183 protein-coding genes and 4 tRNA genes (2 of these 187 only partly in view) are annotated in these 230686 nt (G+C 64.8%); 117 read left to right on the plus strand and 70 right to left on the minus strand.

Going from position 1 to position 230686, the window contains the following annotated elements:
* Together EPB08_RS16975 and EPB08_RS16980 are read left to right on the plus strand one after the other, a co-directional pair.
* A protein-coding gene (locus EPB08_RS16975; RefSeq protein ID WP_130620299.1) for a BaiN/RdsA family NAD(P)/FAD-dependent oxidoreductase crosses the window boundary here: on the plus strand, positions 1-168 show its 3' end. 1011 nt of this gene lie to the left of the window's left edge; 168 of the gene's 1179 nt are visible here — the last part of the coding sequence; its start codon lies off the left edge, out of view; it ends in the stop codon at positions 166-168.
* A gap of 65 nt (positions 169-233) precedes the next feature.
* Positions 234-1121: an NAD(P)-dependent oxidoreductase gene (locus tag EPB08_RS16980; protein ID WP_130620300.1), complete on the plus strand. Its 888-nt coding sequence runs from the start codon at positions 234-236 to the stop codon at positions 1119-1121.
* Between the two features lie 100 nt (positions 1122-1221).
* Here the strand turns inward: EPB08_RS16980 and EPB08_RS16985 are convergent, their stop codons facing one another.
* Both EPB08_RS16985 and EPB08_RS16990 read right to left on the minus strand, forming a co-directional pair.
* Positions 1222-1695 (minus strand): YaiI/YqxD family protein, encoded by a 474-nt coding sequence (locus tag EPB08_RS16985; RefSeq protein WP_130620301.1) that lies wholly within the window; start codon positions 1693-1695, stop codon positions 1222-1224.
* Positions 1692-2573 (minus strand): PhzF family phenazine biosynthesis protein, encoded by an 882-nt coding sequence (locus tag EPB08_RS16990; RefSeq protein ID WP_130620302.1) that lies wholly within the window; start codon positions 2571-2573, stop codon positions 1692-1694. Before EPB08_RS16990 ends, EPB08_RS16985 begins: the two co-directional genes overlap by 4 nt.
* A gap of 162 nt (positions 2574-2735) precedes the next feature.
* Between EPB08_RS16990 and EPB08_RS16995 the strand changes: the two genes are divergently transcribed.
* The 4 genes from EPB08_RS16995 (at position 2736) to EPB08_RS17010 (ending at position 5760) form a co-directional block, all read left to right on the plus strand.
* On the plus strand, positions 2736-3338 hold the full coding sequence (locus EPB08_RS16995) for a rhomboid family intramembrane serine protease (RefSeq protein ID WP_130620303.1): 603 nt from the start codon (positions 2736-2738) through the stop codon (positions 3336-3338).
* A 113-nt stretch (positions 3339-3451) separates the two neighbouring features.
* Complete coding sequence (locus EPB08_RS17000) at positions 3452-4135, plus strand: histone H1-like repetitive region-containing protein (protein ID WP_130620304.1); 684 nt, start codon at positions 3452-3454, stop codon at positions 4133-4135.
* A 132-nt stretch (positions 4136-4267) separates the two neighbouring features.
* The gene (locus tag EPB08_RS17005) at positions 4268-4657 is read left to right on the plus strand and encodes a hypothetical protein (protein ID WP_130620305.1); all 390 of its coding nucleotides are present in this window, start codon (positions 4268-4270) and stop codon (positions 4655-4657) included.
* Positions 4658-4737: 80 nt separating this feature from the next.
* Complete coding sequence (locus EPB08_RS17010) at positions 4738-5760, plus strand: aminopeptidase (protein ID WP_130620617.1); 1023 nt, start codon at positions 4738-4740, stop codon at positions 5758-5760.
* Here the strand turns inward: EPB08_RS17010 and EPB08_RS17015 are convergent.
* Complete coding sequence (locus EPB08_RS17015) at positions 5757-6578, minus strand: cytochrome c (protein ID WP_130620306.1); 822 nt, start codon at positions 6576-6578, stop codon at positions 5757-5759. The genes EPB08_RS17010 and EPB08_RS17015 overlap by 4 nt on opposite strands.
* Before the next feature lie 333 nt (positions 6579-6911).
* Here EPB08_RS17015 and pncB point away from each other — a divergent pair, with 333 nt between their 5' ends.
* The gene (gene pncB / locus EPB08_RS17020) at positions 6912-8108 is read left to right on the plus strand and encodes a nicotinate phosphoribosyltransferase (protein ID WP_130620307.1); all 1197 of its coding nucleotides are present in this window, start codon (positions 6912-6914) and stop codon (positions 8106-8108) included.
* A 195-nt stretch (positions 8109-8303) separates the two neighbouring features.
* Here the strand turns inward: pncB and EPB08_RS17025 are convergent, their stop codons facing one another.
* The 3 genes from EPB08_RS17025 to EPB08_RS17035 all read right to left on the minus strand — a co-directional run bounded on the left by EPB08_RS17025 (position 8304) and on the right by EPB08_RS17035 (position 10889).
* Positions 8304-9113 (minus strand): MetQ/NlpA family ABC transporter substrate-binding protein, encoded by an 810-nt coding sequence (locus tag EPB08_RS17025; RefSeq protein WP_205746381.1) that lies wholly within the window; start codon positions 9111-9113, stop codon positions 8304-8306.
* 64 nt (positions 9114-9177) lie between these two features.
* The gene (locus EPB08_RS17030) at positions 9178-9861 is read right to left on the minus strand and encodes a methionine ABC transporter permease (protein ID WP_130620308.1); all 684 of its coding nucleotides are present in this window, start codon (positions 9859-9861) and stop codon (positions 9178-9180) included.
* Positions 9858-10889 carry a methionine ABC transporter ATP-binding protein gene (locus EPB08_RS17035; RefSeq protein ID WP_130620309.1) on the minus strand — a complete coding sequence of 344 codons (1032 nt, stop codon included), beginning with the start codon at positions 10887-10889 and terminating at the stop codon, positions 9858-9860. Before EPB08_RS17035 ends, EPB08_RS17030 begins: the two co-directional genes overlap by 4 nt.
* A 136-nt stretch (positions 10890-11025) precedes the next feature.
* Here EPB08_RS17035 and EPB08_RS17040 point away from each other — a divergent pair, with 136 nt between their 5' ends.
* The gene (locus EPB08_RS17040; protein ID WP_130620310.1) at positions 11026-11511 is read left to right on the plus strand and encodes a glutathione peroxidase; all 486 of its coding nucleotides are present in this window, start codon (positions 11026-11028) and stop codon (positions 11509-11511) included.
* Here EPB08_RS17040 and dacB read toward each other — a convergent pair.
* On the minus strand, positions 11496-13049 hold the full coding sequence (gene dacB / locus EPB08_RS17045) for a D-alanyl-D-alanine carboxypeptidase/D-alanyl-D-alanine endopeptidase (RefSeq protein ID WP_229238384.1): 1554 nt from the start codon (positions 13047-13049) through the stop codon (positions 11496-11498). The genes EPB08_RS17040 and dacB overlap by 16 nt on opposite strands.
* 148 nt (positions 13050-13197) lie before the next feature.
* Here dacB and EPB08_RS17050 point away from each other — a divergent pair, with 148 nt between their 5' ends.
* Entirely contained in the window at positions 13198-13680 is a 483-nt protein-coding gene (locus EPB08_RS17050) for an FKBP-type peptidyl-prolyl cis-trans isomerase (RefSeq protein WP_130620312.1), read from the plus strand.
* A gap of 103 nt (positions 13681-13783) precedes the next feature.
* On the opposite strand, the gene EPB08_RS17055 is transcribed toward EPB08_RS17050, so the two are convergent.
* Positions 13784-14260: a hypothetical protein gene (locus EPB08_RS17055; RefSeq protein WP_130620313.1), complete on the minus strand. Its 477-nt coding sequence runs from the start codon at positions 14258-14260 to the stop codon at positions 13784-13786.
* Positions 14261-14747: 487 nt separating this feature from the next.
* Here EPB08_RS17055 and EPB08_RS17060 point away from each other — a divergent pair, with 487 nt between their 5' ends.
* Positions 14748-15110 carry an RcnB family protein gene (locus EPB08_RS17060; protein ID WP_165418524.1) on the plus strand — a complete coding sequence of 121 codons (363 nt, stop codon included), beginning with the start codon at positions 14748-14750 and terminating at the stop codon, positions 15108-15110.
* Positions 15111-15165: 55 nt separating this feature from the next.
* Here EPB08_RS17060 and EPB08_RS17065 read toward each other — a convergent pair whose 3' ends face one another.
* Together EPB08_RS17065 and EPB08_RS17070 are read right to left on the minus strand one after the other, a co-directional pair.
* The gene (locus tag EPB08_RS17065; protein WP_130620315.1) at positions 15166-16263 is read right to left on the minus strand and encodes a phospholipase A; all 1098 of its coding nucleotides are present in this window, start codon (positions 16261-16263) and stop codon (positions 15166-15168) included.
* A 129-nt stretch (positions 16264-16392) separates the two neighbouring features.
* Entirely contained in the window at positions 16393-16878 is a 486-nt protein-coding gene (locus tag EPB08_RS17070) for a hypothetical protein (protein ID WP_130620316.1), read from the minus strand.
* A 150-nt stretch (positions 16879-17028) separates the two neighbouring features.
* Here EPB08_RS17070 and EPB08_RS17075 point away from each other — a divergent pair, with 150 nt between their 5' ends.
* Positions 17029-18309 carry a winged helix-turn-helix domain-containing protein gene (locus EPB08_RS17075; protein ID WP_229238385.1) on the plus strand — a complete coding sequence of 427 codons (1281 nt, stop codon included), beginning with the start codon at positions 17029-17031 and terminating at the stop codon, positions 18307-18309.
* Positions 18310-18312: 3 nt separating this feature from the next.
* Here the strand turns inward: EPB08_RS17075 and EPB08_RS17080 are convergent, their stop codons facing one another.
* Positions 18313-18825, minus strand: coding sequence for a hypothetical protein (locus EPB08_RS17080; protein WP_229238386.1), 513 nt, complete (start codon positions 18823-18825; stop codon positions 18313-18315).
* Positions 18826-19201: 376 nt separating this feature from the next.
* Between EPB08_RS17080 and EPB08_RS17085 the strand changes: the two genes are divergently transcribed.
* The 6 genes from EPB08_RS17085 to EPB08_RS17110 all read left to right on the plus strand — a co-directional run bounded on the left by EPB08_RS17085 (position 19202) and on the right by EPB08_RS17110 (position 23295).
* Positions 19202-19411, plus strand: a complete 210-nt coding sequence (locus EPB08_RS17085; protein ID WP_130620318.1) for a cold-shock protein — start codon at positions 19202-19204, stop codon at positions 19409-19411.
* Between the two features lie 277 nt (positions 19412-19688).
* Complete coding sequence (locus EPB08_RS17090; RefSeq protein WP_019465668.1) at positions 19689-19898, plus strand: cold-shock protein; 210 nt, start codon at positions 19689-19691, stop codon at positions 19896-19898.
* Between the two features lie 121 nt (positions 19899-20019).
* Positions 20020-20916 (plus strand): alpha/beta hydrolase family protein, encoded by an 897-nt coding sequence (locus EPB08_RS17095; protein ID WP_130620319.1) that lies wholly within the window; start codon positions 20020-20022, stop codon positions 20914-20916.
* Between the two features lie 54 nt (positions 20917-20970).
* Positions 20971-22029: an NADH:flavin oxidoreductase/NADH oxidase gene (locus tag EPB08_RS17100; protein ID WP_130620320.1), complete on the plus strand. Its 1059-nt coding sequence runs from the start codon at positions 20971-20973 to the stop codon at positions 22027-22029.
* Between the two features lie 14 nt (positions 22030-22043).
* Positions 22044-22916, plus strand: coding sequence for a pirin family protein (locus EPB08_RS17105; protein WP_130620321.1), 873 nt, complete (start codon positions 22044-22046; stop codon positions 22914-22916).
* A gap of 76 nt (positions 22917-22992) precedes the next feature.
* On the plus strand, positions 22993-23295 hold the full coding sequence (locus tag EPB08_RS17110; RefSeq protein WP_130620322.1) for an Mpo1-like protein: 303 nt from the start codon (positions 22993-22995) through the stop codon (positions 23293-23295).
* 119 nt (positions 23296-23414) lie between these two features.
* Here EPB08_RS17110 and EPB08_RS17115 read toward each other — a convergent pair whose 3' ends face one another.
* Positions 23415-23804, minus strand: coding sequence for a cytochrome c (locus EPB08_RS17115; RefSeq protein WP_130620323.1), 390 nt, complete (start codon positions 23802-23804; stop codon positions 23415-23417).
* 110 nt (positions 23805-23914) lie between these two features.
* Between EPB08_RS17115 and EPB08_RS17120 the strand changes: the two genes are divergently transcribed.
* The gene (locus EPB08_RS17120; protein WP_425598266.1) at positions 23915-24778 is read left to right on the plus strand and encodes a tRNA threonylcarbamoyladenosine dehydratase; all 864 of its coding nucleotides are present in this window, start codon (positions 23915-23917) and stop codon (positions 24776-24778) included.
* Positions 24779-24843: 65 nt separating this feature from the next.
* On the opposite strand, the gene phbB is transcribed toward EPB08_RS17120, so the two are convergent.
* Both phbB and gluQRS read right to left on the minus strand, forming a co-directional pair.
* Positions 24844-25584 (minus strand): acetoacetyl-CoA reductase, encoded by a 741-nt coding sequence (gene phbB / locus EPB08_RS17125; protein WP_130620324.1) that lies wholly within the window; start codon positions 25582-25584, stop codon positions 24844-24846.
* Between the two features lie 149 nt (positions 25585-25733).
* On the minus strand, positions 25734-26594 hold the full coding sequence (gene gluQRS, locus EPB08_RS17130; protein WP_130620325.1) for a tRNA glutamyl-Q(34) synthetase GluQRS: 861 nt from the start codon (positions 26592-26594) through the stop codon (positions 25734-25736).
* Positions 26595-26811: 217 nt separating this feature from the next.
* Here gluQRS and htpX point away from each other — a divergent pair, with 217 nt between their 5' ends.
* From htpX to EPB08_RS17160, 6 genes are all read left to right on the plus strand, one after another.
* The gene (gene htpX, locus EPB08_RS17135; RefSeq protein WP_130620326.1) at positions 26812-27708 is read left to right on the plus strand and encodes a protease HtpX; all 897 of its coding nucleotides are present in this window, start codon (positions 26812-26814) and stop codon (positions 27706-27708) included.
* 106 nt (positions 27709-27814) lie between these two features.
* Positions 27815-29686 carry a molecular chaperone HtpG gene (htpG, locus tag EPB08_RS17140; protein WP_130620327.1) on the plus strand — a complete coding sequence of 624 codons (1872 nt, stop codon included), beginning with the start codon at positions 27815-27817 and terminating at the stop codon, positions 29684-29686.
* Positions 29687-29830: 144 nt separating this feature from the next.
* Positions 29831-30733 (plus strand): AEC family transporter, encoded by a 903-nt coding sequence (locus EPB08_RS17145; protein WP_205746382.1) that lies wholly within the window; start codon positions 29831-29833, stop codon positions 30731-30733.
* A 7-nt stretch (positions 30734-30740) separates the two neighbouring features.
* Positions 30741-31097 (plus strand): nuclear transport factor 2 family protein, encoded by a 357-nt coding sequence (locus tag EPB08_RS17150; RefSeq protein WP_130620328.1) that lies wholly within the window; start codon positions 30741-30743, stop codon positions 31095-31097.
* A 672-nt stretch (positions 31098-31769) separates the two neighbouring features.
* The gene (locus EPB08_RS17155; protein WP_165418525.1) at positions 31770-32186 is read left to right on the plus strand and encodes an RNA-binding S4 domain-containing protein; all 417 of its coding nucleotides are present in this window, start codon (positions 31770-31772) and stop codon (positions 32184-32186) included.
* Positions 32187-32287: 101 nt separating this feature from the next.
* Positions 32288-32872, plus strand: a complete 585-nt coding sequence (locus tag EPB08_RS17160; RefSeq protein WP_130620329.1) for a response regulator — start codon at positions 32288-32290, stop codon at positions 32870-32872.
* Positions 32873-32959: 87 nt separating this feature from the next.
* On the opposite strand, the gene katG is transcribed toward EPB08_RS17160, so the two are convergent.
* Entirely contained in the window at positions 32960-35221 is a 2262-nt protein-coding gene (katG, locus tag EPB08_RS17165) for a catalase/peroxidase HPI (protein ID WP_130620330.1), read from the minus strand.
* Between the two features lie 454 nt (positions 35222-35675).
* Here katG and EPB08_RS17170 point away from each other — a divergent pair, with 454 nt between their 5' ends.
* Positions 35676-35927 (plus strand): hypothetical protein, encoded by a 252-nt coding sequence (locus EPB08_RS17170; protein ID WP_130620331.1) that lies wholly within the window; start codon positions 35676-35678, stop codon positions 35925-35927.
* A 43-nt stretch (positions 35928-35970) separates the two neighbouring features.
* Here EPB08_RS17170 and mutS read toward each other — a convergent pair whose 3' ends face one another.
* The gene (gene mutS, locus EPB08_RS17175; RefSeq protein ID WP_229238387.1) at positions 35971-38550 is read right to left on the minus strand and encodes a DNA mismatch repair protein MutS; all 2580 of its coding nucleotides are present in this window, start codon (positions 38548-38550) and stop codon (positions 35971-35973) included.
* Between the two features lie 150 nt (positions 38551-38700).
* Here mutS and EPB08_RS17180 point away from each other — a divergent pair, with 150 nt between their 5' ends.
* The 8 genes from EPB08_RS17180 to EPB08_RS17215 all read left to right on the plus strand — a co-directional run bounded on the left by EPB08_RS17180 (position 38701) and on the right by EPB08_RS17215 (position 47126).
* A complete protein-coding gene (locus tag EPB08_RS17180) occupies positions 38701-40101 on the plus strand; it encodes an amidohydrolase family protein (protein WP_229238388.1) in 1401 nt (466 codons plus the stop codon).
* Positions 40088-41227 (plus strand): dipeptidase, encoded by a 1140-nt coding sequence (locus tag EPB08_RS17185; RefSeq protein WP_229238389.1) that lies wholly within the window; start codon positions 40088-40090, stop codon positions 41225-41227. The genes EPB08_RS17180 and EPB08_RS17185 overlap by 14 nt, the downstream gene beginning before the upstream one ends.
* 110 nt (positions 41228-41337) lie before the next feature.
* On the plus strand, positions 41338-41844 hold the full coding sequence (locus tag EPB08_RS17190; protein ID WP_130620332.1) for a CinA family protein: 507 nt from the start codon (positions 41338-41340) through the stop codon (positions 41842-41844).
* Positions 41845-42232: 388 nt separating this feature from the next.
* Positions 42233-43264: a recombinase RecA gene (gene recA / locus EPB08_RS17195; RefSeq protein WP_130620333.1), complete on the plus strand. Its 1032-nt coding sequence runs from the start codon at positions 42233-42235 to the stop codon at positions 43262-43264.
* 22 nt (positions 43265-43286) lie between these two features.
* Entirely contained in the window at positions 43287-43778 is a 492-nt protein-coding gene (locus tag EPB08_RS17200; protein WP_130620334.1) for a regulatory protein RecX, read from the plus strand.
* Between the two features lie 83 nt (positions 43779-43861).
* Entirely contained in the window at positions 43862-46498 is a 2637-nt protein-coding gene (gene alaS / locus EPB08_RS17205) for an alanine--tRNA ligase (RefSeq protein WP_130620335.1), read from the plus strand.
* A 260-nt stretch (positions 46499-46758) separates the two neighbouring features.
* Positions 46759-46959, plus strand: a complete 201-nt coding sequence (csrA, locus tag EPB08_RS17210; RefSeq protein ID WP_130620336.1) for a carbon storage regulator CsrA — start codon at positions 46759-46761, stop codon at positions 46957-46959.
* A 74-nt stretch (positions 46960-47033) separates the two neighbouring features.
* A tRNA-Ser gene (locus tag EPB08_RS17215) sits at positions 47034-47126 on the plus strand.
* A 312-nt stretch (positions 47127-47438) separates the two neighbouring features.
* On the opposite strand, the gene lpxH is transcribed toward EPB08_RS17215, so the two are convergent.
* The 5 genes from lpxH to phoR form a co-directional block, all read right to left on the minus strand.
* Positions 47439-48167 carry a UDP-2,3-diacylglucosamine diphosphatase gene (lpxH, locus tag EPB08_RS17220; protein ID WP_130620337.1) on the minus strand — a complete coding sequence of 243 codons (729 nt, stop codon included), beginning with the start codon at positions 48165-48167 and terminating at the stop codon, positions 47439-47441.
* Between the two features lie 6 nt (positions 48168-48173).
* Entirely contained in the window at positions 48174-48884 is a 711-nt protein-coding gene (locus EPB08_RS17225) for a peptidylprolyl isomerase (RefSeq protein ID WP_130620338.1), read from the minus strand.
* An 84-nt stretch (positions 48885-48968) separates the two neighbouring features.
* Positions 48969-50486, minus strand: a complete 1518-nt coding sequence (locus tag EPB08_RS17230; RefSeq protein WP_130620339.1) for a Ppx/GppA phosphatase family protein — start codon at positions 50484-50486, stop codon at positions 48969-48971.
* A gap of 73 nt (positions 50487-50559) precedes the next feature.
* A complete protein-coding gene (gene ppk1, locus EPB08_RS17235) occupies positions 50560-52662 on the minus strand; it encodes a polyphosphate kinase 1 (protein ID WP_130620340.1) in 2103 nt (700 codons plus the stop codon).
* Positions 52663-52755: 93 nt separating this feature from the next.
* Positions 52756-53802 (minus strand): phosphate regulon sensor histidine kinase PhoR, encoded by a 1047-nt coding sequence (gene phoR / locus EPB08_RS17240; RefSeq protein WP_229238390.1) that lies wholly within the window; start codon positions 53800-53802, stop codon positions 52756-52758.
* A gap of 9 nt (positions 53803-53811) precedes the next feature.
* Here phoR and EPB08_RS21305 point away from each other — a divergent pair, with 9 nt between their 5' ends.
* The gene (locus EPB08_RS21305) at positions 53812-54003 is read left to right on the plus strand and encodes a hypothetical protein (protein ID WP_229238391.1); all 192 of its coding nucleotides are present in this window, start codon (positions 53812-53814) and stop codon (positions 54001-54003) included.
* Between the two features lie 104 nt (positions 54004-54107).
* Here EPB08_RS21305 and phoB read toward each other — a convergent pair whose 3' ends face one another.
* On the minus strand, positions 54108-54797 hold the full coding sequence (phoB, locus tag EPB08_RS17245; RefSeq protein ID WP_038616383.1) for a phosphate regulon transcriptional regulator PhoB: 690 nt from the start codon (positions 54795-54797) through the stop codon (positions 54108-54110).
* A 119-nt stretch (positions 54798-54916) separates the two neighbouring features.
* The gene (locus tag EPB08_RS17250; protein WP_130620342.1) at positions 54917-56602 is read right to left on the minus strand and encodes a M48 family metalloprotease; all 1686 of its coding nucleotides are present in this window, start codon (positions 56600-56602) and stop codon (positions 54917-54919) included.
* Between the two features lie 258 nt (positions 56603-56860).
* On the opposite strand from EPB08_RS17250, the gene grxC reads away from it, so the two are divergent.
* The 4 genes from grxC (at position 56861) to EPB08_RS17270 (ending at position 59998) form a co-directional block, all read left to right on the plus strand.
* Positions 56861-57124, plus strand: coding sequence for a glutaredoxin 3 (gene grxC / locus EPB08_RS17255; protein WP_130620343.1), 264 nt, complete (start codon positions 56861-56863; stop codon positions 57122-57124).
* Positions 57121-57528: a carboxymuconolactone decarboxylase family protein gene (locus EPB08_RS17260; protein ID WP_130620344.1), complete on the plus strand. Its 408-nt coding sequence runs from the start codon at positions 57121-57123 to the stop codon at positions 57526-57528. The genes grxC and EPB08_RS17260 overlap by 4 nt, the downstream gene beginning before the upstream one ends.
* A 204-nt stretch (positions 57529-57732) precedes the next feature.
* Complete coding sequence (locus tag EPB08_RS17265) at positions 57733-58749, plus strand: isocitrate dehydrogenase (protein ID WP_130620345.1); 1017 nt, start codon at positions 57733-57735, stop codon at positions 58747-58749.
* Positions 58750-58903: 154 nt separating this feature from the next.
* A complete protein-coding gene (locus tag EPB08_RS17270) occupies positions 58904-59998 on the plus strand; it encodes a sterol desaturase family protein (protein WP_130620346.1) in 1095 nt (364 codons plus the stop codon).
* A gap of 6 nt (positions 59999-60004) precedes the next feature.
* On the opposite strand, the gene EPB08_RS17275 is transcribed toward EPB08_RS17270, so the two are convergent.
* The 7 genes from EPB08_RS17275 to EPB08_RS17305 form a co-directional block, all read right to left on the minus strand.
* On the minus strand, positions 60005-60472 hold the full coding sequence (locus EPB08_RS17275; RefSeq protein ID WP_130620347.1) for a carboxymuconolactone decarboxylase family protein: 468 nt from the start codon (positions 60470-60472) through the stop codon (positions 60005-60007).
* Between the two features lie 34 nt (positions 60473-60506).
* Positions 60507-61406 carry an RNA polymerase sigma factor SigJ gene (sigJ, locus tag EPB08_RS17280; protein ID WP_130620348.1) on the minus strand — a complete coding sequence of 300 codons (900 nt, stop codon included), beginning with the start codon at positions 61404-61406 and terminating at the stop codon, positions 60507-60509.
* Positions 61407-61464: 58 nt separating this feature from the next.
* The gene (locus EPB08_RS17285; protein WP_130620349.1) at positions 61465-62409 is read right to left on the minus strand and encodes an aspartyl/asparaginyl beta-hydroxylase domain-containing protein; all 945 of its coding nucleotides are present in this window, start codon (positions 62407-62409) and stop codon (positions 61465-61467) included.
* 87 nt (positions 62410-62496) lie between these two features.
* Positions 62497-63282, minus strand: a complete 786-nt coding sequence (gene thiD, locus EPB08_RS17290) for a bifunctional hydroxymethylpyrimidine kinase/phosphomethylpyrimidine kinase (RefSeq protein WP_130620350.1) — start codon at positions 63280-63282, stop codon at positions 62497-62499.
* Positions 63283-63291: 9 nt separating this feature from the next.
* Complete coding sequence (locus tag EPB08_RS17295) at positions 63292-64671, minus strand: PhoH family protein (RefSeq protein ID WP_130620351.1); 1380 nt, start codon at positions 64669-64671, stop codon at positions 63292-63294.
* A gap of 151 nt (positions 64672-64822) precedes the next feature.
* A complete protein-coding gene (locus tag EPB08_RS17300) occupies positions 64823-65284 on the minus strand; it encodes a peroxiredoxin (RefSeq protein ID WP_130620352.1) in 462 nt (153 codons plus the stop codon).
* A gap of 285 nt (positions 65285-65569) precedes the next feature.
* Positions 65570-66133: a glycine cleavage system transcriptional repressor gene (locus EPB08_RS17305; protein WP_130620353.1), complete on the minus strand. Its 564-nt coding sequence runs from the start codon at positions 66131-66133 to the stop codon at positions 65570-65572.
* A 113-nt stretch (positions 66134-66246) separates the two neighbouring features.
* On the opposite strand from EPB08_RS17305, the gene dapA reads away from it, so the two are divergent.
* Both dapA and EPB08_RS17315 read left to right on the plus strand, forming a co-directional pair.
* Positions 66247-67140, plus strand: coding sequence for a 4-hydroxy-tetrahydrodipicolinate synthase (dapA, locus tag EPB08_RS17310; RefSeq protein ID WP_130620354.1), 894 nt, complete (start codon positions 66247-66249; stop codon positions 67138-67140).
* A 38-nt stretch (positions 67141-67178) separates the two neighbouring features.
* Positions 67179-67772 (plus strand): hypothetical protein, encoded by a 594-nt coding sequence (locus tag EPB08_RS17315; protein ID WP_130620355.1) that lies wholly within the window; start codon positions 67179-67181, stop codon positions 67770-67772.
* A 95-nt stretch (positions 67773-67867) separates the two neighbouring features.
* Here EPB08_RS17315 and fdxA read toward each other — a convergent pair whose 3' ends face one another.
* Positions 67868-68191 carry a ferredoxin FdxA gene (gene fdxA / locus EPB08_RS17320; RefSeq protein ID WP_130620356.1) on the minus strand — a complete coding sequence of 108 codons (324 nt, stop codon included), beginning with the start codon at positions 68189-68191 and terminating at the stop codon, positions 67868-67870.
* Positions 68192-68239: 48 nt separating this feature from the next.
* Positions 68240-68315, minus strand: a tRNA-Glu gene (locus tag EPB08_RS17325).
* A gap of 184 nt (positions 68316-68499) precedes the next feature.
* Between EPB08_RS17325 and pcnB the strand changes: the two genes are divergently transcribed.
* The 6 genes from pcnB (at position 68500) to pgi (ending at position 74343) form a co-directional block, all read left to right on the plus strand.
* Positions 68500-69855 (plus strand): polynucleotide adenylyltransferase PcnB, encoded by a 1356-nt coding sequence (gene pcnB / locus EPB08_RS17330; protein WP_130620357.1) that lies wholly within the window; start codon positions 68500-68502, stop codon positions 69853-69855.
* Positions 69852-70334 (plus strand): 2-amino-4-hydroxy-6-hydroxymethyldihydropteridine diphosphokinase, encoded by a 483-nt coding sequence (gene folK / locus EPB08_RS17335; RefSeq protein ID WP_130620358.1) that lies wholly within the window; start codon positions 69852-69854, stop codon positions 70332-70334. The genes pcnB and folK overlap by 4 nt, the downstream gene beginning before the upstream one ends.
* Before the next feature lie 56 nt (positions 70335-70390).
* Positions 70391-71221, plus strand: a complete 831-nt coding sequence (panB, locus tag EPB08_RS17340) for a 3-methyl-2-oxobutanoate hydroxymethyltransferase (RefSeq protein ID WP_130620359.1) — start codon at positions 70391-70393, stop codon at positions 71219-71221.
* A gap of 20 nt (positions 71222-71241) precedes the next feature.
* Positions 71242-72087, plus strand: coding sequence for a pantoate--beta-alanine ligase (panC, locus tag EPB08_RS17345; RefSeq protein ID WP_130620360.1), 846 nt, complete (start codon positions 71242-71244; stop codon positions 72085-72087).
* A 102-nt stretch (positions 72088-72189) separates the two neighbouring features.
* Positions 72190-72576 carry an aspartate 1-decarboxylase gene (gene panD, locus EPB08_RS17350; RefSeq protein ID WP_130620361.1) on the plus strand — a complete coding sequence of 129 codons (387 nt, stop codon included), beginning with the start codon at positions 72190-72192 and terminating at the stop codon, positions 72574-72576.
* 111 nt (positions 72577-72687) lie between these two features.
* On the plus strand, positions 72688-74343 hold the full coding sequence (gene pgi / locus EPB08_RS17355) for a glucose-6-phosphate isomerase (protein WP_130620362.1): 1656 nt from the start codon (positions 72688-72690) through the stop codon (positions 74341-74343).
* 19 nt (positions 74344-74362) lie between these two features.
* Here the strand turns inward: pgi and queG are convergent, their stop codons facing one another.
* Positions 74363-75433, minus strand: a complete 1071-nt coding sequence (gene queG, locus EPB08_RS17360; RefSeq protein ID WP_130620363.1) for a tRNA epoxyqueuosine(34) reductase QueG — start codon at positions 75431-75433, stop codon at positions 74363-74365.
* Between the two features lie 59 nt (positions 75434-75492).
* Between queG and EPB08_RS17365 the strand changes: the two genes are divergently transcribed.
* The 5 genes from EPB08_RS17365 to EPB08_RS17385 all read left to right on the plus strand — a co-directional run bounded on the left by EPB08_RS17365 (position 75493) and on the right by EPB08_RS17385 (position 82289).
* The gene (locus EPB08_RS17365) at positions 75493-76977 is read left to right on the plus strand and encodes an NAD(P)H-hydrate dehydratase (protein WP_130620364.1); all 1485 of its coding nucleotides are present in this window, start codon (positions 75493-75495) and stop codon (positions 76975-76977) included.
* Positions 76974-77432 (plus strand): tRNA (adenosine(37)-N6)-threonylcarbamoyltransferase complex ATPase subunit type 1 TsaE, encoded by a 459-nt coding sequence (tsaE, locus tag EPB08_RS17370; protein ID WP_130620365.1) that lies wholly within the window; start codon positions 76974-76976, stop codon positions 77430-77432. The genes EPB08_RS17365 and tsaE overlap by 4 nt, the downstream gene beginning before the upstream one ends.
* 263 nt (positions 77433-77695) lie before the next feature.
* Complete coding sequence (locus EPB08_RS17375) at positions 77696-79261, plus strand: N-acetylmuramoyl-L-alanine amidase (protein ID WP_229238413.1); 1566 nt, start codon at positions 77696-77698, stop codon at positions 79259-79261.
* Positions 79262-79349: 88 nt separating this feature from the next.
* Positions 79350-81185, plus strand: a complete 1836-nt coding sequence (gene mutL, locus EPB08_RS17380) for a DNA mismatch repair endonuclease MutL (protein WP_130620367.1) — start codon at positions 79350-79352, stop codon at positions 81183-81185.
* A gap of 192 nt (positions 81186-81377) precedes the next feature.
* The gene (locus EPB08_RS17385) at positions 81378-82289 is read left to right on the plus strand and encodes a DUF1684 domain-containing protein (protein ID WP_130620368.1); all 912 of its coding nucleotides are present in this window, start codon (positions 81378-81380) and stop codon (positions 82287-82289) included.
* A gap of 80 nt (positions 82290-82369) precedes the next feature.
* Here the strand turns inward: EPB08_RS17385 and EPB08_RS17390 are convergent, their stop codons facing one another.
* A complete protein-coding gene (locus tag EPB08_RS17390) occupies positions 82370-83152 on the minus strand; it encodes an enoyl-CoA hydratase/isomerase family protein (protein WP_130620369.1) in 783 nt (260 codons plus the stop codon).
* A 445-nt stretch (positions 83153-83597) separates the two neighbouring features.
* Between EPB08_RS17390 and bamJ the strand changes: the two genes are divergently transcribed.
* Genes bamJ through EPB08_RS17410 form a run of 4 tightly spaced genes read left to right on the plus strand, consistent with a single transcriptional unit; the run spans position 83598 to position 86031 of the window.
* Positions 83598-84311, plus strand: coding sequence for a BamJ family beta-barrel-assembly machinery protein (gene bamJ, locus EPB08_RS17395; RefSeq protein ID WP_165418526.1), 714 nt, complete (start codon positions 83598-83600; stop codon positions 84309-84311).
* 48 nt (positions 84312-84359) lie between these two features.
* Positions 84360-84554 (plus strand): DUF1289 domain-containing protein, encoded by a 195-nt coding sequence (locus EPB08_RS21175; protein ID WP_205746383.1) that lies wholly within the window; start codon positions 84360-84362, stop codon positions 84552-84554.
* Positions 84551-85153, plus strand: coding sequence for an NUDIX hydrolase (locus tag EPB08_RS17405; protein ID WP_229238392.1), 603 nt, complete (start codon positions 84551-84553; stop codon positions 85151-85153). The genes EPB08_RS21175 and EPB08_RS17405 overlap by 4 nt, the downstream gene beginning before the upstream one ends.
* Entirely contained in the window at positions 85150-86031 is an 882-nt protein-coding gene (locus tag EPB08_RS17410) for a sulfurtransferase (RefSeq protein WP_130620372.1), read from the plus strand. Before EPB08_RS17405 ends, EPB08_RS17410 begins: the two co-directional genes overlap by 4 nt.
* A 134-nt stretch (positions 86032-86165) precedes the next feature.
* Here the strand turns inward: EPB08_RS17410 and EPB08_RS17415 are convergent, their stop codons facing one another.
* The 4 genes from EPB08_RS17415 to uvrA form a co-directional block, all read right to left on the minus strand.
* Positions 86166-86921 carry an enoyl-CoA hydratase/isomerase family protein gene (locus EPB08_RS17415; protein WP_130620373.1) on the minus strand — a complete coding sequence of 252 codons (756 nt, stop codon included), beginning with the start codon at positions 86919-86921 and terminating at the stop codon, positions 86166-86168.
* Positions 86922-87012: 91 nt separating this feature from the next.
* A complete protein-coding gene (locus EPB08_RS17420; protein WP_130620374.1) occupies positions 87013-88479 on the minus strand; it encodes a DUF4139 domain-containing protein in 1467 nt (488 codons plus the stop codon).
* 105 nt (positions 88480-88584) lie between these two features.
* Positions 88585-89091 (minus strand): acyl-CoA thioesterase, encoded by a 507-nt coding sequence (locus EPB08_RS17425; RefSeq protein ID WP_130620375.1) that lies wholly within the window; start codon positions 89089-89091, stop codon positions 88585-88587.
* Entirely contained in the window at positions 89088-91985 is a 2898-nt protein-coding gene (gene uvrA, locus EPB08_RS17430) for an excinuclease ABC subunit UvrA (RefSeq protein WP_130620376.1), read from the minus strand. Before uvrA ends, EPB08_RS17425 begins: the two co-directional genes overlap by 4 nt.
* A gap of 182 nt (positions 91986-92167) precedes the next feature.
* Between uvrA and EPB08_RS17435 the strand changes: the two genes are divergently transcribed.
* The 4 genes from EPB08_RS17435 (at position 92168) to cgtA (ending at position 94873) form a co-directional block, all read left to right on the plus strand.
* Positions 92168-92899: a DUF2059 domain-containing protein gene (locus tag EPB08_RS17435; protein WP_229238393.1), complete on the plus strand. Its 732-nt coding sequence runs from the start codon at positions 92168-92170 to the stop codon at positions 92897-92899.
* A 137-nt stretch (positions 92900-93036) separates the two neighbouring features.
* Positions 93037-93351: a 50S ribosomal protein L21 gene (rplU, locus tag EPB08_RS17440; RefSeq protein ID WP_111983695.1), complete on the plus strand. Its 315-nt coding sequence runs from the start codon at positions 93037-93039 to the stop codon at positions 93349-93351.
* 19 nt (positions 93352-93370) lie between these two features.
* Positions 93371-93628, plus strand: coding sequence for a 50S ribosomal protein L27 (gene rpmA, locus EPB08_RS17445; RefSeq protein WP_038616501.1), 258 nt, complete (start codon positions 93371-93373; stop codon positions 93626-93628).
* A 165-nt stretch (positions 93629-93793) separates the two neighbouring features.
* Entirely contained in the window at positions 93794-94873 is a 1080-nt protein-coding gene (gene cgtA, locus EPB08_RS17450) for an Obg family GTPase CgtA (protein ID WP_130620378.1), read from the plus strand.
* A 332-nt stretch (positions 94874-95205) separates the two neighbouring features.
* Here the strand turns inward: cgtA and rpsT are convergent, their stop codons facing one another.
* Positions 95206-95469, minus strand: coding sequence for a 30S ribosomal protein S20 (gene rpsT / locus EPB08_RS17455; RefSeq protein WP_038616506.1), 264 nt, complete (start codon positions 95467-95469; stop codon positions 95206-95208).
* A gap of 269 nt (positions 95470-95738) precedes the next feature.
* Here rpsT and murJ point away from each other — a divergent pair, with 269 nt between their 5' ends.
* The 19 genes from murJ (at position 95739) to EPB08_RS17550 (ending at position 119301) form a co-directional block, all read left to right on the plus strand.
* Positions 95739-97346, plus strand: coding sequence for a murein biosynthesis integral membrane protein MurJ (gene murJ, locus EPB08_RS17460; protein WP_130620379.1), 1608 nt, complete (start codon positions 95739-95741; stop codon positions 97344-97346).
* Between the two features lie 172 nt (positions 97347-97518).
* Positions 97519-98472, plus strand: a complete 954-nt coding sequence (locus EPB08_RS17465) for a bifunctional riboflavin kinase/FAD synthetase (RefSeq protein ID WP_130620380.1) — start codon at positions 97519-97521, stop codon at positions 98470-98472.
* A gap of 108 nt (positions 98473-98580) precedes the next feature.
* Entirely contained in the window at positions 98581-101448 is a 2868-nt protein-coding gene (gene ileS, locus EPB08_RS17470; protein WP_130620381.1) for an isoleucine--tRNA ligase, read from the plus strand.
* 174 nt (positions 101449-101622) lie between these two features.
* A complete protein-coding gene (gene lspA / locus EPB08_RS17475; protein ID WP_130620627.1) occupies positions 101623-102114 on the plus strand; it encodes a signal peptidase II in 492 nt (163 codons plus the stop codon).
* Between the two features lie 78 nt (positions 102115-102192).
* On the plus strand, positions 102193-103152 hold the full coding sequence (gene ispH / locus EPB08_RS17480; RefSeq protein ID WP_130620382.1) for a 4-hydroxy-3-methylbut-2-enyl diphosphate reductase: 960 nt from the start codon (positions 102193-102195) through the stop codon (positions 103150-103152).
* A gap of 45 nt (positions 103153-103197) precedes the next feature.
* Positions 103198-103273 (plus strand) — tRNA-Thr (locus EPB08_RS17485).
* A gap of 324 nt (positions 103274-103597) precedes the next feature.
* Positions 103598-104173 (plus strand): GspH/FimT family pseudopilin, encoded by a 576-nt coding sequence (locus tag EPB08_RS17490; RefSeq protein WP_130620383.1) that lies wholly within the window; start codon positions 103598-103600, stop codon positions 104171-104173.
* Positions 104173-104736, plus strand: coding sequence for a type IV pilus modification protein PilV (gene pilV, locus EPB08_RS17495; RefSeq protein WP_229238395.1), 564 nt, complete (start codon positions 104173-104175; stop codon positions 104734-104736). The genes EPB08_RS17490 and pilV (EPB08_RS17495) overlap by 1 nt, the downstream gene beginning before the upstream one ends.
* Complete coding sequence (locus tag EPB08_RS17500; RefSeq protein WP_130620384.1) at positions 104733-105689, plus strand: prepilin-type N-terminal cleavage/methylation domain-containing protein; 957 nt, start codon at positions 104733-104735, stop codon at positions 105687-105689. Before pilV (EPB08_RS17495) ends, EPB08_RS17500 begins: the two co-directional genes overlap by 4 nt.
* Position 105690: 1 nt before the next feature.
* Complete coding sequence (locus tag EPB08_RS17505; protein ID WP_267873360.1) at positions 105691-106293, plus strand: pilus assembly PilX family protein; 603 nt, start codon at positions 105691-105693, stop codon at positions 106291-106293.
* Positions 106294-106360: 67 nt separating this feature from the next.
* Positions 106361-110170 carry a pilus assembly protein gene (locus tag EPB08_RS17510; RefSeq protein ID WP_130620385.1) on the plus strand — a complete coding sequence of 1270 codons (3810 nt, stop codon included), beginning with the start codon at positions 106361-106363 and terminating at the stop codon, positions 110168-110170.
* 11 nt (positions 110171-110181) lie between these two features.
* Positions 110182-110679: a type IV pilin protein gene (locus tag EPB08_RS17515; RefSeq protein WP_130620386.1), complete on the plus strand. Its 498-nt coding sequence runs from the start codon at positions 110182-110184 to the stop codon at positions 110677-110679.
* Positions 110680-110944: 265 nt separating this feature from the next.
* Positions 110945-111169 (plus strand): hypothetical protein, encoded by a 225-nt coding sequence (locus EPB08_RS17520; protein WP_130620387.1) that lies wholly within the window; start codon positions 110945-110947, stop codon positions 111167-111169.
* Between the two features lie 723 nt (positions 111170-111892).
* On the plus strand, positions 111893-112423 hold the full coding sequence (gene pilV, locus EPB08_RS17525; RefSeq protein ID WP_130620388.1) for a type IV pilus modification protein PilV: 531 nt from the start codon (positions 111893-111895) through the stop codon (positions 112421-112423).
* A complete protein-coding gene (locus EPB08_RS17530; protein WP_130620389.1) occupies positions 112420-113736 on the plus strand; it encodes a PilW family protein in 1317 nt (438 codons plus the stop codon). Before pilV (EPB08_RS17525) ends, EPB08_RS17530 begins: the two co-directional genes overlap by 4 nt.
* Before the next feature lie 99 nt (positions 113737-113835).
* Entirely contained in the window at positions 113836-114420 is a 585-nt protein-coding gene (locus EPB08_RS17535; RefSeq protein WP_205746384.1) for a pilus assembly PilX family protein, read from the plus strand.
* Positions 114421-114432: 12 nt separating this feature from the next.
* Entirely contained in the window at positions 114433-118245 is a 3813-nt protein-coding gene (locus EPB08_RS17540) for a pilus assembly protein (RefSeq protein ID WP_130620391.1), read from the plus strand.
* Positions 118246-118258: 13 nt separating this feature from the next.
* Positions 118259-118687 carry a type IV pilin protein gene (locus EPB08_RS17545; RefSeq protein ID WP_130620392.1) on the plus strand — a complete coding sequence of 143 codons (429 nt, stop codon included), beginning with the start codon at positions 118259-118261 and terminating at the stop codon, positions 118685-118687.
* Positions 118687-119301 (plus strand): GspH/FimT family pseudopilin, encoded by a 615-nt coding sequence (locus EPB08_RS17550; protein ID WP_267873361.1) that lies wholly within the window; start codon positions 118687-118689, stop codon positions 119299-119301. Before EPB08_RS17545 ends, EPB08_RS17550 begins: the two co-directional genes overlap by 1 nt.
* Before the next feature lie 9 nt (positions 119302-119310).
* On the opposite strand, the gene recD is transcribed toward EPB08_RS17550, so the two are convergent.
* The 4 genes from recD to EPB08_RS17570 form a co-directional block, all read right to left on the minus strand.
* A complete protein-coding gene (gene recD / locus EPB08_RS17555; RefSeq protein WP_165418528.1) occupies positions 119311-121293 on the minus strand; it encodes an exodeoxyribonuclease V subunit alpha in 1983 nt (660 codons plus the stop codon).
* A complete protein-coding gene (gene recB, locus EPB08_RS17560) occupies positions 121283-124948 on the minus strand; it encodes an exodeoxyribonuclease V subunit beta (protein WP_130620395.1) in 3666 nt (1221 codons plus the stop codon). The genes recD and recB overlap by 11 nt, the downstream gene beginning before the upstream one ends.
* A complete protein-coding gene (gene recC / locus EPB08_RS17565; RefSeq protein WP_130620396.1) occupies positions 124945-128421 on the minus strand; it encodes an exodeoxyribonuclease V subunit gamma in 3477 nt (1158 codons plus the stop codon). The genes recB and recC overlap by 4 nt, the downstream gene beginning before the upstream one ends.
* Positions 128422-128532: 111 nt before the next feature.
* Positions 128533-130965 carry a TonB-dependent receptor plug domain-containing protein gene (locus EPB08_RS17570; RefSeq protein WP_205746398.1) on the minus strand — a complete coding sequence of 811 codons (2433 nt, stop codon included), beginning with the start codon at positions 130963-130965 and terminating at the stop codon, positions 128533-128535.
* 354 nt (positions 130966-131319) lie between these two features.
* Between EPB08_RS17570 and EPB08_RS17575 the strand changes: the two genes are divergently transcribed.
* Both EPB08_RS17575 and EPB08_RS17580 read left to right on the plus strand, forming a co-directional pair.
* Positions 131320-131769, plus strand: coding sequence for a DUF3574 domain-containing protein (locus EPB08_RS17575; protein WP_130620398.1), 450 nt, complete (start codon positions 131320-131322; stop codon positions 131767-131769).
* Position 131770: 1 nt separating this feature from the next.
* Positions 131771-133363, plus strand: coding sequence for a hypothetical protein (locus tag EPB08_RS17580; RefSeq protein WP_130620399.1), 1593 nt, complete (start codon positions 131771-131773; stop codon positions 133361-133363).
* Between the two features lie 303 nt (positions 133364-133666).
* On the opposite strand, the gene EPB08_RS17585 is transcribed toward EPB08_RS17580, so the two are convergent.
* Positions 133667-134116 carry a hypothetical protein gene (locus tag EPB08_RS17585; protein WP_130620400.1) on the minus strand — a complete coding sequence of 150 codons (450 nt, stop codon included), beginning with the start codon at positions 134114-134116 and terminating at the stop codon, positions 133667-133669.
* A gap of 906 nt (positions 134117-135022) precedes the next feature.
* Between EPB08_RS17585 and EPB08_RS17590 the strand changes: the two genes are divergently transcribed.
* The 3 genes from EPB08_RS17590 to EPB08_RS17600 all read left to right on the plus strand — a co-directional run bounded on the left by EPB08_RS17590 (position 135023) and on the right by EPB08_RS17600 (position 138555).
* Positions 135023-135325, plus strand: a complete 303-nt coding sequence (locus EPB08_RS17590; protein ID WP_165418529.1) for a HigA family addiction module antitoxin — start codon at positions 135023-135025, stop codon at positions 135323-135325.
* 140 nt (positions 135326-135465) lie between these two features.
* Positions 135466-136341: a DUF4034 domain-containing protein gene (locus EPB08_RS17595; protein ID WP_130620402.1), complete on the plus strand. Its 876-nt coding sequence runs from the start codon at positions 135466-135468 to the stop codon at positions 136339-136341.
* 600 nt (positions 136342-136941) lie between these two features.
* Positions 136942-138555 (plus strand): beta propeller repeat protein, encoded by a 1614-nt coding sequence (locus EPB08_RS17600; RefSeq protein ID WP_130620403.1) that lies wholly within the window; start codon positions 136942-136944, stop codon positions 138553-138555.
* 477 nt (positions 138556-139032) lie between these two features.
* On the opposite strand, the gene EPB08_RS17605 is transcribed toward EPB08_RS17600, so the two are convergent.
* Genes EPB08_RS17605 through EPB08_RS17625 form a run of 5 tightly spaced genes read right to left on the minus strand, consistent with a single transcriptional unit; the run spans position 139033 to position 147875 of the window.
* On the minus strand, positions 139033-140292 hold the full coding sequence (locus tag EPB08_RS17605; RefSeq protein WP_130620404.1) for a cytochrome P450: 1260 nt from the start codon (positions 140290-140292) through the stop codon (positions 139033-139035).
* Positions 140292-140522, minus strand: a complete 231-nt coding sequence (locus EPB08_RS21095) for an acyl carrier protein (RefSeq protein ID WP_165418530.1) — start codon at positions 140520-140522, stop codon at positions 140292-140294. Before EPB08_RS21095 ends, EPB08_RS17605 begins: the two co-directional genes overlap by 1 nt.
* Positions 140519-142258, minus strand: coding sequence for an AMP-binding protein (locus tag EPB08_RS17615; protein ID WP_130620406.1), 1740 nt, complete (start codon positions 142256-142258; stop codon positions 140519-140521). The genes EPB08_RS21095 and EPB08_RS17615 overlap by 4 nt, the downstream gene beginning before the upstream one ends.
* On the minus strand, positions 142255-142887 hold the full coding sequence (locus EPB08_RS17620; RefSeq protein ID WP_205746385.1) for a GNAT family N-acetyltransferase: 633 nt from the start codon (positions 142885-142887) through the stop codon (positions 142255-142257). Before EPB08_RS17620 ends, EPB08_RS17615 begins: the two co-directional genes overlap by 4 nt.
* A gap of 17 nt (positions 142888-142904) precedes the next feature.
* Positions 142905-147875, minus strand: coding sequence for an autotransporter domain-containing protein (locus EPB08_RS17625; RefSeq protein WP_130620407.1), 4971 nt, complete (start codon positions 147873-147875; stop codon positions 142905-142907).
* Positions 147876-148111: 236 nt separating this feature from the next.
* Between EPB08_RS17625 and EPB08_RS17630 the strand changes: the two genes are divergently transcribed.
* From EPB08_RS17630 to EPB08_RS17695, 14 genes are all read left to right on the plus strand, one after another.
* Entirely contained in the window at positions 148112-148825 is a 714-nt protein-coding gene (locus EPB08_RS17630) for an SDR family oxidoreductase (protein ID WP_130620408.1), read from the plus strand.
* A gap of 321 nt (positions 148826-149146) precedes the next feature.
* A complete protein-coding gene (locus EPB08_RS17635) occupies positions 149147-149914 on the plus strand; it encodes an AAA family ATPase (protein ID WP_486598949.1) in 768 nt (255 codons plus the stop codon).
* A gap of 239 nt (positions 149915-150153) precedes the next feature.
* Complete coding sequence (locus tag EPB08_RS17640) at positions 150154-150705, plus strand: secretin and TonB N-terminal domain-containing protein (RefSeq protein WP_165418531.1); 552 nt, start codon at positions 150154-150156, stop codon at positions 150703-150705.
* Between the two features lie 22 nt (positions 150706-150727).
* Positions 150728-151258, plus strand: a complete 531-nt coding sequence (locus tag EPB08_RS17645; RefSeq protein WP_229238397.1) for an RNA polymerase sigma factor — start codon at positions 150728-150730, stop codon at positions 151256-151258.
* A gap of 4 nt (positions 151259-151262) precedes the next feature.
* Entirely contained in the window at positions 151263-152237 is a 975-nt protein-coding gene (locus EPB08_RS17650; protein WP_130620411.1) for a FecR family protein, read from the plus strand.
* Positions 152238-152785: 548 nt separating this feature from the next.
* Positions 152786-154378, plus strand: coding sequence for a ShlB/FhaC/HecB family hemolysin secretion/activation protein (locus EPB08_RS17655; RefSeq protein WP_130620412.1), 1593 nt, complete (start codon positions 152786-152788; stop codon positions 154376-154378).
* A 59-nt stretch (positions 154379-154437) separates the two neighbouring features.
* Complete coding sequence (locus EPB08_RS17660) at positions 154438-156234, plus strand: DUF2341 domain-containing protein (RefSeq protein WP_130620413.1); 1797 nt, start codon at positions 154438-154440, stop codon at positions 156232-156234.
* An 11-nt stretch (positions 156235-156245) separates the two neighbouring features.
* Positions 156246-156650, plus strand: coding sequence for an ExbD/TolR family protein (locus tag EPB08_RS17665; RefSeq protein ID WP_130620414.1), 405 nt, complete (start codon positions 156246-156248; stop codon positions 156648-156650).
* Positions 156651-156667: 17 nt separating this feature from the next.
* Positions 156668-157342 (plus strand): TonB C-terminal domain-containing protein, encoded by a 675-nt coding sequence (locus EPB08_RS17670; protein WP_130620415.1) that lies wholly within the window; start codon positions 156668-156670, stop codon positions 157340-157342.
* A gap of 61 nt (positions 157343-157403) precedes the next feature.
* Positions 157404-159167, plus strand: a complete 1764-nt coding sequence (locus EPB08_RS17675) for a putative porin (RefSeq protein WP_130620416.1) — start codon at positions 157404-157406, stop codon at positions 159165-159167.
* A gap of 11 nt (positions 159168-159178) precedes the next feature.
* Positions 159179-159802: a hypothetical protein gene (locus EPB08_RS17680; protein ID WP_130620417.1), complete on the plus strand. Its 624-nt coding sequence runs from the start codon at positions 159179-159181 to the stop codon at positions 159800-159802.
* Complete coding sequence (locus EPB08_RS17685; RefSeq protein WP_130620418.1) at positions 159799-160206, plus strand: hypothetical protein; 408 nt, start codon at positions 159799-159801, stop codon at positions 160204-160206. Before EPB08_RS17680 ends, EPB08_RS17685 begins: the two co-directional genes overlap by 4 nt.
* A gap of 233 nt (positions 160207-160439) precedes the next feature.
* Positions 160440-173639, plus strand: a complete 13200-nt coding sequence (locus EPB08_RS17690; RefSeq protein ID WP_165418532.1) for a filamentous haemagglutinin family protein — start codon at positions 160440-160442, stop codon at positions 173637-173639.
* A gap of 292 nt (positions 173640-173931) precedes the next feature.
* A complete protein-coding gene (locus tag EPB08_RS17695) occupies positions 173932-174252 on the plus strand; it encodes a hypothetical protein (protein WP_130620420.1) in 321 nt (106 codons plus the stop codon).
* A 479-nt stretch (positions 174253-174731) separates the two neighbouring features.
* On the opposite strand, the gene EPB08_RS17700 is transcribed toward EPB08_RS17695, so the two are convergent.
* A tRNA-Val gene (locus EPB08_RS17700) sits at positions 174732-174806 on the minus strand.
* A 133-nt stretch (positions 174807-174939) separates the two neighbouring features.
* Between EPB08_RS17700 and EPB08_RS17705 the strand changes: the two genes are divergently transcribed.
* Positions 174940-175281, plus strand: a complete 342-nt coding sequence (locus tag EPB08_RS17705; RefSeq protein WP_130620631.1) for a lipid-A-disaccharide synthase N-terminal domain-containing protein — start codon at positions 174940-174942, stop codon at positions 175279-175281.
* 177 nt (positions 175282-175458) lie between these two features.
* Here the strand turns inward: EPB08_RS17705 and metH are convergent, their stop codons facing one another.
* From metH to EPB08_RS17720, 3 genes are read right to left on the minus strand one after another with little or no spacing between them, the layout of a single operon-like run.
* On the minus strand, positions 175459-178143 hold the full coding sequence (gene metH / locus EPB08_RS17710; RefSeq protein ID WP_205746386.1) for a methionine synthase: 2685 nt from the start codon (positions 178141-178143) through the stop codon (positions 175459-175461).
* A gap of 6 nt (positions 178144-178149) precedes the next feature.
* Positions 178150-179229 (minus strand): homocysteine S-methyltransferase family protein, encoded by a 1080-nt coding sequence (locus EPB08_RS17715; protein WP_130620421.1) that lies wholly within the window; start codon positions 179227-179229, stop codon positions 178150-178152.
* Positions 179230-179236: 7 nt separating this feature from the next.
* Positions 179237-180166, minus strand: coding sequence for an ArsR/SmtB family transcription factor (locus EPB08_RS17720; protein WP_130620422.1), 930 nt, complete (start codon positions 180164-180166; stop codon positions 179237-179239).
* Positions 180167-180532: 366 nt separating this feature from the next.
* Here EPB08_RS17720 and EPB08_RS17725 point away from each other — a divergent pair, with 366 nt between their 5' ends.
* From EPB08_RS17725 to EPB08_RS17735, 3 genes are all read left to right on the plus strand, one after another.
* Entirely contained in the window at positions 180533-181693 is a 1161-nt protein-coding gene (locus EPB08_RS17725) for an acyl-CoA dehydrogenase family protein (RefSeq protein WP_130620423.1), read from the plus strand.
* Positions 181694-181875: 182 nt separating this feature from the next.
* Positions 181876-182259 carry a hypothetical protein gene (locus EPB08_RS17730; RefSeq protein WP_130620424.1) on the plus strand — a complete coding sequence of 128 codons (384 nt, stop codon included), beginning with the start codon at positions 181876-181878 and terminating at the stop codon, positions 182257-182259.
* 197 nt (positions 182260-182456) lie between these two features.
* Positions 182457-183398, plus strand: coding sequence for a GGDEF domain-containing protein (locus tag EPB08_RS17735; protein ID WP_130620425.1), 942 nt, complete (start codon positions 182457-182459; stop codon positions 183396-183398).
* Between the two features lie 71 nt (positions 183399-183469).
* On the opposite strand, the gene EPB08_RS17740 is transcribed toward EPB08_RS17735, so the two are convergent.
* Together EPB08_RS17740 and EPB08_RS17745 are read right to left on the minus strand one after the other, a co-directional pair.
* On the minus strand, positions 183470-186739 hold the full coding sequence (locus tag EPB08_RS17740; RefSeq protein WP_130620426.1) for an efflux RND transporter permease subunit: 3270 nt from the start codon (positions 186737-186739) through the stop codon (positions 183470-183472).
* A 14-nt stretch (positions 186740-186753) separates the two neighbouring features.
* The gene (locus tag EPB08_RS17745; protein ID WP_130620427.1) at positions 186754-187962 is read right to left on the minus strand and encodes an efflux RND transporter periplasmic adaptor subunit; all 1209 of its coding nucleotides are present in this window, start codon (positions 187960-187962) and stop codon (positions 186754-186756) included.
* Positions 187963-188846: 884 nt separating this feature from the next.
* On the opposite strand from EPB08_RS17745, the gene EPB08_RS17750 reads away from it, so the two are divergent.
* The 3 genes from EPB08_RS17750 (at position 188847) to EPB08_RS17760 (ending at position 195936) form a co-directional block, all read left to right on the plus strand.
* Positions 188847-193781: an NAD-glutamate dehydrogenase gene (locus tag EPB08_RS17750; protein ID WP_130620428.1), complete on the plus strand. Its 4935-nt coding sequence runs from the start codon at positions 188847-188849 to the stop codon at positions 193779-193781.
* 142 nt (positions 193782-193923) lie between these two features.
* The gene (locus tag EPB08_RS17755) at positions 193924-194685 is read left to right on the plus strand and encodes an NAD kinase (RefSeq protein ID WP_130620429.1); all 762 of its coding nucleotides are present in this window, start codon (positions 193924-193926) and stop codon (positions 194683-194685) included.
* 321 nt (positions 194686-195006) lie between these two features.
* On the plus strand, positions 195007-195936 hold the full coding sequence (locus tag EPB08_RS17760; RefSeq protein ID WP_130620430.1) for a 5'-nucleotidase: 930 nt from the start codon (positions 195007-195009) through the stop codon (positions 195934-195936).
* A gap of 219 nt (positions 195937-196155) precedes the next feature.
* Here the strand turns inward: EPB08_RS17760 and EPB08_RS17765 are convergent, their stop codons facing one another.
* The 6 genes from EPB08_RS17765 to EPB08_RS17790 all read right to left on the minus strand — a co-directional run bounded on the left by EPB08_RS17765 (position 196156) and on the right by EPB08_RS17790 (position 207379).
* Positions 196156-197034, minus strand: coding sequence for an aldo/keto reductase (locus EPB08_RS17765; RefSeq protein ID WP_130620431.1), 879 nt, complete (start codon positions 197032-197034; stop codon positions 196156-196158).
* Positions 197035-197099: 65 nt separating this feature from the next.
* Positions 197100-198566, minus strand: coding sequence for an efflux transporter outer membrane subunit (locus EPB08_RS17770; RefSeq protein WP_130620432.1), 1467 nt, complete (start codon positions 198564-198566; stop codon positions 197100-197102).
* Entirely contained in the window at positions 198563-201865 is a 3303-nt protein-coding gene (locus EPB08_RS17775; RefSeq protein ID WP_130620433.1) for an efflux RND transporter permease subunit, read from the minus strand. Before EPB08_RS17775 ends, EPB08_RS17770 begins: the two co-directional genes overlap by 4 nt.
* The gene (locus EPB08_RS17780; protein ID WP_130620434.1) at positions 201862-204969 is read right to left on the minus strand and encodes an efflux RND transporter permease subunit; all 3108 of its coding nucleotides are present in this window, start codon (positions 204967-204969) and stop codon (positions 201862-201864) included. Before EPB08_RS17780 ends, EPB08_RS17775 begins: the two co-directional genes overlap by 4 nt.
* Positions 204970-204987: 18 nt before the next feature.
* Complete coding sequence (locus EPB08_RS17785) at positions 204988-206223, minus strand: efflux RND transporter periplasmic adaptor subunit (RefSeq protein WP_130620435.1); 1236 nt, start codon at positions 206221-206223, stop codon at positions 204988-204990.
* A 280-nt stretch (positions 206224-206503) separates the two neighbouring features.
* Positions 206504-207379 carry a DMT family transporter gene (locus tag EPB08_RS17790; protein ID WP_130620436.1) on the minus strand — a complete coding sequence of 292 codons (876 nt, stop codon included), beginning with the start codon at positions 207377-207379 and terminating at the stop codon, positions 206504-206506.
* Between the two features lie 243 nt (positions 207380-207622).
* Here EPB08_RS17790 and EPB08_RS17795 point away from each other — a divergent pair, with 243 nt between their 5' ends.
* The 5 genes from EPB08_RS17795 (at position 207623) to EPB08_RS17815 (ending at position 212955) form a co-directional block, all read left to right on the plus strand.
* Entirely contained in the window at positions 207623-208792 is a 1170-nt protein-coding gene (locus EPB08_RS17795; RefSeq protein WP_130620437.1) for an acyl-CoA dehydrogenase family protein, read from the plus strand.
* Between the two features lie 71 nt (positions 208793-208863).
* The gene (locus EPB08_RS17800) at positions 208864-209406 is read left to right on the plus strand and encodes a GNAT family N-acetyltransferase (protein ID WP_130620438.1); all 543 of its coding nucleotides are present in this window, start codon (positions 208864-208866) and stop codon (positions 209404-209406) included.
* Positions 209403-209900: a nucleotidyltransferase family protein gene (locus EPB08_RS17805; RefSeq protein ID WP_130620439.1), complete on the plus strand. Its 498-nt coding sequence runs from the start codon at positions 209403-209405 to the stop codon at positions 209898-209900. Before EPB08_RS17800 ends, EPB08_RS17805 begins: the two co-directional genes overlap by 4 nt.
* A 210-nt stretch (positions 209901-210110) precedes the next feature.
* A complete protein-coding gene (locus tag EPB08_RS17810) occupies positions 210111-212378 on the plus strand; it encodes a thiamine pyrophosphate-dependent enzyme (protein WP_130620440.1) in 2268 nt (755 codons plus the stop codon).
* Between the two features lie 76 nt (positions 212379-212454).
* Complete coding sequence (locus EPB08_RS17815) at positions 212455-212955, plus strand: Ivy family c-type lysozyme inhibitor (RefSeq protein ID WP_130620441.1); 501 nt, start codon at positions 212455-212457, stop codon at positions 212953-212955.
* A 47-nt stretch (positions 212956-213002) separates the two neighbouring features.
* Here EPB08_RS17815 and EPB08_RS17820 read toward each other — a convergent pair whose 3' ends face one another.
* Positions 213003-213821: a phosphatase PAP2 family protein gene (locus tag EPB08_RS17820; RefSeq protein ID WP_229238398.1), complete on the minus strand. Its 819-nt coding sequence runs from the start codon at positions 213819-213821 to the stop codon at positions 213003-213005.
* 113 nt (positions 213822-213934) lie between these two features.
* Between EPB08_RS17820 and EPB08_RS17825 the strand changes: the two genes are divergently transcribed.
* The 7 genes from EPB08_RS17825 (at position 213935) to EPB08_RS17855 (ending at position 221924) form a co-directional block, all read left to right on the plus strand.
* The gene (locus EPB08_RS17825) at positions 213935-215590 is read left to right on the plus strand and encodes a serine hydrolase (protein WP_130620442.1); all 1656 of its coding nucleotides are present in this window, start codon (positions 213935-213937) and stop codon (positions 215588-215590) included.
* A gap of 409 nt (positions 215591-215999) precedes the next feature.
* Positions 216000-217697, plus strand: coding sequence for a methyl-accepting chemotaxis protein (locus tag EPB08_RS17830; RefSeq protein WP_165418533.1), 1698 nt, complete (start codon positions 216000-216002; stop codon positions 217695-217697).
* Positions 217698-217706: 9 nt separating this feature from the next.
* On the plus strand, positions 217707-218540 hold the full coding sequence (locus tag EPB08_RS17835; protein ID WP_130620443.1) for a CheR family methyltransferase: 834 nt from the start codon (positions 217707-217709) through the stop codon (positions 218538-218540).
* On the plus strand, positions 218533-219012 hold the full coding sequence (locus EPB08_RS17840) for a chemotaxis protein CheD (RefSeq protein ID WP_130620444.1): 480 nt from the start codon (positions 218533-218535) through the stop codon (positions 219010-219012). The genes EPB08_RS17835 and EPB08_RS17840 overlap by 8 nt, the downstream gene beginning before the upstream one ends.
* A gap of 10 nt (positions 219013-219022) precedes the next feature.
* Positions 219023-220528, plus strand: a complete 1506-nt coding sequence (locus EPB08_RS17845; RefSeq protein WP_130620445.1) for a chemotaxis protein CheW — start codon at positions 219023-219025, stop codon at positions 220526-220528.
* 188 nt (positions 220529-220716) lie between these two features.
* Positions 220717-221145, plus strand: a complete 429-nt coding sequence (locus EPB08_RS17850) for an RcnB family protein (protein ID WP_130620446.1) — start codon at positions 220717-220719, stop codon at positions 221143-221145.
* 302 nt (positions 221146-221447) lie between these two features.
* Positions 221448-221924 carry a DUF3761 domain-containing protein gene (locus EPB08_RS17855; RefSeq protein WP_130620447.1) on the plus strand — a complete coding sequence of 159 codons (477 nt, stop codon included), beginning with the start codon at positions 221448-221450 and terminating at the stop codon, positions 221922-221924.
* A gap of 76 nt (positions 221925-222000) precedes the next feature.
* Here the strand turns inward: EPB08_RS17855 and EPB08_RS17860 are convergent, their stop codons facing one another.
* The 6 genes from EPB08_RS17860 to EPB08_RS17885 all read right to left on the minus strand — a co-directional run bounded on the left by EPB08_RS17860 (position 222001) and on the right by EPB08_RS17885 (position 228868).
* Positions 222001-223092: an ABC transporter permease gene (locus EPB08_RS17860; RefSeq protein ID WP_130620448.1), complete on the minus strand. Its 1092-nt coding sequence runs from the start codon at positions 223090-223092 to the stop codon at positions 222001-222003.
* Positions 223089-224018: an ABC transporter ATP-binding protein gene (locus tag EPB08_RS17865; protein ID WP_130620635.1), complete on the minus strand. Its 930-nt coding sequence runs from the start codon at positions 224016-224018 to the stop codon at positions 223089-223091. The genes EPB08_RS17860 and EPB08_RS17865 overlap by 4 nt, the downstream gene beginning before the upstream one ends.
* A 7-nt stretch (positions 224019-224025) precedes the next feature.
* Entirely contained in the window at positions 224026-225000 is a 975-nt protein-coding gene (locus EPB08_RS17870) for an HlyD family secretion protein (protein WP_130620449.1), read from the minus strand.
* Positions 224990-225652, minus strand: coding sequence for a TetR/AcrR family transcriptional regulator (locus EPB08_RS17875; protein WP_130620450.1), 663 nt, complete (start codon positions 225650-225652; stop codon positions 224990-224992). The genes EPB08_RS17870 and EPB08_RS17875 overlap by 11 nt, the downstream gene beginning before the upstream one ends.
* 147 nt (positions 225653-225799) lie before the next feature.
* Positions 225800-226735 (minus strand): acyltransferase family protein, encoded by a 936-nt coding sequence (locus EPB08_RS17880; RefSeq protein WP_165418534.1) that lies wholly within the window; start codon positions 226733-226735, stop codon positions 225800-225802.
* 207 nt (positions 226736-226942) lie between these two features.
* Positions 226943-228868: a CocE/NonD family hydrolase gene (locus EPB08_RS17885; protein WP_130620452.1), complete on the minus strand. Its 1926-nt coding sequence runs from the start codon at positions 228866-228868 to the stop codon at positions 226943-226945.
* A gap of 230 nt (positions 228869-229098) precedes the next feature.
* On the opposite strand from EPB08_RS17885, the gene EPB08_RS17890 reads away from it, so the two are divergent.
* Complete coding sequence (locus EPB08_RS17890; protein WP_130620453.1) at positions 229099-229983, plus strand: AraC family transcriptional regulator; 885 nt, start codon at positions 229099-229101, stop codon at positions 229981-229983.
* Between the two features lie 9 nt (positions 229984-229992).
* Here EPB08_RS17890 and EPB08_RS17895 read toward each other — a convergent pair whose 3' ends face one another.
* Complete coding sequence (locus tag EPB08_RS17895) at positions 229993-230427, minus strand: VOC family protein (RefSeq protein WP_130620454.1); 435 nt, start codon at positions 230425-230427, stop codon at positions 229993-229995.
* An 86-nt stretch (positions 230428-230513) separates the two neighbouring features.
* Positions 230514-230686 carry the end of a GGDEF domain-containing protein gene (locus tag EPB08_RS17900; RefSeq protein ID WP_229238399.1) on the minus strand. Its footprint extends 1522 nt past the window's final position, so the window shows 173 of its 1695 coding nt (coding positions 1523-1695); its start codon lies beyond the right edge, outside the window — the gene reads right to left on this strand; it ends in the stop codon at positions 230514-230516.

Below are 230686 nucleotides of genomic sequence, written 5' to 3' on the forward strand. Positions count from 1 at the left end.
ACGCTAGGCGGCGTCGATACGGACGGCTTGTCGTCGTCCACCATGCAATCGAAGCTCGTGCCCGGCCTGTTCTTCATTGGCGAAGTGGTGGACGTCACCGGCTGGCTAGGCGGTTACAACTTCCAGTGGGCGTGGGCATCCGGGCAGGCGGCCGGCGAAGTGGTCTGATTTCGCACGAGCTGAACACGCTGCATGGTCCACTGGCTGGGCTGCAAGACGTGGAGGAAGTGCGCATGAAAGTCGGTTTCATCGGCCTGGGTGCCATGGGCAGTGCCATGGCCAGCAATCTGATCAAGGCAGGTCATGAGGTGACCGTGTGGAACCGTTCATCCGGTCCCACGGAACCCTTGGCTTCGCTGGGCGCGAAAGTGGTGAAGAGCCCCGATCGCGCGGCGCTGGGCGACGTGTTGTTCAGCATGCTGGCGAACGATCAGGCCGTGCGGGACATTTTCATCGCGGGTGGCCTGATCGATGCGATGGACAAGGGCATCGTGCACGTCAATCACGCCACGATCTCCGTGGCGCTCGCCACAGAGCTGGCGCAGGAGCACGCCAAGCGCGGCGTCGATTACGTCGCGGCTCCCGTGTTTGGCCGTCCCGACGTCGCAGCTGCGGGAAAACTCAACATCCTCGCCGCCGGCAAGGCTCATGTGATCGAGCGCGTGCGCCCCCTGCTGGAGGCGATGGGCAGTCGCATCTGGCCGCTGGGCGATGCGCCGGAGCGCGCCAACGTGGTGAAGATCGCGGGCAACTTCATGCTCGGCGCGGCCATCGAGAGCATGGCTGAAGCCTCGGCGCTCGCGCGTGCGCACGGTGTCAGCGCGGGGGACTTCCTCGAGGTGATGACCAACACGCTGTTCGCTTCGCCGGCCTACCAGGGCTATGCGAAGTTGATTGCCGAACAACGCTACACCCCGGCCGGGTTTGCCTTGCCCCTGGGTTACAAGGATATCGGCCTGGCCTTGTCGGCCGCCGATGCCACGCGGGTTCCGCTACCGCTGGCCGGTGTGCTGCGTGACAGCCTGCTCGAGGCGTTGTCGGCGGGCGAGGAGGATGTCGACTGGTCGATCATGGCGCAGGTGGCCGCGCGGCGCGCGCACCTGGACGAGCGCAAGCTGTAAGGCGGGAGCGCGCTTCTTTTACTGTAGGAGCGCACCCAGTGCGCGATAAGCCTACGTAGCGAATAGATCGAGGCGCCGCGGTCGCGCACAGGGTGCGCTCCTACAACGGCTTTGACTGCCTTCGCCGCGTCAGCCAGCGATCCAGCTGGTTTGCGAATGCCTGCTTGTCGCGCGCATGGAACGCCGCCGGTCCACCCGTATCGATACCGGCGCCGCGCAACTCATCCATGAAATTGCGCATGCCCAGGCGCTGCGCGATGGTGTCGGCGGTATACAGCTCGCCGCGCGGGTGCATGGCGAGCGCGCCTTTCGCGATCACGGCGGCGGCGAGGGGAATGTCCTGCGTCACCACCAGATCGTCGGCGGCCACGCGTTCCACGATCTCGTTGTCAGCGACATCGAAACCGCCGGGTACCTGGATGGCGCGGACGTAGCGCGATGGCGGCGTGCGCAGCCACTGGTTGGCCACCAGGGTCACCGGCACCTGCTCGCGCTCGGCGGCGCGGAACAGCACCTCCTTGATCGCCGCAGGGCAGGCGTCGGCATCCACCCAGATCTGCGCGGCAGGATTCACGCCGCGCCGTCCCAGTGCAGGGTGCCGTCGATGATGGTGTTGGTGCGCCCGCCGATCCACACCGTATCGCCCTCGATGCGCACCGCGAGGCTGGCGTCATGGCCGATCTCGCGCCCCTGGCTCACCGTGTAGCCGCGCGCGAGCGGGCCATGGGGCTCGGCATGCGCGATATAGGCCGCAATCAGGCCGTTGGCCGCGCCCGAGGCGGGGTCTTCGACGATGCCGACGCCGGCCGGGAAGGCGCGCACGACCAGCTGGAAGTCCGGATGGGAGCTGCGCGCGAATACGCACAGGCCGAGACTGTCGGTGTCGTGTGCGAGTGCGCCGATGGCCGAGTGGTCCGGCTGCCAGTGGCGCAGCGAAGCCTCGTCGGCGCATTCGGCCAGCCACCAATGACGTCCGCCGGCCACGTAGGCGGGCGGGAGCGTGCCCAGCCCGATGCCGGCCAGGGCTTCCTTCAACATCGGATGCGCGTCCAGGCCGGCTTTTTCCACGACGGCGTGGGGCGACTTCAACAGCAGCTGGCGTTGCTCACCGTCGCCTTCGATGCGGATGGGCAGTACGCCCGCACCGCATTCCTGCCACAGGACGCCGTCCTTCGGTGCCGCCAGGCCGCACAGCAGCACCGCGTGCGCGCTGCCGATGCTCGGGTGCCCGGCGAAGGGAATTTCCTTGTGCGGCGTGAAGATACGCACGCGATAACTCGCTTCGGGGCGGCTGGGCGGGAGCAGGAACGTGGTCTCGACCAGGTTGGTCCAGCGGGCGAAGGCTTGCATGCGGGCGTCGCTCCAGCCCGTAGCGTCGGTCACGACGCCCAGGTGGTTGCCGCCGCCAGGCGCGGCGGCAAAGACGTCCAGATGCAGGTAACGAATCGACATGGGGAAGTGCCTGCAGGCGTGGGGGAAACGCGCGAAGCGGCGAATGATAGTGCGGATCGGCGTGCCGTGCGCGGCAGCCCCGGCCCCCGGCGGTGTCGACAAGCAGGGCGCGCGACGCCAAGATGCGGATTCTTTGTCCCGGCGATACACACGGAAACCTGCATGATCACCCTGGCCATCATCGCCATCACCTGCATCGTGTCCTTCATGGCGTTCAACAACGTCCGCCTCATGAACGACCTGATCCTGTGGCCGCCTGCCATTACGCGGAACCGCGAATACCACCGCTTGGTGACCTACGGCGTGGTGCACGCGGACTTCAACCACCTGCTGTTCAACATGCTCACGCTGTTCTTCTTCGGCCGTTCAATGGAAGGGTTCTATACGGCACGACTGGGCATGCTGGGTTTTGCCCTGTTCTACATCGTGGCGCTGGTGGTCTCGATCCTGCCCACCTATCTGAAGAATCGTCGCAACCCCAACTATCGCAGCCTGGGCGCGTCGGGAGCGGTATCCGCCGTGCTGTTCGCCTACATCCTGCTGGCGCCGTGGTCGCGCATCATTGTGTTCGTGGTGCCGATGCCGGCCATCGTGTACGCGGTGCTGTACCTGGGATATTCGATCTACATGGATCGCCGTGCGCAGGACAACGTCAACCACAGCGCGCACCTGTGGGGCGCCGCATTCGGCGTGGCATTCACCCTGTTGCTGCGGCCGGAAGTGTTCTCGTATTTCCTCTCTCAGCTCGCGCAGCCGCGCTTCTAGTCGCGGGATACGAACCACGCGCTCACACCAGAGTCATCTTTGCGGTGTTAATCCTCGACCTGCCTGGCGAGCAGGGCGTCGGGCTTTCTCGACAACCGCAGGAGTGAAGACGCATGGCAACGACGCGCAAGCCGGCCGCGAAAAAATCCTCGGCCAGGAAAGCAGCCACCAGCAAAAGCACCCGCAAGACCGCTACCCGCAAGACCGCCGCGAAGAAGCCCTCCGCACGCAAGTCCACTGCCAAAAAGACCGCCACCCGAAAGGCACCGGCGCGCAAGACCGCTACCCGCAAGGTGGCGGCACGCAAGGGCGCCACCCGCAAGAGCACGGCCAAGAAGGCGGTACGCAAGACCGCCGCCAAGCGGCCGGTCGCGCGCAAGGTGACAGCCAGTAAAAAGGCCGCGAAAAAAACCGCGCGCAAGACGCCCGCGAAGAAAGCCGCACCGCGAAAGACGGCGGCAACCAAGACGGCACGCAAGGTCGTCACCCGCAAGACCGCGCCACGGCCGGTGCACAAACCGGCCGCCGCCAAGCGTGCGGTGAGCCGCCCAGCCGAGGCCACGCCGCGCAAACGGGCGAGGAAGCATCTGACGCCGCAGGAAGCGGCAGCCCATATCCAGGCCCTGCTGGAAGCCAAGCAGGAGCGCGTCAAACAGGGGCCGACCTGGCCGGGAGCCGGGCAGCCACCGTCCAGCGACATGGGCAGCCACGGCAATGGCAATCACGACACGAGCGTATCCAGCGAAGCCGTCTATGGCCATATCCGCCAGCCACCTGAACGCGGCGGCAGCGACTGAACGAGCGCAACGTCCGTTGCTGAATTCATGCGCATGGCTGGCCGAAAAAGTTTCCAGCCATGTGCACGACATTCACGTCGCACTTAGCGGCGCAGGTCCACAGTGGAGTCATCCTCCACTGAGGTCACGATCATGAAACGCGTGCTTGCCGGTGTTGCCCTGATGGTCGCCACCGCGGCGTTATCCGGTTGTTACTACGATCCGGGCTACAGCTACGTGCGACCGGTGGCCGCTTACGGCGGTGGCGACGCGTATTACGGCAGCGGTTACACGTACAGCTATGCGCCCGGGTATTACTACCCGAGCTATGGCTACTACGGTTATGGCTACGGCTGCTGCTACGGGCCGGCCGTGAGCATCGGCATCGGCGGTGTCTGGTACAGCGGGCACGGCGGCTATTACGGACACGGTGGGTACTACGGGCACGGCGGCTATTACGGTCATGGTGGCTACTCCGGGCGCGGGAGCTGGCACGGTAGTAGCGGTAGCCATGGCAGCTGGAGCGGCGGCCACGGCCACTGAAGTCAGGGCACAATCGCGGCATGAGGTTGTCGATCTTCATGCCGCCAAGCGGAAAGATCCTCGGGCCCATCGCGTTGGCGATGGGCCTCATGCTTTCTGCCTGCAGCACGGTGGGCTACTACGCGCATGTGGCCGAAGGGCAGGGCGAGCTGGTGCTGCATCGGCGCGACGTGGCCAAGGTGGTCGACGACCCGGCGACCGACCCTGCGGTAAAGCAGCGCCTGGCGCTGGCGCAGCAGGCGCGGCGGTTCGCCACCACGGACCTGAAACTGCCTGACAACCGCAGCTACACCAGCTATGTGCAATTGGACCGGCCCTACGTGGTGTGGAACGTGTTCGCCACGCCACGCTATTCGGTGGAGCCGGTGACGCACTGCTTTCTGTTTGCCGGTTGCGTGGCCTATCGCGGTTATTTCTCGCACGACAAGGCCTGGCGGGAGGCGGCGCGCCTGGAGGGGCAGGGCGACGATACCTATGTGGGTGGCGTGCCCGCGTATTCGACGCTGGGCTGGTTCGCCGATTCCATCCTGAGCAGCATGATGCACTGGGATGATGACGAGTTGGCCAGCACCATTTTTCACGAGCTGGCCCATCAGCTCATCTACGTGAAGGATGACAGCGCGTTCAACGAGTCCTTTGCCACCTTCGTGCAGGAGGAGGGGCTGCGCCAGTGGCGGCAGTCGCGCGGCATGCCGCCCCAGGACCAGCACGGCAAGGCGATGGACGATGCCTTTACCCAGCGCGTGCTGGATCTGCGCGAACGGCTGAAGGCCTTGTACGCCAGCGGCATCGATGACGCGGCCATGGAGGCGGGCAAGCAGCGCGAGATTGCCCAATTCCGCACGCAATACGCGCAATGGCGCGCGCAGGAGTGGCCGAACGACCATCGTTACGACGCATGGGTGGCAGCGCCCATCAACAATGCCCGGTTGTTGCCGTTCGGACTGTACGACCGCTGGACACCCGCGTTCGCGGCGCTGTTCAAGCAGGCCGAAGGGCAGTGGCCTGCGTTCTATGCCAGCGTGCGTGCGCTGGCACGGATGCCGCAGGCCCAGCGCGAACAGAACCTGCAGCAGTGGCTCGCCGCTGGCGGTCTGCCCTAGGGTTTCTCGAGGCCTGCCTTGCGCCCGCTCATGTGCCGAAGATAGGTGAGCAGCTCATCCAGCTCGGCGTCGGACAGTGCCTGGTGGTCGAAGCCCGGCATGCGCGCCTGCGGCCAGTACCGCAATGACTGCGGATCGCGGATGTAGGCGCGCAACAGGTCTTCGCGCAGGTACTCGGTGGGGTTGTGCGGGACATTGAGGTCGGGGCCCAGCCGCGCGTCACCCTGGCCGTTGAGCGTGTGGCAGGCGAAGCAGGTGCGCTGGAACACGGCGAAGCCCTTGCGGATCGCACTGTCCGGTTTCAGTGCCTTGTCAGGCGTGATGGCCGGAAAGCGTTCCGCCGCCGGCGCCAGGCGCCGGATGGTGGCCAGCTGGAACGGCCACTGCTCCGGACCGATGCGCATGGCTTGCGGGTCGGTCCACACCACGTAGAACGGGCCAGCGGCCTTGCCGTCGGCTATCGACGGCCAGGGATGCGCCGGATCTTCAATGGCCAGCCAGGCTTCGGAGCCATGCGCCTTCAGGATCTGGGTGGCGGGCATTTCCGCCGCGAAGCCGTCGGTGGCCACGAACAGCAGCGCGTCATCGGCATCCGCCCCCTGCAGCAGGGCCTTCAGCGGCACCGCGCGGTAGTGCATGGCGCGCTTGAACGACACGTCATCGGGGATGGTGATGGTGCGAACGTCGCTACGGGCCAGTAGCTGCTCGGTGCGGTAGATGCGCGCACCCTGGCCGAGGTCGACGGTCAGCTCGGCGGCCCGCAGGGGCAGGGCGAAGCAGAGGGCCAGCAGGCATAAGCGGCGCAGCAGGGCGGGCATCGGTCGTTCCCTTGGGGCAAGGGCGCCGATTGTAGGCGGGTCCGCCAGCTTGCCAAAAGCTGAACGGATCCGTCGGGGCGCTTGAACTAGGGCCGGGCGGCCCACACTAACCAACCGTATCGCCGTGACGGCGACAAGAAGTGGTGCAGCTTCATCGTGCCACTGGGGGGTCGGTCCCTTTTCCCCCTCTTTGTTAGGACCGGCCTGACAAAACCCCGCTAGCCCCTCCCCTGGCTACCGGGGTTTTTATTTGCCCGCGTTCCGGGCGCGCTCGCCTCCATGCCGTCCGGGGCGGGATAATCTCGCCACTCCCCCGTGCCGCGCGAGCGACCGATGATCGTTTCCTCCCTGCTCGACACCGACCTGTACAAGTTCTCCATGATGCAGGTGGTGCTGCACCACTATCCGGCCGCCCAGGTCGAATACAAGTTCAAGTGCCGCAACCCCGGCGTCGACCTGGTGCCGTACATCGACGAGATCAAAGCCGAACTGCGGCAGTTGTGCTCGCTGCGCTTCACGGTGGAAGAGCTGGACTACCTGCGTGGGTGGCGCTTCATCAAGAGCGACTTCGTCGACTTCCTCGGCCTGTTCCAGCTCAACGCGAAATACATCGACATCCATCCCGCGCAGGACGGGGCCGGCGAGATCGAGATACGCATCCGCGGCCCATGGCTGCACACCATCCTGTTCGAAGTGCCGCTGCTGGCCATCGTCAACGAGGTGTACTTCCGCAATACCCAGCCGGGACTCGACCTGGAGGAAGGGCGCCGGCGCCTGCGCGAGAAGATCGCGCTATTGCGCGACTCCGACGGTTTCGAGAACTGCAGGGTCGCCGATTACGGGACGCGCCGCCGCTTCTCACGTTCCTGGCATGAGGAGGTGGTGACCACCCTGCGTGACGGGCTGGGATCGCAGTTCGCCGGCACCAGCAACGTGTGGCTGGCGTGGAAGCTGGGCCTGACACCGCTGGGTACGCTGGCGCACGAATACCTGCAGGCGCACCAGGCGCTGGGTCCGCGCCTGCGCGACTCGCAGGTGGCGGCGCTGGAGACCTGGGCGCGCGAATACCGCGGCGACCTGGGCATCGCCCTCTCGGACGTCTATGGGCTAAGTGCGTTCCTGCGCGATTTCGACATGTACTTCTGCAAGCTGTTCGACGGCACGAGGCACGACTCGGGCGATCCGTTCGCCTGGGGCGAGCGCGTGCTGGCGCACTACCGCGCCAACCGCGTGGATCCGCGCACCAAGGTGCTGGTGTTCAGTGACGGCCTGGACATCCCCAAGGTGATGGCGCTGTACAAGCACTTCCACGGACGCTGCCAGCTCGCCTTTGGCGTGGGCACCAACCTCACCAACGATGTGGGGCCGGAACCGCTGCAGATCGTCATCAAGATGATCCGCTGCAACGGCCAGCCGGTGGCGAAGATCAGCGATTCGCCGGGCAAGAACATGTGCGAGGACAACGCCTACGTGACATACCTGCGGCAGGTGTTCGAGATCCCTGCGGAGCAGGATCCGGTGATGGCCTGATCGCCGTGGGAGACGCCGTGTGCTCCCTGGCCATCATGCTTCATCCCCACTCACCGTCATTCCGGCGAAAGCCGGAATCCAGTGACTTTTGCATGGTCACGTGGGGGGAACAAAGGCTCTGGATTCCGGCTTTCGCCGGAATGACGGTAAGGAATAATCGCAGGCGTCGCGAGACCAGGCGTCCCGCCCGCACGCTCAGAATGCCGGCAGCACCGCGCCCTGGTACTTCTGCTCGATGAACTGCTTCACTTCCGGGCTGGTCAATGCCTTGGCCAGCTTCTGGATGCGCGGGTCGTCCTTGTTGTCCGGGCGTGCCACCAGGTAGTTCACGTACGGCGAGTTCTTGTCTTCGATCAGCAGTGCGTCCTTGGTCGGGTTGAGGCCCGCCGCCAGCGCGTAGTTGGTGTTGATCAGGGCCAGGTCCACTTCATCCAGCGTGCGCGGCAGCATCGCCGCTTCCAGCTCGCGGAACTTCAGCTGCTTCGGGTTCGCCGTGATGTCCTTGAGCGTGGACAGCTCATTGCTCGGATCCTTCAGCGTGATGATGCCGTGCTTGGCCAGCAGGAGCAGGGCGCGGCTGTTGTTGCTGGGATCGTTGGGCAGGGTGACGGTGGCGCCGTCCGGCAGCTGGTCGATCGACTTGAGCTTGCGCGAGTAGGCGCCGAACGGCTCGATGTGCACGCCCGTCACAATGGTCAGGTTGGTGCCGCGCTCGCGGTTGAACGCATCGAGGTAAGGCTTGGTCTGGAAGTAGTTCGCGTCGATCGACTTCTCCAGCACCTGCGTATTGGGCTGGACATAGTCGGCGAACACCTTGATCTCCAGGTCCACGCCTTCCTTCGCCAGGATCGGCTTGACCTGCTTGAGGATTTCCGCGTGCGGCACGGCGGTGGCGGCGACCACCAGCTTCTGGCTACCGGCTTCCGCGCCGCCATGGGACGAAGAACAGCCCGCCAGCAGGAACAGGGCGGAAAAAATGGCAATGAGCTTATGCATCTTCGTCATGACGGCGCTTTCTGTGGTGCGGCGCAACAGAATAGCCGTCCATACCGCCGGATGCAAAAACGTGTCACTGGTGACGCGTGTAATGCGCCACGATGCGGTCGCCGAGCATCTGCAGCAGCTGGACCAGCACGATCAGCAGCACCACCGTGACCAGCATGTAATCGGACTTGTAGCTGAGGTAGCCGTAGCGGTAGGCGAGGTCGCCCAGGCCGCCTGCGCCGATGGCGCCGCCCATGGCGGTATAGCCCACCAGGGCGATCGCGGTGACCGTGGCGCCCGCGATCAGGCCGCCGCGGGCCTCCGGCAGCAGCACGTGGCGCACGATCTGCCAGGTGCTGGCACCCATCGCCTGGCTGGCTTCGATCACGCCACGTTGCACTTCGCGCAGCGCGGTCTCCACCAGGCGTGCGAAGAACGGTGCGGCGCCGATCACCAGCGGCGGGATGGCGCCGCGAATGCCCAGCTTGGTGCCGACCAGTACATAGGTGAGCGGCATCAGCACGATCATCAGGATGATGAAGGGAATCGAGCGCAGGATGTTCACCACCAGCGACAGGACCGCGTAGAGCTTGGGCATCGCGCGCAGCTGGCCCTTGCCGGTGAGGTACAGCAGCACGCCGATCGGCAGGCCGATCGCCACGGTGAGCAGCAGCGAGCCGCCGAGCATCAACAGGGTGTCGATGCAGGCATGGCCGATCTCGCTCCAGTCGTCGATGTTGGGAAACAGGCTTTCCAGCGGGGAGCTCATGCGTGGTTCTCCGGCGACGGCGGGGTGATCTCTTCGACTTCGATGCCCGCCTGGCGCAGGCTGGCCAGCGCGTCGTCGACGCGTGCGCCCTGCATGGCCAGGGTGAGCTGGCCGTAGGGCAGGTCCTTGATGCGGTCGATGCGGCCGGCCAGGATGTTGAAATCCACGTCGGTTTCGCGCGCCACGCGACCCAGCGCCGGCGTCCAGGTGGCATCGCCGCGGAACGACAGGCGCAGTATGCGCCCGGGTACATGCGCAAACGGCGCCTGTTCGCCGGCAGCCTCCTCGGGCAGCGCTTCGTTGACGAAGCGGCGCGTGGTCGGATGCTTCGGGTGCAGGAACACGTCGGCCACCGCGCCGCTCTCCACGATGGTGCCGGCGTCGAGCACAGCCACGCGGTCACACACGCGGCGCACCACGTCCATCTCATGCGTGATCAGCACGATGGTGAGCTTCAGCTCGCGATTGATCTCCAGCAGCAGGTCGAGCACTGCCGCGGTGGTCTGCGGATCGAGCGCGCTGGTGGCCTCGTCGCACAGCAGAATCGACGGCTGGTTGGCCAGTGCGCGCGCAATGCCTACGCGCTGCTTCTGGCCGCCGGACAACTGCGAGGGGTACTTGTCCGCATGCGCGCTCAGGCCCACGCGGGCGAGAAGCTCGTCAACGCGGCGGCGGATGGCCGTTGCGTCCCGCTCGCCGGCGAGGCGCAGCGGGAAAGCCACGTTCTGCGCCACCGTCTGCGAGGCCAGCAGGTTGAAGTGCTGGAAAATCATGCCGATCCGCTGCCGCTTTTCGCGCAGCTGCGCGTCGCTCAGCGACGTCATGTCGGTGTCGTCCACGAAGATGTGACCGCCGCTCGGGCGTTCGAGCAGGTTGATCAGACGTATAAGCGTCGATTTGCCCGCGCCCGAGTGGCCGATGATGCCAAACACCTCGCCACTGGCGATGTCGAGGTCGAACGTGTGCAGGGCGGGAACGTCCTTGCCGACGACGCGGTAGGACTTGTGCACGGCCTGGAATCTGATCACGGGATACCTTCTGGGGGAGCCTGCGGCATGGGCCTGGGGTCAGGCACCGGCGTGGCCGGTGGACGCAAAGCATAAGGCATGTGCCGGGCAGGGCGGGCGCGACTAAACTGTGCACCCCATCCTGAGGATCGCCGCCATGACGTCCGTCTATGACTTTTCCGCCCGCGACATCGATGGCCAGGAGCGCTCGCTCGCCGAGTTTCGCGGCAAGACCCTGCTGATCGTCAACGTGGCCTCCAAGTGCGGGTTCACGCCCCAATACACCGGGCTGGAGGCGCTGTGGCGCGGCGATCGCGACAAGGGGCTGGTGGTGCTGGGTTTCCCATGTGACCAGTTCGGCCACCAGGAGCCGGGTGACGAAGCCGAGATCCGCAATTTTTGCTCCACCAGCTACGACGTGAGTTTCCCGATGTTCGCCAAGGTCGAGGTGAACGGCGAGGGCGCGCACCCGCTCTACAAGTGGCTCAAGAGCGAGGGCAAGGGCATCCTGGGCAGCGAGGGGATCAAGTGGAACTTCACCAAGTTCCTGGTCGACCACAACGGGCAGGTGGTGAAGCGCTATGCGCCCACCGATACGCCCGAAAAGATCGGCAAGGACCTCAAGGCTCAGTTGGCCGGATGAGTCGCCACGCTCGGTGCCGATGGCGGCACCGTGATGCGGTTGCGCAAGCTGGCTAGCAACACCGCAATCGCATCGATGTCGCGCGTGGCGCTGGGCGCGCCCGGCGGCGGATCGTAATTGTTGAGCATGATGGCGAACGCCAGCCGTTCGCCATCGCCGGTAGTGACGTAGCCGGCCAGGCAGTGCACGTAGCTCATGCTGCCGGTCTTGGCGCGCAGGTTGTTCTGGGCAGGCGTGTTACGCATGCGCCACTGCAGGGTGCCATCCACGCCGGCAAGCGGCAGTGCTTCCTGCAGCGCGGCGGCATAGGGTTGGGTGGCGAGGAAGGCGAGCAACCGTGCCATGGCGTTCGGTGTGGCGAGATTGCGACGGGAGAGCCCGGTACCTTCCTCGATCACGCTGGCCGCGGGCGCAATGCCCATGTGCTCGAGCAGCTGCTGCATGGCGCGTATGCCCCAGCGTTCGCTGGTGATGAAACCGGTGTCGCCGTTCTGCTGCGCAGCGTCGGCCTGCGCCTTGACGCCGGAGAGCAGCAACAGGTTCTGCAGATAGAGGTTCTGCGAGCGCTTCAGGCCACGATCCAGGATTTCACTCACTGGAGGCGACAGCACCTCGGCCAGCGTGCGTGGCTGGGCATCCAGCACGGTATCGCGGCGCGGCCAATGTACCGAGACCACCTTGCCGTCGAGCTCGATGCCATGGCGCGCCAGCGCCTGTTGCAACAGGGTGCCGGCGAAACGGGCGGGGTCCGGCACCGCGAGCTTGTAGGTCTGCGCGGGCGATTTCGCCGCCATGTTGCCGAAGGCATACAGCACGCTGTCGCCCGGGGCCCGGTAGAGGTTGATGTCGCTGCGCGAATGCGCCGCGCTCGTTACGACCTCGCTCACCACGCTGGGCATCGCGTCACTCGGTTCGAGGCTGACCGAGGCCGCGGCGCCGGCGCTGGAGGCCGGCGTGAGGGTGACGTCCACCTGGTTCTCGCGAACGCTCAATGCCGTGGCGGGCACCGCGAACCAGCTCTGCAGGTCGATCGCTTCCCAGCCGGTGCCCATCATCGGGCTTGCGAAATACGTGGCATCCGCCACCAGGTCGCCGTGCACGCGGCGCAGACCCTGCGCTGCCAGTTGTCCAGCGAGCTGATCCGCCCACTGGGCGGTCGACGGATCGACACCCAGCGTCGGATCGCCCATGCCATACAGCACCAATGGCCCGTTCAGACGGCCGTTGCGGATCTCGCTGGCGGCGAGCACGCGGGTGGGAATGCGGTAATCGGGCCCCAGTTCGCTCAGCGTCACCGCCGCAGTAAAGAGCTTGGCGGTGGAGGCCGGCTGGAAAAGCTGGTCGGCGCGATGGCTGTAGACCGTGCGTCCGCTGTCCAGCGAGATCACCGATATGCCCCAGTCGGCCCCGGCAAAGCGCGGCTGGCTGATTACGCCATCGATCTGCTCGGTGAGCGTAGAGGGCGCCTGTGTGGCCCGTGGCGGCTCGTCCCTGGCACATGCCGCCGTCACGAGGCAACCCAGCACGGCACCGAGCATGACGGCGAAACAGCGGCGAAATAGGGGGTGTGACGTGCCCATGGGTGGAGTATCGCCAATCCGGCCCGTCGGTGCCTATGGGCGGGGTCTGTTACCCTTGTCGTTCGCGCCGCGACTCCTGGCGCTTCCTTCCCCATTCGAGATCATCATGCAGATCGCACAGAATTCCGTTGTGTCCTTCCATTACACGCTGACTGACGACCAGGGCCAGGTGCTCGACAGCTCGGAAGGTCGCGAGCCGTTGGTCTACCTGCAGGGCGTGGGCCAGATCGTGCCGGGCCTCGAGAAGGCGATGGAAGGCCGCAAGGTGGGCGACCAGTTCAAGGTCGACGTCGTGCCGGAAGAAGGCTACGGCGTGCACCACCCGGAACTGATGCAGGAAGTGCCGCGTGAAGCGTTCCAGGGCGTGGAAGACATCCAGCCGGGCATGCAGTTCCAGGGCCGCGGCCCGCAGGGCGTCATCAACGTCACCGTGACCAAGGTCGACGACGAGAAGGTGCACATCGACGGCAACCACCCGCTCGCCGGCCAGACCCTGCATTTCGATGTGGAAGTGACCGACGTGCGCCAGGCCAGCGAGGAAGAGCTCGCCCATGGCCATGTGCACGGCGAAGGTGGCCACCACCACTGAGTGGTCGATGGAGCGCTGGCATGACGGCCGGCGCCCCATGTCGCAAGCGGCGCATCGCAACGGTGCGCCGTCCGCAAATGGTCCGCGTGTTGCGTGTGGATCGTCAGGGGCTGGTCGCTGCGGCCACGCTGCCGTCAGCCGCGAGCTTGACGCCCAGTGCCTTGGAAATATTTCCCCACACCTGGCCTTGGCTGCGAAGGGCGAGCACGCCAGGCGTCTGCGCGGGACCATCAGGCGCCATGATCGCTCCGCCATTCAAGACTGCCTCGATCTGCCCCGCCGTCGGCTGCGTGATACCCACCTTGAGCAAGGCTGCCTGCGCGAGCGCCAGCGCCATCCTGATGTTGTCGTAGCCCAGTTTGCCGGTTCTCGGTGCGAAGGTGCTCTGTGCTGCTCGGGTCGTTGGCGACGTTGGCATGACCAGCGTGCCCCGGGTTCCGTTGAATAGCCCCTCGATGAGCGCCTGCGCATTGCTGCGAGAGCCCGCAAAGGTGGCATAAGTATCGGCCAGTCCGGTTTTCTCCTGCTCGCTGGAAGGCGCCGCGGGCGGCTCCGTTGCGAACGCAAGCGAACTGATCATGCAAAGAATCATGGCCATGCCCAACGATGAAAACAGCTGCAAATGCTTTTTCATGGTGTGCCTTTGGAGGATGGACGTGCGTACTCCCTGGTGATTCCAAGGGAGTTCCTGACGGACTGTGCAGTGGCGATGCGGTGCTGCAGCAAAAGGCGGGGCGTGCTATCGCCCGGGCGACGGATAGTCGCCTAACGGATCCCGCGTGAAAAGGGCCGCGGTTCGCAGCTTCGGCGTGCAGGGGCGAACGAAGTCATCGATTGCGGTCGGTTTGGCCATCCATTCTGTGCCGTGCATCGCATAACGAGGGAGGTCGAGGCTATGGCGGTGACGATGAACGAATCCCGCATGGCATGCCACCGTTTTGCCTGGATTCGGCCAAGGGCTGAAGGTTTGTGCCATGTTGACTATGCGCTGGATGGGTTTGATGCCGCGCACCCGGCACCTATTTCATGCGTGCCGAAATCCTTTTCACTGTCTGGATGGAGTTTCCATGAAACGTCTGCTGATTCTTGCCTTTACGACGGCTGTGTTGTTCGCCGGAAGTGGGATGGCCATCGCCGGTCCACAGGAAGGACACGGCGACGACAAGCATTGGGACGATCACGACCACGATCATGGCCACAACCCCAAGGACGAGGGGCGGCATGACAACGGGCAGCACAAGGGTTGGTACAAGAAGGGCGATCGCTTGCCGGATCGCTACTACTCGCGCGACTACTACGTCACCGATTACCAGCGGTATCACCTGCGTCGACCGGATCCCGGTTATCGCTGGGTGCGTGCCGACGGTGGCCAGTTCTACCTGACCCTGATCTCCAGCGGTGTCGTTATCGACGTATCCGGCGGTCTTTGATTCGCCAGCGTGCAAAAAGGAGCGCCGCCATCGCATCCGACGGCGGCGTTCTTCGTCAATACCAATCGAGCAACGAGAGGCCGATGCCCAGGTACGTGGCGTTGTGGTTGTAGTCGATCATGCTTTCACCATAACCCTTGAACAGCTCCATGTAGCCGCGCAGGTTGCCGGCGATGGGGAATGCCCAGGTGAATTGCGCGGCACCATGGCTTTCGCTGCCGCCCCGCAGCGAATGGCGCAGCATCAGCCCAAACTCCTGGCCCTTCCATTCGCGGATGATCTGCATGTCGGCCCGGCCCATGTAGTTGCTGATGTCGGGATTGTTGTCGTCCGTGCCGCCTTCGGGAACGCGCCACCAGGGCCTGAGCATCACCGTCCAGCCGTCGCGCTCGAAACCCGCATAACCCATCACGCGATTCCAGCTGCGTGACAAAGGGTCGGAGCGGCCGTTGGATTCGTGATTGACACCGATGCCGAGCAGCCGCCCGCTCCAGCCGGCCACGTCGTAGTTGGTGTTGAACACCAGCATGGCCTCGGGCTCGTAGTTGGTTTCGCGGAACGGTCGCGAGATGTCCTTGTTGTAGACCTGCCAGTGGGAGGTTTGCGTATAGGCGACCCACACATCGCCGGCATCACCGAACACGCCCTGCCACACCTTGGTCTTCAGGCTGAGCTGGAACTTGGCTTCGATGTTATCCAGGTCCTGCGGCGTGTTGACGGTGTTGATCGGGTTCGGGCTGTGTGGCTGCGTGTTCTGGTTGCTGGTGGCGAACACCGGCATGATCGTGATCGGCTTATAGCCACGCAGGTTGAACGTACCGAGCTTGCTCTCGGGTGTGAGCTCCCAGCGACTGTCGAGTAGCGAGAGAGACTTCACCTCGTTCTCCTCGGGCGATGTATCCGCCTGCGCTGGTGCCTCGTGCCCGAAAACCGCGGCGTTCGGCGACTTGGTTGTCTGCGTGGTCGGCTCGCTCTTCTTCTGAGCGGCAGGGAGACTGGCTCGACCAGTGGCGCGGTCATAACAGGCCAGGCGTTGCGAATCGGTTTCGATGGCCGTGCAGGCGCGAATGTCCATCGGATCCGGATTTTGCGCACGAACGGTCAGGGGCTGGCCAAGCACGAGCATCACGGCCACGCATGGAATCAATCGCATCGGTGGGCTCCGTCCACGTCTGGCGCGATACCGGCAATCTCCGGTTCGCAGCGCTCATGCCCGAACGCAGGCAGGTCGCGCAAAAAAGCGGGCCAGTCCGCAGGACTGGCCCGCTGGGGGAGCACTATCTTACTGGTTGTTCAACCAGCGATCGTACTGGGCCTTGGTGATGTGACCCGTATGACCCTTGTCGACGTAGAGGAAGTCATTGGCCAGCAGCGGATATGCAGTGGCCTGGTCCTCGGTGATGAAGCGGGTGCCGCCCGAGAGTTGTTCGAAGCTCGGTGCGGGGCCCGCAACCACAGGGGGCACGCTGGAGTTAATCGTCACTTGGCCCTGCGGGCTGTTGACGTTGGCCTGGGTGCCTCCCGGTGGTGCCGGCGTCGGCGTTGCGGCAGGCATGGTCGTTGTCGGTGCCGCTGGCGCAGCGGCGGTCGAGGGCAGGGTGGCGGACCTCGGGGCCGGCGGCGGAGGTGGCGTGGCAGGCATGGGCGCTGCGGGAGCCGGCGGCGGTGGCGGCGGAGTCTGCATGCTTTGGTCCTGGGCAAGCAGCGAGCCAGCGAACGTCATAGAACCGGCGATCAGAAGCGCGAGCAGTGATTTGCGTGATTTCATCGTCTTTACTCCATGCCAGAATGCGTGGCTAGTGGACGGATGTGCGCGGGGCGGTGAACGTGGCGATATCGCGCTGAGAGCACCTCCTCGCTGATCACCACGCTATCAAAGGCCCTATAAATGCCGCCTCAATACAGGCATCGAGAACGCGTGAAGTCATCGTTACCGTTGTCGGTTCCTTCATGTAGCGCGTCGCTGCATCTGTCGCTCGCACAGGCGCAGCGACTTCACCTCGCCGCGCAAGGCCTGCTGCGCAAACCCCGGGCAAAGGCAAGGGCTGCCGATGTCGTGGCGACGATCGCGCGCATGCGCTTGCTGCAGATCGACAGCATCCATGTGATTGCGCGCAGCCCGTACATGGTGCTGCACGCCCGCCTGGGTGATTACGATCCGCAATGGCTGGACGATGCGCTGGAGGCCGGTCGTGTAGCCGAGTGCTGGGCACACGAAGCGTGTTTCGTGCCTGCTGCAGACCTCCCGTTGCACCAGGCCTGGCGCATGCAGCGATCGATGCACTGGGCGTACAAGCACGCCTCGCGCATGCATCGCGAGCACCGCGATGGCATGGATGCCGTGCTTTCGCGCATCCGCGAAGCGGGCGCGGCCCGCGCCGCCGATTTCGAGAGCGAACAGCGTGGCGCTGGAGGATGGTGGTCGTGGAAGCCCGAGAAACGTTGGCTCGAGGCGTGGTTTGCGCTGGGGGAGCTGATGGTGACGCGGCGCGAGCGATTCCAGCGTGTCTACGATCTCGCCGAACGGGTACTGGCCAAGCTCGATCCGCCGCTCGACGGGACCTTGATGCAGATGGATCACGCCGCACTACGACAGCGTTTCATCCTCGACAGCGTGCGCGCACTGGGCGTGACGCAGGCACGCTGGATCGCCGATTACTATCGCTTGAAGCCCGCCGTCACCGATCGCGAACTCGCGCCGTTGGTCGAGTCCGGGCAGTTGGTGGCAGTGAATGTGGCGGACTGGGCCGTGCCCGCCTATGTACATCCCGATCACGCGGACCTGCTCTCGCAGGCCGCTGGCGGGAAACTACGCGGCACCTACACCGCGTTGCTGTCGCCGTTCGATCCGGTCGTGTGGGACCGCGCGCGGGCAGAGGCATTGTTCGGATTCGAATACACCATCGAGTGCTATGTGCCGGCACCCAAGCGGCGTTACGGCTATTACGTGTTGCCCATCCTGCATCGGGGACGACTGGTGGGGCGTGTCGATGCGAAGGCGCACCGGGCGGAGGGCGTGTTCGAAATCAAGGCGCTGTTTCTCGAGCCGGGTATCGACCCGACGCCAAGCTTGCTCCAGGACATCGCCGAGGCCGTGAGCACGACCGCGCACTGGCATGGCACGCCGAGGATTCGCCTGGGACGAACGCGCCCGGCCAATGTTGCGGGCGCGTTGCGTGCATGGTGGCGCGAACGCTGAGTCTCAGCGGGTCGTGCCCGATGCGGAAGAGGACGTAGCCGGGCTGGTCGGCCCGCAGGCCTTGCCATGCAGCGCCTGGCGCAGTGTCTGGGCCAGTGCCGTACACCGCCCGCTGAGCTGTGGCCGCGTGTTGGGATCCTGCGAGTCACGCATCAGGCTGTCGCGCATGGCTTCGTAATGCCCTTCGATCTGGTCGGGCGCATAGATCGCCGCCGTGCGATGACAGGCGACATAGCTGGCCAGATAGTCGTCGCAGGCCGGAATACCGGTGCTGCCGGCCTGGGGGGCGCTGGTCGTCGGTGAAGGCGATGAGCTGGCGGCGGCCCTGGAGCGGGTAGTCGCGTTGCCTCCGCTGCGGGGCGTGGCGGTGGTTGAGGCTGAGCCGGTCACCGTCTGCGATCTGGCGTGCGTCGACGTCGTCGTGGTGGTGGAGGAGGGGTTGCTGGCACAGCCGGCCAGCGCGACGCCGCCGGCGATCAGGGAGAACAGGGCCAGGCGGGAACGACGGGACATCATGAATCTTCTCCTTCAAATGGCCGGTCGGACGCCCCGGCGGTCTCATGGGCCGCTGCGAGGGGAAACAGAATCCACATACTCGTCCTTCACGGTAAAGAACGGATGAAATGAGAAGACGGCGTGAAAATCAAACGGTAACCCCGTTTTGTCGTGTGGGATTCATTCAGTTTGAGTAAGACCTGCGATTAGCTATGCGTCCAAGGACCGGTTATGATGTATAGACTGAGTTTGCCGGGGTCACCAAAGTTTTGTGACCCGATGCCGCCTGATCTCGATCTAGCCTCATCGCATCACCCCTAGGGTTTCCTTGCATACCAGTAAGTCGGCCTGCGCACGTTGCGCAGGTTGAGTCTTTTTATCCTACGGAGTGATTTACATGTCTGATCGTCAGATCGGTACCGTCAAGTGGTTCAACGATGCCAAGGGTTTCGGCTTCATCAGCCGTGACAACGGCCCGGACGTTTTCGTGCATTTCCGCGCGATCCAGGGCAATGGCTTCAAGAGCCTGCAGGAAGGCCAGAAGGTCAGCTTCAAGGTCGTGCAGGGCCAGAAGGGCCTGCAGGCTGACGAAGTGATGCCGCAGTAAAAAGCGTTATTCATAACGCAATTAAAAAGCCAGGCAGCAATGCCTGGCTTTTTTATTTTCTTCGCAAATGTCGTTGAAATGTGAAAATGATTAAAGTCATTCACTTCCATTAAAGAAATCCGTTATGCTGGATTCACTGTGGTTGCTCGGTCACGTGCGTGCCCGATGCGTGACCCACCCGGGTCCACATCGCTTCACCCGATCCCTGCATGCCCAGTAAGCCGTCGGCCAAAGGGGAGGCTGACTTGTCTCAGCGTCGAGCAGATCGGAGTGAGTCATGTCGGATCGTGAAGTTGGCACAGTCAAATGGTTCAACGACGCCAAAGGGTTTGGCTTTATAAGTCGTGAAAGCGGACCCGACGTCTTCGTGCATTTCAGGGCAATCAGCGGCTCGGGTTTCCGTAGCCTCAAGGAGGGACAGAAGGTGAGCTTCAAGGTGGTGCAGGGCCAGAAGGGCCTGCAAGCCGATGAAGTCGCACCTGCCTGATTTACGTCTCTCTCTCCAATAGAAAAGGCCGGCGCAAGCCGGCCTTTTTTATGCGCCGCTTTTTCCCATTGCGTGGATTCGTTAGCCTGCGTCGTTTCGTTTCATTCTCATGCGGATAATCATGTCCACGCTTTTGCCTCCAACATCATCACTGCCGGTCTGCGAAGTTTTGCCTGCACGCGCTGCCGATGGCGCATATGCCGAGGTGTTGTTGCAGTTGCCCGCGGGCTCGCCGCATCGAGTGCTTTACTGGTTGCCGGCGTTGGGCGTGTCGGCCAGGCAATACCTGCCGCTTGCGCAAGCACTGGCCCAATCGGGCGTTGCCGTGGCGATCCACGAGTGGCGCGGCATCGGCTCCAGCGATAGGCGCGCGAGTCGCCAAGCGAACTGGAGCTATCGCAATCTTCTCGAAGACGACCTGCCCGCGGGGCTTGCCGCTGTACGGCAACGTCTTCCGGTCGCGCGCTGCCTGTTCGGCGGGCATAGCCTGGGGGCTCAACTGGCCTCGCTCTACGCCGGCCTGCATCCGGAACGTGTCGCCGGCCTGGTGCTGGTGGCCAGCGGCTCGCCGTACTGGCGGCAATTTCCTCAGGATCGCCTGATCTGGCTGGCCTTGACCGCGGCACCGTGGCTGGCGCGGCTATGTGGCTACCTTCCCGGACGCAGGATGGGTTTCGGCGGCAATGAGGCGCGCGGGGTGATCGACGATTGGGCGCGTAGCGGGCGCACAGGGCGATATGCCGCCGTCGGTATGCCTGACGATTTCGAGGCGCGCCTGGGACGCCTGACGCAGCCCCTGCTGGCCCTGCGCCTCGCTGACGACTGGTTGGCGCCTGAAGCATCCCTGTCGTGGTTGCTCGGCAAGATGCCGCAGACACGTAGCGAGCAGCAGCTCATCACCTCACGCGACATGGATGGCAGGCCTGCGGATCACTTCGGCTGGATGAAGGCACCCCGGCCGGTGGCGGGGCGCATCGCGGCATGGTCGGCAGGGCTGTCGCCTGTTTCCGACCCTTGAAGCCGGCGCGCATCGCCGGCATGTCTGCCTGATCTTTTTCACGGACCCGGTTCGATGAATCTCTTTACGCCTCTCGCCCAACGCGGCCTTTCCCTGCGCAATCGCCTGGCGATCGCGCCCATGTGCCAGTACTCGGCCAACGAGGGCGTGCCCGATGACTGGCATCTGGTCCATCTCGGCAGCCGCGCCGTGGGCGGTGCAGGTGCGGTGATAGCGGAAGCGACTGCCGTATCGGCGGAGGGGCGCATCTCGGCCGGCGACGTCGGTTTGTGGAACGACGCGCAGCTCGCCGCGTGGCAGCCGATCACCCGGTTCCTGACCGCGCAAGGCGCTGTCGCGGGCGTGCAGTTGGCGCATGCCGGCCGCAAGGCCAGCGTGTTGCCGCCATGGGAGGGTGGTCATCCGCTGGCGGCGGACGCTGGCGCCTGGCAGACCGTGGCGCCGTCCGCCGTGCCGTTTGACGCGCACTGGCACGTGCCCCGGGCGCTCGATGCGGCCGGCATCGCCAAGGTCATCGCGGACTTCCGTGCGGCGGCGGTGCGGGCGCTCGAGGCTGGGTTCCAGCTCGTCGAAGTGCATGCGGCCCATGGCTACCTGCTGCACCAGTTCATGTCGCCGTTGAGCAACCATCGCACCGACGCCTACGGTGGCAGTTTCGAGAACCGCACACGCCTCGTGCGCGAAGTGGTCAGCGCCGTGCGCGAAGTGTGGTCGGAACATCTGCCACTGTGGCTGCGCGTCTCCGCCACGGACTGGACCGATGGCGGCTGGGACGTCGAGCAGAGCGTGCAGCTGGCGCGCGACGTCAAGCCGCTCGGCATCGATCTCATCGACGTCTCCAGCGGAGGATTGATCCCGCACGCCAAGATTCCGGTGTCGCCCGGTTACCAGGTGCCGTTCGCTTCGCGCATTCGGCACGATGCCGACATTGCGACGGGCGCGGTGGGGCTCATCACCGAATCCACACATGCCGCGCGCATCATCGACGAGGGCGCCGCCGACGTGGTGCTGATCGCGCGAGAGAGCCTGCGCGATCCTTATTTCCCGCGCCGTGCGGCGCAGGAACTGGGGGTGTCGATCACGGCACCGGTGCAATATCAGCGGGCGTGGTAACCAGAGGAGCCGACATGGAACAGCAGCCGATCCTGATCGACGGTCGTGTACACGACCTGGGCGATGGCTTCAATGTGCGACGCCTGTTGCCCGTACTGCAGGCACGGCATGTGGGGCCGTTCGTGTTCTTCGACTACATGGGCCCCGTGACTTTCCTCGAGGACAAGGGCATGGACGTACGCCCGCATCCGCATATCGGGCTGGCCACGGTGACGTGGTTGTTCGAAGGCGTGATCCGTCATCGCGACAGCCTCGGCAGCATCGCGGATATCCGCCCGGGCGAGGTGAACTGGATGACGGCCGGGCGCGGCATCGTGCATTCGGAGCGCACGCCGCCCGAAGCGCGCGGTGGCGGACAGCGTGCGCATGGCATCCAGGTGTGGGTGGCTTTGCCGCAGAAGGATGCGGAGGTGGAGCCGGAGTTCCATCACCACGACGCCGAGGAGCTGCCGCGCATCGCATTGCCGGGTGCGAAGCTGGTGCTGATCGCGGGCACGGGCTACGGGCAGCAATCGCCGGTGAAGGTATTCGCCCCGATGTTCTTCATCGAGGCCACGCTGGAGGCGGGCGCCGAGCTGTCCTGGCCCGAGGATCACGTGGAACGTGGCGTATGCGTGGTCGACGGCGAGGTGGAATGGGATGGTGTCTCGGTGAAGCCGATGCAGGCCGCCGTGCAGACTGGTCCGGATTCGCCACCGCTGCGCGCACGCACGGCCAGCCGGGTGATGTTGTTCGGCGGTGCGCCGCTGGATGGCGAGCGGCACCTGTGGTGGAACTTCGTCGCCAGCAGCCGCGAGCGCATCGAGCAGGCCAAGGCCGACTGGGCAGCGCAGCGCATGGGCACGGTGGTTGGCGACGAGGCGGAGTTCATCCCGCTGCCGCCCTGATCTCGATGCTGCAAGGGCGCATGCATGGTCGGGCGCGCCGGTTTACGCTGTCGCCGTCACGACAGGGGTGAACTGCATGTCCGGCTATGCCAGCTTCCGCGATTTCTATCCGTTCTATCTGAACGAGCACAGCGACCGTCAATGCCGCCGCATGCATTTCATCGGCAGCTCGCTGGTGCTGGGGGTGATCGTGGTCGCGCTGGTGACAGGCAACGCCTGGTGGCTGCTGGCGGCGCCGGTGGCGGGTTATGGCTTCGCCTGGATCGGCCATTTCGTGTTCGAGAAGAACCGGCCCGCCACCTTCACCCATCCGCTCTACAGCCTGATGGGTGATTGGGTGATGTACTGGGACATCCTGCGGGGCAGGATCAAGCTCTGAGAAATCGCCCAGCCGCTCTTTTGTAGGAGCGCACCCAGTGCGCGAAAAGCCGACGGAGCGGAGGTGCCGAAACTCCGCGGTCGCGCACTGGGTGCGCTCCTACAGGTTATTTGGGGCGCTCAGCGGTATTGCTGGTGGCAGGACTGGCAGGTCTCGCCGATCGGCTTGAGCACCGCGGCAAGCGCCTTGCAGTCAGCCGGTGCGGCGTCGATGGCGGCCTGGGTCTTGTCGTGCAGCTTCTTCGCTTCGTCCAGGAAGGGCTGGTCGACACCAGGGAAGGCATCGCCGATGTCGGCCTGGGTTTCCAGCAAGCGGGTGAGGTGCTGGCGCACGGGGGTGGCATCGCAGTGCTGGGCCTTGAGGGCGGCGCGAAGTTCGCCGGCGTGGTGGTCCATCAGCGACATCACCGAATGGGACAGCGGCTGGTGCTGGCGTAATGCGTTGAGGGCGAACACCGTGCCGACGATGCCGATGAAGAGGCCGAGCACGATCAGTAGAGCAGCGCGCATGCGATGGATTCCCGCGAAATGGCACAAAGAGGCCAAGCATAACCGGCGCCCTGCACGGCGGCGCGCCTCCCGCTAAAATGTACTGTCTTCAAGATGTTGGTAGGTTCCTTGTGAAGCACCCTGATGGCGCGGCCGGTGTGGCCATAGCGCGACATACCCCTGATGCCACGCCCGCGGGCGAGGTGGCGTTTCCGCGCGAGCGTTTTGCCGGCGTGGAGCGCCTGTACGGCACCGGCACGATCGATCGGCTGGCCCAGGCCCATGTGTGCGTGATCGGCATCGGTGGCGTGGGTTCGTGGGCGGCCGAGGCGCTGGCGCGCAGCGGGGTGGGGCATCTCACGCTGATCGATGCTGACGACATCTGCGTGTCCAACACCAATCGCCAGTTGCATGCGCTCAATGGCGAGTTCGGCAAGTCCAAGGTCGGCGTGATCGAAAAGCGCCTGCGCGCGATCAATCCGGCCATCAAGGTCGACGCGATCGAGCGCTTCCTCACCACGTCCACGCTGGACGAGCTGCTCGACCGTGGCTACGACGTGGTGCTGGATGCGTGCGATGCATTCCGCGTGAAGCTGGAGGCCATCGCCTGGTGCCGCCGTCGCAAGTTGCCGATGGTGACGGTGGGTTCGGCCGGTGGCCGCACCGATGCCACGCAGATCCGCGTGCGCGACCTGTCGCGCACCGAGCACGATGCAATGTTCAGCCTGATCCGCAAAAAGCTCCGCCAGGATTTCGGTTTCCCGCGCAACCCGGATCGCTATTTCGGCGTGTCGGCCGTGTACTCGCTGCAGAACGTCCAGTACCCGCAGCCGGACGGTACGGTGTGCGGCACGCGTCCGCCGGTGGCCAACGGTACCGAGGCGCTGAACCTCGCCTGCGGCGGCGGCCTGGGCGCCGCTACCCACGTCACCGGCGCATTCGCGTTCGCGGCAGTGGGCCGGGTGATGGAACGGCTGCTTCAGGACGGGAAATAGGAAACGAAAAAGCGCCGGTCATGCCGGCGCTTTTTCGTTGCTGCCCACGGTCTTTCGGGCCGGGCTTACCAGCCCATGTAGTGGCCGCCGTTGATCGACAGGTTGGCACCCGTGATCCAGGCCGCTTCTTCGCCGGTGAGGAAGGCCACGGCGTGGGCGATCTCCTCGGGCTTGCCGAGGCGCCCCACCGGGATCTGCGCAATGATCTTCTCGCGCACTTCCTCCGGCACGGCCATCACCATGTCGGTGCCCACGTAGCCGGGCGACACCGTGTTCACGGTGATGCCGAACTTGGCGTTCTCCTGTGCCAGCGAGATGGTGAAGCCGTGCATGCCGGCTTTCGCCGCGGCGTAGTTGGCCTGGCCGTATTGACCCTTTTGGCCGTTGATCGAGCTGATCTGCACGATGCGGCCCCACTTGTGCGTGCGCATGCCTTCGATCACGGGGCGCGTCACGTTGAAGCAGGCGTTGAGGTTGGTGTTCACCACTTCCATCCACTGCGGATAGGTCATCTTGTGGAAGGTGGTGTCGCGGGTGATGCCCGCGTTGTTGACCAGAATCCCGATCGGGCCCATGGCGGCCTCGATGATGCGCACCATGTCTTCGCAGGAGTCGGGATCCTTCACGTCGCCGGGCACCAGCATCACCTCGATGCCTTCCTTCGCCATCATTTCCTTCATCGCTTCCGCCTTGGCCTGGTCGCGATAGTTGGTGGCGACCCGATGCCCCTGGCGGGCCAGATACCGGATGATCGCGGTGCCGATTCCGCCCGTGCCGCCAGTGACCAATGCCGTGCGCTGCGTCATGCCTGTTCTCCGAATGATGACTGGTGCCTGTTCGCCCCGTTGCCGGGCGACGCCATGTGTAACCGTTCTACATGGCAAAACGTCTACGGAGCATACGCAAATTCGACGGCAACGTGAGGTGAGTTTGCCGACCGAAGGTTGGGCGTCGTTTAGGCGGCCATGCGTTCGCTGCAGTGCGGCAAGCGCGTGGGGTCGAATCGCTCGAGCGCATGGTCAAGCAGGTCGCCTGGCTCCCGGGCCGTGGACGACACCGGCAACTCGAGGAACGCCAGGGCCCGCCCCAGCGCGGGCAGGGGATCCGTAGGGTCGACCGGATGCGCCTGCTCGGACTTGGAGAGTTTGCGCCCGCTGCCGTCCAGCGCCAGTGGCAGGTGCAGGTAGCTGGGCGTGGGCAGATTCAGGCAACGCTGCAGGAAGATCTGACGCGGCGTGGAGTCGAGCAGGTCGTTGCCGCGCACGACTTCGGTGATGCCCTGGGAGGCATCGTCCACCACGCAGGCCAGTTGGTAGGCGTAATAGCCCTCGACCCGGCGAATCACGAAGTCGCCCGCCGTGCTGCGCAGGTTCTGGGCCTGGGGGCCTTGCAGGGCGTCGTCGAAGCTGACGTCGATGTCCGGGACGCGCAGCCGCCAGGCCGGTTCCCGCCCCGGGCTGGGAGCGGCCAGGCAGCGTCCGTCCAGATGCAGGCCACCGGCCAGGTCATTGCGGCTGCACCAGCACGGAAAGACCTGGTCGGTCGCCTTGAGTTGCTCGAATGCGGCGTCGTAGGCGGCCTGCCGGTTCGACTGGAACAGGGCGGGGCCGTCCGCCATCAGCCCGAAGGCGGGCAAGGCGGCCAGGATGCTTTCGGCGGACCCTGGCATCTCGCGGGGCGGGTCGATGTCTTCCACCCTCAGCAACCATTGCCCACCGGCATGACGGGCACACAGCCAGCTGCCCACCGCGGCGACGAGTGAACCGAAATGCAAATGGCCGGTCGGAGAAGGGGCGAAACGTCCGCGGTAGGTCATCCGGTCATTGTACGAAGGAAGCCCTTCTCTGTTGGCGCGTACCTCGTGCGTGGTTCGACACCCTGCTCGGGAACGACGGCACGAACCTGCATGAACGTCGACCGCGCATAATGGCGAGGTTCCAACTGGGTGGCCTTGAAACCGCAAGATTTCGCCACGATCCTTGGGTGACGGCGAGAGCCGTCTGTGTTCCTTCATGACTGCCAAAGAGACAGCCATGCGTCGCATCGCACTGTTCCTGCTTACCAATATCGCCGTCCTGTTCCTGCTGAGCATCGTCTGCCATCTGTTTGGCGTCGATCAGTGGGCCGCCGCCCGTGGTTACGGCGGCATGGGAGGCTTGCTGATCTATGCCGCCGTGTTCGGCATGGGCGGCGCCTTCATCTCGCTGGCCATGTCCAAGTGGATGGCCAAGATGTCCACCGGCGCCCGCGTGATCGAGCAGCCGCAGAACGAAGCCGAGCGCTGGCTGGTGGAGACCGTGCGTCGCCATGCACAGAACGCAGGCATCGGCATGCCCGAGGTGGCGATCTACGACGCGCCGGAAATGAACGCCTTCGCCACCGGCATGACCAAGAACAGCTCGCTGGTGGCGGTGAGCACGGGCCTGCTGCAGCAGATGGATCGCGAGCAGGTCGCGGCCGTGCTGGGTCACGAGATCGGCCACATCGCCAACGGCGACATGGTCACGCTGACGCTGATCCAGGGCGTGGTGAACACGCTGGTGATCGTGGCTGCCCGTGTGGTTGGGCGGCTGGTCGACAGCTGGCTGTCGGGCGGTCGTGACCGCGACGGCGGTGGCGGCATCGGCTACTTCATGTCGGTGATGGTGCTGCAGCTGGTGTTCGGCCTGTTCGCCTCGATGATCGTGATGGCCTTCTCGCGCTGGCGCGAATTCCGCGCCGATGCGGCGGGCGCCAAGCTGGCCGGCCGCGGTGCGATGATCTCCGCCCTGCAGCGCCTGCAGGTGCAGCACGGTGAAAGCACCTTGCCGCAGACCATCGCCGCGTTCGGTATCTCCGGCCATCTGGCCACGGGCTTCAAGCGCCTGTTCATGAGCCACCCGCCGCTGGAAGAGCGCATCGCCGCGCTGCAGAGCGCGACCAACGCCTGATCTTCACCCGCCTTCCCAGCGAAGGCGGTAGCCTGAGGGGCCGATTCGTCGGCCCCTTCGCTTGTATGTCCTTCCCCTTGCCCGATTTCCGCATGAGCCTTTCCGTATGACGAACGCCGCGCCCGAAACCCGCAAATTCGAAGCCGAAGTCGCCCAGGTCCTGCACCTGGTCACGCATTCGCTGTACTCGCACAAGGAGATTTTCCTGCGCGAGCTGATCTCCAACGCCTCCGACGCCTGCGACAAGCTTCGCTTCGAATCAATCGGCAACCCGGACCTGCTGTCCGGCGACGGTGACCTGCAGATCCACGTCAGCTGGGACCCGGAAGCACGTACCGTCACCGTGCGCGACAACGGCATCGGCATGACGCGCGACGAAGTGGTGGCGAACATCGGCACCATCGCGAGCTCGGGTACGCGCCGTTTCCTGGAGGCGATGAGTGCCGAGCAGAAGACCGACGCGCGCTTGATCGGCCAGTTCGGCGTGGGTTTCTATTCCGCCTTCGTGGTGGCCGACCGCGTTACCGTGCTGAGCCGCCGTGCTGACCAGCCGGTGGGCGAGGGCGTGAAGTGGGAAAGCGACGGCAAGGGCGAGTACAGCTTGACCCAGGTCGATCTGACGGAACGCGGTACGTCGGTGATCCTGCACCTGAAGGCCGACGAAGATGAATTCCTCAAGGGCTGGGAGCTGCGCTCGCTGATCCGCAAGTACTCCGATCACGTGGCCTTCCCGATCCGCATGCCGGAGGAAAAGGACGGCAAGCCTTCGGACGAGTGGGAAACCATCAACGACGCCTCGGCGCTGTGGGCGAAGTCGCGCAGCGAGATTTCCGACGAGGAATACCAGAGCTTCTACAAGTCGTTGGGCCACGACTTCAACGACGCGCTCGCGTGGACCCACAACCGTGTGGAAGGCAGCCAGAGCTTCACCACGCTGCTGTATCTTCCCGAGCAGCCGCCGTTCGACCTGATGATGGGCGGACGCGACGAGCGCAAGGGCCTCAAGCTCTACATCAAGCGCGTCTTCATCATGGACGCGGCCGAAGACCTGTTGCCGAACTACCTGCGCTTCGTGCGCGGCGTGGTGGACGCCGACGACCTGCCGCTCAACGTAAGCCGCGAGATCCTGCAGCACAATCGCCAGCTCGAGCGCATCCGTGCGGCCTGCGTGAAGCGCGTGCTCGATCTCATCGAGAAGCTTTCGCGCGACGAACCCGAGAAGTTCGCCACCTTCTACAAGTCCTTCGGCAATACGCTGAAGGAGGGCATCGTGGAAGACGCGGGCAATCGCGAGCGCATCGCCAAGCTGCTGCGTTTTGCTTCGACCAAGGGTGAGGGCGCGAAGCAGTCGGTGTCGCTGGACGACTACATCGGCCGCATGGAAGTGGGTCAGGACACCATCTGGTTCATTACGGCGGACAGCTACACCGCCGCCATGGGCAGCCCGCAGCTCGAAGCGTTCAAGGCCAAGGGCATCGAAGTGCTGCTGATGTCCGACCGCGTCGACGAATGGATGCTCGGCAGCCTCAACGAATATGCGGACAAGAAGCTCCGCAACGTGGCCAAGGGCGAGTTGCCGCTGGACGATGCCGGCAAGAAGCAGCAGGAGGAAGCCAACAAGGCGGCCGAGCCGGTGCTGAAGAAGCTCAAGGACCTGCTGGGCGATCGCGTGAACGAGGTGCGCGTGTCCGCACGCCTCACTGACTCGCCGTCGTGCCTGGCGCTGTCCGATTTCGAGATGGCGCCGCACCTGGCGCGGCTGTTGCGCGAGGCGGGTCACGAGATGCCGGAAAGCAAGCCGACGCTGGAGATCAATCCGCAGCATCCCTTGCTCAAGCGCGTGGAGAGCGAGGGTGACTCGGGCAAGGCCGCCGACCTTGCCAACCTGTTGCTCGACCAGGCCGAGATCGCGGCGGGCGCTCAGCTGCCCGATCCGGCGGCCTTCGTACAGCGCCTCAATCGCCTGATCGTGGGCTGAGGGCGTCCAGGCATGGCCTGGTCAGTCCTGCGTGAGCAGGATTGACCGGGAGTGCGGAGAGGAGCCTTTCCTCCCCGCCGTTTGAGCAAAGGGCTCCTGACCGACGGCCGCTATACTGCGGCCGTTTCTTTGCACGGAAGACCCATGGGCGCCTTGCTGCTGCTGTTCGCCTGCCTGTTGCTCGGTGCACTGGTCGCGCGCTTCGCCAAGCCGCCGGCGGGCACCGTGCACGGCATCAACTGGTGGTTGATCAACATCGCACTGCCGGCGCTGGTGCTGGAACTCGTGCCGCGGCTCAAGATCGGCACGCAGCTGTGGTTCCCGGCGGTCGCGATGTGGGTGGTGTTTTTCGGTGCGTGGCTGCTGGCGGCGTGCGTGGGTGCGTGGCTGGGTTGGTCGCGCGCGCGTATCGGTGCGGTGACGCTGGTGTGCGGCCTGGGCAATACCTCGTTCATGGGGTATCCCATGATGCAGGCGATGCACGGCAAGGAAGGTCTGGCGGTCGCTGTCGTGGCGGACCAGCTGGGCTGTTTTCCATTGCTGGCTTCGGCAGGCGTGGCGGTGGCGTCGATATACGCCGGCAAATCGCCGGAGGTGAAAGCCATCGCACGACGCATCCTCACTTTTCCCGCGTTTCTCTGCCTCGTGCTGGCCCTCGTGGTGGGGGCTTTGGGCGGCTGGCCGGAAGCGGCAGACAGTGTGCTCGCACCCATTGGCGCGACGTTGACCCCGTTGGCGCTGTTCTCGGTCGGCCTGCAGTTCAAGTTTCAGCTTGGCGAAAAGCAGCTCTCCGCGTTGGTGGTCGGCCTGGGGTGGAAGCTGCTGCTGGCGCCGCTGGCCGCATGGGGATTGGGCGTGGCTGCCGGCGTCGGCGGACTGCCCCTGACCGTGGGCGTGTTGCAGGCCGCGATGGCGCCGATGGTGTCGGCGACCATTCTCGCCGACGAGTACAGGCTGGAGCCGGCGCTGGCGAATACGATCCTGGGTGCGGGCATCGTGTTGTCGCTGATCACCGTTCCCCTGGGCAACCTGTGGCTGGGAGGGTAGGCATTCCATGGATCTCGAGGCGCATCTGATCGACCTTGAAACACAGCTGCACCGGCAGGACGTACGTGCCGATGCGGACGCCTTGCGGAGGCTGATCGCCGGGGATTTCTTCGAGTTCGGCGTGTCGGGCACGGTGTGGACGCGGGAGGCGGTGATCGACGCGCTGAAGGACGAGGCGTTCTCGCCGCGTGAGGCGAACGATTTTCGCCTGACCCTGCTCGCCGACGGTGCGGCGTTGCTGACGTATCGCGCGCACCGAGTCGCTACTGCCGCGCGCCCCGCCGCCGATTCGCTGCGCAGTTCGATCTGGCGGCTGCATGAGGGGCAGTGGCAGATGGTGTTTCATCAGGGAACGCCGCTTTGATAGGGGCGATTTTCGGGTGAAGGGAGATCTCGTCTTTTCCGCTCCGTAGGCCTTTCGCGCACTGGGTGCGCTCCTACAGGTGTGGCGTGGCGGTTCGGTCTTTTTTTGTAGGAGCCCACCCAGTGGGCGACCGCAGCGTTTCGTCGTTACCGCTTCGTAGGCTTATCGCGCACTGGGTGCGCTTCTACAGGTGTGGCGTGGCGGCTCGGTATATTTTTTTTTGTAGGAGCCCACCCAGTGGGCGACCGCAGCGTTTTGCCGTTATCGCTTCGTAGGCTTATCGCGCACTGGGTGCGCTCCTACAGGTGTGACGTGGCGGTTCGGTCTTTTTTTGTAGGAGCCCACCCAGTGGGCGACCGCAGCGTTTCGTCGTTACCGTTTCGCAGGCTTATCGCGCACTGGGTGCGCTCCTACAGGTGTGGCGTGGTGGTTCGGTCGTTTTTTGTAGGAGCCTACCCAGTGGGCGACCGCAGCGTTTTGCCGTTATCGCTTCGTAGGCTTATCGCGCACTGGGTGCGCTTCTACAGGTGTGGCGTGGCGGCTCGGTATATTTTTTTTTGTAGGAGCCCACCCAGTGGGCGACCGCAGCGTTTCGTCATTACCGCTTCGCAGGCTTTCGCGCACTGGGTGCGCTCCTACAAATAGAGGGCCCGGGGGCGCCAGGAAGCGCAGATGAGCGACAATGAGCTCATGTCATCTGCTCCATCTCCCCATGTTCTCCTGGTGCGCGCCGACGTCTGGCTCTGGGCCGCGCGATTCTTCAAGACACGCAGCCTGGCCAAGCAAGCCATCGACGGCGGCAAGATCGACCTCAATGACGCCAACTGCAAGCCGGCCAAAGCGGTGCAGGTGGGCGACGTATTTCGCATCAGTCGAGGAGAGGAGCGCCTTGAGGTCGAGGTGCTGGGCCTTTCCGAAAAAAGAGGCCCGGCCACCGTAGCCCAGGCGCTCTATCGCGAATCGGAAGCCAGTGCGGCGGCGCGCGAGGCGGCGAAGGCCCAGCGTAAGCTGGTCGGCGCCATGGCGCCTCCGAGGCGTCCGGACAAGCAGGCACGTCGAGAATTGCGACGCCTTAAGGATTCCATGTGAGTCACCCATCGCAGAATGCGGCCGCATTCTGCGGGAGCATCTCCACCGGAAGAGCCGCGAAAGAGACGGTTCCCCCTTGGACGTGATGTGGGAGGACGACAATGACGGGCTTGGCCTTTCTGAAGCGATTGCTGGGTGGTGCGGCGCAAGAGCCGGCACTGGACTCAATGCGCAAGACGACGCTGGGAGCGCGGGTGCTGGTCGTGGACGATTCGGCGACGATCCGGGCGGTGCTCGGACGGATGCTCGAGGTCGACGGTTACGAGGTGGCGCGGGCGGCGGATGGCGAGAGTGCGCTGGACATGGCCCGCGCGGAACCGCCGTCCATGATCTTCCTGGACATCGTCCTGCCCGGCATCAACGGTTTCTCCGTGTTGCGCTCGCTGCGCCATGACCCGGCGACCCAGCACATCCCCATCGTGATGATCAGCGGCAACCAGCAGGCGACCGAGCAGTTCTACGTGCAGCGCTTCGGCGCGGATGATTTCATCAGCAAGCCGTTCGGGCAGGCGGAGGTAGCGCGCAGTATTGGTCGCCTGGTACAGCTGGGGCGGTTGCCTGCACGCGAGATTGCCAACGTCGTCAGCCTGCCGGTGTCGGTACCGGTGGAGACCATTCCGGCGATGCTGGCCAATGCGACCATCGAGGCCACCGGAAACGGCAGCGTGCCGGAGCTCGCCGCCTGACATTTGCCGGCATCCCCTCGTGCCGGCATGAAAGAGGGCGGCCATCCCGTGGGATGACCGCCCTTTGCTTTGCGCCTTCCTGGCTGATCAGGGCAGGTCGAAGCGGTCGAGGTTCATCACCTTGGTCCAGGCCGCGACGAAGTCCTTCACGAACTTCTCCTTGGCGTCCGCGCTGCCGTAAACCTCGGCCACCGCACGCAACTGCGAGTTGGAACCGAAGATGAGGTCGATGCGCGTACCAGTCCAGCGTGCGGCGCCCGTCTTGCGGTCGCTGCCTTCGAATTGCTCGCCAGCCTCCGTGGTCGGCTTCCACGCCGTACCCATGTCGAGCAGGTTCACGAAGAAGTCGTTGGTCAGCGAACCCGGGTGCTTGGTGAAGACGCCGTGCTTGCTGTGGCCGATGTTGGTGTCCAGCACGCGCATGCCGCCGACCAGTACCGTCATTTCCGGTGCGGTAAGCGTGAGCAGCTGCGCCCTGTTCACCAGCAACTTCTCGGCAGGCACGCTGTAACGACCCTTGAGGAAGTTGCGGAAACCATCGGCCAGCGGCTCGAGCACCTCGAACGATTCCACGTCGGTCTGCTCCTGCGAGGCGTCCGTGCGGCCCGGCGAGAACGGAACGGTGACGTTGACGCCACCGCTCTTCGCAGCCTGCTCGATGGCGGCGTTGCCTCCGAGCACGATCAGGTCGGCGAGCGACACCTTCTTGCCGCCCGACGCGCTGCCGTTGAAGTCGCGCTGCACGCCTTCCAACGCCTTCAGCACCTTCGCCAGCTGCTGCGGTTCGTTGGCTGCCCAATCCTTCTGCGGCGCGAGGCGGATGCGCGCGCCATTGGCGCCGCCACGCTTGTCCGAACCGCGGAAGGTGGAAGCCGACGCCCATGCCGTGGAAACCAGCTCCGCAACCGACAGGCCCGAGGCGAGGATCTTGGCCTTGAGCGAGGCGACGTCCTTGTCATCGACCAGCGGGTGATCGACCGCCGGGACCGGGTCCTGCCAGATGAAGTCTTCCTTGGGGACTTCCGGGCCCAGATAGCGGGCACGCGGCCCCATGTCGCGATGGGTCAGCTTGAACCAGGCGCGGGCGAACGCATCGGCCAGCTCTTCCGGATGCTGGTGGAAGCGGCGCGAGATCTTCTCGTAGGCGGGATCGACGCGCAGCGAAAGGTCCGTGGTCAGCATGGTCGGCGAATGCTTCTTGCCTGAGTCATGCGCGTCGGGAATGGTGCCTGCGCCAGCACCGTTCTTCGGCGTCCACTGGTTCGCACCGGCGGGGCTCTTGGTCAGCTCCCACTCGTAGCCGAACAGGTTGTCGAAGAAGTAGTTGCTCCACTGGGTCGGCGTCTGCGACCAGGTGACTTCCAGGCCGCTGGTGATCGTGTCGCCGCCCACGCCAGAGCGGAAGCTGCTGCGCCAGCCCAGACCCTGTTCCTCGAGGCCGGCTGCCTCCGGCTCGGCGCCCACATGGGTCGCCGGACCAGCACCGTGGGTCTTGCCGAAGGTATGGCCGCCCGCGATCAGTGCGACGGTCTCCTCATCATTCATCGCCATGCGACCGAAGGTGTCGCGGATGTCGTGTGCCGCGGCTGCCGGGTCGGGATGGCCGTCCGGGCCTTCCGGGTTCACGTAGATCAGGCCCATCTGCACCGCCGCCAGCGGGTTTTCCAGGTTGCGCCCATGGTCGGTGCGGCTGGTTTCGCTGCCATGCAGCTCCTTCTCCGCTACCAGCACGGCTTCCTTTTCGCCGCCCGGCCCCTTGCCGTAACGGATGTCTCCGCCCAGCCAGGTTTTCTCGTTGCCCCAATACACGTCGTCATCGGGCTCCCACACGTCGGGGCGGCCGCCGCCGAAACCGACCGTCTTGAAGCCCATCGATTCCAGCGCGACGTTGCCGGTGAGCACCAGCAGGTCAGCCCAGGAGAGCTTGCGGCCGTACTTCTGCTTGATCGGCCACAGCAGGCGGCGGGCCTTGTCGAGGCTGACGTTATCGGGCCAGCTGTTGAGCGGTGCGAAACGCTGCTGACCACTGCCGGCGCCGCCACGACCATCGCCGATGCGGTAAGTACCGGCAGCGTGCCAGGCCATGCGGATGAAGAGTGGGCCATAGTGGCCGAAGTCTGCGGGCCACCAGTCCTGCGAATCGGTCATCAGCGCATGCAGATCCTTCTTCACGGCGCCGAAGTCGAGGGTCTTGAACTCCTTGGCGTACTCGAACTCCTGGCCCATGGGGTCAGTCCTGGCCGAGTGCTGGGACAGGATCTTCAGGTTCAGTTGTTCCGGCCACCAGTCGCGGTTGGTGGTACCGGTGCCGGCGGTGTTGTGGAACGGGCATTGCATTTGAGCTGACATGGGTTCTCTACCTTTGGCCACGGGGATCCAACGACTCGGGACTGTCTGAAGTCCGAGCACGGAAAAAAGGGTATGCATGTCCACGCGCCGGGCGACGCACCGGCTTCGGGAGGCCTCGGGTTTCGGCCGCACAGGGCGCCTTACCCGGGATGGGGGCGGAGCGTTTGCGAATGCTTCCCATGGCTGCGGTTCCTTGCGGCAGGGGATGGCTGGCGACAGCTGGCTTCTCAACCAATGTACGCACGCATTCCCCGTGGGGGAATTCGATTGTTTCGATGCATTCCATAGGCGGCAGCTATCGACTGGCGGAGCGGGAGCACAACCCTTTGAGCTTCGCGCCGCACCCGGTGATGGCCGTGTGACGATCGGGCTGAATGCCTCGCGCAAGCGATTCACATCGGCCCCACGGATGCTTGCCGACGATTTGCTTCCGGACCACGCGTGGAGGCCGACCATGGCCGAGTCGATCGAAGAAGGTTCGCTGGTGTTCGTCGCCGATGGCGAGGACGGGGTGGGCGCGGTAAGGCGGCTATTGCCCGAGGAGAACGCGATCGTCGTCTATATAGAAAACTCAGGCGACTTTCTGATCCCCGCGCACGGCGTGCGCACGGTGCATGCGGGCAAGGTCATCCTGGATACCGATCACCTGCCGCGCCCTGTGCTCGAGGCGATCAGCAGGGCGCGCAAGTCGGAATATCCGCATTGAGCGGCAATCCCCTCTCGCCGTCACGGCGGAAGGGGATGCGCGCTCAGGCGAGGGACTTCAGGCGGTAGAGCGCTTCCAGCGCCTCGCGCGGGGTCATCGCGTCCGGATCGATGTCCTCCAGCGCGCGTTCCACCACCGATGGCGCGGCGGCGAACAGTCCCAGTTGCGGTGATTCGTCTGCCGGCGTCTTGCCGGTGGCCGCCGAAGCGTGCTGGTACATGCCGCGTTCGAGTTCGGCGAGGGTGCGTCGCGCATCGGCGATCACCGACTTCGGCAGGCCGGCCAACGCCGCCACCTGCAGGCCGAAGCTGCGGTTGGCCGGGCCTTCCTTGACCGCGTGCATGAACACCAGTTGCTCGCCGTACTCGACCGCGTCCAGGTGCACGTTCGCGATGGACGGATATTCGTTGGCCAGCTCGGTCAGTTCGAAGTAGTGCGTGGCGAACAGCGTGTACGAGCGGCTGTTCGCGGCAAGATGCACGGCGGCGGCGCGCGCCAGCGCCAGGCCGTCGTAGGTACTGGTGCCGCGGCCCACTTCATCCATCAGCACCAGGCTGTGCTCGGTGGCGTTGTGCAGGATATTGGCCGTTTCGCTCATCTCCACCATGAAGGTGGACTGGCCGCGCGAAAGATCGTCACCTGCACCGATGCGGGTGAAGATGCGATCGATCGGACCGATCACCGCGCGCGAGGCCGGCACGTAGCTGCCGATATGGGCGAGCAGCACGATCAATGCGTTCTGGCGCATGTAGGTCGACTTACCGCCCATGTTCGGGCCGGTGATCACCAGCATGCGGCGGCTGTCGTCCAGCGCGAGGTCGTTCGGCTCGAACGGTTCGTCGCGCACTTTCTCCACCACCGGGTGGCGGCCGCGCTCGATGGCCACGCCCGGTTCATCAGTGAGTTCCGGCGCGCTCCAGTCCAGCGTCGAGGCACGTTCCGCCAGCGTGGCGAGCACGTCGAGTTCCGCCATCGCGGAGCCGGCACTCTTCAGTGGTTCCAGCTCGCCGATCAGCGTGTCGAGCAAGGCCTCGTACAGCGCACGCTCGCGCATCAGCGAGCGTTCCTTGGCCGAGAGTACCTTGTCCTCGAAAGTCTTCAGTTCCTCGGTGATGTAGCGCTCGGCGTTCTTGGTGGTCTGGCGACGCGTGTAGTGCGTGGGCGCCTTGTCCGCCTGGCCCTTGCTGATTTCGATGTAGTAGCCGTGCACGCGGTTGTAGCCAACCTTGAGCGTGGTGATGCCGCTGGCGGCTTTCTCGCGTTCTTCCAGTTCGACCAGATACTGGTCGGCGTGGGTGGAGAGGCGGCGCAGCTCGTCGAGCTCGGCGTCGTAGCCGTCGGCGATCACACCGCCATCGCGCTGGAGCACGGGCGGTTGCGCCACTACGGCGCGGGCGAGCAGGGCCGCCGTGCCGGCGTGGTCGCCGATGCGTTCCACCAGCGCATGCAGCAGCGGACTGTCGAGCGAAGCGATCAGCGCGCGCAATGCAGGCGCTGCGGCGAGGCCATCACGCAAGGTGGAAAGGTCGCGCGGACGTGCTGAGCGCAACGCCACGCGTGCGAGGATGCGTTCCAGATCGCCGATGCCGCGCAGCTGTTCGCGCAGCGGTTCGTACTGGCGATTGTCGATCAGCGTGCCGATCGCCTGGTGGCGGCTGCGCAGCTGATCGCGCGAGCGCAGCGGGCGGTTGAGCCAGCGGCGCAGCAGGCGCGCACCCATCGGCGTCACCGATTCATCGAGCACGCCGAGCAGGGTGTGTTCTGTGCGTCCGCTGGGATGCGTATCGAGTTCGAGGTTGCGACGCGTGGCGGCGTCGAGCGCGATGGTCTCGCCCGCGCTTTCCACCGCCATGCCGGAAAGATGCGGCAATGCGCTCTTCTGCGTTTCTTCGACGTAGCCGAGCAGGCAGCCCGCCGCGGCGATTGCCAACGGCATGCGATCCACGCCGAAACCGCCGAGGTCGCGCGTGCCGAAGAAACGATTGAGTTCGCGGCGTGCGGCATCGCCGTCGAAATGCCACGGCGGACGCTTGCGCAGGCCGGGCAGGGAGCTGACGAACTTCGGCCAGGCCACGTCTTCACCGACCAGCGTCTCGGCGGGCTGCAGTCGTGCCAATTCGGAGGCAAGCGCTTCGGCACTGGGCACTTCGCTGAGCAGGAAGCGGCCACTGGCCAGATCCACCCAGGCGAGGCCATACGCGCCATGCGCGCCCGCGCTGATCGCCATCAGCAGGTTGTCCCTGCGTTCTTCCAGCAGCGCAGCATCGGTCACCGTACCCGGCGTGACGATGCGCACGACCTTGCGTTCCACCGGGCCCTTGGCCAGCGCCGGATCGCCGATCTGCTCGCAGATCGCCACGGATTCGCCCAGTCGCACCAGGCGCGCCAGATAGTTTTCCGCCGCGTGATAGGGCACGCCCGCCATGGGAATCGGCTGGCCCGCCGACTGGCCGCGCTGGGTCAGCGTGATATCCAGCAGACGTGCGGCCTTGCGCGCGTCGTCGTAGAACAGCTCGTAGAAGTCGCCCATCCGGAAGAACAGCAGCACATCCGGGTGCTCGGCCTTCGCGCCGAGGTACTGTCGCATGAACGGGGTATGGGTTTCGAAATCCTGGGCAACCATAACGTGCTGTTTTACCTGGCCTGACGGTGGCGTGCGCCGTGGCGGGACGGCGCGAGGCGCCGTTCGAAAAAAGGCCTGCCAAGATAACCGAATTGCCAGGCCGTCGCTGCCCTTGTGGCCCCCGGAATCCGCTGTGTAGGATCGACCGCCATGCATAGACCCTACCGATCTGCCTTCCATCGGATGGCAGCGCTGACCTTGGCGCTGTCCGCTTCCGCCGCCTACTGCGCAGGCGGTGGGCCGTCCAAACCATCAGCCGCTGAGGTCGCGACGCTTTACGCCGGTGCCACTGTCATCGACGGTACCGGTGCAGCGCCTGTTGCCAATCAGGACATCCTGGTGCGCGGCGAGCGGATCGTGGCGGTCGGACCGCACGGGTCGCTCGCCGGTTCGAAAGAGGCCGGCGTCCATACGGTCGACCTCCATGGCAGCTATGTCATCCCTGGCCTGATCGACAGCCATGTCCACCTGGCCACGCCGCCCGATGCAAAGCGCGCGCAGGCCATCCTGCGGCGCAACCTCTATGCGGGTGTCACCGCAGTGCGCGACATGGCCGACGACCTGCGTTCGATCGGCGAACTGACGCGCGAGGCGCGGGTGAGCGAGATCCCGTCGCCCGACATCTACTACGCCGCGGTGATGGCGGGTCCCGATTTCTTCGCCGATCCGCGCGTGGCGGCAGCGAGCTACGGCGTAACGCCGGGCAAGAGCCCGTGGATGCAGGCCATCGACAAGGACACTGATCTGCGCGAAGCGGTGACGCTGGCGCGCGGCACCTCCGCCACGGCGATCAAGGTGTATGCGGATCTGCCGCCGGAACTCGTGGCAGCGATCACGGCCGAGGCGCATCGGCAGCACATCTTGGTGTGGGCACACAGCGCGGTGTTTCCGACCCGCCCTGCGGACGTCATTAACGCCGGCGTGGATGTGGTCAGCCATGCCTGTTATCTCGCCTATCAGCTGGAACCGGTGATGCTGAAGTCCTACGAGGACCACACGCCGTTCCACGACGAGCTGCTGGCGAAAAACGGGGACGATCCGGTCATCGCCGGCCTTTACCGCGACATGCTCAAGCACGGCACGATCCTGGATGCGACCGGCAGCCTGTTCGTGCGCTATGACGCCGAACGCAAGAACCATCCTGATCGGAAGCCGCTGCGTTGCACCGGTCCGACCACCATCCGGCTGGTACGCCAGGCGTGGCAGGCCGGCGTGCCGATTTCGACCGGCACCGACGACGACGGTGGTTTCAAGAGCGCGTGGCCTTCCGTCTACGACGAGATGTTCTTCCTGGCGCATGACGTGGGCATGCCGTCGCTGCAGGTGATCCATTCCGCCACGCTGATCGGCGCCCAGGCGGCCGGGCAGGCGCAGGACATGGGTTCCATCGCGGCGGGCAAGCTGGCGAACTTTGCCGTGCTCTCGGCCGATCCCGTGAAGGACATCGGCAACCTCCGCAGCATTCGCATGACGGTGAAGCGTGGACATGTTTATCCGCGTGCCGACTATCGGCCGGTGACCAAGGAAGAGATGGGCGATGACGACGATTGATCGACGGACGTTCCTGACAGGCATGACCTGGACGGCAGCGGCTGCCATGTTGCCGTGGGAGGCACGCGGTGCATCGGTGGAGGGCGCTGGCCCGGCCGACAGCGGCATCATCATCAACGCGCTGGGTGGGCTCGACGATCCCAATCGTGGCGCCGATGGGCTCGTGCCGGAATTCTCGCCGCGCGTGTTGTCGGAAGCCCATGCCTCTGGACTGACGGCGGTGAACATCACGCTGGGCTATGTGTCCGGGCCGGATGATCCGTTCGAAGCCAGCGTGCGCGATATCGCCGCCACCGACGCGCTGGTGCGGGCCCATGACCGCGACCTGCTGAAGGTGCTGACTGCCGGCGATATCCGCCGTGCCAAGGCCGACAGGAAGATCGGGCTGATCTACGGTTTCCAGAACGGCGCGATGATGGGCAACGATGCCAAGCGCGTCGACATCTTCGCGAACCTGGGCGTGCGCGTTTTCCAGCTCACCTACAACCCGGCCAACCAGCTGGGCGACGGCTCGATGGCGCCGGAGAACCGTGGCCTCACGCCGTTCGGTCGCGAGGTGGTCGCGCGGCTCAATGAGCGTCGCGTCATGGTCGATCTTTCCCACAGCGGCGAGCGAACCTGCCTGGACGCCGCACGTGCTTCCAAGTCGCCCATTTCGATCAACCACACCGGTTGCCGCGCGGTGACCGACCTGCCGCGCAACAAGACCGACGCAGAACTGCGCCTGGTGGCGGAGCGGGGCGGCTTCGTCGGCATTTACTTCATGCCGTTCCTCAACGCGTCCGGCCACGCCAGGGCGGAGGACGTCGTGGCGCACATCGATCACGCAGTGAAGGTGTGCGGCGAGGACCACGTTGGCATCGGCACCGATGGTTCAGTGAGCCAGATCGATGATCTCCATGCCTACCAGGCCACGCTGGCCAAGGAGATCGCCGAACGCAAGGCCGCCGGCATCAGTGCTGCGGGCGAGCGTCCCGATACCTATCCGTTCGTGGTCGATCTGCGCGGGCCTCAGCAGTTCCACAAGCTGGCGCAACTGCTCGCGCAGAAAGGGTATTCGAGTGCCCGGATCGAAAAGATCCTTGGCCTGAACTTCCTGCGTTTTGCCGAGACCATCTGGGGCTAGAGGGGCTGCGGCCGGCTCCGTGCGACGTGTTCTCGCACGGCCCGGCCCTTGGCGGGGCGGCGCAGGCGAGGTAGAAGGTGGCGCTTGCGTCCGTCCCCCAGGAATCCCCCATGTCCGTCCCTGTCCCCACCGATGCCGAACTCAAGGAGCTGGCCGAGCAGATCGCGGCTGCCGCGCTGCGGCAGCGCCTGATGCTGGTCACGGCCGAGTCGTGCACGGGCGGCTGGATCGCCAAGACGCTCACCGATCTCGCGGGTAGCTCTGCCTGGTTCGATGCCGGCGTGGTGACCTACAGCTACGAAGCCAAGGAAGCGTTGCTCGGCGTCAACCCGCGCACCTTGGAGCGCACCGGCGCCGTCAGTGAAGAAACCGCACTGGAAATGGTGTCGGGCGCACTCGCGCGCTTCGGCGCGGGTATGGCGGTGGCGGTGACCGGCATCGCCGGCCCCGGCGGCGGCACCCAGGACAAACCCGTCGGCACTGTCTGGATCGGCTGGAAGCGCCGCGGCGGGTATGCCCATGCGCGCCTGTTCCACTTCGACGGCGATCGCGAGGCGGTGCGCCGTCAGACCGTGGCGGCGGCCCTCAACGGCATCATCAAGGCGCTGACGGACTGATTCTCCAAGCCTTTCCTGACCGGCTTGACCGGTGTGGGATACTTAGAGCCTGTTCAAGATCTCTGCATAGCCCGCGCCGGGAGCTGTTTGCCCGCAGGTCAAGGAAGAACGAGGGCGTGTATGTCGATACACAACCGAGTGTTGACGCCGGCGTGCGGGCAAACAGACCCGGCCCGGAGGGTTGCCCATCTGTGCCCGCCAGGAAGCGGTGCGCGGCTTGACCTGACAGCCAGTCAGGCGCTGCGCCACGCCCCACTCCCTCGCGGGCACAGATGGTCAACGCGAGCTATGCAGAGATATTGAACAGGCTCTTGATCACAGATCGCAGCCCGTGAGACCAGACGCGGGCATCATGCCCTTCATTCACTGCCACCCAGGATTCAAGACGATGGATGACAACAAGCGCAAGGCGCTCACCTCGGCCCTCGGCCAGATCGAAAAGCAGTTTGGCAAGGGTGCCGTCATGCGCCTGGGTGATCGTACCGATGAAGGCATCGAAACGGTCTCCACCGGCTCGCTGGGCCTGGATATCGCGCTGGGCGTCGGCGGTCTGCCGCGCGGCCGCGTAGTGGAAATCTACGGTCCGGAATCCTCCGGCAAGACCACGCTGACCCTGCAGGTCATCGCCAACTGCCAGAAGAACGGCGGCACCGCTGCCTTCGTGGACGCCGAGCACGCGCTGGACCCGACCTACGCCGCCAAGCTGGGCGTCAACGTGGACGACCTGCTGGTCTCCCAGCCGGACACCGGCGAGCAGGCGCTGGAAATCGCCGACATGCTGGTGCGCTCGGGTGCGGTGGACGTGGTGGTGGTCGACTCCGTCGCCGCGCTCACTCCCAAGGCTGAAATCGAAGGCGAAATGGGTGACTCCCACGTTGGCCTGCATGCCCGCCTGATGAGCCAGGCGCTGCGCAAGCTCACCGCCAACATCAAGAAGTCCAACTGCCTGGTCGTCTTCATCAACCAGATCCGCATGAAGATCGGCGTGATGTTCGGCAGCCCGGAAACCACCACCGGCGGCAACGCGCTGAAGTTCTACGCCTCGGTGCGCCTGGACATCCGCCGTACCGGCGCGGTGAAGAAGGGCGAAGAAGTCATCGGTTCGGAAACCCGCGTCAAGGTGGTCAAGAACAAGGTCGCGCCGCCGTTCCGCCAGGCCGAGTTCGAGATCCTCTACGGCGAGGGCACCTCGCGCGAAGGCGAGATCATCGAGCTGGGCGTGGCCCAGAACCTGATCGACAAGTCCGGCGCCTGGTACAGCTACAAGGGCGACCGTATCGGCCAGGGCAAGGAGAACGTGCGCCAGTTCCTGCGCGACAACCCGGCCATCGCCAACGAGATCGACGCCGACCTGCGCGCCAAGCTGCTGGTAAGCAGCGGCAACTCGCCGCTGCCGGCGGTCGAGGTCGAAGAGGCCTGATCCTCCCGTTGCGTGTCGCCGGATGCCTCGCCGTAGTAGCGACAAACCGGATAAGCCCAGCGCCTACAGCAAGGCGCTGGGCTTGCTTGCGCGCCGTGAGCATTCCCGGCGCGAGCTGAAGCTCAAGCTGCGCCAGGGCGGCTACGAGGGCGAAGAAGCGGGCGAGGCACTCGACCGCCTGGGTGAGCAGCACTACCAGGACGATGATCGTTTCGCCGAGATGCTGGTGCGCAGCCGGGTGGCCCAAGGCTACGGCCCCATGCGGTTGCGCGCCGAATTGAAGAGCCACGGGTTGGCCGATGCCCGCATCCGGGCCGTGCTGGACGCCGCCGAGGTGGACTGGAACGCGCAGGCCGCCGCGCAGCTTCGGCGCCGATATGGCGCCAAATCGGCGCCAGATGCCGCAGAAATGGCCCGCCGGGCTCAATTTCTCTTGCGTCGTGGCTTTCCCGCCGCCACAGTACGGAGTGTTACCCACGCCGACGTGGACGACGCAGCCGACGACGAAGCCTGACCTCCCCGATAGCTGGGGCGGATGAGCGCCGTTGCGGCGCCGTTTCCCGGGCGTGACCTCTCCGCCAGGTCTTCCCCAGCCGCATGAAAACTGCCGAAATCCGCTCGACTTTCCTCGACTATTTCCGTTCGAAAGGGCACACCATCGTGCCGTCCAGCTCCCTGGTGCCGGCCAGCGATCCCACGCTGCTGTTCACCAACTCGGGCATGGTGCAGTTCAAGAACGTATTCCTGGGCAGCGAGAAGCTGTCGTACGTGCGGGCGGCCGATGTGCAGCGCTGCCTGCGTGCCGGCGGCAAGCACAACGACCTGGACTCGGTGGGCTACACCGCCCGCCACCACACCTTCTTCGAGATGCTGGGCAACTGGTCGTTCGGCGACTACTTCAAGCGCGACGCCATCGCCTATGCGTGGGAGCTGCTGACCGACGTCCTCAAGCTGCCCAAGGACAAGCTGTGGGTCACCGTCTATCACACCGATGACGAAGCCTACGACCTGTGGAACAAGGAAGTGGGCGTGCCGGCCGAGCGCATCGTGCGCATCGGCGACAACAAGGGCGCGCCGTTCGCTTCCGACAATTTCTGGCAGATGGCCGACACCGGTCCGTGCGGCCCGTGTACCGAAATCTTCTTCGACCACGGCGAAGGCATCGCCGGCGGCCCGCCGGGCTCGCCCGATGAGGACGGCGATCGCTACATCGAGATCTGGAATCTCGTGTTCATGCAGTTCGATCGCGCGCCCGATGGCACGCTGTCGCCCCTGCCGGCGCCGTGCGTGGACACCGGCATGGGCCTGGAGCGCCTGGCCGCCGTGCTGCAGCACGTGCATTCCAACTACGAGATCGACCTGTTCCAGCACCTGATCAAGGTCGCGGCGGAGCTGACCGGCACCAAGGATCTCGCCAACAAGTCGCTGCGCGTGATCGCCGATCACATCCGTGCCTGCTCGTTCCTGATCGTCGACGGCGTGCTGCCGTCCAACGAGGGTCGCGGCTACGTGCTTCGCCGCATCATCCGCCGCGCGCTGCGCCATGGCTGGATGCTGGGCGTGCGCGGCGATTTCTTCTGGAAGATGCTGCAGCCGCTGGTCGAGGAGATGGGCGAGGCCTATCCGGAACTGGCGCAGAAGCAGGGCTTCGTGGAAGAGGCGTTGCGCACCGAAGAACGCCGCTTCGGCGAGACGCTGGAGAACGGCATGCGCCTGTTCGACGCCGTCGCCGCCAAGGCCAACGGCACGATCCCGGGCGCAGACGCGTTCCGCCTGTACGACACCTACGGTTTCCCAGTGGACCTCACGGCGGATATCGCGCGCGAGCGCGGCCTCACCGTGGACATGGACGGCTTCGAGCAGTCCATGAAGGAACAGCAGGAGCGCAGCCGCGAAGGCGGCAAGTTCGAGGCCAAGGGCCAGATGCCGGCCGAGCTGGCGAGCCAGCTGTCGCCCACCGTCTTCCTCGGCTACGAGGCGCTGACCAGCCAGGGCAGCAAGGTCGTCGGCATCGTGCGTGGCGGCAAGCAGTTCGACGCGCTGGAGGAGGGCGAGGATGGCCTGGTCATTCTCGACCGCACGCCGTTCTACGCCGAGTCCGGCGGCCAGGTGGGCGATACCGGTTCCTTGGTGAATGCCTCCGGCACGCTCGCCGTGGGCGACACGCTCAAGATGGGCGGTGTGTTCTTCGGTCATGCGGGTCGCTGGAGCGGCAAGCAGGCCCTGCGCGTGGGCGATGTGGTCGACGCCAGCGTCGACGGCACGCGCCGCCAGGCGATCGTGTTGAATCACTCTGCCACGCATCTGTTGCACGCCGCGTTGCGCAAGGTGCTGGGTGAGCATGTCACCCAGAAGGGCTCGCTGGTGGCACCAGAGCGCCTGCGCTTCGACTTCTCGCATTTCAAGCCGATGAGCGCAGATGAACTGCGCGAGATCGAAAGCCTCGTCAACGCCGAAGTGCGTCGCAACGAAGCGGCTGAAATCCATCAGATGGGCTACGACGCCGCGATCGAGTTCGGTGCGATGGCGCTGTTCGGCGAAAAGTACGGCGACGAAGTGCGCGTGCTGAAGATGGGCGATTTCTCCACCGAGTTGTGCGGCGGCACTCATGTGGGCCGCACCGGTGATATCGGCCTGTTCAAGATCGTCAGCGAGGCCGGTGTGGCTTCCGGCGTGCGCCGTATCGAGGCGGTGACCGGTTCGGGTGCGCTGGCCTACGTGGCCGATGAAGAGCGCCGCCTGGGCGAGTTCTCCCAGCTGCTGTCGTCCACGGGTGATGACGCCGTGGAGAAGCTGCGCCAGATCTTCGACAAGCAGAAGAAGCTCGAACGCGAACTGGAATCATTGCGGGCCAAGGCGGCGGGTTCGGCCACGGCTGATCTTGCGTCCACGGCGCAGGATATTGATGGCATCAAACTCATCGTGGCTCGTCTCGAGGGCCTCGACGCCAAGGCGCTGCGCGACAGCATGGACCAGCTCAAGCAGCAGCTCAGCGATTGCGTGATCCTGCTCGCAGGCGCGGCCGACGGGCGTGTGTCGCTGGTGGCTGGCGTGAACGGCAAGGCGCTTGGCCGCATCAAGGCCGGCGACGTGGTGGCCCATGTGGCCAGCCAGATCGACGGCAAGGGCGGCGGGCGTCCGGACATGGCCCAGGGCGGTGGTACGGACAGCCCGGAACTCCCCCGCATCCTGAACGGTCTTGCCGGTTGGATCGGTGAGCGTTTGGCTTCCTGAAGCGAAGCTATCGCTCAGACTCCGTTCCCGTTTACGCATTGCACTGCCCGCGGACGCTCGGCTAGTATCAAACACTGCCGACACCGCTGGTTGCGACGGTGTCGACCGACATGGCATCGCAGGGGATGCTAGGTCTGTGAACCGGGGAAGGCGGTAGGGCCTTCGGCGGTAGAATCGTCGAACTGTCCAGACGGTGAAGCTCAGGGGTGAGGCATAACCGTCTGTTGGCCTATGACCAAAGTATTCATGGAGTGGCAAACATGTTGATTCTGACCCGCAGGGTCGGTGAAACCTTGATGATCGGTGACGAGGTGACCGTTACCGTTCTGGGCGTGAAGGGCAACCAGGTGCGAATTGGCATCAATGCCCCCAAGAACGTCGCGGTGCATCGTGAAGAGATCTATCAGCGGATCAAGAACGAGCACGAGCCGGATGCATCCGGCGACGCTGGCGAACACTGACAGGCAATAAAAGCTTTACCTGAAGCGCGCCGGTTAGTATCCTTGCCGGCTCCGCAGTAATGCGGACAAAATTCGGAGAGATGCCCGAGAGGCCGAAGGGGCTCCCCTGCTAAGGGAGTATAGGGTCAAAAGCCTTATCGAGGGTTCGAATCCCTCTCTCTCCGCCAGTAATAAAAAACCCCGGCATGAATGCCGGGGTTTTTTATTGCGTGGAATTCACGGCTGATTATTTTCATCAGCGAACGCGCCTGGAATCGGCACGCGCGCGCCTTGTCTCCGATGTTGATCGGCCTTGAAGCTGATGCGCTTTTCGCGATCGCGAATGTTGCCAGGTAACGGTTGAGACCTTGCCGCCCGGAAGAGGGTGAAGCCGAGCCTTGCTGTCTCTGCGATTCAACGCATCCGGCACGCGTGGCGGCCCGTGCGGAATATTCATCCCAGGGCTTTCGCGCGGGCCGCAGGAGCGGCCGAGGGGCGCCTTATGCGATGGAGAGGCCGCGCAGTTCGCTGCCTTCCGGCGAGACGCGCAGCACCGAGCCGTGTTCGTACCAGTCGCCGAGCACGATGCGTTCGGCGGCTTGTCCATCGATATCGAAACGGTGGACGGCCGGGCGATGCGTGTGGCCGTGGATGAGGCGCGTGACGCCCGCCTTGCGCATGGTGTCGGCCACGGCGTCGGCATTGACGTCCATGATGGTTTCCATCGTGCTGCCCGTATGCGCACGGCTGTCCTCGCGCGCTTTCGCGGCGAACGCACGGCGCGCCGCGAGTGGCATCGAGAGCACCTGCGCCATCCATTCCGGCGTGCGCACCTGTTGGCGCACGGTCTGGTAGGCGACGTCGTCGGTGCAGAGCACGTCGCCGTGCATCAGCAGGGTGGGGCGGCCGTAGAGGTCGTGCATGGTGCCGTCGTTGAGCAGGGTGAAGCCCGCGCGCCTGGCGAAATCTTCACCCAGCAGGAAGTCGCGATTGCCGACCATGAAGTACACCGGCACCCCGCTGTCGCGCAGCGCCCTGGTGGCCTGCGCTATGCGTCCGGGGAGCTCGGCATCGTCGTCGTCACCGATCCACGCTTCGACAAGGTCGCCTAGGATATAGAGCGCATCGGCCGAACGTGCCTCGTCACTGGCGAGGAACTGTTCGAACAGCTGGGTGATCTGCGGACGGCTGTCGTCCAGGTGCAGGTCGGCAATGAACAGCGTGGCCATGAAGCTTCAGCCCTTGCTCTTGGGCTTGTCGGTGCTCTTGGCAGGCGCGGGTGCGGCAGGCTTGTCCGCACCGGTCTTCTCGGCAGCTGGCTTCTGTTCGCTGCCGGCGGCTTCCTCGCCGACGACGTTGGCACTGTCGATCACCACCAGCGGGTTGGGCACGTCGGTCGCAAACGGACCCAGGCCACGCGTGGGCAGGCCGGCGATCTTGTCGACCACGTCCATGCCTTTGACGACCTTGCCGAACACCGTATAGCCCCAGGTCAGCCCGCTCTGGTTGCCGACGAAATCGAGGCGACGGTTGTCGACGAGGTTGAAGAAGAATTGCGCGGTACCCGAATTGGGGTCTGCGGCGCGTGCCACGGCGACGGTGCCGCGCAGGTTGGACAGGCCGTTGTCCGCTTCACTCGGGATGGCCGAACGTGTGCGCTTGGCTTGCAGGTCGCGTGTGTACAGGCCGCCCTGCACCAGATAACCCTGGATGGCGCGATGAAACACGGTGCCGCTGTAGAAGCCGTCGCGCACGTATTGCAGGAAGTTGGCGACGCTCTTGGGCGACTTGTCCGGAAAGAGCTCGATGGTGACGTCACCCTGCGAGGTATGCAGCACTACTTCCGGATGAGGTGCGGCAGCCGGTGTCGTGGCGGGCTTGGCGGCCTGGGCCAGCAGCGCGAGCGGCGACATCAACAGGGCGACGGCGAGCAGGATTCGAGTCATGGCGGGCTGGGCGACGTGTGGCATCAGGACATGATACGCGGCGAAGAGACGCAGTGGGCCGGCTGGAGCAAGGGTCGGTCAGGCTCAGGACGGATGGACTTCCAGTAGCAGGCCCAGCTCGTTCATGGGCACCTGCTCCTGTTCCAGATCGGCCTCGCTGAGCGGGTGCTGCTCCAGCCACGCCGAGGGCAGCACCAGCCGCACGCGGTGGCTGGTGGCCGCCAGCTGCATCTGCGGCAGCGATTCGGCGCGGCGCGCACGGCGGAACAGCACGGCAAGGCGCAACAGGGCGGTGATGTAACGCGCCAGCTGGCGATAGCGTTGCGGCAGCGCGGAGAAGGTGGCCTTGTCCGGCTTGCGGCGATGCGCCTCCACGATGGCCGCGAGCAACTGCTGCTCCTGCCGGGAGAAGCCCGCCAGGTCGGCGTTGCGCAGGATGTAGGCACCGTGGTGGTGGTGCTGGCTGTGCGCAATGGCGAGGCCGATCTCGTGCACGCGGGAAGCCCACGACAGCCACTCGCGCGCCTCGGCATCGAGCTTCCACGAGCGGGCGATCTGGTCGAACAGCATCAACGCGGTCGACTCCACGCGGCGCGCCTGCGCACGATCCACGCCGTAGCGGTTGGCCAGCGCGTCGACGCTGGAAGTGCGCGGATCGGTGCCGCCTGCACGACCGATCAGGTCCCACAGCAGGCCTTCGCGCATCGAGCTTTCGCATACGCGCATGCGCTCGATGCCCAGTGCCTCGAACGCCGCCTCGAAGATCACCACGCCGCCAGCGATCACCGGGGCGCGATCCTCGGTAAGGCCGGGGAGCTTCAGCGTGTTGATCTGGCCCTGGCTAAGCAGGGCGTCGCGCAACGCGGCAATGGACGCCGGCGTGATGCCGTCGTCGGAGAACTTCATGGCCTGCACCACCGAGCCGATGGCCTTGGCGGTGCCGGATGAGCCATAGGCCTCGACCCAGCCCGATTCTCGGTAGTCCTCCGCGAACTGCTGCAGCAGCACGCCGATTTCGTTGTTGGCGCGCTGCCAGCGCTTGCGGTTGAGCTTGCCGCCGGGGAAGAAGCGCAGCGTCGAGGCGATGCAGCCGGCCTGCACGCTTTCCGTGTGCATCGGTGCAAAGCCACGGCCAATGATGAATTCGGTACTGCCACCGCCGACGTCGATCACCAGCCGGCTTTCGCGCGAGGCGGGCAGGTCGTGCGAGCTGCCCAGGAAGATCAGGCGGCCTTCCTCGCGACCCGAGACGATTTCCACGGGGTGGCCGAGTTCCGCTTCGGCGGCGGTAAGAAACGATTGTGGCGAGGCCAGCCGGCGGACGGTGTTGGTGGCGACGGCGCGGACGCGGATCGAGGGCACGCCAGCGATGCGCTGGCCAAAGCGGGCAAGGCAGTTGAGCGCGCGGGCGCGGTGTTCGGCATCCAGCGTGCCGTCGGCGCGCAGGCCCGCGGCCATGCGTACTGTCTCGCGCAGGCGATCGATCACGCGTGGCTCACCGTGCTCCACGCGCGCCACCACCATGTGGTAGCTGTTGGAGCCCATGTCCACGGCGGCGATCAGTTCGCCGTCCTTGATCGGGGTCTGATCGCCTTGGCTCATGCGGGGCTCACGTCGGGCTGCAAGACGTGGATTCTCTCACGCTGGCGCGCTGTCGCGAAGCCGCATGGCCGACTCAGGCGGTGACTGGCACGATCCGATCCAGCAACCATTGCTGGGCGCTATGGGGTAGCTCGTCGCCGGAGCGTGCCCGCGTATAGCGCCCCTTGCCGTCGAGCAGCCAGGCATCGACATTGTCGGCCAGGTAGTTGGCCAGCGTCTCGTCATAGACCCGCTTGGCCAGCACCGGATCGAGGATGGGGAAGGCCACTTCGATGCGGCGCATCAGGTTGCGTTCCATCCAGTCGGCACTGGCACAGTACAGCTCCGGCGCGCCGTCGTTGGCAAACCAGTACACGCGGCTGTGCTCGAGGAAACGCCCGACGATCGAGCGTACGCGGATGCGCTCGGACACACCGGCCAGGCCGGGGCGAAGGGTGCAGGCACCGCGCACGATCAGGTCGATTTCCACGCCGGCCTGCGATGCACGGTACAAGGCCTGGATCACATGCGCCTCGTTGAGCGCGTTGAGCTTGGCGACGATGCGCGCGGGCTTGCCCGCGAGTGCGTGGGCCGTTTCGCGCTCGATCTTCTCCAGCACCTTGCCATACAGCGTGAACGGCGAATGCAGCAGGTGCTGCAGCTCGATCATCGGGCCCAGCCCGGACAGCTGCTGGAAGACCTTGTGCAGGTCCTCGCCGATGCCCGGGTGTGCCGTCATCAGGCCGATGTCGGTATAGCTGCGGCTGTTGGCCTGGTGATAGTTGCCGGTGGACAGGTGCACGTAACGGCGCAGGCTGTCGTCTTCGCGGCGCACGATCAACAGCATCTTGGCGTGCGTCTTGAAGCCCACCACGCCGTACACCACTTGCACGCCGGCTTCCTGCAGGCGCGTGGCGAGGCGGATATTGGCCTCCTCGTCGAAGCGCGCGCGCAGCTCGATGACGACGGTGACGTCCTTGCCGTTGCGCGCCGCTTCCACCAGCAGGTCCACCAGCGGCGTATCGACGCCGGCACGATAGAGCGTCTGCTTGATAGCGAGCACGGCCGGATCCTGAGCCGCCTGGCGCAGCAAATCCACCACCGCGGCGAAGGATTCGTAGGGGTGGTGCAGCAGCACATCGCGCTGGCGCAGCACTTCGAACTTGCAGCGGCTGTCGTTGAAGGCCTGCGGCAGCTGCGGGATGAAGCGGGGGAACTTCAGATCGGGCCGATCGAGGCCGTCGTAGATGGTGCCGGCGCGGATGATGTTGACCGGGCCATCGCAGCGGTAGACGTCGGTATCTTCCAGCTCGAAATTCGCGATCAGCATGGAGACGATGGATTTGGGACAGTCGGCGCCGATCTCCAGGCGCACCGGGCGGGCGTAGCCACGGCCTATGAGTTCCTCGCTCAAGGCGCGGGCGAGGTTGTCGACTTCGGCTTCCTCCACCATCAGCTCGCTGTTGCGGGTCACGCGGAACTGATAGGCGCCGGCCACCTTGAAGCCCGGGAACATCAGGTCGACGAAGCCCTGCAGCAGCTCGGCCAGGAAGATATAGTGCTCGCCGCCGTCGCACACCTCGTCCGGCAGGCGGATGATGCGCGGCAGCGAGCGCGGCGCACGCACCAGCGCCATGTGTCCCTCGCGGCCGAACGCATCGCGTCCCTTCAGCACCACTGCGATGTTGAGGGTCTTGTTGAGGATGCGCGGGAACGGATGCGCCGGATCCAGTCCCAGCGGCGACAGCACCGGCATCACTTCATTCTCGAAGTAGCCTTGCAGCCAGCCGCGCTGCCGCTCGGTCCAGCGCGAGCGGGTCAGGAAATGGATGTTCTCCTCATCCAGCGCGGGGCGAAGCTCCTCCTGCCAGGTGGTGTACTGCTCGGCCACCAGGTCCAGCACGCGCTTGCGGATGCGCGTCAGCAACTCGCCGGAGGAAAGACCATCTGGCCCCGGCGCCGCCGAACCGAACATGTGGTGATGCTTGAGCATGGCCACGCGCACCTCGAAGAACTCGTCGAGGTTGTTGGCCACGATGCTCAGGAAGCGCAGCCGCTCCAGCAGGGGAATGCGCGTGTCGCGGGCCTGGGCCAGCACGCGGAAATTGAACTCGAGCGCCGCCAGTTCGCGGCTGAGGTAGAACTCAGGAGCAGCTCGGTCGGCAACGGGCGAAGGAGTGGCGGGTTTACGGCGCATCCCGCCATTCTGGCCGATGCGACGTTTTGTTACATGGCGCAATGCGGCGGACTGTGACGGCCGTTCAGGTAGCGCCCCGAACGGGTCCGTAGATCAGTCCGGATCATTGCCACCCGGTGCCAGCAGGCGCTCGCCGCTGAACCAGCAGGAGAAGGTGGAGCCCTGGCCAGGCTCGCTCTGGATGTCCAGTCGCGCCTGGTGCAGATTCAGCACGTGCTTGACGATGGACAGGCCCAGGCCGGTGCCGCCGCTTTCGCGCGAACGGCTGGACGACACGCGGTAGAAGCGCTCGGTAAGGCGAGCCAGGTGCGTGGCCGGGATGCCATAGCCGGTGTCGCTCACCGAATACACCGCGCCTTCCGGCGTGCGGCGCCAGCGCACCGTGATACGGCCACCGGTGGGTGTGTAGCGCACGGCGTTGCTCACCAGGTTGGAGAACGCGCTGTGCAGGTCTTTCACCGAGCCGAGCAGGTCGGCTTCGGCAGTGCACTCCACGGTGATCTGGTGGCGCCCCTGGCTCAGCGCCTCGGCTTCCTTGCGGATCGTGGCGAGCAGCGGCGTCATCTGCACGCGCTCGTCCTGCACGTGCTCCTGGGTTTCCAGGCGCGATAGCGTCAGCAGATCTTCGACGATCTGGCCCATGCGCTTGGATTGCGCGCGCATCTCGTTGAGCACGGGGGCGAGTTCGGGCACGTCTTCCGGGTCGATCAACTCGAGATAGCCGTGGATTACCGTGAGCGGCGTGCGCAATTCGTGCGACACGTTGGCCACGAAATCGCGGCGGATCTGTTCCAGCCGGGTGAGGTGGCTGATGTCACGTGCGAGCAACAAACGCTGGCGGCGACCGAACGGCAACAGCGTGACATTGATGTGTCGATTCGGATGGCCCGGCGCCGCCACGTCGTTGAGCGGTTCGCGCGCGCCTTCCTTCAGCCACGAGGCGAGTTCGGTCGTGCTGAGACGCTCATCCAGATGCGCGCCACGATCCTGTGGGCGACGCAGGCCCAGCAGCTCTTCGGCGGCATGGTTGAACCAACGGACGTGCTGCTCGTTGTCGAGCAGGACGACTGCATCCGGCAGGCTGCCGGCGGCGCTGCGCAGGTCGCGCAGACTGGAGGCGATGCGGCGGGAACGCGTCATGAAACGGTCATGCTGAAGGGAAGTCACCGAGGAACTCTGCGTCATCATGAGCTGCGCTTGATGACGGATTTGGGTCAGAAGCAAGACGATTTCCGCGATGGCAACCAGCGCCACGCCCGTGGCGACATGGCCTCCCGCAAACCAGCCGATGACGCCGCCCACAAGCCATCCGGCGACCATTGCGGCCGGCAGCTTCCATGAGCGGTCGAAGAGATAGGGCATGGGCGGTCAGTCATGAATGCCGGGCTGGCGGTGCGCCAGCATCGGCAAAAGCCTGCTTGCCCGCAATAGCGCTGTCGGGCGCCTCAGGGGCTGGCGGAAAAACGGTAACCCGCGCCACGGACCGTCTGAACCATGTCATCCAGCTTCCATGGTTCAAGCGTCTTGCGCAGGCGGCGGATGTGCACGTCCACCGTGCGTTCTTCCACGTACACGCTGCCGCCCCATACATGGTCGAGCAGCTGTGCGCGTGAGTAGACACGCTCCGGATGCGTCATGAAGAAATACAGCAGGCGATATTCGGTCGGCCCGATGGTGACCGCGTCGTCGCCGGCAAACACGCGATGCGCGGGGCCGTCGATGCGCAGGCCGCCGAGTTCGACCATGCCCGAGCCGTCGTCGCCCTGGCTGCGGCGCAGTACCGCCTTGATGCGGGCTACGAGTTCGCGGGTGGAGAACGGCTTGACGACGTAGTCGTCGACGCCGGCTTCCAGGCCGTTGACGCGATCCATCTCCTCACCGCGCGCGGTGAGCATGATGATCGGTACTTCGCGGCTCAGCTCCTCCTTGCGCAGGCGACGGGCCAGTTCTAGGCCACTGGTACCGGGCAGCATCCAGTCGAGCAGGATGAGATCCGGCACCTGTTCGGCGATGGCGAGCTGGGCAGCACGGGCGTCGGCAGCGTGGATGGCGTCCATGCCCGCCTTGCGGAGGGCAAAGGCGACCATGTCGCGGATCGAGGCTTCGTCTTCGACGATCAGAATGCGTTTGTGCACGCGTGGGGTCCGCTTGGGGGCCTATGACGCAATTATTGCAACGGGGAAATGTTACGCCGCGATGACATTTCACGTCAGCGCAACGTGACGGCAGTGTCTCGCCGTCACGGAACGAAGGTTCAGCGGCTGGCCTCGCGGGCGCTGAAGCAGACCCGGCCCTGGCAGTTGGAGCCATTTTGCAGGGGTTGCTGGCTGCGGCCGTCGGGGTTGTCGTCGGTCTGCACCCGGCGCTTGCGGAGCTCCATCACCAGCGGCGTCAGGTCGTTGATGCGGGCCTGGATGCGGGCGCGGGCGTAGTAATCGAGGTCGGGGCGCTTCAGCAGGTTCTTGAGCTGCTCCATGGCGTCGAACGGCCGACCGGAGAGGTAGGACGCATCGGCATAGGCTTCGCCGGCGCGTACCGTATCGCCGGCTTTGTCGCTGGCGCGGGCGTACGTCCGATAAAGCTCAGGCTCGTCGTTGTTGTCGAGCATGGGCATCAGCATGGTGGCCGCCTGGCGGGCATCGTCCTGGCTACCACCTTCGATGAGGGCCTTGGCATAACCCAATGCGATGGCGCGGTTGCGCGGCGATTGCCGGTTGAGGTCGGCGTACAGGGTCAACGCTTCCGCGCGATGCCCCGCCTGCAGCTTGGCATCGGCCATGGCCAGGCGCAGCACCTGGTTGTCCGGGTGCGCCGTCAGCAGCGGCTGCAACTCGTCGATGGCCTTGCTGCCGTTGTTGCTGCGTATCAGCGCGAGTGCGTAGCCGTAGTGATTCGACGGAACGTCGAAACTGCGGTCGTTCTTCAGGCTGGATGCGTAGTACGACGTCATCTGGCCGGGGTCGTTGGACAGCACGCGCACGCGTTCGCGCATCAGCAGGAAGTTGTCCACGCCGCCCTTGCCGTCGTGGTTGGTGAGGGACGTAGGGTCCTTCACGAAGGCAATCGGGGCGGTGCTTTTTTCCCATTGCGTCTTGTCCAGCGTCGAACCCGCCGGTCGTTCTTTCTGCCTGGCGATCAAGGTACCCGCGCGTGCCTTGGCATCGCTGATGCGGTCCATGGTCACCGGGTGGTCCTGCAGCAGCGCGGGCGTGTCGCCCAGGTCGCCGCCGCTGCCCACGCGCAGCGTGTCTTCCATGCGCCCGAAGAAGGACGCCATGGCGCTCGGGTCGTAGCCGGCGTTGGCCAGGGTCTGGATGCCGGCGCGGTCGGCTTCGATTTCGTCCTTGCGGGTGAAGTTGATCTGGCGCTGCATCAGCAGGCCCTGGCCGCCCATCAGGATCGCGCCTGCCGCGTCGCCGGCCCCGGCGCCCGCGCCTGCGGCGATGGCGCCCAGCAACACCAGCGCCATCAGTGGCGTGTCCTTCTTGGATGCCTCGAACGCGCGTTGCAGATGGTTCTGCGTGATGTGGCCGATTTCGTGGGCAATCACGCCGGCCAGCTCGCTCTCGTTGTTGGTGAGGACGATCAGGCCCGAGTTCACCGCGATATAGCCACCAGGGGCGGCAAACGCGTTGATGATGTTGTCCTTGGCGATGAAGAACTGGAAATGGTCCTTGGGCTTCTCGCTGCCGGACACCAGGCGATAGCCAAGATCGTTGATGTAGTCGTCGAGCAGGGCGTCGTCGAGCACCATGTCGAGCGCGCGCATTTGGCGCAGCATGGCGGCACCGTAGTCCTGCGCTTCCTGCGGGGAGATCAGCGCATTGGCCGAGCTGCCCAGGTCGGGCAGCCGCACGTCGCGATCCTGGGCCTGGGCGCTAAGCGTCAGGCCGGCGCAAACCAGCGCCGTCAGCAGGCGGGAAGGCAAAAAACGGGTCATGGGCATCCTGTCCCGAAAAGCGGTGTCGACATGCGTTTTGCTGTCCTTGGATCGCCCCCGCGCCAATCGGCCGGTCTGGGGTGGCAACGGAATCCTGGGGCCTTGGGAACGGGGCGTGGTGCCATTCGCATAGGTCAGCGACAATACCATTGTGAGACACCCGTCCGGGGTGTCAGTTCAGTAACTATTGGCTTGTTTCAAAGTGCGGTTGCCCCCATTTTGAAACAGTCGTATTAATTTTCGGTTCCGGAGTTTGTCGTGCCCAAGATTGAGGTCTATTCCACTGCGGTGTGCCCTTACTGCGTGTCCGCCAAGAACCTGCTCAAGTCCAAGGGGCTGGAATGGAGCGAAGTGCGCATCGACATGGATCCTACGCAGCGCGAGGTGATGCTGGCGCGCAGCGGCGGCCGTCGCACGGTGCCGCAGATCTTCATCAACGATCACCACGTCGGCGGCTTCGACGATCTGGTGGCCGCGGACCGTAGCGGCAAGCTCGCCGAACTGCTGGGAGCTGCCGCATGAGCAAGCCCACCGACGAGCAGGCCGGCAAGGACCGCGTGGCGGAATTCACCGCGTTCCGCCACCGCATGAACGAACGGATCCTGTCCGAAGACAACCAGGTGGTGCGCCGCTTCTTCGCGCTGGACACCCAGACCTACAAGCCCGGCGCCCTGGACGTGAAGACCAAGGAGCTGCTGGGCCTGGTTGCCTCCATGGTGCTGCGCTGCGACGACTGCATCAGCTACCACGTCGCCCAGTGCAAGGAAGCCGGCGTGACGCGCGAGGAATTCTTCGAGACCTTCAGCGTAGGCCTGGTGGTGGGCGGTTCCATCGTGATCCCGCACCTGCGCCGCGCGGTGGATTTCCTCGACCAGCTCGAATCCGGCGATGGCGCAGCCGCGTCGGATTGCTCCAGCCACGGCTGAGCCCCGGGACAGCGGAGCGGCTGCCTCCTTGCCGCTCCGTTGACGCATGCGAGTTTATTCAATGCTGCATGCGAGGATTTGCAACGGCCGCCGGGGCTTTCGCTCTGGCCGCTCGGTGCGGCATGGGGGATAATTGAAGGGATTTATGGCCCTGACGTCCCCCGCTTCAGGGTTGCAAGATTCTTATCCCCCAAGGAGTGTCCCATGAGCAAGACCATTGCCGTGATTCCGGGCGACGGTATCGGCCCCGAGATCATGAACGCCACGCTGCGCGTGCTCGACGCCCTGGACTGCGGCCTGTCCTATGAGTTCGTCGATGCCGGCATGGTCGCGCTGGAAAAGAGCGGCGATCTCCTGCCGCAGCCGACGCTCGATTCCATCGCCAAGCACAAGGTGGCCCTCAAGGGCCCGCTTACCACCCCGGTGGGCGGTGGCTTCACCTCGATCAACGTGACCCTGCGTCGCCACTTCGACCTGTACGCCAACGTGCGTCCGGCGATCAGCTTCCCGGGCACCAAGGCGCGCTTCGAGAACATCGACATCATCACGGTGCGCGAAAACACCGAGGGTGCGTACCTGTCCGAAGGCCAGACGTTGTCCGAAGACGGCGAGACCGCCATCTCGATGGTGCGCAACACTCGCAAGGGTTCCAGCCGCATCGTTCGCTATGCCTTCGAGCTGGCCGTGAAGAAGGGCCGCAAGAAGGTCACGGCCGTGCACAAGGCCAACATCATCAAGACCGCTTCGGGCCTGTTCCTCAACGTGGCGCGCGAAATCGCCAAGGAATACCCGCAGATCGAGTTCAACGAGATGATCGTTGACAACGCCTGCATGCAGCTGGTGATGAAGCCCGAGCAGTTCGACGTGATCGTCACCACCAACCTGTTCGGCGACATCCTGTCCGACCTGTGCGCCGGCCTGGTCGGTGGCCTGGGGCTGGCCCCGGGCGACAACATCGGTACCGAGGCGGCGATCTTCGAAGCCGTGCACGGCTCGGCACCGGACATCGCCGGCAAGGGCATCGCCAACCCGTGCGCGCTGCTGCTCGCCGCGGCCGACATGCTCGATCACCTCGGCATGGTCGACAAGGGTGACAAGGTGCGCAATGCGATCCGCGACACCATGACCAACGACCGCGACAGCGTCACACCGGACATCGGCGGCAAGGGCACCACGGACACGTTCGGCGACGCCATCGTCAAGCGCGTGCGCGCAGCCTGAGGTTTCCGCTTCCGCTGAAAAAGCCCCTCGCAAGAGGGGCTTTTTTTGTGCGCGTCAATCATTGGCAAGCGCAGAATCGTGCGCCTGCAATTGCCAAGATCATGCTGCCGGGCCGGCCTTAGAATGAGGGTCTGTGTTGTGGGACCGATGCACGATGGCTGCCCTGGCCAACTTGTGGTCCGTGGCTTTGGACTGGACGACGCTGCATGCCGTCGATCCGGCCCTGAGTGTGCTGCACCTGTCGTGGCTCCAGGGCCAGGCTTCCGGGATCGCCCGCTACTTCCTGCTCACCTCGATACAGGTCGCCGTCATCGCCGCGGTGCTGCGGCCGCTGGAAGACGTGTGGCCGGCGGAGCGCTGGTCGCAGCGCCGGACCACAGCGATCGATTGTCGTTACACGCTGATCAAGCTGTTCGTGGTGTTGCCGCTGTTCACCTACCTGGTGCTGTTCCCGCTCAACCAGTGGATGGGCGGTGACAGCGAGGGTGACGGGGCCGGCCTGGTGAGCCTGCAGCAGGGCGTACCCTGGTTGCGCGAGCATCCAGTGGCGCTGTTCCTGGTCTATTACGCGATCTACGATTTCGTGCTGTATGTGGTGCACCGCCTGCAGCACGGCATCCCGTGGTGGTGGGCATTGCACAGCCTGCACCACAGCCAGCGCCAACTGAGTTGCTGGTCGAACGATCGCGATCACTATCTCGACGATTTGCTTGAAGCGCTCATCGTCGCTGCGGTAGGTGTGGCGATCGGCGTGGCGCCGACGGACTATGCGTTGCTGGTGCTGTTCGGCGAGCTGTTGCAGAACCTCGGGCACGCGAACATCCGCCTGCATTTCGGGCCGGTGCTGGGGCGCGTGCTGGTCGACCCGCGCTACCACCGCTTGCATCACATGCGCGTCGATCCGGATCGCCCGACGCTGCACGCCTGCAACTACGCCTTCATTTTCCCGATCTGGGACATCCTGTTCGGCACGGCGCTCTATGGCGAAGCGTCACGGCCCACCGGCGTATGCGATCCCATGGTCAATGCCGACAATCGCTACGGCATCCTCGCCCAGCAATGGATGACGCTGCGCCGGTGGTGGGGCGCGATCCGTTGCCGCGCCGGCTGGATGCCGGGCGACGTGGCGTTCGACGAGCGCTACCGGCCCGTGTCCGTCCGGCATATCGATCTTCATGCGCTGGAGAGGAGCGGGCGGCCGTTGCAGGCCGCCCGGGGTGCGCGGGATCCGGTGTCCGGTCCTGCCTGACTCGCGTCAGGCGGCCTGCCTTGCCGCCGGACGATAGCTGCCGCCCGGCGTCTGGAAGGCCACGTTGATCCGGTTCCAGGTATTGATGAGATTGACGGCCAGCGTGAGGTTCAGCAGTTCTTCCTCGCTGAAGGAGGCGAGGGCGCGCTGGTAGACCTCGTCCGGAACGCCGTCCGCGCCAAGGCGTGTCACCGCTTCGGCCCAGGCGAAGGCGGCGCATTCGCGCTCGCTGTAGATCGCGGGCGCTTCGCGCCAACCGGCAAGCATGTAGAGGCGCTGCTCGGTTTCGCCGGCGGTGCGCGCATCCTTGCTGTGCATGTCCAGGCAATACGCGCAACCGTTGATCTGCGACACGCGCATCTGCACGAGCTCGACCAGCGACGCCTCCAACCCGCACTTGTGCAGCGCCACGCCATAGTCGAGCAGGGGCTTCAGGGCCTGGGGATACTTCATGATGGAAAAGCGCTTGGACATGACGAACTCCTTGGAATGCGGCCACAGTGGCCGCTCATGACAAGGACGTGCGTCCCAGCGGATTCGTGACAGCTTCGAGTCGAGCGAGCTTTTCCGGGTTGCGCAGCGAGTGGATGCTGGTGATGTGCTCGCCGTCCGTTTCGATCCAGGCGACCGTCGCGAGCTTCGCATCCACCCAGGTGAGCAGGGCCGGCGCGCCATTGATCCATTGCAGGCGATGCACGATGGACAGGCTGCGATAGCGCTCCGCGATGATCGAATACAGCCGTACGACGCGATCGCCGCCATGCAGCGGCCGCAACATGGCGCTCACCTTGCCGCCGCCATCGGCGAGATGGACCGCATCTTCGGCAAACAACGCCTGCAGCGCCGGCACATTGGCCTGTTCCAGCGCGTCGCGAAACTTTTCCAGCAGGCGCCGCTGCGCGTCGGGCGAATGCGTGAAGCGGGGGCGGCCCTCACGCAGCCGTTGGCGCGCGCGGTGCACGCGCTGGCGGCAGGCGTCTTCGGCGATCTCCAGCATCGTGGCCGCCTCGGCGTTGCTGTAGTCGAAGACCTGGACGAGCAGAAACGCGGCGCGCTCGTCGGGGCTGAGGCGTTCGAGCAGCGCCAGGAAAGAGAGGTTGAGGCTCTCCACACGCTCCAGTTGCGCCTCGGGCTGGTCCACATCGTCCACCAGAGGCTCAGGCAGCCACGGGCCGGTGTAGTGCGCACGCTCGGTCTTGGCGCGACGCAGGCGGTCGAGCGCGATGCGCGTGGTGACCGTTACCAGCCATGCCTCCGCATCGTCGAGCGCACCCTTGTCCTGCTGGTGCCAGCGCAGCCAGGCATCGTGCAGTACGTCTTCGGCATCGGCCTGCGTACCGAGCATGCGGTAGGCCAGCCCCAGCAAACGGGGCCGGTGTTGCTGGAAGAGGTTGGTGGCGTGGTCCATGGAGGATTCCTTGGGAGGCTCCACTCTAGGACGCACGAGGCCCGCCTTTCGTGACCGGTCAGTGCACCAGCGGCCAGGGCGCCAGGAAGATGAGCCAGATCAGGAACAGCATGCCCACGTACTTCACGGCGCGGAACAGCTTAGGGTGCTTCTTCTTGAATACCCGGTTGCGCTCGCGGCTGCGCTGGTTGAGCGCGAACACGCGGTTGACGAAGCCGGTCTTCTCTTCCGGCGATTCGGTATTGGGCGAGGCGGTGATTTTGCCCATGAAGGCACCCACGCGGTGATTGATCGCGTTCATGAAGCGCGTGCGCAGCGGGCGCTCCACGTCGGCGAACAGGATCACGCGGGTCTGGTCGGTGCGGTTTTCGGCCCAGTGCACGTAGGTTTCGTCGAATACGACGTCCTTGCCGTCACCCCAGCTGTGGATCTCGCCGTCGACGAAGATGCGGCAATCCTCGGAGTTGGGCGTGATCAGGCCCAGGTGATAGCGCAGCGAGCCGGCAAACGGATCGCGGTGCGGGTTGAGCTTGCTGCCCGGCGGCAGCAACGCAAACATCGCGGCCTTGACGCTGGGGATGGCGTTGAGCAGTTCCACCGTCTTCGGGCACAGCGTGTGGGCGGACGACAGCGGTTCGCCGTACCACTTCAGGTAGAAGCGCTTCCAACCCTGCTTGAAGAAGCTGTTGAAGCTGGCGTCATTGTGCTTTTCCGCCGCGCGGATGTAGCCCTCGTCGAACAGATGCAACGCTTCCTCGCGGATGGCCTGCCAGTTCGCCTGCAGCAGATCGAGCTGCGGGAATCCGCGGCGGTCGAGGATGGGCGTGGCCGGTACCGCCGAGAAGGCATACATCAGCAGGTTGTACGGCGCGAACACGGCCGAGTGATCCACCAGCTGGCGATCGAAGCGCAGCTTTGCGCGGCCACGCAGATGCACCAGCAGCACGCAGAGCACGAACACCAGCAACACGATCAGCAGGACGAGGCGCGGGGCAAGAATCATGGGTCAGGACGCGGCCGTAGGGCGAAGTACCCATTGTAGCGCCTGGCCCGCCCCGGGCCCGCGGTCCGGTTCAGCTACGGGGCGGATTCAGTGGCCGAGCACGTGCACCGGGCCGCCGCCAGGGCGATAGCCTCGCGCCAGGGCGCGGTGGACGTAGGCCACGGCGCGGCGAACGGCGGAGCGGGGCGGATGCCCGTTCGCCAGCTCCGCGGCAATGGCAGAGGCCAGCGTGCAGCCGGTGCCATGGCCTTCGATGGGGAGGCGAGGATGGCGCAGCTCCATCACGCCGCGGCCGTCGTAGAGGCGATCCACGACTTCGCGTTCGCTGGAGTGCCCCCCCTTCAACAGGACCGCTGTCGCACCCAGGCCCAGCAGCGACTCGCCGGCCTTGTCGTAATCCTTGGGGCTGCGCAGCTTGCGCCCGAGCAGTGCCTCGGCTTCGGGCAAGTTCGGCGTCAGTATGTCTGCGAGAGGAATCAGTTCGTCCACCATGGCTTGCACGGCGTCTTCGTCGAGCAGGCGCGCGCCGCTGGTCGAAATCATCACCGGATCCACCACCAGCCATGCCGGCTTGCGCGTGCGCATGTCCTTGGCCACCAGTCGCGTGACCGATGCGCTGCCCAGCATGCCGGTTTTCACCGCGCCGATGGGGAAGTCATCGAACACCGCTTCGAGCTGGCTGTGGATGTGCTTGAGCGGCACCGTGTGCACCGCCGTGACGCCGCGGGTGTTCTGCGACGTAATCGCCGCGATGACGGACAAGCCATGCACGCCACGCGCGTGGAACGTCTTCAGATCGGCCTGGATACCCGCACCACCGCCGGAGTCGGAGCCGGCGATGGTGAGGGCGATGGGTGGGGATGTGCGAGACATCCCGCGAGCTTACAGCGCCTCGGAGGCGAAATCCGCCAGACGCGAACGTTCGCCGCGACGCAGGGTGATGTGCGCCGAGTGTTCCCAGTGCTTGAAGCGGTCCACGGCGTAGGTGAGGCCGGACGTCGTTTCCGTGAGGTAGGGCGTGTCGATCTGCTCCACGTTGCCCAGGCACACGATCTTGGTGCCGGGGCCGGCACGGGTGATCAGCGTCTTCATCTGCTTGGGCGTGAGGTTCTGCGCTTCGTCGATGATCAGGTAACGCGACAGGAAGGTGCGGCCGCGCATGAAGTTCAGCGAACGGATCTTGATGCGCGAAGCGAGCAGGTCGTTGGTGGCCTGGCGTCCCCAGCTGCCGCCTTCCTCGGGATTGGCGAGCACTTCGAGGTTGTCGGTGAGCGCACCCATCCACGGCGTCATCTTTTCTTCCTCCGTACCGGGCAGGAAGCCGATGTCCTCGCCGACCGACACCGTGGCGCGCGTCATGATGATTTCGCGGTAGCGCTGCTGATCCATCACCTGCGCCAGGCCCGCTGCCAGCGCGAGCAGGGTCTTGCCGGTGCCGGCGGTGCCGAGCAGGGTGACGAAATCAACGTCGGGATCCATCAGCACGTTGAGCGCGAAATTCTGCTCGCGGTTGCGTGCGGCGATGCCCCACACGCCGTGGTTCGCGTGGCTGTGGTCATCCAGCAGCACGAGCGTGGCCTTGGTGTCGTCCACGCGCAGCACGCGTAGTTCCACGCTGTTGTCTCCGGGCAGGAACAGGCACTGGTTGGCGTACCAGTCCTCGTCTTCATGCCGGTCGAGCTTGTAGAAGGTGCGCCCGCGCTCGTTCCACGACTGCACTTCCGGATGGCGGTCCCAGAAATCCTCGGAGAGCTCGGTCGAGCCGGTATAGAGCAGGGTGAAATCGTCGAGTGCGCGATCGTTCTGGTAGTCCTCCGCATGAATGCCGTAGATCTTGGCCTTGATGCGAAGGTTGATGTCCTTGGTGATCAGCACCACGGCGCGATCGGGGTTCTGGTCGCGCAGCTCGATCACTGCGGACAGGATCAGGTTATCCGCCTTGCCGTGGCCGTTGGTGGTGCGCTGCTGGAAATACAGCCGGCCCACTTCGTTGCCGCGCTTGAGGTTGACGCCCTCGGGGTTGATCAGTTCAAGCCCGTTGCTGATGCCATGGCCGTTGCCATGCTCGATCAGTTCATTGAGGAAACGGCTGACCTGGCGGCCGTTGCGTGAGACTTCCGAGCCGCCTTTCTTCTTGTCGTCCAGCTCCTCCAGCACCGTCATGGGTATGAAGATGTCGTGTTCTTCGAAACGGAACAGCGAGGTCGGATCGTGCAGCAGGACATTGGTGTCGAGAGCGTAGATGCGCTTGCTTCCGGTCATACGGAAGAAACCTCTTGTGCGTGCGAGGTGAGTGAACTGCGGCGCTGGGTACGCCGCGGGAAGCCGGCCGTCAGGGCCGGGATGCCGAGCGCGGCGTTTCCCGATCGCCGCGGGCGGCGACGGGAAACACGGCGGGAGGCGGGGGCGTCGATCACTTGGCGGGAATGGCGTCTAGCACGGCCTGGGCGTGTCCGGTGACTTTCACGTTTCGCCATTCCTGGACCAGCCTTCCTTCGGGATCGATCAGGAAGCTACTTCGTACGACACCCATGTGACGTTTTCCGTACAGCACCTTCTCGTGGATCACGTCGAAGGCCTGGCACCAGGTTTCGTCGGGGTCGGAGACCAGCGGGAACGGCAGCTCCTGCTTGGTGGCGAAGTTGGCGTGCGATTTCACCGAGTCGCGCGATACGCCGATGACTTGCGCGTGGCGCTTCTGGAACTTCGGGTACAGGTCGCGGAAATCCTTCGCTTCGTTGGTGCAACCGGGCGTGCTGTCCTTCGGATAGAAGTACACCACGACCCATTGGCCCTTCAGGCTGTCGAGCTTCAGCTCGCTGCCGTCACCGGTAAGGCCTTTGAGTTTTGGGGCTTTCTTGCCAACTTCGGGCATGGGTTCTCCTGCGAAGCCGGGACCGGCTTCGACGCATGGCGGGAATCGAGGGGGAAACGGGCAGCGAGTGGAGACGTGCCGGCGGGAAGCGAGTGCCCTGCGATCGGTGCCGCTCGATCCGCTCGTTGCATGCGCGCTCTCCGGTACTGCCTGGAGACAGAGACTAGCGCTTGCGACGACGAATGAAAGCCCTTGCGTGGGATGTCGCCAAGGGGCATTCTCAAGGACCCGATGCCGGCCCCGCAAAAACGGATTTCACGGCGTCGCGTGCAGCTAACGCGTGGATCAGAACTTCACTGGATCCATGATCGCGTCGAGGTTCAACCCGTCGCAGAATTCCAGGAAATCGTCGCGTAGCGCGGCGATGTGCGTCGCTGCCGGAATGCCGATGGTGATCTGCGCCTGGAACATGTCCGCGCCCGTCTGCATGGCCTGGTAGCGCAGCGAGCTGAGCTGTTCGATCACGATGTCGCGGCGGTCGAAGAAATCGATGATCTTCACCAGGATGCCCGGTCGATCGGCCGAAATGACTTCGACCAGGTAAGGCAGCAGGTGCGAATGATGCTCGCGCGGACCGGTGCGGTAGTGCACCAGGCGCAGGTCCTCGTCGCGTGCCAGCTTGGTCAGGGCGGATTCCAGCTTGGCCACCGCGTCCCATGCGCCCGTGGCGAGCAGCGTCAGCGACGTGTCCGGGCCAAGGGTGGCGACCCGTGCGTCGGCCAGGTTGCAGCCGGCCTCGGCGATGCGCTTGGCCAGCGTGAGCAGCGGCGTCCGCGGAGAGGGGGTCAGCGTCTGGATCAGCAGCTGGTTGTCAGTGCCGGTACGCGTGGAGGAACGATTCAAGGAGATCCGCCTGTGGCAGCCCCCGCAGCGGCGGGGGACGATCGGTCTCCCGAGCTTACTTGTCGCCCCCGCAAAGCCGCAAGTAATATGCAGGGCTTGGATTTTGGCCGGAGTGGGTCTTGAACATTCGTGGAAGCATCTGTGCCCTGGCGACGCCGTTCACGGCGGACGGGGCACTCGATCTGGAGGCATTCGGGCGCCTGCTCGACTTCCAGATCGCCGGCGGCACGGAAGGTGTGGTCGTCGCCGGGTCCACCGGCGAGGCGCACATGCTCGAGCATGACGAATACGACCGCCTGCTCGCTTTTGCGGTGGAACGCGTTGCCGGGCGCATCCCGGTGATCGCCGGCACGGGCGAGGCCGGTACGGCCAAGACCGTGGCCCTGACCCGTCGCGCCAAGGCGCTGGGCGCCGATGCGGCGCTGGTGGTGGCGCCGTATTACGTGCGTCCCACGCAGGAAGGCCTGCGCCGACACTTCCTGGAAGTGGCCGAGCAGGGCGGCCTGCCGGTCGTGCTCTACAATGTGCCGACCCGCACCGCGTGCGATCTGCTGCCGGAGACGATGGCGCTGTTGCGCGATCACCCGGCCATCATCGGCATCAAGGAAGCCCTCTCCACGGATGAGCGCATCCGAGCCTGTGCGGAACTTGCGCGCCCGGATTTCGTCTATCTGTCCGGCGATGACGGTACGGCCTGCAAGGCCATGCTCGCAGGCGGTGCCGGTACCATCTCGGTGGTAGCCAATCTGGCGCCTCGTGCGTTCCGCATGTTGTGCGACGCCGCCACGGCCGGGGACCGGCTCGAGGCGCAGCGTTGCGACGCCGTCCTGGAACCGTTGGTGCAGGCGCTCAACTGCGCGCCGAATCCGATTGCGGTCAAGGCGGGGTTGCCGTCGCTCGGGCTGGGGTTGGCGTCGCCGCGTCTGCCCCTGGTGGAACTGGAAGAGGGGCCGGATCGTGCGCGACTTCGCGAAGCGGTGGCGGCTCTGGCATCCTTGGCGAATGCGGCCTGACGTTTCGGGCACCTGATAATCCTACGGAATCTGCTTACATGAAGAAATCCCCGCTTGTCGTGGCCCTGCCGATCCTGGCCGTGTCTGCCCTGTTGCTCTCCGGCTGCGGCATGTTCCGTTCGCAGAAGGCCTGGGAAACCGCCAAACAGGAAACACCGCTTGAAATCCCGCCGGGCCTGGACACGCCGTCCAGCAACGCCGCGCTGGTGATCCCCGAGCAGGGCGCCAACAACCCCACGTCCAACGGTGCCACGGCGAACGTGGGCAAGGGTGGCAACCAGATCGCCGACGGCTTCGTGCTGAACGACACCGTCGAGAACACCTACCGCCGCGTGGCGCAGACGCTCGAAAAGGGCGACATCGGCCAGGTCGTGGCGCATGACGACGACGCGCACACCTATTCGCTGAGCGTGATGGCTTCGGATGAGCCGACCGACAAGAAGGGCTTCTTCAGCAGCATGTTCAACGGTAAGTCGAAGCAGACCGCGGACGCGCCGGGTGCCGCGCCGAAGCAGGTGCAGCTGACCATCAGCAGCAGCGGCGAGAAGGCGAGCGAAGTGCGCGCACAGGGCGACGCGGCGGCGGTGGCGAAGGTCATCGACACGCTCAAGGGTCGCCTCGGCGGCGGTTGAGTCTTTAGCAAACCCGCAAAAAAGCCGCCCTTGGGCGGCTTTTTTCATGGGGCGGCTGGTTTCGTGGAATTCGCCGCCTTGGTTTCAAGCAGCACTCAGCGCTCGAGCAGATCGATCTTGTTGGGCTTGTTTTCCCAGTCCTTGGCATCGGCCAGGCCGTCCTTGCGCTCGGTGATCACCGGCCAGTTCTTGGCCAGGTCCGCGTTCAGCGCCACGAACGATTCCTGCCCGGCAGGCACGTCGTCTTCGGGATAGATGGCGTTGATCGGGCACTCCGGCTCGCACAAGGTGCAGTCGATGCACTCGTCCGGATTGATGACGAGGAAGTTGGGGCCTTCGTGGAAGGCGTCGACGGGGCAAACCTCGACGCAATCGGTGTATTTGCACTTGATGCAGTTGTCGGTGACGACAAAAGTCATGCTGTCGCGGCCTGTTCTGAAGGGCTGCGGCCCGTGCCAGGCCGGAAGTGGCGCTCCCTACGAGGTTCGAACTCGTGTTCCCGCCTTGAGAGGGCGGTGTCCTAGGCCACTAGACGAAGGGAGCGAAATGCACCGGAGCGCGCTAGTATAACGGAATTGTTTCGCCCGGCAATGCCCGGGGCCGTGTTCCGGCCCTCCGCGAAACGGTCTCGCCAGCCTCACTAGGCTATGGTGGGATGTGGATGCGGCAACCCTGCCGCGAATGATCGCTTAGAACGGCGCGTAGCGCCTGCAAGGATCCAAACCGCTTGAGTCAAGACGCAAGGACCAACGCCAAGCCTGCACTGCGCATCATTCCGCGCGAGCAGCATGTGATCTCGCGCAAGAACATCAGCAAGGCAGCGCTGCGCGTGCTCTATCGGCTCAACGAGGCCGGCTTCCAGGCCTATCTGGTGGGCGGCGCCGTGCGCGACCTCCTGCTGGGCGGGCACCCGAAGGATTTCGACGTGGCCACCAATGCCACGCCGGACGAGGTGAAGAAGTTGTTCCGCAACTCGCGCCTGATCGGTCGCCGCTTCCGCCTCGCCCACGTGGTGTACGGGCCGGAGATCATCGAGGTCGCCACCTTCCGCGGCACCGGCGAGGAAGAGGGCGAGGGCGATCGCCATATCGTCGATGGCCGCATCGTGCGCGACAACGTGTGGGGCACCGTCGAAGAGGACGCGCTGCGCCGCGATTTCCGCGTCAACGCGCTCTACTACGACATCAGTGATTTCTCGGTGCGCGACTACGTCGGCGGGATGCAGGACGTGGAAGGTCGCGTGCTGCACCTGATCGGCGATCCGGCCACGCGCTATCGCGAGGACCCGGTGCGCATGCTGCGCGCCGTGCGCCTCGCGGCCAAGCTGAACTTCCGCATCGACGCCAAGGCGGCCGCGCCGTTCGACGAACTCGGTCCGCTGCTCGCCGAAGCCGCGCCGGCACGCCTGTTCGACGAATCGCTCAAGCTGTTCCTCGCAGGTCATGGCCTCAAGAGCTTCCACATGCTCGAGCAGACCGGGCTGTTGAAGTTCATGTTCCCGGCCACGGCGCGCGCACTCAAGCGCGGCGACCATGCGTTGCGCGCGCTGGTCGAGCAGGGCCTGGCCAATACCGATGCACGCGTGGCCGAAGGCAAGTCGGTCACGCCGGCGTTCCTGTTTGCCGTGTTGCTGTGGGGCGAAGTGCGCGACCTGGCGCATACCTGGATCACCAAGGGTCTGGAGCCCAATGCGGCGTGGGAGCGCGCAGCCGTCCATGTGATCGGCGAGCAGTGCCAGCGCGTGGCCATACCGCGGCGCTTCACTCTCACCATGGAAGAAATCTGGGCGCTGCAGCCGCGCTTCGAACAGGTGCAACGCAAGCGCGTGTTCCGCCTGATGGCGCATCCGCGCTTCCGCGCTGCCTTCGATTTCCTCGTGCTGCGTGCGGCCGAGTCGCCGGCGGTCAAGGAACTGGGTGACTGGTGGGCGCATGCGCAGCAGTTGCCGCACGAAACCCTGGCGGCCGCGCTGGCCGGCACGTCGTCCGGGCCGTCGACGGAGTCTGCCGCGCCGACGAAGCCGCGCAAGCGCCGTCGCCGCAAGCCCTCCGGCAAGTCCGGCAACAAGTCGGACCAGGCGTGACCGAAGCCTATATCGCGCTGGGCAGCAACCTGGGTAATGCGCGCGGCCACGTGCTGGGCGCGTTCGATGCGCTGGCGCGCCTGCCTGGGACGCAGTTGCTGGCCCATTCGCCGCTGTACCTGACGCCGCCCTGGGGGATGCTCGAGCAGCCCCCGTTCGTCAATGCGGTGGCACGAGTCGGGACGACGCTGTCCCCCCACGCCTTGCTCGATGCCTTGCTGGCGATCGAGCGCGCCGCGGGCCGCGTGCGTGATGGCGAGCGGTGGGGCCCCCGTACGCTCGACCTCGACATCCTGCACATGGATGGCGTGGCGCTGGACGACGAGCGGCTCTCGCTGCCGCATCCGCGCATCCGCGACCGCGCGTTCGTGCTGCTACCGCTGAACGATCTCGCTCCGGACCTGGCGCTTCCGGGCCAGGGCCGCGTGGCGGACCTGCTGGCGATGCTGGATACGGCAGGGCTTGAACGCCTGCCTTGAGCCCTTCACGTCCCACACGAGATAATCGGCGTCTGTTTCCGCCTCAAGGAACCTTTGTGTACGCGCAGAAAGCGAACGCACCCTCACGCAAGCCGGTTACCGTGCCGTCGCTGCGTGCCATGAAGGCGGATGGTCGCCGTATCGTCATGCTGACCGTCTATGACGCCAGCTTCGCCGCGCAACTGGAAATGGCCGGCGTGGACGTCGCCCTGGTGGGCGATTCGCTCGGCATGGTGGTACAGGGGCATTCCAGCACGCTGCCGGTAACGCTGGACCACATGGTCTATCACACCAGCATCGTGGCTCGTGGCCTGAACTCGACCCTGCTGGTCGCCGACCTGCCGTTCATGGCCGACCGCGACGTGGGGCATGCGCTCGAAGCGGGAGCTCAGCTGGTGGGCGAGGGTGGTGCTGCGATGGTGAAGATCGAAGGCGCCGCGCCGCATATCCTCGATGCGATTTCCGCGCTGGTCGCGCGCGCCATTCCGGTGTGCGCGCATCTCGGCCTTACGCCGCAGTCGGTGCACAAGTTCGGCGGCTTCCGCATCCAGGGACGCGCCCAGGATGCGGCCGACCATCTGGTGGCGCAGGCCGAGGCCGTGGAAGCGGCGGGTGCCGAGCTGCTGGTGCTGGAAGGTATCCCGACGGCCCTGGGCGAGCGCATCACGCGCGCCGTCTCCATCCCGACCATCGGCATTGGCGCCGGCCCGCATTGCGATGGCCAGGTGCTGGTGCTGCACGACATGCTGGGCGTTACCCCGGGCAAGCGCCCGAAGTTCAGCAAGGATTTCCTCGCAGGACGCGACTCGGTGGCTGCGGCGATCGCGGCCTATGCCGAGGACGTGCGCAGCGGCGCCTTCCCGGCTCAGGAACACAGCTTCGACTGAAGCCATAGAGCAGAGCACCCATGCAAACAGTGCAAGACGCCGCGGCGCTACGCGCCGTGATCCGCGGTTGGCGCGGCCAAGGCCAGACCGTGGGTTTCGTGCCCACCATGGGCAACCTGCACGCGGGCCATCATTCGTTGATCAAGCTGGCCCGTGCCCGTGCCGATCGCGTGGTGGCGAGCGTGTTCGTCAATCCCACCCAGTTCGGGCCGAACGAGGATTTCGAGCGCTATCCGCGCACCCTGGTGCAGGATCAGGTCGGCCTCGCCGAGCAAGACTGCGACCTGCTGTTCGCGCCGGAAGTGACCACGCTGTACCCATTCGGCGCCGCCAGCAGCGTGAGCATCCACGTGCCACTGCTCACTGAGACGCTGGAAGGGGCGCACCGCCCGGGCCATTTCGATGGTGTCGCCACCGTGGTCTGCAAGCTGTTCAACCTGGTGCAGCCGGACCTGGCCGTATTCGGGCAGAAGGATTTCCAGCAGCTCAAGGTGATCGAGCGGATGGTTCGCGACCTGTCGCTGCCGATAAAGATCATGGCCGCCGCGACCCTGCGTGCCGAGGACGGCCTGGCCCTGAGCTCGCGCAACCAGTACCTGTCGCCCGAGAATCGCGCCCTGGCACCGCAGATCCACGCCACCCTGCTGCAGATGCGCGACCTGGTCGCGAAGGGCCATGCCCGTTCCGTGGTCGAGCAGGCGGCGGCTTCCAAGCTGGGCCGGGCGGGCTTCGAGGTGGACTACGCCGCCATCCGTCGCTCCGAGGACCTGGCCGAGCCCGCCGATGGTGAGCACGAAGGCCTGGTGGCGCTGATCGCCGCTCGCCTGGGCGCCACCCGCCTGATCGACAACTTGCCGTTCGACTGAGCATCCCCATATGGGGGTTAGGCCGGGCCATGTTGCAGCGCGACGTGCCCCGGCCGGATAATGGCGCGCTAAGCGGGCCGTACCTGCCGGATAAGTGAAGTCATGAACCTGAACATGCTCAAGTGCAAGATCCACCGTGCAACGGTGACTCATGCCGAGCTCCATTACGAAGGCTCCATCGCGATCGATGGCCTGTTGCTCGATGCCTCCGGCATTCGCGAGTACGAACAGATCCATGCGTGGAACATCAACAACGGCAAGCGCTTCGTGACGTATGCGCTGCGCGCCGAGGAAGGCTCCGGCATCATTTCCGTGAACGGCAGCGCCGCTCATCGTGCGCAGCCGGGCGACCTGATCATCATCGCCGCGTTCGCCCAGCTGTCCGAGGCCGAAGTCGAGCAGTTCCAGCCGACCCTGGTCTACGTGGACGCGAACAATCGCATCTCGCACACCAATCGCTCCATCCCCAAGCAGATGGCTGCGGCGTAATACCTCGCGCCCCGCCAACGGCGGGACGTGGTTGCGGTGCAACAATTTGCTGGCATGGGACGCGGAAAGCTGCGTAAGATCGGCGTTCCCTCCCGCCAAGCATGAGCACCCATGTCGCCCGAGCTACGTTCGTCCTTCCTGGCAGAGCACGTCGACCGTCTCGCACGCACCCATCTGCGTGAATTGCTGAAGGACGCCGTACGCGGCAAACGCCTGAGACACCGCGTGGGACCGCTGCTGCTGGATCTCAGCCGGCAGAAGCTGGACGACAAGGCGCTGGATGCCCTCGGCGCCCATGTCGAGGCCAGCGGCTGGCAGGCCGCGCGCGATGCGATGTTCGCCGGCGCGCCCATCAATACTTCTGAAGGTCGCGCGGTGCTTCATACGGCGCTGCGCGCGAGTGGCTCCAAGCTGCCGTCGCCCGCTCCTCGCGAGGCGCTGGACGAAATCGCTGAAACCCTGAAACGTATCGATGCCCTGGTGCATGCGATCGGCCTGGGCGATGCCTCGGCCTTCGGCGTGGCGCCGGGCATCACCGACGTGGTCAACATCGGCATCGGCGGTTCCGACCTCGGACCGCGCTTGGCGGTGCGCGCGCTGGAGCCGTATCACGTGCCGGGCGTGCGCAGTCACTTCCTCACCAATGTGGACGGCCAATCGGCCTACGAGCTGATGCACCAGCTCGATCCCAAGCGCACCCTGGTCGTGGTGGTCTCCAAGACCTTCACCACGCAGGAGACGCTGCTCAACGGCAACGTGATGCGTGACTGGATCAGTCGTGCATACAACGGCGATGTCGCTGCGGTGTCGCGCCACTTCCTTGCCGTCAGTGCGAACGTCGCTGCAGCCGAAGCCTGGGGCGTGCCGGCTGCGCAGGTGTATCCGATGTGGGACTTTGTCGGTGGCCGCTTCTCGCTGTGGTCCGCCGTGGGTCTCTCGCTGGCGATCGCCATCGGCAGCTACAACTTCCACGCACTGCTGAAGGGCGCGGCGCTCATCGACGATCACTTCCGCACGGCGCCGTGGCAGGAGAACCTGCCGGTGCTGCTCAGCCTCGTGGAGTTGTGGAACCGCAACGCGCAGGGACGCACCAGCCGTGCCGTCGTGCCGTATGCGGACCTGCTGATGGACCTCACGTCCTACCTGCAGCAGTTGGAGATGGAGAGTCTTGGCAAGCAGGTGACGCCGCAGGGCAAGCCTGTGACGCAATCCACCTCGCCGGTGGTGTGGGGCAGTGTCGGCACCAATGCGCAGCATGCGTATTTCCAGGCACTGCACCAGGGCACCGACGTGGTGCCGCTGGAGTTCATCGGCGTGGTGAAGCCGGCGCATCATCTCGCCGCCAACCATGACGCACTGCTCTCCAACCTGCTCGCGCAAGCCGCCGCGCTGGCGTTGGGCAAGACCTTCGACGAAGCGTTGGCCGAGGCGAAGCAGGGCAGCGATGACGAGCGTCGCGTCCTTGCGGCGCAGCGCACCTTTCCGGGCGATCGCCCGAGCACGGTGATCCTGCTCGACCAGCTCACGCCCGAGAGCCTGGGTGCGCTGATTGCGCTCTACGAGCACAAGGTGTTCATGCTCGGCCACCTGTGGGGCATCAACGCGTTCGATCAGTGGGGCGTGGAGCTGGGCAAGTCCATCGCGCGGCAGATCCTGCCGGCGCTGGAAAACGAAGGTGGCGATGCTTCGGCGTTCGACCTGTCGACCCAGGCCTTGCTCGAAACCATCCACGAGCGGCGGCTGACGCTCGCCAAGCACAACCGCTAAGCAGGATTTCCGGGCTGGCCTAGCCGACGTGCCTGGCCAGTGCCCATGCGACGTGCTCGCGCACGATCGGCGAGGGATCGTCGGCGCGGGATTGCAGGGCCTTCCGCACGTCCGGCGTCGTTGGCGCGTTGCCCAGTGCAACCGCGATGTTGCGCAACCAACCTTCGTAACCGGTGCGGCGGATCGCCATGCCTTCGGTGCGTTGCAGGAATTCCTGTTCGCTCCAGGCGAACAGTTCCACCAGCTTCGCGCCATCGAGCTGATGGCGTGGAGCAAAGTCGGGTTCGGTGGCGTCCTGCGCGAACTTGTTCCACGGGCAGATGAGCTGGCAGTCGTCACAGCCGAAGATGCGGTTGCCCATCGGCGCACGCAGCTCCTCGGGGATGCTGCCGCGCAACTCGATGGTGAGATAGGAAATGCAGCGGCGCGCATCGAGCTTGTACGGCGCGATGATCGCCTGCGTCGGACAGATGTCGATGCAGCGGTGGCAACTGCCGCAATGCGCGCTGGCCGGCTCGTCGATCGGTAACGGCAAATCCGTATAGAGCTCGCCAAGGAAGAAATACGAACCGGCCCGCCGGTTGATCAGCACCGTGTGCTTGCCGATCCAGCCCATGCCGGCATTGCGGGCCAAGGCCTTTTCCAGCACGGGAGCAGAATCGACGAAGGCGCGATAGCCGAAATCGCCGATCGCATCGTGGATGCGGGTGGCCAGTTTCTGCAGGCGGTTGCGCATCAGCTTGTGATAGTCGCGGCCCAGCGCGTAGCGAGCCACGTAGCCTGCCTCGGCGTCCTCCAGCACGTTCCACGCGTTGCGCGTGCCGGGTGGCACGTAATCCATGCGCACCGTGATGACGCGCACCGTGCCTGGTTCCAGTTCATCCGGACGGCTGCGCTTGTCGCCATGGCGCGCCATGTAATCCATCTCGCCGTGATGGCCTTCATCGAGCCAGCGCTTGAGATGCAGCTCGTCCTCGCCGAGGTCGGTGCCGGCAATGCCCGCATCGGCAAAACCCAGCTCGCGCGCCCACTGCTTGATGTCGCGGGCGAGTGCGGCGTAGTCGGTCGATGTGTGCTGGGCGGCGGGCATGCGCCTATTGTAGGCGTTAAGCGCGTGGAGCCTTCGCACGGCATGCCTATAATTCCCGCATGACTGCCAGCGTCCATCGCCATGAGCTCTACACCGTCGACCAGGTGCGTGCGCTCGATCGCCGTGCCATCGATGTCCTTGGCATACCCGGTTATGAGCTGATGCAGCGTGCGGCCGCCGCCGCATTGGTGTGTCTTCGCCAGCATTGGCCACATGCCCGGTGCATCGGCGTGTACTGCGGTCCCGGCAATAACGGTGGCGACGGCTTCCTGCTGGCGGCGCTGGCGCGTGAGGCCGGGCTGCAGGCCGAAGTGATCGCGCTCGGCGACAGCCGTGGCGACGATGCGGTACGTGCGCGGCACGAATACGAACATGGCGGCGGTATCGTGCATGCCTGGCGCGATGACCTCGCGCTGCCCGAGTCGGATGTGCAGGTGGATGCGTTGTTCGGCACGGGGCTGCAGCGTGCGCTGGCGCCCGACGTGGCCGCGCTGGTCCAGCACATCCGCGCCACCGGGAAACCCGTGCTCGCACTCGACGTGCCTTCCGGCGTCAATGCCGATACGGGGGCCGTGCCGGGCGAGGCGATCCGCGCGGACGTCACGGTCACTTTCATCGCCGCCAAGCGCGGGCTCTACACGGGCTTCGCGCCGGGTCATGTCGGTCATGTGCAATGGGAGTCGCTCGGGCTACCGGAAGCGCTGTGGGAGGCTTCCCGGGCCGATGCGCAGTTGATGGAACCCGCCACGCTGCCGGCGCGGCCAAGGCAGGCGCACAAGGGCGATAACGGTCACGTGCTGGCGATCGGCGGCGACCACGGCACGGCTGGCGCCATCCGGTTGTGCGGTGAGGCCGCCTTGCGCGCTGGCGCCGGACTGGTGAGCGTCGCGACTCGCGGCGAGCATCTGCCGGCGCTGAATGCCGCGCGGCCCGAACTGATGGCGCATGAGGTCCACGGGCCGCAGGCGCTGGACGATTTGCTGCGGCGAGCCACGGTACTGGCCGTGGGGCCGGGCCTGGGGCAGGGCGCTTGGGGGCATGCGCTGTGGGTGACCGCGCTGGACGCGGGGAAACCGATGGTTTTGGACGCAGACGGGCTGAACCTGCTGGCGCTTGAGCCGCGGCCTTTCGCGGGCCCCACCGTGCTGACGCCGCATCCGGGCGAGGCGGCGCGCCTGCTCGGGTGCGATACGGCCGCGATCGCGGCGGATCGATTCGCCGCGGTGCGCGAGCTGGCAAGCCGCTACGGCGCGGTGGTCGTCCTCAAGGGGGCGGGGAGCCTCGTGGCTGATCCGGACGGTCGGGTCGCGGTGTGCCGCTGGGGCAACCCGGGCATGGCCACCGGTGGCATGGGCGACCTGCTCACCGGCATCGTGGCGGCCCTGCTGGCCCAGGGATGTGACGCGTGGCAGGCTGCCTCCCTTGGCGTGGGCCTGCACGCACGTGCCGGCGATCTCGCCGCGCGGCAGCATGGCGAGCGTGGCCTGCTTGCCAGCGACTTGCTGGAACCCCTCAGGCTGCTGCTCAACGGACGGGAATCATGACGGGACACGGTTGGGAGCTTCCGGACGAAGCGGCAACGGCGGCGCTGGCCCATCGCATGGCCGGCGCGCTGGACGGAGGTCTGGTGGTCTATCTGCACGGTGACCTGGGTGCCGGCAAGACGAGCTTTGCCCGCGCGCTACTGGGTGCACTGGGCGTGGGTGAGCGGATCAAGAGCCCAACGTACAGCCTGGTCGAGTCCTATAGGGCGCAGGGTCAGCCGGCCTGGCACCTCGACCTCTATCGCATCGCCGATCCCGGCGAGCTGGAGTGGTTGGGCCTGGACGCGCTGTCCGACCCAGCTGCGCTGGTGTTGGTGGAATGGCCGGAGCGGGGTGCTGGCGCCTTGCCGACACCGGATCTGATCATCCACCTCGGCTATGCCGGCCTGGGCCGGAAGGCGCTGATGGAGCCCCGTACCGAACGTGGCCGCCGGGTGGTTTCCAGGCTCGCCTGAGCCTCGGCTGAGGCCGTCACCCAAGCTCCTGTTGCAAGCTAAGTATCTGCCATTCTTGAGATTTTAGGCTCGGGCAATGCCTTGGTGCCGAAGCCTTCAGTTTGCGTGGGTTGCGGCCGATAGCTGGAGGCAGTCTGACAAACCTCGTGCAGGTTATGGATATTCAAGGGAAAACCTCTTGCTTTCGGCGGTGCTCTGGGCTTCAATTCCGCTCCATGAAGGGATATAGGACGCATCCTGCTTGGTTAGGCGCCGTGGCCTTGATGGCCCTGGCCCCGTTTTGCGTCGCGCAGGCGGCCGACGTGAAGTCGGCCCGCGTATGGGCGGGCTCCGAGTACACCCGCGTCGTGCTGGATGTCTCCGGCCCGGTCACCTACAAGATCAAGCAGGATGGCGACCAGGTCACCATCGACCTGGACAGCAGCTCTATCAGCAGCAGCTTCAGCTCGCCGGCCGCCCAGGGTCTGTACAAGGGCCTGAGTGGTACCAAACAGGGCAGCAGCGCCCGGTTGACGGCCAAGGTCGATCCGGCCACCACGGTGAAGAGCTTCGTACTCAGCCCGCAGGCCGAATACGGCTACCGGCTGGTGGTCGATCTGTATCCGGGGCACGAGGTCGCGTCGGCCAAGTCGACGCCCAAGCCTGCAGCGCCGTCGAGCGACAGCGACGACAGCAGCGACAGCGATTCCACTCCGGCCCCGGTGGCTGAAACGCTGCCTCCGCCGCCGGCTCCCGAGCCGGTTGTCGCGTCCCGCAGCGTCGCCAAGTCCTCGCTCAAGCCCACCCAGAGCGGCATGGCCTCCACCCGTGCGGCCGCCGCGATGTTGAATGGTGAGCGCAAGGTGGTAATCGCCGTCGACGCCGGTCACGGCGGCGATGACCCGGGTGCCCACGGTCCGGGCGGCACGCTGGAAAAGAACGTCACGCTCGCCGTGGCGCGCCAGTTGGCTGACCAGATCAATCAGCAGCCGGGCATGCGCGCGGTACTCACGCGCAGTGCGGACTTCTTCATCCCGCTGGCCCAGCGCTACCAGATCGCCCGTAACAACTCGGCCGACCTGTTCATCTCGATCCACGCCGACGCCTTCATCAACGGCGATGCCAAGGGTTCGTCGGTCTGGGTGCTGTCGCCGCGCGGCAAGACCAGCATGGCGGCCCGCTGGCTGGCGGACGGCCAGAACCGCGCCGACCTGATTGGTGGCGTGACGCTGGACGACAAGAACGACGGCCTGGCCGCGGTGCTGCTCGACCTGCAGCAGGGTTATTCGATGCAAGCCAGCGAAACGGTGGCCGGCAACGTGCTGAAGGCCTTGGGTAATCTCGGCCCCACGCATCGTGGCTACGTCGAGCGCGCGAACTTCGTGGTGCTGCGCTCGCCGGACGTGCCTTCGATCCTGGTCGAGACCGCGTTCATCAGCAATCCGGACGAGGAGCGCAAGCTGCGCGATCCCTCGCACCAGTCGCGCCTGGCGACTGCGGTGATGAATGGCGTGCGCGGCTATTTCGAAGCCACGCCGCCGCCTGGCAGCTGGTTTGCCGCGCAGGCAGCGCGTCGCAACGGCGTGGCGACGGCGGTCGCTTCCTCTCAGGGGGACGACGACACCTCGACCAAGGCCACCAAGGCCGTGGCGCAGGCGATGGCGTCCAAATCGGATAGCTCGCGGGCCGACGACGGCGTGCGCGACATGCACCGCGTCGAGCGCGGCGAAAGCCTGCGCAGCATCGCCCGCCAGTACGGCGTGAGCATAAATGCCTTGAAGAGCGCCAACCGGCTGGACAGCGACAGCAGCGTCCGCGTCGGCATGACGTTGGCCATTCCGTCCAGCTGATACACCAGCGTTGGGGGAGTGCAGGTGGCACCGCCTTCGGGCGGCGCTTTTGCTTTCGCCGCCGGGCGGCAGGCTCTAAGCTTCACCGATGCCTGTTATCCGCCCCCTTCCTCCCGAACTCATCAACCAGATTGCCGCCGGCGAAGTCATCGAGCGCCCCTCGTCCGTCGTCAAAGAGCTGGTAGAAAACAGCCTGGATGCCGGTGCCACGCGCGTCGAAGTCGACATCGAGCAGGGCGGTGCACGACTGATCCGTGTGCGCGACGACGGGTGCGGCATCGCGCCGGACGAACTGCAACTAGCCGTGGCGTCCCACGCCACCAGCAAGATCGGCAGCTTCGACGATCTTGAGCACGTGGCCAGCATGGGTTTCCGTGGAGAGGCGTTGGCTTCGGTGTCGTCGGTGGCGCGCTTCACGCTGACCTCGCGCGCACAGGGGCAGGAGGCCGCGTTCCGCATCGAAGTGGACGGCGGCAAGATGCAGGCGGCGCGTCCTGCACAGCATCCGCAGGGCAGCAGCGTCGAAGTGCGCGACCTGTTCTACAACGTACCGGCGCGCCGGAAATTTCTCCGCGCAGAGCGCACGGAGTTCGCGCATATCGATGATCTGCTGAAGTCGCTGGCACTCGCGCGTCGTTCGGTGGAGTTTCGCCTGAGCCATAACGGCAAACCGGTACGTATCCTCAAGGCCGCGCGCGATGAAAGTGCCGCCTTGCAGCGCGTGGCGGAAGTGTTGGGCGAGGATTTTCCGGCGCAGAGCCTGCGCATCGACCATGCTGCCGCGGGCTTGCATCTCTCGGGCTGGGTTGGCTTGCCGACCGCATCGCGATCGCAGGCCGATTCGCAGTATTTCTACGTCAACGGACGCTTGGTCCGCGATCGCGTCGTGGCGCATGCGGTACGGCAGGCTTATGCGGACGTATTGTTCCATGGCCGTCATCCGACGTTCGTGCTTTACCTCGAACTCGATCCGGCAGGCGTGGATGTGAATGTCCATCCGGCCAAGCACGAGGTGCGCTTCCGCGAGCAGCGGCTGGTCCACGATTTCCTGTTCCGCACGCTGCATGAGGCGTTGGCGCAGACGCGTGCAGGGCAGGGCGTCGGCACGCCAACGCAGGAGCCGATCGTCACCGCGACCCAGCCGTCCTACGGTTTCTCGTCCGTTTCGGCGCCGTCGGCACCGGCGTGGCCGAATGCCTTCAGCCAGAGCCGTCTGAGTCTTGGCGTACGCGACGAGCCTCTGGCGGGTTACGCCGCGCTGTTGGGTGAACCCGCTACTCCTTCTGCATCCCTGGGTTTTGCCGCCAATGCGCCGATGCCCGAGGCCAGCGATGACGAAGCGCCGCCGCTCGGTTTCGCCATCGCGCAACTCAAGAACATCTACATCCTTGCCGAGAATGCGCACGGCCTGGTGCTGGTGGACATGCACGCAGCGCACGAGCGCATCACCTACGAAAAGCTCAAGACAGGTCGCGCCTGCAGCAACCTGCGGTCACAGTTGTTGCTGGTGCCGTTGAACGTGTCGGTGAGCGCAAAGGAAGCCGCTGCCGCCGAAGAGCACGCCGACGCGCTGGCTGACTGGGGGCTGGAGTTGTCGCGCAGTGGCCCCTCCGGCGTCGTGGTGCGACGCATCCCGGCGCTGCTGGAAGGCGCCGACGTCGCGCAACTGTGTCGCGATGTATTGTCCGAGCTTGCACAGCACGGCAGCTCGCGCCGATTGCAGGAACTGGAGAACGAACTGCTCTCCACCATGGCCTGTCATGGCTCGGTGCGTGCAGGGCGGCGTCTCACGGTGCCGGAAATGAATGCCCTGCTGCGTGAAATGGAAGCAACCGAGCGCTCAGGCCAGTGCAACCACGGACGTCCCACCTGGACGCAGCTGAGCCTGCCCGAGTTGGACCGGCTGTTCCTGCGCGGACGCTGAGTGGGCAGGACACCTGTGGGAGCGCACCCTGTGCGCGACCGCGACGGCCCCTTTTTCGCTATGAGGGGGCTTGTCGCGCACAGGATGCGCTCCCACATGAAGGAGTGATGCGTTCTCACCGTTGGGCGGTGCTGCTTGCCACGCCGGCAAATGGACGGCCATACTCGGAACCTCGTTCCGACGGGGCCTGCCATGTTGCGTACCGCCGTTCTCGCTTTTGCCTTGAGCCTTGGAGTTGCCACCGTGCAAGCTCAGACTGCTACCCCCGCCGATACCAGCGATTTTTCCCAGCAGATTGCCCAGTGGCGCGCGACGCGCCTGGCCGGTCTCACCGCACCCAATGGCTGGCTCAGCCTGATCGGATTGGACTGGTTGCAGGAGGGCGCCAATCGGGTGGGTAGCGCCGCCGACAACGACATCGTGCTCAAGGCAGGGCCTGCGCATCTTGGCGTGGTGACCCTGGCGAAGGGCGGTGCGTTGCATATCGCGCTGGACAAGGACAGCGGCGCGACAGTCGACGGCAAGGCGGTGCATGAAGCCGATCTGGTCGATGACATGCATGCCGGTGATGCAGGTCCTTCGGTGGTGGCGTTCGGCAACGCGAGCTTCCTGGTGATCGAGCGTGATGGCCGCAAGGCGCTGCGCGTGAAGGACAGCGATGCGGAAACGCGGAAGCATTTCGCCGGACTGGATTACTACCCCGCCGATCCTTCGTGGCGCATCGTGGCGGACTGGGTGCCGTTCGATCCGCCGCATGAGCTGGAAATCGGTTCGGTGCTTGGCACCATCAACAAGGAAAAGGTGCCAGGCAAGGCGGTCTTCCATCGCGATGGCCATACCTACGAACTCATGCCGATCCAGGAAGAGCCCGATACGCTGTTCTTCGTGCTCGCCGATCGCACCTCCGGCCGCGAAACCTATGGCGCGGCGCGGTTCCTCTATGCCGACCTGCCCAAGGACGGCAAGGTCGTGCTCGATTTCAACCGTGCCTACAACCCGCCTTGCGCGTTCACGCCGTACGCGACCTGTCCGCTGGCGCCGCCGGAAAACCGCATGGACCTGGCCGTGACGGCAGGCGAGAAGAAGTACCGCGGCGGGCATTGATCGCCGCCGATCCGCAGCGATCGATACTTGTTGCAGCTACCCATGACGGCCAGGCCATTCGCCTGGCCGTCATGCTTTTCTCAGCGGCCCTTGAACTCGGCCTTGCGCTTTTCCAGGAACGCGGTGGTGCCTTCGCGCATATCCTCCGTGGAAAAGGCAAGGGCGAAGGCCTGCGTTTCAAACTCCAGGCCCTGGTCGATGCTGGTTTCGCCACCCTGCAGCACGGCGTCGAGAATGCCGGCCGCGGCGAGCGGCGCGGACGCGGCCAGCTGGTCGGCCATGGCATTGACAGTTTCGTCCAGCGCTTCGGGCGCCACTACGCGGGTCACCACACCGAGCTCATAGGCGCGCTGCGCGCTGATCGGTGCGCCGAGCAGGCACAGTTCCAGCGCGGCGGCGCGGCCGGCCAGACGCAGCAGGCGCTGCGTGCCGCCGAAGCCGGGGATGAGGCCGAGGTTGATCTCCGGCTGGCCGAACTTCGCCTTTTCGCTGGCTACGCGCAGGTGGCAGCACATGGCCAGTTCCATGCCCCCGCCCAGGGCAAAGCCCTGGATGCGCGCGATCACCGGCTTGCCGAGGCGCTCGACCAGGCTCATCAGGCGTTGTCCGGCGCGCGAGAAGCCCTGCGCCTGGACCGGGGTGTAGCCATTCATCTCGGAAATATCGGCCCCGGCCACGAATGCCTTTTCACCTGCACCGGCCAGCACCACGGCGCGCACGGCATCGTCCTGGGCGGCCTGGGTGAAGGCGAGGGTCAGCTCATTGAGCGTTTCGCGATTGAGCGCGTTGAGCTTGTCCGGGCGGTTGACGGTGATCGTGCGCACCGCGCCGCGGTTGGTGATTTCCAGGTTCCGGTAGGCCATGGCCTCACTCCACAGGTAAAGCCGCTATGGTACCAGTGGGAACCTTTGGGACTCCCGGTGTTCTCAGCAGGGGCGCCCCGCTTGAGAGGCGTTCGCTGCACGATAGGCCCGGACCGCTTACGATGGATAAGGCAACACTGACTAAGTATCGTCGCCGTCACCAGCCCTGTCTGTTCGGAGACCATAGGGCTGTTGGCGAAGGCCGCCTCGCTGGCTGTCGAGACGACGGACCGAAGGTATGCGGACAGACAGGGCTGGCCCCAGCATGTTGAAATGCAAGGGACGAGGTGATGCCTGGAAGGCCCACAGGCTGCGCCGCGAGGCTAGGCAAGACAGCCAGTCTTGCCGGCGCCACACGGCACAACCTGTGGGCCTTCCAGGCATCATGACGACGACGATACTTAGTCAGTGTCGCCTTCAAGTTCGCGCTGCAATGGAGATAGGCATGGCACAACTGCGTTGGCTGGCTCTGGGCATCCTGCTGTGGGGTGCGATGGCGCATGCGCAGGATGGCGGCGCCTCGCCTGACGCATCACGAGTCCGGCTGGACAAGACCAAGTTGTCCTATGCGATCGGTTTCCAGATCGGCAGCCAGTTCGCGAACGGCGAGCCGGACGTGGACATTCCCACACTGCAGAAGGCGATCCAGGACGCCTATTCGAAGAAGCAGCCCTCCGTGTCCATGCAGGACATGCACGACCAGCTGCAGCGGCTCGACGAGGAAATGCATTCCAAGGCGCTGGCCGAATACAAGCGCATCGCCGAGGCCAATGCGCGCAAGAGCACTGAGTACATGGAGCGCAATCGGCAGCAGCCTGGCGTGATCCAGTTACCCTCGGGCATCCAGTACGCGGTGATGAAGAAGGGTGACGGTACGGCCACCCCCAAGGTCACCAGCCAGGTGACCGTGAACTATCGAGGCATGCTGGTTGACGGCACCGAGTTCGACAGCACCTGGGCGCACGGTGCGCCGGTCCGCTTCATGGTGGACAAGGTGATCCCGGGCTGGCAGGACGTGATTCCGCGCATGCATGTGGGCGACCGCTGGCGGGTCGTGATCCCGCCGCAACTGGCCTATGGGCAACGTGGCGCCCTGCCACGGATCGGCCCCAACGAGGCGCTGGTGTTCGAGATCGAGCTGCTGGACATCCAGCAGTGACGCGCGACCCTGCCTGAAGGCAGGGAATCGGCTAGCATGATGGGGCTCATGCTCAACGATCCCCTCCCTCCCGCGCCTGCACCGCTGTCGCCGTGCACCGGCATCTGCAAACTCGATGCCCGTGGCTATTGCCTAGGTTGCCTGCGTACGGGCGACGAGATCGCACGCTGGCGCGGCATGAATGACCGCGAGCGACTGCACCTCATGCTTGACGTCCTGCCGACGCGCAAGGCGCCGCTGTGAGCGCCCTGCTCGCGGACGTGGGTGCGGCGTTGCTGCCGCTGTCCTCGCCGCCGGATGGGCAGGGCTGGAATCATGCACAGATGGCGGAGCTGCTCGGCGATACGCCGCGACGGCCCGCCGCCGTATTGATCGGCGTGCGCGAAGGCGTGCAGCCCCGGCTGGTGCTTACGGTGCGGACCAATGACCTGCCTTCGCATGCGGGACAGGTGGCGTTTCCTGGTGGCGGCACGGACCCCGGTGATGTCGACGCCATTGCCACCGCCTTGCGTGAGAGCGAGGAGGAGATTGGCCTGGAGCGCAAGCTGGTGACGCCGCTGGGCTTCCTCGATCGCTTCGAGACGATCAGCGGCTACAACATCACGCCGGTGGTGGCGCGTATCGATCCGGAGGCGCGCCTGTATCCCGCACCCGCGGAAGTGGCCGAGGTATTCGAGGTGCCGCTGTCGTTCTTCCTGGAGCCGGCCAACCTGCGGCGCTATACGATGGAGTTTCGCGGGCACCGCCGTGACATGGTGGAGTTCGTGCACGGCGGACATCGCATCTGGGGCGCCACGGCCGCCATGATGTTCAACCTGTTGCAGAGGATGGGGCGCGCATGACCGTCAAGACCACCTTGATCAGCACCGACGAGCTTGCGTCGCTGGCACCCGACGCCGTGCTCATCGTTGACTGCCGGTTCGACCTGATGGCCCCCGGCACCGGTGATCGCGATCCGGGCAAGGGCGAGCGGGACTATCGCGAGGCGCATATTCCGGGTGCTGTGTACGCGAGCCTGGATACGGATCTGTCAGATCTCTCGCGCCAGGCAGAAGGGTTGGGGCGCCATCCATTGCCACTGGAATCCGCGTTTTCCACTGTGCTCTCGCGCTGGGGCTGGCGACCGGGCATGCAGGTCGTGTGCTACGACGCCGCCAATGGCGCGCTGGCCGCTGCGCGCCTCTGGTGGTTGCTGAAGCTTGTGGGAGCGCGCGAGGTTGCGGTACTCGATGGCGGCTATCCGGCGTGGGTGGCGGCAGGCCTGCCGGTGGAGTCGGGCGTGACGGTTCGCACACCCACGAAAGTGGACCTGCATTTCGACGCGAACCAATACCTGCTCGATCATGCGCACCTTAGGGATGAGCCCGCTCGTGTCCTGTTGGATGCGCGTGCGGCTCCGCGCTATCGCGGCGAAGTGGAACCCATCGATCGCGTCGGCGGCCATGTGCCAGGTGCGTTGAATCGCCCGTTCGCCGACAACCTGGATACGGATGGCCGCTTCAAGTCCGCTGCCATCCTTCGCGAAGATTTCCTTGCCTTGCTGGGCACGCACACGCCGCAGGATGTCGTCCACATGTGCGGTTCCGGTGTCACCGCATGCCACAACCTGCTGGCGATGGAAGTCGCCGGTCTGACGGGTTCGCGTCTGTATGCACCGTCGTGGAGCGGCTGGGTCAGCGATCCGGCGCGGCCGGTCGCCAAGGGCGAATTGCCCGGCTGACGCCGCCACCGTTGTATGAGCGCACCCAGTGCGCGAAAAGCCTATCCCCCAAGGGGACGTAGCGAAGCGGTTATGCCCCCACTCCGCGATCGCGCACTGGGTGCGCTCCTACAACGAGAAGGATGAGGACGCCCTCAGTCCTTCTTTTTGAGGCGCGCCACCAGCTGCTGCAGCACGGCCTGGGTTTCCGGGTGGAAGTACGCATCGATGAATTCGTCGATGGACAGCGCATCCGGATCGGCCCACATCCGGGTGAGGTCGGCGCGCGCAATGGCGCGGGTCTTGAGCATCGCGTTGGACGGCAAGGCCAGCATGCCCTGCATCCAGTGGAGGGCGCGCGTCACGACCTGCTCGACGTTGGTGAGTTCATCGACCAGGCCGCAGGCCAGCGCTTCCGCGGATTCGATCATCGCGCCGGCCACCATCAGTCGTTCCGCACGATAAGGGCCCACGATGCGGCGCAGCGCGTGCTGGATGCTTTCCGGCACGACCAGGCCGACCTGCACTTCGTTCAAGCCGATGCGGAACGGACCTTCGGCCATGACACGGTAGTCGCAGAACAGCGACAGCACCGCGCCGCCCGCCGGGCTGTGGCCGGTGATGGCCGCAACGATGGGTACGGGCGACATCGCCAGCTTCGAACTGGTAAGGAAGAACTCGCGCCAGAATTGCTGTACCCCCTCGCGATCGCGACCCAGCAAGGCGGGCACATCGACGCCAGCGGAAAACATGCCGGGCGCACCGGACAGCACCAATCCGCGCGCACCGGCACGGACCGCGTCATCGACCGCGTGGCGTATGGCGCGCAGCAGCTCGATGTTGAGCGCGTTCACCGGCGGGCGTGCCAGGTTGATTTCGGTGATGGCGTCGTGGGTGATCAGGTTGAGCATGGCAAGGGCCCGTCAGGTGGATGGCGGCAATAGGCAACGAGAGTAGCAAACCGGGTTGCGGCTGGCTTCCTCCCGTTGCACATGCCCATCTTCACCCTTGCGGATGGTCTTCGGCAGACCACTGGTAGCGCACCGCGTAGTCCAGCGTGGCCTTGCCGCCCGCCGGAACGGTCACTCGAAATTCCAGCGTGTCGGGCGTCTGCTGGTCGGGCTTGTTGTTCGAAGACACCAGGGTCCACTGGCGCCAGCGCGAAGGATGCTCGCGGACCGTCACCACGCGTGCGCTGTCGCCGGCATTGGTGAGGGTGATGCGGAACGATTCATCGAGCGTGCGGCCAGCCTTGTCCACGTTGAAGGTCGTGCGCTCGCGCTCGCCACGCAGGTCGATTGCCGTGCCCAGCGTGATATGCGCATCGCTGCCCTTGAGCGTGTCGTTGATGCGGCCCTCGCCAATGAACTGCGGCGTGCCATTGCGGTCGGCCGTCAACACGCGCAGGTAGCCGGCGGGCAGGCTGTCGAAAGCGCGCAACTGCAGGGTGCTGGCGATGGCGCCGCTGCCACCTGGTAGGTAGTCGCGACCGATCATCGGTTGCGGGGGCACCCAGCCGCCGCCGTTCTCGAACAGCGAGGTGCGCTCGCAGGCGATGGTACGCGTGGCATACAGCGGCACCTGGCTGACGCTGCCATCGGGAAGGTCGACGGCGCCGGGCAGTGTGTAGGTACGGTAGTCCGCGAGCGTGTCCTGCTCGGGCAACGGGGCGGTATCCGCCTTCGCACGCATCGCGTAGGCCACAGGGGCCGCCATGGGGCGGGGTGCCGATGGCTTGGCGAAGTTGGGTTCGCCGGCCACCAGGGTCAGTTGTGCATCCTTCCAGTCACGACCGCTGCGGTTGGCGATGCTGGCGCGCGACTCGAACTGCATCTGGCAGCGGTCGCCCGGCAACAGCGTGCCGACATACGCCGCACGCCATCCCAGGCCCGCCGTGGTGTAGCTCAGCGTTGCTGCAGTGGCGCCCGCACGCTGGGCGTCGATGCGCAGCTGCAGGGCGGAGCCCGTCTGGAAGCTGCCCTGCGCGCGCACGGCCGCGTACTCGCGAATGAGGCTCGTGCCACCGTCGCTGCCTTGCACAAGCAGGCCGTCGCCCGCGCGCAGCAGGGTGCCGGAGGCGATGGGCTGGCCGTTGCTGCCGAGCACGCTCACCGGTTGCCCCACCAGGCTGGCCAACGCAGCGTTCTGGCCCTGGCCGAGCAGCAGGCGCTGGGAGAGCACCTGTGCGCTGTTGCCTTCGATGGTCAGCGCCATCGCTTCGGGATCGAGGTATTGCGGCAACCCGCCGAGGTTGACGTCCTGTACGCCGTTCTTCAGCTGCAGCTCGCGCGGCTCGCGTGCTACCGCATAGCCGGCCTGTACACCGCCGCTGTCGCCCGCGCTGAACAGCGCAGCGTCGTCGCTGCGATAGAGGGTGAGGCTGGTGGACGGCGATGACGCGGCAGCCGCGCCCGCCGACGTGCTGGCGGCGATGGCGAAGGCGAGGGTGGTGAGGGAAAGCTGGCGCACGGTCGAACTCCTTTCGGGGTGGTCGCCGTGGATGTTACGGATGCCGCATGAAGCTGGGGCATCCGGCGTTCGCGGGAGCTTAACCCCAAACGCCGGATGGGTCGTTCAAGCCACGCCTTCGGCGGCGTCGCGGATCGACTGCGGCAGCGATACCGGCTTTCCCGTCGAGGGATTCATCCACACCATCACGACCTTGCCGTCGCTGTACAGCTGCGTGTCGTCGTCTGCATCGACGATGCGGTGGGCCAGGGTGATTGAGCTGTTGCCCAGCCGTTCGCAGAAAAGTTCCACATGCAGCTGCGCGGGCCACTCGATGGGACGGCGATAGTTGATTTCGCTGGCGGCCAGTACCGGCATCGACTGTTCGTCGAACCAGCCGGGCACATGGCGCAGCCATTGCAGGCGTGCCTCTTCCAGATAGGTGAGGTAGTTGGAATTGTTGACGTGGTTGAACGCGTCGAGGTCGCGCCAGCGCACCCCAATGGGCGCGATGAACAGCGCCTGCGGCTGCGTTGCCGGGGTGTCGATGTGATCGGTGGCCGGGGCGCTCTCCGGCGCCTCGGCCTTGCGTGCGCGCGTGCGTTTCTGCGGCGCCGGTTGGGTGGAACTCATGCAGTCTTCTTCCGTAGTGCAGGTTTGCTCTTGCCGTTGCTCTCGGTCTTGGCCGCCTTGGCAGGCTTCACGTTGAGATGGGGAGCAAGGAAACGTCCGGTATGCGAACCGGGCGTGGCCGCGACCTGTTCCGGCGTGCCGGTCACCAGGATGCGACCGCCGCCGGCGCCGCCTTCCGGGCCGAGATCGACCAGCCAATCGGCGGTCTTGATCACGTCCAGATTATGCTCGATCACGACCACGGTGTTGCCCTGTTCCACCAACTGGTGCAGCACGTCGAGCAACTGCTCGATGTCGTGGAAGTGCAGGCCGGTGGTCGGCTCGTCGAGGATGTAGAGCGTGCGGCCGGTGTCGCGCTTGGACAATTCCTTGGACAGCTTCACGCGCTGTGCTTCGCCGCCAGAGAGCGTAGTGGCGCTCTGGCCGAGCTTGATGTAATCCAGGCCCACGGCGCGCAGCGTTTCCAGCTTGCGTGCGATGGTCGGCACGTTCTCGAACAGTTTCAGCGCATCTTCCACCGTCATGTTGAGTACATCGGCAATCGTGTGGCCCTTGTAGTGCACTTCCAGCGTTTCGCGGTTGTAGCGCTTGCCGTGGCACACGTCGCAAGGCACGTACACGTCCGGCAGGAAGTGCATCTCCACCTTGATCATGCCGTCGCCTTCGCAGGCTTCGCAGCGGCCGCCGCGCACGTTGAAGCTGAAGCGGCCTGGCGTGTAACCGCGCGCACGCGCTTCCGGCACCTGCGCGTACAGTTCGCGCAGCGGCGTGAACAGGCCGGTGTAGGTGGCCGGATTGGAACGCGGCGTGCGGCCGATCGGCGACTGGTCGATGTCGACTACCTTGTCGAACAGCTCCAGGCCTTCGACCGACTTGTGCGGCGCTGCCTGCTCGCTGGAGCCGTTCAATTCGGCGGCGGCGAGGCGGAACAGCGTGTCGTTGATCAGCGTGGACTTGCCCGAACCGGACACACCGGTGACGCACGTGAACAGGCCCGCGGGAATGGCGAGATCCACGTTCTTCAAGTTGTTGCCGCTGGCACCCTTCAGGTGCAGCCACGAATCGGCGTCCAGCTGCTGGCGACGCTCGGTCGGCACCTTGATGCCACGCTTGCCCGACAGGTATTGGCCGGTGACGGAACGCGGCGTTGTCAGGATGTCCTTCAGCGAACCCTGCGCGACCACTTCGCCGCCGTGCACGCCTGCACCGGGGCCGATGTCGAGGACGTAGTCCGCCATGCGGATGGCGTCTTCGTCATGCTCGACCACGATCACCGTGTTGCCGAGGTCGCGCAGTCGCGTCAGCGTGCCGAGCAGGCGTTCATTGTCGCGCTGGTGCAGGCCGATGGATGGCTCGTCGAGCACGTACATCACGCCGACGAGGCCGGCGCCGATCTGCGAAGCCAGTCGGATGCGCTGTGCCTCGCCACCGGACAGCGAATCGGCCTGACGATCCAGCGTGAGGTAGTTGAGACCCACGTCGTTGAGGAAGGTAAGACGCTCGCGGATCTCCTTGACGATCTTCACCGCGATCTCGCCGCGCCAGCCGCTGAGCTTGAGCTTTTCGAAGAAGGCGAGTGAGTCGTCGATCGAGCGCGAGGTGAGCGAGGGAAGCGCGTGGTCCGCCACGAACACATTGCGTGCCGAACGATTGAGGCGCTGGCCCTGGCACTCGGGGCAAGCCTGGTCGCTGATGTACTTGGCCAGTTCCTCGCGCACGGCGGGCGACTCGGTTTCCTTGTAGCGGCGCTCCATGTTCGGAAGGATGCCTTCGAATGCATGCTCGCGCGTGACGCGGCCGCCGCGTTCGGTGAGGTACTTGAACGCGATCATCTCCTTGCCGCTGCCGTACAGGACGGCCTTCTGCACGTCCGCCGGCAGCTTGCGCCACGGCGTTTCGACGTCGAACTTGTAGTGGTTGGCCAGCGACATCAGCAACTGGAAGTAATGGGCGTTGCGACGGTCCCAGCCGCGGATCGCGCCGCCGGCGAGCGACAGTTCCGGATGCGCCACCACGCGCGCGGGATCGAACACCTGGGTCACGCCCAGGCCATCGCAAGTCGGGCAGGCGCCGATCGGCGAATTGAAGGAGAACAGGCGCGGTTCCAGCTCGGGCAGCGAGTAGTCGCAGACCGGGCAGGAGTAGCGCGAGGACAGCAACTGCTCCGGTGCCTTCGCGTCGTCCATGTCGGCCAGAATCACCAGGCCGTCGCCGAGGCGAAGCGCGGTTTCGAACGATTCGGCCAGGCGCTGCTTGATGTCGTCGCGCGGACGGAAGCGATCAATCACCGCCTCGATGGTGTGCTTCTGGCGCAGCGTGAGCGGGGGCACGGCGTCGAGGTCGTAAACGACGCCGTCGACGCGCGCACGCACGAAACCCTGCGCGCGCAGCTGGTCGAAGACCTGCACGTGTTCGCCCTTGCGCTCGCGGATCACCGGGGCGAGCAGCATGAAGCGCTTCTCGGGATCGAGTGCGAGCGTGCTGTCCACCATCTGGCTCACCGTCTGCGCTTCCAGCGGGATACCGTGGTCAGGGCAGCGCGGCGTACCCACGCGGGCATAGAGCAGGCGCAGGTAGTCGTACACCTCGGTGATCGTGCCCACGGTGGAACGCGGGTTGTGCGAGGTGGACTTCTGCTCGATGGAAATGGCCGGCGAGAGACCTTCGATGTGGTCGACGTCCGGCTTCTCCATCATCGAGAGGAATTGCCGGGCGTAGGCCGACAACGACTCGACGTAGCGGCGCTGGCCCTCCGCATAGATGGTGTCGAAGGCCAGCGACGACTTGCCGGAGCCGGAGAGACCCGTGATCACGATCAGCTGATCACGGGGCAGGTCCAGGTCGATGTTCTTGAGGTTGTGCGTACGCGCACCGCGGATGCGGATGGTGTCCATGTCGCCCGGGAAGGTGGGGGAAAGGGAAAAACTGCACTATATCAAACCAATCAGGTTAGTTATTACCCCTGACGCCAGGCCGTCGATCTTCAGGGAAGATCGGATCAACTATGGCTAAATAGGTTCTTTGGGCTCGACGGGCCCTGGCTTCGATTCGATAGAGAGTGCGGATGCTTAAGTGGATGAGATGGGGCGCCGGACTGGCGCTTGCAATGGCGGGCGCGCAGGCCATGGCCGCCTCGGGACCGGCCAGCGAGGCCCAGGTTCGCCAGCTGATGGACGTCGTCGGCGTGGGCAAGATGCTGAGCCAGATGAATTACCAGGCGGTGACCACCATGCAGCAGTCGCTGCCGTGCGTGCCGGCCGAGTACTGGCAGAACTACATGGATGCCAACGCGACCCAGCAGTTCATCGGGCGCCTGGTGCCGGTCTACCAGAAGCACTTCAACGCCGATGAGCTGGACGGCCTGCTGAAGTTCTACCGCTCCCCGCTGGGCCAGAAGGTCATCAACGAGATGCCCACCACCATGGCCGAGGCCAATCAGGCGGGACGCCAGTGGAGCCAGGAACGTAGTGACCAGCTGATCGCCGAGCTCAAGCAGAAGGGCAGCCTGGACGCCAATGGCCGTTGTCCCTCGAAGGTGGCGACGACCGCACCGGCTCTGGGCGCAGTGGCGGTGGGAGCGCAGGCGGACGCCGATGACGAGGACGCGCCGGCCAAGCCGGCCGCCAAGGCGCCGGTTAAGTCCAAGGCGAAGGCGCCGGTCAAGAAGGCACCGGCGAAGCCCGCTGCCAAGAAGCCGGCGACCAAGGCACCCGCCAAGACGGACTCGAAGGCCCCGGCTCCATCCGATGCCAAGGCGGCTCCGGCCAAGACCCCGAGCCAGACGGCCCCGGCCGCGAGTGGGCAGTGACCTCCGGCGGCAAACGCCTGAAGGTAAAGCTGGTCAGTAATTGACCAGCGCCCGAAGGGCCCGCTATACTCCCGAGTTCGCCGGTGCCCATTTGGGCCTGGCGAACCCAAGAGAATAACGACAGAAGGGATATTCCCATGAGTTACGCAGTCATCAAGACCGGTGGCAAGCAGTACCGCGTTCAGCAGGGCGACGTCCTGCGCGTGGAGCTGCTGAACGCCGAAGAAGGCGCCGCCTTCACCTTCGATCAGGTCCTCCTGGTCGGCGCCGGTGAGTCGATCACCGTCGGTGCGCCCGTTGTGGCCGGTGCCACTGTCAGTGCCACCGTGCGCAAGCACGGCCGCGCCGACAAGGTCCGCATCATCAAGTTCCGCCGCCGCAAGCACCACAAGAAGCAGCAGGGACATCGTCAGCATTTCACCGAAGTCGAGATCACGGGCATCAACGCCTGAGCAACTGGAGCATTGAGTCATGGCACATAAAAAAGGCGTAGGTTCCAGCCGCAACGGTCGCGATTCGAACCCGAAGTACCTCGGCGTGAAGGTGTACGGTGGCCAGGCCATCGAAGCCGGCAACATCATCGTGCGTCAGCGCGGCACCAAGTTCCATGCCGGTACCGGCGTGGGCCTGGGTCGTGACCACACGCTGTTCGCCCTGGTCGACGGCACCGTCGAATTCAAGGCTCGCGGCGCCGAAGGTCGCAAGTTCGTCAGCGTCGTCAAGGCTTAATCCCCTTCGATGTTGCAGCGAAGGCCCCGCCCTCGGCGGGGCCTTTGTTTTTATAGGGAAGCAGGTAGTCCGGCTGGGTGCGCAAGGCGCAAGTGTCGGATTCCCTTATGATGCAGCACGGCTGCGGGTCCTGTTTTCCAGTCTCCTTTCCCCCGGATTCCTTCCATGAAATTCGTCGACGAAGCCCTCATCAAGGTCCAGGCCGGTGACGGCGGCAACGGATGCATCAGCTTCCGTCGCGAAAAATTCATTCCCTTTGGCGGTCCTGACGGCGGCGACGGCGGCAGCGGCGGCTCGGTGTGGCTGGTGGCCGATGAGGGCCTCAACACGCTGATCGATTTCCGCCACCAGCGCATGTTCAAGGCCCAGCGCGGCCAGAACGGCATGGGCAGCCAGATGTACGGCAAGGGCGGCGAAGACACCTATATCCGCGTGCCGGTGGGCACCGTGATCACCAACGTCGACACCGACGAGACCATCGGCGACCTCACCCAGCACGGCCAGCGCCTGCTGGTGGCACAGGGTGGCAAGGGTGGCCTTGGCAATATCCACTTCAAGAGCTCGGTGAACCGCGCGCCGCGCAAGTCCACGCCGGGCACGCCCGGTGACGTGCGCGAGCTGAAGATGGAGCTGAAGCTGCTGGCCGACGTGGGCCTGCTGGGCTTCCCTAATGCCGGCAAGTCGACCTTCATCCGCGCCGTGTCCGCCGCGACCCCGCGCGTGGCCGATTACCCGTTCACCACGCTGCACCCCAACCTTGGCGTGGTCAGCCTGGGCACCGACCAGAGCTTCGTGATCGCCGATATCCCGGGCCTGATCGAGGGTGCTGCGGATGGTGCGGGCCTGGGTATCCAGTTCCTGCGTCATGTGTCGCGCACGCGCCTGTTGCTGCACGTGGTCGACATCGCGCCGATCGACGGTACCGACCCGGTGGAGCAGGTCCATGCGATCGAGCAGGAGCTGGAGAAATTCGATGCGGAGCTGCTGCAGCGGCCGCGCTGGCTGGTGCTGAACAAGGCCGACGTGCTGCCCGATGACGAGCGCCAGGCCATGGCCGAGGACATCGTGCAGCGCCTGGAGTGGAAGGAGCCGTGGTTCCTGGTCTCCGCCATCGCCCGCGAGAACACCATGCCGGTGTGTCAGCAGATTTGGCACTTCCTTACCGAGCAGCGAATGGCGCATGAAGAGCGCACCGACATGCTGCCGGGGGATGTGCGGCTGCGGGGTGACGGGGCGGCGGAGTAAGCCGCTTCGACAAGGTATTCAGAAAAGGCGGCCCAGTGGCCGCCTTTTTCTTTTCCCCTCTCCCCGCAGGGGAGAGGGTAGGGTGAGGGGGCGGGTGCTCGCGGAGGCGCCCCGGAAGAGCGTGCTGTAGTCAGTCATGCCGCAAGACTGGCCCCTCACCCCAACCCTCTCTCCCCAAAAGGGGACTACCTTCGGGTCGCCCGGAGGGGAGAGGGGGTAAAAGCCCGGGCACAAAAAAACCGGCTTTCGCCGGCCGATGTTTCGTTCGCGCACAGAAAAGCCGGCTTGCGCCGGCTTTCCTACCAACCCGAGATGCAATACGCGGAACTGGCTTACGCCAGTTCGCGGATCTTCGCGTTGAGGCGGCTCTTATGGCGAGCAGCCTTGTTCTTGTGGATCAGGCCGCGGGCGGCGTAGCGATCCATGACCGGCTGGGCGGCGGCGAACGCCTCGACAGCAGCAGCCTTGTCCTTGTTCTCGATGGCCTTGACGACCTTCTTGAGGGCGGTGCGCACCATGGAACGGGCGCTGACGTTGCGCAGGCGGCGCTGCTCGGACTGGCGCGCGCGCTTCTTCGCGGACTTGATGTTGGCCAAGGTAGAACTCCGAAATGAATTGCTGGGTTGGAAAAAGACTGTCGATTATGCGGGCAATGCGCCGTTGCGTCAACAGCTTAGCTGTTTGTCAAGGCGCCAACGGGCGCCAGACGCCGCTGCAGCGACGATGGCTCGGATGAACCAGCCACGATTATGCCATGCCTGGACCGTGAACTTGCTCTTCGCGGCTGTCACACTACGCGCCTTTCGGCCCGGGCAGGGCGATCCGCGCCCGCAGCGTCTCACCAGCAAAGGCACTGTTTCCACGCATGAAGTCTCCCAGCATGTTCCGCGGGCTGCTGTCCTTCAGCAGCATGACCATGATTTCGCGCGTGCTCGGTCTGGTCCGGGACATATCCATCAATGCGACGTTCGGTGCCAATGCCGCCACGGATGCGTTCTGGGTGGCGTTCCGCATTCCCAACTTCATGCGCCGCCTGTTTGCGGAAGGTTCGTTCTCCACGGCCTTCGTGCCCGTCTTCACCGAGGTGAAGGAGAAGCGAAGCCACGAGGACCTGAAGGAACTGATGGCGCGCGTCTCCGGCACGCTGGGCGGTGTGCTGCTGGTGATCACGGCGATTGGTGTGATCTTCGCGCCGCAGGTGGCGTCGCTGTTCTCGCAGGGCGCGGCGGATACGCCGGAGAAGTTCGCGCTGACCACCCAGTTGCTGCGCCTGACCTTTCCGTTCCTGTTGTTCGTGTCGCTGACGGCGCTGTGCGGCGGCGCGCTCAACAGCTTCCATCGCTTCGCCTTGCCGGCACTGACGCCGGTGATCCTCAACCTGTGCATGATCAGCGGCGCGCTGTGGCTCTCGCGCTACCTGAATCCGCCGATCATGGCGATGGGTTGGGCGATCCTGGCGGCTGGCATCCTGCAGCTGCTGTTTCAGCTGCCGTCGCTGAAGGGTCTGAACCTGCTCGCCCTGCCGCGCTGGGGCTGGAGCCATCCGGACGTGCGCCGCATCCTCAAGCTGATGGTGCCGACGCTGTTCGGTTCGTCGGTGGCCCAGGTCAACCTGCTGCTGGATACGGTGATTGCCGCCTACCTGATGACCGGTTCGCAGAGCTGGCTGTCGCAGGCTGACCGCTTCCTCGAACTGCCCCTGGGCCTGTTCGGCGTCGCGCTGGGCACGGTGATCCTGCCGTCGCTGTCGCGCCACCACGTCACCACCGACAAAGACGGCTTTTCCAAGGCGCTGGACTGGGGCCTGCGCATCACGCTGCTGATCGCGGTGCCGGCGATGTTCGCCCTGATGCTGCTGGCGCGTCCGCTGGTGGCCACGCTGTTCCAGCATGGCCAGTTCACGCCGTTCGATACCCATATGGCGACGCTGTCCATCACGGCGCTGAGCTTCGGCCTGCCGGCTTTCGCGCTGGTGAAGGTGGCGCTGCCGGCGTTCTACGCACGCCAGGACACGCGCACGCCGGTGCGCGCGGGCGTGGCTTCGCTGGTGGCCAACATGGTGCTCAACGTGGTGTTCGTGGCGATGCTGTTCACGCTGTGGGCTACGCCGGAGCAGCGCCAACTGCCCTGGATGGACGGCATCGCCGCGGTGCCCGGCCTGCACATGGCGCTCGGCATGGCCAGCGCGCTGGCCAGCTACATCAACCTGGGCCTGCTGTGGCGCTGGCTGAAGCAGGCTGGCGTCTACCAGCGCCAGCCGGGCTGGACGCGGCACATGCTGCGCCTGGTGCTGTCCTGTGCCGTGATGATCGCCGTACTGCTGGTGGGCATGTGGATCTGGCCCGACTGGACGGATGTCAACAACAGGACCCGTGTATGGCGCCTGGCGGTGCTGGTGATCGCCGGCGGCGGCGCTTATGTAGTGACCCTGTTCGCAGCGGGCTTCCGTATGCGCGAACTGCGCGGCGCCTGAGGCGGCTTTGTAGGAGCGCACCCAGTGCGCGATTGCCGTTTGGGGTGACAAGCGGTTCGTTCCCGAAGCCATCGCTGAGGTGACGAGCCTTGCTCCACGCCATGCCCTGATCGCGCACTGGGTGCGCTCCTACAGGGCGGGGCTGGCGGCCATCACCCGCTATACTCGCCCGATGATGAGACTTTCCAGGGATGTCGCCGGCCCCTGTCTGGCGCCCGGCGGCAGTGTGGTAGCCGTTGGGGCGTTCGACGGACTGCATCGTGGTCACCAGGCCTTGCTTGCCGAAGTGCGCGAGCGAGCTGATGCACTTGGCCTGACGCCGGTGGTCGTGAGCTTCGAGCCGCTTCCCCGGGCCTTCTTTTCGCCCGACCCGGTGGCGCGGCTGTCCAGCGTGCGCGAGAAGCTGCGTGGCTTCGATGCGGCCGGGATGGAGCAGGTGCTGCTGCTGCGTTTCAACGGCGCACTGACGGCCATGTCGGCCGAGGATTTTGTGCAGCGCGTGCTGATCGACCGCCTCGCGGCCCGCGAGGTGTGGGTCGGCGGCGACTTCCGCTTCGGGCACAAGCGCGGCGGCGACGTGGCCCTGCTCGAGGCGATGGGGCAGCAACTGGGTTTCAGTGCCCGCACCATGCCGGCCGTGCTGCTGGAGGGCGCCCGCGTATCGGCCAGCCGCGTGCGCATGCTGCTGGCGGCCGGCGAGTTTGCCGGGGCGACGCCGCTGCTCGGCCGTCCGTTCGTGATGGAGGGCAAGGTGGAGTACGGCAAGCAGCTGGGGCGCCAGCTGGGTTATCCCACCGCCAACATCCACCTGCGGGACCGTTCCAGCCCCGTGCACGGCATTTTCGCGGTGCGGGTGGGGCTGGGCGAGGGCGAGTGCAGCTGGCCGGGCGTGGCCAGCCTCGGCGTCCGCCCCACCGTCAACGAAGTGCCCGAGCCGCTGCTGGAAGTCCATTTGTTCGATTTCGAAGGCGACCTCTACGGCCAGCGCATGGCGGTGGAATTCGTGGCCAAGCTGCGCGACGAGCAGAAATTCGACGGCGTCGAGGCTTTGACCGTCCAGATGGCCAAAGACGCCCGCCAGGCGCGTGAGTTGTTGGGCATGAATCCGCGCCTCAGCGAGGCGTAACGGCCCCAAATCCGGTAACGTTGGCGTTTCCGCCGTGTCCTTGGCGGCGCCAGGCAATGACGGCGCCCGCAGGACCGCGCCAGACCCCGATCAGAGCATCCCCAGGCAATGACCCAGGATTACAAGAACACCATCAACCTGCCGCAGACGGAATTCCCGATGCGCGGCGACCTGCCCAAGCGCGAGCCCAAGTGGCTGGCCGACTGGCAGCAGGTGAACCGCTACGTGCAGATCCAGGAGCGCGCGGCGAACCGCGACAAGGTGTTCGTGCTGCATGACGGCCCGCCGTACGCCAACGGTGCGATCCACCTGGGCCATGCGGTGAACAAGGTGCTCAAGGACGTGGTGGTGAAGTCGCGCCTTCTGGCCGGCTACCGCGCGCCCTACGTGCCGGGCTGGGACTGCCACGGTCTGCCGATCGAAGTGGCGGTGGAGAAGAAATTCGGTCGCGTGGGCGACAAGCTCGACGCCGCCGCATTCCGCCAGAAGTGCCGCGAATACGCGCAACAGCAGATCGACCTGCAGCGCACCGACTTCAAGCGCCTCGGCGTGCTGGGTGACTGGGAAAACCCGTACCGCACCATGGACTTCAAGTACGAAGCCGACATGGTGCGCGCGCTGGCGAAGATCGTCGGCAACGGCCACGTCGTGCGTGGCGCCAAGCCGGTGTACTGGTGCTTCGACTGCGGCTCGGCATTGGCCGAAGCCGAGATCGAATATGCCGACAAGACCTCGCCGGCCGTCGACGTTGCTTACGACGCAGTGGACGCGAAGGCGCTCGCACAGAAGTTCGGCGTGGATGCAGGCGACGCCATCGTCGCCATCCCGATCTGGACCACCACGCCGTGGACGCTGCCGGAAAGCCAGGCCGTGTCGCTGGGCGGTGACCTCGAATACGCGCTGATCGAAGGCCCGTCGCGTGACGGCCATCGTCTGCTGCTGGTCGTGGCCAGCGCGCTGGTGGAAAAGGTCTCGCATCGCTACGGCATCGAAGGCGAGGTCAACGTGCTCGGCCACGTTGCCGGCCAGTCGCTGGAAGGCGTGCTGCTGAAGCATCCGTTCTATGCACGCGAAGTGCCCGTGCTGATCGGCGACCACGTGTCGGCCGAAGACGGTACCGGCGCCGTGCACACCTCGCCGGACCACGGCGTGGAAGACTTCGTCGTCTCGCGCAAGTACGGCATCGAGACGCTCAACTACACCGAAGCTCGCGGCACCTATCGCGCGGACACGCCGGTGGCGCTCGACGGCACCGTGATCGCCGGCAAGCACCTGTGGAAGGCCAACGACGAGATCGTCGAGCTGCTGCGCCGTCGTGGTGTGCTGCTGGCCTTCGCCAGGATCGAACACAGCTATCCGCATTGCTGGCGCCACAAGACGCCGGTGATCTTCCGCACCACGCCGCAGTGGTTCATCAGCATGGAGAAGGAAGGGCTGCGCCCGACCGCGCTCGATGCAATCAAGCACGTGCGCTGGGTGCCGGGCTGGGGCGAGGAGCGTATCGCCGGCATGGTCGGCGATCGTCCCGACTGGTGCATCTCGCGCCAGCGCACCTGGGGCGTGCCGATCGCGCTGTTCATCCACAAGGGTACGCAGGAACCGCATCCGGATTCCGTCGCGCTGCTGGAGCAGGTGGCCAAGCGCGTGGAGCAGGGCGGCATCGATGCGTGGTACGCGCTGGATGCGGCCGAGCTGCTGGGCGACCAGGCCAAGGACTATGAAAAAGTCCTCGACGTGCTCGACGTGTGGTTCGACTCCGGCGTCAGCCATTTCGCGGTGGTCGGCCAGCGTCAGGAACTGCAGCAGGGCAAGGCCTCAAGCTACAAGGTGATGTACCTGGAAGGCTCGGACCAGCATCGCGGCTGGTTCCAGTCGTCGCTGCTGACTTCGTCGGCGATGTTCGCCAAGGCGCCTTACAACGACGTGCTCACCCACGGTTTCACCGTGGATGCGCAGGGCCGCAAGATGTCCAAGTCGTTGGGCAACGGCATCGAGCCGCAGGACATCATGAAGAACCTGGGCGCGGACATCCTGCGCCTTTGGATCTGCTCGACGGATTACCGCAACGAGATGTCGTTGTCGGACGAGATCCTCAAGCGTGTGTCGGATACGTATCGCCGCATCCGCAACACCGCGCGCTTCCTGCTCGGCAACCTCGATGGCTTCGACCCCACCAAGCACCTCGTGCCGGTGGAAGAAAGCCTGGCGCTCGACCAGTGGGCCGTGCAGCAGGCGTACGACACACAGCAGGCGGTGATGGCGGCCTACGACCGCTACGATTTCCCGGAAATCGTGCAGCGCGTGCAGAACTACTGCACCAACGAGCTGGGCGCGTTGTACCTCGATATCACCAAGGATCGTCTCTACACGATGCCGACCGAAAGTCACGGTCGTCGCAGCGCGCAGAGTGCGATGTACCGCATCGCCGAAGCGCTGGTGCGCTGGCTGGCGCCGGTGCTCACTTTCACTGCCGAAGAAATCTGGCAGAACATGCCGGGCGAGCGCAGCGAGAGCGTGCTGTTCGAAACCTGGTACGAAGGCCTGGCCGCCACGCAGGGTTCGCCGGAGCAGCGTCGCTACTGGTCCGACCTGCTGGCCATCCGCGAGACCGCTTCGCGCGTGCTCGAAGGCATGCGCAAGGGCGAGCAGATCGGCGCCTCGCTGGAGGCGAAGCTGGCTATCCATGCCGATCCCGCCATTGTCGCGCGCTACCAGCCGGCAGCGTCGGAACTGCGCTTCTTCTTCATCACCTCGGACCTGCGCCTGGACCTGGCCGGCGGCCAGCCGGCCGACGCCGTGCTGACCGAACTGGAAGGTGCCGACGTGTGGGTCTCGGCGACCGTCAGCGATGCCGCCAAGTGCGTGCGCTGCTGGCATCGTCGCGATGACGTCGGCACGCATGCGAATCATCCGGAGCTGTGCGATCGCTGCATCAGCAATGTGGAAGGGCCGGGCGAGGATCGTCGCTGGTTCTGACCGCACTTCTTCCTCTCCCCTTCGGGGAGAGGACCGAGGTGAGGGGCGGGTGCTTGCAACGAGGCTTCAAAAGAGCAGAGGTCGCTTCGTTCCCCGCTCGTCGCAAGATTGACCCCTCACCCCAACCCTCTCCCCAAAGGGGAGAGGGAGCTTCCAGGCAAGATTTGACCCATGATGAAACCCAAACCCAACGCCCTTTCCTGGCTACTGCTCTCGGTGGTCGTGATCGTTCTCGACCAGCTCAGCAAATGGTGGGCGCTCACCGCATTGCAGCCGGCCGGCCTTCCGCATCCGGTGATCCCAGGTTTCCTCAACTGGACGCTGGCCTTCAATACCGGTGCCGCGTTCAGCTTCCTCGCCACTGGCGACGGCTGGCAGCGTTGGTTCTTCGTGCTGCTGGCGGTGGCCATCAGCGCCGTGCTGGTCGTATGGCTGCATCGCACGCCGCGCAGCGACTGGAAGACGGCAATGCCGTTGGCGCTGATCGTTGGCGGCGCGCTGGGCAATCTGATCGATCGCCTGCACGCGGCCCAGGTGACCGATTTCATCCACGTGTACTTCCGCGAGTGGAACTACCCGGTGTTCAACGTGGCTGATTGCGGCATCACGGTGGGCGCGGTGATGCTGGTCGTATTCGGCCTTTTTACAGGTAAAGCCAAGGCCTGAACGCCCCCTCACATGGGGTGAGGAGGGGCGTGCGATAATACGGGCCTGTGATTCGACCCTGCCGGGTCCGGAGTTTTCGTGGATATCCTGCTCGCCAATCCCCGCGGTTTTTGTGCCGGCGTCGATCGCGCCATCGCCATCGTCGAGCGTGCGCTCGAATCCTACGGCGCACCGATCTACGTGCGGCATGAAGTGGTGCACAACCGCTACGTGGTGGACAAGCTGCGCGCCGATGGCGCGGTTTTCGTCGAGGAACTCAGCGAAGTGCCTGACGGCGCCACGGTGATCTTCAGCGCCCACGGCGTTTCCAAGGCCGTACGCGAAGAAGCCGACCAGCGCGGTCTCAAGGTGTTCGACGCCACCTGTCCGCTGGTGACCAAGGTGCACATGGAGGTCGCCCGCCTCGGTCGCACCGGCCGTAGCGTGGTGCTGATCGGTCATGCCGGCCATCCGGAAGTGGAAGGCACCATGGGGCAGTGGAATCCCGCCAATCGCGGCGAAATCCTGCTGGTGGAATCGGTCGAGGATGTCGCCGAACTCGAACCCAGGTTCCCGCATGAGCTTTCCTACGTCACCCAGACCACGCTTTCGGTGGACGACACCAAGGCCATCATCGAGGCGTTGCGCACCAAGTTCACGGACATCGATGGTCCGCGCAAGGACGACATCTGCTACGCCACGCAGAATCGCCAGGATGCCGTGCGCCGCCTGGCGGATGCCGTCGACCTCATGCTCGTGGTGGGCTCCATCAACAGCTCCAACTCCAATCGCCTGCGCGAGCTGGCGGAGAAGCAGGGCGTGAGCGCCTATCTCATCGACGGTGCAGAGCACATCGAGCAGCGCTGGCTCGATGGCGTCACGCGCATCGGTCTGACCGCCGGCGCCTCCGCGCCCGAAAAACTAGTCAAGGACGTGATCGCGCGCCTGCAGTCCTGGGGCGCCGGCGCCGTCCGCGAGCTCGATGGTGAGCCCGAAACCATCACCTTCGCCCTGCCCAAGGAACTACGCATCGCCGGCAGCGCTTCTGCCAGCCTCTGACGTCTTGCGCGTCTTGTTTTGCGTACGTAGAATTAGCGGTTCCTCGCCGGAATAGCTCAGTTGGTAGAGCGGCGCATTCGTAATGCGTAGGTCGCAGGTTCGACTCCTGTTTCCGGCACCAGTCTTCAAAGAAACCCGCGCAAGCGGGTTTTTTTGTGCCTGTCGGAAGGGCACGGCACGGTGCGCCGGTCCGGGGGATATTGCGCTAATAATTGCGATTATTTTGCGTAAGTTATTGCTTTAATTAAATTTTGTCAGCTCAGAGAAAGCTATAACACGTTGATTTAGATGTTCATTACGTGTAGCTGTCGACCAAGTCACATAGTTCCGTAAATACATGCCGTTCGCCGGCCAGAATATACCGCTCATCGGCGTAAGACTTTACGTACATTTAAGTCCCCACTAGATTCGCCCCCGTGTCGAATTCTCAGGGGTGGGCAACGCGATGCAGCTTGTGCCTAAGGGGCGTCGTTCGCCGGGTGGGCGAACGAAGGGACGGGGTGTCACTCTCGTTGAGTTGATGGTCACGCTAGCGATAGCGGCCATCCTCCTCATGATTGCAGTGCCCAGCTTCCGCAATATCACCTTGTCCAACCGTCTCACCACGGCGGCCAATGAGGTCGTTGATGCGATCAACGCGGCAAGGGTCGAGGCGATCAAGCGCAACAACTACGTGCAGCTCTGTGGCAGTTCGGCGGCGCTCAACCAGAGCGATGTGGTCGGCACGGCTTGCGGCACCGACTCAGGTGCGGTGATGGCCCTGGGCGTGGACGACACCGGCAAGACCACCGCGGACCTCATCCAGAAGAGCCCCTCCGAAATCACCGCGCCACTCCAGCTGTCCGGCGATTTCGCTGCATTGCGTTTCAATCCGCAGGGCCTGGGAGCCAAGGCGGGCACTTCATCGCCCTACACCGGCCAGGTAGTGCTGATCTGCACTGCCGGTCTCAATACTGATAACGGTCGCCGCATTTCCATTGCCGCGGGCTCGATCGTTCAAGTCCAATCGGTGAACTGCTGATGATTCGCTTGAATATCGACAAGACGCGGTGGCATGGAGCTGCCGTGCAGGATGCCGATGGCTATCTGGACGAAGCCTTCAGCGAGGGAACGCAGCGCATGCCGCGCACCGGCACGTCCGCGCTTCAACGGGGCGTCGGCCTGATCGAAGTCCTGATCGCAGTGCTGATCCTGTCCGTGGCCTTCCTTGGCATTGCCGCATTGCAGGCGATGTCCCTGTCTGCGAACAACACCGCCATGGCTCGCAGCATGGCGACCATCGCCAGCTACTCGATCCTGGACGCGATGCGCGCCGACTACACGAATGCGACCGGCGGCGCCTACAACACCGATGCCGCGTTGAAGGCGAGCAGCTGTCCCACGGACACGAGCACGCTCGCCAATAGCCAGCGCGTGCAGTGGTGCGGCCTGCTGGGCGGCACCTTGGGTGTGGCCGAGACCACCACGGGGGCGATCAATTGCTCGTCGGTCGGCGACTGCACCATCACGATTACCTTCGTGGATGTCCGCCAGGGCGCGGACGGCAACAAGCAGCAGACGGTGACCACGAGGGCCATGCTATGAGCACGCGGCGCATGCAGGGCTTCACCCTGGTCGAATTGATGGTGGCCATGGTGCTCGGGCTGGTGGTGATCGGCGGTGTGGTGAGCGTGTTTCTCGCCAACCAGCAGGTCTACCGGACCAACAAGGCGATGAGCGACGTGCAAGGCAACTCGCGTATCGCGTTCGAGTTGATGGCAAGGGACGCGCGGACCGCCGGCCTTACGGGTTGCGGTAACGCCTCACGCATCGCCAACGTCGTCAACAACAACACGGCGGCGGCCAACTGGTTCGTCAACTGGACCGCGCCGGTCGCGGGCTACGCCGCAAGCCAGACGGATCCCGTGGCCGGTACTGACCGCACGGGTTCGGACTCTCTGGTGCTGCTCGGCGCCGAAGGCTCCGGTGTCAGTGTAAAGACGGACACCGCATCGAGCGCGACCATCGTGCTCAACGAGGCGAAAACCAGTCTGGCGGCGGGCGATTTCGTCGTCATCTGCGACCCCGATCATGCTGTCATCGCCCAATTGTCCGGCGTTTCGGGCAGCACGCTGACGCATGCAAAGACGGGTACGCCGGGTAACTGCACGCTGGACCTGAGCTACCCGACCGTATGCGCCAGCTCCAACACTTATACGTTCAGCGCCAACGCCCTGGTCGCCCGGCTCACCGCCAGCAGCTGGTATGTGGGAACCAATGCAGTCAACGGCTCCTCGCTTTTTCGCAAGTCGTTGGGCCCGGGTGGCACGCTTTCGACCGATGAAATGGTGCGTGACGTGAGCGCGATGAGCCTGCAGTACCACCAGAGCGGGGATGTCGCCTTCGTCACCGCCGACAACGTCACCAACTGGCCTTCCGTGGATGCGCTGCAGATCACCCTGACCACGATCAGCGTGGACCAGCGCGCGGGTGTCAACGCGGCACCGATCTCACGCACGTTCACCTCCACCACCACGCTCCGCAACCGAGTCCAGTGACATGACGCGCTCCCTCCAATCGGCTGCCGTGGTTCGCCGGCAGTGCCATCGCAGGCCGAACATGGTTCAGCAGCGCGGTGTCGCGCTGGTCGTGGCATTGATTCTCCTCGTGGTAGTCACGCTGGTGGGATTCGCTGCCGTGCGAGGCACGCTGATGCAGCAGAAGATGTCGGCGAATCTCTACGACCGACAGATCGCCTTCCAGAATGCCGAAGCGGCCATGCGCGTCGCGCAGCAGCGGATTGGCGTCGAAACAGGCGATATCGCGCGCAATTGCCAGGCCGGTGGCGTGGTGTGTCCCGCCAATCCGTTCACCGATACGGCCGCAAAGATCATGCCGGTATCCAGTGGTACCGGCAGTGGTCTCTACACCGTCGACGGGCTGGCAACGGGGCAGCCGGAGTACATCGTCGAGAACATGGGCACCTGGCAAGACCCCGACTCAAGCACGGGCTACAACCAGAGTGCCAACGCGCACAACTACGGCGCGCAAGGCTTATCTACGACGGTGAACTATTACCGCGTTACGGCACGCAGTGGCGCCCCGACGGCGGCGCAAGGCCGCGCCGTCGTCACCCTGCAAGCCATGATCAAGCAGCACTGAGCTGATGCCAGACGCGCTTGCACGGCAACCCGTATTCCATGCCAAACCCACTGACGGCTTCCAAACCATGACTACGTCGACCCGAAAGCGCACATTGACGGTACGTTTCCTCGGCCGACTGGCGTGCACCGCCCTGTTGGTGTGTGGCCTGGGGGGCGTCAGCGAATCATCGCTCGCGGCGGTAACGGTTGACTCCGGCCCGCTCATCCAGCAGCCGTCCGTGCCACCCAATATCGTGCTGATGCTCGACGACTCCGGGTCCATGGCATGGGACGTCATGCCGGATTACGGCTCCCTGAGTGCCACCACCGCAGACGCCCTGGTCAGCTCCAGCGTCAATGGCGTCTATTACAACCCGCAAACGACGTATTCACCGCCGCCCCTGGCCAACCCTGCGGCCACCCCGAACGCGTACCCCGATGCCAGCTTCGTCAGCGCCTGGATCAATGGTTTCAAGCAGTCCGCAGGCACGGTCAATCTGTCTCGCTACGATGGTTCCTCCGATTCGAGCAAGAATGGCGCGAATTCCAGCAGCCTCGCCTACAGCAAGAGCTACTCGAACACCAGCAATACCTATTCGCCGACCATGGTCTGCAACTCCGGTGACACGGGACCGCTCACCAGCGGCAGCAAGATCGGGCAGTGCCAGAAGACGGGTAGTGGCGGCACGATTTCCTACTACGCGCCCACGGCAACCTGCGACAGCGGTAGCACGTACACGTCAAGCACCAAGCTCTGCAAGCAAAGCCCGGTAAGTCTGTTCACCTATACGGTGAAGAGCGGCAGCTCCTATACGCGCTATTACATCGCCAGCCACACCGGCGATTGCGCCGCCGCGGGCGTGAGCACGAGCGTCTGCAGTGAAAAACCGTCGGACCAGCAAAACGCCGCCAACTGGTTCTCGTACTATCACACCCGCATCCTGATGGCCCAAAGCGGGCTGATGAACGCGTTTGTCGGACTCAACAGCAACTACCGCGTCGGTTTCGGCTCGATCGACGGTGGCGGCAGCGGCAATTCCAACTACAAGAACCTGCCCGGTGGTTCCAGTCCGCCCAAGGTGTCTGATGGTGCGAATTCAACGTTGTATCCGTATACCGATACGTACAACAGCGGCACCAATTACATCGCGTTGGTGAAGCCCTTTGGTGATGGCTCCCAATCCAACGACCAGAAGTCGCTGTTCTGGAACTGGGTGTCCAAAGTGCAGGCATCGGGTGGCACGCCTTTGCGCCAGGCCCTGAATGCCGTTGGCAGTTACTACACGCAGGACCAGCCGTGGTCCACGATGTCGACCGACCCCGTGGTGATCACCACGCCTGAGCTGGCCTGCCGCCAGTCCTACACGATTCTCACCACTGACGGCTTCTGGAACGAGAGCAACTCCCCGGGAGTGGGCAACTTCGACGGAACCAGCGCAACCTCGGCTATCACCGGGCCGAACCAGCAGAGCTACACCTATACGGCCAAGGCGCCTTATAGCGACAGCCAGCCCAATACGCTGGCTGACGTGGCCATGAAATATTGGGCCACCGACCTGCGCAAGAACACCCTCAACGAAGTCCCGATCAACTCGGAGGACAAGGCGTTCTGGCAGCACATGGTGACCTTCACCATGGGATTGGGCTTCACGCCTTCCGGCATTACACCGGCCACCACCACGCCTTCAGGCGACCAGATCGCCGATATTTTCACCTGGGCCAATGGCACCAGTACGCCCACCTGGGCGAAGGATTTCAGCTGGCCGGTTCCTGCAGCCGACAACATCAACAACATCGCCGACCTCGCGCACGCCGCCGTGAACGGGCATGGTGGGTTCTATTCGGCTACCAGCCCGACAGCATTCACCAATGGCCTGGCCGAAGCGCTCAAGCGCGCGACGGAACGTACCGGTACGGGTTCCAGCCTGGCAGCGAATTCCACGCAGCTGCAGTCGGGCACCTTTGCCTACCAGGCGACCTACCACACCTCCCTGTGGACGGGCGACCTGATGGCTTACCAGATCGATTCCACGACAGGCACATTCGCGCTCAACCCGAACTGGACGGCCTCGCAGATGCTGCCCGTTGCAGCGAGCCGCAACATCTATACCTATAACCCGAGCAGCCAGGCCTATCTGGCGTTCCAGATGAACGGCACGACCCTGCCGGCACTGTCGACGGGCCAGTTGACTGCACTGGGTTCCAGCGCGAGCGCGCAGACCGACATGATCAATTACCTGCGCGGGGACCAGTCGAAGGAAGTCAGCCAGAAGAACGGTGTCTACCGCACCCGCGCCACGCCGATCGGCGACATCGTGAACTCCCAGCCGGTCTATGTCGGTGCGCCCACCGCTAACCAGTTTCTCGGTGAATCGTTCTCGGCCGTGAGCAGCTATTCGACCTATGCCACGGGTGCGGCCGCCAATCGTGCGGGAACCCTCTACGTGGCGGCGAACGACGGTTATCTGCACGCGTTCAATGCCTCCACGGGTGTCGAGAGCTACGCCTATCTTCCTGGCGCGGTCATTACCGGCGGCAGCGCGACGGGCATCGTCGATCTCTCCAACAAGAACTACGGTGCCGACAGCCTGCCGCACCAGTTCTTCAACGATGGCGAACTGACCGTGGCCGACGTCTATGTCGGCAAAGCCTGGAAGACGGTACTGGTGGGAACGACCGGCCGTGGCCTGGCCAGGGCGGTGTATGCCCTGGATGTCACCGATCCGACGAAGATCAAGTTCCTGTGGGAGCGTTCCGCCGCTGACTCGTCGGCCACCTGGCCCGACGACAATAGCAAGTACATCGGGCAGATGACCGGCAAGCCGGTGGTCGCGCAGGTCGCCGACGGAACCTGGGCCGTACTGATCGGCAACGGCTACAACAGTGCTGCGGGTAAATCCGCGCTCCTGCAGTTTGCCCTCGCCGACGGGGCCCTGAGCGTCTACACGACGACGGATACAACGGGTCTTGCCGCTCCCGCCGTCTGGATGAACTCGCCCACGACCGGCATCAGCACCGTGGCGTATGCCGGTGATCTCAACGGTAATGTCTGGTCGTTCGACCTGACCGGCGGATCCAGCGCGGGGACGCTGCTGTTCACCGCAACCGACAGCAGCAAGAAGCGGCAGCCGATAACCGCGGGCATGCTGGTGGGCAAGAACTCCAATGGCGATGTCTGGTTGTTCTTCGGCACCGGCAAGTACCTCACCCACGCCGACCTGTCGGATACGAGCACGCAGACCTGGTATGGCCTGATCGTTTCGACGCCGAGCAGCAGCAACACGGCCATCTCGGCGCAGACCGACAAGACGCGCGCATCGCTGGTGCAGCGCTACATCACCTCGGAGACGGCGGCCGTCACGAAGACATTGGCAGATGGCTCCACCCAGACGACCTCGGCTGGCCGTACGGTCACGACGACGGCAGACGCCGCTTCGATGACGGGCCTCTCCGGTTGGTTCATGGACCTGCAGCAACCCTCAAGCAGCGGCACGGGTAGCACCAAGACAACCACGTACAAGCAGCAGGGCGAACGCATGGTGACGCCCAACCAGTTCCAGGGAAGCTACCTGCTCGGCACCACACGCATCCCCAATTCGGACGACGCGTGCAACCCGTCGGGTACCGGTTGGGTAATGGCAGTAGACCCGTTCACTGGCACCAATCCGCAGACGAACTTCTTCGATCTCAACGGTGACGGCAAGGTCAATTCGTCCGACGGCGTCAACGGCACGCCTTCGGCCGGCATCGGCTTCAGCTCCTTGCCGAACAACCCAATCTTTACCGGCGGCACGATGTTGACGAGTTTCGACAACGGTAGCCACAGCAGCATTCAGACCTCGGGCGGCGGCACCAACAAGACGCGCGTGTCGTGGCGTGAGCTGATCGCACAGTGAAGGAGCGTTACATGAGCAAGTGCATTGCGCAGGTCGGCCAGCACCCGAAGGTCCCGGCGCAGTCCGGTCGGGCCGAGCGGTTGCGACGCATGAAAAGCGCCGGCTTCACGCTGATCGAAATGATGATCGTCGTGGCCATCGTCGCCATTCTGGCCTCCATTGCCATCGCGTCGTATTCCAAGCAAGTGGTGAAGGGCAATCGCGTGGCTGCCGAAGGCTGCCTGGCGCAGGCCGCCAACTATATGGAGCGTTACTACGCGACGTACATGCGTTATGACCAGGCTGGCAACAGCGCCACGGCTGCGGGCAACAGCCTGCCCACGCTCGATTGCATGACGGTGGCGCAGACGGGCAACAACTACGAGTATTCGTTGCCCGTGCTCAAGACAACGAGCTACCAGATCCAGGCCAAACCCATCAATGCGCAGCAGAAGCGCGATACCGTCTGTGGCAGCCTGACGCTTGATCAGGCCGGCACGCGGGGACCGGTTACCGCTGGCTGCTGGTGAGCCGGGCCATGTCCGGGCGAGCCGTCCTGTACGATTCGCCCGACGCTCCCGCAAGAAACTGAGGGCGGATCGAACATCCCTGCGTAGCGGCGATGTCGGTTTCTGGCCGGCAGCCGCCTGTTCTACCTGCGCTCGCATGCCGCCGCTTACTTGCCCGGCGCGGTCCCGCGCCATGCCAGGTCCGCGATCTGCCGAATGGCTGACTTGCAGCCCTCATGCGTGAGGCAGACGATGGGCCCGACCAGGGGGAAAGGTGTGACGTGGCATGCCATCGTTCTCCTTCGACTTCCGAGGGGCGCAAGTCCGCATCTCGTACGAGAGCGGCATCCATGGTGACGCGATCTGGATCGCGACCATGACGGAGGGTAATTGCGTTCGAAGTATCGATGGCGCCACCTACGTCGAAGACTGGCCGCCCTCACTCATCGAAACCGCCATCGAAGCCTCGGTCATGCGAGGACTGGAATGGGTTTCGCAATCCGACCGTTAGCCATGCCCCGGTACCGGGGCGACCTGCGGGGGAGGACCTCGTATATGGCAGCCTTCACGGGAACGCACGACGGATATTCCTACAGTGCCGACTGGAGCCGCGCTGACGGCGACCACATCAGGTGGGACGCAGTGGTGCACACCTCTGCCGGCAACTGGTGTGGACACCCAAACGGAACAGTGATGTCCCGGGAGTCAAGCGATACCGGCTGCGAGGCACGCGTTCGACTCGCCGTCGAGACGGCGATCGAGAAGGGCGAGAATCTCGGGCATCACTCGCCTGGCTAGTCGATGTCGACGCCATCACTCGCGATGGTAGACGTCTGCGGTAGGGGCGCATCGCAAGACTTCGCTTTGCTGTAAAGGAGTCCGCTCCATCGAAGTGGCTTGTGCCTCGCGGCGATTCCGCGAGAGCCAGATTGCTGGTGGAAAAGAAGAAGAACTCGATCACCATCTGCCAGGCACACGAGATGGTTCTTCGCAATCACGCCTTCTCTGCGGGCACGTGTAAGCCGACAGCTTCAACATTTGTCGGAAATCGCGAGCGCTCGTGTCGTAGAACGCCAGTGAGGCGTGGCAATGCACCACAGCGCTATGACGCTTACCGGTGCTGGCGCCATGGCGCTTGCCATTCATCCGCCTTTTCACGCCTTTCGTCGGGACTCCGGCGCGATAAGGAAAAACGAATCCTAGAGTTTGTTCCTGTCTGAAGGGAGCAGCGGTCATGGATGGCCAGTATGTCCAGCGCGGCGTGTCGCTGATCGAAGTACTCGTGGCGGTGTTTGTCTTTGCGTTCGGCCTGGTAGGCCTGGCCGGCATGATGGTGATGTCCGCGCGCTCCAACCAGTCGGCCTACCTGCGCACGCAGGTCGCATTTCTGGCCAACAACATGGCCGATCGCATGCGCGCAAATCCCATTGGCGTCTGGAGCGGGAACTACAACAGCGACGCTTATCCCATCGGCACGGGAGCGACGTCGTGCGACACGCGCACGCCATGCGCGCCCGCCGCGGTGGCGACGCGTGACCAGGTGCTGTGGAGTCGCTTGCTCGACAGCCAGTTGCCTGGCGCGAGCGCGCGCATCCAATGCAGGGGCATGGGCTCGCTCAGCTACAACCCCTCCGCCCAGATCGGCATGCGGCCTCCTTACGGCGGTCATTGCACGATGACGGTTTCGTGGATTGAACAAAAAGCCGGCGACCATCAGAACGCTGACGCGGCGGGTCAGACGTTCGCCTGGGTATTCCAGCCATGACGCGCAAGATGCATTGGCGAAAGACGGTCGGCCTCTCGCTGGTCGAACTGATGGTGGCCATGGCGCTTGGCCTGCTGGTGGCGGCGGGCATCGTGAGCATTTTCCTTTCGACATCGGCCAGCAGTCGTGCACAGAACCAGCTGGCGCAGGTGCAGGAAGAGGGGCGCTATGCGGTGGGGCGTATTGTTGACGATCTCCGCATGGCCAATGCGCAGTACTGCACGTCGACGGGCGGCGTTGCATCGCAGGCAGGTAGCGGCGTTTATCTGGATGGCCTTCGTGCACCGGTGGTTTATGCGAGAAACCTGCTGGGCGCCTTGAACGCGGGCGACCTCACCACGCGGTGGGGATCCGTGTCGGGAAGCAATACCTATCCGGCGACACCCATGGAACCCTATTCGCTGCCGTCGTTCCTATGGATGCGCGGATACGATTGCGACGGTGCGACGTGCAAGCCGATCAATCCGCCTACGACCGTGGTGCCTTCAATGGGCCAGTCGCCCGATAGCCGTGTCATCGGCACGAGCGTGCTCACGTTGCGTTACGTGGATGGCTCGCGAGGCTGGGCGCTGGGTGGAAGCAGCTATGTCGTGAGCGAGCCATCCGGGAGCATCGTTTCCATTCACCTCGCCCCGGCCAGTGGTGAGCCACCGCTGACGGAGCTCAAGGCGGGCGATCTCGCGATGCTGTCCGACTGCTCGGGTGGACAGGTCTTTGCCGTCAGCGGCAATGCTGATCTGGTGCCCGAACCCACGCTCAACTTCACCGCTCCGGTGGCGCGCCCCGCCCAGGCTGCACCGCGGCTGTTCGACTTCAATACCGATTTCCTCACGGTGACCTATTTCGTGAAGGTGGTCTCCAATGACGATGGCACGACGACCGGGGCCTTGATGCGAAAGGACCGCAATGGAAGCCAGGAGATGGTTCGCGGTGTGGAGCGGCTCGATTTCCTGTATGGCATTGAAGACAGCAACGGTCACACCCGTTACCTCTCGGCAGAGGAGGTGGACAGCAATGGAAGCGGAGCGATCGCTTGTCCGCCTGCTGCGCCGCTTCCGTTGGAGCGCGACCCGGGATGCCTGTGGCGTGCGGTGAAGAGCATCGAGGTGCGCCTGCTCGTAGCAGCGGACAAGCCTCTCTACACGCTTACCCCGCAGGAGCAGATGTACGCGTACCAACTCGATGGCATCGCGACGCCCGCCGCACCCGATGCGCAGGGGCGGCGGATCACGCCGATGGCGCAAGGCTTCGCCAAGCAGAAAGTCAGGCGCGAATTCATCGCGCTGGTTTCCGTGCGCAACTACAACCCTTGAGCTGGGCACATCGCTGATGGGGTTTCTGGACAGGACAGCATGCTGATGCATCACACGTTTCGTCGAAGAGTGACAGGCCGCCGGGGTGAGCAGGGGGCCGTGCTCGTTGTCGCCTTGGTCTTCCTCATGTTGATCACGTTGCTGAGCATTGCCGCGGCCAGTCACTCGCTGCTCCAGCAGCGTATGGCCGGCGGGCTCCGCGATGCGCAGCAGGCGGAGATGGGGGCCGAAGCAGCGCTGCGCGGTGCCGAGTGGCGGTTGTGGACGGCAAGCGCCACCTCATCGGCGCTGAGGTGCGGAAGTGCCGTGCTCACGGACTGCTATCTCAACGATCCGCTCACCGGTCCGGTCGAAGCGGTGAAAGTCTTTCGTACAAGCGCTGGCTGGGTGTCCGCATACGGCACCGAATACAACGCAGGCAGTGGCGGCGTCGACTTTACCAGTCCCGCGTCGCAGGCAGGCAACGCCGCGCTGGCGCGCAATCCGCGCTACCTCATCGAAGACCTGGGCCCGGAATTGCCTCCGGATACGGGCATTCAGCATGAGTCGGGTGCGAGTGGTGCGGGGAGCGTCGGCTATACGTCGACGTCGCGTCACGTCTATCGAATCACGGCGCGCTCGACCGGCGGAAACGCAAACACCGTCCGCGTGTTCGAGAGCACGTTCTCAGCCAAGGGCGATTAGAAGGAGCTGCCCATGCGTTCAATGATGGTGCCAGGGTTGGCGCTGATGGTTGTATTAGGCGGCGCTGCGATGACGTCGGCGGTACATGCCGGGACGGTGGATTTGTCGGCGACGCCCCCGGAGCTCACACCGGCGGTGGCGCCCAATATCGTCCTGACCTACGACGACTCCAACAGCATGAAGAAGACATTCGTGCCCGGGTACCTGGGGGACGGAGAGACGGCCTACGGCGCGTATTCCGGCTACATCACCGATCCGATCAGCGGTGCGCGCATCTGCGGCTGGTATAGCGCCGATGCAACCAAGGTCGTTCATCCCTGGAATTTTTCGCCGGCGGTTAACACGATCTACTACGACGAGAGCCAGACCTACGTTGCTCCGAAGAAGTCGGACGGCACGCCCATGGATCCGGGGAGTTTCACCGCCGCATGGGAAGACGGGGTTGCCGCCAATACGGGTGGAAGCAAGGCTGTGCGCAATCTGCTGACGAGTTACGCCATCTACTGGTGGGGCGGCAACACGATCGAGCCTGAGACGATCTATCCGGCGAGCAAGAGTCATCCTGCCTCGATGCAATGCAAGGTGGCAGACGGCTACATGCCGTTCCCATTCGCTGACCCCGATGGTGGCAATGCCCGCGCTTTTTTCTACCGCTTCCTGGGGAATCCCGCGAGCAGGCGCGATCTGTTCGATCCCACCAAGTACGTGGCCGTCGACGTGTCCACGCTGAGCGATGCGCAGAAGAAGAATTTCACGATCTGGTACGGGTTCTATCGCACGCGTAACCAGGCTGCACGCTCGGCGCTCGCGCGCGCCTTTGACAGCGTGCCGAGGACCATCCGTGTGCAGTGGCAGCGACTGAGTGAGGGACTATTGAGCAACTCGGCGATCATCCGGCCGCTGTCCGACGAGACGCAATTCAAGGCACTGATGGACTTCGTGCTTGCCAGTCAGCCCAACGGCGGGACGCCGACGCGCGGCGCCATGACCAGGGTGGCCAACTATTTCGGTCCGTCCAACGCAAAAATGTCCGAGACCAACCCTTACTTTGACGCGGCGTCCGGCAAGGAGCTGAGCTGTCGCCGCAATTACAGCCTATTGGTCACGGATGGCGGCTGGAACCAGGATTCCGGATTCACCTCGAGCTGGGTGGACTCGACGGGGTCGGGTGGTTCCGTACACGTGGCAGCGAATCCCGACCAGACAGCCATCACGTTGCCCGACGGCCGCAGATACGACCCACGTAGTGCGGCTGCGACGATATTTGGTGGCGGGCCTTCGCAACACAATCTCTCGGGATTTGCCGACGTTGCCTTCCACTACTGGGCAACAGATCTGCGTCCCGACCTTAAGAACGACGTGGTGCCATACCTGCCGGACAGGACAACAGGTGTCACCGGCACGACGATCTCGACGCCCATAGGCAGCGATCCCAAGTCGCTGCCCGATGAGGTCTATTTCAATCCCGCCAACGATCCGGCCACCTGGCAGCACCTGGTGCAGTTCGTGGTGACCTTCGGCCTGGACGGTGAACTCAGTGTTCCTGATGACCTTACCGATCTGCGCAAGGGACTGAAGACCTGGTCCGATTGGGCAACGCTGCCAAACGACGAACTTTTGGATATGCCGGCAAAGACTGACGACACCTGGCATGCCGCCATCAACAGTCGTGGCGATTTGTTCAACGCCAACAATCCGCAACAGCTGATCGATCAGATCCGGCAGGTCATCAACAGTATCGTCGCAAGGAGCGGTGCATCGACCGCAGGCGCGATAAGCAGCACGGTGCTCGGCACGGATGCCGCCTACTTCCGGACCGGTTTCAGCAGCGATGACTGGAGCGGCGTGGTGCAGGCGGTGCGCGTGGATGAATCGGGCAACCTCGGCGGATCCCTATGGAGCGCCTCTGACCTTCTGGAGGCTCGTGCCGGTACCACGGACAATCGCATCATCCTCACCAGCACGGCCCCTGGCGCCGGTCATGGGGCCGCATTCCGAGGGACCGACGTACTCGATGCCATTCGCTCGGTCGATCCCGCGTTTGCCACTGACTCCACCGGCAGCGAACGACTGGACTGGATCCGCGGCGTCCGGGCCAAGGAGGGGATAACGTTCCGTCAGCGCAGTTCCGTGCTCGGCGCGGTGGTCAATGCGCAGGCTGCCTACGTCGCATATCCCGCCAGCGGTTATCGCGATGCCTTTCCTTCCAGACCCGGCCATCCTGAAGAAAGAGCGCCGGAAATGGCCGTTGGGCCCGATGGTCGCTTGCTGCACAGCTACGAGCAGTTCGTCGCCGATCACCTCAAACGTGCCCCGACGCTCTATGTCGGTGCCAACGACGGCATGTTGCATGCTTTCGATGCCACCGCTGCGGGTACCGATCCTGCGTCTGTCGATGTCGCGCCGCATCCCGGTGCGGAGCGTTGGGCCTATGTGCCCTATGCCGTCTATGGAGGGTTGCGCGGGCTGAGTGCGCTGACCCATTTCCAGTACGCGCCGACAGTGGATGGCACGCCCGTGGTTCGCGACGTGTACTTCAGCTCAGGCAGTCGTGTGGGATGGCACACCCTGCTTGTCGCCGGCGTTCGCCTGGGCGGGCGTGGCGTCTATGCCTTGGATATCACCGAGCCGGGAGCGGTGGAGGTTGGAAGCACGCGTGGCTCACCAGGTCCCGCGGACAAGGTGTTGTGGGAGTTTCACCATACGTCCACCAGTGAAACGGGGGACGCTTCCAACCTGGGATATACCTTCGGCCGTCCGAACATAGGGCGCCTGGCCAATGGGAAATGGGTCGTGCTGGTGCCAAGCGGCTATTTTCCCGCAGACAGCACGGCGCCGGCGGCGTCCAATAAGTTCAGCTCGCTGTTCGTGCTCGACGCCCAGACCGGCACGCTGCTGAGGGAGCTGCGCACGCCCGTCACCGTGGCCGGCAAAAGCATCGCCAGCGACGGGCTCACCACGCCCGTGCTCGGCGACTACCAGGGCGATCAGGTGGATGACGTGGCGTTTGCCGGCGACCTGCAGGGCAACGTCTGGCGGTTCGACCTGAGCGACGAGGATCCATCACGCTGGAGCGTGGATCTGCTGTTCCAGCCAGCCGTGCCGGGGCAACGCCCGATTACGGTGATGCCGCGGCTGTTTCCCGATCCGGCCACGCGCAATTTCGTCGTGGTGTTCGGTACCGGAAAGTACCTCGGCAGCAGCGACAACGTCATCGACGGGGCGACGAAGGTGCAGGCTGTATATGGCATCCGGGATCCCGGCACGACAGGAGCCGCAGCGGTGATCGAGGGAGTCACGCCGCTGGTGCAGCAGGTGCTCTATGAAAAGGGCGATGTGCGCGGCCTGACCAGGCACGCGATGCCACTGACCAATTCGGCGGGTAATGCCGTGGGAGGTTGGTATTTCCTGCTGCAGATCGCGGGTAGCGACGGCAAGCAGACCAATCCGGGCGAGCGCGTCGTCGTGGACGCCACGGCGCTGTTCGACAGCAATCGTGCCATTGTCACGACGCTCATTCCGCAGAAGAGCGATCCCTGCAATCCCGCCACGCAGGGCGCCGTGCTTGTAGTGGATGCGGCCACCGGTGGCGCCGCCAGTGGCATCGACTTTGGCGCCGTCGGTGGCTGGGATTCGGGTTACGCACAAGCAGGAGCGCGCATTACCAATGCTCCGACTGGCGGTTCGTTACCTGCCGCCATCAGCGTGGGCGGAGGGAAGGTTTATCTGCCGGGCATTACCTTGTCCGCTGACGGAAGCGCGTTCTCCGTGGGCGACGCCATCTGGCGTCGCCGCTCGTGGCGCGCGCTCATCAACAATCAATGACAGGGAGCAAGTCATGAACCGCTTGCGCGGCTTTACGCTGATCGAACTCATGGTGGTGGTGGCCATCGTGGCGATACTTGCCGCGATCGCGATACCGTCGTACAGCCGTTACACGTATCGCGCACGCCGTGCCGAAGGACAGGCGCTGCTCATGCACATCGCCAACGCGCAGGAGCGTTACTACGCCGTCCAGCATCGCTATGGCGATCTCGTGGCGATCGGTTACGCGTCGACAGCATCCGCACTCTCCGAGTCGGGGCACTACCTGGCGCAAGTCACCTTGCAGGACACGAACGGCGAGGGGCAGGCCTATGTCGCTACGGCAACAGGGCAGGGCATGCAGGGCGCGGATGTGTGTGGTGCGTTGTCCATCGACAACACCGGTACCCGGTTGCCCGGGGCATCCGATGCATCGCGAAATTCCAATGGGCGTTGCTGGTGATGCCGACGCGAAGTGACAAGAGACGGACGCGAGGCGTCACGCTGGTGGAACTCATCATCACGCTGGCTGTACTGGTAGTGCTGGCGACGATCGCGGCTCCGAGCTTCCGCGACCTCTGGCTTCGCCATCAAGTCAACGGAGCCGCCAATGCCTTGTGGGCAGACCTCACCTATGCGCGTTACGAAGCCGTGCAGCGGGCGTCCTTTGTCTCGCTCTGCCCGAGCAGCACCGGTGAGGATTGTTCGGACGATGCGTCCTACGCCGATGGCTGGATCGTCTACGCCTATGCGGCAGGCACGAAAGGGGCGAATCGCTCTTATGCCGAAGGAGTACAAGACTTCACTCTGCTTCGGCATACCGTGCCATCCGGGGCGATGGTGGCGAATGCCGCCGATGCCGGGGTCGTAACCTTCGGTCAGCAAGGACACTTCAAGTCGACATCGGAGCGCGGCACCCTGTCATGGTGGTTGTGTGCACGGGCCGACCGCGGCGATCCGCTGCAAGGCGAGGCGACACAAGGCGTGCCCGGCGTGGAACTCACCATGGCCGGTTCCGGCAGCTTGCAACGACAGCGCCTGGCGGTTGGCGCGAGTTGCGTGCCGCCCCATCCCTGATCGGGTGATTCAGGGCGAGGCGTGCGGTGCGAAGCGAGGCCACAGGCCCGAGTGACGGCGGGTCGATTGTTCGATCGCGGCTGTGACGCGCTCTCCCGATCCCATCAGGCTGAACCAGCGTCGTGCGCGGGTGACGCCTGTATAAAGCAGTTCCCGCGTGAGCACCGCGCTCGCCGCGTCCGGCAGCACGAGGGCCGCGTGATCGAATTCGGAGCCCTGGGACTTGTGCACTGTCATGGCGTAGACGGTTTCGCGTTCGCCCAGGCGTGACGGCAGCACAAAGCGGATCCGCGTGGCGTCATCGCCAGCCTCACCGGCGACCTCGAAGGCAACGCGCAGGTGCAGCCTGCCCTGCTCGTCAGGCACGCGTAGCGCGATGCCGATGTCGCCGTTCATGAGTCCGAGGCTGTAGTCGTTGCGGGTGACCAGCACGGGGCGGCCTTCGTACCACTCCTGTCCACTCTCGATCAGGTTCGCCTGTTGAAGGATGGCGGTGATCTGGCGGTTGAGCCCTTCCGCGCCGAACGGCCCTTGGCGCAGCGCGCACAGCAACTGGAAGTTACCGAAGGCCTGCAACACGCCACGTGCCCATGCTTCGTGCGTTGGGCCATCTGCCTGGGCATGGGGGCGGTGTTCGCGCAGCCATTGCAGATAGTGGCGATAACCCTGCGGTTCGGCACCGTCGTCGCGCGTGGCGAAGTGGGGGCGGCCACCATCGAGGACGAGCTCGGCCAGGCGCGCCGTATTGGCGGTAGCGTCGATCCAGGCGATATCGCCGTGCGGCTCCGACAGCAGCCGCCGAACGCGCGCCGCATCGCCTTCGTTGATGCGCTGCGCGAGCTGGCCGATGCCGCTGTTTGCACCAAAGCGATGGCTATGGCGCAGCATGGCGACGTGCTGGTCGAGCGGAAGCGCATCGTCGCGCACCCAGGCATCAACCCGGTCGCCGCTGGTGGCGCGGAGCCAGTTCGCCGTTCCCTCGCTGTAGTGGGCGGCGTCGGCGCGCCGACAGAGGTCGCCGAGCACGGCACCGGCCTCCACCGAGGAAAGCTGGTCCTTGTCGCCCAGCAGTACGAGGCGGGCGTCATCGGGCAGGGCGTCCAGCACGGCCGACATCATCTCCAGGTCGATCATCGATGCCTCGTCGATGACCAGCACGTCGACGTGCAAGGGATTGGCGCGGTCGTGACGGAAGCGGCGCGTATCGGAACGGGCACCCAGCAAGCGATGCAATGTGTCCACGCGACTGGGGATGGTGGCACGCACCTCATCGTCGACATCGAGTTGGGCGATCTGCGTGCTGATGGACGCCTGCAGGCGTGCGGCAGCCTTGCCGGTCGGCGCGGCGAGCCGGATCCGCAGCGGACGCGGCTGCTCGCCACGATGCAGGGTCTGCAGCAGGCCGAGCAGGCGCACGACGGTGGTGGTCTTGCCGGTACCCGGGCCTCCGGTGATCACGGTAAAGGCGCCGCGTACGGCCAGGGCGCACGCGACGCGCTGCCAATCGGGAGCGTCGGGCGATGCATGGGGAAACAGTCGCGCCAGTTGCTCCGGCAACTGCGCGGGCAGGGTGGGAGCCGACACCAGCCGTTGCGTGATGGCCTGGGCCACGCGCTGCTCGTGGTCCCAATAACGACGCAGGTATACGCGCGTGCCATCGAGCACCAGCGGTGAACCCGCGTGTGCGACGCTGTCGGGTGTGGCAAGCAGCGGGGATGAGCCGACCTGTGACTGCGCTGTTACCGAACCGATGGCCGTGCGCCAACTGACAGGCCAGGCGGCATCGTCGGCCAGCGCTTCCCACGCACTCAGGTCCAGGCAGAGATGTCCATCGGCCTGCTGCCGGCTGACCAGTGCGCCGAGCAGAGGCAACGCAAGCGGTGCGTCGGGATCCTGCTCGGCGAGGAAGCGGGCGAAAGCGACGTCCAGCGCGCGCAGCTGGCCGCGCTCCAGCGCTTGCTCGAACAGGGCGTGCGTCGCGTCATGCCGCATGGGCGCGGCCTCCCTCGGCAAACAGGCGATCCATCGCATCGATCAGCGCATAGGGCAGGCGTTCGCCGTGCACGCCTCCACTGGCACCATCGATGCCACGCAGGTAGAGATAGGCGACGCCACCCATGTGTCGTTCATAGTCGTAACCCGGCAATCGCGCACGCAGTTGGCGATGCAGCGCCAGGGTGTAAATCGCATATTGCAGGTCGTAGCGTTCGCGCAGCACCGAATCGCGCATGGCGTCGCGCGTATAGGCGCTGGCGTCAGTGCCGAGCTTGTTCGACTTGTAGTCGATCACGTAATAGCGGCCGCGGTATTCGGCCACCAGGTCGATGAAGCCCTTGAGCAGTCCGTTGATGTGATCAGCCAGCAGGGCCTGGCGCGGGCGTGCTTCGAGCGTATGCGTGGTGACCAGGCGATCCAGCGCCAGCGTATCGACGTGTTGTGCTTCAAACCAGAATTCCAGTTCGGCGTAGTAGCTGTCCATGTCGGCGAGGCTGGCAACTGCACCGTCCGGTAGAGGCAGCGGTGCGCGTATCAGCGAAGGCAGCCAATGGCTCAGCAATGGGATGCTGGCCTGCCAGCCGCGACGCTGGCAGCGACGGGCGATTTCCTTCTCCAGTGCGACGGTATCGCGCGATACGTCGGCGAACCCTTCGTCGGCCGTCCATTCGAGCAGGTCGTGCAGGAAGGTGCCGGCTTCCGCACCGGCGTGAAACGCGTGCATGCCTTGCGCCGGTGCGGGCACAAGCTCGGATGGCGCAGGCTGCTCGGTACCCAGTTCGATGAGGATGTCCTGATTCGCGGTTTCCGGCGCGGGTGCGCGGATCTCGTCGGACTCGGCATATTTGAGCGAGCTGTAGCTGGCCACCCACCAACGTTCCGTTGGACGTCCTTGATAGATGCGCGCCTCCCATAGCGGCGCGACGGCATCACTCGTGGGCTTGAGCGGGTGGGTGGCAGGCGCGGGCAGGGTCTGGATGTGCAGGCCGGGGTGGTCGCCACGCAGCGCTTGCAGTCGTGGCAGCAGGTCTTGCGGCTGGATCACTTCGCCGCCGGAAAGCACGTGGCCGAAGGCCGACTTGTGCAGCGCGGGTGTCTTGCTGTTGCCGACGCGATAGCACGCGATGCCCAGCCAGCACGCATAGCGCGCACGGGTCAGCGCCACGTAGAGCAGCCGCAGGTCTTCCTGCAGGCGCTCGCGTTCGGCCTGCATCCATGCCGAATCATTGGCGGCGAGGTCCATGCGCGACTCGCCGTGTTCGTCATGCCACACGAAACTGCCCTTGGCATCCACCTCACGCATCGAACAGGCGAAAGGCAGCAAAACCAACGGATATTCCAGGCCCTTGGACTTGTGGATGGTGATGACCTTGATCAGCTCGGCTTCGCTCTCCAACCGGACGATCTGTTCCTCGGCGGTCTCAGACTGCGCGTCCGTCGCATGAGCGATCTGGGTGGCGAGGTGGCGGATCAGCGCATGCTCGCCATCGAGGCTCGCTGCCGCGTGCTGCAACAGTTCGGCCAGATGGAGCAGGTTGGTCAGTGCACGTTCGCCATCGAGGCGCGCGAGCAAGCGGGCTGGCAGGTCGAAGGCGTGCAGCAGGTCGTGAAGCATCGCCAGCACGCCGTGGCGCAGCCAGGCGTTGTGCAGCTGGCGGAAGCGTTCGCCGCAGGCTTCCCAGTGTTGCTCGTCGAGATTCAGGCGGTCCAGCTCGTCATCGCTTTGGCCCAGGGTGGGCGTAGCGAGGGCCGCGCGCATGGCGCGATCGGAACCCGGCTCGGCGCAGGCACGCAGCCAGCGCAACAGATCGGTCGCCTCGGCTGAGGCATAGACGGAATCGCGATCGGACAGATAGACACTGCGCAGACCGCGCCGCTGCAGTTCCTCACGCACCCTGGACGCTTCCGAACCCTTGCGCACGAGGATGGCGATATCGCCCGGCTTGAGTGGCTTCAGCGCGCCTCCGTCCGCCTGGAAACCGCAACGCCCCTCCTGGGCGGCGGACAACAGGTCCACCAGGTAAGCCGCTGCCTGTTTCGCCATCAGGTCGGTATACGCACCGCTGCTGATGGCTTCGCTGGCGTCGTGCACAGCAAGCTGCAGTGGGGGTAGTGGCTTGCCATCGAGTACCAGCTCGTCAGCACGGCCGCGCGCGGCGACAGGATGGAAGGGCAGCGCATTCTTGCCGTGACCGAAGGCAAAGGCACCTTCACTGTGCTGCTCGGCGTGCGCGAACACCTGGTTCACGGCATCCACCAGCGCACGCGTGGATCGGTAGTTGGTATCCAGCGTCCAGGTCGGCTGCCGGGCAGTCGACCTGGCCCGGATATACGTGTGGATATCTGCGCCGCGGAACCCGTAGATCGCCTGCTTGGGATCGCCGATCAGCAGCAGTCCCTTCGCGGCGCGGTCGCCATACACCCGGTGGAAGATGCGCCATTGCAGCGGGTCGGTGTCCTGGAATTCGTCGATCAGCGCCACCGGATACTGCGTGGCGATGGTATCGGCCAGCCGCACGCCTGCAGCGCTGTGCAGGGCGCCGTCGAGTCGCCGCAACATGTCATCGAAGCCGAGCTGGGCGCGACGCTGCTTGGTCTGCTCCAGCCGTTGTGACACCCACAGCGTGGCATGGGCCAGGATCGGACCACGCAGTGGCGTGAGCGTCTTGTGTTCCGCGACGCAGCTTTCGATCGCTGCGAAGGCGTCGTGCACCAGTGGCTGGGCGCCTTTCTTCAAGGCCGAATTCAACGCACCCTGGGCATATCGAGGCAACGTGTCATCGGCATCGCCAAGGCCTTGGGCCCACTGCCTGAGCAGGGCCAGCTCGATGAGCACCTTCTCGCGCTTCATCTTGGTCGCGTTCAACGCGCCTTGCTGCAGAGCCTCAGCGAACAGCGCTTCGATGCCGTCGACATCGGCAAGCCAAAGGCGACGAGCTTCGGCTTCGGCATCGCTGGCGCTGGCCACGCGGTGCTGGAGATGGTCGAGTGCCATAGAGGCTTCGGGCAGTGCGCGGCCCTCCAGGCGCAGGCTCTCGTACGGCTGCTTCAGCAGCGGCTTGAGTGCGCGCTGAAGGTCATCCGGGCCGGACCACCAGCCCATGATCGATGCGGCACCGTCGCGGTCCAGCGGAAAGAAGTGGCAGCGCCAGTAGTCGCGTACCGTTTCCGCCAGCAGCGCGCTTTCGTCGGTTTCGGTGTCCTGTACGAAGGGATGGCCACTGTCGAACGCATGCTGGCTGAGCATGCGCTGGCACCATGCGTGGATGGTGTGGATGGCGGCTTCGTCCATCCATTGCGCCGCCAGTTCGAGTTGGCGCGCGGCACGCGCCCTTGAATCGTCATCGGGATAGACGGCAATGAGTTCGCGCAGGAAATCATCGGGCACATGCTGGCCGCGGAATGCGTCGGCAGCTTCGCCCAGTCGCTCACGGATGCGTTCGCGCAATTCGGCCGTGGCCGCCTTGGTGAAGGTAAGTACGAGGATCTGAGCGGGCAACAGCGGCGTGCCGCCCGGCGCACCGTGGCCAAGCACGAGTCGCAGGTAGAGCGCGGCAATCGTCCAGGTCTTGCCCGTGCCCGCGCTGGCTTCGATCAGTTGGATGCCCTGCAGCGGCAGGTGCAGCGGCTTGAGGGGAGCCATGGTGCTCATGCGTCCTCTCCCTTGGCCGTGACATCCAGCAGTGGCCGGTAGATGTCCAGCCAGCGGGTAAATCCGCCGGTTTCCATCGCGTCAAAGTTCGGCCATGCGCGGGAAAGGTAGGGATCTTCTTCCACCTCGCCGCGAGCCAGGTAAAAGCCGCTGCCTTCGTATGCGGCCAGTGCCTGTTTCCTGGCCGTTTCCTCGTCTCCACCCAAAAGCCATGCGAAGGCGGTCTTGCGTGCCAGCGGCAGCGGGCCGCGCATGCCCTCCCGCAGCGTTGCAAGCAGCGTGTCGAGCCATGCGCCGGCCTCGGCCGGATCGAGCGCGCGCATCACCAGTTGCGTGTCCTGGCTCACCACGCGGGTCTGCATGCTCAAGCCTTGCGCGTGCGCCAGCAGATGGATGATCCAGGGTGCAAGCAATCGATCGAAACGGATATCGCCGTTCTTCTGCAGCAGCTTGCCGATCACGAGTTCCAGCCGGGCATGGGGCGTCGCATCGCCGCGGCGCAGGTCGGTCAGCCAGTCTTCCACTTTCACGCCATGCGCGGCGTACTGCAGCTCGATCTTGTCGGGTAGCAGGGGCCAGCGCTGGTCGGCTTGCCGCCATGCGTTGGCCAGCGCGGAGCCTTCGCGATGCAGTGACTGCTCGGTCAGTGCACCAAAGCCCCCCGGTGGCAACGCACCCTGGTCGACGAGTTGGCGGGTGGCCACGTCGATGGCGGCCGGTTCGTTGCCAGCCATGGTCGACGCACGCAGCACCGCAGCCATGGCGAGATGCTGCTCCAGGGCATTGAGGCCGAACGATTCGTCGTCAGGCGCTTCTTCATCGAGCTCGCCGAAATGAACCTTCAGCCGCTGGTTGAAGAAATACCGCACCGGGCGGCTGATGAAGCCTTGCAGCTGACCCACGCCGATGGCGGCGTCCGGCTGCCATTCGGACAGCGGCGAAGCGATCGCCGACGCATCCGGCGAGCGATGGGCCTGGCGCCATTCGCTGGCATAGGTGAACAGGCGCGGATCGGTTCCTGCACTGAAATAGCGCCGACTGAAGGGCTGCAGCGGATGCTCGATGGTCAATGCATCGAGCAGCTGTTCCGCGTGTGTATCTTCGCCGGTGTCTCCGTGCCAGCCCGCGGCGATGTAGTCGCGTAGCTGCCCGACGAGTACCGAGGGAGGCAGCGGGCTGTTGTCGCGCACGTTGCGGCCCACCCAGCTGATATGCAGCGCATCGCGCGCGGATACCAGGGCTTCCAGGAACAGATAACGGTCGTCTTCGCGGCGCGAGCGATCGCCCGGTCGCGCGTGTCCGGGCTGTGCCATCAGGTCGAAATCGGCGGGTGCCTGGCGACGCGGATAGTCGCCATCGTTCATGCCGAGCAGGCACACCACGCGGAACGGAATGGCGCGCATGGGCATCAGCGTGCAGAAGCTGATCGCGCCTCCCATGAAACGCTGCGAAAGACGATGTTCGTCCATGCTGCCCAGCCAGTGCTCGCGCACGATGCCGATCGGCACTGGCATGGCGAAATCGCCTTCGGCACAGGCGTCGCGCCATGCGTCCAGGGCATCGCCCAGGCGCGAGAGGCGATCGCCATCGTCCGCATCGGCGGCGTCGAAGAAGGTGTTGAGCAGCGCGTGCAGGCGTTCATGCCATTGCGTCGGTGTCGCTGGTTCGCGCATCAACTGCCAGTAATGTTCCAGCTGGTCGAGCAGCAGGATCAGCGGGCCGATCTGCGCGGCGTCGAGTCCGCCGACATCGCCATACGGGGCAATGCCTTGCCAGGTACCGCCATCGCCCACGGCATAGCCGAGCAGCATGCGTCGCAGGCCGAAGCGCCAGCTGTTCTGTTCGATGCCGGGAAGATCAAGGCTTTGCTTCTGAGTGGCGTCGAGTCCCCAACGGATACCGGCGCCTTCGATCCAGCGGCGCAGCGTCGGCAACCCCCCTTCGTCGATGTCGAAGCGCGACCGCAGGGACGGTACATCCAGAAGGTCCAGCAGGCTGCTTACCGCGAAACGCGAGTCGGGCAGTGACAGCAGATGCTCCAGCGCGACCATCAGCGGCTGGGTACCGCGCGCGGGTTGATCGGCCACGGAGTAGGGCAGGTGGCGCGCATCATCCAGAGGCAGGCGCCCGAAGACGGCCTGCACATGAGGTGCATAGGTCTGGATGTCGGGCACCATCACGATCACGTCGCGCGGTGAAAGGGGCGCGCCGCGCCGGTTCGCCTCCTCGAACATCGCCAGCAAGCGGTCGTGCAGGATTTCCACCTCGCGCTGCGGGCTGTGCGCGATATGGAAGTGCAGCGAGTCGTCGCCTGGGCGCCACGGTTTGCGCTGTTCCGGCGTTGCCGGCAGCGGTTCGAGATCGAGAATGGCCTGCTGCATCTGGCGCAGCAGCGTGCTGCCGTCGGTGTCGGCAAACAGGTCGATGCTGCGGTTCCACGCGGCGAACTGCTGGCGATAGCCGTCCGGGCGATCGAACGCGTCGAGCAGGCGGATATAGTCGCGCCCCTGCCGCCCCCAGGCGGCCAGCAGCGGATTGGCGTGCAGGTGGAGATCTTCGTAGCGCGGTTCGGCCGGCAGCCCCGGCTTGCCGGCATGACGGCGCTGGGCCGCCTTGAGCAGCTCGCGATCCTCGATGATGTCGGCCCAGTAATGGCGACACGGATTGGCCACCAGCAGCATCACCTGGCTGAAACGCGCAAGCGCGGTGAGCGCTTCCAAGGTCTGTTGCGGCAGTGACGAGATGCCGAAGACCACGATGCGGCGAGGCAGATGGGCCGGGCGTGTCTCCATGCTCGCAATGCGCTGCAGGAAGGCCTGGTGCACGGCAGCGCGGTGGTTGTGGCGCTCGGGGCCCACATCGTCCAGCAGCAACTGCCAGAGCCGCGCCTGCCAGCGCTGGTCGGGTCCCAGCGAAGCGTGGCGATCACGCAGGTCGTCGCGCAGCTGGAACTGCCCCTGTTCCCAGTCGGCCAGCCAGTCGGCACGATACACCTGATACTGGTCGAACAAGTCGGCGACCCGCTCGGCCAGCTGGAAGCGCTTGCGCTCGTCGGGATCGTCGCGGAGGAAGTCGCGCAGCGGGGTGAAGTCTGCCTCGTGCAGGTGCTCGGGCAGCAGGCGCAGCAAGCGCCAGCACAGGCGCGATTTGTCGAACGGCGAGGTGGTCGCCACGGCTTCGCGACCGAGCACGCTGCGATAGGCAGCCCAGAGGAATCGACCGGGCAGCTGCACGTCGATGGCCGCGCTGATGCCCAGCCCACCATGCTCTGCCGGTCGCGCCAGCGCCCACTTCAGCCATTGGGCGATGCCGTTGCTCTGCACCAGCATCAACTCGTCTTCCAGCGGTCGCAGTGGCGCGCGCGCAAGCCAGGCGGTCAGCAGGTCACGCAGGTCTTCCATGCGATTGCCATGGATGACCATGAGGCCAGGCTTGATCGGGGCCTCGAAGGGCAGGTCCAGGCTGTGGCTCACGGCAGGCACGGGGCGGTTTCGCTCATGGGGGCATTCTCGCCGAGCGGGCGAAGGATGTCCCGTATCCTGCCGGGCCGCCGTCCCAGGACCTGAGAAGGCGGCCGGGTTCGATCAGAACGTGTAGCGCACCCGTCCGTACCAATAGGCCCCGTTGATGCCGATGGGCGAAATCACGTCGTAGGGGAAGTTGCCTGCGTAGTTGATGTCGCTGTTGGAGCGCGTCGGGTACTGGTTGGTGAGGTTGTAGCCGCCGATGGCGAAACTCAGCTGGGGCGTCAGCTTGAACTCCGCCTCGGCATCGAGCTGCCAGCGGGCGGCGTAGGTCTGCGTGGGTACGTAACCGTCACCGAAGTCGAACACGCGGGTGACCGCACCCTGGCGTGTGACACGGCCCAGCAGGTTCCAGCGCGTGCTGCTCCAGTTGGCGGTGAACGAGCCGCGTTGCTCGGGCGCCGCATCGGTGAGGGTGTTGCGCTCCTCCACGCCGAACAGCACGTTGCCGGCCCCCGTGGCCGCCAGTGCCGCCGGCGTATCCATCACATGGCGGATGTCGGTGTGGTTGTGGCTATAAGCCAGGGTCAGCAGCAACCCGCCGCCGGCCAGCGGCGTGCGGTAGTTGCCCACCAGCTCGACGCCACGCGTACGCGTATCCACGGCATTGGTGAAGAACGCCACGCTCTGTACGCCCGCCACACCGAAGTGCTGCAGGATGTAATCCTTCAGGCCCGGACTGTCGATGGTTTCGGAGAGCGTGACGCGATGGTCGATGTCGATCTGGTACGCATCGAGGCTGAAGTCGAAGTGCTCATCGATCTGGCCGGTGAAGCCGACGCTGGCGTTGCGCGACTTCTCGGGACGCAGCGACTGCGCGCCCAGGCCCTGGGCAATCGGGTTGTTCACCGAGAGGATGCGACCGGTGACCAGCTTGCCATCAGCGCCGTAGCCGGTGGTGGTGGCTTCGTAGCCGATCTGGCTCAGCGAGGGCGCGCGGAAGTTGTTGGAATACGCGGCGCGTAGCGCATACCCCGGCGCGAACTCCCAGCGGCCGCTCAGCTTGCCGCTCCAGTTGCCGCCGAAATCGCTGTAATGCTCGTAGCGCGCGGCGGCGTCGACGAAGATGTGCTCGGTCACGTCACTGGACAGCTCGCCATAGGCAGCCCCCACGTCGCGCGAGAGATTCGCCGCATCCTGCGGCTGCAGTCCACCGCCGGCCTGTGCGCCGACCGGTGCATCGACGTAAGGCCCGGCCGCGTAGGAGGCGACATCGCCCGGCAGCGTGCGGAAGTTCTCGTGCCGGTACTCCACACCCGCGGCCAGGGTGGCCACGCGCGAGCCGACGCCGAAATCCCGGCTGAAATCGCCGTTGACGCTGCCCTGGTTGAAGCGATAACTGCCGATATGGAACGAGGTGGGGCTTTCCGGCCCGAGCGAAGCGTTGAGCGAGTCGCGCAGGTCGTAACCGAACGCGTTGCTGCCCCAGTTGAGGCTGCCGTCGTAGCGCCAGTCGCCCAGCAGGCCGCGCACGCCGGCGGCCGTCTGCACGTCGCGGTCGGTACCGATCGATTGCGGCAGGAAGCCGTCGGGATAGATCGACGTGACGTTCGCGCTGCTGTCCGGGTAGCGGAAATAGTTGTCGCCGATGCTGTGGCGTTGGGTATAGGTGCCGAACCAGTACAGCGTGGCGTTGCCACTCAGTGGCACCTCGCTGTTGAGCCAGCCGTTGTAGCTCTCGGCTTTCGGATCGCCCGCCGCGTAATTGCGCTGACCACGCAGGGCCAGGTTGGCCGGCGTGGGATCGGCCAGCCAGTCCGGCACGGTGTCGTAACCGGCACGATTGGTGGAGCCGTGGTTGTTCGCCTCCAGGCCAAAGCGGAAGAAGCCGGTACCGGCCAGGCGCGTACCCCACTTGGCGGCGGCATAGCCGGTGTCGCCATCGGTGATGTCTCGGTCGTTCGGGCGGAAATGCGTGTGATACGCGCCGCCGGTTGCCGTCACCTCGCCGCCTTCTGGAGCGTCATCGAGGATGATGTTCACCACGCCCGCGATGGCATCGGAGCCGTACTGCGCGCCGGCGCCGTCGCGCAGTACTTCCACCCGCTTGATCGCGCTGATCGGAATGGCGTTGAAATCCACCGGCGTGGTGCCGCGGCCGATCTTGGTGTCGGTATTGACCAGCGCCGAGGTGTGGAAGCGCTTGCCGTTCACCAACACCAGCACCTGGTCGGGCGACAGACCACGCAGCTGCGCTGCGCGCACATGGTCCGAGCCGCCCGAGTTCGACTGGCGCGGGAAGTTGAAGGAAGGCAGCAGGGTGGCCAGGGCCTGGCCCAGTTCGCCGTTCACCGCACCGGCGGCGCGCAGGTCGTCCTGCGTGAGCACGTCGACCGGCACCGGCGATTCCAGCGCAGTACGGTGGCTGGCGCGGACACCGGTAACGATCACCTGGTCGAGCGTCTTCGCCTGGCCGTCGTCGGGTTGGGATTGCGCATGGGCAGCGGATGCCGACCACGCTGCGATCAACACGGGCAGGAGACGGCGGCGCAAAGGCCTCGCATGGCTGGGCATGTGGATTCCTTGGGGTGCAACAGGCCATCGCCTCCGTGCGTATGGCCGGGGCGGGCTGGGGGTTTGGAAACGAAGGGAAGGGCGAGCGACGGTGGAGCGTCAGCGCTTGCTACATCGGAGCATGGGTGCGCCACGCAACGACATCGGATGATCGAGAGCGTTGACCTTCATGTCAGGCAAGCCTGTTTCCCTGGTATGGCTGGCAGTGGGCACGGATGATGATGCGATCCGCAATTATTTGTTGCATTGCGCAAGTGTCGTTGTCAATACTTTGCGACGACATTCATCGGCGTCTATCCGTATGGATGTCCAAACGAACATAAGGACATAACCATGCGTTATCTGCGATTCGCCTCCACGGTGCTGTGGCTCGGTCTGGCTGCCGGCTGCGCGGCCACTGCGCCTGCCACCCATTCCACGCTGCAGGGCGATGCCGCGCATCCCGCGCAAACGCAGGGTTGGGTGGAAACCAAGCTCTATTTCGGGCTCGGCCTGGCGGACAATCCTGCTAACGGGGTAAGCGAGCAGGGCTGGCGCAGCTTCCTCGATGCCGAGGTGACGCCGCGTTTCCCCGACGGCCTGAGCGTGGTGGACGTGTATGGCCAGTGGCAGGGCAAGGGCCAGGCGGTACCCGAGCGCCTGCGCTCCAAGTTGCTGCTGATCGATTATCCCGACACTCCCGCCAATCGCGACAAGGTCGAAGCGATCCGCGCAGCCTGGAAACAGCGGACGGGCGACCAGTCGGTGTTGCGCGTGACGCAGCCGGCCGAGGTCTCGTTCTGACATGGCTGTGATCGCGCGTCCACGCTGGTTCTCTTCCGGCGATCTCAACGGCTTCCTGGGCCTGGTGGTCGACAACCTGTCGATCATGGCCTTCCTCGCCACCGCATTGATCGGCATATTCGGTTTCCCTGCCGACATCGTCTTCCTGCGCATGTTTCCCGGCACCACGTTCGGCGTGCTGCTGGGCAACCTTGCCTACACCGCGATGGCGCGGCGGCTCGCGCAACGAACAGGCCGAGAGGATGTCACCGCCATGCCGCTGGGCCTGGATGCGCCCACCAGCATCGGTCTCGCCTTGCTGGTGCTGGGCCCCGCGTTCCTGCACTTCAAGCAATCAGGGCTGGATGAGCACGCAGCAGGCGTGGCGACCTGGCAACTGAGCATGGCCTCGCTGGTGATCATGGGCGTGCTGAAGTTCGTGCTGTCGTTCTTTGGCGGCATGGTGCAGCGGCATGTGCCGCGTGCCGGCCTGCTGGGCTCGATCGCCGGTATTGCGCTGGTGCTGATGGGCTTCCTGCCGCTGGTGGAGATTCTCAAGCAACCCATCGTGGGATTCGCAGGCCTGGGTGTCGTGCTTTATGCCTTGGTGGCACGCGCACGCATGCCGTGGGGCTTGCCGGGCGTGCTGGTGGCATTTCTCGTGGCGGCCGGCCTGTACTACACGCTGGGCCCCTTGGGTTGGCTGGGTACGGGCTACCAGGCGCCGGTGGCATGGCAATGGCGCTTCGCGCTGCCGGTGCCGACGCTGGAATGGATCAAGGGTGTTCCTGCCGTGGTGCCCTACCTGCCGCTGATCCTGCCCTTTGGACTGCTGATGGTGGTGGGCGGCATCAACGTCACGGAAAGCGCGCGTGCTGCCGGCGACGACTACCGCACCCGCGACATCCTGCTGGTGGAAGCGCTGGCTACCCTCGTTGCAGGCTTCTGTGGTGGCGTGGCGCAGACCACGCCGTACATCGGGCAGCCGTCCTACAAGGCGATGGGCGCTCGCAGCGGCTACACGCTGCTGACCGGCCTGGTGATCGGGTTGGGCGGCGTGTTCGGTTATCTGTCCAATATCGTCGAGCTGGTGCCGCTTTCCGTGCTCGCGCCCATCCTCGTGTTTGTCGCCATCGGCATCACGGTGCAGGCGTTCGAGGCGACGCCGATGCGTTATGCGGCGGCCGTGGTCTTCAGTTTCTTTCCGGCCATCGCGCGCATGGTGACCATCAAGCTGATCGATCCCACCTACGTGCCGGGCGATCGCGTGCAGGCCCTGTTTTCCGATCGGGCGCATGGGATATCGGAGCTTGCAGTGATCACCGTGCTGGGCAACGGCTTCATCATCACGGCGATGATCTGGGCCAGCTTCCTGGTTGCATTGATCGACGGACGAACGTTGCGTGCCGCGTGGATCCTGCTGCTCGGTAGCGCGCTGGCACTGTTCGGCATCATCCACTCGGTGCAGTTGAGTGGCGGCATCTACCTGCCGTGGTTGCTCGATGATGCTTCGCGCCTGTTGGTATGGCAGTTTGCCGGCGCCTACGGCGTGCTTGCCATCGTGCTGGTTCTGCTTTCAATGGCTACGCGGGTCACACATTCCGATGCCGCGTGAAGGTGCACGGCGGAATTGAGAGTCGTCTCATGGATGACCTGACGTCGGATATCCACAATTCGCCGGCCTCGCCGAGATGATGACCGGGTACTTGCCTGGGCCGCTTGCCCGCCATCGTCCGGCGAGGTGCCGAAAGACCCCGCATTCATAAGGGGGAGGCAACGTGCCTGCTGGCACGTGCCGGGTCCATCAGGGATGGTGGATGTGCCGGGTGGTCATTCGTCCAGGGAAGGGCGGGTCCGCCCCATCCGATACCGCTACTGCCGATGCGCCGCACGTCGTGCCGCGCATCAGCACCCAAGCTCAGATGTGCAGCGCCTCAGGCAGTGCGGTGGTGCTTGGCGCGAGTTCGGCCGTCGCCATCGCGCGCTCGGCGCGCTCCAGCGCCGAGCATGCCGATTCGGCGGCATAGCGCATCAGGTAGGCGAGGTGAGCGCGGTACTGCGAGCCGATGCCATGCGCGCGGATCATGCCTGCCGCTTCAGCGAGGCACTCCAGGTCGGTATAGGCGCGGTCGAGATCCGTGCTGCTGCTGCACTGCACGAAGTCGCGGGCGCGGATGGCATCGTGCGAGCGGACGCTCACCAGATCCTCCACCAGTCGCGCCGCCTGGCGCGCGGCGAATACCAGGACGTCGGCGGCAGCCCGGGAAAGTTCGCTGTCGGACATCGCCCGATCAGTGAGCTCCACCAGACTGCGCGTGACAACGAGCAACTGCGCAACGGGGTTCGCCGTCACGTCACTGTGATCCATGGTTCCGCCCCCTCGGAGAATTGGAGCCGTATTCTCCACGTCCCGGGGTGCTTTGGATATCGGAAAATGTGCCGGCCCCGTTTCCCTGCGAATCGCAGGAAGGGGCGGGGCAGGTCGGTACCCGGCAGGCGATGACAGTCTTACGTGGAATCAATGGCTTGGGTCCGACTGACGCCCCCGTGGCAAACGCCGACACGCTTTCCGCCTTGCGCCGTCACGGGCTCGACCGGCCAGACGGACACCCCTCTCACCCAACTCCGACAGACGATGCCGACCCTGCTTGTTAGGGTCGGGCAGTCATTCGCGCCGTCTCGCTGTAGGGGCTCGCGAATGACCATGACTACCAGGTCATGAGGCGCGAGCCGTGAGTGCGCTAACACCCACGACCCGCTAACCATCACCAACTTAGAGAGAGTTGATCATGGCTATCCGCGATCATACGGGACGCATTCGCCCGTCCGTTCCCCCTGACGGCACCCTCACTCCTCCGACCGGCGAGCCGCCACACACGCGTGTGGCGTGGCCCGAAACTCTGCGCCATGGCACGCGCGGCGACATCGCCTTGGCGGTGCTCGCACTCACACGATTGCGTCATGACAGCGAGCAGTGCCGCAACGCGGAGGCTCGGGGATTCCCCGGCAGGCCGCTGGAATGGCCGCTTCCGGTGGCCGTCACAGCCAGCCTGGGCGCCGCCATCCAATGCCTCCAGCAGTACGCCAGCCTGCTCGGCCACGACTCCCGAGTGAACCCGCCACGCGTCCGATGATCGCCCCCGCGGCGCATCGGCTGGCATCGCGATGCGCCGCACCCTGGCAATCACCGACCTAACCACCCGGCATGCACCTACACGAGCGGCTGCAAGCGCCCGCCTGTTGTGCAGTCGTGCCTGACAAGGAAGGGAAACCCATGGAACTGATCCAACTCTCCCCGCACCTGGACGTGGATCCATCACAGCACCTGCGCTCCCCCGGCGAAGTGCTGCTACTCGACTACATGCTCCCGACGACGATGAATCACCAGCAACTCGCCCGCCGAACGGGTATCCGCGCGCCACACCTCAGGGAGTTCATTACCGACACTCGCCCCATGACTCCCCGGCAAGCGATACGGCTTGCCCTCGTGCTGGACACCTCACCGCTCTATTGGCTGGTGCTGCAAGCGCGCTACGATCTGGCCCGCGAGGCCCAGCGCGCCTCTGCGGATCGCTAGACGTTGGAGCCTCATGGGTTGACCCGGCCGGAAGGTCCGCTTCCGATCTGAGTGAGACGCAAAAGAGCGGGCGTCGTCCGCTATGGGCGACGTTCTGCGCTAACCTGAATGCTGCCGATTTCACTCATGGAGCGTAGTGCGTGCCTGTACGACTGTTGCCGGTAGAGCGTTGGTTGATTGCTCTCATCGTTATTTTTGCCGTCACCTTCCCCCTGGGGGCGCTCGCCTGCGGATCATTGAACACCGCTCCTGATTCCTCTCCCCTAAGACTTCTGGTGGCAAAGCGGTACGACGATCTCGATAAGCAAATGAATGCTCTTCAGGTTGCGTATGAGCAAGGAAAGATTGACGAGCTGGCTCTTCTTGACGGTTTTCGAGCCTTCTATATCGCCGACCCGGATCTCGAGCCGAACTATCGCGAGTGGCTGGCCAAGTATCCCGCCTCCTATGCGGCGCACTTGGCTCACGGCATTTACTACAAGTACTTGGCGCGTGAGGCACGGGGGTGTGCGTTTGTTTCAGACACAGGCGTAATGCAAATGGATGTGATGGAGTTCTACTTCCGGAAGGCCATTCCGGAGTTAGAGCAATCGACGACATTAGCCGAGATTCCGGTAATCACTGACCTCCATCTACTGGATATCGCCATGTTCCAGGGTGATCGAGAACGGCTGAATAAGGCTCTGAGCGAGTCTGTTCGGGTTTCACCCAAGAACTTCATCGTGCGCCGCCAATACATGTTGGCGTTGACATCCCGGTGGCTGGGAAGTCCAAAAGCGATGCAAGCGTTTCTACAAACTTGCAAGGAAGCCGGCTTGAGTGAATCTCAGACAGGTGCACTTGAGGCGATGGTGCTAGCCGATGATGCCTGGGTGAAGATTCGGCAGAACAGAAAGCCCGAGGCGTTAGTGGAGTATTCCCAGGCTTTGGCGCTGGCCCGAGACAATATGAAATTCATGACGCCGAGCCTCTATCAGCAGATGCTTGACGAAAGCAGCTACTACTCATCTCACTAACTGGCGGTCAAAGGTAGTGTTTCGCCAGCGCTTTGGTTTCGGCATTCGCGTCAAGTCCGCTTGTGACCTAGAGCGGACATGCCGAAAAGATAGGGATGTGCCGACATTGTCCGTGGCGACGACACAGAGGCGGACTCATCAAGGGGGAATGGTGCGCGAGGAGATCGGGAATGCAGTAGGTGCGACCGCCAGATTTTTCTTCAGGGCGGTCATTTGGGACTTCGTGCTTTTCCAGCTGGGCCGCCTTGTGCTTCTCGCAGCCACTCTAGGCGGTTATCCGACCCGCAGGGACTGCACGCAATCACGCGGCCGAATCCAATGGGTCGGGGTCGCGTCGCTTGGCGTGTTGTGGGCGGCAGTCGTCGCCTTCAACAATCTGCGCATCTAGACCTGGTGGTTGGGCCCGCTTCCGACTGCGGATTCAGCCGGCCGTTGCAACGACCGGCTGAATCCGCAACCCATTGCAGACCAAAAAAGCGGACTGAAGGGAACGCTGATGGGCACGGTGCCTGCCGATTTCTTGCGACGGTCAGCGAAGCACGGCAAGCTAATGCTATCCGCCTTGGGCGGCGACCAGTACGGAAGCTCAAGGGGGAGCTCGTGACATCAGTGTTCACTGCATTCTCGTCAATGCGGCTGGCGTCGCCATGGGCGCCCATTGGCCGTATTTTTGCCTGTTTCTTTCTGACGCTCGCTTGGTCGTGCGTGCCTACTGCTCACGCGCACGAAGTAACGCCGGAGCAGGCTGCGGGCAAGGGCTATGTTTTCATCTATTTCCCAAAGCGACTGGGAGTGCTGGAAGTACGTCCCGTCAGCGGCGGTTCAACGGTGAAACTGCGTCAGCGCGAAGGGGCTGGTGGTCGCGCGTTTGGCGCCTGGCTGGCGCCCGGCGAGTACCGCCTATCCAACTGGGATACCTATCCATGGGGCGACTACGCGAGCTTCCGGGTGGAGGCTGGCCGCGTCACTGATCTTGGCAGCCTAATGCCATACAACATCGGCGGCTACCAAGAAGTGGTGCTGCCGCTGCGTGCGGCGGAAAACGCCCACGTCGTCGATGAGGTGTTCAAGCAGTATGGCTCGCTGCTCACATCCACCGATCCCATTACCTGGACACCTACGTCGGTACCCCAACCGATTCAGCTGACCCAAGGTTACACCGGCCTGGGCTTGATCGCCGACATGCTGATGGCCCACGATCGCAAGGTCAACAAACCCTCGACGATCGCCCAGCTCAAGGGCGCGACCAGCACGGAGGAATTTCTCCATCTGGCCAGGAGCGTGACCGCGCCGCTCTATATTCATCCGGCACAGGATCCAGGCGGCAATTTTTACTTCGGCGCGGACTTGGGCCAAATACGCATTCGCCATGCCGACGGCAATTGGAGCGGCATAGGCATGGACACACTGCACAGCCTCTCCGCTGTCGCCTATGTCGATGGTGTGCTCTACGCCGGTTCGGATGACGGCGTGCTCCGGTCTAGTGCCGACGGAGGGCAGACCTGGCACGATGTTCGGTCGTTCGGCAAGGATCAGGCCATTATCGATATCGAGCATGAAGACACCACTTGGATCGTAACCACGGCCCATCAACTCCTGACGGACAACGGCGCCGTGAGGCCGGATGAGATGACGGTTTACACGACGCAACAAGGCGGTCTGGACGCGTTGGAGAAGTCTCGCGAGTTTCTCTTGGAAAAGAAGTTGCTCGGCTGGGTTGGCGCCATGGGCCAACTTGTCCATGGTTCTTATTTCATCAGCACCCACGATGGCCTATATCGCTATGACCTGGCGCCGCGCCAGTGGAAGACGGTTACGCCGCCGTCAAACATCACAACCTTTCATGTGGATCCGGCTACCGGCGTTGTTTCCACGTTGCTCAGCAAGGGTGCTTTCTCCAAGGTCTTCATCTCCAGTGACAAGGGAGATAGCTGGAAAGGAGTGAAGCGGCCGCCGTACCTCATCGCGGACGTACAGTTTGATAACCCGACAAAGGGTTACGCCATTCGCGCCGAATCCGGTGCCTTCAAAGTGACCTGGGAGATCTATACCTACGACGCGAGCGCCGATGATTGGATCCAGGAATCAAAAGCGCCACCCTTGTGCGTGCCACAACGCGTATCGGCATCCCTGCCGGTGTACTGCATTGCCAGTGACGGCAGCATCCTCAGCAAGCGAGGAAATGATTGGAATGTGGAGTTTTCAGCGCAGTGAATTCGTCGCCATGGCGCACTGATCGATGAGGTCCGCGGCGGCTCTCTGTCCGTCAAGACGGGGACTGAATGTCCGCCTTCGACCAAAGCCGACCTTAGCCAGGTCCACCATTGACCTCCCCGCGGCGCCGCGGCGTAAGTTGCTCAGGGAGCGTAATTGGGGGTGTGTTGCGTCGGCCACGCGGAGGTCGGTGAGGGTGTCTGGCTACCGAACTGGGCACGGTACGACGCAGAACTGGGTCTGGCCCAGTAGTCGTGCCAAGATGGGGTGGCTGGGAGTTTTGGCGAGTGGAGGACGCGTAGCTTGGGCGGCCCGGTCGTCTTCCTGTCGCGCCTAGGCAGAATTGTCTACTCCCTGGGACCTGCGGGAAGCAGGGTGGGCCTCAGCTGAAGGCACTGGCCATACCCGTTACAAGGCCGGCTCCACCGATACTGCAACGCCGCCGCGCCATGAGACGGTTGCCGGTGAATGCGCATCTCAGGCAGTTATGTCTAAGCAGCGCACCGGCTGCCCGCCTTCGCGAAGCATCTGCGATTTCCAATGGAATCGCGGGGGTTCGAGCGAGGTCGTCTCGAAGCGCACGCGCAGCAGCAGGGTATGCAGAAACGCCATCAGTTCGGTCAGCGCGAATTGTTTGCCGCCACAAATGCGCGGACCAAAGCTGAAAGCAGTGTTTGAGCCGGCAGTGGGGCCGCGTCGGCTCTGTTCATCCAGGCCAAGTGTCCATGGTTCGGCCCGATGTCGAGCGTCATGCTGTATGCCCACGAATGAGATCAGCACATTCTGCCCCGGGGCCACTGTGCGTCCGTCAATCTGGTCGGCCTCTATGGCGAGGCGCGCGATGATCGGTGTTGGCGGATAGAGCCGCAACGTTTCGGAAATCAGCGTGGCCAGCTCCCCGAACTCCGACAATGCACGCCAGCCGTCGACGCTCACCCGCGGAGCTAGCTCACGGGCACGGGCACGCAGCCGCTCCTGAACGTCAGGGTACAAGGCAAGCAGGTACAACGCCCAGCCGACCGTGGCTGCCGACGTTTCCGCGCCGGCGGCAAAGAACGTGAGGAGTTCGTGTTCCAGAACCACACCGGTGTCCCGGTTGCTGTCGGCCTGGAGCATGCCAGTGAGCATGGTGCCAGCGGGTACGCGCGAGCTGCGGAAGATCTGCAGGTCTTGCAACACCTGGCGACGCAATGCGGGTAGTCGTCGCAATGCGTTGCCATAGAGGGCATCGGTTCGGCCGGCGGGGACGAAGGAGTATGCCGATCCATATTCCATCAGGTCGGCGATGCGATCGAGATCGATCCCGGTGTCGGCGAAGGGAAGGCCGAAGAAGTTTTCCACCAGCACGGATACGGCCATGCGCCGCAGCACACCGTCATCGACCTGAAGCGCGCCCCGGGTGCTGTTTGCGGTCAGTTGCCGCCCAGCTTCGTCAGCGTAACGGCAGGCCAGCGCGGTCGTGCGCTCGCGGTCGAACTGGGTGAAGTAGTCGTGGGTCAGCGCGCGGCGGACGCGCCATGCCTCGCCGTCTTCGGAGAACCGTGATGCACCGAGGGCCTGGCGGAACCAGTCCATGTTCTTCCGATATCCGGATGAACGCACGCGCAGGATGTGATCGGCTTCTTCGTGCCGCTGGATCAGCAGGACGGGAACGCCATTGAGTTCAATGTCGAGGTTGCTGCCGTTTTGTTCGCGGGCGTAGCGATATAGCGAGTTGCAGAAGTCCGTGGAACGCATCAGCGATAGCGTTCGATAAGGACGGCAAGATCTCGTACGGTGCGCAGCTTGATCAGGTCGACCGGGTCAATCGGGCGTCCCAGCCTATCCTCCAGTTCCGTGGCAATCGCAGCGAAGGACAGGCTGTCGAGCTCCTTGATGGATTGCATGGAGGCATCGTCCTCGATGCGCTCCATCGGCACGAACAGGCATCCGGAGAGAATTTCCTTGGCTTCCAGAAGAGCGGTCACGTCATGGCCTCCATGGGTTGGGACGGCGTGTGCACAGGCGGCTCCATCACCAGCGATCCGCTGAGATATAGGTCGCGCAGACGCTGTCTGGCCAGCTTGCCGGATGTGGTGTAAGGCAGGCTTCCCGGCGCGACGAAGTGGACGCGAACGGGGATGCCGCAACCCTGCAGAACAGCAGCTGCGACCTTGTCGCGCAACGCCTCGCGTTCTGCCGCGGTGGAAGGCGCGCGCTGCAGAAACAGGGCAACGCGGACCTCCGTGCCATCCTCCAGAACGATCGCCGAGGCGTCGCCATTGCTCAGAGGTGCGACACGGTCGGCCGCCCATTCGATGTCGGCGAGCCAGAGATTGCGACCACGTATGGGCACCATGTCCTTGGCGCGACCGGTTACGAAGACCTGGTCACCATGGATATAGCCGAGGTCGCCTGTGTCGAAGAAACCGTGCTCGTCGCGTACATCCCGGTCCGGCGTGTCGAGATACCGCTGCAGGATGCTGTCGCCGATCACCCACAGGTGGCCGACGTGGCGATCGGGAAGCTTCACGCCTGTGGCGTCCCGCGCCTGCAGCTCGAGTCCTGGGAGTACGCGTCCACTGCTGACCAGGTGATGCGTGGCTTGCTGCGGCGTAACGCTCATGGCCACCGGATTGCCATTGCTGGCACGGGTCATGCGCACATGATCCAGACGGGGCGCCTCCCCGGCGCGGGTCATGCTGATGGCCAGCGTTGCCTCCGCCATGCCGTAGCTCGGCTGCATGGCCGTGTCGCGCAGGCCGGCGGGTGCAAGTCGCTCGACGCAGGCTTGCAGCGTTCGCGCATCGAGCATGTCGCCGCCCACGCCAGCGATGCGGAGCCCATGCAGATCAATGTCAGCTTCACCGTTGTAGCGTTGGGCTGCCAACTCCCAGGCAAAGGGCGGTGCGTACACGATGGTGGAGCCCTGCGCGCTCATGAGGCGAAGCCAGAGCAGCGGCCGTGCGGCGAAACTCGCGGGTGCCAGATAGTCCACGCTGCGTTGACCGCAAAGCGCCACGACGGAGAAGCCCACCAGCCCCATGTCGTGGTACAGCGGCAGCCACGAAAAGGCACGATCATTGGGACCCATGCGCAATCCGTCGCGCGCAATGGACGTGGCATTGGACATCAGCGCGCGCTGAGTCACCACGACGCCCTTGGGTTCAGCCGTGGAGCCGGAAGAGAACTGCACATAGGCAATGGTGTGAGCCTGACCGGCCGGCGCGCCTTCGTCATGATTCTTCGCCAGGGTTGCTTCGCCATAGCCATGCACCACCGTCGGCGTGCCCGCCGCGGCGAGCCGCGCGCACTCGCCAAGTCGCGCAGGTACCATCAGCAAGGCTGCTCCAGCACGCATCAACCAGCGGCGCAAAGTATCCACATAGGTATCCGCCTTGCCGGCGGGCGGGCGGTCGGCCAGAGGACAGGGGACCAGTCCGGCGTACTGGCAGGCATAGAACAAGGTGAGGAAGTCGACGCTGGTTTCTGCGACCAGGGCGACACGCGCTCCCGCAGGCAGTCCAGAGCCGTGCAGCCACCAAGCAGCATCCAGCGCCCGGCCGCGCAACGCACGATACGTCAGCGTGTCGATGACCCGGCCGCGCAGGTCAAAGAAGTTGATGCCCGTCTCGCCATGGGCGGCATAGTCCAGCGCGTCACGGAGCGCTGCAAAGCCACCCAGCCGCAGAGGGCAGTGGAGGTTGCGCGTGGGGGTTGTCATGGTGCCGTGCCATCCTCACGGCAGCCGTCCCGATGCGCAGCGAACACCAGCACGTCGAGGCGCTCGCCGTTGGCGGCAAGGCATTCGCGCTGCAGTTTGGCTTCCCACACGAAGCGTGTGTTGTCGATGAAGTTGAACAGCATGTGCTGGTTCTTCGCCAGGATGCGCGCAGTGACCTTGTGCACGTCGCGATAGGTGAAGAAGTGGTCGAGCAGGGCATCTATGGTGTGCCACAGCACGCGTCGCCCCAGGTATTCCGGCTCGCCAATGCCGCAGGTGATATTGCCGACCTTGTGCGCAAGATTGACGTCCAGGGTATAGAAGCCGATCAGCTGTGCCGTGGCGCGATCAAAAATGCCGATGAAGTGGTTGTTCAGGCTATCGAACCCGTCGACGAAGGCCCGCAGACGGTCAAGGCTGAAGTTGAGCGGCGGAAGGTTGAGTCCGGTCCGCATCGCCTCGCTGTTGACCCAGTCCACCATGCGCGTCGTGATGTCGCCCGGAACGACGGTACGCAGCAGATAGCCATGGGTTTCGATATGCACGGGAGCCACGGCGCGCAGATGCGTCGTGGCGCGCGGCGGGTTGCCGGCGGGCAGGGTGCTGAGTGTCCATTGCAGGTTGGGCATCCGGTCACCGGGTCTCGCTAGAACTGCCAACGCACATAGGCCTTTACGCCGTGATCGCTGCTGTTGCTGCCGATCACGCCCGAATAGCTGATCCCGCCATCCCACGCTGGCGCGAATTTGCCGCCGATGCCCAGGTCCACCGCCAGCGCATCCCGGTCCAGCGGCGCGCCGATCACGCTGAAGGGCGAGCCGCTGGCGAACTGCAACACCGCGGAGGGCGACAGCTGACCATAGGCATGCCGCCAGCCCGCGCTCATGCGCAGTTCCAGTGAAGCGGCCTCGCTGATGTTGAGTGGGGCAGTGAGGCGCGCGCCCAACGTGCTGAAGGTGTTGCTGCTGTGGTCGCCGCGGCCGGCAAGGGCGGCAGCACTGTCGCCGGTTTCCTGGAAACCGGTTGTGTGAAGCTGCACGTAGGCCGCGTTGAAGAAGGGTTGCAGGTCGGCGTCGCGACCAGGCATGTCATAGGCGACTTCGCCCCAGGCCTGCGCCGTGCCGGCGTCGAAATCCGAGGACAGGGTGGCGCCGTACCCAGCGAACGACGGACGCCGCGTCAGGGATACGTCGTGCCAGGTGTATGCCAGTCCACCGTGAACACGGATGGCTCCCTGATCGTTGCCGGCGTAAAGCCCCAGGTGGTAGTCGTCACTGGAACCGGACGATTGCAGGTCATCCATGTTGAAACTGGTACGACTGTAGCCGGCCACGGCGCCCAGACGCCAACCGCCCAGGTCGCGATCGCCGCCGATGAAGAAGCCGCCGATATTGCGATCTACCTTCGCGGTGTCGTCATGACCATCGTAGTCACCCCAGGAACCGAACGCGTGACCCCACAAGCCGGTGGCCGTCGAGACGTCGTTGCCGGCGCTGGTTGCCGGGCTGGCGTCGCCGCGCATCCGGTAGCTCACAGCCTCACGCAGGAAGCGACTGTCGTCGACGAACAGGCCGCGCAGCGACGCATACGCCTCGCCCGAGAGGGCCCCCAGCGAGTGGCATGCGTTGGCATCACTGGTGGATTGCATCACGATGGCATTCAGCGCTGCATTGTCTGTGCCGGTGGATTGCAGGCCGCCCGCCGCGGCGGTCGCATTACGGTTGCAGGTCAGGTTGGTCAGTGAACGGGTCTGGTTCACCTGTAGGTACGCATGGTTCGCGTCGTACCTGTCCTGCAGGGTTGCAAACGGTGACACCGCGATATCACCCGTCAGCGTATAGGTGCCGCTGACGCCGTCGCTGGCATCGAGCACCGTGTAACGCGTTCCCAGGGAGTAGAGCGTGTTGCTGATGCGCGATACCTGCAATATCGCGCCGGGCGCGAGCGTGGCGCTGCCGTTGACCCGGACGAGATCGGCATTGGCCGAGGCAGGATCGAGCTGCACCTGGTAGATAGCGCCCGCGTTCTGCAGGTAGTTGCCTTGCACCGTGAGCGTGCCGATGGAATGACCCGGTGCGATGGTTGACCCGCCCTGCAGGGTGGTGGCACCTACGGTGCCGTTGCCGATCAGCGACGTGCCCTGGGCCAGCGTCACCGCGGCACCAGCGACGTTTCCGTCGACCGACAAGGTGCCGCCGTTCACCAGGGCAGGGCCGGTGAATCCGCCGTTGCCTTCGATGGCCAGCGTGCCTGTGCCGCTCTTTACCAACGTGCCGTTGCCGCCGAGCGCGCCGGTCAGGGTCAGCGTGCTGCCGTTGTCCGTCGCGATGTCGCCAGAATTTTCTACGGTCACGGTGCGTGCGGAGCTGAAACTTGCCGTCGTTTCCAGTGCACCACCGGCGAGGGTGACGACGCCTGCGGCCTCACCGAGATTATTGTCCGCCGAGACCTGCATCGTGCCGCCCTGCACGCGGGTGCCACCGCTGTAGGTATTGGCGCCGCCCAGGATCAGCGTGCCCAGATCGTCTTTCACCAGCTCGGCGCTTCCTGCAATGCTGGCATTGATGATGGCGGTCGGCAGCGCCGCACTCGTCGCCAGCAGCTCGCGCGACAAACCCTCGCCAACGCGGATATAGGCCTCGCTTCCCACGAGGGTAAGCGTACCGCCTTGAACGACATACCCGCTGGTGGCGAACTGAAGGCCGGCGGCTGTGACCGCGCCAAGGCTGTTGTCGATGGTCACCGTGCCCGGCGCGCCCGCAAACACGGCAAAGGCACCATCGGCATAGGGCGCATTGGGCGTACCTTTCACATTGGTCCAGTTGTTGTTGCCGGCCAAGGCCTGCCACGTGCCGTTGCCGCCGTCGATCACGCCGTTGTTCTTCGGGCCGGCGTCGCCATCCCAGAAACTCAGGGGGATGCCCGGGAGCGTGTACACCAGGTCCACCTGCTGCGGAATGGCGGTAAGTACCTCCAGTCCAGTCACGGGCGTGGTGCCGATGGCCAGGCCAAGATCCGTCAGCGTGCCGCCGTAGTTGATCACGCGATAGATGCCCGGCTCGAAGCTGCCGCCCGGCGCTTCGGTGATGTTGATCGTGCCGGCCAGGGTCAGGTTGCCGCCGACATTGATCAGGTCGTTGAAGGAGCCTCCCGGCGTTCCGGCCTGGCCGTAGTCGTATTCGAGTACGGCTCCCGGCGACAGCGCCAGGTTGCCGCCGATGCCGAGCAGGCCAGGCTGCAGCGGACCGCTGCCGGGGGTGAGGAAGCCGCCGCCGGCTACGCTGACATTGCCCCCCAAGGCGCCATTGCCGCCAAGTCGCGCGCCGCTGTCGACGGTTACCGACGTGCCTGCTGCACCGAGCACGCCATTGACCCACAGTGAGCCACCGGCCACGGTCGTGTTGCCCGTAAAGGTGCTGCTGTTGCCGGTCAGCACCTCGTTGCCGGCGGCCAGCGTGAGTGGCCCGCTGCCGACGAACTGACCGGCGAAGGTGTCGTTGGCTGCCGTCAAAGTGAGCTGCGAGGCACCAAGGGTTACCAGGCCGCTGCCAGCGAGGCTGATGATGTAAGGGTCGACGTTGGCGGTGCTGATGTCGAATGTGCCATCGGCCACCACGCGACTGGATTGCGCGATGCTGCCGTTGCCTGTCAGCGCCAAGGTGCCGGACTGGATGTTGGTTTCGCCGGTATAGGTATTCACCGCGGTCAGTGCAAGCGTACCGACGCCGGATCGGGTGAGGTTGCCGGCACCGGAGATCGCACCGGTCTGTGTGGCCGATGCGCCGTTTTCGTTGGTGGCGGTCAACGTGGCGCCGGCAGCAATATCAATGGTGTTCGCAATGCTGGTGCCCGCACCGTAGATCAGTCCGCCACCGCTGCCGAGCACTCTCACTACACTGCTTCCCAGTGCGGCGTTGTAACGCAATCCGAGCGCTCCGCCGTAGATCGCCGTGGTGCCGCTGAAGCCACTGTTGTCGGTGGCGGCGCCGGCAGGGGGACTCGGTGCCGGCTCCAGGTACGTCGTACCGCCATAGCTGGCTAGCGTGCCCGTGCCCACCAGGGGCACCGAGAACACGTAGTCACTTGCCGTGTGATTGAAGGCAACCGTGGCGGAACCGGGGCCAAGGTCGATCTGCGCTGCCTTGAGCGTGCCTGGTGCGGCAGCCGCCTGGCCAGCGGGAGCACCGATGTTCAGCGTGCCGTTTCCACTGGCGTTCTCGCCGAGATAGAGCGTGCCCAAGCCATCGTCGAACTGATCCATCTCGTACCAGCTAGCGTACTGACCGGTGCTGTCGGTACCGTAGCGTGAGAGATAATGAAACGCGCCGACGCTGGCCACGCCGCCGTCGGCGAGCGTGAGACTGCCGGTACCACTGACGCCGACATGAAGTGCGCCGATGTTTTCGGCTGCCACGGGACCGACCACGATAGTGTCGTTGCTGGAATCGTAGTAGTCGTATACAGCGACACCACCCACATCCCACACCGATCCGCTGCCCGACACGAGTACGTTGCCGACACCGCCATCGACCCCGACGCGGGCTGTCGCAAGCGGGCTGCCGCTGCCCGAGTTGTAGGCCTGGTAATTGACGGCCTTGCCGCCTGCCAGGATGTTGAGCGAGCCCTGGCCTGGCGTGCCGGACGCGGTATCCACGCCACGCCCGATGTCCACGCCGTTGCCAATGCTTGCGCGGCTGCTGTAGCCGCCGGCATTCAATCCGGAAATCTGCAGCACGCCCACGCCACCTTCGGCCCCGATGACAAAGTCCTGCTGGGCCTGGCTGCCACTGTAGTTCGGGCTGACTGCGAGCTTGCCGCCCGAGAGCACGTTGACCTGTCCATGACTGCCCGCCGCCTCGCCGATGGCAAAGGCCGTCATGCCGGCCTCGCCGCGAGAGTAGCCGTTGAACACCAGTGCGCCGTCCTGCACGGTGACCGTGCCGGTACCACCGTTGGTGCCGACCACATTGTTGAGGGAGGTGCTTCCGGCCTTGCCTGCCGAAAACTGGTTGCGTGAATTCATGCCTTGCGATTGCACGCTCTTGCCCGAGCCGAGCACATTCACGGTGCCCTGGCTTCCTGGGCCGTCGCCGACCACAAAGCCCGGATTCGGGTCGCTCGTCGCAAACTGCACGTTGATGCCTGGCTCGGTGCCGTTGCGCAGGTTGAGCGTCACGGTGCCATTGCCACCCGCCGCACCCACCGCAAAGGCGGTGCCGTTGGCGGCATAGATATAAGCCTGGTCGGCGGTATTTCCGGTAGCAACATTGAACGTCAGTTGGCCGGTGCCGCCACTGCCCACGCTCAGCGAGTTGACGAACCAGTACGTGCTGCTGCTCCAGATCGTGGGCGAAGCAAGGTCAGCTCCCGCCGTCCAAACGGCCGGATGGGTGCCTGCATTGATGACGACATCACCGAAGCTGTCCGTCGGTACCGGGCTCCAGTTGTTGGAATTGGTGACATCGCTGCTTACCGCGCCGCTCCATTGCTGGGCCTGCACGTGCTCTGCCACCAGCGCCGAACCCAGCGCCGCGGTAATGCCAATGGAGAGTTTGAGCCGGGCGGGCAGGCGCTCATCACGACGGTGGGCCATCACACGACCTGCATGGCTGGACATGACGCTAACTCCTGTTGGCGCATGTGTACGGCGGCCGGATGGCCCGCACACGTCTCGCACCGCCGCTCCACCGATATATCTCGCGGCGAACGAATCCCCCTATCAGGTCGTAAATAGCCTTCCTGAAATGAAATTGCCGTCATCAGGGTGTGTAAATCATCGAGACAGCGCTGACATTCACCCTCCATCGACAAGCGCTGGGGCTGGATGAGCGCCCTTTCCGGTTGGGCGCCAACATGCGTATCGGTGGCTGTAGGGCCTTGGTGACCGGGGCGGGGCGCGGACTGGGCGCGGCATTTGTCCAGAGTCTGCGTCGCGCGGGGGCCGACACCATTTATGTGGGCATGCGTGAGCCTCGCGAGCTCAACCAACCAGGCCTGATTCCCGTCGCGCTCGACGTCAGTGACCCTGACAGCATTGCGGCGGCCGCCACGCGCTGCAGTGACGTCAGTTTGCTGATCAACAATGCCGGCGTGATGAAACCCGACGCATGCCTGCTCGATGTGCAGGGAAGCAATGACCTGCATGAACAGCTCGCGGTCAACCTGTTTGGCATGCTGGATGTCACACGAGCATTTGCGCCGTCACTCGCGGATGCGGGTGGTGGTTGCGTGGTGAACATGCTGTCCGCGTTGAGCTGGGCCAGTCTGCCGCATACATCGACCTACTCAGTCAGCAAGGCGGCAGCATGGTCCCTGACCAATGGCCTTCGCAACGAACTGCGCGCACAGCGCACGCAGGTAATCGCCGTCCATGTGGGCTATGTCGATACCGACATGGCACGTGCCGTCAACGCACCAAAACTCGCGCCCGATGTCGTTGCAACGCGGGTGCTGGAGGCGATAGAGCGGGGCGACGAAGAGATTCTCGTAGATGACACCGCGCGTCAGGTAAAGGCGGCAATGTTGTGGCCTCGCCCGCTGTACCTGGGGCCCGATCCTGGTCGTTGACAGCGCAGATTTCGGAGGTCAGGTCGTGGCGCCTTAATAGGCCATAGGTTTCGCCTGGGAGGGTGTACCTTGCATCAGTAAGTTGGCGATACTGGATGAAGTAGCTTTACCGAATCCTCGAGGTTGCCAAGGACGACTCCTGGGGGGGCGCTTTCGAGTCGAAGCAGACATAACGCGGGCAGCTCTGTGGCACAAATTGGGGCGAGACTTCGGCCATGTCAAAAGGGGGCGATGACGTGGAACGTCGAATGAAATGCCTGCCCGCTGTTGGGGCTGCTCTGGTCGCGGGGGGCGTCCACTCATCTCAGCGCGTTCGAAAGCATGTTCACGCAGATTGCCGATCCTGAGCGCGCGCCGGAAGTCCTGCGCGTACGCGAGGTAGTGCGAGGCTGGCGCCACTACGATCACTTCCGCTCGGATCGCGATGCGCCACCCAGGCACACGCAATTGGGCACGCGCACGTCGGTATTCGGCCACGATGGTGCGGACCTCGCGGCAGCGTGGCAAACCATTCGTGAGATCGGCGACGAGCGTGCGCTCGACAAGGCGGTGGAGGATGCGTTTCCCGGCGCGAGAGTCAGCGTGTCGGTGGACGATGGGCGCTTCACCCTGCAGTTCGCGCAGCACGGTCTGTTGCGTCCGCTCAATGCGATGGAGCTGTCCGATGGCACGCTGCGCTACGTGCTGTGGATCGCGGCGATGCACACACCACGACCGCCGCCGCTGATGGTGTTGAACGAACCGGAGACCAGCCTGCATCCGAATCTTCTACCTGCGCTCGCGCGACTGATCGTGCACGCGTCGTCGCGCAGCCAGGTGTGGATGGTTTCGCATGCCTCGCGGCTGATCAGTGCGCTGGAGGCGGATCGTGCGTGCCAGCCCATCGCGCTGGAAAAAGACATCAGCCAGGCCACGCATCGTGGGGCAGGGCATGCTGGACGAACCCGCCTGGCATTGGCCGCAGCGTTAGCGCGTCGCGGGGCGCGCCCGGATTTTCATGGATGGTTTTGTCACGAAACGGATAACTTCGTTGTCATATTCGCGCGTCACAAACGAAGCTTTAAAAGACTCCTCGCGTTATTCAATTGACATAAGTTACCGTTATCCTCTTTCGGGTTATTTGCGTGGCGACGCTCGACGCAAGGACTCGCCAGCGGGTCTTGGGGAAGTACTTCATGTCGCACGCCTGGTGGGCGCTCGCGTTGTCGGGTTGGCTTTGTTGGGGGACGAGCCATGCAGGCGGATTACAGTCGACGGCTGGTACGGCAGCAGGCGCAACGACGGGTCTCTACTCGTTCGATATGGGCCCGCAACCGTTGAGTGCCGCCGTGAAATCATTCAGTGATGTCACCGGGCAGTCCTTGTTGGTGGACGAGAGCCTGCTTGCCGGAAAGATGTCGGCCGGCGTGCGCGGCCAGTTCTCGGCCGAGGACGCCTTGAGTCGACTGCTAGCCGGCACCGGCCTGCGCGAGCGTTACGCATCGGACAAGGCCTTCACGCTTGAGTCGTTCGACAGCGGCAGTGCAGGCAGTGCCGGCGATGAGCTTGCACAGGACGCGAGCGACTCCCGCTGGGAAGTCTATGGCGCCTCGTTGCAGGCCTCGCTTGAACATGAGCTGTGCCGGGTGCCGGGCGCAAAGCCCGGCAGTTACCGGCTGGCGCTGCAGGTGTGGATCGATGAAGCAGGCACGGTGAATCGCGTGCGCCTGCTTGGCAGTACCGGGCTACAGGCACGCGATGCGTCGATCAGTCAGGCGCTGGAGGGCATACGCGTGGAGCCGCCGCCGGCCGGCCTCGGCCAGCCAATGACCTTGTTGCTGCTGCCTGCGGGCGCCGCGCACGCCCTGCGTTGCGACACCCCCGTCGCTGCGCGCGCCTGAGCCGGCGATGGAGACGCCTACCGTGTCCCTGCTAGGCCTGTTCCTGGAGTGGCAACCCGAATTGCGTCGGCGTCTGCGCCGGCGCCTGGGCTCCGACGAACTGGTCAACGATGTGCTGCAGGAAACCTATCTGCGCGTGGAGCGGATGGGCGATGCGTCGGTGGTGGCGCACAACCCCGCCGGTTACCTGTTCCGCATGGCGTTGAACGTCGCTGCCGACCAGCGCCAGTCGGAGTCCCGCTACCTGACGGGTGAGGAAGTGGAGGACCTGCTGCACTTCGCCGACGACTCGCTCGATCCAGCGCGCGTGGTCCACGCGCGCCTGGAGGTTGCCGCGCTGGAGCGGGCCATGGGCGAGTTGACGGAGCGCCAGCGGGCCATCCTGATCGCCGCCCGGGTCGAGGACCTGCCGCAGCAAGACATTGCCGACCGTTTCCGGATTTCGGTCCGCATGGTGGGCAAGGAACTCAAGCGGGCGCTCGAACATTGTGGACAGCGTCTCGATCGGCGTGTGGTTCAGCGGTTCGGTCCCGGGGCCGGAAAAGAGTCTTGAGCGTATGAGTGAACGTTTTTCCCATCCCGGCCACGATTCGGCGCTGCATGGCGAGGCGCGCGACTGGCTGCTCCTGCTTACCTCCGGGCGGGCCACCACCGACGACGCTTCGGCGTTCCGGCGTTGGTGTTCCCTGAGCGAAATGCACGCACAGGCGTTCGCGGAGACGCGCCTGCTCTGGGACAACCTGGGCGTGGCCGCGCGGAGCCTGCACCAGCGGGAACAGGCTGTGGTGGTGCCAGCGTCCCGCCGCATGAGCCGGCGCGCCTTCCTGGGCGGTGCCGTGGCCGCGTCGGCCGCCTTGCTGGCGGCGCGTTCGCCGCTGAACCTGTGGCCCAGCCTGCCTGATGCCATGGCCGACTATCGGACGGCGACGGGTGAGCAGCGACAGGTCGAGCTGACTTCCGGCGTGGTAGTGGAAATGAACACGCAAACGGCCATGAACGTGCGCACATCCGGTGGGCGCGTGGTGGGCGTCGAACTGCTTACCGGGGAAATCCAGCTGCAGGTGTCCAGGGAACTGGCCGGCAGCTTCGAGATACGAGCTTTGCATGGAGGCATCCACGCGGCCTCGGGCGCGCTTTGCAATGTGCGCTGCCTTGATGGCCAGGTACAGGTCACCGGCCTGGACGGCAACGTCCGGGTGGAGTGCCAGGGACGGTCCGAGCTGCTGGGACGAGCCCAGCAGACCGGCTATGGAAGCCAGGGGCTCAGTGCCGTGGCCGTGGCAGATACGGACGAAGCGGTAGCATGGCGTCGTCGCGTGCTGGTCTTCGACGACCGTCCGCTGTCGGAGGTGATCACCGAGATCAACCGCTACCGGCCCGGCAAGATTATCCTCACCAACGATGTGCTCGCGGCGCGCAAGGTGCACGCGCAGGTATCGCTTAACCAGCTCGGCGACGTCGCGTCGCTCATTCACCAGGCCTTTGGTGCGTCGGTGCGTTCCTTGCCCGGCGGCATCGTGCTGGTGAGCTGATCTCCTTCCTTTTTCGATATCGGACGGCTGCCCAAGCGGGCGGTCCATCCTGCGCGCGTTTGTGGCGTCGTCGCGTGACCGCCCAAATGACAGATTCGTTTCCGTGAGGCGGAAGAGCCGCTGAAACAGTCGCTGACATGAATTTTTCGTGACTTGGTTCAGTCCGTCATCCGGTCCTCCGTCTTTCTTGGCAAGGACGAATGCTAGGGCTTGGATGCCCACTTTCTCTTCCGCCCGGGCATCGCCGGGGCGGTCATATGGGCGAGAGGGAAGGGCGGGCCAGCGGGCCCGCCCCGGGGAAGGTTTTGCGCGATGGTTACGAACGACGTCTGGCCGTTTGGAAGGCCGTTATCGGACAGGGATGCCGGCTTTGTTCCAGGCCATGGCATGGCGGTGTTTGCCGAACGCCGCATCCGCCCCGGCAGGACCGGCTCGCGCGAAGCGAGCCGGACATCCCGCTGTCGCATGGTGGTTAGAAACGCCGGCCTAAGCTCCCGGTTCGCCTTCGCGCGACACACGCTGCGGACGAACAGGGGGCAGGCGTGCGCATGAGCGGCAAGGGAATGGCGCGGTGGCGATGGCCGTTGAGCGCGTTGGCGATGGCGTTGTCGTGTGCGCTGGGCACGGTGCACGCGCAGCAGGATGCCGGCCAGTCGCCGGCGCACTTCGACGTCAACGAGTACCTGGTACGTGGCAATCACCTGCTCGACTCGGTGGAGATCGAGCAGACGGTGGAGCCCTACCTGGGTCCCAACCGCAGCCTGGATGACGTGCATGCGGCGCGCGATGCGCTGCAGAAGGTCTACCAGGCCAAGGGTTACCAGTCGGTGGTGGTGGAAGTGCCGCCGCAACAGGTGAAGAACGGCGTGCTGCTCCTGCAGGTGACGGAGAACAGCATCGGCCGCGTGCGCGTGGAAGGCGCGAAATACCATTCGCCGGAAGCGATACGCGACGCAGTGCCCTCGCTGGCCGAAGGCAGCGTGCCCAACTTCACCAAGGCCCAGGCGGAGCTGGCCCAAGTCAATACGCAGCCGGGCCAGCAGGTGGTGCCGGTGCTCAAGCCCGGCACGCTGCCGCAGACCATGGACGTGACGTTGAAGGTCAACGACAGCTATCCGCTGCACGCCAGCGTGGAAGTGAACAACGACCACAGCGCCGATACGCCCGAACTGCGCACCATCGCCAATGTCCGCTACGACAACCTGTGGCAGGCGGGGCACACCATCTCGGCGACTTATATCGTTGCGCCGCAGGATCGCCATGCGGCCGAGGTGTATGCCTTGTCGTACCTGGCGCCGCTCAGCAGCAACTGGGCACTTCTCGGCACGGGCTACAAGTCCAACAGCAATGCGAACACGCTGGGCGGCACCACCGTACTCGGCAAGGGCAATGCCGAAACGCTGCAGGCAACACGCAACCTGCCGCTGCTGGGCACCTACAGCCAGTCGCTCTCGTTCGGCATCAGCCACAAGCATTTCGACCAGAACATCACGCTGGGCGACCAGACTTCCAAGGTGCCGATCACCTACGACCCGCTGATGGTGTCGTATGCGGGGCAGCGCAGCGGTGATCGCTCGAACCTGTCCTTCACGCTGGTCGGCAACCTGGGCCTCAGCGGCATGGGCAGTTCGCGCACGGACTTCGACAATCTGCGCTACAAGGGCAAGGACAACTACATCTACGTGCATTCGGATATCAGCTACTCGCACTTGCTGGGTGGCGATTTCTCGCTGGCCGTGCGCGGCAGCCTGCAGGTATCCGATTCGCCGCTGGTATCCAGCGAACAGTTCGCCGCCGGTGGCGCCAGCAGCGTGCGTGGCTACCTGGCGGCCGAGGAAACCGGCGACAACGGCGCGGTGGCATCGGTGGAGTTGCGCAGTCCGTCGCTGGCCGGCGTCGTCGGCAATTTCGTCGACGACTGGCGCTTTCATCTGTTCCTCGATGGCGGGCGTGTCCTGCTGATCGATCCGCTGCCCGACCAGCAAAGCCGCTTCAACCTGCTCAGCACCGGCGTGGGCACGCGCTTCAGCCTGTTCCGCGCGGTGAGCGGCGAACTCGAATTCGCCTATCCGTTGCATGACGGAACCCGCACGCGTGCCCACAACGGGCAGGTGCTCTTCAGCCTGAAGGCCAGCCTGTGAAGGACATGGTCATGACCCGCTCAACACATGGATTTCCGACGTCTAGGGGTGGAACTACGATGCGTTACCTGATCTTTGCATGCCTGCTATGCCTTTCGTGGCTGGCGCGTCCCGCCCAGGCCGCCGACGTCGCCTGGTGGAACGACGACTGGACCTACCGCAAGGCCATCACCATCGACACCACGCCCAAGGGCGGCGCCATGACGCCGGCCGCTGGGCGCGTGCCGCTGCTGGTGCGCCTGCACTCGGGCAACTTCCAGTTCGACGGTGTAGCGAAGAACGGCGCTGACCTGCGCTTCATCGCCGCCGACGGCAAGACGCCGCTGAACTATGAAGTGGAAACCTTCGACCCCGTGATGGGCGTGGGCCAGATCTGGGTGGACACCAGCGACCTGCCGACCAACGGGCAGCAGGCCATCTGGATGTACTACGGCAACAGCAAGGCGCCGGTGCAGAGCAGCGGTGCGGCGACCTTCGATGCCGACTACACGCTGGTGTATCACTTCGACGAAGCCGCGGGCACGCCGTCCAAGGACGCCACGGCCTACGCCAACCACGCCCAGAAGGGCAGCGTGCGCACGGTCGACGGCGGCATCGTCGGCCGTGCCGCGCGTTTCGATGGCACTGGGTCGATCGAACTGCCGGCCAGCACGTCGCTCAACGTTACCGATGGTGGCAGCTTCACCTTCAGCGCCTGGATCAAGCTGGATACCTTGCCGACGACGCCGACGGCGCTGTATGCACGTCGCCATCAGGGCCACGCCTTGTTGATCGGCCTGGACGGCGGCGCCCCCTTCGTCGAGGTCGACGGCGCGCAGCCGCAGCGTTCGACCGCCGGCGAGCCGCTGAAGGCCGGGCAGTGGACCTATCTCGCTGTCACCGGCGAGGCGGGCCATGTGCGCCTTTACGTGAATGGCCGTCCGTACGGTGAAGTGGCTTCGTCGCTTCCGGCGCTCAGCTCAGCCGCCACGCTAGGTGGTGATGTCGCCGGTCCCGGCGAAACGGCGCTGGGCAACTTCAACGGCGAGATGGACGAGCTGCGTCTGTCGCGTGTGGCGCGTCCGGAAGCGCTGATCGCCATGGATGCGGTGACGCAGGGTGCGGAATCGCGCCTGCTGCAGTACGGCGAGGACGAGAAGAAGGCCGGCTTCGGTTTCGGCTACTTCGGCATCATCGTGAAGTCGGTGACGGCCGATGCGTGGGTGGTGATCGGCATCCTGCTGGTGATGGCGCTGATTTCCTGGGTGGTGATGTGGAACAAGGCCCGCTACGTCGGCACGGTGACCAACGCCAACGACCGCTTCCTCGATCGCTTCCGCGGCTTGGGCAGCGACCTGCTCGGCATGTCCGACGCGCAGGGTAGCTCCAAGGACTTCGCCGATTCCTCGCTGTATCGCCTCTATGAGATCGGCAAGAAGGAGGTGTGGCGCCGCCGCGACAGCCACGGTCGCGTGGTGATCGCCAGCGAGTCGATCGCGGCCATCCGCGCCGTGATGGATTCGACCCTGGTGCGCGAGAACCAGAAGCTGTCGCGCTCGATGGTGATGCTGACCATCGCCATTTCCGGCGGTCCGTTCCTGGGCCTGCTCGGTACGGTGGTGGGCGTGATGATCACCTTCGCCGCCATCGCCGCGGCAGGCGACGTCAACGTCAACGCCATCGCGCCCGGTATCGCCGCCGCGCTGCTGGCGACCGTCGCCGGCCTGTTCGTCGCGATTCCCGCGCTGTTTGGCTACAACTACCTGTTGACGCGAAACAAGGCGGTGACGGCGAACATGCAGGTGTTCGTCGACGAGTTCGTGACGCGCCTCGCCGAGCTTCATCGGGACATAGACCAGATCACGGTCACTGCCTGAGGAGAGCGGCCATGCAGGTCCAAGACGACGACAAGCCGTACGACGACATCAACATCACGCCCATGCTGGACCTGGCTTACGTGCTGCTGGTGATCTTCATCATCATGACCACGGCCTCGGTGCAGGGAGTGAAGGTGAACCTGCCCAAGGCCAGCGCTTCGGTGAGCCTGGCCAAGCCGCAGACCAAGGCCATCACGGTGTCCGACAGCGGGCAGATCTTCCTGGATGCGTTCCCGGTGACCCTGGGTGAGCTGGAGCAGCGCCTGCGCACGCAGAAGGCCGTCACGCCCGATTTCCCGGTGATCGTGAAGGGCGATGCCAACGTGCAGTACCAGAAGGTGGTCGACATTCTCGATCTACTGCGGCGGCTCGATCTCTCGCAGGTCGGTCTGGTCACCGGCAAGCAGCAAGACTGACGGTGCGAGGACCCTTCATGAACGCACCGGCATCAAGGAATGGCGCATGGAAGCGCTGGCGCGGACGCATCGTCGTCGCGGCAGTGGTGATCGTCGTCGGGTTGTTGCTGTGGCATTTCGCGGGGCACCAGGTGGGCGTGCGGCGTTCGGCGCCGCGCATCGCCACCATCACGCCGCTGCCGCCACCGCCGCCTCCGCCAAAGGAAAAGCCGCCCGAACCCAAGAAGGTCGAGGAAACCAAGCAGGAAGTACCCAAGCCCAACGAGCCGATGAAGCCGGTGGACGCGCCCAAGCAGGCGCCCGATCTCGCCAAGCAGGTGACCATCAACGGGCCGGCCCAGGCGGGCAACGACTCGTTCAACATCGGCGCGGGCGATGGCGGCGGCATGGTCGGCAACGGCGGCGGGAACGGCATCGGTGGTGCGTCGTACGAGCAGTACCTCGGCTATGCGCTACAGCAGGCGATCGAGCGCGACGACCGCACGCGCCGGCTGGCGTTCGAGGTCAAGGCCAGCCTGTGGATCGAGTCCGACGGGCGCATCTCCCGCGTGGAGCTGCTGACGCCCAGCGGTTCCTCCACGACCGACCAGGCCCTGATCAGCGTGCTGCAGGGCCTGCATATCGATACGCCGCCACCGGCCACATTGCGCATGCCCGTGCGCGCGGCCATCCGGGGACGGCGACCCGCATGAACACCTCTTTTTTGCTCTTCCCTTGCTTGCCGCACGGCAACACCACGCATTGGAGAAAGTCATGAGTTCCAGGAATGCTCTTCGCGCGGGCGCGCGCCCTTTGCGCCGCGCGCTGTGCGTCAGTATCGCCATGCTGCTGGCGGCCACCGCGTTGCCCGCGCTGGCGCAGGATGCGGCCCCGTCGCCCAACGCCACCATCAACCTGATCCGGCTGATGGTGAAGAAGGGGTTGATCACGCAGTCCGATGCCGATGGCCTCATCTCGCAGGCGAATACGGAAGCCGCACAGGCGCAGCGTGCCGCCACCGCGGCCCAGGCAGCGACGGCGCCGGCCGACGGTGCGCATCCGGGCGACGTGCGCGTCACTTATGTGCCCCAGAGCGTGCGAAACGAGATCCGCGACCAGGTAAAGCAGGAAGTCATCGCGCAGGCCAAGACCGAGCACTGGGCCGAGCCCAATGCCCTGCCGGAATGGCTGGACCGGATCAGCTGGTCGGGGGACATCCGCGTGCGCGACGAATCGTGGCTGTACAGCCGCAGCAATTCGCCGTACTTCATCGACTACGCGACGCTCAACAAGAACGGCCCGTTCGACATCAACCAGATTTCGCAGGGCACCAATCCGCCCATCCTCAATTCGCAGCAGAACCGCATGTCCATCCTGGACATGCAGGCTCACCTGGCCTTGACCGCCAAGGTGGCCGACACGGTGACGGCGGGTGTGCGCATCGGCACTGGCAACGACAACAACCCCGTGTCCACCACGCAATACCTCGGCGGCGGCCTGGTGAAGAAGGATCTCTGGCTGGACCGCGCGTGGATCAACTGGCATCCGTACGCGTGGGGTTCGTTCACGGCCGGTCGCATGGAAGACCCGTTCTTCGTTACTGACCTTATCTATTCGCCGGAACTGAACTTCGACGGCATTGCCGGCAAGTTCAAGGTGCCGTTCAACGACGAGTTCGAAGGCTTTGCCACGGCCGGCATGTTCCCGATCCAGTACACGGGCAACAACTCGCCGTCGCAGGCGTTCGGCTACGACAAGAACCATTCGGACGAGCGCTGGCTCTCTGCCGCGCAGCTGGGCGTGACCTGGCACATCAACGACGACATGCAGTGGAAGGCGGCGCTGGCCTACTACTTCTTCGATGGCATGCGCGGCAAGCTGTCCGAGCCGTGCCCCATCTATACCGGCATCAACTACTGCAGCACGGATGACGATGCGCCCTCGTACATGCTGAAGGGCAATACGCTGTTCCTGCTGCGCGACATCGTGCCGGATCCGTCCTCGCCGTCCAATTACGCGCAGCCGCAGTTCGTCGGCTTGTCCTACGACTATCACCTGGCCAACGTCACTTCGACGTTCGACTTCAAGATCGGCGAGACCCCTGCACGCATCCAGGCCGACTATGTGCGCAACATGGCCTACCACGCCAAGGACGCGCTGACGCGTTACGCCAACGGTCTCGGCACGCCGGTGAACAACTACGAAAGCGGTACCACCCCGGCGGAGACCGGTCCGTACAAGAGCGGCCCGGTGGGCTGGCTGGTGCGCGGCATCCTGGGCAATCCCAACCCGATGGCGGCGAACGACTGGAACGTCACCTTCGGCTACAAGTACCTGGAGCCCGACGCCGCAATCGATGGCCTGACCGACGTGAACTTCCACCTGGGCGGCACCAATGCCAAGGGCTTCGTCTTCACCGCGGACTACGGCATCGCCACGCGCACCTGGCTGTCTGCGCGCTACTTCAACGCCAAGCAGGTGTACGGCCCGCCGCTGTCCATCGACGTGGTGCAGCTTGAGATCAACACCAAGTTCTGAGGAGGTCGCGCATGAATATCCCATCTCGCCTGGGCGTTGCCCTTGTGGTGCTAGGACTCGGTAGCTCGCTGCACGCGCAAGCCCTGGAGGAGCAATTGCGCAGCCAGCTGCGTGATGCTCGCAGCCAGTTGCAGGATCTGCAGAACGAGCAGGCCAGCTGGCAGGCGCAGAAGGCCTCCGCCGAAACCGAGCGCGACCAGGCCCGCAAGGCGCTGGAGCAGTCGCAGGCGGAGCTTGCCCGGTACAAGTCCGGCGCCGCCGGCGATGGCGCTGCGTTGAAGAACGAACGCGACGCACGGCAGCGCGCCGAAGCATCGTTGCAGCAGGACCGTGCAGCCACCGCGCAGAACGCGGCACGCCTGCAGGAGCAGCAGGGCCGCAACACCGCGCTCGCTACGCAACTGGAATCGACCCGCAAGGAGCTTTCCACCTGCACGGCGCGAAACGAGGCGCTGTACAAGGTCGGCAACGAAGTGGTCGACGCCTATGCCCATATGGACATGGGCACCGTCATGGCTTCGCGCCAGCCGTTCGCCGCCTCGGCGCGGGTGAAACTGGAAGACGCGGCACAGGGTTACGGCGATCGTCTCTACGAACAGCGATACCGGCCCGCCGCCGAGGTGCCGCAGCCGTGATGGCCCGGTGCGCGAGCGGACACAAGCCGCTTCGCGCATGGTGGTGCTTCGTTGCCTGTTCGGTGTGGGTGTGGGCCAGCGGTGCACCCGTCACGGCGGCCGAGCCGGCGTCATCGGCGTCGGTGCCGCCCCCCAGTTGCGTGGACGTCAGCATCAACCAGCACTCGGTGCTGGCGTTCGATTGCCTGAGTCGCGCGCTGGCGGGCGGCTCCACCGCGCCGGCAGCGCCAGCGCCTGCGCTCGATCCGGTGGCAAGCGAGCCATCCAATCGGCAGGTGGGGCAGTACAACTTTTCCGCGCTGAGCCATCGCATGGGTTCCAACCTCGGTAAGTCGGTCTTGCCGCAGCGTCCGCCGGCGGCCATACCGCCGACACCCGCCATGCAGCTCGCGCCGGGGCATTGAATGCACATCCATGACAGCCGATGTGACGACCCCGTGTCCGTGAGACAGGTGGAGCGAAGCAGGGCGTGCTCATGAAGTTTTGGTGACAACGGTTCAGTCGCGCTGCATGGCGGACGTCTTTACTTCCGATACGCAGCGTCTTTTCGAGCGGCTTTCCGCGCATGGGGAAAGCGTCTCTACGCGTCCGGGACGCGAACGCCAGCAGCCATGAAACGACAAGGGATAGGGGTCTCGTGAGCAAGACGGTCAGGTCGCAAAAGGTTTCCGCCACATCGTCGCGCGCCGTACCTGGCCGACGCCCCCTGGCGCAGTGGATTGCCGCTGCACTGGCCATGAGTGCCATGCATGCGCATGCCGGCACACCGGCGCTCAGCCAGGCCTGGCTGGCCGGGCAGCGTAACAACGCCGCCGCGCCAACGCCCAATGCGAACGCCGCCACCGGCAATCTGCCCGATACAAGCGGACTGGCCGCGCAGACCTCGGGGCAGTTGTTGCAGCAACGCGTGGTGCAGCAATCCATCGCCAATCTCAACAATGCGGCGGCGGCCGTCGCCGCGCAGATCAGCGCGCAACAGGTTGCCCAGCAGGCCGCGCAGCAGTTGGCCAATCCGGTACCCGATGGCATCGCCGCAGGCGGCCTGCAGGTGGCGGCGGGTGTGTCCAGCAATCCCTTGCTGTGGCAGAACGCCAGCGTGCCCGTGCAGACCACCGGCGCCGGCAAGACCACGGTGCAGGTCAAGCAGACGGCGCAGAAGGCCATCCTTACCTGGGACAGCTTCAACATTGGCCGCAACACCACGCTCTATTTCAACCAGAGCGGCGGCACGCAATCGGATAACAGCAACAACTGGATCGTGCTCAACCGCATCACCGATCCCAGTGGCAATCCCAGTCAGATCTTTGGCCAGATCAAGGCCGAAGGTACGGTCTACCTGCTCAACCGCAACGGCATCCTGTTTGGCGCGGGCAGCCAGGTGAACACGGGCTCGTTGCTGGCCAGTTCGTTGGACCTGTTCAGTAGTGACGTCAATGCCAGCAATGCGGCCTTCTTCAATGGCGGCATTTCAGGGGCGCAGTCGAACAACGGCTTGTTTTCGAGTGCATTCACCGATGGACGAAACCACGATGTGGTGATTGAAAAGGGTGCGTCGATCACCACGGGCGCGCAGGGCTTCGCGCTGATCGCTGCGCCGAATGTATCCAACGCAGGATCGATCGTTGCCAACGATGGGCAAGCCATTCTTGCCGCCGGTTCCAGCTTCGCCAATCCCAAGGGAAGCGCCAGCGGCGGCGCGCTCCAGCTGCTCAATACGTCGACGGCCAGCACGGGGCAGGGCAATGCATCGAACACCGGCCTGATCGAGTCGCGGCGTGGGCAAGTGCATATGCTCGGCTATAACGTGCTGCAGGGTGGCGTGGCGCTGGCTTCGACCAGCATCAGTTACCCGGGCAGCATCGAACTTACCGCCGGGCTGGGAGGCGTGCCGGATGCGTCGGCACCCGGTGGCGCGCTTTTCACTCAGAGCGGTAGCCTGGTACTCGCGCCAGGCTCGGTCACTGCGATCCTGCCGGAGAAGGACGGCAGTACCACGTCATCCACCGCGGCGGCGGACGCGGCTTTCAAGGAAAGCTCGCTCGCCCTTTACGGCGGAACGGCTACCTTCCAGGCGGGTTCGCTGCTGGAAGCACCGAGTGCCTCGCTCAGCGTCACGGCCATGACCGATCAGGGCGATACACGCCCCACGTCTGGCCGGATCTATGTCGATGCGGGCGCCGTGGTCGATGTATCAGGTCTCGCAAACGTCAGCCTGCCCATGTCGGCGCTGTTGGTGACCGTGCCGCGAGTCGGCCAGAACGAGTTGGCTGACTCGCCGTTGTTGCGCAACAGCTTTCTCTACACGCAAAAGAACGTGCTGATCGACAGCACGCAGAGTGGCACGCGTGCCGACGGGCTCGACTGGGTGGGGAGCCCCATCCTCAATGTGGCCGGCTACGTGCGGAACATGCCGCGCGACATCCAGCAGCTGATGACCAAGGGCGGTGCCGTCTCGCTCAACGGCGACGAGGTCATCGTGCGCAATGGCGCGCAACTGAACCTGGATGGCGGCTATGTCGCCTACCAGGCGGGCTGGGTGACCACGCCGAATCTGCTGGGCGCGAATGGTCGCGTCTACAACATCGCCAACGCCGATCCCAACATGGATTACGTGGGTTTCGCGGGCGATTTCTCGGTGGTGCATTCGCGCTGGGGCATTACCGAAAGCTACAACAACCCCTTGCTCGCCGGTGTCGGGCGGTGGGACCCGGGCTACGTCGTGGGTAGCGATGCCGGTACGCTCAGCGTGACAGCGGGCAACGCGCTGGTGCTGGATGGACAGATCAGCGCGCAAGCCTTTACGGGTCGCAACCAGGCGGAGCAGGGCAAGCAGCCCAGCGGTGGCACCTTCGACCTGAACGATATCGGCACGGCTTACTTCGAGCGGACCAATTACGCCAAGGGCATCCTGTTGCAGCAGTCCGCGCTGGTGCTGGACAACGAAGTACCGGGTTTCGACGCAAGCACGTCGTGGGATGCTGTATTGGCATCGCAACCCGCGGATACCGGCGTCGCGACGGATCAGCGCTACTGGCTGCCGGTGTCGGCCGACATGATCCAAAACGCGGGGCTTGCCAACGTCAGCCTTACCGCGAGTCAGGGTGGCAAGTCATCATCCAGCGGTGAGATTGTCGAGCAGGCCGGCACGCAGTTCAGCGTCGTGCCGGGCGGCAGCATTGCGCTGTCCGGATCACACATCGACCTGTTCGGCACGCTGAGCGCTGCTGCCGGAACCATCGCGGTCACGTCGGTGGGGCCTTCCGTGACATTGGGCTTGGGCACGCAGGCGTCGCCGGACCTTCCTGTCGACGGCAACATCACCGTCGGGACCGGCGCGACGCTGAGCACGCGCGGCCTGTGGGTGAACGACAGCGGCCGCGGTGCAGACGGCCAGATCGGCGATCGCTACGTCAACGGCGGCTCGATTTCGCTGACCACGCAGCAGGCTTTGCAGCCGACGAACGGCAGCCTTGACGGCACGGGCTCGATCATCCTGCAAAACGGCAGCACGCTGGATGTGTCCGGTGGCGGTTATGTCGGCATCAACGATGTGGTTGAACGCAGCCAGGGTGTGCCAGTGGGGCACGGAGGTGACATCACCCTCACGACCTATGCGGTCGGAAGTGCGGCATTCGGCAGCGGTGTCTCACCTCCCAGCTCGCTGGACAGTGGTGCCCTGGTGCTTGATGGCAGGTTGCTTGGCGATGGTTTCAGCGGTGGCGGCACCTTGGCGCTGCAGGCATCGGCGATCCAGATCGGTGGCGATCCGGCTTCCGTCCCGGTGACCAGCGGGCTCTATCTCGATCCGTCGTTCTTCAGCGGCAAGGGTTTCGACAACTACCAGCTCACCGCCATCACCGACGGCACCATCGCGCCGGGCGCGCAAGTGGTCGTCGCGCGCAACAATCTGTTGCCGATTGACCAGGCCTTGCTCACGGCCCCGACGGGGACGGATCTCTACGCCACCGATGCAGCGCATCCCGATGGCATCTATGCCATGGAGGGCGCGCTGGATGCCTATCATCGTTACGTCACGCGTGAGACATCCGCTGATCACGGCCCTGGTTTTTCGCTGACGGCGGGCGGGTATCTCAATTGGTTGAAGGAACTCAACCAGAGCGCCAGCATACCGTCCTACGCGGGCGTGAGCGGGTCGGTGACGCTGGGGCAGGGTGCTGACATCGTGGTCGATGCGGGCGGCAACGTTGCACTTGCCGGTACGCAGGCGACTGTCGTGCAGGGGAATATCACAGCGCCGGGCGGAAGCATCAGCCTGTCCACCAATCAGCTGCGCCGCCTGAAGGGGCTGCCGGCAGTCACGCCCGAAGTGTGGCTAGGGGCTTCCTCGCTGCTCGATGCGTCGGGCGTGAGCCTGATCGACCCGTGGGCAACCGCGGTCAATACCGCCGATGCGGCGAGCGGCCTGCTCGGTCAGCGCGTGCCACGCACGGGCGTGGTGCTCGATGGCGGCGACGTGACGCTGATGGCGCGTGGTGGCTATGTGGTGGCGCAGCAGGGCAGCGTCATCGATGTGTCGGGTGCCTCGGACACTTTCGATCTTCCGACGCAGGGCGGTGGCGTGCTCGGCGCCACGACGCAGTACACGCCGACGCCGGTGTGGAGCGATGCCGGTAGCATCTCGCTCGCCGCCGCGGCAGGGCTGTATGTCGACGCCACGCTGGATGCGCATGGCGGTGCGGCGCAGGCAGAAGGCGGCAGCCTCAGTCTTTCCGGCCTTGGCAAGGTGAGCCCCCAGCAAGGGGCGCCGGCGGCGACAGGCATCATCCTGCAGCAGTCCGGCATGCTCGTGCCCGATGGGCTGGCGCCCGGCACTGCCGTGGAACAGGGCGCGCCGTCGGGCGTGCTGCATTTCGCTGTCGATCGACTGGCGAACTCGGGTATCACATCGCTGACGATAGGGCCGGACCCCTCGATCAATGCCGACGCGAACTTCTCGGTCGCGGTGCCGCTCGCGTTTGCCGGCGACGTGAACCTTTCGCTGGGCCGCTTGTTCGTGGTCAATGCACCGGCCTTGCAGGCGCTGTCCACCGGAGCGACTACGCTGGATTCCGGCACAGGCTATGTTGCCGGTGGCGGCCATGTGCAGATCACTGCCCCCTATGTCAGCCTCACCGGAGGCGTGAACGGCAGCACGGCGGCGCAGGCAGCGCCGGTCGCACAGGCCGGCGACGGCACATTGCAGATCGATGCCGCCTTCATCGACATGGGTGGCTGGCTGGACCTGCAGCGCTGGGCCAATGCGGACTTTGTTTCCAGCGGCGACATCCGTTTCACCGCGCCGGCGAACCTCGCCTATACGAAGGCCGTGGAGCACGCGGGCCTGCTGTTCACCACTGGCAACCTGCAGTTGCAGGCGGCGCAGGTCTATCCGGCCAGCGACTATCACTTCGTGATCGACGCCAATGCATCGGGCATCAAGGATGCAGCCGGCAATGCATTGTCGACCACGGTGTCCATTCTGCCCAATGGCAACAGCACGGCGCCGCTGTCGGCCGGCGGTGCGTTGCTCATCAGTGCCGATCGCATCGAGCAGCAAGGCACGCTGCGGGTGCAGTCCGGCACGCTGGTGCTGGGCGTGAGCGATCCTGTGGCGCAGGCCGCGGCGTTCGGCATCGATCCCAGCGTGTTCCCGCTGGCGGTCACCCAGTCGGTGCATCTGGCGCCGGGCAGCCTTACGTCCGTGTCGCTGGATGGGCAGACCGTGCCCTACGGCACCACAGTCGACGGCGTGGAGTGGCGCTACAGCGGCGATCCCCTGGCAAGTTCGCCGGATCTGGCTTCGGCACCGTCGAAGCAGATCGAGCTGTACGGCAGCACCTTGTCGCTCGATGCCGGTGCAGGCATCGACGTTTCCGGCGGCGGGCATCTGCAGGCCGCCGAATGGGTGGCCGGCACGGGCGGTTCGCGGGACGTGCTGTCGCAATACGGGACCAGTTATGTCGCCAGCACCACCGGCGTGCAGGTGCCGCAGTACGCGGATGGCCGGGCCATCTACGCGATCATCCCCGGCTATGCTTCGCCGGTCGCCGCGCAGGACGCGGCATTCCAGAACGGCGCCGGCGCGGGCCCTGCGGTGGGTCAGCAGGTCTATCTGTCCGGCGCGCCGGGCCTGCCAGCCGGCTATTACACCTTGCTGCCAGCCAAGTACGCGACCTTGCCGGGCGCGTACCGCGTGGTGCAGGACACCAGCGCGGTCGACACGGTGCTTGGCCAGTCGGCCACGCAGCCCGACGGCACGCTCGCGGTGAACGGCTATTTTGCCGACGCACTGACGGGCGCGCATGCCGCACGCAACACCACCTTCCTGGTGCAGTCGCAGCCGGTGTGGCAGCAGTATTCGCAGTACACGCTGACCGACGCGGACACCTTCTTCCCGAGCCTCGCCGCCAAGAGCGGCCTGGTGGCGCCGGCCGCCGTCGCCGATGCGGGACGCCTTGCGCTCGCCGCCGGGCAGACGCTCGATCTGGGCGCCACCCTGACCGCGACGCCCGCTACGGGTGGCCGCGGTTCGTTGGTGGATATCGCCGCGCAGGCCATCGACGTGGTCAGCGCGGGCCAGTCCGGTATGGACGGCTATTTGACGGTGACCGCCGACGGTCTCGATGCGCTTGGTGCCGGAAGCCTGTTGCTCGGCGGCACGCGCCAGTTAACCGGCAACGGTTACCAGGTAACCACCTCGGCGGACAGCGTGGTGCTGTCCAACGATGCGGCGCATCCGCTGCAGGGCCCGGAAATCCTGCTGGCTGCGAACGGATTGGGGCATGCCGGCGCGCAGGGCGTGGTGCTGAAGGATGGCAGCGCACTGGTGGCCAGCGGCACGGCATCAGGCAGCACCAGCCTGCCGCTGGTGTTCGGCGTGGCGGCTGGCACGGATGCCAGTGGCAAGGCGATTGCCGGTGTCGACGGCGATGGCGCCTTGCTGCGTGTCTCGCAGAACGGCGCAACCGGAATCGTACGCAACGACACCTCCACCACCGGCGTGGGCCAGCTCACCATCGGTGCGGGCGCCCTGGTCAACGGCGGCAATGCCCTGACCCTGGACGCCACCGGCGCGACCAGCGTGGACGCCACCGCGGCGCTGTCGGCCAAGGCCATCGACAGCTACAGCAACCAGATCTCCTTCGTGGGCAGCGATGCATCGCTGGCGTCGGGCGGCGGCGGTTTCGTCATCGGCCCGGACACGCTGAACCTGCTGCGCGGCGCGCAGAGCGTCACCCTGCGCAGCCGCGGCAACATCGGCTTCTACGGCGACGTCACCATCGATCTGGCGCACGACCTTGGGCTTAGCGCGGGGACGTTCACCAGCGATGGTGGCGCGGTCAGCATCCAGGCCGATCACCTCAGTCTTTCGAATGACCTGGGCGCGGCCAATCTGGCCTTCACCGCGGGCAACGGACAACTGACCGTGCACGCCAGCGAAGTGGATTTCGGCGCAGGCAACACGGGCTTGAGCGGCTTCGGCCGCTTCGCCGCCACGGCCGCCCAGGGCATGAAGGGGCAGGGCAGCGGTTCGTTCAATGCGGGTTCGGTGGACGTCGACCTGACCACGCCCTGGCTGCTGGCAGACAACGCAGCGGACAGCCAGCTGACCACCACGGGCGCGTTGAGCGTCATCGGTACACAGGGGGCGCTACTGACCGACGTCATGGGCGGCGCGCTGCAGCTCAACGGCGGTACGGTAGCCATCGGCACCCTGGTAGGCGCACCAGCGGGCAATCTCACCATCGACGCCAGCAACGGCGACGTGATGGTTGCCGCGGGCGGCAAGTTGTCCGTCGCGGGTGTCAACAAGACCTTCTTCGACACCACGACGTACGCGCCGGGTGGTGCCTTGAGCATCACCTCCGAGCATGGCGCGGTGACGTTCGCGTCGGGCTCGATGCTGGACTTCTCCGGTGCTGGCGCCGGTGGTGATGCGGGCAGCCTGTCCGTGCAGGCGGCGACCCAGGCCAACTTCGGCGGCACGCTGTCGGGTGGCGCCATCAGCGGTTATCGCGGTGGTTACTTCACGCTGGGCAGCGGCAGTGCGGTCGATCTCGATGCGATGGTCGACGTTGCCAATGCTTCCGGCGCCACCGGGCTGTTCCAGGTGGTGAGCGGTGCGGGCAACCTGAGTCTTGCGGCCGGGCACACGTTGCAGGCGCAGCAGGTGTACCTCAGCGCCAACGGCAGCGATGCCGGCGGCGGCCAGGTGCTGATCGACGGCACGGTCAATGCCGCCGGTCACTATGGCAGCACCATTTCGCTGTTCGGCAACAAGGGCGTCGACGTCGAAGGTTCGCTGATCGCCACGAGCGACGTTCCCGCCCAGCGCGGCGGCAGCGTCACCATCGCGACCAGCGGCACGCCGGACGGTTCGCTCAATACCACGTACGGCTACGAGAACGTGCAGGCCGCGGACTCCGGTCGCATCGAGATCGGCGCCCATGCGCTCATCAATGTTTCCGGCGGTTCCGCCGACGCGTTGTCGGGCGGCTCGGTGAGCCTGCGCGCGCCGCTGTTGGCGAACGGTGACGTGCAGATCGGTGTGGATGGCCGGATCGTCGGCGCGCGCGTCGTCACCATCGAGCCGTATGCCGTGTGGAGCACCAAGGACAAACCCGCGGACCCGGCCAAGTACTTCGATGGATTGATCGACCCGGCCGGCTGGTACAGCGCCGACGGCAGCATGGTGGCGGGTACCTGGACGGATGCCTCGGGCAAGATCCTCGCCGCGCCGGCCGATGCGGCCACGCTGACGCAGTATCTGCAGAACGATTACTTCATGCCTGACAGCTTGGATGCCGCGCACGCGGGTTTCTACGGCTACGTCGACGGCGATGCCAGCAAGGGCGCCGGCACGTTGATGTCCTATGTGCAGCAGCCGGGCTACAGCTTTGGCGGCCGTTACGCCGGCATCGCCAATGTGCAGTTGCGGCCGGGCATCGAGCTGGACAATCCGGCCGACGGTACGCAGCAGGGCAAGATCTCCGTGCTGACCAACTGGAACCTCGGCGCGGGAACGACGCAAGCCGATGGCAGCATCGTGCTGGCTTATCGCTACCAGGGCATGGCACCCATCCTCACCGTGCGCGCCGCCGGCGATCTGGACGTCCAGGCCAGCATCACCGACGGTTTCTATCAGCAGAACGACGGTGCGACGCTGGCCAATGCAGCGACGCCGCCAGCACCGCCTGCACCACCGCCGCCGGTCTCGGACAACGGTTATGGCGACGCACTGGCGGAATACCAGAAGACGCAGCAGTTCCTGGACGCCAATGGCGTGTGGAACGGCACGATCAACCTGAAGGCAGGTACCGTCGCGCAAGGCCTGACGCCGGGCGGCGGCACCATCAGCATCACCAGCGACCCGTACTATCAGGCAATCCAGGCGCCGTTGACGGCGCAATCGGCCAATTACTACACCAACTACGATGCCTATCTCGGCGAGATTGGCGACGGCACGCAGTCGAGTAGTTGGGCGCAGGCTTTCATCAACGTCAACAACGTGGCATCGCGTAACTTCCTGGCCTATAGCCCTACGACGCTGGTCGCGCCGCAGCCGGGCGCCTATACCGACTACTCCGACTATGTGGCGGCTTACCAGAGTTGGCTGCAGACGAACTTCGCGTTCTCGCCGGTGAGCAAGCGCAACACCACGCCGTCGCCGTTGCTGCTGCCGATCGACGCGAACTACACCGATTACACGAGCGACTACGCCACTTACATCCAGGGACACAACGATTACTACAACTACGTATCGGTGCACGTGGGCAGCGGCGTGGTGGGAAGCCAGCTGTTCTATGCGCCGTTTGCACCGGCCGCGGATCCGACGGACCCTGCTTACGCGAAGGCGCTGGCGGAATATCAGAAAACGCAACAGTTCCTTGATGCCAATGGCGTGTGGAACGGCACGATCAACCTCAAGGCAGGCACCGTCGCGCAAGGCCTGACGCCGGGCGGCGGCACCATCAGCATCACCAGCGACCCGTACTATCAGGCAATCCAGGCGCCGTTGACGGCGCAATCGGCCAATTACTACACCAACTACGATGCCTATCTCGGCGAGATCGGCGATGGCACGCAGTCGAGTAGTTGGGCGCAGGCTTTCATCAACGTCAACAACGTGGCATCGCGTAACTTCCTGGCCTATAGCCCTACGACGCTGGTCGCGCCGCAGCCGGGCGCCTATACCGACTACTCCGACTATGTGGCGGCTTACCAGAGTTGGCTGCAGACGAACTTCGCGTTCTCGCCGGTGAGCAAGCGCAACACCACGCCGTCGCCCTTGCTGCTGCCGATCGACGCGAACTACACCGATTACACGAGCGACTACGCCACCTACATCCAGGGACACAACGATTACTACAACTACGTATCGGTGCACGTGGGCAGCGGCGTGGTGGGAAGCCAGCTGTTCTATGCGCCGTTTGCACCGGCGTCCGACCCGTTCTCTTCGGGAGGCACGGGCCCGTCCACGCCGCCTACCAAGGTGGACGTACCGGCAAGTGCGGCCAACAACAGCCCGTCGAATATGCCGTCGCTGGGTAGTCCTGCGTCGCTGGCGTCGGCGACGCTGCTGGGCGGATCGAGCTCGTCGTATCGCCTGGTGGCCGGTGCGCAGATGGATGCTGCCGATCCCCTCAGCACGGTGGCCGATGCCGGCAACGTATTGCTGGATGGTCATTTCACCGTGGTCGATACGCTTACCGCGCCAAGCTCCAGTATTTTCAACAACAAGACGCTGTTGCTTCCCACGGTGGTGCGTACCGGCACCGGTACCATCGACGTGGCCGCGGGCGGCGACATCGACTGGCTGGACAGCAGCTCGCCAGCGGCCGTCTATACGGCTGGCACGCCGGCTACGGGGACCACGGCGGACACCAGTGTTTCGGTACTCCGCGCGAATTGGAATCCGGCCGCGAGCGCTACCCTGCCGACCATGCTGAGCACGGGCCAGGTCAATCCCGACGAGGGTGGCGACGTGAGCCTTGCGGCACAGGGCGACATCAACGCCATCCAGCAGGTGCTGGATACGACCGGCGCCGTCACCAAGGGCAGCGCGGGCAGCAACATCTCGCAGTACTGGTGGCCGTGGATGCAGACGGCCAATGCTGCCAGCGGCAACGCCTCGTCCATCAATTTCGCCAACTTCGACCAGGGCGTGATGAGCGCCGGCGGCAATGTGTCGGTGAATGCGGGCGGCGATATCCGTCAGCTGTCGGTATCGCTGCCGACCACCTGGTATGCCAACGCGGACGGCACCAGCGTGACCACCGTCGGCGGCGGCAACCTGCAGGTGCATGCGGGTGGCGACATCCTGAGTGGCACGTATTTCGTCGCCAAGGGCGAGGGCAGCCTGCAGGCCGGTGGCGCCGTGGCAAGCGACCTGAGCTACACGGCGCCCTCGGGCGGCAACTACGGCGGCACGACGACGACGGTGTCGACCCTGCTCGCCCTGCAGGATGCCCAGCTGGATGTGCATGCTCGACTCGGTGTGGATATCGGCGGCGTGTTCGATCCCTCGTATCTGCTGGGCGCCAATGGTGATGCCGGTCAGTTCGGCGCGGCGCTGACGGCAGGGCGCTTCGATAGCCAGAGCTACAGTGCGGCTTCATCGTTGAGTGTGACGGCCAGTCAGGGCGATGTGAGCCTGGACTCGCTCAAGGTGCCGGGCGCGTTGTTCGGATATGGCAGCGGCATTGCCTTGGATCCGGGCTCGATACTGCCGGCGACGGTTGATCTGCAGGCCTTGTCGGGCAATCTCAATATCCTGGGTGCAGGCAGCCTGTATCCGTCGGCGACGGGCAATCTCGACCTGCTGGCCAACGGGGACATCCGTTTCAGCCAGCAGGTTTATCCGGTATCCACTCCAGGCATCTCCGCGGGTACGACCGGCTTCGGCTTGATCGACGTCGACGCCGATGCGCTGCCATCCGCGCTGCTGCCGTCCGGCAATGCCTTGGCGTCCACGAACTTCAAAGCGCTCTGGACTCTCGGCTACATCGATGCCGATGCGAGTACGGCAAGCATCTATGGCAGCGTGCTGCACGCTTCAACGCCGCTGCACGCCGACGACACGCAACCGGTGAAGATCTATGCCCTGACGGGCGACATCACGGACGGCATCGACTCGCCCGGCGGGTTCAACGAGCGCTCGCTGGAGATTGCACCGGCCAAGCAGGCGCTGGTGTACGCCGGACACGACATCGTGAACCTGTATTTCGCCGGGCAACACGTGCGCGACGCCGACGTGACCCGCATCTCCGCCGGCAACGACATCTACGACACGCCGCTCAGCACCACATTCGTGCAGACGTCCAAGGATCCCTTCGCCTATCAGCTGACGCCGATCCTGATGCTCGGCGGCCCGGGCAGCTTCCTGGTCGAGGCGGGACGCAATATCGGGCCGCTGGCCAACGAGACGGAAGCGGCCGGCAACATCGCGGTGCAATCGGGTGGTGTCGGCACCGGCATCGACACCGTGGGCAACCTGCTCAATCCTTATCTGCCGCATGCCGGCGCGGACATCAATGTGCTCTTCGGCGTTGGACCCGGCATGGATACGCAGGCCTTTATCGCCGCCTATGTCGACGGTGCCGATGCGTCGACGGGCGTGGACAGCCTGATGCCGGATCTGGTCGCCTTCATGGAGCGTCGCGTGGCGGGCCAGGTGGTGGATACCGGGTTCGCCCAGGACAAGCTCAGCGTGACCCTGACGCCGGAGCAGGCCCGCCAGTTGTTCAACCAGCAGCCCGATTATGTGCAGCGGCAATTCGTGGAGCAGTCGCTGTTCAAGATCCTCGCGGCGGTGGGCAGCGACTACAACAATCCCAGCAGCGCCTACTACGGCAAATATGCGCGCGGCTACGCCGCCATCGATACGCTGTTCCCTGCGTCGCTCGGCTATACCTCCAATGGCAGCGGGCAGGGCGGCATCAATGGCGCGGCCAAGACCGTCGATACGGGCGATCTGGATATTCGCAGTTCCACGATCCAGACCCAGCAGGGCGGCAACATCACCATCCTCGGCCCCGGTGGCGAGGCATTGGTGGGCAGTGCATCCGCGCCGCCGGTGATCACCGATGGCGCGGGTAACGTCATTGCCGGCCCGAACAGCATGGGCATCCTGTCGATGGAGAAGGGCGACATCAACGTCTTCACCGATCGCAGCGTGCTGCTCGCGCAAAGTCGCATCTTCACCGAGCAGGGCGGCGATCTGGTGATGTGGAGTTCCAATGGCGACATCAACGCCGGCCAGGGCGCCAAGACCACAGCGGAAATTCCGCCGCCGACCTACCTGTGTACCATCGATGCCTGGTGTCGTATCGACGCGCGCGGACAGGTGAGTGGCGCAGGCATTGCCACGCTGCAGACACTGCCCGGTGGCCCGTCCGGTGACGTCTATCTGATCGCGCCGCGCGGCACGGTCGACGCGGGCGATGCAGGCATCCGCGTATCGGGCAACCTGATCGTCGCCGCGGCACAGGTGGCCAATGCGGACAACATCCAGGTGCAGGGTGAAAAGATCGGCGTGCCGGTTGCGCAGGCGGTCAATATCGGTGCGTTGAATGCGGCGAGCGCCGCTGCCAACGCTGTGACCAAGGCGGTCGACGACGTGAGCCGGCAGCAGCAGGATGACGCACGCAACAAGTTGCCCTCCGTGATTTCGGTGCAGGTGCTTGGCTTCGGCGATGGCACGGGCGCCATCGACGAGAAGGATCGCCGCCGTCGCTACGATCCCAGCAGTCCCGTGCAGGTACTGGGCGCCGGTCAGCTGAGCATGCGTGCCAAGGAGCAATTGACGCCGGAGGAGCGCGCCCGGATGGCGCAGTGAGCAAGGTTTTCACTGGAACGGGCCGTGCGCACCTTCGCGCGCGGCCCGGGTAATCGGCGAATGGCGGCTGGTTGGTCCTCCCTTCGTCGGAAATGCTCGAATTCAGCAATGCGGGCGGGCTTTTCATGCCCGGCAGGGTTCCTTATTTAGTTTTTCCAATAACGAGCTCGCGCGCCACCTATGGATTATTAATTCGATGGCCATGGAAATACCCGTAGACCACCGGGAAGGTGGTCGGCTGGCCGCATTTTCGCAAGCCCTCAGGCATCTCATCGAGGCACAGCAGGAAAAGGTGGCCGAGCGCCTGATCAATCAATGCAACCGGGCATTTTCCGGACGCCTCCTCGAATATCCCGTGGTGGCCTGGCACGCGCGCTCCAGCTACGTGGTTCGGACACGCCTGCGCCGGAAGATCGAGACCGTGCCCGATGTACTCGCTGCGGACACGCTGCTGCCGCTGGTTTCCCTGCTCAATGTGTGGTGCCAGGAGGGCCGTCGCAGTGCGGTGCGCAGTGTAGTGCGCGAATTGAACAACGCGGATCTGGGCGAACTTTCATCGAAGATCGGGCTCGATCCCGAGGTCGCGACCATCATCGTCGAATTCATCGAATAACGGTGCAATGTGATTTGCTATGTGATTTTCTGAAAATGAAATGTTCATGGCGTCATCACATCCGTGACATGGTTTATGTCGACGCTAATTCGCCCTATGTTCTTGGTGGCTGGGTTGCCCTATGTCGGAGGCCACTCATTGGCCAGGACTCTTGTTGCAGGCGGCAAGCCATTGGTCTAGTTCGGAAGCCAGCAATGTGGGATGCAAGCCGGACTCTTGGCAATGCACCAATCTGCACCCAAGCGGTTGAGGCGCGCGCAGGGCATCGTCGCTGCTCGAAAGTGCTAAGGGGCTGCCTCCCCTTGGCACAACGGCACCCATGGCAGACACTGAGGCTGTATAGGGGAGTGCGCATGGGGAGTCCGTAGACTGCCCCAGTGAATGAGGGACCCAAAAGTGCACACGTCCCTAAGCGCAGGCAACAAAAAAGGCCCCATCTCTGGAGCCTCTGAAGTCCCTTGGAACAAGGGTTTATTCGGTGGTGGGCGATGCAAGGATCGAACTTGCGACACCTGCCGTGTGAAGGCAGTGCTCTACCGCTGAGCTAATCGCCCGCCGAGCGCGCAAATATACGGTGCCCCGGGGGCGGGGTCAAGGCTTTCGGTCCAAAAATTGCCATGGGCTGGGCAGGCCTGTGAAAGGTGAACGCGTACAATGTCGCGTTTAACACGTTACCGGCCCAGGCTCATGGACTTCCTGCAGCATCAACTCAACCACATCTTCCAGGCCCTGCATAATTTCGAGTTCACGCCCTGGAAGGTGGTCGGTTTCCTGGGCTCGATCATGTTCACCAGCCGCTGGTTCGTGCAGCTCTACTACACGCGCAAGCTGGGACGGGTGGTGATGCCGCTGTCGTTCTGGTGGCTGTCGGTGGTCGGCAGTGCGTTGCTGTTGTCTTACTTCGTTTTTGGCAAGAACGACTCGGTGGGCATTCTTTCCAACTTCTTCCCGGCGTTTGTGTCGGTCTACAACCTCGTTGTGCATATGCGCGAGGTGAAGCGGCGGTCGTTGGTTGAGAGTGAGGTTTGAGGGCGGCGACCGGCCTTCAGCGGTTCGTTCTTTAGCCGGCTGTTTGTGGGAGCGCACCCTGTGCGCGACGAGCCAACGAAGCGGTGATGCCGCAGCGTTTGTCGCGCACAGGGTGCGCTCCCACAAATGCATCAGGCACCCACCAATGCATCGAGGTGCCTGATTGACTGGTTGGTGTCAGTCGGGGTCGTAGTCGAGGTTGGGGGCCAGCCAGCGTTCGGCTTCCTCGCGCGTCCAGCCCTTGCGCTTGGCGTAGTCCTCGACCTGTTCGCGGGTGAGGCGGCCCACCACGAAGTACTGGCTGTCCGGATGGGAGAAGTACCAGCCGGAGACGGCGGCGGTCGGGTACATCGCAAAGCCTTCGGTGAGTTCGATACCGGTATTCCGCGTGGCATCGAGCAGCCGGAACAGCGTCGCCTTCTCGGTGTGGTCGGGGCAGGCGGGGTAACCCGGGGCCGGGCGGATGCCGCTGTACTTCTCGTCGATCAGCGCCTCGTTGTCGAGCGACTCGTCCGGGGCATAGCCCCAGTACTCATGGCGCACGCGTTCGTGCATGCGTTCGGCGAACGCCTCGGCGAGGCGGTCGGCCAGCGCCTTGAGCAGGATGGCTGAGTAGTCGTCGTGGTCGGCTTCGAAGCGCGCGACATGGGCGTCGATGCCGATGCCGGCGGTGACGGCGAAGCCACCCACCCAGTCCGACTTGCCGCTGCTCTTGGGCGACACGAAATCGGACAAACAGAAATCCGGTCGCTCGACTGGCTTGTCTGCCTGCTGTCGCAGGTGATGCAGGGCAACGGTCTTGCCGTTTTCCAGCTGTACCTCGACATCGTCGCCGGTGCCGGCCGCCGGCCAGAAACCGATCACTCCGCGGGCCGTAAGCCACTTCTCCGCGATGAGCTTGTCCAGCATGGCCTGCGCGTCGTTGAACAGCTCGGTCGCCTGCTTGCCCACGATCTCGTCGCTGAGGATGGCGGGGTAACGTCCTGCCAGCTCCCATGCATTGAAGAACGGCGACCAGTCGATATAGCGACGCAGCTCTGCCAGGTCGTAGTTGTCGAACACCGTAACACCCGGTTGGCGCGGTGCAGGTGGTTCGTAACTGGCCCAGTCGGTGCTGAAGCGCTGCGCGCGCGCCTTGTCCAGTGAGACCAGCGACTTTCCGCTGCCGCGCTGCTTGTGGCGCTCGCGCACTTCGGCGTATTCGGCGCGGACCTTGGCCATGAAGTTGTCGACCAACTCCTTGCTGACCAGCGACTGAGCCACGCCGACGGCGCGCGAAGCGTCCTTCACCCATACCGTGGGCGACTTGTAGTGCGGCTCGATCTTCAGTGCGGTGTGCGCTCGCGACGTGGTGGCGCCGCCGATCAGCAGCGGGATATGGAAATCCTGACGCTGCATCTCGCGGGCGACCTGACTCATCTCTTCCAGTGACGGCGTGATCAGGCCGGACAGGCCGATGATGTCGGCGTTGTGTTCGCGGGCCGTGTCGAGGATCTTCTGTGCCGGCACCATCACACCGAGGTCGATCACCTCGAAGTTGTTGCAGCGGAGTACCACGGCGACGATGTTCTTGCCGATGTCATGCACGTCGCCCTTGACCGTGGCCATGACGATGGTGCCGTTGTTCTTGCCGGTATCGCCGGTGCGCAGCTTTTCTTCTTCGATGTAGGGCAGCAGATAGGCCACGGCCTTCTTCATCACGCGCGCGGATTTCACCACCTGCGGCAGGAACATCTTGCCGGCGCCGAACAGGTCGCCGACCACGTTCATGCCGTCCATCAGCGGGCCTTCGATCACGTCGAGCGGGCGCGTGGAGAGTTTGCGTGCTTCCTCGGTATCTTCGTTGACGAACTGGTCGATGCCGTGCACCAAAGCATGGCTGAGGCGAGCCCGCACCGGCTTCTCGCGCCAGGCGAGGTTCTCGACGACCACCTCGCCTTTCTTGGCCTTGAACTTCTCGGCGATCTCGAGCAGGCGCTCGGTGGCATCCGCGCGGCGGTTAAGCACCACGTCTTCCACGCGCTCGCGCAGTTCTTCGGGCACGTCGTCGTAGATCATCAACGCGCCGGCGTTGACGATACCCATGTCCATGCCCGCCTTGATGGCGTGGTACAGGAACACTGAGTGGATCGCCTCGCGCACCGTGTTGTTGCCGCGGAACGAGAACGACACGTTGGAGACGCCGCCCGACACGTGGGTTTCGGGAAAGCGACGCTTGATCTCGCGCGTTGCCTCGATGAAATCCACCGCGTAGTTGTTGTGCTCCTCGATGCCGGTGGCGATCGCGAAGATGTTCGGGTCGAAGATGATGTCTTCGGGCGGAAAGTCGAGCTTCGTGGTCAGCAGTTCGTAGGCGCGCGAGCAGATTTCCACCTTGCGTTCGCAGGTGTCGGCCTGGCCTTGTTCGTCGAACGCCATCACCACCACGGCGGCGCCGTACTGCTGCACCTTGCGCGCGTGCTCGAGGAAGATCTCCTCGCCTTCCTTCATCGAGATCGAATTGACGATGCCCTTGCCCTGCAGGCAGCGCAGGCCGGCTTCGATCACGGTCCACTTGGACGAGTCGACCATCACCGGCACGCGGGCGATATCGGGTTCGGCGGCGATCAGGTTGAGGAAGCGCGTCATCGCGGCTTCCGAGTCGATCAGGCCCTCGTCCATGTTGACGTCGACGATCTGCGCGCCGCTGGCGACCTGCTGGCGCGCGACCTCCACGGCTTCTTCGTAGCGATCTTCCTTGATCAGCTTGCGGAACTGGGCGGAGCCGGTGACGTTGGTGCGTTCGCCCACGTTGACGAACAGCAGGTCGGGCGTGATGACCAGTGGTTCGAGTCCGGAAAGGCGGGTGTGACGGGACATCATCGGGACTCAGGCAACCTTGGCGTTGGCGGAAGGGAGGGCGCGCGGCGCGCAGTCGCGCACGGCGTCGGCGATGGCCTTGATGTGGTCGGGCGTGGTGCCGCAACAGCCGCCCACCAGGTTGAGCAGGCCGTCGCGGGCGAAGCTGCCGATCACCGCGGCCATCTGTTCGGGCGTTTCGTCGTACTCGCCGAACGCGTTGGGCAATCCGGCGTTGGGGTGCGTGCTGACAAAGCACTGGGAGACGTTGGACAGCGTCTGCACGTGCGGTCGCAGGTCCGCGGCGCCGAGTGCGCAGTTGAGACCCACCGAGATGGGGCGCGCGTGCTGCACGGAGTAATAGAACGCCTCGGCCGTCTGGCCCGACAGCGTGCGACCGGAGCGGTCGGTGATGGTGCCGGAGATCATCACGGGCATGCGCGTGCCGCGCTGGTGGAACAGCTCGCTCAGTGCGAACAGCGCGGCCTTGGCATTCAGGGTATCGAAGATGGTTTCGACCATGATGAGGTCGGCGCCGCCGTCGATGAGTCCGCTTGCCGCTTCGGTGTAGTTGCTGGCCAGTTCTTCGAAAGTGACGTTGCGGAAGCCGGGATCATTGACGTCCGGCGAGAGCGACGCCGTACGGCTGGTGGGGCCCAGCACGCCGATGACGAAGCGCGGCTTGTCCGGCGTCTTCGACTCCCACTTGTCGCAGGCCGCACGCGCAAGGCGCGCACCTTCCCGGTTCAACTCGTAGGCGAGGTGCTCTAGGTGGTAGTCGGCCTGGCTGATGCGGGTGGAGTTGAAGGTATTGGTTTCGACCAGATCAGCGCCGGCTTCCAGATACGCTTCGTGCACACCCCGGATGATGTCCGGGTTGGTCAGCGTGAGCAGGTCGTTGTTGCCCTTGAGGTCGCAACTGCCGGGATGGTCGTGTGTATGCGCGCTGTCATGCCCGTCGACGAAGCGTTCGCCACGAAAGGCGCCTTCGTCCAGCGAGTGACGCTGCAGCATGGTGCCCATGCCACCGTCCAGGATCAGGATGCGCTCGCCCAGCAGGCGCTGCAGCAGCGCGACGCGTTCGGGGTGGAGCCAGGGAATCGTGCTCATGGATACCTCAGGAGGGTTTGCGTGCGAGCAGGCTCATCACTTCAAAGTGAGGTGCCTTGCGTTCGCGGCTGATGCGGTTGCAGCTGAGGACTTCCAGTCCGGCAGAGGTGGCGAAACCATCCAGTTCGCTGGCGGAGAAACCGAGGTTGCGATGGTCGAACGGTTCCACCACCGCACGGTGATCGTGCTTGCCCAGCGTGACGGCGAGCAGTCGGCCGCCGTTGCGCAGCAGGCGCGAAGCCTCGGCGACGGCCTTCGCCGGATGCTCCGCGTAGGTGAGGGCGTGCAGCATCAGCACCAGGTCGAAGCGACGCTCTCCCAGGTCCAGCGCATGCATGTCGCCCAGGCGTACTTCCACGTTGGCGAACGGCTTGAGGCGCTGGGATGCCGCTTCCACGACGCGGTCGCTGCTGTCCACGCACACGATGGAACGTGCATGCGGCGCCAGCAGTTCGGCGGTGATGCCATCGCCCGAGGCGATGTCGAGTACGTCGCCGGTTTCCAGCAATTGCAGCAGCGAGCGGGCGAGGGTTTCCCAGGTGCGGCCCGGCGAGTAGTGGCGCTCCATGTCGCCGGCCACGGTGTCGGCCCAGCCTTCCTCACGGGCACGTTGCGCCAGTACGCCCGGCAGGCGGGCGGCGTCTTCGCGCAGCAGGGCATCGTCGATGCTCTCGCGCAGCGACTTCAGCAGGGCGTACTGGTGTTCGTCGGTATCGCCGTTGGCGCGGTAGTAAGCCGAGACGCCGGCGCGACGGTCGCGCACCAGTTCCGCTTCCTTGAGCTTGGCCAGGTGGGTGGACACGCGTGGCTGGGCCAGGTGCAGCACGGCGGCCAGCTCGGCCACGGTCAGCTCCTCCCGCTCGAGCAGCGCCAGCAGCCGCACCCGGGTCGGGTCCGCCAGCAGGCGCAGGATGCTGGAGGCGGTGGCCAGATCCATGGTTATCCTTATATCGCGATACAGAGATGCAATAGGCTAGGCCTAGGGTCGCGGGGCGTCAAGTTCGGCCTGCTTATGTTGGCCTGCTTATGTAGGAGCGCACCCAGTGCGCGAAAAGCCTACGGAGCGTTGATGCCAGGCGCCGCGGTCGCGCACTGGGTGCGCTCCTACAGGGGGAGAGGGTACTGGTCTTGGGGGCCACCCTTTGCGGGGTCGCGGAGTCTCGTTGTTGCCGCGCTGTAGGCTTTTCGCGCACTGGGTGCGCTCCTACAGGGAGGGCGAGGCCCGGCCTTGCTGCACCTGCACAGAGGGTATGGGCGCGGGCGGGCTAAAATAGGCGGCTTCCTACTTCCCCTTGGAACCGTCATGGATTTCCGTTTTACCGAAGACCAGCTGTCGATTCAGGCCATTGCCCGCGATTTCGCGCAGAAGCGCATCGCGCCGGTGGCTGCCGAGCTGGATGAGAAGGGGGAGTTCCCGCTCGACAACATCCGTGAGATGGGCCAGCTGGGCCTGATGGGCATCGAGGTGCCGACCGAGTACGGCGGCGCGGGGATGGACCCGATCGCCTACGTGCTGGCGATGATCGAGATCGCCGCGGCTGACGCCGCCACTGCGACCATCATGTCGGTCAACAATTCGCTGTTCTGCACCGGCATTCTCAAGCACGGCACGGAAGAGCAGAAACAGAAGTTCGTGCGCGCCATTGCGCAGGGCGAGGCCATCGGCGCCTACGCGCTGACCGAGCCGCAGTCCGGCTCGGACGCATCGGCCATGCACACCCGCGCGACCAGGAACGCCAACGGCGACTGGGTCATCAACGGCAAGAAGAGCTGGATCACCTCCGGCATGGTGGCGCGCTACATCATCCTGTTCGCCATCACCACGCCGGGTATCGGCGCGAAGGGTGTGTCGGCCTTCGTCATCGACACCCAGCTGCCGGGCTTCCACGCCGGCAAGAGCGAGCCCAAGCTGGGCATTCGCGCCTCGGCGACCTGCGAAATCGAATTCACCGATTACGTGTGCCCGAAGGAAAACCTGCTGGGCGCAGAAGGCAAGGGCTTTGCGATGGGCATGAGCCTGCTCGACGCGGGCCGCATCGGCATCGCGTCGCAGGCCGTGGGCATTGCGCGCGCCGCCTATGAGGCTTCGGTGCAGTGGTCCCGCGACCGCAAGGCCTTCGGCCAGCCGATCGGCACGTTCCAGATGACCCAGGCGAAGATCGCCGACATGAAGTGCAAGCTCGACGCCGCCACGCTGCTGACGCTGCGCGCCGCCTGGACCAAGGGCGAGGTGGAGAAGCACGGCGGCCGTTTCGGCACCGAGGCTTCCATGGCCAAGCTCATGGCGTCCGAAGCCGCGATGTGGATCTCGCACCAGGCGGTGCAGATCCATGGCGGCATGGGCTACTCCCGCGAAATGCCGCTGGAGCGTTATTTCCGCGATGCCAAGATCACCGAGATCTACGAGGGCACCAGCGAGATCCAGCGCATCGTGATCGCGCGCGCCGAAACCGGCCTGCGCTGAGGCTGCCGCGAAGCTCCCGGCGCTGGCCGAGAGCTTCCGTTTGGTCCTCGGGTACGCCTTGTGGGCTGTTCCTGACATGCCGTCGCGCGATGCACGGGTGGCCTGGTTGACTCCTCGCCTATTGATCGCAAATACTTGCGACTCGCCAGGGAGCTAGGTCCCCCTCCGCCAAGGATGGCCCCATGTTGACGTTTCTGCTCGTCCTGCTTGCATTGATAGCGCTGGCGGTTTTCCCCGTCATGTATACGGCGCGCGCGCTGGGAGCGGAAAAGACCGGGCTTGGCACCGTCCTGCTGGTGCTGGTCCTGCAACTCTGCCTGTCGAAGCTGGTGGAGGCGATCATCTCGTCCGGGCTGATCGGCGGCCTGGCCGGATTCTTCGGTGGCGCCCTCATCATCCAGATGGTGATGGTGACCACCTACACGCGGGCACTGCTCATCAGCCTTGTCAGTTCGGTGATCGCGATCATCGGGCTGCTGCTGCTCATCAAGCTGGTGGTTGGCCATCACGCGGGTGCGGAGCAGGTGTCGATGATCCTCATGGCGCTACCTGGGCGCCTTGCCTGACCCCACCGAACGTTTCTACCGGGCCGCGTCGTGAACTGACCGGGTGGGGCGGTATCGGGCATTCCGGTTGGCTGGTCTCCCCATTCCGCGCGTAGCCGGAAGCCCCACCGCTGAGCCATTTTCGGGCAGGCGGGAGGTGGCGGCATGGTGGTTGCTTGTTTCCATGGGTCTGACACCCCGCGACGCGAGCAAGCCCCATGACCCAAATCGACATCGCCCTCGACGAAGAAAGCGCCGTCTACAAGACGCTGCTGGAATCCACCAAGGCCATTCCCTGGAGCATCCATTGGGACAGCCTGTCGTTCTCCTACATCGGCCCCCAGATCGAAGCCCTGCTTGGTTGGGAACCGGCCAGCTGGGTCAGCGTGCAGGACTGGGCCGACCGTATCCATCCCGAGGACCGCGAGTGGGCGGTCAATTTCTGCGTGGCCCAGTCCAAGGCCGGCGTGGACCATGAGGCGGACTATCGCGCGCTGTGCAAGGACGGCAGCTATGTATGGATCCGCGACGTCGTGCACGTGGTGCGCAAGGAAGACGGCAGCGTGGATTCGCTGGTCGGCTTCATGTTCGATATCAGCGAGCGCAAGCGCACCGAGCAACGGCTGATCGAGCTGCAGCGCGAGCTGGAGGCGCTGTCCTTCAAGGATGGCCTTACCGGCATCGCCAATCGCCGCCGCTTCGACGCCGTGTTCGAGGAAGACTGGGTCGATGCCCGCCGCAGCGGCAAGCCGCTGTCGTTGCTGGTGCTCGATATCGACTACTTCAAGCAGTACAACGACCACTACGGCCACGTGCAGGGCGACTACTGCCTGAAGATGGTGGCCAAGGTGCTGGGCAAGGCCGTGCGCCGCAGCCACGAATTCCTCGCGCGCTTCGGTGGCGAGGAGTTCGTGCTGCTGCTGCCCGAGACCGACGCTGCATCGGCGCGCCACGTGGCCGAACGCTGCCAGGAACTGCTGGCGCAGGAGTGGATTCCGCACGAGCGCTCGATGGCGGGCAAGGCGCTGACCATGAGCATCGGCGTGGGCACCGTGGTGCCCATGTACGGCGACGAGCGCCAGGCGTTTCTCGAGCTGGTGGATCGCCGCCTGTACCAGGCCAAGCTGGGCGGTCGCAACCGCATCGCCGACGGCGACTGAGTTTTCCACGAGGCAAGAAAAAAGCCCCGGTCCTGCGACCGGGGCTTTTTCTTTGTTGCGACGTACGGGGCTTACGAACCGCGGCGCGGGTCGGAATCGAACGGCTGCATGCCGCCCGATGCGCCACCCTGCGACGGCGGGTTGTTGCCCGGGGTCGGCGTAGCGTCCTCGCCATGTGCATGACGGATGGTGTGCGACGCCTCGTCCAGCTTGTCGCCCAGCAGGCGACGCACCGTCACGTAGAACACCGGGATCAGCAGCAGGCCCAGGAACGTGGCGAACATCATGCCGCCGATCACGCCCGTACCAATGGCGTGACGGGAGTTGGCGCCCGCACCGGTGGAGATGGCCAGCGGGAACACACCGAGGATGAACGCCAGTGAGGTCATCAGGATCGGGCGCAGTCGCTGGCGGGAGGCCGTGACCACCGCATCGAACAGCGACTTGCCGTCCTGCTGCTGCTCCACCGCGAACTCCACGATCAGGATCGCGTTCTTCGCCGCCAGACCGATCACCGTGATCAGGCCGATCTTGAAGTACATGTCGTTCGGCAGGCCGCGCAGCATCGAGAACACCACGGTGCCGAGCAGGCCGAGCGGAACCACCAGCAGCACGGCCACCGGGATCGACCAGCTTTCGTACAGGGCGGCCAGGCAGAGGAACACGATCAGGATCGACAGCACCATCAGCAGCGTGGCCGAGTTGCCGGCCAGGATTTCCTGGTACGACTGACCCGTCCAGTCGGAGCCGAAGCCCTTGGGCAGGTCGTTCTCGACGATGCCCTGCAGCGCCGCCATGGCCTGGCCGGTGGAATAACCCGGCGCTTCATTACCCACGATTTCCACGGCCGCGTAGCCGTTGTAGCGGGTGAGGGCAGGCGAGCCCATGTCCCACTTCGACTGCACCACGCTGGAGATCGGAATCATGTTGTACGGGTTGGTGGTCGACACCGTCGACGCACTGGTGGACCCGGTCGCCAGGCTGCTCGGCGTGTACAGGTGCTGCAGCGCATCCGGACCCATGCGATAGGGCTGGTCCGCCTGCATGTAGACACGCTTCACGCGGCCGCCGTAGACGAAGTCGTTGACGTACACCGGCGCCAGCGCGAGCTGGATGGCCGTGTACACATCGCTGACCGACAGGCCCATGGCCTGCGCCTGCGTGCGGTCCACCTTCAGGTCCCACTGCGGGGCATCGGGCAGCGAGTTCGGACGGACGCCGAACAGGGCCTTGTTGTCCTTGGCCTTGCCCAGCGCCATGCCCATCGCCTGCATCAGCTCGCCATGCGTCTGGCCGGCGCGAGCCTGCAGGTACATGTCGATGCCGCCGAACTGGCTGAGGCCGCGGATGGTCGGCAGGTTCACCACGAAGATCTGCGCATCGCGAATGCCGTGGAACACGCCATTCAACTGCATGATCAGGTCGTCGGCGGTGACCGAGCGTTCCTTCCAGTCCTTCAACTTGATGAAGGCCATGCCGGTGCTTTCACTCTGGCCGATGAAGCTGAAGCCGGAGATCTGGTACATGCCCACGATGCTGTCGTTCTGCGGACTCTTATTCAGGCGTTCGCGCATTTCCGTCATCACTTCCTGCGTGCGGTGCAGGGTGGCACCCGGCGGCAGGTTGACGATGGCGAGGGCGAAGCCCTGGTCTTCGCTGGGCACGAAGCTGGTCGGCAGCCTGGTGTACAGGAAGCCCGCCAGTGCGGCGACCAGTGCGAACACCAGCATCCAGCGGGGCGCATGACGTGCCGCGCTGCCGATGTGGCCGCTGTAGGTGTGCGTGACGCGATCGAAGATGCGGTTGAAGCCGCGGTAGATGATGTTCTTCTTGTGGTCATGCTCGGGCTTGAGCATGGTCGCGCACAGCGCCGGGGTGAACGACAGCGCGAGGAAGGCCGAGAAGCCCATCGATACGGCGATGGTCAACGCGAACTGCTTGTAGATCACGCCGGATGCACCCGGCTGCAGCGCGGACGGCACGAACACTGCCGCCAGCACCACCGTGATCGCCACCACGGCGCCGGTGATCTGGCCCATCGCTTTGCGTGTGGCTTCCTTCGGCGAGAGCCCTTCCTCGGACATGATGCGTTCGACGTTCTCGATCACCACGATCGCGTCGTCCACCACGATACCGATGGCCAGCACCATGCCGAACAAGGTCAGCTGGTTGATGGTGAAGCCGAGCGCGACGAGGCCGATGAAGGTGCCGAGCAGCGCGACCGGGATCACCAGGGTGGGGATCACCGTGGCGCGGAAGTTCTGCAGGAAGATCAGCATCACCAGGAAGACCAGGATGATGGCCTCCACCAGCGTGTGGATCACTTCCTCGATCGAGATCTTCACGAACGGGGTGGTGTCGTACGGCGCAAACCAGGTGACGCCTTCCGGGAAGTCCTTGGAAAGCTCGGCCATCTTGGCCTTCACCGCGTCGGCCACGTCCAGCGCGTTCGCGCCCGGCAGCAGCTGCACGCCGAGGCCGCCGACCTGCTGGCCGTTCCACGTGGCGCCCAGGCCATAGCTGCCCGGGCCGAAGCTGATGCGAGCGACGTCGCTGAGCTTCACCACCGTGCCGTCGCTATTGGCGCGAAGGATGATGTTGCCGAACTCTTCCGGCGAGGAGAAACGGCCTTCGGCCGACACCGTGGCGGTGAAGCCCTGGCCTTCCGGCGACGGATCGGCACCCAGCGAGCCGGCAGCGAACTGCACGTTCTGCGTGGCGATGGCGTTGTAGACCGAGCTCGCCGACAAGCCGTAACCCTGAAGCTTGTCCGGGTTGAGCCAGATGCGCACGGCGTATTCGGAACCGATCACGCGCGTGTTGCCCACGCCCGGGATACGGCCGACCTGGTCGGCGACCTGCGAGGCAATGATGTCGGCCAGGCGGTTGCCGTCGATGTCCTTGTTGGTGGACACCAGCGACACGAACATCAGGAAGTCGGGGTTGTTCTTGGCAACCACCACACCCTGCTGCGTCACTGCGGTCGGCAGGCGCGGCTGAGCCAGCTGCACCTTGTTCTGCACCTGCACCTGGGCGATGTCCGGATCGGTACCGGTCTCGAAGGTGAGGGTGATCGTGGCCGAACCGCTGGCGCTGGACGAGGAGCTGAAATACAGCAGGTGGTCGATGCCGGTGAGCTGCTGCTCGATCACCTGGGTAACGTTCTTTTCCACCGTATCGGCGTTGGCGCCGGGATAGGTCGCGGACACCACCACCTGCGGCGGCGCGATATTGGGATACGACTCGATGCCCATGTTCAGCACGGAGATCGTGCCGACCAGGGTGATCAGAATGGCGACCACCCACGCAAAGATGGGGCGGTCAATAAAGAAACTCGGCATGTCTGTCGACTCCCTTACTGCTTGCCGGCAGCAGGCTTGGCGTTACCCGCCGCTCCCTGCGGAGCCTTCTGGTCGGGCTGCCACGGCGAGGCCTTGGCAGGCGCACCCGGCTGCACGGTCTGCAGGCCCGAGACGATGACCTGGTCGCCCGTGGCGAGGCCGTTGGTGACGATCCAGTTGCCCGCACGCATGTTGTCGGCGGTGACGTCCTTGCGCACGACCTTGCCTTCCTGGCTGACCACGAGTGCATAGGCGCCCGCGACGTCGCGCAGGATGCCCTGCTGCGGGATCAGGAACACGCTCTGCTGCTCGCCGAGGTTGGCGCTGATGGTCACGTAGGTGCCCGGCAACAGGCGATGCGCCGGATTGGGCAGCTGCGCGCGCAGGTTCACTGCGCCCGTGGTCGGATCGACCGTGGCACCGGAGAAGTCCAGCGTGCCCACCTGGTCGTACTTGCTGCCGTCGGGCAGGGTGACCTGCACGGTCGTCTTGTTCTGCTCGGTCAGCACCACCTTGCCGGCCGACTGCGCGGCACGCAGGCGATCCAGATCGGTCGAGCTGACGGTGAAGTTGACGTACAGCGGGTCGAGCTGGTCGACCGTGGTGAGCAGGGTGGCGTTGCTGCCGGCGTCGGTGGTGCTGTTGCCGACGATGGCGCCTTCGGTGACCTGCTGCTGGCCGGCGCGGCCGTCGATCGGCGCGGTGACGCGGGTGAAGCCCAGGTTGATGCGGGCGGTTTCCACGGCGGCCTTGGCCTGCTGCACGGCGGCGGCGCTGCTGCGCTCGTTCGCTTCGGCCAGGTCAAGGTCGGACTGCGACACATAGCCCTGCGGACGCAGCTGGCGGTAACGCTCGGCGGCCTTGTGATAGTTCACGTAGGTGGCCTGGGCCGACGCCAGGTTGCCCTGGGCGGACTGCAGGCTGGCCTGATAGACCGACGGATCGATCTCGAACAGCACCTGGCCCTGCTTCACGTCGGTGCCTTCCTGGTAGACGCGCTTGAGCAGCACGCCGGACACGCGCGCACGCACATCGGCGCTGCGGAAGGCCGACACGCGGCCCACCAGGTCCTTGGTCAGCGGCGTGCTCTGCGGCTGGGCCCGGATCACGCCGACCTCCGGCGGGGGCATTTGCTGCTGGCCTTGTTCCTTGCCTTTGCCACAGGCGGCCAGAGAGAGCAGGCCAAGGCACAACATGAGTGTGCGCAGTGACGTGGACTTCATGTGGGCTCCATTCTTCTTTGTAATGTGGTCGGGGGAGATGCGGCATGTCGACGTCTCTCCGGACGGCGACGGGGGTCGAGCAAGTCATGAGCACACGGCTGCCCCGTGTGGATTTCAGGTCCTTGGCAGGGCCTAAAGCGGCACGGGGGCGGTTGCCATGGCTCAGATCAAAAGCGGACGGCCTTGGACTATACCGTACAGTTTACAAATTTGTAGCGCCGTTGTCCTGCCTCCTGGCTGCCTTCGAGCTCCCTGGGCCGTGTCGGGTGAGGGGGGGCAGCAGTTGTGACGGTCCCCTTGGTCCAGTCCAGGGTTAGCAATTTTGGCTGAGTTCCGTGAAAGAAGAGTGTCGGGGGAGGCGCATAGGGGCTGACGCCATGGCGTTGATGGTGCCAGCAACAGCCTGTTTGCAGCCTGTGCCGTTGGTCCGGTTGGCGAATCCGATCGAATCGTGACCGCTACGGCAAAGGCAAGCCGACCCGGGTACGAGATGCTTGATGGGACGCCCATGCGCTGCGTTCGTATCCATGCAAGAGCATCGTTTTGCGAGGGCGCTTTACCTGTTGCGCCGCAACGGATCATGACGTTGCGAGTGCCGACATACGCACTGGTATTGCCGTGACATGGTTGTCACGTGCGTGCGGCAGGCTGCGGGCAACACGTGGTGGCTGCGGGCTTTTTCCTGTGGCGGCAACCCTTTTGTCATGCTGCGAAACAGGCCCGTTCTTTGCGTTGAAGGCATGTCGCCGGACTCTGCTGCAATGGCGTCATGGCTACACGGCAGCTGAAGTGGTCTGGTCGCAAAGCTGGATTAGGCCTGACGCGAAGCGTATCCTTTTAAAGCTTTTTTAGCCTCATTCCGTCTCCCCAAAACAGTAGATGCCATGAACGCGATTCGTGCGGCTAGCAACAGCTCATTCCCCACTGTTGTTCTCGAAGAACTGAAGCAAAGCGGATTTCCTACCCAGCGCCTTGATGAGGCGCAATTTTTTATCAGCGCCTTCTTCGCGCGCATCGCGGACAGCGATCTTGAACTCCATACCGCAGCCGAGTGGGCCGCCCTGGTTGGCGACCTGCTCGGCTTCCTGCAGCAGCGCCAGCCGGGCCGCGCCTCGGTGCGCGTGCTCAACCCGGAAACCGGTCACGCCGGTCGCAGCTACATCCAGGTTGCCACCGACGACATGCCGTTCCTGGTGGACACCGTCACCATGGTGGCGGCCGAACACCTGCAGATCCACGCCGTGATCCATCCGGTGATGGAGCTGACCCGTGACACCGCGGGCAAGCTGGTGAAGATGGGCGCCGAAGGTGGCCAGCCCGAATCGGTGATGCATTTCGAAGTGGACCGCGTCGCGGGCGAGGCCGAGCAGGCCCAGCTCAAGGCGCAGCTGGAAGGCGCGCTGGAAGACGTGCGCGTGGTGGTCGGCGACTGGATGAAGATGCGCGACAGGATGCTGGACATCGCTGTCGAGCTGCCGTCGCGCCAGCTGCCGCTGGATGCCGCCGCGGTTCAGGAAGCGTCCGAATTCCTGCGCTGGCTTGCCGAAGACAACTTCACCTTCCTGGGTTATCGCGAATACGAAGTGACCGAGGCCGATGGCGAGGAAGTGCTGCGCGCCAATGAAAGCTCGGGCATGGGCATCCTGCACCGGAGCGAGCGCTCGCTGGCGCCGCGTTCGCTGCGTTCGCTGGTCGCCAGCGACCTGCCGCAGTCGGGCTCGACCGACGCCATCATCCTGACCAAGACGAACGCGCGTTCGCATGCGCATCGTTCGGGCTACATGGATTACGTGGGCGTGCTGAAGTTCGACGCCAACGGCAAGCCGGTGGCCGAGCAGCGTTTCCTGGGCCTGTTCACGTCCAGCGCCTACATGTCGCGTCCGCAGAACGTGCCGCTGGTGCGCCAGAAGTTCGAATACGTGATGGACCGCTCGGGCCTCAAGCGAGATTCGCACTCGGGCAAGGCGCTGCGCCACATCCTCGAATTCCTGCCGCGCGACGAACTGTTCCAGGCGAGCGAAGAAGAGCTGTACAGCATCTCGATGGGCATCCTCGAGCTGCGCCAGCGCGCACGCACCCGCCTGTTCGTGCGTCGCGACCGCTACGGCCGTTTCATCACCTGCACGGTGTTTGTGCCGCGTGACCGCTTCAACACCTCGGTGCGCGAGCGCATTGAAGCCCTGCTGCGCGAAACCATGCGTGGCGAACATCTCGACTCGTCCGTGCTGATGGGCGAGGCGGCGCTGGTGCGCCTGCACGTGGTGGTGCGCCCGAAGATCGGCGACCAGGTGCATTTCGACGTGGCTGCGCTCGAGAAGGGCGTCGAGACGATCGTGCGCAACTGGCAGGACGACCTGCGCGATGCGCTGGTGGCGAAGCTGGGCGATCACGATGGCGTGGTGCTGGCCAACCGCTACGGCAAGGCGCTGCCGGCCGGCTACGTCGAGGACGTGGCGCCCGCCGCTGCCGCCGAGGACGTGCACCAGCTGTCGCTGCTGAAGGGTGACGATGCGATACGCATGTCGTTCTACCACCCGGCGTCGCGCCCGGAAGAGCTGCGCTTCAAGGTCTACCGCAGCGGTGGCGACATCGCGCTGTCCGAGGTGCTGCCGCAGCTGGAGAACCTGGGCCTGCGCGTGCTCACCGAGCATCTCTACGACGTCAAGCTGGGCGACCGCACGCTGTACATCCAGGACTTCGAAGTACAGACCAGCGGCAGCCTCACCTTCAGCGTGGAGCAAGTGGGTACGTTGTTCGAAGATGCGTTCGAGCAGATCTGGCGCGGCAACGCCGAGAACGATGGCTTCAACCGCCTGGTGCTCGGCGCCAAGCTGAGCTGGCGCCAGATCGCCATGCTGCGCGGCTACTGCAAGTACCTGCTGCAGACCGGTGTGGCGTTCTCCCAGAGCTACATGGAAGACGCGTTCAACCACTATCCGGCCATTGCCGGCCTGCTGGTGGAACTGTTCCTCGCCAAGTTCGATCCGCGCCGCGAAACGCTGTCCTCCGACGAGCTGAAGCGCGCCGGTGAACTGCTGCGAGGCGAGATGCAGGTGCTGATCCCCGAGTCCGTGCGCACGGCACATCCGGGCCTGGTCGATGACCTGGTGGCGGCGCTGTCCAAGCCTCGTGACGAGCAGATCGCCGTGTTGGAAGAGTCCATCGGTACGCTGCTCGAGACGGTGTCGAGCCTGGACGACGACCGCATCCTGCGCAGCTTCATGGCGCTGATCCGCTCCACGCTGCGCACCAGCTTCTTCCAGCAGTGGGATGGCGCGCATCGCTCCTACATCAGCTACAAGTTCGACTCGCATCGCGTGCCGGACCTGCCGAAGCCGGTACCGTACCGCGAAATCTTCGTCAGTGCCCCGCGCGTGGAAGGCATCCACCTGCGCTTCGGCTCGGTGGCGCGTGGCGGCCTGCGCTGGTCCGATCGTCGCGAAGACTTCCGCACCGAAGTGCTGGGCCTGGTGAAGGCGCAGATGGTGAAGAACACGGTGATCGTGCCGGTGGGCTCGAAGGGCGGCTTCTTCGTGAAGCGTCCGCCGGTGAACGGTGACCGCGATGCGCAGCTGGCCGAAGGCATTGCCTGCTACCGCATGTTCATCAGCGGCCTGCTCGACATCACCGACAACCTGATCGAAGGCAAGGTCGTGCCGCCGCATGAGGTGGTTCGCCACGACAACGACGATCCGTACCTGGTGGTGGCCGCCGACAAGGGCACGGCGACGTTCTCGGATATCGCCAATGCCATCTCCGTCGAACACGGCTTCTGGCTGGGCGATGCGTTCGCCTCCGGCGGTTCGAACGGTTACGACCACAAGGGCATGGGCATTACCGCCAAGGGCGCCTGGGAGTCGGTGAAGCGCCACTTCCGCGCCATGGGCCGCAACAGCCAGACGGAAGACTTCACCTGCGTGGGCGTCGGCGACATGTCGGGCGACGTGTTCGGCAACGGTATGCTGCTGTCGCGCCACATCCGCCTGGTGGCCGCGTTCGACCATCGCCACATCTTCCTCGACCCGAACCCGGATGCCGAGCGTTCGTTCGTGGAGCGCGAGCGCATGTTCAAGGTGCCGCGTTCGAGCTGGGACGACTACGACAAGTCGCTTATCTCGGCGGGTGGCGGCATCTATCCGCGTTCGTTGAAGTCGATTCCGGTCTCGCCGGAAGTGCGCGTGGTGCTGGGCCTCAAGCCCGAAGTCACGCAGTTGCCGCCGGCTGAGCTGCTCAGTGCCATCCTCAAGGCGCCGGTGGACCTGCTGTGGAACGGCGGTATCGGTACCTACGTGAAGTCGGCCGGCGAAACGCACGCCGACGTGGGCGACCGCGCCAACAACGCGCTGCGCGTCAACGGCGCCGAGCTGCGCTGCAAGGTGGTGGGCGAGGGCGGCAACCTGGGCTTCACCCAGAAGGGCCGCATCGAGGCTGCCCATCATGGCGTGCTGCTCAACACCGACTTCATCGACAACTCGGCCGGTGTGGACACCTCCGATCACGAGGTGAACATCAAGATCCTGCTCGGCGATGCCGTGCAGCGTGGCGAGCTCACGCTCGACCAGCGCAACACCCTGCTGGCCAGCATGACCGACGAAGTCGGCCAGCTGGTGCTGTGGGACAACTACCGCCAGAACCAGGCCATTACGCTGATGGAGCACCAGTCGGTGCATCGCATCGGCTCGATGGCGCACTTCATCCGCATGCTGGAACAGGAAGGCCTGCTCGATCGCCAGGTGGAAAACCTTCCGAGCGAAGCCGAGCTGACCGAGCGCAAGACCCGCGGCATCGGCATGACGCGTCCGGAACTGTCGGTGCTGCTGTCCTACGACAAGATCAAGCTGTACCAGCAGCTGCTCGACTCCGACGTGCCGGAAGATCCGTACCTCTCCAAGGAGCTGGTGCGCTACTTCCCCGAACCGCTGCACACGCAGTACGCGGATCACATGCAGCGCCATCGCCTGAAGCGCGAGATCATCGCCACCGCGGTGACCAACTCGACGATCAACCGCATGGGCGCCACTTTCATGATGCGCATGCAGGAAGACACCGGACAGGGGCCGGCGGCGATCGCCAAGGCATATACGGCGGCGCGTGAGATCCTCGGTGCCCGCGAGCTGTGGTCCGAGATCGAGGCGTTGGACGGCAAGGTGGCCGAGAACACGCAGATCGACGCGATCCTGCAGATCTGGTCGCTGCTGCGCCATATGGCCCGCTGGCTGCTCAACCGTCCGGGCGGCACGCTGGACATCAACGCCAACGTCGACCGTTACCAGGCGGGCGTCACTGAGCTGCGTGCGGCCCTGCCGAGTGCACTTACCGAAACCGGTCGTGCGGATTTCGCCACGAGCCAGGAGAAGTGGGAAGGCCTCGGTCTGCCGGTGGAGCTGTCGTTGCGCATGGCTCGCCTGCCCGAACTGCGCGCGATGCTCGACATCGTCGAGGTGGCCCAGCAGAGCGGCCAACCGATCGGTGCGGTGGCCGGCGTGTTCTACGAACTGGGTGAGTCGCTGGACCTGGAGTGGCTGCGTAGCCAGATCGAGGTGCTGCCGGTGGAAGGCGCATGGCATGCCCAGGCCCGCGGTTCGCTGCTGGACGAGCTCAACCACCAGCATCGCGCGCTGGCCCTGCAGGTGCTGTCCATGAATGCTGGCACCAAGGACGTATCGCCGGTACAGGCGTGGCTACAACGTGACGACGCCACGCTGAAGTACACCCGCGCCATGCTGGCGGAAATCCTCACGCAGAACGCGGACTACCCGATCGCTTCGGTCGCGGTCCGTCGCCTGGCCCAGCTGGCCCAAGTGCCGGTGAACCAGTAAGCAGCCCGACACCCCGGTGTTTGCCGGGGTGTCGAGTGGATTTGTCGCGGTACCTCGAAGGGCGCAGGCCGGCAACGGTCTTGCGCCCTTCGTCCATCTACGTTCAACTGGCGACCTCTCTTCCCGAACGATGTCAGGCCCCATGCGCTTCGCCTTCGTCGCCAGCGAAACCCACGTTGCCCAGCAGGCGCAACGCAAGTTCATCGACCGCTATGGCGACGTACCGCCGGAACAGGCGGATGTGATCGTGGCGCTGGGCGGCGACGGCTTCATGTTGCGTACGCTGCACGCGTACCGCGCGCTGCCGGCGCCGGTATACGGCATGAAGCTCGGGCGCGTCGGTTTCCTGATGAACAAGCATCGCGTCGATGAGCTGGAGGAGCGCATTGCGCGAGCGCATGCCGCCGTGCTGTATCCGCTGGAGATGCGCACCGTGGACGCCTCCGGGGAAGTGCATCATGCCCTGGCCTTCAACGAAGTCTCGCTGCTGCGCCAGAGCAACCAGGCGGCGCACCTCGAAGTGAAGCTCAACGATCAAGTGAAGCTTCCCACCCTGGTGTGCGACGGCATCCTGGTGTCCACCCCGGCCGGATCGACCGCCTACAACCTTTCCGCGCATGGACCGATCCTGCCGCTCGACGCGAATGTGCTAGCGCTGACGCCGATCAGCCCGTTCCGCCCGCGTCGCTGGCGCGGCGCGATCCTGCCGCACCGGACGCTGGTGACCCTGCGCGTGCTCGATCCGGGCAAGCGCCCGGTGAGCGCCACGGCCGATTACCTCGAGGTGCGTGACATCCGCGAGGTACAGATCCGCCAGTCCGAAGGGCAGGGCGTGCGTCTGTTGTTCGATCCGGAACACAACCTGGAACAGCGCATCCTGGACGAGCAGTTCGCGCCGGATTGATGAGGCGCGCCTTTGGGGCGGGCATCGTAAGACGCTGGCTGACCAGCTTCGCTGTGGTGGAGCACCTCCCGCTTTCGCGGGGATGACGAACAAGCACGTCGAAATCGATCCTGCCCAACCGTAGCTCGGCGATGGCGGTACAGGAAGCGGACGTCATCACGTACCCCCTCCGTCATCCCCGCGAAAGCGGGGATCCAGCGCCTTTAACCTTCTCCAGGATTCAACGAGTGGCCCGTCCCGGATACCCGCCGGCATCCCGTGTCACCTCTCCGTTGCGTGCACAGACATCTGTTGAACGATGTCTTTTGCTAGATTGGCGCCATGAAGCAGACCACCCCAGACGCCCACGATCCTGCCTCCGTTGGCGACAACCGCCTCGTGGTGGCCATCTCGTCCCGTGCCCTGTTCGACCTCGGCGAAAGCAACGACCTGTTCGAGCGACAAGGCCTGGATGCCTATCGCTCGTTCCAGATCGAGCACGAGAACGACATCCTCAAGCCGGGCGTGGCGTTTCCGCTGGTGCAGAAACTGCTGGATCTCAACAAGCTGGCCGGAGACGTGCCGCCGGTGGAGGTGATCCTGCTGTCGCGCAACTCGGGCGATACGGGGCTGCGCATTTTCAATGCCATCCAGCATTACGGCCTGGAAATCAGTCGCGCGGCGTTTACCAGCGGCGCGCCGACGTCCGATTACATCGCGCCGTTCAAGGCCGACCTGTTCCTGTCTGCCAATGCCGAGGACGTGGGTCGGGCGCTAGCCGCGGGCGTGGCAGCAGCCACCATCCTGCCGTCGGTCGCGCCGCCGCGTGCCACCGAGCAGCTGCGCATCGCCTTCGACGGCGACGCCGTGATCTTTGGTGACGAAGGCGAGCGCGTCTCGCGCGAGGAAGGCCTGGAAGCGTTCCACCGCAGCGAGCGGGAGCTGGCCGAGGAGCCGCTGTCGGTGGGGCCGTTCCGCGGATTCCTCACGGCCGTGCATCGCTTGCAGGCGGCTTTCCCCGCCGAGGATTCCCCGATCCGCACGGCGCTCGTCACCGCGCGCTCCGCGCCGGCTCACAAGCGCGTGATCCTGACCTTGCGGCGCTGGGGCGTGCGTATCGACGAAGCGCTGTTCCTGGGCGGCCGCGACAAGGGGCCGTTCCTGGATGCGTTCGGTGCAGACATCTTCTTCGATGATTCGCCGGCCAATGTGGAGTCGGCACGCAAGCACGTGGCGACCGGCCACGTGCCGCACGGCGTGAGCAACCGCTAGCCGACGCCAGGCCCTTGTGGGAGCGCACCCTGTGCGCGACGACTACGAAGCGATGACGTTGTGACGGATAGGTGCGCGACCACCTGGTCGCGATGCGCGCGTCGCGCACAGGGTGCGCTCCCACAAGGGAGGCGAAGCGATGACATCGTGACGGGTGGGAGTGCGACCGTTCGCGTACACGATGCGTCCAACACTCCCGTAAGCGAGGCAACGTGCCCTTCAGGGCACTGAGTGGTCCTTGCTCGCCGTCCAGATTGCGTACCAGTCTTCTGCGTCCAGCGTGACATCCAGTGCCTTCACTGCATCCTGCAGATTCACCATGCGGCCGCTGCCCGTGATGGGGTGCGGGCGTGACGGATGGCGCAGGATCCAGGCGAACGCCAGCGTGGTCAGGCTGATGCCGTAGCGTGCGGCGATGTCGAGCATGGTGGTGCGCGTGCGCATGGCTTGCTCGTCTTCGCCATTGAACAGGCGACCGCCTGCAAGCGGCGACCAGATCATCGGGCGCAACCCGAGTTGCTGGGCCTGGTCGAGCGTGCCGTCGTCCAGTGCGTCCATCTGCAGTGGCGAAAGCTCCACTTGGTTGGTGACGAGCGGGTGGTGCTGCTGAAGCAGCGCGAACTGGCTGGTGGTGTGGTTGGACACGCCCCAATGCGCGACCTTGCCTTCGCGGGTCAGCGCCGTGAACGTGTCGGCCAGTGCAGCCGCGTCCATCAGGTAGTCCGGGCGGTGGATCAGCACCAGGTCCAGCTGTTCGGTGTGCAGGTTGCGCAGTGACTGCGCCACCTGGGTGCGCACGTAGGCCGCCGAGGTGTCGTAGTAATTGACGCGATACGGGCGATCCGTCGAGCGCAGGCGAATCCCGCACTTGGTCACCAGCTGCATGCGTCCGCGCAGCGTGGGCGAAGCCTTCAGCGCTTCGCCGAATTGCGCCTCCGCCTGGTAGCTGCCGTAGATGTCGGCGTGGTCGAACGAGGTGATGCCCAGCTCCAGCGCCTGCTCGATCCAGCGCACGCGTTCGGCCACGCTGAGTTGCCAGTCGGTGATGCGCCAGAGGCCGGCGACGATAGGCGAGAGTGAGAAGGAGGCTGGCTGCATGGTCATCGGAAAGCGAGTGGGGCACGCAGTGTGCCAAGCACCGCGCGGGTCTGCCAGCACCGGCTTCAGTGCCGGGGTGGGTTCGCGTCGGCGGTTTTCGTGTCGCTCAGCTGGTCGGCCGACCAGCCCCCGCCCAGGTCACCGATCAACGACACCGCATCGAGCAGTCGTTGCTGCTGCACGTTGAGGGCGGTCTCCTGCGTGCTGAGCTGGGTGGCCTGCGCCACGGCGGCAGTGGTGTAGTCCACGGTGCCGGCCTGGTATTCGTTGAGGGCTATCTCCGCGCCGCGGGTGGCGTCGCTTACCGCCGCATCCAGCACCTTGGCCTGCTGGGCCAGGATGTTGAGGCCTGAAAGATCGTCTTCCACGTTCTTGAGCGCGGTCAGCACGGTCTGTCGGTAATTGGCGACGGCAGCCTCGTAGTTGGCTCGTGCCTCGGCCACCTGACCATGGCGCGCGCCGGCGTCGAAGATGGTTTCGCCGACATCCGCGCCGAGTGACCACACGTGGTTGGCCACGTGCAGCAGGCCAGCAAGCGGCGACTGCGAAAAACCATCGGCGGCGGACAGCGAGAGGGAGGGATAATAGGCGGCCACCGCCACGCCGATTGCCGCGTTCTGCGCCGCCATGTCGCGTTCGGCCACGGAGATATCCGGGCGCCGCTGCAACAGGGTGGAGGGTACGCCGCTGGGCACGTCGGGCAGCGAGGGCATCGCCGTACTGTGGGGAATCGGCAGCTCTTCCGGGTTCTTGCCGACCAGCACCGCGATGGCATGCGCGTACTGCGCGCGCGCCACGCCAAGCGCAAGCAGGCTGGACTGGGCGTTCTCCAGTTGCGTGCGGGCGGTGATGACATCGGATGGCGGCACGGTGCCTGCCTTGCCCTGGTTGTCCACCACGCGCAGGGATTCCTGGTAGGCGGCCACGGTCTTGTTCAGCAGGTCGATGTTGGCGTCGGTCACGCGCAGTTCGATCACCGCCGTTGCCAGCGCGGTCTGCTCGGACAGCGTCGCATTCGCCAGGGTGGCCTGGCTGGCCTCGGCATTGGCCTTGTTCTCCTCCACGGTGCGGCGCACCTTGCCCCACAGGTCGGGCGCCCAGCTCACATTGCCTTCCAGCGAGCCGCTGGTGCTGATGGGCGACAGATGTTCCACGCCGCTGCCGGCGTTGCCTGCGGCGGCGCGTTGCTTGCTGGCGGCGCCGCTGATGCCGATGGTGGGAAACAGCGAGGCGCGCGCCACCTGCACTTCGGCCAGGGCGGCCTGGTAGTTGGCGTAGCTCTGAGCGACGGTCTGGTTGGACACCGATACCTGCGGCTCCAGCTCGTTGAGCAGCGGATCGTTGAAGGCAGTCCACCAGTCACCCTTGGGGGCTTCGGCAGCGCTGGGCGTCGCCGCGGTCCAGCCGGGCAGTTCCTCGTAGTGGGTGGGCACGTTCACCGCGGGGCGGTGATAGTCCGGTCCGACCATGCAGCCGCCGAGCCCCACGGCCAGCGACACGGCAAGCAGCTTGCGGCATAGCTTCGTGTTCATGCGTTCACGTCCGAGCGGTTCCACGGCAGGCCCTCCGACCAGTGGGCAAGCCTGACGCGCAGGCGATCGAGATAGAGATAGATCACCGGCGTGGTGTACAGGGTGAAGATCTGGCTGAGGATCAGTCCGCCCATCACGGTGATGCCCAGCGGCTGGCGCAGCGAGGCACCCTGGCCGATACCGACCGCGAGCGGCACGGCGCCGAGCACCGCTGCCGCGGTCGTCATCATGATCGGGCGCAAGCGCACCACGGCGGCATCGTGGATGGCCTTCTTCGGCTCCATGCCCTGGTCGCGCTGCAAATGGATGGCTACGTCGATCATCATGATCGCGTTCTTCTTGACGATGCCGATCAACAGGATGATGCCGATCATCGCGATCACCGAGAACGGCGTGCCGAAGATCAGCAGCGCCAGCGTCGCGCCGATGCCCGCCGACGGCAGGGTGGACAGGATGGTGATGGGGTGCACGGTGTTCTCGTAGAGCACGCCCAGCACGATGTAGACCGCAGCCAGCGCGGCCAGGATCAGCAGCGGCATGGTGCCCATCGACTGCGCGTACACCTGCGCGGCGCCGGCACTGCCGCCGTGGATGGCCGCGGGCATGCCGATGTCTGTGCCTGCCTGGTTGATGGCCGCCAGTGCCGCGCTCAGCGAACCGCCCGGCGGCAGGTTGAACGAGATGGTGCCTGCCACCAGGCCGCCCTGGTGGTTGACCTGGGTGGCGGTGTGGTTGCTGATATAGCTGGCCAGCGCCGGGAACGGCACCATGGTCTCGGCCGCCGTGCTGTCGGCGCTGCCGCTGGAGCTGCCGCCTTTGGCGTTGGAAATCGCATTCGTCAGCTGGTTGGCCTCCGCGTCGGCATTGAGCGCATTGGTGCTGGATGTGGCACTGGTGGCGGTCACTGCCTTCGGCAAGGTGACGCCCGAGACCAGCGCCTTGGACATCTGCGTCTGCTGCGTGCCGGTGGGATTGCCGGCGGCGGTGCTGAAGCGCAGGCGGTCGATGGTCTGCGGGTATTGCCAATACCGGGGCGCGACTTCCATCACCACGTAGTACTGGTTGAGCTGGTTGTAGATGGTGGAGACGGTGCGCTGGCCGAAGGCGTCGTACAGCACGCTGTCGATCTGGTTGGGCGCGAAGCCGTAGCGCGCAGCGGTGGCGCGATCGATGTTCACGTAGATCTGCAGGCCGTTCTGCTGCAGGTCGGAATTCACGTCGATGAGCTTGTCGCGATCCTTGCCCAGTGCCGTCACCAGCCGTGGCACCCACGTGAACAAGCTGTCCGGGTCGTCGCTGGTCAGCGTGTACTGATATTCCGCGGCGGACTGGCGACCACCGATATGCAGGTCCTGCGCCGCCTGCAGGAACAGCTTGGCGCCGGACACTGCATTGAGCCTGGGTCGCAACCGCTCCACCACTTGCGCGGCGGACAGCTTGCGCTGCGCCAGCGGCTTCAGTTCGATGAACACGTTGGCGGAGTTGAGCGCGCGGCCACCGGTGAAGCCGGCAACGGATGCCACCGCCGGATCCTTCTGCACGATTTCCTGCAACTGCGCGAGCTTCTGTTCCATGGCCTGGAACGAGATGCTCTGGTCGGCAATGATCTGGCCGACCAGGATGCCGTTGTCCTGCTCGGGGAAGAAGGTGGATGGCAGCAGCCGCACCAGGAGCACGTTGAGCACGATCAGTCCGATCAGGCACAGGATCACCAGCCCCGCGCGATCGATCACCGTGTGCAGCGATCGCGAATAGGCCTGCCGGAAGCGATCGAACTGACGCTCGTACCAGACGGCCCAGCGCGCGCGAGAATGCAGCGTGCGACGGCTCAGTACGTGGGCCGCCATCGTGGGCGTGACGGTGAGCGAGATGACCAGTGACAGCAGGATGGCGGTGGACAGCGTCACCGCGAATTCGTGGAACAGCAGGCCGACGATGCCCGGCATCAGCAGGATCGGCAGGAACACCGCGATCAGCGACAGGCTCATCGAGATCACGGTGAAGCTGACCTCGGCACTGCCGAGCATCGCCGCCTCGCGCACATCCATGCCGGCCTCGACGTGGCGCACGATGTTTTCAAGCACCACCACCGCGTCATCGACCACGAAACCGGTGCCGATGGTCAGCGCCATCAGCGACAGGTTGTCGATGCTGTAGCCCATCAGGTACATCGGGCCGAAGGTGCCGATGATGGACAGTGGCAGCGCCACCGCCGGTACCAGGATGGCGCGTGGCGACTGCAGGAAGATGTAGACCACGCCGATCACCAGCAGCACGGCAATGCACAGCGTGCGTTCGGTGTCGTTCACCGCGGCGTTCACCGATTGCGAGCGATCCACCGCGACACCGATGTGCACGTTGTGCGGCAGGGTCGCCTCGATCGAGGGCAGCACGCGGTGGATCTGCGCCACGGTGTTGACGATGTTGCTGCCGGGCAACGGATACACGATCACCAGCACCGCCTCCTGCCCGTTGTAGAGGCCAGCGTTGCGGAGGTTTTCAGCCGAATCGCTCACCGCGGCCACATCGCGCAACTGCACAGGGGCGTTGTTGCGGTAGGCGATCACCAGGTCGCGATAGGGCGCGGCCTTGCTGATCTGGTCGTTGGACAGCACCTCGTAACGCTGGCCGTTCTCGTCGATATGGCCTTTCACGCTGTCGGCATTGGCGGCACTGATGGCGGCGCGTACGTCTTCCAGGCCGATGCCGTAGCTGTTGAGCCGGTCCGGCTCCAGCTCCACGCGCACCGACGGCAGCGCGCTGCCGCCGAGGGTGATCTGGCCCACGCCGTCGACCTGCGACAGCTGCTGCTGGATCACCGAGTCGGCCGAGTCGTAGAGCTGGGCGCGAGTAAGCGTGTGCGAGGTCAGCGCCAGCACCATGATCGGCGAGTCGGCGGGGTTGTATTCGCGATAGGTCGGGTTGTTGCGCAACGTGCTGGGCAGATCGGCGCGCGAGGCCTGGATGGCGGCCTGCACATCGCGCGCGGCGCCGTTGATGTCGCGGTTGAGGCCGAACTGCGCCACGATTATCGAGGTGCCCACGGTGTTCTGCGAGGTCAGTTCGGTGACGCCTGCGATGGTGCCCAGGCGGCGTTCCAGTGGTTCTGCCACGGTGGAGGCCATGATGGCGGGACTGGCGCCGGCCATGCTGGCCTGCACGACGACCACGGGGAAGGTGATGTTGGGCAGCGGCGCCACCGGAAGGTGGAAATACGCCAGGAAACCGGACAGCAGGATGGCGGCGGCCAACAGGGTGGTCGCCACCGGGCGCTGGATGAAGACGCCGGGGATGTTCACGGCGACTCTTCCGCGGGCTCGCCGCTGGCCTTGCGTCCGACGCGCTGCGCCAGGCGATCGAAGAACAGGTAGATCACCGGCGTGGTGAACAAGGTGAGCATCTGGCTAAGCGCCAGGCCGCCGATGATCGCCAGGCCCAACGGGCGACGCAGTTCCGAGCCGGTGCCCGAGCCAAGCAACATGGGTAGCGCGCCCAGCATGGCCGCGAGCGTGGTCATCAGGATCGGGCGGAAGCGCAGCAGCGAGGCCTCGAAGATGGCTTCTTCCGGTGGCTTGCCCTGCACGCGCTCAGCCTCCAGCGCGAAGTCCACGATCATGATCGCGTTCTTCTTCACGATGCCGATCAGCAGCACGATACCGATGATGCCGATCACGTCCAGGTCGCTGCCGGCGATCATCAGTGCGAGCAGCGCGCCGATGCCGGCCGAGGGCAGGGTGGAGAGGATGGTCACCGGATGGATGAAGCTCTCGTACAGCACGCCCAGCACGATATAGACGGCCACTAGCGCGGCGATCAGCAGGTAGACCTCGCTGGACAGTGAATCCTGGAAGGCCTGCGCCGCGCCCTGGAAGGTGGAAGTGATCGACGAGGGCAGGTGCACGGCCTGCTCGACATCGTTGATCTCCTTCACCGCCTTGCTGAGCGATGCATCCTTGGCCAGGTTGAACGAGATGGTGATGGCGGGAAACTGCGCCAGGTGGCTGATCACCAGCGGTGACTTGGCGGTCTTGATGGTGGCGATGCCCTTGAGCGGCACCTGGCCAGTGCTGCCGGTCTGGCTGGGCAGGTACAGGTCGCCCAGCGATTCCACGGTGGGAATGCTCTCGGGTTTCGCCACCAGGATCACACGGTACTGGCTGGCCTGCTCGAAGATGGTGGAGACGATGCGCTGGCCCAGCGCGTCGTACAGCGCGTTGTCGATGGTGGCGGCGGTGATGCCGTAGCGCGCGGCGAGCTGGCGGTTCACCTCGACGTTGACGCTGAGGCCATCATTGTTGAGGTCGCTGGTGACGTCGGTGATCGAGCGGATCTGCTTCATGCGCGTGATCAGCTCGGGCACGTATTGCAGGAAGGCCTGCTGGCTCGGCCCGCGCAGCACGAACTGGTACTGGTTGGGCGAGATGGTGGTGTCCAGGGTGAGGTCCTGCTCCGGCTGCAGGAACAGCCGGATGCCGGATACGCTGGCCGTTTCGTCCTGCAGGCGGCGTGCGATCTCCGCCGCGCTGGACGAGCGATCGTCGCGCGCCTTCAGGTTGATCAGGAAGCGGCCGTTGTTGAGCGTGGTATTGGTGCCGTCGATGCCGACGTAGGAGGTAAGGCTGGTGACATCGGCATCTTTCAGGATCGCATCGGCGAGCGCCTGCTGGCGGGTGACCATGGTGCTGTAGGACGCCGAGTTGTCGGCCACGCTGATGCCCTGCAGCACGCCCACGTCCTGCACCGGAAACAGGCCCTTGGGAATCACCACGTACAGCACGATGGTTAAGGCCAGCGTGACCAGGAACACCAGCAGCGTGGCGGTCTGGTGCTCCATCACGATGTGGAGCCCGCGCTTGTAGGCTGCCAGGGTCTTGTCGAACAGATGCTCGCTGACGCGTTCGAAGCGGCTGGGGTGGCGCTCGGCCTGCGCACGCAACAGGCGCGCGCACAGCATCGGCACGAGGGTCAGCGACACCACTGCCGAGAGCACGATGGTCACCGCGAGGGTGACCGCGAACTCGCTGAACAGGCGGCCGATCACGCCGCCCATGAACAGCAGCGGGATCAACACGGCGATCAGCGATATGGTCAGAGACAGGATGGTGAAGCCGATCTGCCCGGCGCCTTCCAGGGCGGCTTCCAGCGGCGTCTTGCCTTCCTCCAGATAGCGCACGATGTTCTCGATCATCACGATCGAATCGTCCACCACGAAACCGGTGGCGATGATCAGCGCCATCAGCGACAGGTTGTCGATCGAATAGTTGAGTTCGTACATCAACGCCAGCGTGCCCACCAGCGATACCGGCACCGAGATGCTGGGGATGAAGGTGGCCGGCAGATTGCGCAGGAACACGAAGATCACCAGCACCACCAGCACCACCGCCAACACCAGCTCGAAGGCGGCGTCGGTCACCGACGAGCGGATCACGCCCGTGCTGTCGGAGACCACCTCGACATGCATGCCTGCCGGCAGCGTCGATTCGAGCTGCGGCAGCTCCTTCATGATCTGGTCGACGGTGGCGATCACGTTCGCGCCGGGCTGGCGCTGCACGTTGAGCACGATGGCCTGCGTCCTGTCGTACCAGGCGCCTTGCTCGGTGTTCTGCGCGGCCTGGCTGACGCGGGCCACGTCGCGCAGATAGACCGGCGCGCCGTTCTGGTACGACACGATGGTGTCGAGGTAATCCTGCGGATCGTGGATCTGGTCGTTGCCGTTGATGGTGTAGTCCAGATCCGGGCCGTCGATGTTGCCCTTGGGCTGGCTTACGTTGACGTTGGCGATCAGCGAACGCAGGTCGTCGATGTTGAGCCCGTATCCGGCGAGTTTCTTCGGATCGGCCTCGACGCGGATGGCCGGCACATTGCCACCGGCCGGCGTCACCAGGCCCACGCCCGGCACCTGCGAGATCTTCGCGCCCAGCCGGTTGTTGGCGATGTCCTGCAGTTGCGGCAGCGACATCGAGTGGGACGTGACCGCGAGAGTGAGGATGGGCCGATCGGCCGGGTTCACCTTGGCGTAGGTGGGCGGCGCGGGCAGGCCCGAGGGCAGCAGGCTGTTGGCTGCGTTGATTGCCTCCTGCACGTTCTGTTCGGCCACGTCCAGGTTGAGCGACAGGTCGAACTGCAGCGTAATGATGGAAGCGCCCGCCGAACTGTTGGAGGTCATCTGCTGCAGGCCGGGAATCTCACCCAGTTGCACCTCCAGCGGTGCGGTCACCGTGGTTGCCATCACGGTGGGGCTCGCGCCGGGATAGAAGGTCTGCACCTGGATCGTCGGATAGTCGACGTTGGGCAGCGAGGACACCGGCAGGAAGCGGATCGCGACGAGGCCGACCAGCACGAGGGCGATCATCAGCAGCGACGTCGCCACCGGCCTGAGTACGAACAGCCGGGAGATGTTCATCAGACGCTGACCCGTCGCTCAGGAAGCGCTGGAGGCCGCGCCGTGCGATCGCTTGCCGCTGGCGTGTGAGGCATGCGACGCGCCCGTGCTGCTGGCTGCGGCGGGTTGGGCCGATGCGGCCTTGATCTTGGCGCCATCGCTCAGGCGATCCATGCCATCGGTCACCACCTGCTGGCCGGCGCTGAGGCCGGCCAGGATCACGGTGTGCTTGCCGTCGCTGGGGCCGGGGGTCACCTTGTGCACCGACACGGTCTGGTCGGCATTGACCAGATACACGTAATAGCCCGGCGCGCCGCTCTGCACGGCGGGCGTGGGCACCTGCACGGCGTTGTGCAGCGTGTCGACCAGCAACTGCACGTTGACGAATTCGTTCGGGAACAGCACCTCGTCGTCGTTGGGGAAGGTGGCGCGCAAGGTCACCGTGCCGGTGCTGGTCGCCATCTGGTTGCTCAGCGCATACAACTCGCCGGTGGCCAGTTGCTTGCTGTTGTCGCTGTTGAACACGGTGACCGGCAGCTTGGTGCCGCCGTTGACCCGCTGCAGCACCTGGCCCAGCGAGTTCTGCGGCACGGTGAACTGCACGGTGGTCGGCTTCATGGTGGTGATGGTGACGATGCCCGGCGAGCTCGACTGCGTGACGTAGTTGCCCGGATCGACCAGGCGCAGCCCAACGCGTCCGGCCACCGGTGCGGTGATATGGCAGTACGCAAGGTCCAGCTCGTCTTGCGCGATGGCGGCCTTGTCCGCCTTCACCGCGGCCTCGTCCTGCTGCACCGTGAATTTCTGGTCGCTGTAGGTCTGCTCCGCGATCGACTTCTGCTCGTGCAACTGCGTATAGCGGGCCAGGTCAGCGCGCGCCTGGTCCAGGCTGGCCTGGTCCTTCGCCAGTTGTGCCTCGGCCTGTTGCTTGTTGATCTCGTACTGGCGCGGGTCGATCTGGGCAAGAAACTGGCCCTTCGCCACGTCCTGGCCTTCCTGATAGCCCACTTCGGTGAGGTAGCCGCTCAGTTGCGGCAGCACGTTGACGGTGGCGATGGGCGTCACGGTGCCCAGCGCGCTCAATCGCTCCGGCATGTCACCGAGCGTAGCCGCTGCCGTGCTGACGACCTGCGGAGGACTGCCGGTGCGCGTTTTCTGGCCGGTGAGGATGTGGACGATCATCAACACCACCAGCGTGGCGATGACCAGTCCGGCGATCCATGCGCCACGGCGCCTGGGGCGCGGCCGGGATGCCGTCGCGGCATCGGCGCTCATGCGCTATCTCCCAGCTTCAATGCAACGTTCACAGCGTCGAGCCATGGCACGGCATCACCCTTGCGTCAGCGCAGCCGATCAGCGTGAAGGCCACCCTGAAAGCTGCCGGAGCATCTATTAACGACCCGTGCGGTTCAGGGTTGACGCCAGACCCCTGCGTGCCAGTGAGGTCATCGCGTCCACGCGCAGCCGCAGCCTGTGCACTGATCGCACAGGCATCGTCATGGAGGAGTGATGCCACCTATGGCGGGGCGGCCAGGGAGAAAGCAGCGGGCGCCGCTCAGACCATGCGCGTGCGTTTCCACCAGCCCGTGACCTGTTCCTCGCGTACGAGTGTGAACAGGCCCGAACCGAGGATGAGCACGATGCCGACCAGCATGGGCCAGTCCAGGTGATCGCCGAACAGCCAGTAGCCGAAGAAGATGGCCCACAGCATCTGGCTGTACTGCGTGGGTGCGACGCGGTTGGCCGGCGCGTGATGCGTCGCCAGCATCAGCAGCACGCCGGCAAGTCCGGCCAGCAGGCCGTAACCTGCGAGCAGGATCCACTGGTGCGCGTTGGGCCACACGAACGCGGGCAGCATCAATGCGCCGCCGCTGACCAGCGGTCCGATGACGCCGGCGCCGTAGAGGCTGATGCGCTTTTCGTGCGGTCCGGCCATGCGCAGGGCCACCACCGACACGGCGCCGGAGAGGCCGCAGCTCATCGCCGCGAAGTGGCCCACGCCGAGTGCGCGAAAGCCGGGGCGCAACACCACCAGTACGCCGATGAAGCCCACGATCACTGCCGACCAGCGTCGCCAGCCCACGTGTTCCTTGAGGAAAACCACCGACAGCAGGGTCACGAAGATCGGCAGCAGGAAGATCAGCGCGAACGCCTCCGCCATCGGCAGCGCGGTGAACGCGATCACCGCCGAGATGTTGCAGATGGCGCCGGTGATCGCGCGGATCCACCACAGGCTCGGTTTGCGCGCGTGAAATACGTCGAGATAGCGGTCGCCCGGCTTGCGGATGAACGGCAGGGCGCTGAGCATCAGCACGGCACCAAAAAACACCGCCTCGTAGGCGGGCAGGGTGCCGTGCAGGGATTTCACGAAGGCGTCGCTGATCGCGTAGGCGGCGTAGCAGGCGAAGCCTAGAAGAACACCTTTGAACATGAATGGTCCGGCGGGGGAGCGGGGTACCTGTGTGCCGTCCCGCCGAGGCATGAACCGGAGCATCGGTGGAAACCCGGCAAAGCCCGGCCCACGCCCGTCGGGGCGCGCCGGAATGGCGGAAAGCGCCGTGCATGGTCCCACAGCGGGCCCCGGGCGCCTACCCCGCGCCTGCTGCACCCCGCCATGACCCGCACGTAAGGGCCCGCTAGAATGGGAGTTTGTCCCCAGTCACGGAACTCCCGCATGTCCGCTCGCCTGAACCCGCTCGATCTCTACGACGTCCGCTCGCTGCTGTCCGACGAAGAACGCATGGTGCAGGACTCGGTTGGCCGTTTCGTCGACGAGAGGGTGTTGCCGATCATCGGCGACTGCTTCGACCAGGGCCGCTTTCCCAAGGAGCTGGTCCCCGAGATCGCCAGCCTGGGTCTGCTGGGCGCCACCATTCCGGAAAAGTACGGCTGCGCCGGCATGAACGGCGTGAGCTACGGCCTGATCTGCCAGGAGCTGGAGCGCGGCGATTCCGGCCTGCGCAGCTTCGCCTCGGTGCAGAGCTCGCTGTGCATGTATCCGATCTACGCCTACGGCACCGAAGAGCAGAAGATGCACTACCTGCCGAAGATGGCGGCGGGCGAGGTCATCGGCTGCTTCGGCCTCACCGAGCCGCACGGCGGTTCCGATCCGGCCAACATGAAGACGAATGCCAAGAAGGACGGCGGCGACTGGGTCATCAACGGCGCCAAGATGTGGATCACCAACGGCAACCTCGCGCACATCGCCATCGTGTGGGCGCAGACCGAGGACGGTATCCAGGGCTTCATCGTGCCCACCGACACCAAGGGTTTCACCGCGCAGGAAGTGCACAAGAAGATGAGCCTGCGCGCGTCGGTGACGTCCGCGCTGTTCTTCGACAACGTGCGCGTGCCGGAAGCCAACCGCCTGCCTAACGTGAAGGGCCTGAAGGGTCCGCTGGGCTGCCTCACGCAGGCGCGCTACGGCATCACCTGGGGCCCGATCGGCGCTGCGCAGGCCTGCCTGAAGGAAGTGCTCGACTACACGCAGGAGCGCGTGCTGTTCGGTCGCCCGTTGGCTTCCAACCAGGCCATCCAGATCAAGATGGCCGAGATGGCCCGCCGCATCACCATGGCGCAGCTGCTGTCGCTGCAGCTCGGCCGCCTGAAGGATGCCGGCAACATGCAGCCGACGCAGGTGTCGCTGGCCAAGTGGAACAATTGCCGCATCGCCATCGACATTGCGCGCGAATGCCGCGACATCCTCGGCGGCGCCGGTATCACGACGGAACATGTGGCCATCCGTCACGCGTTGAACCTGGAATCGGTCATCACCTATGAAGGCACCGAGACGGTGCATCAGCTGGTGGTCGGTCGTGAGTTGACCGGCATCAACGCGTTCTGAAGGGCCAATCACGATTTCCGTAGGGCAAATGACGGTGAGGGGAGACGGGCGATGATGGCTGGATTCACTCCATGAGCTGGCAAGACATTCGCATCGAAACCGATCGACTCATCCTCCGTCCCACCAGGGCGGAGGATTTCGAAGGCTGGGCGGCGTTGATGGCCGACGAGGAGAACTCGCGCCATATCGGTGGCCCGCAGCCGCGCGCTACCGCGTGGCGAGGATTCCTGTCGATGGCCGGCGCCTGGGCCATCCAGGGTTACGCCATGTTCTCGGTGATCGAGAAGGACAGCGGGCGCTGGATCGGACGCCTGGGCCCGTGGATGCCCGAGGGTTGGCCCGGCACCGAGGTGGGCTGGGGCATCGTGCGCGACGCCTGGGGCAAGGGCTATGCGACCGAAGGCGCCGTGGCCGCGATCGACTGGGCATTCGACACGCTGGGCTGGAGCGAAGTGATCCACACCATCGCACCCGACAACACCGCCTCGCAGATCGTGGCGCGCAAGCTGGGTTCGACCTTGCGCGGTCCCGGCCAGTTGCCGGCGCCGTTCGAGCACGTGACGGTCGAAGTCTGGGGCCAGTCGCGCGAGCAGTGGCGGAGTCGCCGCAAGTGAGCCACGTCACGCCCGCGCTGTTCGCCACGCTGGCCGAGATCGTGCCGGAACTGCATGTGCATTGCCTCGATCCGTGGTGCGTGATCGGCAGTGCCGCCGCGTTGCTGGCGGGCGCCGAAGTGAGCGTGGCCGATGTGGATGTGCTCACGTCACGCGAGGACGCCGGGCGGTTGATGGCGCTGTGGGCTGAGCGGCGCGAATCCACGCACGAGCCTGAAGGAGCGGAGCGTTTTCGTTCGTACTTCGCGCGATTCCGTTTTCCGGGGCTGCCCGTTGAGGTGATGGGCGGGCTGGAGCTCAATCAGGGCGATGGTTGGACGCCCGTATCCGCAGGCCGTCTGGTGCTGGCCGGATTGAACGGGCTCGCCGTGCCGATGCCATCGGTCGATGACCAGATTCGGATACTCGAGAGCTTTGGCCGAGAGAAAGATCTGGCACGCGCGAAGTCGCTGCGCGCTTTCACTTCCTCTCCCCTCCGGGCGACCCGGAGGTAGTCCCGTGGGAGAGAGGACTGAGGTGAGGGGCGGGTGCTCGCGATGACGTCGCTACGGAGCATGCTTCGACATGGCCGCATCGCAAGATTGGCCCCTCACCCCAACCCTCTCCCCGAAGGGGAGAGGGAGCAGATGCGCGGCGAGACCGTGCGCGCGTCTGATCATTATTCCCACTCTGCCGCCCCCGCGGCTGTTCGTTGACGAGACATCATGACCGCCATTCCGTATTCCCTCACGGCACGCCACAAGGGTTTCAACCGCGCCGAAATCGTCGACCAGAACTTCACCGAGTTCGTCCAGCTGTGGAACGGTGAGGTGCATGCGCCGCACGGTGCCCATTCGCCGGTGCTGCCTGGCAGCTCGCTCGATGCGACGGGCTTTCGCGAGCTGCTGGAATCGCAGCTGATCAGCCGTCACCTCGACTTGATGGCGCGCGTTTTGCGCGTGCAGAACAAGGTGTTCTACACCATCGGCTCCAGTGGCCACGAAGGCAACGCGATGGTTGCGCGTCTCACGCGCCATACCGATCCGGCCTTCCTGCACTACCGCTCGGGCGGCTTCATGGCCGAGCGCTTCCGCAAGCTGCCGGGCATGGACCCGGTGATGGACTCGGCGCTCTCGTTCGCTGCAAGCATGGAAGATCCGGCTTCCGGCGGGCGCCACAAGGTGTGGGGCAGCAAGCCGCTCTGGGTCTTGCCGCAGACCTCCACCATCGCCTCGCACCTTCCCAAGGCGCTGGGTACCGCGGTTGCCATCGAACAGGCGCGTCGCATCGGTCACAAGCTGCCGATTCCCGAGGACAGCATCGCGATCTGCTCGTTCGGCGATGCCTCGTCGAATCATGCCACCGCCCAGACCGCCTTCAACGCTGCAGCATGGACGGCTTACCAGAAACTGCCGGCGCCCGTGCTCTACGTGTGCGAGGACAACGGCATCGGCATCTCGGTGAAGACGCCGAGCGGATGGGTGGCGAACAATTTCCGTCATCGCGCCGACCTCGACTACTTCTTTGCGGATGGTCTCGATCTCGCGAACGGTTACGCGCAGGTGCAGGAGGCGGTGGAGCACTGCCGCACCACGCGGCGCCCGACCTTCCTGCATCTGCGCACCACGCGCGTGATGGGCCACGCGGGCACCGATTTCGAAATCGAATGGCGCAGCGTGGAAGAACTGTTTGCCGTGGAGGCCAGCGATCCGCTGCTGCGCTCCGCGGAAATTGCCTTGTCCTCCGGCTTGTACACCAAGGAATCGCTGCTGGCGCTGTACGAAGCCACGCGCAAGCGCTGCTTCGAGGCCGCCGAGGATGCCGATCGTCGCCCGCGCCTGACCACGCTCGAACAGGTGATGAAGCCACTGGCGCCGTACACGCCCGAGGCGGTGAAGGTCGAAGCAGAGCGCACCGATTACCAGGATCGCCGCATCGCCGCCTTCGGTAGCGAAGACAAGCTGCCCGAGAAGCAGCCGCCGCGCCATCTGGCCATCCAGATCGGCCAGGCGCTGCACGACATCATGGCGAAGTATCCGGAGTCGCTGCTGTTCGGCGAAGACGTCGCGCAGAAGGGTGGCGTGTATACCGTCACCAAGGGCCTGCACAAGACCTTCAAGGGCAGCCGCGTGTTCAACACGCTGCTGGACGAGACCATCATCCTCGGTCTTGCCCAGGGCTACGCCAACATGGGCATGCTGCCGATCCCCGAGATCCAGTACCTCGCGTATTTCCACAACGCCTGCGACCAGATCCGTGGCGAAGCGGCGTCGCTGCAGTTCTTCTCCAACGACCAGTACCGCAACCCGATCGTCATGCGCGTGGCGAGCCTGGGCTACCAGAAGGGCTTCGGCGGGCATTTCCACAACGACAACTCGATTGCCCCGCTGCGCGACATCCCGGGTCTCGTGGTCGGTTGCCCCAGTCGCGGTGACGACGCGGCCACCATGCTGCGTACCATGACTGCGCTGTCGAAGGTGGATGGCCGCGTATGCGCTTACCTCGAGCCCATTGCGCTGTACATGACCAAGGATCTGTACGAAGCCGGTGACGGCCAATGGCAGTTCAGCTATCCGGCACCGGGCGAAGCGATGACGTTGGGCGAGGGGCGCGTGTACAACGAAACGGCCAACGACCTGGTGGTCTTCACATTCGGCAACGGCGTGCCGATGTCCCTGAAGGCCGCGAAGACCATCGAAGCGGAACTCGGCTGGAAGGTTCGGGTGGTCGACCTGCGCTGGCTGGCGCCTCTCAACAACGCCTTCATCGCGGAACAGGCACAATCGGCGAAGCGCATTATCGTGCTGGACGAGGGTCGACGCAGTGCGGGGGTGGGCGAGGGCATCATCACGGCTATCGTGGAAGGTGGTCATGGCGCCACGCCGCTGCAACGCGTGGTAGGTGCGGACACCTACACGCCGCTTGCAGGCGCCGCATTGCTGGTGTTGCCAGGCGAGGTGGACGTCGTCGCCGCGGCACGCAAGCTGGCCTGACGAGCGCACGGTGCACCGGTTCTGGGCCGGTGTGCCTCGGGGCGGTTCGTCGCGATCCGGCGCGGAAAGGGTTCCCATGACGTGTCGCTTTGCACCCTTGCTGGTCTTGTCGATTTCGATGGCTGCCTGTTCGACGCCACACGAGCAGGCGGGCGCACCAGCCCCGGTGGCCGCCACGCAGGCTGTTCCCAGTCTCGACAAGAGCGGGACGCTGTACTTCTACGGGCTCTTGCAGAGGCCGGACTTTTCACTGGCTTTCGCCGCCATGCCCGGCACGGGGCAGCTCCCTTCGTGGACGCGACATGACGGGACCTCCACTCCAGCGCAGAGGGTCGAGGTGGCGGGCCACGAACAATGGCTGGCCGGAGCCTGCAAGCCGCACGATTGCCCGACGGAACGCATCCTGGTGCTGTACGACGCCAATGCACACGCGATGACGGGCCTGTTCGCGCGCCGCAAGGAGCAGGCCATGGATATCGACAGCAACGACCCGACCAACGACGAGCTGACCTGGCTCGGTGTTCCGGACGACCAGACGAAGCAGTTTCTGCACGAGCGCATGTACTCGTCGAAGTAGGCGACGCCAGATTCTCCTGGTGCCGTCTACGCCACTCGGATGCCTGCTTATGGAGCGCGATGTCGCTGCCGCCAGTTTTCCGCGCCGGCAATGCAGATCACGAGCCATATCAGGCCGCTCGCGTAACCTGCCATGACGTCGCTGAAGTAATGCACCTGCAGCACGATGCGGCTCAGTCCGATCACCGTCACCATGGCGACCGCAGCGGCGATCACGAGGCGATGCCATCGATGCGGCAACAGGCGTAGCAGCACGTAGGCGAGCATGCCGTAGAACACCATGGCGCCGAACGCGTGGCCGCTGGGGAAACTCCAGCCGTGCTCGACGATGAAGCCGTGGTTGTGCAACGGACGCGGACGCCGGAACAGCGCCTTCAGCCCGCTGTTGAGCGGAACGATGGCGGCCATGGCGATGGCCCAGCAGGTAGCCAGCTGCAGCTGCCGGCGCATCAGCAGGATCGCCAGGACCACGACGGTGATCGTGGCGACCGAGCCGAGGTCGCCGAGGTGGGACACGGCGGCAACGACGCGCAATACCGAGGGTTGCATGCGCTGGTGCAGATCCTCGGCCAGCGTGGAGTCAAAGCCCGGCAGTCCGTTGCCAGCCTCCACGCCGATGGCGAGCGCGATCGCGGCGAACAGGAGCAGGGCAGCCAGCAGCAGGGCTACGGCCGTGCGCGTTCGCATCACCACCGGCTCGCGCCCCTGCTGCAGCGCGAAGTCGCGCTGGCGGCGATTCCATTGCCAGGCGAGGTCGCCTGTCAGGCAGGCGAGCACCAGCAGGGCCGCCCAGAGTGGCAGGGCGTGCGCGGCAATCCATTCCACCAGTTCGGTCATCAAGGGCAGGTCCAGGGGCTGGCGCGCCATGATCCCTGCTGGGACGACAGTCGTCGAGGGTTCGCTCACGGCATGACTTCCAGTGCTGGTCAGCGCCCGCGTTTGCCGCGATAGTGGCGCGATTCATAGCCCAGGAGCCCACGATGTCCCAGCGACGCTTTTCTCCACGCCTGGCAGGTTATTGCGCCCTGTTGGTGCTGGCCGCACCGGTGTGGGCGCAGACCAGTGCTCCCGCAGCCGCACCGGTGGTGGCAGCCACCGCCGCCCAGCCGGCGCTGCCCGCGCAGTTGCAGGATTTTAGTGCGTACATGGACAGCGTCCGCAAGCAGTTCGACGTGCCGGGCATCGCGGTTGCCATCGTCAAGGATGGACAGGTGGTGATGGAGCAGGGCTTTGGCGTGCGCGAGCAGGGCAAGCCGGAGCCGGTGGATGCGCGCACGCTGTTCGCGATCGCTTCCAACACCAAGGCCTTCACCGCCGCCTCGCTGCAGATGCTGGCCGAGGAAGGCAAGCTCAACATGGATGATCGCGTGATCGATCATCTGCCGTGGTTCCAGATGTCCGATCCGTACGTCACCCGCGAAATGCGCGTGCGTGACCTGCTCGCGCATCGCAGCGGTCTCGGTCTCGGCGCGGGCGACCTGCTGTACTGGCCGCCCACGGCGTATTCCACCAAGGAAGTGGTGCAGCGTCTGCGCAACGTGCCGCTGGCCACCAGCTTCCGCAGCGCGTACGCCTACGACAACATCCTGTTCGCCGTGGCTACGCTGGTGATCGAGCAGGTGTCGGGACAGAGTTACGCCGACTTCATCCGCGATCGCATCTTCAAGCCGGTAGGCATGGACGAGTCGCTGGTCGACATGACGGCGCTCAAGCCTGGCATGGACGTCGCCATGGGCCACGCGAAGTTCAACTTCACCGAGCTCAAGCCGGTACCGCCGATGGCGTGGTCCAACAACTCGGGCGCGGGTGGCATCTATTCCAGCGTGCATGACCTGGCGAAGTGGATGAACGTGCAACTTGCTGGCGGAAAGTTGCCCAACGGCAAGCCGCTGTTCTCGGAAGACAGCCAGAAGCAGATGTGGTCGATGCTGATTCCGATAAAGATCGGCGAGCCGTCGGTGCCGGAGCTGAAGGATACGCGTCCCAATTTCGCCGGCTACGGCGAAGGCTGGTCGCTGTCCGACTATCGCGGACAGCGCCTGGTGTGGCACACGGGCGGCTGGCCCGGCATGGTGTCGCGCGTCACGCTGGTGCCGGAACTGAAGCTGGGCGTGGTGGTGCTCACCAACCAGGAATCCGGCGCCGCCTTCAACGCCGTGACCTATCGCGTGCTCGATGCCTATATGGGGCATGACAAGAAGGACTGGGTCGCCGCCTATGCCGCGGCCGTGAAGAAATCAGAAGGCGGCGCGGACGACAGCTGGCAGAAGCACCTCGCGGCACGCGACAAGAACAGCAAGCCTTCGCTGTCGCTGGCCAGTTACGCCGGCACCTTCCGTGACCCGTGGTATGGCGACATCGTGGTGAGCCAGCAGGGCGGCAAGCTGCGCCTCAAGTTCTCCAAGACCGCGCAGCTGGTGGGCACCATGGAGCCGTGGCAGCACGACACCTTCATCGTGCGCTGGGACGATCGCGCACTCAACGCCGATGCCTTCGTGACCTATGCATTGGATGCGGACGGCAAGGTGCGTGATGTACGCATGCAGCCGATCTCGCCACTCACCGACTTCAGCTTCGACTTCCAGGACCTTCGCCTCACGCCGGTGAAGGAAGCGAAGGCAGCCGCGTCACACTGACGGCGAACGCACGATATATGAGACGCCATCCATGACGATGGCGTCTCTCGTCGGGATCAATCCGCCCCCGACACCCGCAACGGGTGTCGTAGCAGCAGAGGGATTTGCCTGCTGCACGTTATCGGCAACATGCAGGATGTTGCTGGATTTTCACGCAAATATTCTTTAAAAAAAGCCCTAAAGGCCGCCTCCCGAACGCCGATACCGAAGGTAAGGGGGAAACATCCGCAGGCGAAATCACTCATGTCTCATGGAGACATGACGGGCAGTCATGCGCCTGCAGTTCGTGGGAATGTCTGCGGTGGTCGCATCGGGTTGCCTGCGCAAGAGCGTGCAAGAACCGTCCCCTGAGCCTTCATATCCGGGCACGCCGTGCGTGTCTGGAAAACATCACATCGAGGAACAGGCCATGGGCAAAGAGACGCCGGATATGCCGCTGGAGCCGCAGGAACTGAAGGCCGTCAGCGACGCCTTGAATCGCGTGCAGGCGGTGATCGAGTTCGATCTGAAGGGCAAGATCCTTCATGCCAACGAAAACTTCCTCAGCACGCTGGGCTACACGCTGGACGAGATCCAGGGCCAGCATCATCGCATCTTCTGCGAGCCAGCCTACGCCGCCAGCGCCGAGTACAAGGCGTTCTGGGAGAACCTGGGCAAAGGCATCCTCGATCGCGGTGAATACAAGCGCATCGCCGGCGATGGTCGCGAAGTGTGGATCAACGCCTCGTACAACCCGGTATTCGACGAAGCGGGCAAGCCCTACAAGGTGATCAAGTTCGCCACCGACGTCACTGCCAGTCGCGAGCAGAGGGCGGAATACGAGGGCAAGGTCAACGCCATCGGCAAGGCACAGGCGATCATCGAGTTCGGACTGGACGGCCAAGTGCTCCAGGCCAACGAGAACTTCCTGGCAGCGTTGGGTTATCGGCTGGAGGAGATCCAGGGGCAGCATCACCGCATGTTCTGCGAGGAGAGCTACACGGCCAGCCAGGCGTACGCCGAGTTCTGGGCCAAGCTCAACCGCGGCGAATTCGATACCGGTCGTTACAAGCGCGTAGGCAAGGGCGGCAAGGTCATCTGGATCCAGGCGACCTACAACCCGATCTTCGACGGCAACGGCCGCCTGCAGAAAGTGGTGAAGTTCGCCACCGACGTCACCTCCCAGGTCGAACTGGAGGAGTCCGTTAAGTGGCGGGCGGCGGAAGACCAGCGCAAGGTCGAGGAGCTCCTGAAGGTGGTGCGTCGCGCCGCCGAGGGCGATCTCACCGGCACCGTGCATGTGGAGGGTAGCGAACCCATCGACCAGCTCGCCGATGGCATCCAGCAGATGATGGGCGACCTGCGCTCGGTGATCTCCAAGGTCATCGATTCGGCCGGTGGCTTCTCCTCGTCGTCGCACGAGATCGCGGGCCGTGCCGGCACGGTTGCCAGCGGAGCCCAGCTGCTGGGGGCGACGGTGGAGGAAATGAATGCCTCGATCGAGGAACTCACGGCCTCGATCAACTCGATCGCCACGAACTCGCGCAGCGCCGACCAGGTGGCAAAGGATACGCACCAGGAGGCCGAACGCGGAGCCAAGGCGATCGCGCGCTCCATCGAGGCGATGGAGCTGATCAATCGCTCGTCCGAGGACATCAGCGAGATCATCAAGGTCATCGGTGAGATTGCCAGCCAGACCAACCTGCTTGCATTCAACGCGGCGATCGAAGCGGCCCGCGCGGGCGAGCACGGTCTCGGTTTCTCGGTAGTGGCGGACGAGGTGCGCAAGCTGGCCGAGCGTTCGTCCCAGGCGACCAAGGAGATCTCGAAGCTCATCAATGAATCGGTCAAGCGCGTCACGCAGGGCAGCGAAATCTCCCGCCAGGCGGGTGAGGCGTTCGAGAAGATCGTGGCTGGTGTAAGCCGAACGACGCAAGCGATCTCGGAGATTTCCTGTGGCGCGGACGAACAGTTGGTGGCGGCTCGCGAAGTGAGCGCCGCTATCCAGCAGGTGGCGGAGGAAACCGAGAAGTCGGCCGCCTCGTGCGACACCATCGCGCGCTCCACGACCGCTCTGAACCAGGGGGCCGAGGTGTTGAACACGACGGTCCGCCGCTTCGTCGTCTGAGGCAGCGCCATGGAATGCGAGGGTGAGATCGACCAGGCCATCCAGCGCGCGCTGCTGGATCGTGTGCACCGCCATACGGGCATCCATATGGCGGACAGGAAATGGACCCTGCTGCAGGGCCGGCTGCGCCGGCGCCTGCAGACACTGACGCTGGACAGCTACCGGGACTATCTGTCGGTGCTCGAAGAGCGGCCGGATGAGGTAGGGCATTTCATCAACCTGGTCACCACCAACGAGACCTCGTTCTTCCGGACGCCACGCATCTGGGAGTATCTCTGGCAGCAGGCGCTCCCCGAGTGGTTTCGGCGGAATCGCGGTGCCACGTTGCAGATATGGTCGGCCGCGGCTTCCACCGGTGAAGAAGCGTATTCCATGGCCATGCTTTGCGAAGAGTTCCGCGAGCAGCATCCGGCGTTCAAGTACCAGATCCTGGCCACCGACATCGCTTCGCAGGTCTTGCAGGCAGGCCGCGCGGGGCGTTACCAGGGGCGCAATGTCGATGGCCTCTTGCGGGCCCGGCCTGCCATGGCGTCGAAATATTTCGAGGCGGATGGTGACGGTTTCACCGTCTCGCCCTCACTTCGTGCCCACGTGGTGTTCAGAGAGCACCATTTGCACAAGCGCCTCGATGGGGCGGCGCGCTTCGACATCACGCTGCTGCGCAACGTGCTCATCTATTTCGATGACGAGGGGCAGCGCACGGTCCTCGAGCATGTGCGGCGTGCGATGGCACCCGATGGTGTGCTGATCATCGGCGAATCCGAGTCGCTGACACGGCTCAACGTGGGCTTCGATTTCGAGCAGCCGCTGATCTATCGGCGGAAGGATCGCGTGGATGCGTGACCGGGAAGACATCCAGGTGCGCATGTGCGAGGTCAGGGTAGGGCGTGGCGATGACGTGCTGCATGCCATCCTCGGATCGTGCGTGGGCATCGGCCTGCTGTGGCGGCAGCGGGGTCTCTACGGGCTCGCGCACTGCCTGCTGCCTGAGCCGCCGCAGCCGGTCGAAGGCCACGGTGCGAAGTACGTGACGACGGCGTTGCCGACCTTGCTCTCGATGATGCAGCTGGACCGGTCGCATCACGGGGAGGTCGAAGCGGTCATCGCCGGAGGTGCCTGCATGGTGCAACACGCCACGCCGCCCAGGCATGGACTGATCGGCGAGCAGAACGCAAGCATGGCTCGGCGCTTGCTGGCGCAGACCGGCATTCACGTGGTGCATGTGGATGTCGGCGGCGAAAACGGGCGCCAGATCGTGATCGATTGCGCCCAACATCATTACGCGGTTCGCATCATCGGCCGCCCCGTTGCATAGGAGTCCTGTCGTGGAACAGAGCATCGCATCGTCCGTGCGGAAAAATGGCGCCGAGTTGTTCGGTTCGTTCCACCTGGGCGACGCCGAGCTGGTGCTTCCCGTGGCGGTGGTGCAGGAGGTGGTGAACTATCCACAGGCCATCACGGCCTTGCCGCTGTCACCGGCGCATTTGCTGGGGCTGTTCAACCTGCGTGGCAGGCTCATACCGATCGTGCATCTTGGGCAGCTTCTGAAGATTGCCGACAGGGGCGAACGCACCGAGGCAAAGGTCGCCATCGTCGAGCTGCCGGAAGGATGCGTGGGCCTGCTGTTCGACGCCACCGGTGAAATCCTGCGCGTCCATGGCGAAGAAAAAGTGATGTTTGGCGGCGCCGGTGCCTCGTTGATCGGCGGTGTGCTGAAGCTCGATGAAGGCAACCGCATCCTGCAGATGCTCTCCGTCGAGGCACTGGCCAGCTTGCCTGGCATGCCCGTGCTCAAAGGGGACGCACAATCCCGAGCCTCGAATCGGCTTCGCGCTGCCCAGGGGCAGCGTCGGCAGGGCGTGTCTTTCCGCGTGGGCGACAGCTACCTGGCCCTGCCGATGGGATCCATCCACGAGATCATCCGCGTACCGGAACTGCTCAGTTCCGTGCTCGCCAGCGAGCTTTGCCTGGGCATGCTCAACCTGCGCGGCGATACGTTGCCCGTGCTCGACTTCGCGCGGTTCCTGGGACTCGCTTCTTCGACGACTGGCGATATTGCACCGGGCGACTTCGACGATCCGCGCCGGATCCTTGTCATTCGCCAGCGCGACATCTGCCTTGGCCTGCTGGTGGACGATGTGGAGAGCATCGTGAGCTATCGCGACGAGGAACTGCTAGCCATACCTTCGTTCCATGCATGGCGCACGGAATGTTTCGCCGGCTGCATCAGCAAGCCCGATGGCCGGCATATCCTGCTGTTGAGCGAGGCGGCGCTGGTGGCGGACACCACGCTACTCGACGTGACCGACGGTCACCGCGAGCTCTACAGGGCCGAGCAAGACGGCCAGGTCGGGCGGGGCAAGCGTCGTCCGGGGGCGCGGGAAACCTATGTGACGTTCCGGCTCGATCAGTTGATGGGGATGCGCATCGAACAGCTTCGCGAGGTGATCGATTACCCTCCCGCGGTGATGCAGCCGCCGGGTGCGCCTGACTATGTGCGTGGCATCCTCAATCTTCGACATCGGCTGGTGACCATCATCGACCTGCGCGCTCTGTACGGCATGAGGGGCTACAGCGATCTCGGCGAATCCAAGGTGCTGGTGGTCGAGAATGGCGAGGAGAAATTCGGTCTGGTCGTGGATGCCATTGAAAACATCGTCACCATCGATGCTCAGGACAAACTTCGCGTCCCCAGCGTGCTCAGCAACCAGATCGACCAGGCGCTGCGCAACGACATGAAGGAAGTGGTCGAGCTGCCGGATCAACGGACGTTGATGCTGCTGGATGCGGCCCCCCTCAAGGCCCGCCTGGCTGGCGAAACCCTGCATTGAGGCCGGTGCTGAGGGTGTCGAAGGACGTAAACCTGCTGCCGCTTTAACGCATGAACTTGCGCCTTTCGGCCTTGCGTTTTTGCGAGTCGAATCACTCCTTGCGTCCGTCGCAGGAACCCATCATGTTGCGCCGCCGGCCAAGCGCACCCAGGGGGCGCGGCTTCCGGCGAATCACGATGGAGAGATGCATGAAGAAAGTACTGTTCGCCCTGACGCTGGGTGCCGTGATGACCGCCCCGGCGCTGATGGCGGCGCCTGCGCCGTACGGCCAGGATCACGACTACTACGACCATGGTCAGGACCGCGATCACGACCATGATCGCGATCACGACCACGATCATGACCGTGATCGCTATGAGCACGAACGCCACGAAGATCATGATCGCCGTGAATACGTGATCGTGCACGACCGGGGCATGCACGAGGGCTGGTATCACCGTGGCGGCTACGTCCCGGCGGAATATCGCGACAGCCGTTACGTGGTGCAGGACTGGCGTACCTACAACCTGGCGCCGCCGCCGCGTGATCACCAGTGGGTCCGCAGCGATACGGGTGAGTTCCTGCTGGTGGCGGCTGCCACGGGCGTCATCACCGACATCATCATCAACAGCCATTGATGGTATGGCCGCACCGCGCGTGATCGCGGTGCGGCCTTGCGCCTGGCTTGCAGGCAAGGCCAGCCGCTCTTTTCATCCGCGCAATTTCTTTCGATACGGCCTCACGTGCGTGACGGTTCCCAGGTCGACGACGTTTGCACCACACATGCTTGATGCATAGTCATGCACGCAGGCGCGTAGACGCTTGCGCGTATTCGCCGCGTACTGTCGGAGTCCACGCGGGGCGATGCGCGGGGGAGCACGGCCGCCATGCCAGACGGCGTCTCCATGGAACAGACGAGTTCGCGCTGGAGGGATCGAAGATGAAATCGTACGGTTTGATCGCAGTGTTGATCGCAGGTCTGTTGGCTGGTCCGGCTGTCTATGCGCAACAGGCGTCCGCGCCTGCTGGATCCACCGGGCAATGCAAGGACGGCAGTTACACCAGCAATGCCACGAAGAAGGGTGCCTGCTCGGGCCACAAGGGCGTGAAGGAGTGGTACAGCAGCGAGTCTGCCGCACCGGCAGCCGCCGGCGCTGCGGCTGCGCCCGCTGCCGCACCGGCCCCCAGCGCGCCGGCGAAGACCGCCGCGGCACCGAGCAAGTCCAAGTCCGAGCCGGCGGCAACCGCCGCGCCGGGCGGCGGCCCGGGCATGGTCTGGGTCAACTCCAGCAGCAAGGTCTATCACTGCCCGGGTGACAAGTGGTACGGCAAGACCAAGGCCGGCTCGTACATGAGCGAAGCCGACGCGAAGGCCAAGGGCTTCCACGCCGATCACAACAAGGCGTGCACGCAGTAAGTCGTTGCCTGCATTCGCGGGAAAGCAAAGGGCCGGCATATGCCGGCCCTTTCGTTTGAGGCGCCATGAGCGGCGATCAGTCGAGGCGCTTGTGGAACAGGCGAATGGCCAGCGTGAGCATGATGGCGATGAACGCCGCCAGCGCCACGCTGTCCTGCCAGAGATCGCCAAGGTCGGCGCCGCGCAGCATGATGCCGCGGATCAGGCGCATGAAATGCGTGAGTGGCAACAGCTCGGCGATCCACTGTGCCGGGCGGGGCATGCCGTCGTAGGGAAACATGAAACCCGAGAGCAGGATCGACGGCAGAAAGACGAAGAAGGTCATCTGCATCGCCTGGAACTGCGATTTCGCGCGGGTGGAGATCAGCAGCCCAAGCGACAGGTTGGCGAGGATCAGCAGGCTGGACGCCATATAGACGTCCCACAGGCTGCCGCGTATCGGGACGTCGAACAGCCAGACACCGAGCAGCAGCACCATGCTGGTCTGTACCAGGCCGATGGCCGCGTACGGCAGCACCTTGCCGATCATCAGTTCCGTGCGGCTCACCGGCGTGGTGATCAGCAGCTCCATGTTGCCGCGTTCGGTTTCACGCACGATCGCCACCGCGGTGAAAAGCACCATGGTCATGGTGAGGATGACGCCTACCAGTCCGGGCACGATGTTCACGGGCGAGCGCCGCTCGGGATTGTAGAAACTCACCACACTGATCGGCTTCTCCGTCATCGCGTGGAAATCGTCAGGTTGGTTGAGCGGGTATTGGGCCAGTTGCGCGGCGGCGGCCTGCACCACGTTGTCGCTGCCGTCCACCATGACCTGGATGGCTTCGCGTCCATCCAACTTGCGTCGCTCGAAGTCGGGCGGCACGGCGATTGCCACGCTCACGCGTCCCTCGCGCAGAAGATCGATCAGCTGCTGCGGACTCTGGGCCGTGGCGCGCAGTTCGATCACGCCGCTGGCGAGCAGATCCTGCACGGCGGCGCGTGAGCCGGCGGTCTGCGCCTGGTCCACCACCGCGGCAGGCAGGTGGCGCAGGTTGAGGTTGATGGCGTAGCCGAACAGCACCAGTTGCAGCACCGGCATACCCATGATCATCGCCAGCGTGATGCGATCGCGCCGCAGCTGGCGCAGTTCCTTGATCATGATGGCCCACAGGCGGCGCAGGTTCACGCGGGCTGCTCCTGGTGGGCTGCATGCCTGCGCGTGGCGACCACGAAGACGTCTTCCAGGTTGGGCGGCACGCTCTCCACCTCGGCTTGTGCGCCGGCTTGCTCGAGGTGATGACGCAGCGAGTCGATGGACGCATCGCCTTCGCGCATCAACACGCGAAGCTCGTTGCCGATCTGCGCCACGCTGAGCACGTCAGGCCGGTCATCCAGCGCCTCCTTGGCCTTGCGGGGCGTGCCCGAGCGTACAAGGAAGGTACGGCCTTCCAGCTTTGCGGTGAGCTCGGCGGGCGTGCCGTCGGCCACGAGGTTGCCGGTGTCGAGGATGGCCAGTCGATGGCAGCGCTCAGCTTCGTCCATGTAGTGCGTGGATACGAGGATGGTGGTGCCCTCATCGGCCAGCTCAAACAGCTTCTCCCAGAAATCGCGGCGCGATTCCGGATCGACCGCGCTGGTGGGTTCATCCAGAAACAAAAGTTCGGGACGGTGCACGATGGCGCCTGCGAGTGCGAGGCGCTGCTTCTGGCCGCCGCTGAGCGTGCCGGCAAGCTGTTCCTCACGATCATCGAGACGATAGCGCTTGAGCAGATCGTCGACGCGCGTTTTTTCCTCGCGTCGGGACAGGCCTTGCACGGTGGCGAGGAATTCCAGGTTCTGGCGTACGGACAGGTCGTCGAACAGGGAGAACTTCTGCGTCATGTAGCCGATGTGCTGCTTGAGCTGCTCGGCCTGTTCGGGAATGCGCAATCCCAGTACTTCGATGTCGCCCTCACTCGGTGTCAGCAAGCCGCACAGCATGCGAATGGTCGTGGACTTGCCCGAGCCATTGGGGCCGAGGAAGCCGTACACGCAGGCGCGCGGCACCTCCAGGTTCACCGCATTGACCGCCACCAGGGCACCGAAGCGCTTGGTGAGGTCCTGTGCATGGATGGCTGATTCACTCATTCGCCTGTTTTCCGGGAAACACCGCCGAGACGGGGAAGCCCTGCGGCAGATCCTTCGCATCCTGGCCAAGCGCAATTTCGGCGAGGTAGCTCAGCCGCGTGGCGTCATCGCCACTCAGGGCGAAGTAGGGCGTGAAGGTGGGTTCGCTGCGGATCATGCGTACCTTGCCCTGGAACTGATGCTTGCCGTCGTGCAGGGTGATCACGGCGGCGTCGCCGACCTTCACGGAGGGGCGCAACGCTGCAGGCACGTACACGCGGGCATACGGCGTATCGCTGGCGAGCAGGATGACCAGCGGCGTGCCTGGCTGGGCCTGGTCACCGAGCTTGTAGGGCAGGCTGTCGACGCGCACGTCGCGTGGCGCCGTAAGGTCCAGCTTTTCCAGGTCGACGGATCGCGATGCGGCGGTTGCCATCGCCGCCGCGACGGCGGCACGCGCCTGGGCGATGTCCTCCGCGCGCGAGCCGTTCACCAGCTGATCGAGCATGGCGCGGTCGGCGGCGACCGTTGCGTCGGCATTGCCGGCTGCCGCCTTGGCGCGGTCGAGATCCGCTGCCGACACGAACTGCTGGCGTGCGAGCGCCGCGAGCCGCTGGTAGTAAGCATTGGCATCGCGCGCTTCGGCCTGGGCACCGACGAGATTGGCGCGCGCCTGACGAATCTGTTCTTCGCGCGGTCCATGTTCGAGTTCGAGCAACGCCTGCTGTTGCTGCTGCACATCGGCCTTGGCCGTATCGAGTGCAGCCTGCGTGCGGGTCGTCTCCAACTGCATGATGCGCGTGCCCGCAGGCACGTACTGCCCTTCGCGGACATCGATGGTCACGATGTGCTCGGCTGCCGGGGCGGGCAGGGTGATGCGATCGAATTCCACCGTACCAAGCACCTGCGGCGGTTGCGCATGGCAAGCCGCGAGCAGCCCCAGCGCCAGCAGTGTGCAGGCCAACGACGCGTAGCGTTCAGTCTTCATGCGTGGGCTCCATGCCATGGCCAAGCAGGGCGAGGGCGTGATTGGCGAGGACCTCGCTGCTCAGTTCCGCCTGGAAGATCTGCCGCCAGATCGGTGCGCCGGCGGCGGGGAACAGCGTAAGTCCGATCATTGAAACCACCAGCAGGCGCGGGTCCAGTGCCGGATTGAGTTCGCCGCGCCGCTGGGCTTCGGCGAAGCGACCCGCGAGCATGTGCGGCAAGTCCGGGCCGATGCGCGAAAGCAGCAACTCGCGCAGCGCGCCGCCTTCGCAAAGCACTTCACGCACCCACAGGGCCGGAAACCACGGATAGGTGTCCAGTACGCCGAAGACCCCGCGCACGAAGCTCCGGGTGATCGCATGCACGTCGTCACCGGCATTCGCCACATGTTCGCGCAGCGTCTTCACCGCGGGCATCAGGCGTTCCTCGAATACTGCATCGCGCAAGGCCAGCTTGCTGCCGAAGTAGTAGTTGAGCAGGGCGGGTGTCACGCCGGCCTGGGTGGCGATGCTGCGCAGGGAGGTGGCGGCCATGCCGTCGCGCACGAAGCATTCGAGCGCGGCCTCGATCAGGCGGGGGCGCAGCTCCGGGCTGTCGGTGCCGGGGCGGCCAGGCGCACGCCGAGTGGGTGCCTTGGGTTTGGACGGGCTCATGCCAACAAATTAATCATACATATAATTAATTTCAAGTGATTGGCAGGTGGGCGTTTTGTCGCAAAAAAGGCCGGTTGAAACCGGCCTGGGAAGGGCATGCGCGGTCGAACGCTGCCGAACAGGTAATCGGAGGTGTCGGGGCTCCCGTCAGGTAGCCACTTCAATATCGACTGCAGCTTTCGCACGTGGTGGAGCGGGTTTGTGCCGTAGCGCAACTTTCTCCACCAAGTGCCAGGAGAGGTAAGCCAGCACGACCGTCATCGGGAGAGAGACGCTGAGTAGTCCGAAGTAGCTGGTGTCAGACCCCAACAGTGCAACGGTGATTTGTTGCACTGGCCATGCGTAGATGTAGATCCCGTAGGACAGGTCGCCGAGTCGCCCCGCCGATCGCAAGAGCGGCCACGACTGCCTGCCGACGGCGATGGTGAGAGGCGGCACGATGAATGCGAGACCGAGCTTCGTCTGGTTGATGGCAATCAGCGCGCAGGCCACCACGCAAAAGAGAACGCTAACCAACGGCCTGGATAGACAGGGGTAAGTCCGCAGCAACGCACCCATGCCAAAAAACAGCCCGAAATAGGCGATAAAGCTCGTCCCGGTCTGGAGCCCGGTGATGGCAAACGACGTGGAGATGGCAATGGCCAGCCACAGAGCGGGTCGGCTGGATATCGAGCCCATCAAGGCGAGAAGGACGTAGCACGCCACCTCGAACGGAATCGTCCAGAGCGAACCGTTGAGTTTGTGGTGTGCGTTATCGGGAAATCCCAATAGTCCGAGCGCGCTTACGATCGCAAAGGTGCAAGGCATGGCTACGGCCAAAGCGGGAAGCAGTCGCGCAAGCCGGCGAACGGCAAATCTTCCCAGGTGCGGATCATTCATCCAGCTGGCGGTGACGAGGTATCCGCTGATCGAGAAAAAAATCAGGACGCCGAGATTGCCGAACGAGTGGTTGCCTACAAACCTGGGTTCCCATCGACCCGACAGGGCGAATTGGTGACTGAAGACCACCAGCAGGGCCCCGATGAGACGAAGGGCGTCGAAGTTGTTCCCTGTGATCAGTGATGTCTTGAGCGATCCGTGCATGGTAGGGACTCTGGCGGACATCCAAGGCCATTCCGGACAGCCTTGCATGCTGTCCATGGTCGTAGTGCCGAAGCGGAAGGCTCGGCGGCTTCCCTGGCTTCTTATCGGTCCTGTGGGGCACGGACGAGTGCGTGATGCGTCCGTTTGCGGGCAATGGCATCCCTCGAGTGCGTGGCGCCCACCCTGCTGGGCGGGCGCCACGAGGCCTTAGCCGTTCGGCACCACCGGCAGGCTGATGGAGCTTGCAGTACCCGGCGTGTGCCACACGCGCTGCGTGGCCTTCTGATAATCCGCAGGCTTCGCGTCGAAGATGTTCGGCACGAAGGTCTGCGGGTTGCGGTCGTACAGCGGGAACAGGCTGGACTGCACCTGCACCATGATGCGATGTCCCGGCTGGAACACATGGTTGGTGGTGGGCAGGCCGAAGCTGTACAGCAGCGGCTGGTCCGGCGTGAGTGCTGCAGGGTGCTCGAAACTGGTGCGGTAGCGGCCGCGGAAGATGTCCAGCGACACGGCCAGCTCGTAACCGCCCATGGACGGGTTCGACGGCACCGTATCCGGATAGACGTCGATCAGCTTCACCACCCAGTCGCTGTCGGTGCCGCTGGTCGATGCGTACAGGTTCACCTGCGGCACGCCGCCGATGTGCACCGGCGCGGTCAGCGGCTCGGTGACGTAGGTGAGGACGTCTGGACGTCCATCCGCAAAGCGCTGGTCATTGACCAGCCAGCGCGTCCAGGCGTCGTGGTCGGCGAAACGCACGGGGCGCGGCTGGTAGGGCACCGGCTTGGCGGGATCGGACACGTACTCGTCGTACTTGTTGGCGTCGCCCGTCGGTGCGTTGAACGACAGCGCACCGTTGGCGCCGAGGTACAAGGCCTTGGGCTTGTTGGCACAGCCCTTGTCGCAGCTGAGCGGCCAGGACTTGAAGCGGTCCCAGTGGTTCTCGCCGGTGTTGTAGATCAGCACCGGCGGCGTGTTGGCCTTGGGCGCGCCGTCCACCAGGTACTGGTCGAAGAACGGCTTGAGCACATCGCGGCGGAACTGCAGCGAGGTATCGCCATCCCACTGGAGTGGGCCAAGCGAGCTGCCGTCGTAGTTCACCTGGCTGTGGCGCCACGGGCCCATCACCAGGAAGTTCTTGTCGTTGCCCTTGTCCTTGGGTTCCGTCGCCATGTAGCTGTGGATGGCGCCCCACATGTCCTCCTGGTCCCACAGGCCCTGCAGCCACATGGTGGGCACCGTGAGCGGCTGCTCGGCCATCACCTTGTCCAGCGCCTGGCCCTGCCAGAATGCGTCATAGGCCGGGTGCTCGTGCAGCTTGCGCCAGAACGGCAGCTGCTCGAAGCCGTTGGCGCGTGCGTAATCGCCGGCGGAGCCCGCTGCGAGGAAGTTGCTGTAGTCGTCGAAGCCCACGCGGGGCACGGCGTCGCCCTTGCCCCTTTGCTCGGTCTGGCCGGAGATGTAGTCGAAGTTGGTCTGGCGGTAGGCGCCGTAGTGGAACCAGTCGTCGCCCATCCAGCCATCGATCATCGGGCTTTCCGGTGCGGCTACTTTCAGCGCCGGGTGCGGATGGACCAGCGCCATCACCACGGTGAAGCCTTCATAGGACGAACCGAGCATGCCGACCTTGCCGTTCGACTCGGGGATGTTCTTCACCAGCCAGTCGATGGTGTCGTAGGCGTCGGTGGAATGATCCACCTCGCTGGAATTGAGCGGGCCGCGCAGCGGACGGGTCATCACGTACTCACCCTCGGAGCCGTACTTGCCGCGCACGTCCTGGAACACGCGGATATAGCCGCCCTTGACGAACACCTCATCGCCTTGGGGCAGCGTCGCGTCCATGTGCGGGGACTGGAAACGCTCCGCGCGGCCATCGGCGTTGTAGGGCGTGCGCGTCAGCAGGATCGGTGCATGCCTGGCGCCCTTGGGGATCACGATCACCGTATGCAGCTTCACCCCGTCGCGCATCGGGATCATCACCTCGCGCTTCACGTAGTCGTAGCCGGCGGTGGGCTGGACGAACTTGGCCTGGGGCACGTCCGGGGTCAGCGGTGTGGTCTGGGCCTGGACGAGGCCGGCGGTGAAGATGGCAAGCGTGGCGGCGGCAAGCAGGGTACGGCGGATGCGCATGGATCCTCCAAGCGGGCGGGCCGTAAAGACGGCCGTTCCGGACTGGTCAGCGGTGGGCGGTTGGTTCAGCAACCGACTTTACGGGACGTGCGCGCAGGCTCCCACCATGACTTCCTGCCTATATGGGCGGCACCAGCCCACCGGCTCTCGGCGCCAAATGCGCAAGAATGGAGCCGTGACGCCCGATGGCGTCGAACACACTGGCTCCGACCCATCCAGGAAGTCGCGCCATGAAACCCAGTACGCGTCACGATTACCTGCAGCGCATCGACCGCGTCATCGCGTTGTTGCAGTCATCGGTGGAGCAGGGTGTTGAATTGCCGGAGTTGTCGCGTCTCGCCGCCGCGGCCCATCTGTCGCCTTTCCACTTCCATCGCATCTATCGCGCCCTGTCGGGCGAGACGGTGGGCCAGACCGTGGCACGCCTGCGCCTGCTGCGGGCGCTGCACTTGCTCACCGATCCCGATGGCCGGGTCACCGAGACGGCGCTGGCCATCGGCTATGACACCCCACAGGCCTTCGCCCGCGCCTTCCGGCAGGCATTCGACGCGTCGCCCAGCGAGATGCGCGGGCAGGGCGAGCGCCTGCAGGCGGAGATCGAGCGCCTGCGTCGCCCGCCGGCCGTAGAGGCATCGCAGGTCGCGTTGAAGGTGGAGGTGGTGTCGGTCGATCCGTTTCGCGTCATGGCAATGCGCTACACGGGCCATCAGGTCGATCTCGATCGGGCGTATGAACGTCTGTTCCAGTGGGCCGCGGCGCAAGGTGTGCTGGAGCGTATGGCCGGTATTTATGGTGTGCCGCATGACGAAGTCCGCGAGACGCCGGCGGAACAGTGCCGGTTCGACTGCGCCCTGGCATTCACCGGTGATGCCTTTGAGGGCGATGCGCTCGTGTGGCCTCTGGCGCTGGGCGGCGGCACCTGGGCGCGTTGTCGTCATGTCGGTTCGTACAACGCCCTTGACCTGGCGACCGACCGGTTCATCGCAGACTGGTTGCCGGGCAGCGGCCATGCGCTGCGCGACGAGTTGCCGTTCCGGCATTTCCTCGACGATCCCGAGCAAACGCCGGAGGCCGTGCTGCGTGCCGACATCTACCTGCCGGTGGAGGCCTGCTGATCGCGGCACCTACCCGGTGTGTTCCGCCCACGGGTCATAGCTGCCGAACCACCACAGATGCCCCTCCGGGTCACGACAGCTGTAGCCGGCACCGCCGTAGTCCTTCTCGGCGTAGTCGTCGACGATGCTGGCGCCCGCCGCCTTCGCCTGTTCGTAGTGCGCCTTGCAATCCTTCACGATCACGCAGGGACACTGTGTCTCGCGGCCGTTCGCCTCGTCGGGCTGCAACAGATGACGACCGAAATCGCCGTCGCGCACGGACCCGAGCATCAGCATGCCGTTGCCGTAAACCAGCTGCGCGTGGGCCACGCCGCCCTGCTCGTCGTCGTAGACGGCCTGCTTCTGGAAGCCGAACGCCTTGCACAGCCATTCGATCGCGACATGGGCGTCGCGGTATCGCAGGCAGGGAATGATGGTGCTGCCGGAAACATTGGGTTGGCTCATACATGCCTCACGGGTCATCGGTAACGCCAGCCTAGCGGGGCCGCGGCATATGTCTTGGCGATTTTCGGAGTCGGACCCCGCGGGATTCAACGGCGGCGATCGCCTTCCACGGCGCGTGGCCAGCTGCGTCGCGCTGGCGTTTCCAGCTTTTCGTCGAGCCGGGCGCGGTTGCGGCCGGCCAGCTTGGCGCGATACATCGCGTGGTCGGCACGATCCACCAGCGACTCCACGTTGTCTTCCATGACGCGCATGGCGATGC

The sequence above is a fragment of the Dyella amyloliquefaciens genome, from assembly GCF_004296575.1.
GTDB lineage: Bacteria > Pseudomonadota > Gammaproteobacteria > Xanthomonadales > Rhodanobacteraceae > Dyella > Dyella amyloliquefaciens.

What these genes read in the sequence shown, in the direction of transcription:
- EPB08_RS17740 (WP_130620426.1), bottom strand. Translation starts at nt 186,739, where the DNA reads ATGCCGAGTTTCTTTATTGACCGCCCCATCTTTGCGTGGGTGGTCGCC.
- EPB08_RS17785 (WP_130620435.1), bottom strand. Translation starts at nt 206,223, where the DNA reads ATGAGCGCCGATGCCGCGACGGCATCCCGGCCGCGCCCCAGGCGCCGT.
- katG (WP_130620330.1), bottom strand. Translation starts at nt 35,221, where the DNA reads ATGTCAGCTCAAATGCAATGCCCGTTCCACAACACCGCCGGCACCGGT.
- panD (WP_130620361.1), top strand. Translation starts at nt 72,190, where the DNA reads ATGAACCTGAACATGCTCAAGTGCAAGATCCACCGTGCAACGGTGACT.
- lspA (WP_130620627.1), top strand. Translation starts at nt 101,623, where the DNA reads ATGAAACCCAAACCCAACGCCCTTTCCTGGCTACTGCTCTCGGTGGTC.
- EPB08_RS17040 (WP_130620310.1), top strand. Translation starts at nt 11,026, where the DNA reads ATGACGTCCGTCTATGACTTTTCCGCCCGCGACATCGATGGCCAGGAG.
- EPB08_RS17100 (WP_130620320.1), top strand. Translation starts at nt 20,971, where the DNA reads ATGAATCTCTTTACGCCTCTCGCCCAACGCGGCCTTTCCCTGCGCAAT.
- EPB08_RS17765 (WP_130620431.1), bottom strand. Translation starts at nt 197,034, where the DNA reads ATGCAGCCAGCCTCCTTCTCACTCTCGCCTATCGTCGCCGGCCTCTGG.
- murJ (WP_130620379.1), top strand. Translation starts at nt 95,739, where the DNA reads ATGAAGTCTCCCAGCATGTTCCGCGGGCTGCTGTCCTTCAGCAGCATG.
- EPB08_RS17585 (WP_130620400.1), bottom strand. Translation starts at nt 134,116, where the DNA reads ATGGATCACAGTGACGTGACGGCGAACCCCGTTGCGCAGTTGCTCGTT.
- EPB08_RS17010 (WP_130620617.1), top strand. Translation starts at nt 4,738, where the DNA reads ATGGGCCTCATGCTTTCTGCCTGCAGCACGGTGGGCTACTACGCGCAT.
- EPB08_RS17780 (WP_130620434.1), bottom strand. Translation starts at nt 204,969, where the DNA reads ATGAACATCTCCCGGCTGTTCGTACTCAGGCCGGTGGCGACGTCGCTG.
- tsaE (WP_130620365.1), top strand. Translation starts at nt 76,974, where the DNA reads ATGACGGGACACGGTTGGGAGCTTCCGGACGAAGCGGCAACGGCGGCG.
- phbB (WP_130620324.1), bottom strand. Translation starts at nt 25,584, where the DNA reads ATGACGCAGCGCACGGCATTGGTCACTGGCGGCACGGGCGGAATCGGC.
- pncB (WP_130620307.1), top strand. Translation starts at nt 6,912, where the DNA reads ATGATCGTTTCCTCCCTGCTCGACACCGACCTGTACAAGTTCTCCATG.
- EPB08_RS17090 (WP_019465668.1), top strand. Translation starts at nt 19,689, where the DNA reads ATGTCGGATCGTGAAGTTGGCACAGTCAAATGGTTCAACGACGCCAAA.
- EPB08_RS17620 (WP_205746385.1), bottom strand. Translation starts at nt 142,887, where the DNA reads ATGCCCAACCTGCAATGGACACTCAGCACCCTGCCCGCCGGCAACCCG.
- rplU (WP_111983695.1), top strand. Translation starts at nt 93,037, where the DNA reads ATGAGTTACGCAGTCATCAAGACCGGTGGCAAGCAGTACCGCGTTCAG.
- phoR (WP_229238390.1), bottom strand. Translation starts at nt 53,802, where the DNA reads ATGACGCGTTCCCGCCGCATCGCCTCCAGTCTGCGCGACCTGCGCAGC.
- EPB08_RS17050 (WP_130620312.1), top strand. Translation starts at nt 13,198, where the DNA reads ATGCAGATCGCACAGAATTCCGTTGTGTCCTTCCATTACACGCTGACT.
- bamJ (WP_165418526.1), top strand. Translation starts at nt 83,598, where the DNA reads ATGGCACAACTGCGTTGGCTGGCTCTGGGCATCCTGCTGTGGGGTGCG.
- EPB08_RS17185 (WP_229238389.1), top strand. Translation starts at nt 40,088, where the DNA reads ATGACGACGATTGATCGACGGACGTTCCTGACAGGCATGACCTGGACG.
- EPB08_RS17630 (WP_130620408.1), top strand. Translation starts at nt 148,112, where the DNA reads ATGCGTATCGGTGGCTGTAGGGCCTTGGTGACCGGGGCGGGGCGCGGA.
- mutL (WP_130620367.1), top strand. Translation starts at nt 79,350, where the DNA reads ATGCCTGTTATCCGCCCCCTTCCTCCCGAACTCATCAACCAGATTGCC.
- EPB08_RS17820 (WP_229238398.1), bottom strand. Translation starts at nt 213,821, where the DNA reads ATGGCGCGCCAGCCCCTGGACCTGCCCTTGATGACCGAACTGGTGGAA.
- EPB08_RS17085 (WP_130620318.1), top strand. Translation starts at nt 19,202, where the DNA reads ATGTCTGATCGTCAGATCGGTACCGTCAAGTGGTTCAACGATGCCAAG.
- EPB08_RS17115 (WP_130620323.1), bottom strand. Translation starts at nt 23,804, where the DNA reads ATGCGCGCTGCTCTACTGATCGTGCTCGGCCTCTTCATCGGCATCGTC.
- metH (WP_205746386.1), bottom strand. Translation starts at nt 178,143, where the DNA reads ATGATGTCCCGTCACACCCGCCTTTCCGGACTCGAACCACTGGTCATC.
- EPB08_RS17790 (WP_130620436.1), bottom strand. Translation starts at nt 207,379, where the DNA reads ATGTTCAAAGGTGTTCTTCTAGGCTTCGCCTGCTACGCCGCCTACGCG.
- lpxH (WP_130620337.1), bottom strand. Translation starts at nt 48,167, where the DNA reads ATGGCCACGCTGTTCATTGCCGACCTGCACCTGGACGACAGCCGTCCG.
- sigJ (WP_130620348.1), bottom strand. Translation starts at nt 61,406, where the DNA reads ATGGACCACGCCACCAACCTCTTCCAGCAACACCGGCCCCGTTTGCTG.
- EPB08_RS17200 (WP_130620334.1), top strand. Translation starts at nt 43,287, where the DNA reads ATGCCTCGCCGTAGTAGCGACAAACCGGATAAGCCCAGCGCCTACAGC.
- EPB08_RS17285 (WP_130620349.1), bottom strand. Translation starts at nt 62,409, where the DNA reads ATGATTCTTGCCCCGCGCCTCGTCCTGCTGATCGTGTTGCTGGTGTTC.
- EPB08_RS17755 (WP_130620429.1), top strand. Translation starts at nt 193,924, where the DNA reads ATGCGCTTCGCCTTCGTCGCCAGCGAAACCCACGTTGCCCAGCAGGCG.
- EPB08_RS17545 (WP_130620392.1), top strand. Translation starts at nt 118,259, where the DNA reads ATGAACCGCTTGCGCGGCTTTACGCTGATCGAACTCATGGTGGTGGTG.
- EPB08_RS17680 (WP_130620417.1), top strand. Translation starts at nt 159,179, where the DNA reads ATGAATATCCCATCTCGCCTGGGCGTTGCCCTTGTGGTGCTAGGACTC.
- EPB08_RS17415 (WP_130620373.1), bottom strand. Translation starts at nt 86,921, where the DNA reads ATGCTCAACCTGATCACCCACGACGCCATCACCGAAATCAACCTGGCA.
- panC (WP_130620360.1), top strand. Translation starts at nt 71,242, where the DNA reads ATGCAAACAGTGCAAGACGCCGCGGCGCTACGCGCCGTGATCCGCGGT.
- EPB08_RS17735 (WP_130620425.1), top strand. Translation starts at nt 182,457, where the DNA reads ATGACCCAAATCGACATCGCCCTCGACGAAGAAAGCGCCGTCTACAAG.
- EPB08_RS17665 (WP_130620414.1), top strand. Translation starts at nt 156,246, where the DNA reads ATGCAGGTCCAAGACGACGACAAGCCGTACGACGACATCAACATCACG.
- htpX (WP_130620326.1), top strand. Translation starts at nt 26,812, where the DNA reads ATGCGTCGCATCGCACTGTTCCTGCTTACCAATATCGCCGTCCTGTTC.
- EPB08_RS17080 (WP_229238386.1), bottom strand. Translation starts at nt 18,825, where the DNA reads ATGATGTCCCGTCGTTCCCGCCTGGCCCTGTTCTCCCTGATCGCCGGC.
- EPB08_RS17625 (WP_130620407.1), bottom strand. Translation starts at nt 147,875, where the DNA reads ATGTCCAGCCATGCAGGTCGTGTGATGGCCCACCGTCGTGATGAGCGC.
- EPB08_RS17490 (WP_130620383.1), top strand. Translation starts at nt 103,598, where the DNA reads ATGCAGCTTGTGCCTAAGGGGCGTCGTTCGCCGGGTGGGCGAACGAAG.
- EPB08_RS17715 (WP_130620421.1), bottom strand. Translation starts at nt 179,229, where the DNA reads ATGAGCACGATTCCCTGGCTCCACCCCGAACGCGTCGCGCTGCTGCAG.
- EPB08_RS17060 (WP_165418524.1), top strand. Translation starts at nt 14,748, where the DNA reads ATGAAACGTCTGCTGATTCTTGCCTTTACGACGGCTGTGTTGTTCGCC.
- thiD (WP_130620350.1), bottom strand. Translation starts at nt 63,282, where the DNA reads ATGTCTCGCACATCCCCACCCATCGCCCTCACCATCGCCGGCTCCGAC.
- EPB08_RS17850 (WP_130620446.1), top strand. Translation starts at nt 220,717, where the DNA reads ATGAAGAAAGTACTGTTCGCCCTGACGCTGGGTGCCGTGATGACCGCC.
- EPB08_RS17300 (WP_130620352.1), bottom strand. Translation starts at nt 65,284, where the DNA reads ATGCCCGAAGTTGGCAAGAAAGCCCCAAAACTCAAAGGCCTTACCGGT.
- EPB08_RS17660 (WP_130620413.1), top strand. Translation starts at nt 154,438, where the DNA reads ATGCGTTACCTGATCTTTGCATGCCTGCTATGCCTTTCGTGGCTGGCG.
- EPB08_RS17635 (WP_486598949.1), top strand. Translation starts at nt 149,147, where the DNA reads ATGTTCACGCAGATTGCCGATCCTGAGCGCGCGCCGGAAGTCCTGCGC.
- EPB08_RS17030 (WP_130620308.1), bottom strand. Translation starts at nt 9,861, where the DNA reads ATGAGCTCCCCGCTGGAAAGCCTGTTTCCCAACATCGACGACTGGAGC.
- EPB08_RS17055 (WP_130620313.1), bottom strand. Translation starts at nt 14,260, where the DNA reads ATGATCAGTTCGCTTGCGTTCGCAACGGAGCCGCCCGCGGCGCCTTCC.
- recD (WP_165418528.1), bottom strand. Translation starts at nt 121,293, where the DNA reads ATGCGGCATGACGCGACGCACGCCCTGTTCGAGCAAGCGCTGGAGCGC.
- EPB08_RS17375 (WP_229238413.1), top strand. Translation starts at nt 77,696, where the DNA reads ATGGCCCTGGCCCCGTTTTGCGTCGCGCAGGCGGCCGACGTGAAGTCG.
- EPB08_RS17465 (WP_130620380.1), top strand. Translation starts at nt 97,519, where the DNA reads ATGATGAGACTTTCCAGGGATGTCGCCGGCCCCTGTCTGGCGCCCGGC.
- pilV (WP_130620388.1), top strand. Translation starts at nt 111,893, where the DNA reads ATGGATGGCCAGTATGTCCAGCGCGGCGTGTCGCTGATCGAAGTACTC.
- EPB08_RS17160 (WP_130620329.1), top strand. Translation starts at nt 32,288, where the DNA reads ATGACGGGCTTGGCCTTTCTGAAGCGATTGCTGGGTGGTGCGGCGCAA.
- EPB08_RS17885 (WP_130620452.1), bottom strand. Translation starts at nt 228,868, where the DNA reads ATGCGCATCCGCCGTACCCTGCTTGCCGCCGCCACGCTTGCCATCTTC.
- EPB08_RS17505 (WP_267873360.1), top strand. Translation starts at nt 105,691, where the DNA reads ATGACGCGCTCCCTCCAATCGGCTGCCGTGGTTCGCCGGCAGTGCCAT.
- EPB08_RS17770 (WP_130620432.1), bottom strand. Translation starts at nt 198,566, where the DNA reads ATGAACACGAAGCTATGCCGCAAGCTGCTTGCCGTGTCGCTGGCCGTG.
- queG (WP_130620363.1), bottom strand. Translation starts at nt 75,433, where the DNA reads ATGCCCGCCGCCCAGCACACATCGACCGACTACGCCGCACTCGCCCGC.
- EPB08_RS17580 (WP_130620399.1), top strand. Translation starts at nt 131,771, where the DNA reads ATGGCTGTGATCGCGCGTCCACGCTGGTTCTCTTCCGGCGATCTCAAC.
- EPB08_RS17880 (WP_165418534.1), bottom strand. Translation starts at nt 226,735, where the DNA reads ATGCACGGATCGCTCAAGACATCACTGATCACAGGGAACAACTTCGAC.
- gluQRS (WP_130620325.1), bottom strand. Translation starts at nt 26,594, where the DNA reads ATGACCTACCGCGGACGTTTCGCCCCTTCTCCGACCGGCCATTTGCAT.
- EPB08_RS17365 (WP_130620364.1), top strand. Translation starts at nt 75,493, where the DNA reads ATGACTGCCAGCGTCCATCGCCATGAGCTCTACACCGTCGACCAGGTG.
- EPB08_RS17590 (WP_165418529.1), top strand. Translation starts at nt 135,023, where the DNA reads ATGGAACTGATCCAACTCTCCCCGCACCTGGACGTGGATCCATCACAG.
- uvrA (WP_130620376.1), bottom strand. Translation starts at nt 91,985, where the DNA reads ATGGACACCATCCGCATCCGCGGTGCGCGTACGCACAACCTCAAGAAC.
- EPB08_RS17540 (WP_130620391.1), top strand. Translation starts at nt 114,433, where the DNA reads ATGCGTTCAATGATGGTGCCAGGGTTGGCGCTGATGGTTGTATTAGGC.
- recA (WP_130620333.1), top strand. Translation starts at nt 42,233, where the DNA reads ATGGATGACAACAAGCGCAAGGCGCTCACCTCGGCCCTCGGCCAGATC.
- EPB08_RS17825 (WP_130620442.1), top strand. Translation starts at nt 213,935, where the DNA reads ATGTCCCAGCGACGCTTTTCTCCACGCCTGGCAGGTTATTGCGCCCTG.
- recB (WP_130620395.1), bottom strand. Translation starts at nt 124,948, where the DNA reads ATGAGCACCATGGCTCCCCTCAAGCCGCTGCACCTGCCGCTGCAGGGC.
- EPB08_RS17070 (WP_130620316.1), bottom strand. Translation starts at nt 16,878, where the DNA reads ATGAAATCACGCAAATCACTGCTCGCGCTTCTGATCGCCGGTTCTATG.
- ppk1 (WP_130620340.1), bottom strand. Translation starts at nt 52,662, where the DNA reads ATGCGCCGTAAACCCGCCACTCCTTCGCCCGTTGCCGACCGAGCTGCT.
- EPB08_RS17840 (WP_130620444.1), top strand. Translation starts at nt 218,533, where the DNA reads ATGCGTGACCGGGAAGACATCCAGGTGCGCATGTGCGAGGTCAGGGTA.
- EPB08_RS17895 (WP_130620454.1), bottom strand. Translation starts at nt 230,427, where the DNA reads ATGAGCCAACCCAATGTTTCCGGCAGCACCATCATTCCCTGCCTGCGA.
- EPB08_RS17015 (WP_130620306.1), bottom strand. Translation starts at nt 6,578, where the DNA reads ATGCCCGCCCTGCTGCGCCGCTTATGCCTGCTGGCCCTCTGCTTCGCC.
- EPB08_RS17225 (WP_130620338.1), bottom strand. Translation starts at nt 48,884, where the DNA reads ATGACTCGAATCCTGCTCGCCGTCGCCCTGTTGATGTCGCCGCTCGCG.
- EPB08_RS17250 (WP_130620342.1), bottom strand. Translation starts at nt 56,602, where the DNA reads ATGACCCGTTTTTTGCCTTCCCGCCTGCTGACGGCGCTGGTTTGCGCC.
- EPB08_RS17615 (WP_130620406.1), bottom strand. Translation starts at nt 142,258, where the DNA reads ATGACAACCCCCACGCGCAACCTCCACTGCCCTCTGCGGCTGGGTGGC.
- mutS (WP_229238387.1), bottom strand. Translation starts at nt 38,550, where the DNA reads ATGGTTGCCCAGGATTTCGAAACCCATACCCCGTTCATGCGACAGTAC.
- EPB08_RS17025 (WP_205746381.1), bottom strand. Translation starts at nt 9,113, where the DNA reads ATGACGAAGATGCATAAGCTCATTGCCATTTTTTCCGCCCTGTTCCTG.
- EPB08_RS17180 (WP_229238388.1), top strand. Translation starts at nt 38,701, where the DNA reads ATGCATAGACCCTACCGATCTGCCTTCCATCGGATGGCAGCGCTGACC.
- EPB08_RS17800 (WP_130620438.1), top strand. Translation starts at nt 208,864, where the DNA reads ATGAGCTGGCAAGACATTCGCATCGAAACCGATCGACTCATCCTCCGT.
- EPB08_RS17655 (WP_130620412.1), top strand. Translation starts at nt 152,786, where the DNA reads ATGAGCGGCAAGGGAATGGCGCGGTGGCGATGGCCGTTGAGCGCGTTG.
- EPB08_RS17275 (WP_130620347.1), bottom strand. Translation starts at nt 60,472, where the DNA reads ATGTCCAAGCGCTTTTCCATCATGAAGTATCCCCAGGCCCTGAAGCCC.
- EPB08_RS17575 (WP_130620398.1), top strand. Translation starts at nt 131,320, where the DNA reads ATGCGTTATCTGCGATTCGCCTCCACGGTGCTGTGGCTCGGTCTGGCT.
- fdxA (WP_130620356.1), bottom strand. Translation starts at nt 68,191, where the DNA reads ATGACTTTTGTCGTCACCGACAACTGCATCAAGTGCAAATACACCGAT.
- EPB08_RS17145 (WP_205746382.1), top strand. Translation starts at nt 29,831, where the DNA reads ATGGGCGCCTTGCTGCTGCTGTTCGCCTGCCTGTTGCTCGGTGCACTG.
- csrA (WP_130620336.1), top strand. Translation starts at nt 46,759, where the DNA reads ATGTTGATTCTGACCCGCAGGGTCGGTGAAACCTTGATGATCGGTGAC.
- EPB08_RS17315 (WP_130620355.1), top strand. Translation starts at nt 67,179, where the DNA reads ATGAAGAAATCCCCGCTTGTCGTGGCCCTGCCGATCCTGGCCGTGTCT.
- EPB08_RS17745 (WP_130620427.1), bottom strand. Translation starts at nt 187,962, where the DNA reads ATGAAGTCCACGTCACTGCGCACACTCATGTTGTGCCTTGGCCTGCTC.
- EPB08_RS17295 (WP_130620351.1), bottom strand. Translation starts at nt 64,671, where the DNA reads ATGACCGGAAGCAAGCGCATCTACGCTCTCGACACCAATGTCCTGCTG.
- EPB08_RS17750 (WP_130620428.1), top strand. Translation starts at nt 188,847, where the DNA reads ATGAACGCGATTCGTGCGGCTAGCAACAGCTCATTCCCCACTGTTGTT.
- EPB08_RS17830 (WP_165418533.1), top strand. Translation starts at nt 216,000, where the DNA reads ATGGGCAAAGAGACGCCGGATATGCCGCTGGAGCCGCAGGAACTGAAG.
- EPB08_RS17760 (WP_130620430.1), top strand. Translation starts at nt 195,007, where the DNA reads ATGAAGCAGACCACCCCAGACGCCCACGATCCTGCCTCCGTTGGCGAC.
- EPB08_RS17005 (WP_130620305.1), top strand. Translation starts at nt 4,268, where the DNA reads ATGAAACGCGTGCTTGCCGGTGTTGCCCTGATGGTCGCCACCGCGGCG.
- EPB08_RS17500 (WP_130620384.1), top strand. Translation starts at nt 104,733, where the DNA reads ATGAGCACGCGGCGCATGCAGGGCTTCACCCTGGTCGAATTGATGGTG.
- ileS (WP_130620381.1), top strand. Translation starts at nt 98,581, where the DNA reads ATGACCCAGGATTACAAGAACACCATCAACCTGCCGCAGACGGAATTC.
- pgi (WP_130620362.1), top strand. Translation starts at nt 72,688, where the DNA reads ATGTCGCCCGAGCTACGTTCGTCCTTCCTGGCAGAGCACGTCGACCGT.
- EPB08_RS17870 (WP_130620449.1), bottom strand. Translation starts at nt 225,000, where the DNA reads ATGAAGACTGAACGCTACGCGTCGTTGGCCTGCACACTGCTGGCGCTG.
- alaS (WP_130620335.1), top strand. Translation starts at nt 43,862, where the DNA reads ATGAAAACTGCCGAAATCCGCTCGACTTTCCTCGACTATTTCCGTTCG.
- EPB08_RS17855 (WP_130620447.1), top strand. Translation starts at nt 221,448, where the DNA reads ATGAAATCGTACGGTTTGATCGCAGTGTTGATCGCAGGTCTGTTGGCT.
- EPB08_RS17725 (WP_130620423.1), top strand. Translation starts at nt 180,533, where the DNA reads ATGGATTTCCGTTTTACCGAAGACCAGCTGTCGATTCAGGCCATTGCC.
- EPB08_RS17675 (WP_130620416.1), top strand. Translation starts at nt 157,404, where the DNA reads ATGAGTTCCAGGAATGCTCTTCGCGCGGGCGCGCGCCCTTTGCGCCGC.
- EPB08_RS17150 (WP_130620328.1), top strand. Translation starts at nt 30,741, where the DNA reads ATGGATCTCGAGGCGCATCTGATCGACCTTGAAACACAGCTGCACCGG.
- EPB08_RS17605 (WP_130620404.1), bottom strand. Translation starts at nt 140,292, where the DNA reads ATGCGTTCCACGGACTTCTGCAACTCGCTATATCGCTACGCCCGCGAA.
- EPB08_RS17815 (WP_130620441.1), top strand. Translation starts at nt 212,455, where the DNA reads ATGACGTGTCGCTTTGCACCCTTGCTGGTCTTGTCGATTTCGATGGCT.
- EPB08_RS17510 (WP_130620385.1), top strand. Translation starts at nt 106,361, where the DNA reads ATGACTACGTCGACCCGAAAGCGCACATTGACGGTACGTTTCCTCGGC.
- htpG (WP_130620327.1), top strand. Translation starts at nt 27,815, where the DNA reads ATGACGAACGCCGCGCCCGAAACCCGCAAATTCGAAGCCGAAGTCGCC.
- pilV (WP_229238395.1), top strand. Translation starts at nt 104,173, where the DNA reads ATGATTCGCTTGAATATCGACAAGACGCGGTGGCATGGAGCTGCCGTG.
- EPB08_RS17530 (WP_130620389.1), top strand. Translation starts at nt 112,420, where the DNA reads ATGACGCGCAAGATGCATTGGCGAAAGACGGTCGGCCTCTCGCTGGTC.
- EPB08_RS17260 (WP_130620344.1), top strand. Translation starts at nt 57,121, where the DNA reads ATGAGCAAGCCCACCGACGAGCAGGCCGGCAAGGACCGCGTGGCGGAA.
- EPB08_RS17105 (WP_130620321.1), top strand. Translation starts at nt 22,044, where the DNA reads ATGGAACAGCAGCCGATCCTGATCGACGGTCGTGTACACGACCTGGGC.
- EPB08_RS17000 (WP_130620304.1), top strand. Translation starts at nt 3,452, where the DNA reads ATGGCAACGACGCGCAAGCCGGCCGCGAAAAAATCCTCGGCCAGGAAA.
- EPB08_RS16995 (WP_130620303.1), top strand. Translation starts at nt 2,736, where the DNA reads ATGATCACCCTGGCCATCATCGCCATCACCTGCATCGTGTCCTTCATG.
- EPB08_RS17170 (WP_130620331.1), top strand. Translation starts at nt 35,676, where the DNA reads ATGGCCGAGTCGATCGAAGAAGGTTCGCTGGTGTTCGTCGCCGATGGC.
- EPB08_RS17155 (WP_165418525.1), top strand. Translation starts at nt 31,770, where the DNA reads ATGAGCGACAATGAGCTCATGTCATCTGCTCCATCTCCCCATGTTCTC.
- EPB08_RS17095 (WP_130620319.1), top strand. Translation starts at nt 20,020, where the DNA reads ATGTCCACGCTTTTGCCTCCAACATCATCACTGCCGGTCTGCGAAGTT.
- EPB08_RS17190 (WP_130620332.1), top strand. Translation starts at nt 41,338, where the DNA reads ATGTCCGTCCCTGTCCCCACCGATGCCGAACTCAAGGAGCTGGCCGAG.
- EPB08_RS17265 (WP_130620345.1), top strand. Translation starts at nt 57,733, where the DNA reads ATGAGCAAGACCATTGCCGTGATTCCGGGCGACGGTATCGGCCCCGAG.
- cgtA (WP_130620378.1), top strand. Translation starts at nt 93,794, where the DNA reads ATGAAATTCGTCGACGAAGCCCTCATCAAGGTCCAGGCCGGTGACGGC.
- dacB (WP_229238384.1), bottom strand. Translation starts at nt 13,049, where the DNA reads ATGCTCGGTGCCGTGCTGGGTTGCCTCGTGACGGCGGCATGTGCCAGG.
- EPB08_RS17270 (WP_130620346.1), top strand. Translation starts at nt 58,904, where the DNA reads ATGGCTGCCCTGGCCAACTTGTGGTCCGTGGCTTTGGACTGGACGACG.
- EPB08_RS17435 (WP_229238393.1), top strand. Translation starts at nt 92,168, where the DNA reads ATGAGATGGGGCGCCGGACTGGCGCTTGCAATGGCGGGCGCGCAGGCC.
- EPB08_RS17385 (WP_130620368.1), top strand. Translation starts at nt 81,378, where the DNA reads ATGTTGCGTACCGCCGTTCTCGCTTTTGCCTTGAGCCTTGGAGTTGCC.
- EPB08_RS16990 (WP_130620302.1), bottom strand. Translation starts at nt 2,573, where the DNA reads ATGTCGATTCGTTACCTGCATCTGGACGTCTTTGCCGCCGCGCCTGGC.
- rpmA (WP_038616501.1), top strand. Translation starts at nt 93,371, where the DNA reads ATGGCACATAAAAAAGGCGTAGGTTCCAGCCGCAACGGTCGCGATTCG.
- EPB08_RS17110 (WP_130620322.1), top strand. Translation starts at nt 22,993, where the DNA reads ATGTCCGGCTATGCCAGCTTCCGCGATTTCTATCCGTTCTATCTGAAC.
- EPB08_RS17425 (WP_130620375.1), bottom strand. Translation starts at nt 89,091, where the DNA reads ATGAGTTCCACCCAACCGGCGCCGCAGAAACGCACGCGCGCACGCAAG.
- EPB08_RS17705 (WP_130620631.1), top strand. Translation starts at nt 174,940, where the DNA reads ATGGACTTCCTGCAGCATCAACTCAACCACATCTTCCAGGCCCTGCAT.
- EPB08_RS17065 (WP_130620315.1), bottom strand. Translation starts at nt 16,263, where the DNA reads ATGCGATTGATTCCATGCGTGGCCGTGATGCTCGTGCTTGGCCAGCCC.
- EPB08_RS16980 (WP_130620300.1), top strand. Translation starts at nt 234, where the DNA reads ATGAAAGTCGGTTTCATCGGCCTGGGTGCCATGGGCAGTGCCATGGCC.
- EPB08_RS17390 (WP_130620369.1), bottom strand. Translation starts at nt 83,152, where the DNA reads ATGGCCTACCGGAACCTGGAAATCACCAACCGCGGCGCGGTGCGCACG.
- EPB08_RS17670 (WP_130620415.1), top strand. Translation starts at nt 156,668, where the DNA reads ATGAACGCACCGGCATCAAGGAATGGCGCATGGAAGCGCTGGCGCGGA.
- EPB08_RS17875 (WP_130620450.1), bottom strand. Translation starts at nt 225,652, where the DNA reads ATGAGCCCGTCCAAACCCAAGGCACCCACTCGGCGTGCGCCTGGCCGC.
- EPB08_RS17520 (WP_130620387.1), top strand. Translation starts at nt 110,945, where the DNA reads ATGCCATCGTTCTCCTTCGACTTCCGAGGGGCGCAAGTCCGCATCTCG.
- EPB08_RS21305 (WP_229238391.1), top strand. Translation starts at nt 53,812, where the DNA reads ATGCTGAAGGGAAGTCACCGAGGAACTCTGCGTCATCATGAGCTGCGC.
- EPB08_RS17890 (WP_130620453.1), top strand. Translation starts at nt 229,099, where the DNA reads ATGAAACCCAGTACGCGTCACGATTACCTGCAGCGCATCGACCGCGTC.
- EPB08_RS21175 (WP_205746383.1), top strand. Translation starts at nt 84,360, where the DNA reads ATGCTCAACGATCCCCTCCCTCCCGCGCCTGCACCGCTGTCGCCGTGC.
- EPB08_RS17550 (WP_267873361.1), top strand. Translation starts at nt 118,687, where the DNA reads ATGCCGACGCGAAGTGACAAGAGACGGACGCGAGGCGTCACGCTGGTG.
- EPB08_RS17515 (WP_130620386.1), top strand. Translation starts at nt 110,182, where the DNA reads ATGAGCAAGTGCATTGCGCAGGTCGGCCAGCACCCGAAGGTCCCGGCG.
- EPB08_RS17720 (WP_130620422.1), bottom strand. Translation starts at nt 180,166, where the DNA reads ATGGATCTGGCCACCGCCTCCAGCATCCTGCGCCTGCTGGCGGACCCG.
- EPB08_RS17730 (WP_130620424.1), top strand. Translation starts at nt 181,876, where the DNA reads ATGTTGACGTTTCTGCTCGTCCTGCTTGCATTGATAGCGCTGGCGGTT.
- EPB08_RS17810 (WP_130620440.1), top strand. Translation starts at nt 210,111, where the DNA reads ATGACCGCCATTCCGTATTCCCTCACGGCACGCCACAAGGGTTTCAAC.
- EPB08_RS17835 (WP_130620443.1), top strand. Translation starts at nt 217,707, where the DNA reads ATGGAATGCGAGGGTGAGATCGACCAGGCCATCCAGCGCGCGCTGCTG.
- EPB08_RS17230 (WP_130620339.1), bottom strand. Translation starts at nt 50,486, where the DNA reads ATGAGCCAAGGCGATCAGACCCCGATCAAGGACGGCGAACTGATCGCC.
- EPB08_RS17795 (WP_130620437.1), top strand. Translation starts at nt 207,623, where the DNA reads ATGTCCGCTCGCCTGAACCCGCTCGATCTCTACGACGTCCGCTCGCTG.
- EPB08_RS17410 (WP_130620372.1), top strand. Translation starts at nt 85,150, where the DNA reads ATGACCGTCAAGACCACCTTGATCAGCACCGACGAGCTTGCGTCGCTG.
- EPB08_RS17650 (WP_130620411.1), top strand. Translation starts at nt 151,263, where the DNA reads ATGAGTGAACGTTTTTCCCATCCCGGCCACGATTCGGCGCTGCATGGC.